Annotated in this window: 210 protein-coding genes and 1 pseudogene (1 of these 211 only partly in view); 99 read left to right on the top strand and 112 right to left on the bottom strand. The window is 71.7% G+C overall.

Annotation, left to right across the window (positions count from 1 at the left end):
* Positions 1–214, top strand: the end of a protein-coding gene (gene trxB / locus ACWEPX_RS09990) for a thioredoxin-disulfide reductase (protein WP_451896744.1). The gene continues 791 nt to the left of window position 1, outside the view; 214 of the gene's 1,005 nt are visible here — the last part of the coding sequence; its start codon lies beyond the left edge, outside the window; the stop codon is at positions 212–214.
* 13 nt (positions 215–227) lie between these two features.
* On the top strand, positions 228–467 hold the full coding sequence (locus tag ACWEPX_RS09985) for an FAD-dependent oxidoreductase (protein ID WP_451896743.1): 240 nt from the start codon (positions 228–230) through the stop codon (positions 465–467).
* A 312-nt stretch (positions 468–779) separates the two neighbouring features.
* On the opposite strand, the gene ACWEPX_RS09980 is transcribed toward ACWEPX_RS09985, so the two are convergent.
* Positions 780–917: a hypothetical protein gene (locus ACWEPX_RS09980; RefSeq protein WP_451896742.1), complete on the bottom strand. Its 138-nt coding sequence runs from the start codon at positions 915–917 to the stop codon at positions 780–782.
* 3 nt (positions 918–920) lie between these two features.
* On the opposite strand from ACWEPX_RS09980, the gene ACWEPX_RS09975 reads away from it, so the two are divergent.
* Positions 921–1,172: a hypothetical protein gene (locus ACWEPX_RS09975; RefSeq protein WP_451896741.1), complete on the top strand. Its 252-nt coding sequence runs from the start codon at positions 921–923 to the stop codon at positions 1,170–1,172.
* A 51-nt stretch (positions 1,173–1,223) separates the two neighbouring features.
* On the opposite strand, the gene ACWEPX_RS09970 is transcribed toward ACWEPX_RS09975, so the two are convergent.
* The 3 genes from ACWEPX_RS09970 to ACWEPX_RS09960 form a co-directional block, all read right to left on the bottom strand.
* On the bottom strand, positions 1,224–2,288 hold the full coding sequence (locus ACWEPX_RS09970) for a flavin-containing monooxygenase (protein WP_451896740.1): 1,065 nt from the start codon (positions 2,286–2,288) through the stop codon (positions 1,224–1,226).
* On the bottom strand, positions 2,285–3,457 hold the full coding sequence (locus tag ACWEPX_RS09965; RefSeq protein ID WP_451896739.1) for an MFS transporter: 1,173 nt from the start codon (positions 3,455–3,457) through the stop codon (positions 2,285–2,287). The genes ACWEPX_RS09970 and ACWEPX_RS09965 overlap by 4 nt, the downstream gene beginning before the upstream one ends.
* Positions 3,458–3,524: 67 nt before the next feature.
* Positions 3,525–4,862, bottom strand: a complete 1,338-nt coding sequence (locus tag ACWEPX_RS09960; RefSeq protein WP_451896738.1) for an FAD-dependent oxidoreductase — start codon at positions 4,860–4,862, stop codon at positions 3,525–3,527.
* A gap of 99 nt (positions 4,863–4,961) precedes the next feature.
* On the opposite strand from ACWEPX_RS09960, the gene ACWEPX_RS09955 reads away from it, so the two are divergent.
* Entirely contained in the window at positions 4,962–5,801 is an 840-nt protein-coding gene (locus ACWEPX_RS09955) for a helix-turn-helix domain-containing GNAT family N-acetyltransferase (RefSeq protein WP_451896737.1), read from the top strand.
* Positions 5,802–6,238: 437 nt separating this feature from the next.
* On the opposite strand, the gene merB (ACWEPX_RS09950) is transcribed toward ACWEPX_RS09955, so the two are convergent.
* Genes merB (ACWEPX_RS09950) through merA form a run of 5 tightly spaced genes read right to left on the bottom strand, consistent with a single transcriptional unit; the run spans position 6,239 to position 10,195 of the window.
* Positions 6,239–6,928, bottom strand: a complete 690-nt coding sequence (gene merB, locus ACWEPX_RS09950) for an organomercurial lyase (protein ID WP_451896736.1) — start codon at positions 6,926–6,928, stop codon at positions 6,239–6,241.
* The gene (locus ACWEPX_RS09945) at positions 6,925–7,596 is read right to left on the bottom strand and encodes an alkylmercury lyase family protein (RefSeq protein WP_451896735.1); all 672 of its coding nucleotides are present in this window, start codon (positions 7,594–7,596) and stop codon (positions 6,925–6,927) included. The genes merB (ACWEPX_RS09950) and ACWEPX_RS09945 overlap by 4 nt, the downstream gene beginning before the upstream one ends.
* A complete protein-coding gene (merB, locus tag ACWEPX_RS09940) occupies positions 7,593–8,360 on the bottom strand; it encodes an organomercurial lyase (protein ID WP_451896734.1) in 768 nt (255 codons plus the stop codon). Before merB (ACWEPX_RS09940) ends, ACWEPX_RS09945 begins: the two co-directional genes overlap by 4 nt.
* Positions 8,342–8,755, bottom strand: coding sequence for a MerR family transcriptional regulator (locus ACWEPX_RS09935; protein WP_451896733.1), 414 nt, complete (start codon positions 8,753–8,755; stop codon positions 8,342–8,344). The genes merB (ACWEPX_RS09940) and ACWEPX_RS09935 overlap by 19 nt, the downstream gene beginning before the upstream one ends.
* An 18-nt stretch (positions 8,756–8,773) precedes the next feature.
* Positions 8,774–10,195: a mercury(II) reductase gene (gene merA / locus ACWEPX_RS09930; RefSeq protein ID WP_451896732.1), complete on the bottom strand. Its 1,422-nt coding sequence runs from the start codon at positions 10,193–10,195 to the stop codon at positions 8,774–8,776.
* A 117-nt stretch (positions 10,196–10,312) separates the two neighbouring features.
* Here merA and ACWEPX_RS09925 point away from each other — a divergent pair, with 117 nt between their 5' ends.
* The gene (locus tag ACWEPX_RS09925) at positions 10,313–10,678 is read left to right on the top strand and encodes an ArsR/SmtB family transcription factor (protein ID WP_451896731.1); all 366 of its coding nucleotides are present in this window, start codon (positions 10,313–10,315) and stop codon (positions 10,676–10,678) included.
* Between the two features lie 14 nt (positions 10,679–10,692).
* Here ACWEPX_RS09925 and ACWEPX_RS09920 read toward each other — a convergent pair whose 3' ends face one another.
* Positions 10,693–10,992, bottom strand: a complete 300-nt coding sequence (locus ACWEPX_RS09920; protein ID WP_451896730.1) for a hypothetical protein — start codon at positions 10,990–10,992, stop codon at positions 10,693–10,695.
* 136 nt (positions 10,993–11,128) lie between these two features.
* Between ACWEPX_RS09920 and ACWEPX_RS09915 the strand changes: the two genes are divergently transcribed.
* The 3 genes from ACWEPX_RS09915 to ACWEPX_RS09905 all read left to right on the top strand — a co-directional run bounded on the left by ACWEPX_RS09915 (position 11,129) and on the right by ACWEPX_RS09905 (position 15,994).
* Positions 11,129–11,842 carry a hypothetical protein gene (locus ACWEPX_RS09915; protein ID WP_451896729.1) on the top strand — a complete coding sequence of 238 codons (714 nt, stop codon included), beginning with the start codon at positions 11,129–11,131 and terminating at the stop codon, positions 11,840–11,842.
* The gene (locus tag ACWEPX_RS09910; protein WP_451896728.1) at positions 11,839–13,836 is read left to right on the top strand and encodes a hypothetical protein; all 1,998 of its coding nucleotides are present in this window, start codon (positions 11,839–11,841) and stop codon (positions 13,834–13,836) included. The genes ACWEPX_RS09915 and ACWEPX_RS09910 overlap by 4 nt, the downstream gene beginning before the upstream one ends.
* Positions 13,837–13,915: 79 nt before the next feature.
* Entirely contained in the window at positions 13,916–15,994 is a 2,079-nt protein-coding gene (locus tag ACWEPX_RS09905) for a hypothetical protein (RefSeq protein WP_451896727.1), read from the top strand.
* Between the two features lie 57 nt (positions 15,995–16,051).
* Here the strand turns inward: ACWEPX_RS09905 and ACWEPX_RS09900 are convergent, their stop codons facing one another.
* The 4 genes from ACWEPX_RS09900 to ACWEPX_RS09885 are packed head-to-tail and all read right to left on the bottom strand — an operon-like array spanning position 16,052 to position 19,040.
* Positions 16,052–16,960, bottom strand: coding sequence for a sterol desaturase family protein (locus tag ACWEPX_RS09900; protein ID WP_451896726.1), 909 nt, complete (start codon positions 16,958–16,960; stop codon positions 16,052–16,054).
* 57 nt (positions 16,961–17,017) lie between these two features.
* Complete coding sequence (locus tag ACWEPX_RS09895) at positions 17,018–17,779, bottom strand: helix-turn-helix domain-containing protein (protein WP_451896725.1); 762 nt, start codon at positions 17,777–17,779, stop codon at positions 17,018–17,020.
* Positions 17,780–17,781: 2 nt separating this feature from the next.
* Positions 17,782–18,408: a methyltransferase family protein gene (locus ACWEPX_RS09890; protein WP_451896724.1), complete on the bottom strand. Its 627-nt coding sequence runs from the start codon at positions 18,406–18,408 to the stop codon at positions 17,782–17,784.
* Positions 18,408–19,040, bottom strand: a complete 633-nt coding sequence (locus tag ACWEPX_RS09885; RefSeq protein WP_451896723.1) for a class I SAM-dependent methyltransferase — start codon at positions 19,038–19,040, stop codon at positions 18,408–18,410. Before ACWEPX_RS09885 ends, ACWEPX_RS09890 begins: the two co-directional genes overlap by 1 nt.
* A gap of 50 nt (positions 19,041–19,090) precedes the next feature.
* Here ACWEPX_RS09885 and ACWEPX_RS09880 point away from each other — a divergent pair, with 50 nt between their 5' ends.
* The 6 genes from ACWEPX_RS09880 to ACWEPX_RS09855 all read left to right on the top strand — a co-directional run bounded on the left by ACWEPX_RS09880 (position 19,091) and on the right by ACWEPX_RS09855 (position 24,662).
* The gene (locus ACWEPX_RS09880; RefSeq protein WP_451896886.1) at positions 19,091–19,516 is read left to right on the top strand and encodes an ArsR/SmtB family transcription factor; all 426 of its coding nucleotides are present in this window, start codon (positions 19,091–19,093) and stop codon (positions 19,514–19,516) included.
* Entirely contained in the window at positions 19,513–21,477 is a 1,965-nt protein-coding gene (locus ACWEPX_RS09875; RefSeq protein ID WP_451896722.1) for a heavy metal translocating P-type ATPase, read from the top strand. Before ACWEPX_RS09880 ends, ACWEPX_RS09875 begins: the two co-directional genes overlap by 4 nt.
* Before the next feature lie 29 nt (positions 21,478–21,506).
* The gene (lspA, locus tag ACWEPX_RS09870; RefSeq protein ID WP_451896721.1) at positions 21,507–21,983 is read left to right on the top strand and encodes a signal peptidase II; all 477 of its coding nucleotides are present in this window, start codon (positions 21,507–21,509) and stop codon (positions 21,981–21,983) included.
* Positions 21,980–22,618: a cation transporter gene (locus ACWEPX_RS09865; RefSeq protein WP_451896720.1), complete on the top strand. Its 639-nt coding sequence runs from the start codon at positions 21,980–21,982 to the stop codon at positions 22,616–22,618. Before lspA ends, ACWEPX_RS09865 begins: the two co-directional genes overlap by 4 nt.
* A gap of 118 nt (positions 22,619–22,736) precedes the next feature.
* On the top strand, positions 22,737–24,098 hold the full coding sequence (locus ACWEPX_RS09860) for a phenylacetate--CoA ligase family protein (protein ID WP_451896719.1): 1,362 nt from the start codon (positions 22,737–22,739) through the stop codon (positions 24,096–24,098).
* Positions 24,099–24,137: 39 nt separating this feature from the next.
* Positions 24,138–24,662: a DinB family protein gene (locus tag ACWEPX_RS09855; RefSeq protein WP_451896718.1), complete on the top strand. Its 525-nt coding sequence runs from the start codon at positions 24,138–24,140 to the stop codon at positions 24,660–24,662.
* A gap of 61 nt (positions 24,663–24,723) precedes the next feature.
* On the opposite strand, the gene ACWEPX_RS09850 is transcribed toward ACWEPX_RS09855, so the two are convergent.
* The gene (locus ACWEPX_RS09850) at positions 24,724–25,866 is read right to left on the bottom strand and encodes a permease (protein WP_451896717.1); all 1,143 of its coding nucleotides are present in this window, start codon (positions 25,864–25,866) and stop codon (positions 24,724–24,726) included.
* Positions 25,867–26,107: 241 nt separating this feature from the next.
* Here ACWEPX_RS09850 and ACWEPX_RS09845 point away from each other — a divergent pair, with 241 nt between their 5' ends.
* Genes ACWEPX_RS09845 through ACWEPX_RS09835 form a run of 3 tightly spaced genes read left to right on the top strand, consistent with a single transcriptional unit; the run spans position 26,108 to position 26,896 of the window.
* Complete coding sequence (locus ACWEPX_RS09845) at positions 26,108–26,302, top strand: hypothetical protein (RefSeq protein ID WP_451896716.1); 195 nt, start codon at positions 26,108–26,110, stop codon at positions 26,300–26,302.
* Positions 26,302–26,544: a hypothetical protein gene (locus ACWEPX_RS09840; protein ID WP_451896715.1), complete on the top strand. Its 243-nt coding sequence runs from the start codon at positions 26,302–26,304 to the stop codon at positions 26,542–26,544. Before ACWEPX_RS09845 ends, ACWEPX_RS09840 begins: the two co-directional genes overlap by 1 nt.
* Complete coding sequence (locus ACWEPX_RS09835) at positions 26,537–26,896, top strand: DUF1707 SHOCT-like domain-containing protein (RefSeq protein ID WP_451896714.1); 360 nt, start codon at positions 26,537–26,539, stop codon at positions 26,894–26,896. The genes ACWEPX_RS09840 and ACWEPX_RS09835 overlap by 8 nt, the downstream gene beginning before the upstream one ends.
* A 24-nt stretch (positions 26,897–26,920) precedes the next feature.
* On the opposite strand, the gene ACWEPX_RS09830 is transcribed toward ACWEPX_RS09835, so the two are convergent.
* Genes ACWEPX_RS09830 through ACWEPX_RS09815 form a run of 4 tightly spaced genes read right to left on the bottom strand, consistent with a single transcriptional unit; the run spans position 26,921 to position 30,810 of the window.
* Entirely contained in the window at positions 26,921–28,849 is a 1,929-nt protein-coding gene (locus tag ACWEPX_RS09830) for a copper resistance CopC/CopD family protein (protein ID WP_451896713.1), read from the bottom strand.
* A complete protein-coding gene (locus ACWEPX_RS09825) occupies positions 28,846–29,145 on the bottom strand; it encodes a glutaredoxin family protein (protein ID WP_451896712.1) in 300 nt (99 codons plus the stop codon). The genes ACWEPX_RS09830 and ACWEPX_RS09825 overlap by 4 nt, the downstream gene beginning before the upstream one ends.
* A complete protein-coding gene (locus tag ACWEPX_RS09820; RefSeq protein WP_451896711.1) occupies positions 29,142–29,882 on the bottom strand; it encodes a peroxiredoxin family protein in 741 nt (246 codons plus the stop codon). Before ACWEPX_RS09820 ends, ACWEPX_RS09825 begins: the two co-directional genes overlap by 4 nt.
* Positions 29,863–30,810 (bottom strand): cytochrome c biogenesis CcdA family protein, encoded by a 948-nt coding sequence (locus tag ACWEPX_RS09815; RefSeq protein WP_451896710.1) that lies wholly within the window; start codon positions 30,808–30,810, stop codon positions 29,863–29,865. The genes ACWEPX_RS09820 and ACWEPX_RS09815 overlap by 20 nt, the downstream gene beginning before the upstream one ends.
* 169 nt (positions 30,811–30,979) lie before the next feature.
* Here ACWEPX_RS09815 and ACWEPX_RS09810 point away from each other — a divergent pair, with 169 nt between their 5' ends.
* Positions 30,980–31,351 carry a BlaI/MecI/CopY family transcriptional regulator gene (locus ACWEPX_RS09810; protein WP_451896709.1) on the top strand — a complete coding sequence of 124 codons (372 nt, stop codon included), beginning with the start codon at positions 30,980–30,982 and terminating at the stop codon, positions 31,349–31,351.
* The gene (locus ACWEPX_RS09805; protein ID WP_451896708.1) at positions 31,348–32,310 is read left to right on the top strand and encodes a M56 family metallopeptidase; all 963 of its coding nucleotides are present in this window, start codon (positions 31,348–31,350) and stop codon (positions 32,308–32,310) included. The genes ACWEPX_RS09810 and ACWEPX_RS09805 overlap by 4 nt, the downstream gene beginning before the upstream one ends.
* A gap of 60 nt (positions 32,311–32,370) precedes the next feature.
* Here the strand turns inward: ACWEPX_RS09805 and ACWEPX_RS09800 are convergent, their stop codons facing one another.
* Positions 32,371–32,988: a class I SAM-dependent methyltransferase gene (locus ACWEPX_RS09800; protein ID WP_451896707.1), complete on the bottom strand. Its 618-nt coding sequence runs from the start codon at positions 32,986–32,988 to the stop codon at positions 32,371–32,373.
* A 215-nt stretch (positions 32,989–33,203) separates the two neighbouring features.
* Between ACWEPX_RS09800 and ACWEPX_RS09795 the strand changes: the two genes are divergently transcribed.
* The 4 genes from ACWEPX_RS09795 to ACWEPX_RS09780 are packed head-to-tail and all read left to right on the top strand — an operon-like array spanning position 33,204 to position 35,924.
* Entirely contained in the window at positions 33,204–33,902 is a 699-nt protein-coding gene (locus ACWEPX_RS09795) for a tRNA-dependent cyclodipeptide synthase (RefSeq protein WP_451896706.1), read from the top strand.
* Positions 33,903–33,945: 43 nt separating this feature from the next.
* A complete protein-coding gene (locus ACWEPX_RS09790; protein WP_451896705.1) occupies positions 33,946–34,563 on the top strand; it encodes a TlpA disulfide reductase family protein in 618 nt (205 codons plus the stop codon).
* On the top strand, positions 34,560–35,348 hold the full coding sequence (locus ACWEPX_RS09785; protein ID WP_451896704.1) for a cytochrome c biogenesis CcdA family protein: 789 nt from the start codon (positions 34,560–34,562) through the stop codon (positions 35,346–35,348). The genes ACWEPX_RS09790 and ACWEPX_RS09785 overlap by 4 nt, the downstream gene beginning before the upstream one ends.
* Before the next feature lie 30 nt (positions 35,349–35,378).
* Complete coding sequence (locus ACWEPX_RS09780; protein ID WP_451896703.1) at positions 35,379–35,924, top strand: copper resistance CopC family protein; 546 nt, start codon at positions 35,379–35,381, stop codon at positions 35,922–35,924.
* Here the strand turns inward: ACWEPX_RS09780 and ACWEPX_RS09775 are convergent.
* The 7 genes from ACWEPX_RS09775 to ACWEPX_RS09745 form a co-directional block, all read right to left on the bottom strand.
* On the bottom strand, positions 35,921–36,673 hold the full coding sequence (locus ACWEPX_RS09775; RefSeq protein ID WP_451896702.1) for a DUF305 domain-containing protein: 753 nt from the start codon (positions 36,671–36,673) through the stop codon (positions 35,921–35,923). The genes ACWEPX_RS09780 and ACWEPX_RS09775 overlap by 4 nt on opposite strands.
* Positions 36,663–37,280, bottom strand: a complete 618-nt coding sequence (locus ACWEPX_RS09770; protein WP_451896701.1) for a TlpA family protein disulfide reductase — start codon at positions 37,278–37,280, stop codon at positions 36,663–36,665. The genes ACWEPX_RS09775 and ACWEPX_RS09770 overlap by 11 nt, the downstream gene beginning before the upstream one ends.
* Positions 37,281–37,303: 23 nt before the next feature.
* Positions 37,304–37,525, bottom strand: a complete 222-nt coding sequence (locus ACWEPX_RS09765) for a heavy-metal-associated domain-containing protein (RefSeq protein WP_451896700.1) — start codon at positions 37,523–37,525, stop codon at positions 37,304–37,306.
* Positions 37,526–37,552: 27 nt separating this feature from the next.
* On the bottom strand, positions 37,553–38,734 hold the full coding sequence (locus tag ACWEPX_RS09760) for an urease accessory protein UreH domain-containing protein (RefSeq protein WP_451896699.1): 1,182 nt from the start codon (positions 38,732–38,734) through the stop codon (positions 37,553–37,555).
* A gap of 48 nt (positions 38,735–38,782) precedes the next feature.
* A complete protein-coding gene (locus tag ACWEPX_RS09755; protein WP_451896698.1) occupies positions 38,783–39,298 on the bottom strand; it encodes a hypothetical protein in 516 nt (171 codons plus the stop codon).
* Between the two features lie 56 nt (positions 39,299–39,354).
* Positions 39,355–41,643: a heavy metal translocating P-type ATPase gene (locus ACWEPX_RS09750; RefSeq protein ID WP_451896697.1), complete on the bottom strand. Its 2,289-nt coding sequence runs from the start codon at positions 41,641–41,643 to the stop codon at positions 39,355–39,357.
* A 490-nt stretch (positions 41,644–42,133) separates the two neighbouring features.
* On the bottom strand, positions 42,134–42,340 hold the full coding sequence (locus ACWEPX_RS09745; RefSeq protein WP_451896696.1) for a heavy-metal-associated domain-containing protein: 207 nt from the start codon (positions 42,338–42,340) through the stop codon (positions 42,134–42,136).
* Positions 42,341–42,431: 91 nt separating this feature from the next.
* Between ACWEPX_RS09745 and ACWEPX_RS09740 the strand changes: the two genes are divergently transcribed.
* Positions 42,432–42,899, top strand: a complete 468-nt coding sequence (locus tag ACWEPX_RS09740; protein ID WP_451896695.1) for a heavy metal-responsive transcriptional regulator — start codon at positions 42,432–42,434, stop codon at positions 42,897–42,899.
* 225 nt (positions 42,900–43,124) lie between these two features.
* Here the strand turns inward: ACWEPX_RS09740 and ACWEPX_RS09735 are convergent, their stop codons facing one another.
* A complete protein-coding gene (locus tag ACWEPX_RS09735; RefSeq protein WP_451896885.1) occupies positions 43,125–43,865 on the bottom strand; it encodes a hypothetical protein in 741 nt (246 codons plus the stop codon).
* Positions 43,866–44,529: 664 nt separating this feature from the next.
* Here ACWEPX_RS09735 and ACWEPX_RS09730 point away from each other — a divergent pair.
* Positions 44,530–46,371 carry a GntR family transcriptional regulator gene (locus tag ACWEPX_RS09730; RefSeq protein WP_451896694.1) on the top strand — a complete coding sequence of 614 codons (1,842 nt, stop codon included), beginning with the start codon at positions 44,530–44,532 and terminating at the stop codon, positions 46,369–46,371.
* Here ACWEPX_RS09730 and ACWEPX_RS09725 read toward each other — a convergent pair.
* The 3 genes from ACWEPX_RS09725 to ACWEPX_RS09715 form a co-directional block, all read right to left on the bottom strand.
* A complete protein-coding gene (locus ACWEPX_RS09725; protein ID WP_451896884.1) occupies positions 46,349–46,609 on the bottom strand; it encodes a helix-turn-helix domain-containing protein in 261 nt (86 codons plus the stop codon). The genes ACWEPX_RS09730 and ACWEPX_RS09725 overlap by 23 nt on opposite strands.
* A gap of 1,479 nt (positions 46,610–48,088) precedes the next feature.
* Positions 48,089–48,595 (bottom strand): Imm1 family immunity protein, encoded by a 507-nt coding sequence (locus ACWEPX_RS09720; RefSeq protein ID WP_451896693.1) that lies wholly within the window; start codon positions 48,593–48,595, stop codon positions 48,089–48,091.
* A complete protein-coding gene (locus tag ACWEPX_RS09715) occupies positions 48,592–49,329 on the bottom strand; it encodes a DddA-like double-stranded DNA deaminase toxin (RefSeq protein ID WP_451896692.1) in 738 nt (245 codons plus the stop codon). The genes ACWEPX_RS09720 and ACWEPX_RS09715 overlap by 4 nt, the downstream gene beginning before the upstream one ends.
* Positions 49,330–49,686: 357 nt before the next feature.
* On the opposite strand from ACWEPX_RS09715, the gene ACWEPX_RS09710 reads away from it, so the two are divergent.
* The 8 genes from ACWEPX_RS09710 (at position 49,687) to ACWEPX_RS09675 (ending at position 59,800) form a co-directional block, all read left to right on the top strand.
* Positions 49,687–50,901: a helix-turn-helix domain-containing protein gene (locus tag ACWEPX_RS09710; protein ID WP_451896691.1), complete on the top strand. Its 1,215-nt coding sequence runs from the start codon at positions 49,687–49,689 to the stop codon at positions 50,899–50,901.
* 267 nt (positions 50,902–51,168) lie between these two features.
* On the top strand, positions 51,169–51,999 hold the full coding sequence (locus tag ACWEPX_RS09705; protein ID WP_451896690.1) for a helix-turn-helix domain-containing protein: 831 nt from the start codon (positions 51,169–51,171) through the stop codon (positions 51,997–51,999).
* A gap of 104 nt (positions 52,000–52,103) precedes the next feature.
* Positions 52,104–52,913, top strand: coding sequence for a hypothetical protein (locus ACWEPX_RS09700; RefSeq protein WP_451896689.1), 810 nt, complete (start codon positions 52,104–52,106; stop codon positions 52,911–52,913).
* On the top strand, positions 52,882–54,357 hold the full coding sequence (locus ACWEPX_RS09695; RefSeq protein WP_451896688.1) for a B12-binding domain-containing radical SAM protein: 1,476 nt from the start codon (positions 52,882–52,884) through the stop codon (positions 54,355–54,357). Before ACWEPX_RS09700 ends, ACWEPX_RS09695 begins: the two co-directional genes overlap by 32 nt.
* Positions 54,354–54,986, top strand: coding sequence for a dTMP kinase (gene tmk / locus ACWEPX_RS09690; protein WP_451896687.1), 633 nt, complete (start codon positions 54,354–54,356; stop codon positions 54,984–54,986). Before ACWEPX_RS09695 ends, tmk begins: the two co-directional genes overlap by 4 nt.
* A gap of 69 nt (positions 54,987–55,055) precedes the next feature.
* Positions 55,056–55,514, top strand: a complete 459-nt coding sequence (locus ACWEPX_RS09685) for an NUDIX hydrolase (RefSeq protein ID WP_451896686.1) — start codon at positions 55,056–55,058, stop codon at positions 55,512–55,514.
* A 134-nt stretch (positions 55,515–55,648) separates the two neighbouring features.
* Entirely contained in the window at positions 55,649–55,840 is a 192-nt protein-coding gene (locus ACWEPX_RS09680; RefSeq protein WP_451896685.1) for a hypothetical protein, read from the top strand.
* A gap of 729 nt (positions 55,841–56,569) precedes the next feature.
* Positions 56,570–59,800 carry an RHS repeat-associated core domain-containing protein gene (locus tag ACWEPX_RS09675; protein WP_451896684.1) on the top strand — a complete coding sequence of 1,077 codons (3,231 nt, stop codon included), beginning with the start codon at positions 56,570–56,572 and terminating at the stop codon, positions 59,798–59,800.
* Positions 59,801–59,877: 77 nt separating this feature from the next.
* On the opposite strand, the gene ACWEPX_RS09670 is transcribed toward ACWEPX_RS09675, so the two are convergent.
* From ACWEPX_RS09670 to ACWEPX_RS09655, 4 genes are all read right to left on the bottom strand, one after another.
* Positions 59,878–60,213: a hypothetical protein gene (locus tag ACWEPX_RS09670; protein ID WP_451896683.1), complete on the bottom strand. Its 336-nt coding sequence runs from the start codon at positions 60,211–60,213 to the stop codon at positions 59,878–59,880.
* Between the two features lie 220 nt (positions 60,214–60,433).
* Positions 60,434–60,961 (bottom strand): DUF3558 family protein, encoded by a 528-nt coding sequence (locus tag ACWEPX_RS09665; RefSeq protein ID WP_451896682.1) that lies wholly within the window; start codon positions 60,959–60,961, stop codon positions 60,434–60,436.
* Complete coding sequence (locus ACWEPX_RS09660; RefSeq protein ID WP_451896681.1) at positions 60,958–61,926, bottom strand: hypothetical protein; 969 nt, start codon at positions 61,924–61,926, stop codon at positions 60,958–60,960. The genes ACWEPX_RS09665 and ACWEPX_RS09660 overlap by 4 nt, the downstream gene beginning before the upstream one ends.
* A gap of 17 nt (positions 61,927–61,943) precedes the next feature.
* A complete protein-coding gene (locus tag ACWEPX_RS09655) occupies positions 61,944–62,240 on the bottom strand; it encodes a hypothetical protein (RefSeq protein WP_451896680.1) in 297 nt (98 codons plus the stop codon).
* A 365-nt stretch (positions 62,241–62,605) separates the two neighbouring features.
* On the opposite strand from ACWEPX_RS09655, the gene ACWEPX_RS09650 reads away from it, so the two are divergent.
* Positions 62,606–63,715 carry a serine hydrolase domain-containing protein gene (locus tag ACWEPX_RS09650; RefSeq protein WP_451896679.1) on the top strand — a complete coding sequence of 370 codons (1,110 nt, stop codon included), beginning with the start codon at positions 62,606–62,608 and terminating at the stop codon, positions 63,713–63,715.
* On the top strand, positions 63,715–64,770 hold the full coding sequence (locus ACWEPX_RS09645; RefSeq protein ID WP_451896678.1) for an alpha/beta hydrolase: 1,056 nt from the start codon (positions 63,715–63,717) through the stop codon (positions 64,768–64,770). Before ACWEPX_RS09650 ends, ACWEPX_RS09645 begins: the two co-directional genes overlap by 1 nt.
* 75 nt (positions 64,771–64,845) lie before the next feature.
* Here ACWEPX_RS09645 and ACWEPX_RS09640 read toward each other — a convergent pair whose 3' ends face one another.
* Positions 64,846–65,487 (bottom strand): hypothetical protein, encoded by a 642-nt coding sequence (locus ACWEPX_RS09640; RefSeq protein WP_451896677.1) that lies wholly within the window; start codon positions 65,485–65,487, stop codon positions 64,846–64,848.
* Positions 65,488–65,497: 10 nt separating this feature from the next.
* Positions 65,498–66,085 carry a hypothetical protein gene (locus ACWEPX_RS09635; RefSeq protein ID WP_451896676.1) on the bottom strand — a complete coding sequence of 196 codons (588 nt, stop codon included), beginning with the start codon at positions 66,083–66,085 and terminating at the stop codon, positions 65,498–65,500.
* 273 nt (positions 66,086–66,358) lie between these two features.
* Between ACWEPX_RS09635 and ACWEPX_RS09630 the strand changes: the two genes are divergently transcribed.
* On the top strand, positions 66,359–67,300 hold the full coding sequence (locus ACWEPX_RS09630) for a helix-turn-helix domain-containing protein (RefSeq protein WP_451896675.1): 942 nt from the start codon (positions 66,359–66,361) through the stop codon (positions 67,298–67,300).
* Here the strand turns inward: ACWEPX_RS09630 and ACWEPX_RS09625 are convergent.
* Complete coding sequence (locus ACWEPX_RS09625) at positions 67,275–67,940, bottom strand: alpha/beta fold hydrolase (RefSeq protein ID WP_451896674.1); 666 nt, start codon at positions 67,938–67,940, stop codon at positions 67,275–67,277. The two genes, ACWEPX_RS09630 and ACWEPX_RS09625, sit on opposite strands and share 26 nt — an antisense overlap.
* 452 nt (positions 67,941–68,392) lie before the next feature.
* Here ACWEPX_RS09625 and ACWEPX_RS09620 point away from each other — a divergent pair, with 452 nt between their 5' ends.
* From ACWEPX_RS09620 to ACWEPX_RS09605, 4 genes are read left to right on the top strand one after another with little or no spacing between them, the layout of a single operon-like run.
* Entirely contained in the window at positions 68,393–68,908 is a 516-nt protein-coding gene (locus tag ACWEPX_RS09620) for a DUF4365 domain-containing protein (protein ID WP_451896673.1), read from the top strand.
* Positions 68,905–69,921: a hypothetical protein gene (locus tag ACWEPX_RS09615; protein ID WP_451896672.1), complete on the top strand. Its 1,017-nt coding sequence runs from the start codon at positions 68,905–68,907 to the stop codon at positions 69,919–69,921. The genes ACWEPX_RS09620 and ACWEPX_RS09615 overlap by 4 nt, the downstream gene beginning before the upstream one ends.
* A 20-nt stretch (positions 69,922–69,941) precedes the next feature.
* The gene (locus tag ACWEPX_RS09610; RefSeq protein ID WP_451896671.1) at positions 69,942–70,550 is read left to right on the top strand and encodes a hypothetical protein; all 609 of its coding nucleotides are present in this window, start codon (positions 69,942–69,944) and stop codon (positions 70,548–70,550) included.
* Positions 70,547–73,708 (top strand): helicase HerA domain-containing protein, encoded by a 3,162-nt coding sequence (locus ACWEPX_RS09605; RefSeq protein ID WP_451896670.1) that lies wholly within the window; start codon positions 70,547–70,549, stop codon positions 73,706–73,708. The genes ACWEPX_RS09610 and ACWEPX_RS09605 overlap by 4 nt, the downstream gene beginning before the upstream one ends.
* Positions 73,709–73,883: 175 nt before the next feature.
* Here the strand turns inward: ACWEPX_RS09605 and ACWEPX_RS09600 are convergent, their stop codons facing one another.
* Positions 73,884–75,035, bottom strand: coding sequence for a jacalin-like lectin (locus tag ACWEPX_RS09600; protein WP_451896669.1), 1,152 nt, complete (start codon positions 75,033–75,035; stop codon positions 73,884–73,886).
* Positions 75,036–75,493: 458 nt separating this feature from the next.
* Between ACWEPX_RS09600 and ACWEPX_RS09595 the strand changes: the two genes are divergently transcribed.
* Positions 75,494–76,366 carry a hypothetical protein gene (locus tag ACWEPX_RS09595; RefSeq protein ID WP_451896883.1) on the top strand — a complete coding sequence of 291 codons (873 nt, stop codon included), beginning with the start codon at positions 75,494–75,496 and terminating at the stop codon, positions 76,364–76,366.
* Positions 76,367–76,562: 196 nt separating this feature from the next.
* Here ACWEPX_RS09595 and ACWEPX_RS09590 read toward each other — a convergent pair whose 3' ends face one another.
* Positions 76,563–77,351 (bottom strand): hypothetical protein, encoded by a 789-nt coding sequence (locus ACWEPX_RS09590; RefSeq protein ID WP_451896668.1) that lies wholly within the window; start codon positions 77,349–77,351, stop codon positions 76,563–76,565.
* A 175-nt stretch (positions 77,352–77,526) separates the two neighbouring features.
* Between ACWEPX_RS09590 and ACWEPX_RS09585 the strand changes: the two genes are divergently transcribed.
* The 3 genes from ACWEPX_RS09585 to ACWEPX_RS09575 all read left to right on the top strand — a co-directional run bounded on the left by ACWEPX_RS09585 (position 77,527) and on the right by ACWEPX_RS09575 (position 80,569).
* Entirely contained in the window at positions 77,527–78,705 is a 1,179-nt protein-coding gene (locus tag ACWEPX_RS09585) for a globin domain-containing protein (RefSeq protein ID WP_451896667.1), read from the top strand.
* A 125-nt stretch (positions 78,706–78,830) separates the two neighbouring features.
* Complete coding sequence (locus tag ACWEPX_RS09580) at positions 78,831–79,622, top strand: 2OG-Fe(II)-dependent halogenase WelO5 family protein (protein ID WP_451896666.1); 792 nt, start codon at positions 78,831–78,833, stop codon at positions 79,620–79,622.
* Complete coding sequence (locus ACWEPX_RS09575; RefSeq protein WP_451896665.1) at positions 79,619–80,569, top strand: serine/threonine dehydratase; 951 nt, start codon at positions 79,619–79,621, stop codon at positions 80,567–80,569. Before ACWEPX_RS09580 ends, ACWEPX_RS09575 begins: the two co-directional genes overlap by 4 nt.
* Positions 80,570–80,680: 111 nt before the next feature.
* Here the strand turns inward: ACWEPX_RS09575 and ACWEPX_RS09570 are convergent, their stop codons facing one another.
* The 3 genes from ACWEPX_RS09570 to ACWEPX_RS09560 form a co-directional block, all read right to left on the bottom strand.
* Entirely contained in the window at positions 80,681–80,899 is a 219-nt protein-coding gene (locus ACWEPX_RS09570) for a heavy-metal-associated domain-containing protein (RefSeq protein ID WP_451896664.1), read from the bottom strand.
* Entirely contained in the window at positions 80,896–81,933 is a 1,038-nt protein-coding gene (locus tag ACWEPX_RS09565) for an urease accessory protein UreH domain-containing protein (RefSeq protein WP_451896663.1), read from the bottom strand. The genes ACWEPX_RS09570 and ACWEPX_RS09565 overlap by 4 nt, the downstream gene beginning before the upstream one ends.
* Positions 81,934–82,016: 83 nt before the next feature.
* Positions 82,017–82,433, bottom strand: coding sequence for a hypothetical protein (locus ACWEPX_RS09560; protein ID WP_451896662.1), 417 nt, complete (start codon positions 82,431–82,433; stop codon positions 82,017–82,019).
* 205 nt (positions 82,434–82,638) lie between these two features.
* On the opposite strand from ACWEPX_RS09560, the gene ACWEPX_RS09555 reads away from it, so the two are divergent.
* From ACWEPX_RS09555 to ACWEPX_RS09545, 3 genes are all read left to right on the top strand, one after another.
* The gene (locus tag ACWEPX_RS09555) at positions 82,639–86,670 is read left to right on the top strand and encodes a DUF4082 domain-containing protein (protein ID WP_451896661.1); all 4,032 of its coding nucleotides are present in this window, start codon (positions 82,639–82,641) and stop codon (positions 86,668–86,670) included.
* 188 nt (positions 86,671–86,858) lie between these two features.
* A complete protein-coding gene (locus ACWEPX_RS09550; RefSeq protein WP_451896660.1) occupies positions 86,859–87,221 on the top strand; it encodes a BlaI/MecI/CopY family transcriptional regulator in 363 nt (120 codons plus the stop codon).
* The gene (locus ACWEPX_RS09545; protein WP_451896659.1) at positions 87,218–88,168 is read left to right on the top strand and encodes a M56 family metallopeptidase; all 951 of its coding nucleotides are present in this window, start codon (positions 87,218–87,220) and stop codon (positions 88,166–88,168) included. Before ACWEPX_RS09550 ends, ACWEPX_RS09545 begins: the two co-directional genes overlap by 4 nt.
* 4 nt (positions 88,169–88,172) lie before the next feature.
* On the opposite strand, the gene ACWEPX_RS09540 is transcribed toward ACWEPX_RS09545, so the two are convergent.
* Entirely contained in the window at positions 88,173–88,403 is a 231-nt protein-coding gene (locus ACWEPX_RS09540; RefSeq protein WP_451896658.1) for a hypothetical protein, read from the bottom strand.
* The gene (locus ACWEPX_RS09535) at positions 88,400–88,633 is read right to left on the bottom strand and encodes a hypothetical protein (protein WP_451896657.1); all 234 of its coding nucleotides are present in this window, start codon (positions 88,631–88,633) and stop codon (positions 88,400–88,402) included. Before ACWEPX_RS09535 ends, ACWEPX_RS09540 begins: the two co-directional genes overlap by 4 nt.
* Before the next feature lie 154 nt (positions 88,634–88,787).
* Between ACWEPX_RS09535 and ACWEPX_RS09530 the strand changes: the two genes are divergently transcribed.
* Positions 88,788–89,699: a cation diffusion facilitator family transporter gene (locus ACWEPX_RS09530; protein WP_451896656.1), complete on the top strand. Its 912-nt coding sequence runs from the start codon at positions 88,788–88,790 to the stop codon at positions 89,697–89,699.
* Positions 89,700–89,706: 7 nt separating this feature from the next.
* On the top strand, positions 89,707–90,321 hold the full coding sequence (locus tag ACWEPX_RS09525; RefSeq protein WP_451896655.1) for a methyltransferase family protein: 615 nt from the start codon (positions 89,707–89,709) through the stop codon (positions 90,319–90,321).
* A 53-nt stretch (positions 90,322–90,374) separates the two neighbouring features.
* Here ACWEPX_RS09525 and ACWEPX_RS09520 read toward each other — a convergent pair whose 3' ends face one another.
* From ACWEPX_RS09520 to ACWEPX_RS09470, 11 genes are all read right to left on the bottom strand, one after another.
* On the bottom strand, positions 90,375–91,922 hold the full coding sequence (locus ACWEPX_RS09520; RefSeq protein WP_451896654.1) for a S8 family peptidase: 1,548 nt from the start codon (positions 91,920–91,922) through the stop codon (positions 90,375–90,377).
* 230 nt (positions 91,923–92,152) lie between these two features.
* On the bottom strand, positions 92,153–92,434 hold the full coding sequence (locus ACWEPX_RS09515) for a tail fiber domain-containing protein (RefSeq protein ID WP_451896653.1): 282 nt from the start codon (positions 92,432–92,434) through the stop codon (positions 92,153–92,155).
* On the bottom strand, positions 92,431–92,631 hold the full coding sequence (locus ACWEPX_RS09510; RefSeq protein WP_451896652.1) for a hypothetical protein: 201 nt from the start codon (positions 92,629–92,631) through the stop codon (positions 92,431–92,433). The genes ACWEPX_RS09515 and ACWEPX_RS09510 overlap by 4 nt, the downstream gene beginning before the upstream one ends.
* Positions 92,632–92,658: 27 nt before the next feature.
* On the bottom strand, positions 92,659–92,859 hold the full coding sequence (locus ACWEPX_RS09505) for a hypothetical protein (RefSeq protein WP_451896651.1): 201 nt from the start codon (positions 92,857–92,859) through the stop codon (positions 92,659–92,661).
* Between the two features lie 53 nt (positions 92,860–92,912).
* On the bottom strand, positions 92,913–93,116 hold the full coding sequence (locus tag ACWEPX_RS09500; protein ID WP_451896650.1) for a hypothetical protein: 204 nt from the start codon (positions 93,114–93,116) through the stop codon (positions 92,913–92,915).
* Complete coding sequence (gene amcB / locus ACWEPX_RS09495; protein WP_451896649.1) at positions 93,100–94,188, bottom strand: cyclophane-forming radical SAM peptide maturase AmcB; 1,089 nt, start codon at positions 94,186–94,188, stop codon at positions 93,100–93,102. The genes ACWEPX_RS09500 and amcB overlap by 17 nt, the downstream gene beginning before the upstream one ends.
* Before the next feature lie 244 nt (positions 94,189–94,432).
* Complete coding sequence (locus tag ACWEPX_RS09490) at positions 94,433–94,951, bottom strand: VUT family protein (protein WP_451896648.1); 519 nt, start codon at positions 94,949–94,951, stop codon at positions 94,433–94,435.
* A 191-nt stretch (positions 94,952–95,142) separates the two neighbouring features.
* A complete protein-coding gene (dbpB, locus tag ACWEPX_RS09485) occupies positions 95,143–96,258 on the bottom strand; it encodes a DGQHR domain-containing protein DpdB (protein ID WP_451896647.1) in 1,116 nt (371 codons plus the stop codon).
* A gap of 26 nt (positions 96,259–96,284) precedes the next feature.
* Positions 96,285–97,523, bottom strand: a complete 1,239-nt coding sequence (gene dpdA, locus ACWEPX_RS09480; RefSeq protein ID WP_451896646.1) for a tRNA-guanine transglycosylase DpdA — start codon at positions 97,521–97,523, stop codon at positions 96,285–96,287.
* Entirely contained in the window at positions 97,520–98,641 is a 1,122-nt protein-coding gene (gene dbpB / locus ACWEPX_RS09475; protein WP_451896645.1) for a DGQHR domain-containing protein DpdB, read from the bottom strand. Before dbpB (ACWEPX_RS09475) ends, dpdA begins: the two co-directional genes overlap by 4 nt.
* Complete coding sequence (locus ACWEPX_RS09470; protein ID WP_451896644.1) at positions 98,641–99,348, bottom strand: hypothetical protein; 708 nt, start codon at positions 99,346–99,348, stop codon at positions 98,641–98,643. The genes dbpB (ACWEPX_RS09475) and ACWEPX_RS09470 overlap by 1 nt, the downstream gene beginning before the upstream one ends.
* Before the next feature lie 298 nt (positions 99,349–99,646).
* Between ACWEPX_RS09470 and queC the strand changes: the two genes are divergently transcribed.
* The 7 genes from queC to ACWEPX_RS09435 all read left to right on the top strand — a co-directional run bounded on the left by queC (position 99,647) and on the right by ACWEPX_RS09435 (position 104,668).
* On the top strand, positions 99,647–100,342 hold the full coding sequence (gene queC / locus ACWEPX_RS09465; protein WP_451896643.1) for a 7-cyano-7-deazaguanine synthase QueC: 696 nt from the start codon (positions 99,647–99,649) through the stop codon (positions 100,340–100,342).
* Positions 100,339–100,974 carry a 7-carboxy-7-deazaguanine synthase gene (queE, locus tag ACWEPX_RS09460; RefSeq protein ID WP_451896642.1) on the top strand — a complete coding sequence of 212 codons (636 nt, stop codon included), beginning with the start codon at positions 100,339–100,341 and terminating at the stop codon, positions 100,972–100,974. The genes queC and queE overlap by 4 nt, the downstream gene beginning before the upstream one ends.
* Positions 100,971–101,339, top strand: coding sequence for a 6-carboxytetrahydropterin synthase QueD (gene queD, locus ACWEPX_RS09455; protein ID WP_451896641.1), 369 nt, complete (start codon positions 100,971–100,973; stop codon positions 101,337–101,339). The genes queE and queD overlap by 4 nt, the downstream gene beginning before the upstream one ends.
* Positions 101,332–102,132 (top strand): GTP cyclohydrolase, FolE2/MptA family, encoded by an 801-nt coding sequence (locus ACWEPX_RS09450; protein WP_451896640.1) that lies wholly within the window; start codon positions 101,332–101,334, stop codon positions 102,130–102,132. The genes queD and ACWEPX_RS09450 overlap by 8 nt, the downstream gene beginning before the upstream one ends.
* Before the next feature lie 80 nt (positions 102,133–102,212).
* Entirely contained in the window at positions 102,213–103,235 is a 1,023-nt protein-coding gene (locus ACWEPX_RS09445; protein WP_451896639.1) for a zinc-dependent alcohol dehydrogenase family protein, read from the top strand.
* A 112-nt stretch (positions 103,236–103,347) separates the two neighbouring features.
* The gene (locus ACWEPX_RS09440; RefSeq protein WP_451896638.1) at positions 103,348–103,944 is read left to right on the top strand and encodes an NUDIX domain-containing protein; all 597 of its coding nucleotides are present in this window, start codon (positions 103,348–103,350) and stop codon (positions 103,942–103,944) included.
* Positions 103,931–104,668, top strand: coding sequence for a class I SAM-dependent DNA methyltransferase (locus ACWEPX_RS09435; RefSeq protein ID WP_451896637.1), 738 nt, complete (start codon positions 103,931–103,933; stop codon positions 104,666–104,668). Before ACWEPX_RS09440 ends, ACWEPX_RS09435 begins: the two co-directional genes overlap by 14 nt.
* A 258-nt stretch (positions 104,669–104,926) precedes the next feature.
* Here ACWEPX_RS09435 and ACWEPX_RS09430 read toward each other — a convergent pair whose 3' ends face one another.
* Positions 104,927–106,066: a nucleotide disphospho-sugar-binding domain-containing protein gene (locus tag ACWEPX_RS09430; protein ID WP_451896636.1), complete on the bottom strand. Its 1,140-nt coding sequence runs from the start codon at positions 106,064–106,066 to the stop codon at positions 104,927–104,929.
* A gap of 177 nt (positions 106,067–106,243) precedes the next feature.
* On the opposite strand from ACWEPX_RS09430, the gene ACWEPX_RS09425 reads away from it, so the two are divergent.
* Positions 106,244–106,927 (top strand): DNA methyltransferase, encoded by a 684-nt coding sequence (locus ACWEPX_RS09425; RefSeq protein WP_451896882.1) that lies wholly within the window; start codon positions 106,244–106,246, stop codon positions 106,925–106,927.
* A 62-nt stretch (positions 106,928–106,989) separates the two neighbouring features.
* On the opposite strand, the gene ACWEPX_RS09420 is transcribed toward ACWEPX_RS09425, so the two are convergent.
* Positions 106,990–108,195, bottom strand: coding sequence for an acyltransferase family protein (locus ACWEPX_RS09420; RefSeq protein WP_451896635.1), 1,206 nt, complete (start codon positions 108,193–108,195; stop codon positions 106,990–106,992).
* Between the two features lie 336 nt (positions 108,196–108,531).
* Here ACWEPX_RS09420 and ACWEPX_RS09415 point away from each other — a divergent pair, with 336 nt between their 5' ends.
* Positions 108,532–110,160, top strand: coding sequence for an MFS transporter (locus ACWEPX_RS09415; RefSeq protein ID WP_451896634.1), 1,629 nt, complete (start codon positions 108,532–108,534; stop codon positions 110,158–110,160).
* A gap of 1,431 nt (positions 110,161–111,591) precedes the next feature.
* Here ACWEPX_RS09415 and ACWEPX_RS09410 read toward each other — a convergent pair.
* Positions 111,592–112,401, bottom strand: coding sequence for an alpha/beta fold hydrolase (locus tag ACWEPX_RS09410; protein WP_451896633.1), 810 nt, complete (start codon positions 112,399–112,401; stop codon positions 111,592–111,594).
* Positions 112,402–112,845: 444 nt separating this feature from the next.
* Here ACWEPX_RS09410 and ACWEPX_RS09405 point away from each other — a divergent pair, with 444 nt between their 5' ends.
* A complete protein-coding gene (locus tag ACWEPX_RS09405; protein ID WP_451896632.1) occupies positions 112,846–116,679 on the top strand; it encodes an amino acid adenylation domain-containing protein in 3,834 nt (1,277 codons plus the stop codon).
* Between the two features lie 56 nt (positions 116,680–116,735).
* On the opposite strand, the gene ACWEPX_RS09400 is transcribed toward ACWEPX_RS09405, so the two are convergent.
* The 5 genes from ACWEPX_RS09400 to epsC are packed head-to-tail and all read right to left on the bottom strand — an operon-like array spanning position 116,736 to position 122,190.
* A complete protein-coding gene (locus ACWEPX_RS09400; protein ID WP_451896631.1) occupies positions 116,736–117,995 on the bottom strand; it encodes an MFS transporter in 1,260 nt (419 codons plus the stop codon).
* Complete coding sequence (locus ACWEPX_RS09395; RefSeq protein WP_451896630.1) at positions 117,989–119,260, bottom strand: ATP-binding protein; 1,272 nt, start codon at positions 119,258–119,260, stop codon at positions 117,989–117,991. The genes ACWEPX_RS09400 and ACWEPX_RS09395 overlap by 7 nt, the downstream gene beginning before the upstream one ends.
* Positions 119,257–120,555, bottom strand: coding sequence for an ATP-grasp domain-containing protein (locus ACWEPX_RS09390; protein WP_451896629.1), 1,299 nt, complete (start codon positions 120,553–120,555; stop codon positions 119,257–119,259). The genes ACWEPX_RS09395 and ACWEPX_RS09390 overlap by 4 nt, the downstream gene beginning before the upstream one ends.
* Before the next feature lie 17 nt (positions 120,556–120,572).
* Entirely contained in the window at positions 120,573–121,523 is a 951-nt protein-coding gene (gene cysK / locus ACWEPX_RS09385) for a cysteine synthase A (protein ID WP_451896628.1), read from the bottom strand.
* 40 nt (positions 121,524–121,563) lie between these two features.
* On the bottom strand, positions 121,564–122,190 hold the full coding sequence (epsC, locus tag ACWEPX_RS09380) for a serine O-acetyltransferase EpsC (RefSeq protein ID WP_451896627.1): 627 nt from the start codon (positions 122,188–122,190) through the stop codon (positions 121,564–121,566).
* Positions 122,191–122,429: 239 nt separating this feature from the next.
* On the opposite strand from epsC, the gene ACWEPX_RS09375 reads away from it, so the two are divergent.
* Positions 122,430–123,752 carry a nucleotide disphospho-sugar-binding domain-containing protein gene (locus ACWEPX_RS09375; protein ID WP_451896626.1) on the top strand — a complete coding sequence of 441 codons (1,323 nt, stop codon included), beginning with the start codon at positions 122,430–122,432 and terminating at the stop codon, positions 123,750–123,752.
* A 92-nt stretch (positions 123,753–123,844) separates the two neighbouring features.
* Here ACWEPX_RS09375 and ACWEPX_RS09370 read toward each other — a convergent pair whose 3' ends face one another.
* A complete protein-coding gene (locus ACWEPX_RS09370) occupies positions 123,845–125,026 on the bottom strand; it encodes a DegT/DnrJ/EryC1/StrS family aminotransferase (RefSeq protein WP_451896625.1) in 1,182 nt (393 codons plus the stop codon).
* A gap of 169 nt (positions 125,027–125,195) precedes the next feature.
* Between ACWEPX_RS09370 and ACWEPX_RS09365 the strand changes: the two genes are divergently transcribed.
* The 7 genes from ACWEPX_RS09365 to ACWEPX_RS09335 all read left to right on the top strand — a co-directional run bounded on the left by ACWEPX_RS09365 (position 125,196) and on the right by ACWEPX_RS09335 (position 132,330).
* Positions 125,196–126,590, top strand: a complete 1,395-nt coding sequence (locus tag ACWEPX_RS09365) for a nucleotide sugar dehydrogenase (RefSeq protein WP_451896624.1) — start codon at positions 125,196–125,198, stop codon at positions 126,588–126,590.
* Position 126,591: 1 nt separating this feature from the next.
* The gene (locus tag ACWEPX_RS09360) at positions 126,592–127,578 is read left to right on the top strand and encodes an NAD-dependent epimerase/dehydratase family protein (protein ID WP_451896623.1); all 987 of its coding nucleotides are present in this window, start codon (positions 126,592–126,594) and stop codon (positions 127,576–127,578) included.
* 25 nt (positions 127,579–127,603) lie between these two features.
* On the top strand, positions 127,604–128,824 hold the full coding sequence (locus ACWEPX_RS09355; RefSeq protein ID WP_451896622.1) for a methyltransferase domain-containing protein: 1,221 nt from the start codon (positions 127,604–127,606) through the stop codon (positions 128,822–128,824).
* Positions 128,825–129,077: 253 nt separating this feature from the next.
* Entirely contained in the window at positions 129,078–130,334 is a 1,257-nt protein-coding gene (locus ACWEPX_RS09350) for an acyltransferase family protein (protein WP_451896621.1), read from the top strand.
* 327 nt (positions 130,335–130,661) lie between these two features.
* Positions 130,662–131,216 carry a dihydrofolate reductase family protein gene (locus ACWEPX_RS09345; RefSeq protein ID WP_451896620.1) on the top strand — a complete coding sequence of 185 codons (555 nt, stop codon included), beginning with the start codon at positions 130,662–130,664 and terminating at the stop codon, positions 131,214–131,216.
* 231 nt (positions 131,217–131,447) lie between these two features.
* Entirely contained in the window at positions 131,448–131,801 is a 354-nt protein-coding gene (locus ACWEPX_RS09340; protein WP_451896619.1) for a hypothetical protein, read from the top strand.
* Between the two features lie 88 nt (positions 131,802–131,889).
* Positions 131,890–132,330 (top strand): enediyne antibiotic chromoprotein, encoded by a 441-nt coding sequence (locus ACWEPX_RS09335; RefSeq protein WP_451896618.1) that lies wholly within the window; start codon positions 131,890–131,892, stop codon positions 132,328–132,330.
* 260 nt (positions 132,331–132,590) lie between these two features.
* Here ACWEPX_RS09335 and ACWEPX_RS09330 read toward each other — a convergent pair whose 3' ends face one another.
* Genes ACWEPX_RS09330 through ACWEPX_RS09320 form a run of 3 tightly spaced genes read right to left on the bottom strand, consistent with a single transcriptional unit; the run spans position 132,591 to position 134,527 of the window.
* On the bottom strand, positions 132,591–133,136 hold the full coding sequence (locus tag ACWEPX_RS09330; RefSeq protein WP_451896617.1) for a flavin reductase family protein: 546 nt from the start codon (positions 133,134–133,136) through the stop codon (positions 132,591–132,593).
* A 1-nt stretch (position 133,137) separates the two neighbouring features.
* A complete protein-coding gene (locus ACWEPX_RS09325) occupies positions 133,138–133,596 on the bottom strand; it encodes an acyl-CoA thioesterase (protein WP_451896616.1) in 459 nt (152 codons plus the stop codon).
* A 10-nt stretch (positions 133,597–133,606) separates the two neighbouring features.
* The gene (locus tag ACWEPX_RS09320; protein WP_451896615.1) at positions 133,607–134,527 is read right to left on the bottom strand and encodes a hypothetical protein; all 921 of its coding nucleotides are present in this window, start codon (positions 134,525–134,527) and stop codon (positions 133,607–133,609) included.
* 225 nt (positions 134,528–134,752) lie between these two features.
* On the opposite strand from ACWEPX_RS09320, the gene ACWEPX_RS09315 reads away from it, so the two are divergent.
* A complete protein-coding gene (locus ACWEPX_RS09315; RefSeq protein WP_451896614.1) occupies positions 134,753–135,547 on the top strand; it encodes a TIGR03084 family metal-binding protein in 795 nt (264 codons plus the stop codon).
* Between the two features lie 61 nt (positions 135,548–135,608).
* Here the strand turns inward: ACWEPX_RS09315 and ACWEPX_RS09310 are convergent, their stop codons facing one another.
* The 5 genes from ACWEPX_RS09310 to ACWEPX_RS09290 all read right to left on the bottom strand — a co-directional run bounded on the left by ACWEPX_RS09310 (position 135,609) and on the right by ACWEPX_RS09290 (position 140,677).
* Positions 135,609–136,082, bottom strand: coding sequence for an SRPBCC family protein (locus ACWEPX_RS09310; protein ID WP_451896613.1), 474 nt, complete (start codon positions 136,080–136,082; stop codon positions 135,609–135,611).
* Positions 136,079–136,435 (bottom strand): metalloregulator ArsR/SmtB family transcription factor, encoded by a 357-nt coding sequence (locus tag ACWEPX_RS09305; protein WP_451896612.1) that lies wholly within the window; start codon positions 136,433–136,435, stop codon positions 136,079–136,081. Before ACWEPX_RS09305 ends, ACWEPX_RS09310 begins: the two co-directional genes overlap by 4 nt.
* Positions 136,436–136,531: 96 nt before the next feature.
* Complete coding sequence (locus ACWEPX_RS09300) at positions 136,532–137,764, bottom strand: acyl-CoA dehydrogenase family protein (RefSeq protein WP_451896611.1); 1,233 nt, start codon at positions 137,762–137,764, stop codon at positions 136,532–136,534.
* A 136-nt stretch (positions 137,765–137,900) separates the two neighbouring features.
* Positions 137,901–139,325, bottom strand: coding sequence for an extracellular solute-binding protein (locus tag ACWEPX_RS09295; RefSeq protein ID WP_451896610.1), 1,425 nt, complete (start codon positions 139,323–139,325; stop codon positions 137,901–137,903).
* Between the two features lie 197 nt (positions 139,326–139,522).
* Positions 139,523–140,677: an epoxide hydrolase family protein gene (locus tag ACWEPX_RS09290; protein ID WP_451896609.1), complete on the bottom strand. Its 1,155-nt coding sequence runs from the start codon at positions 140,675–140,677 to the stop codon at positions 139,523–139,525.
* A 190-nt stretch (positions 140,678–140,867) separates the two neighbouring features.
* Here ACWEPX_RS09290 and cmdF point away from each other — a divergent pair, with 190 nt between their 5' ends.
* The 4 genes from cmdF (at position 140,868) to ACWEPX_RS09270 (ending at position 145,921) form a co-directional block, all read left to right on the top strand.
* Positions 140,868–142,472, top strand: coding sequence for a tyrosine 2,3-aminomutase (gene cmdF, locus ACWEPX_RS09285; RefSeq protein ID WP_451896608.1), 1,605 nt, complete (start codon positions 140,868–140,870; stop codon positions 142,470–142,472).
* A gap of 26 nt (positions 142,473–142,498) precedes the next feature.
* A complete protein-coding gene (locus ACWEPX_RS09280) occupies positions 142,499–143,866 on the top strand; it encodes a condensation domain-containing protein (RefSeq protein ID WP_451896607.1) in 1,368 nt (455 codons plus the stop codon).
* Between the two features lie 190 nt (positions 143,867–144,056).
* Positions 144,057–145,640 carry a 4-hydroxyphenylacetate 3-hydroxylase family protein gene (locus ACWEPX_RS09275; RefSeq protein WP_451896606.1) on the top strand — a complete coding sequence of 528 codons (1,584 nt, stop codon included), beginning with the start codon at positions 144,057–144,059 and terminating at the stop codon, positions 145,638–145,640.
* 20 nt (positions 145,641–145,660) lie between these two features.
* Complete coding sequence (locus ACWEPX_RS09270; protein ID WP_451896605.1) at positions 145,661–145,921, top strand: phosphopantetheine-binding protein; 261 nt, start codon at positions 145,661–145,663, stop codon at positions 145,919–145,921.
* Between the two features lie 120 nt (positions 145,922–146,041).
* Here ACWEPX_RS09270 and ACWEPX_RS09265 read toward each other — a convergent pair whose 3' ends face one another.
* From ACWEPX_RS09265 to ACWEPX_RS09220, 10 genes are all read right to left on the bottom strand, one after another.
* Positions 146,042–147,589, bottom strand: coding sequence for a benzoate-CoA ligase family protein (locus tag ACWEPX_RS09265; RefSeq protein ID WP_451896604.1), 1,548 nt, complete (start codon positions 147,587–147,589; stop codon positions 146,042–146,044).
* A gap of 1 nt (position 147,590) precedes the next feature.
* Positions 147,591–147,797, bottom strand: a complete 207-nt coding sequence (locus tag ACWEPX_RS09260) for a DUF6052 family protein (protein WP_451896603.1) — start codon at positions 147,795–147,797, stop codon at positions 147,591–147,593.
* Positions 147,784–149,082 carry a phenylacetate--CoA ligase family protein gene (locus ACWEPX_RS09255; protein WP_451896602.1) on the bottom strand — a complete coding sequence of 433 codons (1,299 nt, stop codon included), beginning with the start codon at positions 149,080–149,082 and terminating at the stop codon, positions 147,784–147,786. The genes ACWEPX_RS09260 and ACWEPX_RS09255 overlap by 14 nt, the downstream gene beginning before the upstream one ends.
* On the bottom strand, positions 149,079–150,833 hold the full coding sequence (locus ACWEPX_RS09250; RefSeq protein WP_451896601.1) for an FAD-dependent monooxygenase: 1,755 nt from the start codon (positions 150,831–150,833) through the stop codon (positions 149,079–149,081). Before ACWEPX_RS09250 ends, ACWEPX_RS09255 begins: the two co-directional genes overlap by 4 nt.
* Entirely contained in the window at positions 150,833–151,639 is an 807-nt protein-coding gene (locus tag ACWEPX_RS09245) for a tryptophan synthase subunit alpha (RefSeq protein WP_451896600.1), read from the bottom strand. The genes ACWEPX_RS09250 and ACWEPX_RS09245 overlap by 1 nt, the downstream gene beginning before the upstream one ends.
* Positions 151,621–152,334 (bottom strand): indole-3-glycerol-phosphate synthase, encoded by a 714-nt coding sequence (locus ACWEPX_RS09240; protein WP_451896599.1) that lies wholly within the window; start codon positions 152,332–152,334, stop codon positions 151,621–151,623. Before ACWEPX_RS09240 ends, ACWEPX_RS09245 begins: the two co-directional genes overlap by 19 nt.
* 64 nt (positions 152,335–152,398) lie before the next feature.
* Positions 152,399–155,419: an AMP-binding protein gene (locus tag ACWEPX_RS09235; RefSeq protein ID WP_451896598.1), complete on the bottom strand. Its 3,021-nt coding sequence runs from the start codon at positions 155,417–155,419 to the stop codon at positions 152,399–152,401.
* A gap of 51 nt (positions 155,420–155,470) precedes the next feature.
* The gene (locus ACWEPX_RS09230; protein ID WP_451896597.1) at positions 155,471–156,832 is read right to left on the bottom strand and encodes an FAD-binding oxidoreductase; all 1,362 of its coding nucleotides are present in this window, start codon (positions 156,830–156,832) and stop codon (positions 155,471–155,473) included.
* A gap of 17 nt (positions 156,833–156,849) precedes the next feature.
* Entirely contained in the window at positions 156,850–158,244 is a 1,395-nt protein-coding gene (locus ACWEPX_RS09225) for an FAD-dependent oxidoreductase (RefSeq protein WP_451896596.1), read from the bottom strand.
* 74 nt (positions 158,245–158,318) lie between these two features.
* Positions 158,319–159,170 carry an SAM-dependent methyltransferase gene (locus ACWEPX_RS09220; RefSeq protein WP_451896595.1) on the bottom strand — a complete coding sequence of 284 codons (852 nt, stop codon included), beginning with the start codon at positions 159,168–159,170 and terminating at the stop codon, positions 158,319–158,321.
* Between the two features lie 190 nt (positions 159,171–159,360).
* Here ACWEPX_RS09220 and ACWEPX_RS09215 point away from each other — a divergent pair, with 190 nt between their 5' ends.
* From ACWEPX_RS09215 to ACWEPX_RS09205, 3 genes are read left to right on the top strand one after another with little or no spacing between them, the layout of a single operon-like run.
* The gene (locus tag ACWEPX_RS09215; protein ID WP_451896594.1) at positions 159,361–160,914 is read left to right on the top strand and encodes a methyltransferase domain-containing protein; all 1,554 of its coding nucleotides are present in this window, start codon (positions 159,361–159,363) and stop codon (positions 160,912–160,914) included.
* Between the two features lie 27 nt (positions 160,915–160,941).
* Positions 160,942–162,189 (top strand): cytochrome P450 family protein, encoded by a 1,248-nt coding sequence (locus tag ACWEPX_RS09210; protein WP_451896593.1) that lies wholly within the window; start codon positions 160,942–160,944, stop codon positions 162,187–162,189.
* A gap of 29 nt (positions 162,190–162,218) precedes the next feature.
* Positions 162,219–163,028: a methyltransferase domain-containing protein gene (locus ACWEPX_RS09205; RefSeq protein ID WP_451896592.1), complete on the top strand. Its 810-nt coding sequence runs from the start codon at positions 162,219–162,221 to the stop codon at positions 163,026–163,028.
* Between the two features lie 126 nt (positions 163,029–163,154).
* On the opposite strand, the gene ACWEPX_RS09200 is transcribed toward ACWEPX_RS09205, so the two are convergent.
* Together ACWEPX_RS09200 and ACWEPX_RS09195 are read right to left on the bottom strand one after the other, a co-directional pair.
* Positions 163,155–163,862: a creatininase family protein gene (locus ACWEPX_RS09200; RefSeq protein ID WP_451896591.1), complete on the bottom strand. Its 708-nt coding sequence runs from the start codon at positions 163,860–163,862 to the stop codon at positions 163,155–163,157.
* Positions 163,837–165,096 (bottom strand): helix-turn-helix domain-containing protein, encoded by a 1,260-nt coding sequence (locus ACWEPX_RS09195; RefSeq protein ID WP_451896590.1) that lies wholly within the window; start codon positions 165,094–165,096, stop codon positions 163,837–163,839. The genes ACWEPX_RS09200 and ACWEPX_RS09195 overlap by 26 nt, the downstream gene beginning before the upstream one ends.
* Positions 165,097–165,488: 392 nt before the next feature.
* On the opposite strand from ACWEPX_RS09195, the gene ACWEPX_RS09190 reads away from it, so the two are divergent.
* On the top strand, positions 165,489–166,205 hold the full coding sequence (locus tag ACWEPX_RS09190; RefSeq protein ID WP_451896589.1) for a hypothetical protein: 717 nt from the start codon (positions 165,489–165,491) through the stop codon (positions 166,203–166,205).
* 96 nt (positions 166,206–166,301) lie between these two features.
* On the opposite strand, the gene ACWEPX_RS09185 is transcribed toward ACWEPX_RS09190, so the two are convergent.
* The 7 genes from ACWEPX_RS09185 to ACWEPX_RS09155 are packed head-to-tail and all read right to left on the bottom strand — an operon-like array spanning position 166,302 to position 174,988.
* Positions 166,302–167,324: a carboxymuconolactone decarboxylase family protein gene (locus ACWEPX_RS09185; RefSeq protein ID WP_451896588.1), complete on the bottom strand. Its 1,023-nt coding sequence runs from the start codon at positions 167,322–167,324 to the stop codon at positions 166,302–166,304.
* A 10-nt stretch (positions 167,325–167,334) separates the two neighbouring features.
* Positions 167,335–168,525, bottom strand: a complete 1,191-nt coding sequence (locus ACWEPX_RS09180) for a class I SAM-dependent methyltransferase (RefSeq protein WP_451896587.1) — start codon at positions 168,523–168,525, stop codon at positions 167,335–167,337.
* Positions 168,526–168,544: 19 nt separating this feature from the next.
* A complete protein-coding gene (locus ACWEPX_RS09175) occupies positions 168,545–169,927 on the bottom strand; it encodes a cytochrome P450 (protein WP_451896586.1) in 1,383 nt (460 codons plus the stop codon).
* Positions 169,924–170,949 (bottom strand): enediyne biosynthesis protein, encoded by a 1,026-nt coding sequence (locus ACWEPX_RS09170; protein ID WP_451896881.1) that lies wholly within the window; start codon positions 170,947–170,949, stop codon positions 169,924–169,926. The genes ACWEPX_RS09175 and ACWEPX_RS09170 overlap by 4 nt, the downstream gene beginning before the upstream one ends.
* Before the next feature lie 8 nt (positions 170,950–170,957).
* Complete coding sequence (locus tag ACWEPX_RS09165) at positions 170,958–172,922, bottom strand: CRTAC1 family protein (protein ID WP_451896585.1); 1,965 nt, start codon at positions 172,920–172,922, stop codon at positions 170,958–170,960.
* Positions 172,919–173,902 (bottom strand): DUF1702 family protein, encoded by a 984-nt coding sequence (locus ACWEPX_RS09160; protein ID WP_451896584.1) that lies wholly within the window; start codon positions 173,900–173,902, stop codon positions 172,919–172,921. Before ACWEPX_RS09160 ends, ACWEPX_RS09165 begins: the two co-directional genes overlap by 4 nt.
* Positions 173,903–173,956: 54 nt before the next feature.
* A complete protein-coding gene (locus ACWEPX_RS09155; protein WP_451896583.1) occupies positions 173,957–174,988 on the bottom strand; it encodes a DUF1702 family protein in 1,032 nt (343 codons plus the stop codon).
* A gap of 288 nt (positions 174,989–175,276) precedes the next feature.
* Here ACWEPX_RS09155 and ACWEPX_RS09150 point away from each other — a divergent pair, with 288 nt between their 5' ends.
* Together ACWEPX_RS09150 and ACWEPX_RS09145 are read left to right on the top strand one after the other, a co-directional pair.
* A complete protein-coding gene (locus tag ACWEPX_RS09150) occupies positions 175,277–181,093 on the top strand; it encodes a type I polyketide synthase (protein ID WP_451896582.1) in 5,817 nt (1,938 codons plus the stop codon).
* The gene (locus ACWEPX_RS09145; protein WP_451896581.1) at positions 181,090–181,557 is read left to right on the top strand and encodes an acyl-CoA thioesterase; all 468 of its coding nucleotides are present in this window, start codon (positions 181,090–181,092) and stop codon (positions 181,555–181,557) included. Before ACWEPX_RS09150 ends, ACWEPX_RS09145 begins: the two co-directional genes overlap by 4 nt.
* Here ACWEPX_RS09145 and ACWEPX_RS09140 read toward each other — a convergent pair.
* Positions 181,554–182,735 (bottom strand): glycosyltransferase, encoded by a 1,182-nt coding sequence (locus tag ACWEPX_RS09140; RefSeq protein WP_451896580.1) that lies wholly within the window; start codon positions 182,733–182,735, stop codon positions 181,554–181,556. The genes ACWEPX_RS09145 and ACWEPX_RS09140 overlap by 4 nt on opposite strands.
* Positions 182,736–182,835: 100 nt before the next feature.
* Here ACWEPX_RS09140 and ACWEPX_RS09135 point away from each other — a divergent pair, with 100 nt between their 5' ends.
* On the top strand, positions 182,836–183,066 hold the full coding sequence (locus tag ACWEPX_RS09135; RefSeq protein WP_451896579.1) for a hypothetical protein: 231 nt from the start codon (positions 182,836–182,838) through the stop codon (positions 183,064–183,066).
* On the opposite strand, the gene ACWEPX_RS09130 is transcribed toward ACWEPX_RS09135, so the two are convergent.
* From ACWEPX_RS09130 to ACWEPX_RS09120, 3 genes are all read right to left on the bottom strand, one after another.
* On the bottom strand, positions 183,051–183,785 hold the full coding sequence (locus ACWEPX_RS09130; protein ID WP_451896578.1) for a class I SAM-dependent DNA methyltransferase: 735 nt from the start codon (positions 183,783–183,785) through the stop codon (positions 183,051–183,053). The two genes, ACWEPX_RS09135 and ACWEPX_RS09130, sit on opposite strands and share 16 nt — an antisense overlap.
* 93 nt (positions 183,786–183,878) lie before the next feature.
* On the bottom strand, positions 183,879–184,190 hold the full coding sequence (locus ACWEPX_RS09125) for a hypothetical protein (protein WP_451896577.1): 312 nt from the start codon (positions 184,188–184,190) through the stop codon (positions 183,879–183,881).
* Between the two features lie 672 nt (positions 184,191–184,862).
* On the bottom strand, positions 184,863–185,177 hold the full coding sequence (locus ACWEPX_RS09120; protein ID WP_451896576.1) for a DUF3040 domain-containing protein: 315 nt from the start codon (positions 185,175–185,177) through the stop codon (positions 184,863–184,865).
* Positions 185,178–186,054: 877 nt separating this feature from the next.
* Between ACWEPX_RS09120 and ACWEPX_RS09115 the strand changes: the two genes are divergently transcribed.
* Positions 186,055–186,651, top strand: a complete 597-nt coding sequence (locus ACWEPX_RS09115; protein ID WP_451896575.1) for a class F sortase — start codon at positions 186,055–186,057, stop codon at positions 186,649–186,651.
* 78 nt (positions 186,652–186,729) lie between these two features.
* On the opposite strand, the gene ACWEPX_RS09110 is transcribed toward ACWEPX_RS09115, so the two are convergent.
* Positions 186,730–187,047, bottom strand: coding sequence for a hypothetical protein (locus ACWEPX_RS09110; protein ID WP_451896574.1), 318 nt, complete (start codon positions 187,045–187,047; stop codon positions 186,730–186,732).
* Positions 187,048–187,218: 171 nt separating this feature from the next.
* Complete coding sequence (locus ACWEPX_RS09105; RefSeq protein WP_451896573.1) at positions 187,219–188,316, bottom strand: hypothetical protein; 1,098 nt, start codon at positions 188,314–188,316, stop codon at positions 187,219–187,221.
* A gap of 10 nt (positions 188,317–188,326) precedes the next feature.
* On the opposite strand from ACWEPX_RS09105, the gene ACWEPX_RS09100 reads away from it, so the two are divergent.
* Positions 188,327–188,458, top strand: coding sequence for a hypothetical protein (locus tag ACWEPX_RS09100; RefSeq protein ID WP_451896572.1), 132 nt, complete (start codon positions 188,327–188,329; stop codon positions 188,456–188,458).
* An 81-nt stretch (positions 188,459–188,539) separates the two neighbouring features.
* The gene (locus ACWEPX_RS09095; protein WP_451896571.1) at positions 188,540–189,499 is read left to right on the top strand and encodes a DNA polymerase domain-containing protein; all 960 of its coding nucleotides are present in this window, start codon (positions 188,540–188,542) and stop codon (positions 189,497–189,499) included.
* 11 nt (positions 189,500–189,510) lie between these two features.
* Here ACWEPX_RS09095 and ACWEPX_RS09090 read toward each other — a convergent pair whose 3' ends face one another.
* On the bottom strand, positions 189,511–190,710 hold the full coding sequence (locus tag ACWEPX_RS09090) for an FAD-dependent monooxygenase (RefSeq protein ID WP_451896570.1): 1,200 nt from the start codon (positions 190,708–190,710) through the stop codon (positions 189,511–189,513).
* Between the two features lie 76 nt (positions 190,711–190,786).
* On the opposite strand from ACWEPX_RS09090, the gene ACWEPX_RS09085 reads away from it, so the two are divergent.
* Positions 190,787–191,311 carry a TetR/AcrR family transcriptional regulator gene (locus tag ACWEPX_RS09085; protein ID WP_451896569.1) on the top strand — a complete coding sequence of 175 codons (525 nt, stop codon included), beginning with the start codon at positions 190,787–190,789 and terminating at the stop codon, positions 191,309–191,311.
* A gap of 1 nt (position 191,312) precedes the next feature.
* Here ACWEPX_RS09085 and ACWEPX_RS09080 read toward each other — a convergent pair whose 3' ends face one another.
* Positions 191,313–191,744 (bottom strand): DUF6194 family protein, encoded by a 432-nt coding sequence (locus ACWEPX_RS09080; protein WP_451896568.1) that lies wholly within the window; start codon positions 191,742–191,744, stop codon positions 191,313–191,315.
* A 96-nt stretch (positions 191,745–191,840) separates the two neighbouring features.
* Between ACWEPX_RS09080 and ACWEPX_RS09075 the strand changes: the two genes are divergently transcribed.
* Positions 191,841–192,533, top strand: a complete 693-nt coding sequence (locus ACWEPX_RS09075; protein ID WP_451896567.1) for a MerR family DNA-binding transcriptional regulator — start codon at positions 191,841–191,843, stop codon at positions 192,531–192,533.
* Positions 192,534–192,661: 128 nt separating this feature from the next.
* On the opposite strand, the gene ACWEPX_RS09070 is transcribed toward ACWEPX_RS09075, so the two are convergent.
* The 4 genes from ACWEPX_RS09070 to ACWEPX_RS09055 form a co-directional block, all read right to left on the bottom strand.
* Positions 192,662–193,645 carry a TIGR03842 family LLM class F420-dependent oxidoreductase gene (locus ACWEPX_RS09070; protein WP_451896566.1) on the bottom strand — a complete coding sequence of 328 codons (984 nt, stop codon included), beginning with the start codon at positions 193,643–193,645 and terminating at the stop codon, positions 192,662–192,664.
* Positions 193,646–193,657: 12 nt separating this feature from the next.
* Positions 193,658–195,043, bottom strand: a complete 1,386-nt coding sequence (gene hydA / locus ACWEPX_RS09065) for a dihydropyrimidinase (RefSeq protein WP_451896565.1) — start codon at positions 195,041–195,043, stop codon at positions 193,658–193,660.
* Positions 195,043–195,873, bottom strand: a complete 831-nt coding sequence (locus tag ACWEPX_RS09060) for a nitrilase-related carbon-nitrogen hydrolase (protein ID WP_451896880.1) — start codon at positions 195,871–195,873, stop codon at positions 195,043–195,045. The genes hydA and ACWEPX_RS09060 overlap by 1 nt, the downstream gene beginning before the upstream one ends.
* A gap of 86 nt (positions 195,874–195,959) precedes the next feature.
* Positions 195,960–200,510 (bottom strand): SDR family NAD(P)-dependent oxidoreductase, encoded by a 4,551-nt coding sequence (locus tag ACWEPX_RS09055; RefSeq protein ID WP_451896564.1) that lies wholly within the window; start codon positions 200,508–200,510, stop codon positions 195,960–195,962.
* Between the two features lie 420 nt (positions 200,511–200,930).
* Here ACWEPX_RS09055 and ACWEPX_RS09050 point away from each other — a divergent pair, with 420 nt between their 5' ends.
* Together ACWEPX_RS09050 and ACWEPX_RS09045 are read left to right on the top strand one after the other, a co-directional pair.
* Positions 200,931–201,608: a ScbR family autoregulator-binding transcription factor gene (locus ACWEPX_RS09050; RefSeq protein WP_451896563.1), complete on the top strand. Its 678-nt coding sequence runs from the start codon at positions 200,931–200,933 to the stop codon at positions 201,606–201,608.
* Positions 201,589–202,254 carry a hypothetical protein gene (locus ACWEPX_RS09045; protein WP_451896562.1) on the top strand — a complete coding sequence of 222 codons (666 nt, stop codon included), beginning with the start codon at positions 201,589–201,591 and terminating at the stop codon, positions 202,252–202,254. The genes ACWEPX_RS09050 and ACWEPX_RS09045 overlap by 20 nt, the downstream gene beginning before the upstream one ends.
* On the opposite strand, the gene ACWEPX_RS09040 is transcribed toward ACWEPX_RS09045, so the two are convergent.
* The gene (locus ACWEPX_RS09040; protein ID WP_451896561.1) at positions 202,231–203,085 is read right to left on the bottom strand and encodes an SDR family NAD(P)-dependent oxidoreductase; all 855 of its coding nucleotides are present in this window, start codon (positions 203,083–203,085) and stop codon (positions 202,231–202,233) included. The genes ACWEPX_RS09045 and ACWEPX_RS09040 overlap by 24 nt on opposite strands.
* Positions 203,086–203,289: 204 nt before the next feature.
* Here ACWEPX_RS09040 and ACWEPX_RS09035 point away from each other — a divergent pair, with 204 nt between their 5' ends.
* Entirely contained in the window at positions 203,290–203,664 is a 375-nt protein-coding gene (locus ACWEPX_RS09035; protein ID WP_451896560.1) for a bacteriophage spanin2 family protein, read from the top strand.
* Positions 203,665–203,727: 63 nt separating this feature from the next.
* Here the strand turns inward: ACWEPX_RS09035 and ACWEPX_RS09030 are convergent, their stop codons facing one another.
* On the bottom strand, positions 203,728–204,267 hold the full coding sequence (locus tag ACWEPX_RS09030) for an EF-hand domain-containing protein (protein WP_451896559.1): 540 nt from the start codon (positions 204,265–204,267) through the stop codon (positions 203,728–203,730).
* 224 nt (positions 204,268–204,491) lie between these two features.
* On the opposite strand from ACWEPX_RS09030, the gene ACWEPX_RS09025 reads away from it, so the two are divergent.
* From ACWEPX_RS09025 to ACWEPX_RS08990, 8 genes are all read left to right on the top strand, one after another.
* The gene (locus ACWEPX_RS09025; protein WP_451896558.1) at positions 204,492–205,889 is read left to right on the top strand and encodes a glycoside hydrolase family 16 protein; all 1,398 of its coding nucleotides are present in this window, start codon (positions 204,492–204,494) and stop codon (positions 205,887–205,889) included.
* Positions 205,890–205,944: 55 nt separating this feature from the next.
* A complete protein-coding gene (locus ACWEPX_RS09020) occupies positions 205,945–207,240 on the top strand; it encodes an ABC transporter substrate-binding protein (RefSeq protein ID WP_451896557.1) in 1,296 nt (431 codons plus the stop codon).
* Positions 207,237–208,208, top strand: a complete 972-nt coding sequence (locus ACWEPX_RS09015; protein WP_451896556.1) for a carbohydrate ABC transporter permease — start codon at positions 207,237–207,239, stop codon at positions 208,206–208,208. The genes ACWEPX_RS09020 and ACWEPX_RS09015 overlap by 4 nt, the downstream gene beginning before the upstream one ends.
* A gap of 7 nt (positions 208,209–208,215) precedes the next feature.
* Positions 208,216–209,040, top strand: a complete 825-nt coding sequence (locus ACWEPX_RS09010) for a carbohydrate ABC transporter permease (RefSeq protein WP_451896555.1) — start codon at positions 208,216–208,218, stop codon at positions 209,038–209,040.
* Complete coding sequence (locus ACWEPX_RS09005; protein WP_451896554.1) at positions 209,037–210,350, top strand: GH1 family beta-glucosidase; 1,314 nt, start codon at positions 209,037–209,039, stop codon at positions 210,348–210,350. Before ACWEPX_RS09010 ends, ACWEPX_RS09005 begins: the two co-directional genes overlap by 4 nt.
* Positions 210,347–211,348: a LacI family DNA-binding transcriptional regulator gene (locus ACWEPX_RS09000; protein WP_451896553.1), complete on the top strand. Its 1,002-nt coding sequence runs from the start codon at positions 210,347–210,349 to the stop codon at positions 211,346–211,348. The genes ACWEPX_RS09005 and ACWEPX_RS09000 overlap by 4 nt, the downstream gene beginning before the upstream one ends.
* Positions 211,349–211,499: 151 nt before the next feature.
* Complete coding sequence (locus tag ACWEPX_RS08995) at positions 211,500–212,441, top strand: acyl-CoA desaturase (RefSeq protein ID WP_451896552.1); 942 nt, start codon at positions 211,500–211,502, stop codon at positions 212,439–212,441.
* 106 nt (positions 212,442–212,547) lie between these two features.
* Positions 212,548–213,522, top strand: coding sequence for a serine/threonine-protein kinase (locus ACWEPX_RS08990; RefSeq protein ID WP_451896551.1), 975 nt, complete (start codon positions 212,548–212,550; stop codon positions 213,520–213,522).
* On the opposite strand, the gene ACWEPX_RS08985 is transcribed toward ACWEPX_RS08990, so the two are convergent.
* Positions 213,504–214,469: a hypothetical protein gene (locus tag ACWEPX_RS08985; RefSeq protein ID WP_451896550.1), complete on the bottom strand. Its 966-nt coding sequence runs from the start codon at positions 214,467–214,469 to the stop codon at positions 213,504–213,506. The genes ACWEPX_RS08990 and ACWEPX_RS08985 overlap by 19 nt on opposite strands.
* A gap of 550 nt (positions 214,470–215,019) precedes the next feature.
* Between ACWEPX_RS08985 and ACWEPX_RS08980 the strand changes: the two genes are divergently transcribed.
* Positions 215,020–215,229: a helix-turn-helix domain-containing protein gene (locus tag ACWEPX_RS08980; RefSeq protein WP_451896549.1), complete on the top strand. Its 210-nt coding sequence runs from the start codon at positions 215,020–215,022 to the stop codon at positions 215,227–215,229.
* On the opposite strand, the gene ACWEPX_RS08975 is transcribed toward ACWEPX_RS08980, so the two are convergent.
* Positions 215,198–215,761: a TetR/AcrR family transcriptional regulator gene (locus tag ACWEPX_RS08975; RefSeq protein ID WP_451896548.1), complete on the bottom strand. Its 564-nt coding sequence runs from the start codon at positions 215,759–215,761 to the stop codon at positions 215,198–215,200. The genes ACWEPX_RS08980 and ACWEPX_RS08975 overlap by 32 nt on opposite strands.
* Entirely contained in the window at positions 215,761–216,084 is a 324-nt protein-coding gene (locus ACWEPX_RS08970) for a DMT family transporter (protein ID WP_451896547.1), read from the bottom strand. The genes ACWEPX_RS08975 and ACWEPX_RS08970 overlap by 1 nt, the downstream gene beginning before the upstream one ends.
* Positions 216,085–216,141: 57 nt before the next feature.
* Between ACWEPX_RS08970 and ACWEPX_RS08965 the strand changes: the two are divergent.
* Positions 216,142–217,056 (top strand): annotated as a pseudogene (locus ACWEPX_RS08965) (o-succinylbenzoate synthase); the annotation flags it as partial.
* Here the strand turns inward: ACWEPX_RS08965 and ACWEPX_RS08960 are convergent.
* Complete coding sequence (locus ACWEPX_RS08960; RefSeq protein WP_451896546.1) at positions 217,049–217,999, bottom strand: DUF5937 family protein; 951 nt, start codon at positions 217,997–217,999, stop codon at positions 217,049–217,051. The pseudogene ACWEPX_RS08965 and the gene ACWEPX_RS08960 overlap by 8 nt on opposite strands.
* Before the next feature lie 64 nt (positions 218,000–218,063).
* Here ACWEPX_RS08960 and ACWEPX_RS08955 point away from each other — a divergent pair, with 64 nt between their 5' ends.
* Complete coding sequence (locus tag ACWEPX_RS08955) at positions 218,064–218,849, top strand: aldo/keto reductase (protein ID WP_451896545.1); 786 nt, start codon at positions 218,064–218,066, stop codon at positions 218,847–218,849.
* 253 nt (positions 218,850–219,102) lie between these two features.
* Here ACWEPX_RS08955 and ACWEPX_RS08950 read toward each other — a convergent pair whose 3' ends face one another.
* Both ACWEPX_RS08950 and lanM read right to left on the bottom strand, forming a co-directional pair.
* A complete protein-coding gene (locus ACWEPX_RS08950) occupies positions 219,103–219,291 on the bottom strand; it encodes a hypothetical protein (protein WP_451896544.1) in 189 nt (62 codons plus the stop codon).
* Positions 219,273–222,566 (bottom strand): type 2 lanthipeptide synthetase LanM, encoded by a 3,294-nt coding sequence (lanM, locus tag ACWEPX_RS08945; RefSeq protein WP_451896879.1) that lies wholly within the window; start codon positions 222,564–222,566, stop codon positions 219,273–219,275. Before lanM ends, ACWEPX_RS08950 begins: the two co-directional genes overlap by 19 nt.
* A gap of 651 nt (positions 222,567–223,217) precedes the next feature.
* On the opposite strand from lanM, the gene ACWEPX_RS08940 reads away from it, so the two are divergent.
* Entirely contained in the window at positions 223,218–224,513 is a 1,296-nt protein-coding gene (locus tag ACWEPX_RS08940; protein ID WP_451896543.1) for a helix-turn-helix domain-containing protein, read from the top strand.
* Positions 224,514–224,751: the final 238 nt, after the last annotated feature.

Below are 224,751 nucleotides of genomic sequence, written 5' to 3'. Positions count from 1 at the left end.
CCTCAAGGTCGCCTCCCCGTCGACGCGCACCAACATCCCCGGCGTGCTCGGCGCGGGAGACGTCGTGGACCACACCTACCGGCAGGCCATCACCGCCGCGGGCAGCGGCTGCGCGGCGGCGCTGGACGCCGAGCGCTACCTGGCCGCCCTCGCCGACACCACGACGAACACCTCCGCCGGTGCCACCGGGGAACCGGTCGGAGCACGCTCCTGATGTCGGGACGTCAGTGACCGTCATCGTCATCGGCGGCGGTCAGGCAGGACTGGCCGCCGGCTACTACCTGCGCCGGGCCGGGCTGGACTTCACGATCCTTGACGCCCAACCCGAGCCCGGCGGTGCGTGGCGGCACGGTTGGGACTCTCTGCGACTGTTCTCACCGGCGCGGCACAGCTCGCTGCCGGGCTGGCCGATGCCGCGCTTCCCGCACGAGGGCTACCCGACCGCCGGGCACGTCGTGGACTACTGACCGCCTACGAGAAACGCGACGAGCTGCCGGTCGAGCGCCCGTTCCGGGTGCGGTCGGTTCGTCGTGTCGACGGGGGCTACGACGTGGACGGCCGCTTCGCCGCCGCGGTCATCAGCACCACCGGCACCTGGTGGCGGCCCTTCGTCCCGGCCGCCGCCCGCGGTCTTCCGGGGCGGCAGTTGCACACCGTGGACTACCGCAACCCGCAAAAGTTCGACGGGCAGCGGGTCGTGGCGGCAACTCCGGCGCCCAGATCGCCGCCGACCTCGCCGGCCACGTCGAGCTGTCCTGGCTCACCCAGCGCCCACCCCGCTACCTGCCGACGAGATCGACGGCAAAGCCCTGTTCGACATCGCCACCCACACTCCCGGCGGCGTAGGTGCTCTGGGAGACATCGTCGCCGTCCCATCGGTCCGTGGCGCCCGCGACCGTGGTCTGCTCATCGCCCACCCGATGAACCGTGACGTCCTGGCCGCAGCCGACACGGTCATCTGGTGCACCGGTTTCCGGCCCGCGTTGACCCACCTCGCACCCCTGGGTTTGCGTGACCGCGACGGGCACGTACACGGCGAAGCGCGCCTGCACCTACTCGGCTACGGCGACTGGACCGGTCCCGCCTCAGCCACCCTCATCGGCGTCGGCCCGACCGCGAAGACCGCCGTGCACGCCATTACCACCGAGCTGGGTGCCGCCACCCGAAGGTGACCACCCGGAGGCACTCCGGCGCCTCCAAGCGCATCCTGCCGCTCTCGGCGGTCAAGCTCGCCTGGCACTAACGGTGCGGCGCAGCAGGTGACGCATCACGTAGTGGGCGTCGCGCCCCACACCGCGCAGAGTTGCCGAGGCCAGGCTGCGCTGCCACTCCAGCCCGACGAATCCCAGGCCAGGGTGGGTGGTGGATAGGCCACGTCGCTGCCGGGGAGTGCCGTCCGCAGTGAGCGCGCCCAAGTCGGCCAGGTAGGACAGGTCGGGGCGGTAGCCGGTGGCCAGGATGATCGTGTCCACGTGCTCCTGGGTGCCGTCGGGCCAGGTGACGAGGTCGCCGTCGACGGCGGTGAACACGCGCCGTTGGTCGGGGTGCCGGGCGGCGAGCGCGTCGCGGTAACGACCGAGGTCGAGCACCGGCGGATGCGGCGGTGTCCGCAGCAGGTGCCCGATCGGTGCGGCGTCGATGCCGGTGACCTTCGACCAGAAGTGCACGTCCCGCCCGAGCGGGCGTTGCGGGACGAGCTTGACCGGCGTGCGGGTGGCCAGCGTGACGGTGGCGTGCGCGGCGAGTTCGGCGCCGATCTGGACTGCGGAGTTCCCCGCCCCGACCACCACCACCCGCTGCCCCGCGAACCGTGTCGGCTCGCGGTATTCGGCAGCGTGCAGCACGGTGCCGGTGAACGTTTCAAGCCCCGGCAAGGCGGGCCTGCGGGGGCGGCCGAACGCCCCGGTCGCCGCAACGAGGAGCCCGGCACGCAGCTCGGTGCCGTCGGCCAACCGCACGCGGAACCCGGTCCCGTCGGCGCGGACGGTCTCGACGCGGTGACCGGTGCGGATGTCGGCGTCGAGGTTCTTGGCGTAGCGGCGCAGGTAGTCGATCACCTCGTCGCGGTGCGGATAGTGGTCGGGGTCGCCGGGCAGCGCCATGCCCGGCAGGGCGGAGTAGCGGGCGGGTGAGAACAGGGTGAGGCTGTCGTAGTAGGACGGCCACGAGCCCACTGGTTCCTCGCCGGCTTCCAGCACCACAGGTGCGGTCCCTGCCGTGCGCAGGGCGTAAGCGGTGGCGAGTCCGGCTTGCCCGCCGCCGATGACCAGAGCGTCGATGTCGTTCACGGAAGTCTGTCCTTCTCAAGGGATTTCTGTGTGCTGGCAAGGGAAACCAGGGCGGCAGCCACGGTGAGCGCGCCCAGCAGCAGGAAGGTGTTCGCATAGCCGTCGAGCAGTCCGGCGAGGGCGGCCCCGGCGAACGGGGCCAGAGCCATCGTGATCGTCAGCGGCGCGGACAGCAGCCCGGTGAGGTGCCCGTAGTGCGTTGCTCCCCACCGGTCGGTGACCGCTGTGGCCTGCAGGAGGGTGAACACCCCGCGTGCCATCCCGGCCAGGACCGCCGCGACGATCAGCGCGGGCACGGTGGTGAGCACGCCGAGCAGGCTGGTGGTCGCAGCCATCGCGAGCAGGATCAGCGCGGTGCGAGTCCGGACGCTGGTGCGGGCGGCGAGGGCGGCATAACAGAGTCGGCCGGCGACCTGTCCTGCGCCGCCGAGCCCGAGAGCGACCGCGGCGACGCCGGTCCCGATCCCGCGCTCGGCCAACAACGGCACGAGGTTCACCACGACCGCGAAAGTGGCGAACGCCGCCACGCTCAGCGCCACCACGAGCACGAGGAACGCCCCACTACGTGCGACTCTGTTCGGGTCGGCGGCATGAGCATGGTGCGGTTCGACGTCGGGGCGTGGCGGCCACGGCAGCCGCAGTCCGAACCAGTGCCCCGGAATCGTGATCACCGCGAGGATTCCGGCGAGGACCAGGTAGGTGCCGCGCCAGTCCAGCTGCGTGGCCAGCCAGGCGGTCAGCGGGGCGAACACGGTACTGGCCAAGCCGGCCGCGAGGGTCAGCACGGTGAGCGCCCGGACCCGGTCGGGACCGTGCCAGCGGGTCAGGGCGGCGAACGCGGGCGGGTAGAGCACCGCGCCCATCGCCACCCCGACCGCCAGCCACGCGACGAGGAACCAGGCCAGGTTCGGTGCGAACGCCACCGCCACCACCGCAGGTACCCCCAGCAGCGAGCCGGCGCTCATCACGCCGCGCGGACCGCGCCTGTCCAGCCACCGCCCGACCGGGATGCCGACCACGGCGGCGACGAGTTGGCTGGCCGACAACGCCGCCGTGATCGCGGCCGTCGACCAGCCGGTGGAGGCGGTGATGTGTCCGGACAGCACCGGGAAGGCGTAGTAGAGCACGCCCCAACTGGTGATCTCCGTGGCACACAGCACCACCAGCACCCGTCGCAATCCCGCCCGGTTCGCCGCGTTCTGCTCGGGCAGCGTCGGTGACGCCGTCACCTCGGGGTCAGCGCGCTGGCGGGGCGGACAGCGACAGGACTTCAGCCTCCGCCGGAGCTGCGCAGCAGCCACCGCCCTGCGTCTCGGCAGGCACGTCGAACACCCCGGACCCGCCGCATACGCCGGTCTCGGGCAGCACCAACTCCACCCGCTCGGCCGACTCGCGGTCCCCGGCCAGTGCGGCGGCGACGGCGCGGACTTGCTCGTAGCCGGTCATCGCCAGGAATGTGGGGGCTCGGCCGTAGCTCTTCATCCCGGCCAGGAAGACGTTCGGCTCGGGGTGGGCCAGTTCCTTGACACCGTGCGGGTAGACCGTGCCGCAGGAGTGCACGTTCGGGTCGATCAACGGTGCCAACGCCACCGGCGCCTGCAACGTCGCGTCCAGCGCGAGTCGGATCTCCGACAACCACGACAAGTCCGGGCGGAAGCCCGCGAGCACCACGACCTCGTCCACCGACTCCAGGCGGTGTCCTTCGGACGACACCAGCACCAGACGGCCCTCGCTGTCGCGCTCGACCGCTTCGGTGCGGAACCCGGTGGCCACCGCGATGTGTCCGGCCTCGACCGCGGCCTTCGCCCGAAGCCCGAGCGCGCCGCGGGCCGGGAGCTGGTCGGCCTCGCCGCCGCCGAACACCGCGCCGACCGCGCCTCGACGCAGCAGCCAGGTGATCCGAGTCCGGGGTTGCTGCTCGGCCAGTCCAGCGAAGGCCACCAGCGCGGTCAACGCCGAGTGCCCGCTGCCGGCCACGACAACGTGCTTGCCCGCATACCGGTCGGCGACCGTAGGGTCGGTGAGGTTCGGGACCTGGTAGACGATGCGGTCGGAGGCCGTGGCCTCACCGATCGCGGGCAGCCCGTCGCCGCCCAGCGGGTTGGGCGAGGTCCAGGTGCCGGAGGCGTCGATCACCGCCTGCGCGGTGATCCGTTCCTCCCGGCCGTCGGCGCTGCGCACGTGCACGGTCAACGGCTCGGTCTCGCGCCCGGCGTCCACAACCCGGTCACGACCCCGCCGGGCCACACCCACCACCTCGACTCCCAACCGGACCCGCTCGCCCAGCGCCTCGGCCAGCGGCCCCAGATACAACTCGGCCCACTCCGCACCGGTCGGGTACCCCTCCGGGTCCGGGTGCCGCCAACCGCCGGGTTCCAGCAGGCGACGCGCTGCCGGAGCGACCAGCTCGGCCCATCGGGAGAACAGCCGCACGTGATGCCACTGCGCCACCGCCGCACCGGCCCGCTCCCCACGTTCGAGCACCAATGGCCGAAGTCCCCGCTCGACCAGCTCAGCAGCCGCCGCCAGCCCCACCGGACCAGCCCCGACAACCACCACAGGCAACTCGCTCATCCAGCACCTTCCATCGATCCAGCTCGATTGACTCCGTCGAACAGTATCGACCGCACTCGATGGATGCAACCATCGATCCCAGTCGATACACTCGGGGTCATGCCGATCGCGCTGCCCCAGGCCCAGGTCCTGCCCACCGGCGAGGCAGCCACCTACGCCGACTGGTTCGCCTGCCTCGCCGAACCCGTCCGGGTCCGTCTCCTGCACGCCGTGGCCACCAGCCCGACAGGCATCACCGTCGGCGCGTTGACCGAGATCCTCGGCACCAGCCAGTCGACCACCTCCCATCACGTGCGCAAGCTCGCCGACGTCGGCTTCGTCCGCCTGCGCAAGGAGGGCACCGCCACGATCGTCACGGTCAACGAAGCCTGCTGCGCCGGACTCCCGCACGCCGCCGACGCCGTCATGGGACTGCTCGCCCCCCGCCCCTGCTGCCCCGACGACGTACCCGACGACGTGACCGTGCGCGCCCTCGAACCCCGTGACTGGACGGCCGTGCGCCGCATCTACGGCGAAGGCATCGCCACCGGCATCGCCACCTTCGACACCACCGTCCCCAGCCGCGCCACCCTCGACGCGAAATGGCTGCCCGGCCATCGCTGGGTCGCCGAAATCGACGGCGAAGTCGTCGGCTGGACCGCTGCCAGCCCCGTCTCGAACCGTGAGTGCTACGCGGGCGTCGCCGAAACCTCCGTCTACGTCGCCGACGGACACCGCGGCCGAGGCGTCGGCAAAGCCCTGCTCCACAAGCAGGTCACCGCCGCCGACAACGACGGAATCTGGACCCTGCAAACCTCGATCTTCACCGAGAACCGCACCAGCATCGCCCTACACCACTCCGCCGGCTACCGCACCGTCGGCATCCGCGAACGCATCGCCCAACTCAACGGTGTGTGGCACGACACCGTCCTCATCGAACGCCGCTCACCCGTCCGATAGCCCTTGCGCCAACACATCCACCGCGCTGGGACACCGGTCTCGGTCAACGCTGTGCTGTCCCTAACAAGCCAACCACGTGCAAGCGCGGCTCGCACACGCTCGCGCCATCCGGGTACCGGCGGTCGTGGGAGACGGCGAGGTCCACATCGGCTGCCCGGCCTGTGCCGCCGACGGCGCTGATCACTGTTGGCGCCTGACCACCAGGAGTCCCATTCCCGATCGTGCCGAGCTGGATGACGAGACCTATCGCGAGCTCATTCTCGATAGTGCTCGGGCAATACCACCGTGGGCGGGTGGACGAGGTGCTCAATAGCCCGTTCACCGTCTGAGGCAAACGATGTCAAGGTCGGAGGTCCCGCGCGCAGGGCGTGTGGGTGCAGCGGGATGTTCGCTAGCCAGTTCCGTTGGGTTGTCAGGGTGTCTGAACGTTGCTGTCGCTACGTGGCCGGGCGGGTCGTGGGGTTGATCAGTGGTCGGAGGGTGTCGCGGTAGTGGCTGAACCAGGGGCGTTCGAGCATTTCCTGGACAGTGAAGGCGCGGCTTCCGGGGCGGGCGGCGAGCGCGGGTTCGGCCGCTTCGGCGGAGGCGAAGAACGGCTGGTATGTGCACACGGTGGCGTTGATCTCGTCGAAGTGCCCGCCGATGGAGTCGCTGAAGTCCTGGGGGTGCAGCAGCACCGTGACCGCATCAGGTGGGTCCGTCCGCTCGACGCCGCCGGGGATGAAGTCGATGCGGATCGGTGTCCCGGTGGTCGGGCAGGTTTCCTCGACGCGGAAGGGTACGTCGAGGACGGCGGCGAAGGTGAACACGTCGGGTCCGCATCCGCTGCCCATTGGGACCTGGCGATCGCCGATATGCACCACTCGGCGAATTTGATTGCCTGGATAGGGGTTGTCCCAGTGGATCAACCCGTTCTCGATGCGGGCCGTGAACTCCTGTCGGACCAGCGCCGCGGTTTCGCTGTGGGACCGGTTGAGGATGGTGGCCAGGCGTTGCACCGAAGCGGGGCGTTCGCCGAGCCTGGTCAGGCCGGACAGCGCGATGATGGCCTTCACGAACGGCGTTTGTTCCATGGCTGCCAGCCAGCCCTGGTCGAACTGCGCCAGGTCGGTGGTCCGGTCGTTCACGGGCTGGCCTCCTGGTCGATGGGCGGTAGGAGGGCGCCGAACTCGGCGATGCCGCTGGCGAGTGCCTGGTGGTGGTCCAGCACCACCCCGGTGATCTGGGGGTGGCGGGTGGACCAGGCGTGGGCGGCGTCGAGGGTGGTGAAGAAGTTGATGTGCCCGCAGGTGCGGTCCACCGAGGGGCAGCAGGCAGCCTCGCTGCTGTCGGTGGTGCCGGCGAAGACGACCGCGGTGCCGGGCTGCCAGCGTGCGGTGTCGTGGTCGACCTGGACGGTCACGATGTGGCCGGTGTCGGGTTCGGTGCTGGTGATGGTGACAGGGTGTCCGAGCATGGCGGACATGCCGAGGGCGTCGATGGCGCACATCGCGTACACGGTGGGGCCGCGGTCCCAGGTGACCCGGTGGCGGGTCGGGGCGGGTGAGAACGGGTAGGCGGCGCGGATCTCGCCCTGCTTGTCGAGGGCAAGGAGGTCCTGTTCGGTGAGTTCGGTCAGCGCGTGACCGGGGTCGATGCCGTGGTCACGGGCCATCCGATCCAGGTCTGCCCGCAGCGGCGCTTGGCCGGTCTCGGCGAACGTCGTCAGCATCAAGCGGTGCAGGCGCTGTGCTGGTGGGGTGAGCGCGGCGGCGGCACGGCACTTGTTCAGCTCCAGGTTGGGCGGCTCGGTCATCGCGTTCCCTCTGGTTCGTAGCGCAGCAGCGCTGCGGCCATGTCCCGCGCCGCCGCGAAGGCGTCCGGCATGGACAGGATGGCGATGTCGTCACGGCCGGCGGCCCATTGCTCGGCCTGGGCTTGGCTGGGGAAGAAGAGGTTGTGGTGGCAGAAGGTGCCCCAGATCGCGGTCGTGCTGCTGAGGTCGACCTGGTCGCGGCCGGGTACCCGCTGGGTAGCCACCGCGCCGACTGGGTGGAGGTCGGTGATTCCGGCGGGGCTGGCGTGCAGTGTCACGACGTCGCCGGAGCCGGGCGGGGTGGAGGCGATGGCGATCGGTTTGTCGAGGATGTGGGTGAAGATCAGGGTGTCCATTGCGCACCACGCCCACATCCGCGCGCCGTCGATGGTCATCTCGTGCGGGGTGGGGTTGTAGGTCACGCCGAGCCCGACGATCAGGCCGTCGTCGTCGCGTTCGGTCCACGTGTCGAGCAGCGCGTCGGCTCGTGTTCGGTCGATGCCCAGTTCGGCGATCGTGTCCAGGGCGTGGTCGCGGGTGACCGGCCGGCCTTCGACGGCGAGCAGGCGGAGCATCCGGGTCACCAGGCGGGCCTGGTCGAGGCCGAGGTCCAGGGGGCCTCCCGGTCGGGTCAGTTCGGTTACCGCGTGGTTGGCATGTGCGCTGGTCACGGCCGTCCCTCCGACGATTTCTGGTGTGCTGGTGAGGTCGATCGCGACCGTATGGTCTGACCCTGGGGTGAGGGTCAAGCGCTCGCGGCGCATCGGGGATCGCCCAGCCAGCACGGGCCGCCCTGGCCGGCCAGGGCCGCCTGGTGGGTGGCTTCGAAGTCGTCGATGCGGCGCAGGGTCTGCTGCAACTCGGCGATCCGTGCGGCCAGCCGTGCTCGTGACCGGCGCAGCAGCTGCGCGAGTTGGGGACCGATCGGCGAGTCGGTGCGGGTCAGCTCGCGGATTTCGGCGACGGTCAGGCCGAGCCCGCGCAGTTGACCGATCAGCTGGACGCACCACAGGGCGTCCGTGTTGAACAGCCGATAGTTGGTGGCGCTGCGGCCGACGGTGTAGATCAGGCCCCAGTCGGTGTACTGGCGCAGCGTCTTGATCGGCACCCCGGTGCGCCGGGACAGTTCCCCGACCGTCATCAGCCCGTTGCTCGTCATGACGTCGCTTGCCCAGACTTAGGAGGCGCAGCAGGACAGTTTGGCCACGTCACGGGTGAACGTCTGGGCGGCGAGCTTGAGGCCCTCGGCCATGGTCAGATACGGGCACCACAGGTCGGCCATCTGCTGCACGGTCATCCGGTTGGCCAGGGCGTACACGGCAGTCGCGATCACCTCGCCAGCACCGTCGGCGAGCACGTGCGCGCCCAGCAGCCGCCCAGTGCCGTGTTCGGCGACGAGCTTGATCAGGCCACGGGTGTCCCGGTTGACCAGCGCCCGCGGCACGTACTCCAGCGGCAGCACCCTGCTGTCCGTCACGTAGCCCCGCTCGGCGACCTGAGCGTCGGTGAGGCCGGCCGCCGCGATCTGCGGGCTCGTGAAGATCACCCGCGGCAAGTGGTAGTAGTCCAGCGTGCGCCCCGCGTCCGCGAAGGCGTTGTCGGCCACCAACGTGCCGTGGGCGGCGGAGACGTAGACGAACTGCGGGTGCCCGGTGACATCCCCGGCGGCCCAGATGCGGGGATTGTCGGTGCGCAGGTAGTCGTCGACAACGACCTCGCCGCGCGGACCGGTCTTGACTCCGACCGCGTCGAGGTTCAGGCCGTCGGCGGCCGGGCGGCGGCCGGTGGCCACCAGAAGCTGCTCCGCGGTCAGCTCGCTCAGATTGCCGTGCGCGTCGGTGAGCCTGACGCGGTAACCGTCCGGTCCGGAGGCGACGCGGCTGACTGTGGCGCCGGGCACCGCCCGGATGCCCTCGTCGGCGAACACCTGCTCGATGCCCGCGCTGACCTCGGGTTCCTCGAACGGCGCCAGCCGCGGCAACGTCTCGACCACGGTCACCTCGACCCCGAGCCGGTGCCACAGCTGGGCTTGTTCCAGGCCGATGGCGTTGCCGCCGAGCACGATCATCGACCGGGGCAGCGCGTCGAGCTCCATCGCGGTGGTCGAGGTCAGATAGCCCGTCTCGGCCAGTCCGTCGATGGGCGGTGCCCCTGGGATGGATCCGGTGGCGATCAGGTAGTGCTCCGCCTCGACCGTCACGGTCTCGCCGGAGGCCAGATCTACGTCCAGCACGGGCCCGGACCGCGTGGCGGTGAACCGGGCGGCGCCGGTCAGGATGTCCCAGCCGTACTCGGCGGCCAGGTCGGTGTACTTCTCCGCCCGCAGGGACTCGACCAGCTCCCGCTTGCCATCAACCAGGCGTGGTAGCTCCACCTCGAACGGGGAGGTGGTGATGCCGGGAAACCGGCTCTCCAGACTCACCTGGCGCGCCTCGGCCGCAGCCAGCAGCGCCTTGGAAGGCACGCACCCGGTGTTCACGCAAGTGCCGCCCACCGTGTCGCGTTCGATCATCACCACCGACCGACCCCTGCCGCGAGCCGCGATCGCCGCCGCGAACCCCGCGCCACCGGAACCGATCACGGCCAGGTCGTACCGCATCCGGCTGCCTCCTACCGTCGCCCTCACCCACGTATTCGCCTACACGGATACGTCCGATGCTAACCTCATATCTGTTCATCCGCATACACGAGTACTTCATCTGAGGATGGCGAAGACATGACCGCAGGTCCCCAGCCGGCTGCCACGCTGCTGCCCACCGAGCCCAACGGGGTCGAGATGGTGGCCAAGTTCTTCCGCGCGCTAGGCGACCCCGCGCGACTGCGGCTGCTGGAGTTCCTGCTGCACGACGAACACACCGTCACCGAGTGCGTCGCGCACGTCGGCCTGTCCCAGGGACGGGTGTCCACCCACCTCGGCTGCCTGTCAGACTGCGGCTACGTGCAGGTGCGCCGCGAGGGCCGCTTCGCCTACTACACGGTGACCGACCCACGCGTCGCCGAACTGGTGCTGCTGGCCCGGTCTCTGGCCGCCGACAACGCCGCCGCCCTGGCCGCCTGCATGCGCATCACGCCCACCACGTGAGCCATCGTCAACTGCTACGGCAAGCGGCGGTCGAGCCAGCGAAGCACGGCGCCGATCACGCCGCGCTCATGCCAGCCCTTCCTGATCACTGCAGCGCGGACGGCATTGATGCCCGAACGCAACCGGGCCATCGGTGAGGGATGCTGCTCGTCGTAACGCTGGACCGCACGTCGTTGCAGCCATCGCGCGCACCCGAGGCACACGCCAACCTCGGGGTGCTGGCCCAAGCGAACCAGTTCCGTCTCCGGATACTCCGTGCCGCAGCACCAGCAGGATGGTTCCGATGCCCTGTCCTGCTCCGATTGGACGGTCATCTGGCCACCTCCAGGTCTGTGAGCGTACGCCGAGACACCTGTCCCGACCGGGAATCGCTCTCGCGTGGATAACGAAGTCGGCCTCCAGGGCTTTTGATCTTTGGCTGTCACTCAGTGTCGCCTAGGCTGACTGATCGTGGACGGCGGCAGCGGTGACGACGTAAACGACCAGGTCAGTGCGGCTGTGACCAGCCGCGAGCAGGATGCGGTGCGGATCTTGTTGTTGATCGACGGCGCTGCCGAACCCCTGACTGCGCCGATCCGGGACGACGTCGCCCTGGCCGACGCTGTCGGAGTAGTGGAGGGGCAGCTTCGGCTGCAGAAGCTGGACTTCTGGCTACGGAGTCCCGACTTCCTCGCCGACGAGTTGCTCAACGACTACGAGCGCAGCGGCGAGCCCAGGCTGCTGGACTTGGCGGCACAGATCCTGGACTCCGAGGAGCCCGAGGTACGCCGCTACCCGATGCTTCGTCACCACTTCGGCGCCTACGAGCCGCTCGATGACGCGCTGGCGGTCCTGCGCAGCGCGGGGCTGGTCGTGCGGCGCCGCCACGGCCGGGTCGGCCGTACTTCACGACACGACTACTACCTGCTGGCTCAGGGCCGCGAGGTCGCCCGAACGGTCGTTGCCCAGGCGCCGGCCTTTCGCTATTACGTCGATCGTGTGCAGCTGGTGCTCGATCTGGCCGACGGACGAGGGGGGAACCAGTTGAAGGAGCGTCAGTACCTGCAGGACGAGTACGCGACGGCCGCCCGTGGGACACGGATTGGCAGCATCAGCGCTCGGGCACGGAGCCGTCTCGCCCAACTGCGTACGGAGGCCACGGTCCCGGGCGAGGTGGACGCATGACCGTGGAGGCATCCCGCGCCGAACACTCTGGCTCGCTCGTCGCGCGGATCGCTGCCGCGGCCAAGACCACCGAGGATGATGTTGTTGAGGTCTTCACGACCCACGGCATCCCGCTGGCCTACCCGCCGGCACGCCCTCGGTCGGTCCGAGTCCACCGCCTGCGCGTGCACGGTGTGCGTGCCGGAACGAAGCATGACGGCCCGTTTGACCACACGTTCACCTTCGACACCGACTTCACCGCGTTGGTCGCATCCAACTTCCGCGGCAAGACCAGCGTCTTGGAGATCATCACGTGGTGCTTGCGGGGGTCACCTCGCGACCGCCTGCAGGCTGACGTCCGCCGATGGCTTTCCGAAGTTGAGCTCGACGCCACCATCGCGGGGCAGGCGATTGGGTTTCGCCTCTCACTCGACAAGGGCGTTCTGACCAGAGGCGTGGTGCTCGCAGCCGCACGCTGGGAGATCCTCGCGGCGGAGGACGGTGCCGAGGAACGCCAGGGCGTCTCGATCCTCGTTGACACCGCAGACGAGGACGACCACGCCGCGCAGGTGGCCACGTTGATGCTCGATCGGCTCGACTTGCAGCCGTTGGTGAATTCGGTGAACAAGGACAAACAGGTCAGCACCCAGACTCATGGCTGGCCTGCCTACTACTCCGCGATCAATCTTCCGGCTGGCCCCGACAAGCCCCTGCTCGGGGATCAGCCGATGGCCGGTCTGCCCGGACGGCTGTTGCAGGTGTTCCTCGACCTGCCGGCCGCCGCGGTGCTCACACGGGTGAAGGCGACGCGCGAAGTGTTGCAGTCCGAGGTCACGCAGGAACGTGAGCGCGCACGGGGAGTGGCCGAGCAGCGGGCGGCTGAACGTGCCCGAGCCCAGGAGGCGCTCACGGCTGCACAGACCGAACTCGACCGACTCGTTCAGCAAGCGCCCGGACCGTCGCTGACCGACCTCGCGGACGCCGCCGGTCGGCTCGCCCGCCAAGTTGCCGATGCCGACGAGGAGTGGGACGAGCTCAACCGGGGCTACCGGGCCGCGCGGCGACAACGGCAGGCGGACGAGAAGGCGCTGAATGACGTCAAGGAAAGCCAGATCGCTCGGCTGCTGTTCCATGGCCTGGACCCCAGCGCGTGCCCGCGCTGCGAAACGCCGATCACCACACAACGCCGGCAGGAAGAGCGCGATGTGCACCGTTGCGCGGTCTGCACCGCCGAGGTCATCGGTGAGACCGCCGGCGACGAGGAGGTGGAGGCCGAGGCACAAGCGCGTGTCGATGCCAGCAGGGCTGCCGAAGATGCGGCACGACAGGCGCTGGAATCCGCTGAATCAACCCTCTCCCAACTCACCGCACAGCTGGATGAGGCACAACAGCGATTGCGGACCGCTGGCACCGCCGACACAGTGCGCCAGCGCATGACCGCAGAGCTTGAGGTGGCGCGGTGGAAGGGCGCGTTGGAGATGGTGCCCGAACCGGCCGAGCACGAGGAAGACCAGGAGTCCACTGTCCTCAAGGTGTTGGCCGCCGCGGACAAGGTGCTCGATCAGGACAGCAAGGCCGCTGCCGCCGCCCTGTTCACCGAACTGAACGCCGAGATCGCTGATCTTGCACGTCGGTTCGGGATGAGCGCACTGGAAAGGGTGGAGGTCAACCGGGCCGCGCAGCTGAAGGTGATCAAAGGCGGGGGCGCGCAGTCGTTCTTCGGCAAGCAGAGTCCCGGTGAACAGGTCCGGCTGCGCATCGCCGTTGTGATCGCCTTGCTGCGGGTTGGTGCCAAGCTCGGGATCTCGACCCACCCCGGTCTCGTCCTGATCGACAGCCCCAAGGCCGAGGAGGTACAGGACTTCGACGCGGCCGTCGTCTTCAAGGAGCTCGCGGAGTTGGCCGCGAGCAACCACATCCAGGTGCTGATCACAACCGCCGACCGCGAGCTGAGCAAGGCAGTTCTGCCCGCCGACTGCCTTGTCACCGCCGAGGAAGGTGCGCCGCTGTGGTGATCTCGGTATCTCCGCTGCAGCGTCCTGTAGGCGCATGCTCTGCGGCGTTCGACGTGACCGGTCGGAAAAATCGCTCACCATGGCGGTTGTGGACATGACCCGGCTCGCCGAACACCTTGCCGACACGGCGACCGCACGGACTACTGCCACGCTCGCCCAACTCGGAGTGGAGGCGGTAGCCGAGGAGGCAGCCGACATCGCCGCCGGCCCACTGGCTCCGGTGCTGGCGCACGCGCTAGCCCAAGTTGTCGGCGCCGAGACAGCTGGCTGGGAGACCGCCACTGCTAGCTTCATCGATGGCCTGACCGGCCAGCAGAGCCTGCTGGCGCTGGCGGGCAGCCTGGACGAGCTTCTTGCTAGTCCGTCCACAGTGGACGCTCAAGGAGTGCAGCTGCACAACGTGTTGCTGCGCGACCTCGCGCCGCTGATCCACTCCAATCCGTTGCTGGCAGCTGGACGTCTCGAAGGCGCCGTGCGTCTGGCGGTGGCCGGTGCCGTCACGCCGTTCGGCATTCTCGGCCACCTCACCGCACCGCCGTCCGACGCTCCCGAGGAGTTCACCGAACGCCTTCCCCGCCTGCTGGGCGCGGCTATGGATCGCTGGGCGAACGAGGCCACCATCGCCACTTCACTGCGCAGCGCGCTGGATCAACTGCGCCACGACGAAGCGGCAGCGGTGGACGCGGCTTTTGAGCTGGCCTGTTACGAGTTGAGATCCGCCCTTGCCGCCGAGACTCTCCCGGCGGCAATGGAGGCGCTCACCACCGCCCGGTCAGGTTTCGCCACCGTCGACGCCGCCGAGGAGGCGCGTCACGATGCCAGGGCATACGCGGCTGCCTGTGATGCGATCCTCGCGTTCGCCGCCCACGACCAGAACCGGTTGACCGACGCCGTCGATCGGCTCACCGCGGCGCTGGACCAGCGCGAGGCATGGTTGAGTGGGATGCACGCGCCGTCGTGGCTTCGGCCTCGACGTGCCGCAGAACTCGCGTGGCAGCGACTCGTGCTCCTGCTCAATGCAGCAGCAGAGCGGTTGTCCGAAACGGTCTGGATGGACGTGTGGGAGGCGCTCGCAACGGTCCTCGACGCGTACGCCCAGGCCCGCACTGTGCGACCGCTGCCCGGCGTGGAAGCGACGCCAGGACTGGCTGCTGTTGTCGAGCCTGCTATCGAGAACGCGATCATGCGTCAGCAGAGTCTGCTTGCGGCGCTTCGCCGCTCGGTCACCGAAGTGTCCAAGTTGGATGCTCCTCCGCTCGACGTCTACACAGGAGAGCTGCTCCTTGCCCGTATTGAGGCAGTCGCTGCACGACAACGTGAGGACCACAGTCATTCGTCGCGCTCCGCAACCGATGGGGACGACGATGAGGAGCCTCACGCGGCCGATACCGCTCGGTTGCACCGTCTGGCACCCGCACTAGTCCATGCTCTTGGCGAGCAGCAGGCCGCTGATCTCGCTGCCGACATCAGCGACGACAATCTCCAGGTTCTCGAAGGGGTCGTGCACAGCAGCGAGCTTGCACGGTCGCGGACTGCGCACCCGGTACTCGATCGCCTCCTTGAGGATCTCCTCCGACAACTCGCCGAGTCACCGCACTTTGTCGGCGAAGTGCGAGACACCTTCGGGCTGCTGCTCGAACAGACTTTGCGGTTCCTGCACAGCCGCGCCGACCTCACGACCAAGACGTGGGGGCTGCACAAGGAGAAGGACAAGGACTACCGCCGCCAGCTCAAGAAAGGCGAACGTCGGCCTGTCGAGGCGGACCTGCAACAGGACTACCACCAGTGGCTCGCAACCGGACAGCTCGGCGGTTTGGTCTCGGTCGAAGCTACCGACATCGCGACGGGCCGTGCCGACGTCATCGTGACGTTCGGAACCCTTCGGTACCTCACCGAGATCAAGCGCGAACTCACCAACTCCGCTCCCACCAATCTTGAAGGCAAATACGTTCGCCAGGCCGCGGAATACGGCAACACCAACGTGCCGTTCGGCCAGCTGCTCGTACTCGACCTCACACCACATCCCGACGGCGCGCCACGAGTCGACGAATCGGTCTGGGCCGCCCGCCATCGTCCACCCGGTGCTACAACGGACCGCACTGTGATCGTTGGAGTCGTGGCTGGAAACCGCCCAACACCTCACGATCTGTCTACGTAGCCCGCCAAAGCGGCGCGCCGTCCTTGCCGCAGCAGCCGCCTTTCGACCGAAAGCGGGTCAGCGCGACGCCGGATGAGCCTGTTCGCTCATTGTTTCCGGTTGCGGTTCGTCGGCTGCGCACGCACCGCTGGGACGGAAAGGTTCGGCGAGCTGGGCGAGATAGCCGTTGGGGTAGTGCGGTTTCGCCGCCATGCCAAGGTCGTCGCTGCTGAACCGGCGCTCGGGGTCGTATGAGTAGGTGCGGAGCAGGTGGTCCCACATCAGGGTGAACAGTCCGAAGTTGACGTCGCCGATGCCTGCCCATTTCAGGTGGTGGAACCGGTGGGCCTGGTTGAGCGCGAGCACGACGCGCAGACGACCGACACGGTAGTCCACATTGGAGTGCTGGAGGAGGAGTTGGACGGCGACGCACAGCGCGAGCGCGTAGGCGACACTGGTCGGTAGGCCAAGTAGGACCAGGGGCGCTACTCCAGCGGCGGTTTCCAGGGTCTGATGCAGCGGGTGTTTCATTAGACCGTTGAAACCGTAAGCGCGTTTGACGCTGTGGTGCACCGAGTGCAGCCGCCACAGCGCCGGAACTTTGTGGCTGGCCAGGTGGACCAGCGTGATGCCGAGATCTGCCACGAGGACGGCGACGAGAACCTGCAGGATGAACGGCCAGTCGTGGGGCCAGACGCCGTCGATCGAGGCCACGGCGGTGAGCATGGGCAGGGCAGCGACACTGCCGAGGGTGAGGGTTGCGTTCACCGCGGCGTGGACGGCGTCGCGCCGGTCGTCATCGTGTGGGGCGTTCCAGTCCTCGCGATAGGGCAGGACGCGTTCGGCGGCGAACGATGCGGCGATGGCGAGCAGCAGCAGGGCGAGCAGCCAGAGTTTGGGGCCGCCGGAGGCGGCGATGGCAATGCCGGTGCCGTTGATGGCCAGGAGCATGAACGGCACGTAGCCGTACCGGACGAGCGTTTTCATGCTGTTGAGCCTGCGGGCAGACCACCCGTTCCACCTTGAACAGACTCGCTAACCCATCTACGGCACTGGTTCGTGCCAGTGCACGGCGCGAGCCAGGAGTGAGGGGGCGAGGCCGAACATCTCGTGGCAGACGCGGGTGAGGTGGGCGCTGTCGGCGAACCCGGCGGCGTGCGCCGCGTCGGTGAGGGTTAAACCCTGCCGAGCGTGGTCGATCGCCCGCTGCAGGCGTGCCCAGCGGACGTAGGCACGGAACGGGAGGCCGAGTTCGTCGCTGAACAGGTGACCGAGCCGGCTGGCCGAGATACCGACCGCCGCAGCGAGCTGTCCCAAGTGGACAGTGTGGTCAAGCATGGTCGGCAACACAGCGACCGCGTGCCGCAGCGCTGGGTGCATCGGCACCTGGTCAGGCATGTCCGCATCGGCGAGCTCGGACAGGATCTGGTCAAGCAGCCCGATCGGGGTGCCGTCGACCGGGAGGCCGTTGTCGAGCATTGGCTGCGCCGCCGCAGCCCACGCGGCGACGGAGTCGACGGGCAGCCCGGTGCGCCGCACCCGTGCGGTCAGTACCTGGCCGAGCAGCCCGTCGGCGTCGATCCATGCCAGCAGCCCCGCCGAGCCGCCGGCCATCTCGTGTTCCGCGCCGGACGGAATCACCGCCGCGCGGGCCTGCCGTCCGGTGCCGGCCTCGTCGCGCAGCCGCACCGGCTCGTCGGTGGCGAGCACGAGTTGCACCGAGGCGTGTCGGTGCCGATGGGCGACGCCGACCTGGCCGGTGTAGATCAACCGGCCGGGCCGGAGAGCCACCGTTCCCTGCCACATCGTCAACTCCCGTGAGAGCGGCTGGCCCGCAGGCGACCGATACCGGGCAGGAAGCGGCCGACACAAGAGGCATAGTCGGTGTACGGCGCGCCGTGGACACCGCGGAGGTAGGGCTCTTCGACCAGGCGCACCTGGATCTCGATTCCGATAAGTGTGACCGCCAGGCCGGCGATCGCCACGAGGTTGGGCACCATCAACGCCAAGCCTAGGAACACACTGGCTGCGGCGGTGAAGACCGGGTTGCGCACCAGCCGGAACGGACCGGTGGTCACCAGCGTGGTGTGTTCGGTCTGGTCGACCCCGATCCGCCAGGAGGCGCCCAGCGCCAGCTGGGAACCGAAGGTCGCGAGGATGCCGACTATCACGAGCACGACGCCCAGACCGCGCACAACCGGGTAGTCGACGACGGCCAGCAGCGGCACGCCGGCCAGCGCGGTGACCGGCGCGCCGAGCCCCACCAGCAGGTAGCCGAGGTCAGCTACGGCGAGCCCCCACCATTCCAGCGAGCCGCGTGCCGCCCAGGTGCGCCGGTTGCCGGTGTCGCCGGTGCGGCGGCGCTGGATCAGCGTGCGCACTCCGCCAGCGAGGGCCATGAAGACGACGAACAGGGCCAGGGCTGCGGCGGCCATCACCCGTCACTCCCTGTCGGCACCGGCTTCGCGGCCACGCCGAGCAGGTAGTCACCGCTGATCTGGGTGACCGAGCCGAGCACGGCGAGGCTGTGGTGGGCCAGTTGGTCGAGGAACTGGTCGGCAGTGAACCGGTCCTCGGTGGGGTGGTCGAACAGCCGCTGGTAGATGGGGCGGGCCAGCGCGTGGGCGGTGACCTCCTCGAAGTAGAACCGCCCGCCCGGCGTGAGCACCCTGGCGACCTCGGCGACCGCGGCCCGCCAGTCCGGGATGTGGTGGACGATCCCGAAGTCGAACACCGCGTCATAGCCGCCGTCCTCGGCATCCAGCGCGGCGCGCAGGTCGGTCGCGCTGCCTTGCGCGAGCCGAACCCGATCTCCGTAGCGAGCGAGGCGCCGGCCAGCGCGCTCGATCATCGCCGGGTCCAGGTCCACAGCGTCCACGCTGCCGGCGCCGAACCGCTCCAGCACCAGCTGCGTCCCGTACCCGGACCCACAACCGATCTCCAGCACCCGCGCCCCAGGGATCAGCCGCCCGCCGAACCGCAACAGCACCTGGGCCTCGTAGAAGCGCTGCAGCCAGCGCCGGGGCGGGGAATTCACCAGCGCTGTCTCGGCCTTATTCATCAACATCGTCCAACCTCGATTCCATCACTTCTGACTGCTATCATCGTCGTGTGACGATGAATAGCACGGATGGATGTCTCGCGTCGAGCGTAGGCGCGGGCTTGGACCCGGCGGTGGCGCTGTTCCACAGCCTTTCGGACGCCACCCGGTTGGCGATTGTGCAGCGCCTGGCCTGCGGTGAGGCGCGGGTCGCCGACCTGGTGGCCGCTCTGGGGATGGCGCAGTCCACGGTGTCGGCGCATGTGGCCTGCCTGCGTGGCTGCGCGCTGGTGGTAGGCCGGCCGCAGGGCCGGCAGGTGTTCTACAGCCTCGCCCGGCCGGAGTTGATGGATCTGCTGAGGTCGGCCGAGACGTTGCTGGCTGCGACCGGCAACGCGGTGGCGCTGTGCCCGAACTACGGCACCGACGCCCCGACCGACACCACTGCGGACAGCCCGATTCAGGAGAGCGCAATGCAGGACAGCAAGGAGAGTGCTCGATGAGTGACGCGTGCGGCTGCGACCACGACGAACCCGTGGGTGAAGAGGCCGAGGAGCACGAGCCGGAACGGCTGTGGCAAGTCAAGGAACTCCAGTTCGCGGCGATCTCCGGGGTGTTCCTGCTCGCCGCGCTGATCACCGGCTGGGCCGGCGCGTCGCGACCGGTCGAGCTCGTGCTGGAGGTGGCGGCGTTGCTGGCCGGCGCCTACACCTTCGTGCCCTCCACGCTCAAGCGGCTGGTTAAGGGCAAGATCGGGGTCGGCACCCTGATGACCATCGCCGCAGTCGGTGCGGTCATCCTCGGCGAGGTCGGCGAGGCCGCGATGCTGGCCTTCCTGTTCTCCATCAGCGAGGGCCTGGAGGAATACTCCTTGGCCCGCACTCGCCGCGGCCTGCGTGCCCTGCTGTCCCTGGTCCCCGAGCAGGCCATCGTGCTGCGCGACGGCGCCGAGATCGTGGTGTCCCCGGCCGAGCTGCGGGTCGGCGACCGGATGCTGGTCAAACCGGGTGAGCGGGTCGCCACCGACGGGATCATCCGCGACGGCCGCACCGCGCTGGACGTCTCGGCGATCACCGGCGAGTCCGTCCCGGTCGAGGCAGGACCCGGTAGCGAGGTGTTCGCCGGGTCAATCAACGGCACCGGCGTGCTCGAAGTCGAGGTCACCACCACCGCCGAGGACAACTCGCTGGCCCGGATCGTGCGGATCGTCGAAGCCGAACAGGCCCGCAAGGGCGCCTCCCAGCGCCTGGCAGACCGCATCGCCAAACCGTTGGTGCCCGGCATCATGATCGCTGCTGCCCTGATCGCGGTGGTCGGCAGCCTGTTGGGTGACCCGGTCACCTGGATCGAGCGTGCCCTGGTCGTGCTCGTCGCGGCCTCTCCCTGTGCGCTGGCGATCTCCGTCCCGGTCGCCGTGGTGGCCGCGGTCGGTGCGGCCAGCAAGCTCGGCGTGCTGGTCAAGGGCGGCGCCGCGCTGGAGGCCCTCGGCGCTGTGCGCGGGGTGGCGTTGGACAAGACCGGCACCCTCACGGCGAACCGGCCCGCGGTCATCGACGTCGCCACCACGAACGGCACCAGCCGCGAGCAGGTTCTGCACCTGGCCGCGGCGCTGGAGGCCCGCAGCGAACACCCGCTCGCCCGCGCGATCCTCGCCGCCGTCGACGACGTCACCCCGGCCTCGGACGTGGAAGCGGTCACCGGAGCGGGACTCACCGGCCGCTTGGACGGCCGCAGCCTCCGGCTCGGCCGACCCGGCTGGCTCGACCCCGGCCCGCTCGCCGCCGACGTGGAGCGGATGCAGTCTGCCGGCGCGACCGCGGTGCTGGTCGAGGACAACGGGCAGGTTGTTGGGGCCATCGCGGTCCGCGACGAGCTCCGCCCGGAAGCCGCCGAGGTCGTGGCCCAGCTCCGGCGAGACGGCTACCACGTCGCGATGCTCACCGGCGACAACCACGCCACCGCCACCGCGCTGGCCACTGACGTCGGCATCGAGGACGTGCACGCCGAGCTGCGCCCGGAAGACAAGGCACGCCTGGTCGAGAAGCTGCGGGCCCAGCGCTCTACCGCGATGGTGGGCGACGGGGTCAACGACGCCCCTGCCCTGGCCACCGCCGACCTGGGCATCGCGATCGGTGCCATGGGCACCGACGTGGCCATCGAGACGGCTGACGTTGCGTTGATGGGTGAGGATCTGCGGCACCTGCCGCAGGCGTTCACCCACGCCCGCCGCGCCCGGCGGATCATGCTGCAGAACGTCTGCCTGTCCCTCGGACTGATCATCGCGTTGATGCCGCTGGCGCTGTTCGGGGTGCTCGGCCTGGCCGCGGTGGTGCTGGTGCACGAGCTGGCCGAGGTCGTCGTCATCGCCAACGGCGTCCGCGCCGGCCGCACCAAGTCCTTGCAGATCACGGCCGCCAGCGCCCGGCCGGCGTTGACGCGCACCGCGGTGGGGGCCTCCTCGTGACCGTCGACGGTCCCATCCGGACGGCCAGGGTGACCCGAGCCCGTGTCGCCCTGGCCGCCACCGCCGCGCTGCTGGCCGCGCTCGATCTCGGCCTGAAAGCCTGGGCGAGCCGGGCCTTGGCCGATGGCACCTCGGTGGATCTGCAGGTGATCCAGCTGCGGCTGACGTACAACTCCGGCGTGGCGTTCAGCCTGGGCGACACCCTGCCCGGCTGGGTCGTGCTCGGCGTTACCGGGCTCATCGTCGCCGGGCTGGTGGTGTTCGCCTGGCGTACGGCCCGCACCGCGCCCCTGCCCGCGCGGCTGGGGTTGGCCGCGGTGCTGGCCGGGGCGATCGCCAACCTCGCCGACCGGGCCGCCGACAGGGTCGTCACGGACTACCTGCACACCGGCTGGTTCCCCACCTTCAACCTCGCCGACGTGTTCATCACCCTCGGCGCCGTAGGGCTGGTCCTGGCCAGCCTGCGCCCCACCGACAGCACCACCACGAAGGAAACCGCGCCGTGACCCGGCAAGCGCAGGCAACGCTGGTGCGGCGTGGGCTGGCACTCGCGTGGTTCATCGTGGTCTGGGACGTCATCGAAGGCGTCGTCGCCGTGACCGCCGGGCTGGCGGCCGATTCCATCGCCCTGGTCGGGTTCGGCATCGACTCGGCCATCGAGGTCTTCGCCGCCAGCGTGGTGATCTGGCAACTGCGGGCCGGCGCGCACGCCCGCCAGCAGCCCGCACTGCGCGCCATCGCCGTCACCTTCTACGCGCTGGCCGCCTACGTGGCGTTCGAGTCGATCCGGGACCTGATCACGCAGGACAAGGCCGGCGAATCGCTGATCGGGATCGTGCTCAACGTGGTCGCCCTGATCGTGATGACCCCGATCGCGGTGGCCCAGCGCCGCACCGGGCGAGCGCTGCACAACCCGGTTTTGGTAGCCCAGTCCACCGAGACCTGGATGTCCAACGCCCTGTCGGTCACCGTGCTGGCCGGCCTGGGGCTCAACGCCGCACTCGGCTGGTGGTGGGCCGACCCCGTGGTCGCCCTGGTCGTCGCCGGACTGGCCGTGCAGTCCGGCCGCGAAGCCTGGCACGAGGCCAGCGAAACCGCGACTCCCGATGACCACCCGAACGCATCCGAAGACCCCGCATGACGACCGAAAGCCGCTCCTGGCCGGTGTGCGACGCCCGCACCGCCCACAAACAAGGCACCAAAGCGCTCGCGCGGCGACAGACGGCTTGCTGCACCACCCAGTCATGGAAGGAACAATCGTGAATCTGCCCGGCTTGTTATGGGACGCCCGACAGGCGCGACGCGGCGGCCCGGACGCCATCGCCGGTCGGCAACGCGACCGGTTGGCTGCGATCATCGAGCATGCCCGCACCAGCTCACCGTTCTACCGTCGGCTCTACCGCGAGCTCCCCGAGCGGGTCACCGACCCGGCCGCGCTGCCGGTGGTCAACAAGCAGGCCCTGATGGCGCACTTCGACGACTGGGTCACCGACCCCGAACTGACCGAGAAGAAGGCCCGCGGCTTCGTCAACGACCCCCGCCTCCTCGGGCAGCGGCTCCTCGGCCAGTACACGGTGACCACCACCTCCGGGACCACCGGCACCCACGGCATCTTCGTCCAGGACAGCCACGCGCTGGCCGTGGCCGGCGCCATGATGGCCCGCATGCTCGGCTCCCTGCTCACCGCCCGCGACGCCGCGAAGATCCTCACCGCAGGTCGGCGGATCGCCCTGGTGGTCCCGACCGGTGGGCACTTCGCCACCACGACCGCCGCCGCCCGCATGACCGCCGATCCGAAGCGCGCGAAGAGCGTCGGTGTGTTCTCCGTCCACGACCCCCTGCCCCAACTGGTCGACGCCCTGAACCAGTTCCGACCGGCGATCCTCGCCCCCTACGCCACCGTGGGCGCGATGCTCGCCAGCGAAGCTGAAGCCGGCCGCCTCCACATCGACCCGACCCTGATCGTGCTGGCCGCCGAAGGACTCCCACCAGCCGAGTACGACCGCATCGCCGCCACGTTCGGCGCGACGGTGGGCACCAGCTACGCCGCCAACGAAGTCCCCTTCCTGTCCTACAGCTGCGACCAGCACTGGCTCCACGTCAACGCCGACTGGGTCATTCTGGAACCGGTCGACGCCAACCACCACCCCGTCCCGGCCGGGCAGCCATCCCACACCGTCCTGGTCAGCAATCTCGCCAACCGGGTCCAGCCGATCCTGCGCTACGACCTCGGTGACTCCGTACTCGCTCGCCCCGACCCCTGCGAATGCGGCAACCCGCTCCCCGCGATCCGCGTCCAAGGCCGCGCCAGCGACCTGCTCACCTTCACCACACCCACCAAGCGCGAGGTCACCCTCTCGCCCCTTGCGCTGGCGACCCTGGTCGAACGCATCCCCGGCATCGACCTGTTCCAGATCGTCCAGACCACCCCCACCACTCTGCAAATCCGCCTCCAACCCCGATCAGGCGCCGAACCCGAACAGATGTGGGCCACCGTCCACGGCGACATCACCCGGCTCCTTGTGCAGCACGACCTCAGCCACATCACCGTCGAACGCGCCGAGGAACCACCACAACAAACCGCTGGCGGGAAATACCGCGCGGTCATCCCGCTGACCTGACTGAGTGGGCGAGGCGCAATAGCGGCGGATACTGGTTCCATGGACAAACGGGCCGTTCACGAGGACATGGAGCGGGCTCGCGCGGTCTTCCACCAACTCCTGGACGAGGCGACCGGGGAAGAGCTGCGGCGGCCGTCGAACGGAACGCGCTGGACCAACAAGCAGCTGCTGTTCCACATGCTTCTCGGCTACCTGATCATGTGGGCACTCCTGACACTGGTGCGGGTGTTCGCCCGGCTCCCGGCCCGCGTCAGCCGGGCCTTCGCCCGGCTGCTCAACGCGGCCACGGCACCGTTCGATGTGGTCAACTTCCTCGGGTCATGGGCTGGCGGAACAGTCCTGGGATGTCGCGGTATGGCCACGATGTTCGATCGGGTGATCGCGTTCTTGCACCGCAGACTGGATGCCGAAACCGACGCCGACCTGGCCCGCGGCATGCATTACCCGACCCGGTGGGATCCGTTCTTCCAGGACTTCATGACGCTGGAGGACGTGTACCGCTTTCCCACCCAGCACTTCGACTTCCACCGCCAACAGCTCACCCTCCACGACAAAGGCCAGTAGCCCCGCGTCCGAGGCGAACGGCGAGTGAGCGCCATGCTCGTGGCTGGTGCGGGCGCTCCGCTCAGGGCTTGGCCTGCGCTGGTTGGTTCATCATGCGCAGCATGCCGATGCCGCCGGTGCGGACGAATCGCACCACGAGCACGGCGGCGAGCACGAGGAAGGCGATGTTGAGCCAGGTGGTGTAGTTCCAGGAGATGCCTTCGACCATCACCTGCCCCGTGCGTTCGCTGGGGATCAGACCAGCGACGCCGAAGAGGACTTCGACGAGGTAGCTGGCGCCGATGATGGCGGCGTAGAAGGTGCCGAGCAGGACGAGTGCCATACGAGCGCCGTAGTACTTGCGGTAGATGTTGAGGATCGGCAGAACCAACAGGTCGGCGTAGATGAACGCGATCACGCCGCCGAAGCTGATCCCGCCGTTCCACAACACGACGGCCAGCGGCACGTTGCCGATCGAGCACACGAAGCTGAGGATGGCCACCAACGGCCCGACGATCGGTCCCCACAGCGCGGAGAGCACGGGATCGTCGGACAGGAAGAAGCCCTGCCAGAACTCGCCGGGCACCCACGCGCCAATCGCGCCGGCCAGCAGCAGACCGATCACGATGTCGCGCAGGATGGCCGCCCATTCCATGACGAAGATGTGCGACACCGCGGTGAAGCCACGCCCGGAGAACAGCCGGGCGAAGAACGAACCCTCGCCGGTGAGCGACATGTCCATCGCGGCGTGGCCCTCCATCGACCCGAGCGCACCCTTGTCGGCCTGCTCGCGTGCCTTGTCCACCAGTCGGCGACGGACGATGAGCCGGAACAGCACGGCGAGCAGCACGATCATGATCGGGCCGCCGACGAACTCCGCCGCGGTGAACTGCCACCCCAGCAGCAGCGCCATGATGATCCCGAGTTCGATCACGAGGTTGGTGGAGGCGATCTCGAAGGCCATCGCGGAGGTGAAGTTGGCGCCCTTGCGAAACAGCGACCGGGCCAGCGCGACCGCGGCGTAAGAACAGGACGACGACGCGGCTCCGAGGCCGGTGGCGATCGTGAGGGTCCGGGGTCGGTCGTCGCCGAGCAGGCGCGCGATCGTGGACTTGCGCACCACGGCCTGCACGACGGCGGACAGCGTGAAGCCAAGGATCAACGCCCACAGGATTTCCCAGGTCATCGACCCGGCCAGCGCGAGTGCGCGTCCGATGGCGTCCACGCCCTGTGCTCACCTCCCACCTCTTCTGTGCATCGCGGATCCGACGCCCTGGCGTGCGCCCTGGGTACCTCGCCCTCCGGTCGGACATGCGTGTCGCCGCTATCAGCGCCTTGAGCCGGCCTGAGCGCGGCCGTTCCTCGATCGTGCGTCAGACCGCAGAACCATCTACTATGTGCGTACGTAGATAGTAGATGAGTGGGTTGTTACCCGCTGGCCAGGTCGAGGTCGTGGAGGAAGATCGATGGAGTCGCTGTTGCTGGGGATTGCCGCCTTGGCCTGCCCGGTCGGGATGGGCTTGATGATGTGGCTGATGATGCGCGGCCAGCGCAAGAACACCGGCGAGGACACCGGGCAGCAGCAGGTCGCGCAGCTGCGGGCGGAGATCGATCAGCTCAAGGCGGAGCGGGAAACGCACCACGCGAAGGACATGCACTGATGTCCGTCTGGATCGCCGCGCTGATCGCGGTCGCCGCGATCGCGGCGACGTACTTCGCCTGTGTGCGGCCGATGCTGCGGGGTCGCGGACACTGCGCCACGACGGGCACCGCGAGGCAGGATCCCGAGATGGACCTGCAGATCGCCGAGCTGCGGGAGGAACTGCGCGTGCTGCGGGCACAGGATTCGCTGGACAGCGGTCGGGTAACCAGCGGCAAGCCGTCACCGCCCACCGATGCCTGACGCCCAGGTGATGCCGATGGATGAGTCCCGGATCCGGGCCGCGGACGCCGACCGCGAGCGCACCGTGACGACCCTGCAGCAGCAGGTTGGCACGGGTCGGTTGACGCTGGACGAGTTCTCCGAACGGGCCGGCGCAGCGTATCGAGCGCGCACCCTCGGCGACCTCGCCGCACTGACCAGCGACCTGCCCGCCCCCACGTCGCCTGCAGAGCCGAGGTCGCGCCATGCTCTCGTACCACTTCTCGTCGCCATCGCCGTGCTGTTGGCCGGCGCGCTGATGGCCATGGCTGTTCCGGCGACCGCGGACGCGATGAACGAGATGATGGCTCAGATGGGACGCATGTGCGGCTGACCGGCGATCCCAGTCAGGGAGGGCTCAGTCGTGGTCGGGGTAGACGAACCGGCGGTGCACGAGGTGGGTGTCGTCGGTGAGCGTCTCCTCGCTGATCCGTCCCCGCGCGTCCAGTGTGAGGTGGACGTTGGTGGCGGCGGCGGGATAGCCGAGGGCGAGCCGGACCGGCTGGCCGGGATGAGAGATGCGCACCGCGATCGGCGCGGTGCCCGCCGCATAGGGTTCCTGGGACACGAAGAACTGGCCGGACAGGTCCAGCTGCTGGGGAGCGGAAAGGGCGGTGCTGGTGTCGCTGGTGACCGCCTCATACACGGTGACACGGTCGACGGCGCGCAGCGCGGCGGCGGCACGGGCGAGGTCCTCGGCGCCGGGCTGCGGCGGCCACGGAACGAGCAGGCTCACCGTGCCGCCCGGCCAACTCGATGCCTCGGCCCGCAGGGTCAGCACGTTGTCCCCGTCGTGCCAGTCCATCGTGGAGAAGAAGCAGTCCTCGCCGCATCCGCGGAATTTCACGGCGCGCGACTCGGGTCCAGCGGTGAGCTGGCCGGACAGCGTGTAGTCCTGGGTGGGCTGGGGCGCGTAGTAGTCGCCGCGGCGCGGCGTGGTCAGCCGGACCACCACCTGGCCGTCGCTGGCCTGCGCGCTCACGCCGATCTGGCCGGCCAGTGTCCCGAGCGGCACCACCGGACCGCGTGGTGGCGGTGGGCCGGGCTGCTGGCTGTCGGCGGGCGGGGTGGACACCAGCACGGCGCTGATGGCCAGGACCCCGACCAACACGGTGCTCTCGACGCGAGCCAGCCTGCACACCCGGTCGACGCGCTCCCGATGCCGCAGCGCCAACCGCGCGGACAACGCCAGCCCGGCCGCCACCGCGACCAGGGCGAGCTTGATCAGCAGGACTCGCCCGTAGGTCGTGGTGAGCACGGCCGGTAGCGGGACCAGCAGGAGTGCGGTCACCGTGCCGGTGGCGACCACGACCACGAACACCCCGAGCGCCAGCCGTACGTACCCGGTCAGCACCCAGCGCACCGCCGGACGCTGCGCCCGCCACGCCACTGCGGCGCGCACCACCTGCAGCAGCGCCCCGACCCATACCGCCACGGCCGCCAGGTGCACGCCGGTCAGCAGCGCACCCCAGTCGGGTGCGGCGACGTTGGCATGCGACCGCAGGCCCTCCGCGATGAGCACCGCTGTCAACGGCAGCATCGCCCACGTCCGCCAGCGTCCATGTCGGACGGCTGCGGGTACGAGCGCCACAGCCAGACCGATCGCCTCGGTGAGCAGGAGCTGACCGACTCGGCCCTGCCACAGCGTGCTCGCGGTACCGGTGTCGGCGACCAGCACCGCACCCAACCCCAAGACCCCGGTCAGGCCCAGGACCGTGGCGGGCACGACCCACGACCGCACTGCGGGCAGCCGCGGATTCTCCACCCGCGCCGAGGCGGTGAATCGCTCGCCAATCACCCCGCCCAATGCCACGGCCAGACCGGCGAACAGCAGCCAGCGCAGCACCGCCTCGGCCCAGGAGATGACCGGGCCGCTGCTGGTACCGGCGCCGGAGATCGCGGTGCCGACAGCGAACCGGAACTCCTCCTCCACCTGGTCACCATCGGAGCCGGTCACCTGCCACCGCACCACGTACGTGCCCGGCGCGAGGGTGCCGGCGGGCCGCGCGGTGACGACGTGCCCGTCCCGCGCGGTCGTCGCGTCACCGACGGGCACGGCTCGGCCGTCGCCGTCGAGCACCGTGATGGCGCGCGGGCCGATGGTGACGGCCTCGTTGAACACCAGGGTGATCACGGGCGGCGAGTCGGGGACCGCGGTGTCCGTGGCGGGTTCGGTGAACAGCAGCGTGGGATGGGCGCTGGCCGGTGCCGCTGTGCCCACCGCGATTCCGAGCAGCAGGAGCACCAGCACGGTGCTGCGGCCGAGAACGCGGACGGCAGTGGTCACGTGTGTTGCCGGTGTTGATCGAGGCGGCGGCGGAGTTTGCGTTCGGACAGCCGTCCGAACGAGAATGGTTCGCCGTCGATGAGCACGCCGGGCGGGAACATCACGCCCGCCGACGCCGCCAGGCGTTGGCCTTCGTCGCTGGACAAGTCAATTTCGGTGACCTGCAACGGGTATTCACTCGTCAGCCGGTTCAGGACCTGCTTGGCCTGGTCGCAGAACCCGCAGGAGGTTTGGGTGAGCAGGGTGATTTGAATCTGCTCGCTCAGCGCCGATGGTTCGCTCGTAAGCTCGCTCACGGCTTCCGTTCCGCGGCGAGGTCGGCGAGCATCTTCTGCGTGGGCAGGTACATCGTGTAGTCCGGGGCGCCGCCATAGTCCGCGCGCCAGCGGATGCTTCCGTCCGGGCCGACCAGGATGAAGCTGTGCCCGGCCTTGGACTCGCCCATCATGCCGTACTTGTTGGCGTCGTAGGCGCGGATGACCTTCAGGTTCGGGTCGGACAGTGTCGGGGTGGACAGCTTCATATCGGCGAGTTTCTGGGTGACCAGATCGACGGGGTCGGAGGTGATGGACACGACCGCGTCCACACCGGCCGCTTTCAGTGCCGGCTGGTTGCGTTCCAGGTCGGTGATCTGGTCCCAGCAGGGCTGGCACATCAAGCCCTCCTGGAAGTACAACAGCACGCTCTTGCCACGGAAGTCACTGAGGCTGACCTGGCCGCCGCTGGTGGAGGCCAGGGTGAACGCGGGCGCGGTGGCTCCGATGCCGGGCTGGCCGGCCACGTGCTTGAACCCGCTGTCGCCACCCGTGGCGGTGTTCTGCTTGCCTTGGGAGCCTTGATAAATCAGGTACAGCACGGTGACGGCGATGACGGCCACCAGCACCCCGAGGGTGATCCACACCGGACGGCGGGACGTGTCAGGGCGCGCCTCGCGCACCGACCGCGCGGCCTGCTGCCGTTGCCGCGTGCGGATCTGACGGGCACGTTTGCTCTCCGGGGATCGCTTCTCGCTCTTACTGCTGGTCTTGGTCACGTCGGTCCTCCTCGGCGGGTGCGGGGATCGGTGCCGGTTCACTCGTGTCGGCCGGTAGTGCGGTCACCGTGCTGGTGCCGTTGCGGGTACGCAGGGCGCGGCGCAGCAGCAGGGCGAGCCCCGCGGCGAGGACGCCGAGCAGCACCCAGCCCGGTAGCCAGGACAGGGCGTTCACGGCGAGGCTGGAGATGTGCTGCAGCCAGGCGGACAGATCGGTCTGCCACCCACCGCTGGGCATGCCAGGGCCGGTGAACGCCAGCACCACCGCGAGCACACCCATGGCGATCATCAACACGCCGCTGACCGCGCTGCCCAGCGCCAGCCGCCGCTGCCAGCGACCGAGCCGCAGCCGCACCGTGCGGTCGACGAGCAGCCGCGTGGCGCGTTCGCGGCGGCGGTCCCAAGCCAGGGCGACCACAGCGAGCGGCGTCACCATCCCGGCGACGTAGGACGCCCCGATGGCCAGGGCCGCCGGGAACGACGCGGCGGCGCCGGACAGCACCGCGACCCCGGCCAGCACCGGCGCACAACACGCACTGGCCGCGCCGGAGAACGCACCCAGCACGTAGGCCGAGCCGAAGCTGCCCTCCTTGACCGTCCGCGCACCGGGCATCGGCAGATTCGGCTTCCACCCCGCCAGAGTCGCGACCCCGGCGGCGATCATCAGCGCACCGCCGACGGAGAAGATCCACAAGTGCTGGGTGATCAGCAGACTGCTCAGGAACGTGGCGCCCAGCCCGATCGGCAGGATCACCGTCGCCACCCCGGCCCCGAACACCAGCGTCGCAGGCACCACGCCGCCGCGGTGCCGGAACCCGGTGGACAGGTAGGCGGGCAGCATCACCGACACGCAGCACGGCGCCAGCAGGGCCACCACGCCACCGAGGAACGACGCGAGCAGCGTCGTGCCGAACAGCAGCTCACCCACGGCACCTCCAGACGAGCATCGAGTATCATCTACGGTCTCCGTACGTAGATAGTAGCTGGCGAGTGTGAGGTCGCTGTTCCCTCCCGCCGGAGGGTTCGTGACCAGGGCGGATAGGCAGTCCGGGGTCGGGAAGTACCCTGGATGCGGCGGGTGAGCACCGGGAGGATGTGTGCGCGGATTCGGGGAGCTGGAGGCGGTCGTCATGGACTGCCTCTGGAATCGTGACGGCGAGACCACCGTGCGCGAGGTGTTCGAGGAACTGCAGCAGCAGCGGGAGATCGCCTACACCACCGTGATGTCCACGATGGACAACCTGCACCGTAAGGACTGGCTGGCCCGCAAACGCCGGGGCAAGGCGTACCTGTACTGGCCCCGGCTCACCCGCGAGGAGTACAGCGCCCGGCTGATGCGTAACGCACTGGATGCCGGGGGGAAGTCCGATCTGGTGCTGACCCACTTCCTGGAGCAGATGACCGACGACGAACGCGCCGCCCTGCGCCGGCTGGCGACCACGACCGACCCGGCCGGGGAGGCGGGATGAGCGTCGCGTCCTGCCTGTTGCTCTACAGCCTTGTCGTCGCGGCGCTCGGGCCGCGCCTGCTGACCCGGATGACCCATGCCGGGATCGCCCCGCGCCTCGGGGTGGCCGCCTGGCTGGCCGCGATCGGCAGCGTGGCCCTCTCGTGGGTCATCGCCGCGCTGTTCCTGCTCGCCGAGCTTCTCGGCGACTGGAACCAGCCCGGCCGGACCGTGATCGGCGTCTGCTTCGACGCGCTGGGCGCGGTGGCCACCGGTCGCGCCGGCCTGGTCCTGCAACTCGGGCTCCTGCTGCTGGCCGGACTCGCCGGCGGTGCCGTTGCCATGCTCATCTGGCGGCTGGCCCGGTCACTGGTGCGTGCCCGCGCCCGCACCTTCGAGCACGCGAGGATGGCCCGGCTCGCCGGACGGCAGGTCGATGGGCTGGACGCGGTGGTGCTCGACGCTTCCGAACGCGTCGCGTACTGCGTGGCCGGACGGCCGCACACCATCGTGGTCACCACCGCGGCTTTGGACGCGCTCGACCAGCGCCACCTGGACGCGGTGCTGTGCCACGAGCGCGCCCACTTGGCTGGACGGCACCACCTGATCCTTGCCGCCCTCCGCGGGCTGGCTGCGATCCTGCCCAGGGTCGAGCTGTTCACCACCGGCGTGGCCGAGGTATCCCGGTTGCTGGAGATGTGCGCCGACGACGCCGCCGCCCGCAGCCACGGTTCCCGAACTGTCCTGCGGGCACTGCTGGCTCTCTCCGGCGCCGCTTCCATTCCCAGCGGCGCGCTCGGCGCCACCGGCATCGGCGTGCTGGCCCGCGCCGAACGCCTCGCCGCCCCCGCACGCCTCGCGGACCGCATTCGGGCGCGACTGCTGCTGGGCGTCGTCGCGGCCGTGATCGCCATCGGACCCGTCGTCACCGGACTGCTCGCCGCAACGGGTTTGGCCTTCTGCGGCCCGATGGCAAGCTGACGCGACATGACGTTCAGCGAGGAGAAAAGCGGTCGAGCCAGAGCCGCCGTCCGGTCCACCCTAGGAGGTCGGACCATCTCCGCTCGGAACGCGGGCACGCCCCAGAATGTGCGCATGCGGCGGGACGAATCGCAACGGGGCGTAGGAGAACCGGTCCAGCCTCTCGATCTCGAAGCCAGCGGCGCGAATGGCTGCCGCCGTGTCCCGGTTGGGGTGGCAACCACCACCCGCCCGTGACCACAGCGGTGTGATCGCGTCCTGCAGCAGGCCCCACCACGGCTTGTCCGATCGCACATGCTCGAAGAAGCGCAGCTCGCCGCCCGGTCGCAGGACGCGGCGGATCTCGGCGAGCGCTCCGCCGACGTCGGGCACCGAGCACAGCACGAGCGAGGCGACCGCGGCATCGAGACTGTTGTCCTCGACCGGCAGGGCGTTGGCGTGGCCGGCCACGACCCGCACCGGCACCGGTGCCTGCTCGGCGGCCTGCTCCGCCAGGGCGCGCAGCCGGTCCTCCGGCTCCACCGCGACCACCTCGGTCACCGTGTCCGGGTAGTGACCGAAGTTCAGCCCGTTGCCGGCGCCGATCTCGATCACCCGCCCGGACAGGCCAGCCAGCGCCCGATCCCGATGGCCCGTGGTACCGCGCCGTTCCGCCTCGCGGCTGATCCGCTCGTACATCCGGGCAAACCGTGGATGCTGGAAAGCCGACAAGTCACGCATGGATTCGACCCTTCCGACAGGCCCGTTCGATGCCACCAATCTACGCATCAGGTACGTAGACGAGTAGTGCACGTCACGTGACCGCGCGACCACTCCACGCGCTTGACCTTCCAGTACACTGGAAGGTTCATCCTTGGCGACGCCGTATCCCTCGATCGTCGAAAGGTGCAACGTTGCCCTTCCATGCCCGGCCGCTGTCGATCCAGTGCAAGCAGTCCTTGACCCACCGAACGCACGTGTGTTTCGGGATCAGCCCCTTCAACGGCTACTTCACCACCGAACGCATCACCGAGCTGGCCCAATGGGGTCTTGGTGAGTTCAGTGCGGTGCATTTCTTCGTACCGGATGTACCGGCGGCCTACACTTTGGAGGCGCTCGGGTATCCACGGGAGCGGGCCGCGCACAAGGCTCGCCGCCAGGGGCAGTACCTGCGCAACAAGATCGTGCGTGCGCTCACCGAGCTCGGCGTGAGCGAGCCGGATCGCTTGATCCTCGGGTGGTCGGAGCTGGATGCCAACCGGCGGTACCGCCGGCTGCTCGGCGAGGCACGGCGACTGTTCGACCGCGACCCCCGCTTCCGGGCGGCCTGCCTGGAGGCGTCTCGCTGGGCGCTGGACCAACGCTTGCCGCCGGGCAGCGAGCCCACGGCCGACCAGCTGCGCACCGCCGTTCACTACCTGCTGACCGAACTCCCACTGTTCGCCGACACCCGCGGCATCGTCGGCACCACGTCCTCGGTGTTCTGCTACCACCAGTGCATCCCGTTCCTGCACCAGTTCTACCGCGGCGAACTCGCCTGGCGCCCCACCGCAGGCCAAGGCTTCGCCGTGGTCACCCCGACCCCCTTCAACCAGGTCGCCGCGATCTACTAACCTACGCCGTAGATACGTAGTAGCGGTTGTGGGAGGAGTGGGCATGGGACGTCCGTTTCGCTCCTGGGCGGCGCTGGCCGTGACCGCTCTGGTGACCCTGACTGCGTGCGGCACGGGCACCGACGCCGTCGCACAGGGCGGGAGTTTCGAGTTCGTCTCGCCAGGCGGCCAAACCAGGATCTTCTACGACCCGCCCCAGACCCGCGGCACTATCCAGGAACTGTCCGGCGAGGACCTGCTGGAACCGGGCAGGCAGATCCGGCTGTCGGACTACGCGGGCAAGGTCGTCGTGCTCAACATCTGGGGCTCGTGGTGCGGGCCTTGCCGGGCCGAGATGCCGCATTTGCAGCGCGTGTACGACCAGACCAAGGACACCGGGATCCAGTTCCTCGGCATCGACGTGCGCGACGAGATGCGCAGCGCACCCCAGGACTTCGTGCGCGACCGCGGCGTCACCTACCCGTCGATCTACGACCCGCCCGGCCGGTCCCTGCTGGCGCTGAAGGGCTATCCGCGCAGCGTGGTGCCCTCCACGATCGTGCTCGACCGCCAGCACCGGGTGGCCGCGATCTTCCTCACCGCCCTGCTCGACACCGACCTGCTGCCCGTCGTGCAGCGCATCGCCGCCGAACCGGCCACGCCCGAAGGACCATCCGCGTGAATCTGACCAACCTGGCCATCTCTGGCCCGCTGCTGCTGGCCGCCCTGCTCGCGATCACCGCAGGGACGGTGTCCTTCGCCTCCCCATGTTGCCTGCCGCTGGTGCCCGGCTACCTCGCCTACCTGGCCGGCCTGGTCGGCGCCGAGCCACCCGCCGTCACCCCAGCCGACAGCGGCGTGGTGACACGCCGTACGCAGGGGCAGTGGCGGGTCGCGGGAGCCGCGCTGCTGTTCGTGCTCGGGTTCACCGTGGTGTTCGCCGCGACGACCATGGCCGTGCTCGGCCTGTCGGACGCCCTGCTGGCCAACGAGCAACTGCTGCAACGCATCGGCGGCGTGGTCACCATCGCCATGGGCTTGGTCTTCCTCGGCGTGGTGCCCGTGCTGCAGCGCGGCATGAAGCTCCGGCACAAGCCACGTGACGGCCTGTGGGGCGCACCGCTGCTCGGCGCGGTCTACGGCCTGGGCTGGACACCCTGCCTCGGCCCCACGCTGGCCGGGGTCATCGCCCTGGCCAGCGGAACCCAGGTCGGCCCCACCACCTGGCGTGGCCTGCTGCTGATCGCGGCCTACTGCCTCGGCCTCGGCCTTCCGTTCGTGCTGCTGGCCCTCGGTGCCCGGTGGGCGGTGAACGCCTTGGGCTGGCTGCGCCGCCATATTCGGCGTATCCAGCAGGTGGGCGGGGTCTTTCTGATCGCCATTGGTGTCGCGCTGGTGACCGGGTTGTGGGGCGAGGTGATCGCGTGGCTGCGTGGCCCGATCTCCGGGTTCACCGTCCCGATCTGACCGTCACCGTCGACGTGGAGGATCCTCACCGTGAGACGCCTGCCGGCTGTTCTACTGTTCACTGCGCTGGCCTTGCTGGGAATCGCCGGCCCCGCGCGGGCGCACACCCAACTGATCGGCAGCAGCCCAGCTGAGGGAGCGTCGCTTCCCGTTGCGCCGCGCCAGCTTCAGCTCACCTTCAACGAGCCCATCCAGGCGGGATTCAGCACGGTCACGGTGACCGGACTAGACGGTACACAGTGGACACTCGGGCAGCCCGCGGTCGACAACACCGTGCTGACCGTGCCGGTGCGGCAGGCCGGGCCAGCCGGGCAGCACACGCTCGGCTACCGCGTCCTGTCCGCCGACGGCCACCCGGTCAGCGGAACCGTGCGCTTCACACTCACCGCCCCAGCCGGCGCCACCACAACCGCACCGAGCCAGACACCCCAAGCGGCGACAGGTACACCAGCACCGCAAGCCACCACTGTGGACGACGACGGATCACCGGCCTGGCCGTGGATCGTCGGCGCCGCCGTGCTGCTCGGCCTCGGCCTCGTCATCGCCCTGCACATGGGGCGAACGACGGACTCCTAGGGCAGCGGCGCAGCACCGCGTTGGGCCAGCATCGCCTTGATCGTCTCCATCTCCGCGGACTGTGACGTGAAGATGCTGCCCGCGAGCGCACGTACCGCAGGCTGACTGGCGCGTTCGGCCGCGTACTGGGCCATCGGAGCCCCGCCCGCATGATGGCGTAGCACCAGTTGCAGGAAGTACACGTCGAACTCGCGACCGGACAAGGACCTCAGTTTCGCGAGCTCCTGCTGAGTCGCCATACCCGGCATGCGCTTGACCCCGCCACCTGGGACCGCAGCACTCGACCCGCTCGTTGTATCGCTGTGGCCGTGGGTTGCCGGGCTGGTCATCCAGGCCATGTACGACCCTGTCGGCAGCGTGGGCTGGTTCCACAGGGTGAGCCAGCCGGCCATCATGCCGACCTGGCCCTGCTGGGTGGACTCGATGTCGAAGGCCAGCGTTCTGATCGCCGGGTCGGTGCTGCGTTCCCGCGCCACGCCGGCCATCGTCACCGCTTGCAGGTGGTGCACCGACATGTCCTGGGAGAAACCGACATCCACCGAGTCGGCTGCGGGCGGTGTGTTCTGATCGATGGTCGACAGTGTGATCAACATCCCGGCTGCGGCGCCGACCAACAGGAACACCAGCGCCGCCGCGGCGGCGACGAGCACCGTGGCCCCGGTGCTTCGCCGACCAGATGCGTTGTCGAGATCCTCGGGTTCATCCGTTGCCGGGGGGTTCACCGAACGGTCCTGTGTCTCAGTTGCCATGGCCGGGTTGTCCTCCTGCCAGGTATCGCTGCACGGCGGCCCTGACCTGGTCGGGCGAAGCGAAGGGTGTGGGTGGGTCGACCCGGTGAGCCGTGCCGTCGGGTCGGACCACGTAGCTGACCGGCAGGTACTTCGGCAGTTGCAGTGCCTTGCCGACGGCACCGGCGCCGTCGTGCACCGAGGGGAAACGCACGCCAAGACTCGCCAGTAGATCCAAGCCGTCGGCGGGATCGCTCTGCACCTGCACGCCGAGCACCGTGACCGCATCCGACGCGGTTGCGTACGCCTCCAGGACGGGAAGTTCCTCGCGGCACGGCTGGCACCAACTGGCCCACACGTTGATCAGCACAGGCCGCCCGGCCAGCGCGGCGCCGAGATCGACGGTGGAGCCGTCGCCCAGGCAGGTGGCCGTCACGCCGTCCAGTGGCCCGTGGGCCGAGGCTGCGGGGTTGGGCCGCGGGCAGGGGCGTAGCGCGGCAGTGGCTCGGAGCGCGGCGAGGTCGGGTGCCGGCCGGGTGGGCACGCTGGGCGGGGCACCGTCGTCCCTGGCGCCGTCGGTGTGGGGCCACAGCGCGACCACCCCGGCCAGCAACAGCACAAGCGTCACCAGCGCCCAGCGCGCCCACCGGCTCACGGCAGTGGCGAGGCGCGGTAGCCGAGCTCTTCGATCGCGGCGATCACATCCTCGGGACCGCTCTGGCTCGGATCCAGCTCGACGGTGCTGCGCCCTTGTTTCATCGTGGTCTGCGTACTGTGCACGCCGGGCAGGTCTTCGAGGGTGTCGTCGATGAGCAGCGCGCAGCTGCCGCAGTGCATGCCCTCGATCTGGAAGACGAGTGTCGTGGTGGCCATGGTGGGCTCCTGTTCAGACTGTCCTGTTCAGACGACGGTGATCACGCCGGTGTACATGCCCATGCCGCACGCGTAGTCCAGCCGTCCAGGCTGGAGCACACCGAGATCGACGCGGGTTTCACCGTTGACCGGCAGGATCTTCTGCTCGTCGCGGATGATGAAGGACCGCACGCAGCCCTGCGCGCCCTCGGACTTGACCACCAGTGTGGTGGGCACGCCGGATTTCACTTGGACGTTCTCTGGGCTGTAGGAGCCGGTGCGCGCGGTGATCACCACCGTCTGCTGTCCGTCCACAGTGGATGCGACGGTGGTGTCGGCCGGTGCTTCGGCGAAACCGACGGTCTGGGCGATGCGGCTGGCAGCCAGGGGTGATCCGGCGAGTTCCAGACCGCCGTTGAGGGTGTAGAAGCCCATGGCCAGCACGGCCAGCCCGGTGACCACGGCCAGCCGGCCCCGCCAGGCGGTGGCGGCCTTGCGGGCGGCGTAGCCGAGGATCGCGAACAGCGGGCCGGTGCCGAGCACGAACACCGCCATCGTGGCCGCGCCGGCCAGAGCGGACCCGGAGGTCAGCGCGAGCGCCTCCACCGACAGCGTCACCCCGCAGGGGATGAGGATCGTGGCCAGGCCGAGCAGCGCTGGGGCCAGCGCGGCTTGGGAGCGGGCGCGGTTGCGGACGAGCTTCATCCAGGAGATCGGCGGTTCGATGACGATGCCGCGGAAGCCCGGCACCCCGAGCTGGGCCAGCCCGAAGACGATGATCAGCAGTCCGGCGCCGATCTGTAGCCACGTGCGTGCACTGACCGACAGTTCCACCGCGCTGCCGAGCGCGCCAAGCAGTGCGCCGAGCAGGGTGTGCGAGACGAGCTTGCCGGCCAGGAACCCGCCGACCGGGGCGAGGTCGTCGCCGAGCTGGGCCCGCCAACTGCGCCGCTCGGCGGTCGCCATGGCCTGCTTCCCACGTGGGGCCGTAGTGGTCCCGCCGTGGCGGGTGCGGCCTTTGGTACGGCGGGGCGGCGCCTCGGGTTCAGTGGTTGCGGCCTTCTGCCGGGTGATCAACCCGGTGAGCAGGCCACCCTGCACCGCGGCACAGGACACGCCACCGGCGAACAGGCCGGTGACCAGGACAGCGGCAAGATTCACGAAAACCTCCTGCGGAGAAGTGGGAAGTGGGGTCGACGAACGACTCCAGGCACCAGAGCTGGAGCGCACGGCAATGCCCGCGGCCCATGACGGGCCGTGATGTGGGCAGACCTCTTCCTACGTCCGCAGCACGCAGAGTTCCGCGAGGCTCGGCGACCGCGGCCGGATCGCGCGGATCACCACGACGCGTACAGGTCGCAGCATCCGAACAATGCTTCGGACATGACCTGGGCGCAGCGCCACTACGGCGGCCACGACGGCGAGGATGAACGCCAGGCAGGTTGCCAGTACCCCGCCCAAGCCGCCGGAGCCCGGCGCGTCACCCTCCACGAGGATGAAGGCGCCGGCCGCGCCGGGCGCCGCGCACGGCACGGTGAGTTGGCTGGTCTCGGCAGGAGCGACGCGCTCGGAGACATGGCTCGCGGTCATCGCCGCCGAAGAACCGCAGTCCCGCACGGTGCCGGCGGAGTTCGCACCGTGCGCCATGGGCATGGCCATGGTCATCCCGGTGGCCATGCCGTCGGTGCATTGCAGGCCGACGGCGAGCCCCAGGCCAGCCAGCACAGCCAGCGCGACGACAAGCCGCGCGAGGCGTCCTCGCGCGGCTTGGCTTCGACGGCCGCTTTCCGTCACGAGCGAATAGAGTACGGGGTCACACAGTCAACTACGTGTGTGGTCCGTAGATGGGTTCACGCCTGCTGTGGTGCCGCACTGCGGAAGCGGCGCAGCCGCAGGCTGTTGGACACCACGAACACGCTGGAGAACGCCATCGCCGCCCCGGCGATCAGCGGGTTGAGCAGCCCCAATGCCGCGAGCGGCAGCGCGGCGACGTTGTAGGCGAACGCCCAGAACAGGTTGCCCTTGATCGTGCGCAGGGTGCGCCGGGCCAGCCGGATGGCGTCCACCGCGGCCCGCAGGTCACCGCGGACCAGGGTGAGATCGCTGGCTTCGATGGCGACGTCGGTGCCGGTGCCCATGGCCAACCCGAGGTCGGCCTGGGCGAGTGCGGCGGCGTCGTTGACCCCGTCGCCGACCATCGCCACCACCCGGCCCTCGCCCTGCAGCCGCGTGATGACATCCACCTTGTCCTTGGGCAGTACCTCGGCGATCACCTCGTCGATGCCGACCTCGGCGGCGACCGCGCGGGCGGCGGTGTCGTTGTCGCCGGTGAGCAGCACCGGCCGCAGCCCCAGGGCCCGCAGCCCGCGGATGGCCTCGGCCGAGGTGGGCTTGATGGTGTCGGCGACCACCAGCACCGCGCGGGCGGCGCCGTCCCAGGCGACGGCGACCGCGGTGCGGCCCTGGGATTCGGCCTGCTTCTTGGCCACCTTCAGGTCCTCGGGCAAGTGGATGCTCCACTGGGCCAGCAGCGAGGCGCGGCCCACCAGCACCGCGTGTCCCTCGACGACGCCTTGGACGCCGAGCCCTTCCAGGTTGGTGAAATCCTCGACGGTGGGTAGGTCGCCGACGCGGTCCTGGGCGCCGGTGGCGATGGCTTTGGCGATCGGGTGCTCGGAGGCGTGCTCCAGCGCGCCGGCCAGCCGCAGCGCCTCCTCCTCGTCCACGCCCTGCGCGGCGTGGACGAGGAGGAGGCTCATCTTGCCGCTGGTGACGGTGCCGGTCTTGTCCAGCACCACGGTGTCGACCCGGCGGGTGGACTCCAGCACCTCCGGCCCCTTGATCAGAATCCCCATCTGGGCGCCACGGCCGGTGCCGACCAGCAACGCGGTCGGGGTGGCCAAACCCAGCCCACACGGGCAGGCGATGATCAACACGGCGACTGCGGCGCTGAACGCCGCCGCCGACCCGGCACCGGCACCGAGCCAGAACCCGAGGGTGCCGACCGCGAGGGCGATCACGATCGGCACGAACACCGCCGAGACCCGGTCGGCTAGCCGCTGGATCTCCGCCTTGCCGCTCTGCGCGTCCTCGACCAGCTTGGCCATCTGCGCCAGCTGGGTGTCCGAACCCACCCTGGTCGCGCGCACCACCAGCCGGCCGCCGGCGTTCACCGTGGCACCGACCACCGCATCGCCGGGGCCGACCTCCACCGGGACCGACTCGCCGGTGAGCATGCTCGCGTCGACCGCCGAGCTGCCCTCGTCAACCACGCCGTCGGTGGCGATCTTCTCGCCGGGCCGCACCACGAACCGGTCGCCCACCGCGAGCGCCTCGATCGGGATGCGCTCCTCCCGGCCTTCGCGCAGCACGGCGACGTCCTTGGCGCCCAGCTCCAGCAGCGCCCGCAGCGCCGCTCCGGCGCGGCGCTTGGAGCGGGCCTCGAAGAACCGGCCCGCCAGAATCGCCGCAGTCAACCCGGTGGCGACCTCTAGGTAGATGTTCTGCCCGGCCATCCCGCGCTCGACCGTCAGCGAGAACCCGTGCCGCAGCCCCGGTACGCCAGCGCCGCCGAGGAACAGCGCGTACAGCGACCACAGGAACGCCGCCGCCACGCCGACCGAGATCAACGTGTCCATCGTGGCTGCGCCGTGCCGCAGGTTCGTCCACGTCGCCCGGTGGAACGGCCAGGCACCCCACACCACCACCGGGGCGGCCAGGGTGAGCGAAAGCCACTGCCAGTTGGTGAACTGCAAGGGCGGCACCATCGCCAGCACGATCACCGGCACCGCGAGCACGACCGAGACCAGCATTCGCTGCCGCAGCGAACGGGTGTGCTCGTCGTACTCCTCCTCGCCCGCAGGCTCCTCCCCCTCGGTCGGGGGAGTGGTCTTCGGCAGCGTGGCGGTGTAGCCGGTGTCCGCCACCACCTTGATGACGTCCTCTGTGGACAGTCCGTCAGGGATGGCGATTTTCGCTTTCTCGGTGGCGAAGTTCACCGTGGCGGCCACCCCATCGAGCTTGTTCAGCTTCCGCTCGATCCGCGCCGCGCAGGATGCACAGGTCATCCCGCCAATCACCAACTCGACCTGCCGCGCGTCGGGCACAGGGTGGGCAGTGTCATGCACGGTCGAACTCATCGGTGCCCCTCTCCCGACCGTTCCGGCCGGTGGTCGTGTCGACGGTGGTCGGTGCCGTTGCGCTGGCCGACGTGACGGCTACCGGCATCCATGCGGTGGGAATGCGGTGTGCTCCGCTCCTCGGCAGGCTCGCGGACCGCAATCGACTCTGGCTGCACCGCTCTCGGGCCTTGGGGCCGGGCGGGCGCCCGCTGCTGTGCGACGACTGGCGGCGACGCTGCCGGTGCTGACGACGTGGGCGGCGTAGCTGTCACATCGGGACCGCTGGTCGTCAGCTGCTGCGGTGGCGGGGCCGGGTCGATCGGTCGTGGTGGTGTCACGCTCGTGGTTGGTGCGGCATCACCACGACCGTCGGCTTGCGCCGCGTGATGACTGCCACCGTCGGTCGGCGTGCTCACGTCGACCGGACCGACCACACTTCCGACCGCCCACGCGCCGGTGAACACGACAGCGAGGGACAGGCCGTAGGCGGACAGCTTGACCGGGGTCTTCATGCGACCAGCTCGAAGCCGGCCTCGGTCACGGCGGCCCGCACGTCCTCGACCGGGAGCGGGCCGTCGCTGGTCACGCCGACCCGGCCGGACGCGACATCCACCTCGACCTGCCGCACGCCGGCGATCGACGTGAGTTCCCGCGTGACCGAGTCGGCGCAGTGGCCGCACGTCATGCCGCGGACGGTGTAGCGGGACTGGTTCACCCTCGTACCTCCCGGTCGGTTCACCCGCACAGCCCTGCGGGTTCCACACCAGCGTCAACCTTCCAGTACGATGGAAAGTCAAGGAGGTGTGATGAAGATCGGTGAACTCGCCGCCGCCAGCGGCACGACCCCCAAGACCATCCGCTTCTACGAGCAGGCCGGCGTCATGCCCGAGCCGACCCGCCGACCCAGCGGCTACCGCGACTACGGCCCGGAATTCATCGACCGCCTGCACTTCATCCGCCGTGCCCAGGCAGCCGGGCTGACCCTGCGGGAAGTCCGGCAGGTCCTCACTATCCACGACCAAGGTGAAGCACCGTGTAACCATGTCCGGCAGGTACTGCGTGACCGGCTGGACCAGGTGCGGGCTCAGATCGCCGAGTTGGTCACCCTGGAAACCCATCTGGACACCCTGCTGACCCACGCCGAGCGGGAGGAACCGACCGAGCACGACGGTTCAGGCGTGTGCTGGATCTTGGAAAGCGAACCCGATCAGGATCGGCGCACGTCAGCGCCGGGCGCATCCGCGGTCGGCAGTGGGGCTTCGGCGTCGACGTAGAGCTACCGGCGCCGTCATGAGGATGCGCCGTGGACGAGCAACTCCGATCCTGGGCTGGCGCACGTGCACGACGTGGGTGTGGTCCCGGCCGACGGCACCCTGTACGCGGCGTACGCGGCCAGCCATCACGGCGTGCTCCGCATCCCGGCGGACGGCCACGCCGGGCGGATCGGCGACCAACGGCAGGACGCGATGGGCTTCACCGTGCATGCCCGAGCTGGTGCATCAGGCGGCCACAGGTTCGACCCGCTCGGCGTCTCGCGAGACGCTGCTCAGCTGCTGATCGCCTTCGGTCCGCGCCTGAAACTCGGAGCGCACGGCCTTGACCAGCCGCCGCGCCTGTGCCGCACCTACGCCCAACCGGACACGAAGCGTGTCTGCTGAAATCGGCTTCTGGTGAGCGGCGCGATGCGCAGCGTCCGCTTCTCGTGCCAACTGCAAGAGCACCTCTGGCGAACGCTTCTGCCGCGTCAAGCGGGGCCTACTCCGGCCGTCTGCCTCGTCCCAGCTGGTTTCGCCACCGACAGGGCCAGCTTCCGGCCGCTCCCGCACGAGTGTCTCCGGCTGCCGTTGGGTAACCGCGTCGCACGTGGTTGTGGAGGAACTGCATTCACCGATCGCCTGCAGAAAGCCGGGGCCCACTTCAGCCCAGCCGATCAGGAGGAGCGGCCCGACCGCGTCGAAGGCAGCCTTTCCGTACTCGCCTGCGACGAGCGGATCGGCCACGTTCAACGCCAACGTGACCACACTCGCGAAGATCAGGAGCCGACGAGCCGGCCGCAATACGTCCACGGAAGCCCCAGCGAGCGCCAGGTGCCGAGTACCCAGCAGCAGACCAAGGATCGACAGATCGACCGCAGGTGCAACGAGCGGTGCGACCCAGACCGGCACTCCAAGCCGAATGGCGAGGTTGAGCACGTTGCCAAAGCCGAAAAGAAAGGTCAGCCCGACGACAGTTGCCATCATCACGGTGACAGCACGAACGACGTCCGCTTGTTTACTCGACCGCTGCGCTGCGCGACGGTCGGGTGGCGAGTCCGCCGCCTGCGGACGTCCGGTTTCTGTAGCGTCGCTCATTGGGTCCTCGCCCTCCTTACAGGGTGGGGGTCAAGGCCCCGCCGCAGTGGTGACGCACCCGGCGGGGCCGCCTTTACAACGGCAGATCTGGCCGGACACGTCGTGCAGCACGACGTGTTCGAGCTGAACTAGTACGGAACGTGATCTCGGAGGCCGCGCAGGGCGATCCGCCGCAGGGTGTCCACCGTGCGAACCAGACTCGACGCAAAGGAGATCGCCAGATCACGCGCGACTCCCTGGCGTCGACTCGTCGTCACCGACGAGCTGGGCCGAGACTTGTCCGCTACTCCGATCGAGCGATACTCGGTGCTCAACGACCAGACGTCCCCTCAAGAAACCCCTGGTCGGAGCTGTTCCCATCTGCTGCGTGTCCTGCCGGGGGCACACCACGAGAAGCCGATCTCGACAGGCGCTGAATGCGCAGGTCAGATCGGCTTTCTGCGTTGAGTGCCGGGTCCACCTGGGTCTCTGCCAGCGATCTTGAAAGGGATCGCGTGCCATGACCCGTGCCATATCGGCACCCGCCGCCACTGTGGCGAGCTACCCCTCCGGTGTGCCGGAAGCCCGGACCACCCGAAGGCGCCCGCAGCCGAAGGGGTACATCCAACGTCTCAAGAGCGGCTCCCTGCGCGTGCGCGTCTACGCCGGGATCGACGCCCTCACCGGCAAGCACCACTACCTCGACGAGGTTATTCCCGCCGGACCCGACGCCGCCGACCGCGCCGAACAAGCCCGCGCCCGCTTGGTCGACCTGGTCGTCCAGGACCGCCAGCCCAAGACCAACGCCACCATCAGCCAGCTGCTGCGCACCCACCTGGACTTCACCAACCCCGACCCCCGAAGCAAGCACTCCCTCGAGTGCTACATCGCCAAGCACATCGACCCGAAGATCGGCAAACGCTCCATCAACGCCGTGCGCGCCTACGACTTCGAATGGTTCTACGTAGAACTCCGCCGCTGCCGCGACCACTGCGACGGCACCCCGTTCGTGAAGCATCGGACCGACGGGGCCCACAAGTGCACCACCAAGTGCAGGCCGCACACCTGCCGCCCGCTGGGCGCGGCCACCATCCGCAAACTCCACTTCCTGCTCAACGCCGCCTTCACCAACGCCGTCGTCTGGGAATGGATCACCGACAACCCAGTCACCCCCGCCCGTAAACCCGCCCCACCCCCGCCACGACCGAAACCACCCACCGTCGACGAGGCGGCCGCACTCCTCAACGAAGCCTGGCGCCACGGCTACGGCCCCTTCATCTGGCTCGCCATGACCACCGGCGCCCGCCGCGGCGAACTCTGCGCCCTGCGCTGGCGCTCACTGCTGGTCCGCCACACCACCGACGGCGACCACGACTGCGTAGAGCAGAAATGCCAGTGGACCCTCGAGATCCGGGTATCGCTAGGTCACCACGGCGACCACCTCTGGGAAACCGACACCAAGACCCACCAGATCCGCAAGATCGCCCTTGACCCCGAGACCGTCGCGGTTCTGCTCACCCACCACGAACACGTCCGACGCACCGCAGCGTCAATCGGCTGCACCCTGACCGACGACTGCTACATGTTCCCCGCCACCCCCGACGGCCGCACCCCGATGAAACCCCCCTCGGTGAGCCAACGCTACGCCCGCTGGGCCAAACGACTCGGCATCACGACCAGCCTGAAAGCCCTCCGCCACTACTCCGCCACCGAACTCATCGTCGGCGGCGTCGACATCCGCACAGTCGCAGGCCGCCTCGGCCATGCCGGCGGCGGAACCACCACCCTCAAGGTCTACACCGCCTGGATCTCCGAAGCCGACCAACGAGCGGCCATGACCCTCATGGCCTCCATGCCCTCCCGTCCAGCCGCCCTACTGCGCCCGGCACACGACACCCGGGGCCAGGACAGCCCCTACCTCGCCGTCGCCGACGCCCTCACCCACCGCATCACCACCGGCGACCTCCCCATCGGCCAACCCCTGCCCACCGTCAAGGAACTCGCCACCACCTTCAACGTTTCCGTCGGCACCGCCCATCGCGCGGTCGCCGTCCTCACCGAGGCTGGCTTGGTCTCCGCCTCCCGCGGCAAACGAGCCACCGTCATCGCCCTACCCGCTGGCAGTCCACCGCTCGACCCCGCAAACAGCCCGACGCCTCCCGCCCTCCTCGCCCTCCCCGCGAAGAGCGAGCCAGCGGACTCGAAGCAGTGGCTGATCGCCGAAACAATCCACTGCGGCACCACCGTCCGCACCGTCCGAGCCCACGTCAACCCCAACGACTACGACGCCCTCCTCAAACTCCTCCGCAACTCACTCCGACACCTCGGCATCCCCGCGAACCAAGCCGACGAATACGAACTCACCATCCGATCAGCCCCTCACGCCGCACCGATCACGACCGTGGCTGCGGCATAACAACCGGAGAATCCTCAACACAACCGACCTCCTCCGCATCGACAACCGTCGAGCGCTGAATGGCCTCATTCTCCAACCGCTCAAGCACGACCAACGGAATCAAGATCCGAGACCGCATCCTCACCGCCGGAAATCCCCCACCTTCGATCATCCGATACAAGGTCATCCTGGAAACCCCCAACACCTTCGCAGCCTCAGCAACACCACAAAACCGAGCCTCGCCCTGCCGTCTAGTCATCCCGCCACCTTCTTCGCCATCCAACCAATGCCGACGCAACAAGCCCGTTTGATCCACCCATGCCCCACCTTGTCACGCAGTTCGATGTCGCTCTCACCGACACAGACATTCGATAGCTCGCACTGGCCTCCGCGGGCAGCGCAGCGGGCTGCTGGAGACGACATTGAATCCACACCGACTTGAGCGAGTCGACGCTGCCTTGGTGGGTGTCATCGCCGCGGGAGGAGACGGCCAGGTTGAGCTCCCTACCGACCCAAGGGGGTCGGTGCTGCCCGCGCTGCCGCAGCCTGCGGCTCTTCGCCGCATCGAAGTTGAGATCCTCACCGACCCGGATGGTTCGGTGCTGCCTCGCCAAGCTCGCCTTGTTCTTCGGCAAGAAGCTGTTGAGATCCTCACCGACCCGGGTGGGTCGGTGCTGCACCCCGACTTGGCGAGGTTGTCGGCAAGCGTTGCCTCGTTGAGATCCTCACCGACCCGGGTGGGTCGGTGCTGCCAGGAACCGGGCTGCCCGACCGCAAGCCAGCCGGTTGAGATCCTCACCGACCCGGGAGGGTCGGTGCTGCCATCGCCGCGATCATCGTGTCTCTACTGAAGTGAGGTTGAGATCCTCACCGACCCGGGAGGGTCGGTGCTGCTCCCTGGCGAGCCACGCTAGGGGCGGGGGCGGGGGTGGGTTGAGATCCTCACCGACCCGGGAGGGTCGGTGCTGCCCTGCTTGACCAGCGCAGACTACCGACGACCAAGTCGTGCAGGGTCGCGGGATGTGCGGTGGCAGGCGGACACGCCATGCAGGTGCTTCGGAACCTCCCGGCGTGTCGGGTCGCACTGGAGGTTCCGAACCTGGGCATCGAGGGCCGCCAAGGGGTCTGACCGCAGGTACGGGACGGCACCTTCAGGTTCATGCGCAACTCCGACTCGGGCAGGTCGGCGCTGTCCCAGGTAAGACGGCGACGGAGTGGGCGAAAGGTGTCAAGACCCACCGACCCGCGAGAGTCGATGCTGTCCTGCTCGACCAGCGCAGCGTTCGGAGGGCCACCTTGTGGCGACCTCAGGGACGCGCGGCTACGAGCCAATCGACGCGGGAGGCAGTTCGAACCTATCGGCGTGTCGGATCGTACTCGAGGGTCCGAACCACGTTGAGAACCCACGTGTGCAGGCGTCACCCCCTGCCCCCGGTAGAAAGCGCGCCGCTCATTGCCCGCTGCCGTCATATACCGCCCGCTGGTAGGCGGAGTGATGGATGCCGTGACAGACCGAGCAACACGACTTGCCTGCGGCAGCCTGGCCACCAGTCGCGTTGAAGGCGTAGCTCTCACGCGCATGCCTCAGCCCGCGCACACTTTCCGAGGCGCGAGATGAGCACGGTCATCCCGGCGATCAGCAGCCTGCGAGGTGGAGGCTGGCAGGGGTACGAACGGTGGCCAGGACCGGTCGGCACGCCGGACGGGCCGTGCTACGCGCTGGCTAGCTCGCCCGTCCTCAGCCCCAAACGTCGGGGTCGAAGGGATCGGGCATGTCACTTTCCCCTTCGGGGTTTCGGGGAGGTATCCATTCCTGCCACTGCACCCCGGTGGGCCTGCTGCCCAGTTGTGCGAACTCGTGCACCGCTGCCCTGACCTCGGGCAGTGGTAGCTCTGCGTCTGGAGGGAACTCGAACACGTGTTGCTGCCAGTCGTAGATCAGACTGGACGTCACTGCTCGATCAACCGGCTGGGGCGTCACCGTGTCCTTGGCCGCGTGTCCAGAGGCGGTGTTCCGGCTGTAGTAGCCGCCGTCCGCGTGCGTGTAGTAGAGGGCGCCGACATCGCCGTTCAACCCGACGTACAGAACCGGGCTTTCGTCACCTCCGCGGGTGACCGTCGCGACGTTCCCGTAGTCAGCGTCAAGGCCGTTGATCTCGTCCAAGGCTGCGTCGATCTCCCCTGCCGTGGTGGCGACCCGGTCGACGCCCTGCCCGATCCGGTACCAGAAGCGAAGGGGTGTCACATCGTCTCCCCGGTGAAGGTCTGTCGGTAGGAGGGTGTGATCACGGTAATCGAGCATCCCGGTGGCAGCAGCCGGGGCAGGTAGACCTGACAGGAGGCGCTGCCTCCGCAGATCTCGTTATTGATCACCAGAGTGACTCGGGGTGTCTGACCGGTGTGCTCGTGCCGCTGCCTGATGAGCGCGGCGAGCTTGATCTCCACGTGGGTGCGGATCGCCGCCAGATTGGCCCCGAACTGGGCGAGGTAGGAACCCGCGAGGTCCGACACCTTGTCCTCACCGCTGACGAGCGACTGGGCGGGCCGGTCTCCCACGAACCAGCGCCCGTGGGTCTTGCGGCCGGACCGGCGGCCCTCGATCGGCGGAGGCAGATCTCGCCGGAGCTGCTCGACACGATCGCGCCCCGGTGTCGGGGCGCCGGTCGACGTGGGAGTGGGCACCGGGCGTCGGGGCGGCGCCTGGGCTGGCTGGGTATCGCCGGCGACCGTGGCCAGGTAGTCGGAGAAGACCCGGTGCACCTCGGCGGCTTGGCCGAGAACCTCGGCGATCCGATTGAGCGCCGTCGTGTGCGCCGCTATCGCCTGTCCAGGTTCCGGTCGCTGGCTTCCCCGTGTGACTTGCTGAACCGTGGTTCGGGCGCCGTCGAACAGGGTTGCCGCAGAGATCAGCGCCGCCCTCCCGGCGTCGACCTTGGCCAGCCCCTCGCGAATCGCGGCGACGGCATCGGCAAGGGACACCGGTCCATCCTCACGGCCAGCAGTTGCTACCAAGCCGGTTCACGACGAATGACGTGTTGATCCACCCAATCGGGTGAACACGCGAAGGCATCGGCCTGAAGGCCAACCAGCGTGACCAGGCACGTTGCCTGCCGCCTTCCCTGGGGGAACTACCCGGCGCGACCTAGGCATGGCGCAAGACCACCGAGTGCTCGTGCTGGCGCCGAAAGCGGACGTTCAGCGGATGAACTCGGTACAGCCGCAGCCGTGCCGCTTTCGCGGGTTAGGCTGCTGTTGGAACATCGAGCCGAACCGATCTCACGCCCCTGGTAGATCGCCGAGCAGGTTCGGCGCGGGTCCCTCGGGGAAGGGGTTCTGATGAGCGACCGCACAGACCTGGGTGCACGGATCCGCCAGCTCCGCGGAAAGCTGCTCTCCCAGCACGACTTGGCTAGTCGGGCACAGGTGAGCGTCGATCTCATCCGCAAGCTGGAGCAGGGCAGGCGCCATACCGCCAGCGTGCCGAGCCTGCAGCGCATCGCACGAGCCCTCGACGTGTCCGTCGCAGACCTACTGGGGAAGCAAGCCGCAGTCCCCTCCCGAGCACCGCATGCAGGTGTCGTGGCGATCCGCCAAGCGCTCACTCCGGTGGATGACCTCGTGGGCGACGTGGTGGAGGATGTCGACGTACTGGGCGACGCGGAGCTGGCCTTGGAGGAAGCCGAGCGCGCAGTCACTTATCTCTGGGGAGCGTACTGGTCGGGTCGCTACGAACTGCTCGTGACCCTCGTGCCCAACGCTATCGCGCAGGCCAGAGCCACCCTCCGCGCTGTGCCCACCGCGAAGCAGCCCCGAGCCGCGCATATCCTGGCGCGTGCCTACCAGGTCGCCGGGGACACCCTCGTGCACCTAGGACACCTCGACATCGCGTGGCTGGGCATCCGGCTGGCCATTGCTACCGCGCAGGACGGCGCCGATCCCCTGTGCGATGTCGCGCCTCGCGTATCGGCCGCCTGGCACCTGCTGGTTCAAGGCCGCTACGACGAGTCGGAGCGGGTCGCGCTTTCTGCGGCGCACACCGTGGAGCCCACCGGCGAGGCATCGGACTCCCAGCTGGCCGCGTACGGGATCCTGATGGTCACCGGCGCAACCGCCGCTGCTCGAGCGCATCGCTCCTCCGCCACCGACCTGCTCGCCGAAGCCACTGCGGCGGCGGGGCGCCTCGGGTACGACCGCGTCGACCACCAGACCACTTTCGGCCCGGCGAAGATCGGCGTGATGGCCGTCGACGTGGCCGTCGTCCAAGACGACTTCACCGGCGCGCTGGCCGCTGCCAGCCGGATCGCCGACACCTCCACGACCCTGCCCGCGGTCGCCCGAGCACGGCATCTGTCCGATGTGGCCTTCGCCCACCTGCGACTCGGGCACGGGACCAAGGCCCTGCACGCCCTGCTAGCCGCCGAACGCACAGCACCCGACTGGATGCGATTCCAGCGCTTCCCCCAAGCCGTCACCGCCGAACTGCTGCACAAAGAGCGTCGTGTTCCGACGCCCTTGCGGGAGTTGGCCATTCGGCTAAGGGTTTCAGGATAGATCCCCTGTCTACCCCGATCAGGCAGTAGGACACCTTGTCCTACTGCTTACTGCTTCCTGATCCATATCCTGAGCGCCAGATGGCAGGCGGCTGTCGTGAACTGATGGATGTGCGAGTGTCCGACAGACCGGTGCTGCCGATTCGCTAGTCGACGTCCGTTGTGGGATGGATGAAGCAGGTGCGTCGCACGAAACTGCAGCGTTGCGGCACCTTCTGCGCAGTCCCACAGATGACGTTGACGTGGAAGTGCGTGAAGGGCTTGAGCGATGACGCGGGTGGTTCGTAGGAAGCCGCATGCCCGGGCGCGGATGCTGGGTGCCCAGCTTCGGGCCATGCGGATGCGTGCCGGATTGAGCCTGGAGCGCGCAGCGCAGTTGGCCCAGATCTCGTTGTCGTCGATGAGTCGGACCGAGAACGGGCTGCGCCGGATCAGCAGCGAAGACGTCGCTGGCCTGCTCGGCCTCTACCGGGTACCCGTTCGGCTGCGCACGGCCATCATCGCGATGGCCCGGTTCGACGAGCAGGCGGGCTGGTGGCACCCCGAACTGGACGCGGACCTGGCCACGGCCGACGCCCTGGACACCTACGCGCGCGACGCTCACACCGTCACCGAATGGGTGATCACCTGCGTTCCACCGCTGCTGCAAACACAGGCTTACGCCCTGGCCCGCATGCACGCCGAAGGCCTGACCGACAGCGCTGCGGCCGTCAGGTGGCACAGGCAGCGCCAGAAGCAGGAACTCCTCCGCAGGGTGGACCACACCGCGTTCATCCACGAGTTCGCCCTCCGCACACCCTACGGCGGCACGGCCATCCTGAGCGAACAACTCCGCCACCTCATCGCAGCACCCGACCGAGGCGTCGGCATCCGGCTCGTGCCCGCCGGAGCACCCCTGAGCGCGCTCACCCACTCCTGGCTCATGCTCGACTTCCCCAAAGATCCACCCATCGTGTACCTGGAACTGCACCACAGCAGCGTCTACCTCCACGAACCCACAGCCCACCACTACACCCGCCAACGCGAACAACTCCGCCGCACAGCCCGCACCGTCGCCGACACCCGCAAGCTCCTGCAGGCGTTCATCGGGCAAGTCTGATCGCGGTAGCCAATCCGTCCCCTCGGTGAAGAAGGTGGCACGTGGGCGTAACAGAGAACGGGGTGGCGATGATGGTCCACTAGCCCGTTGTCGAAAGGATCGGTATGCGCTCGGCACAGGTCATGTTCGACCACCCGGCTTGGCAGATCGCCGAGGACGGAACTGCGTGGCGGGCGGTACGCCTCCGCGACCAGGTCCTCGCGGTCGTTGTCCGGACGAGCGCGGATGGCGTCTCGATTGATGCCGTGCCGGAGGTATCGAGGCTGTTCCGGCTGGTCGATCCCGGTGGCTTGGTCGGCGAGGCGGCATTGGTGGATCCGTTGCAGGCTGCTGGGGCGGTGTTGCGGTTGGCCAACCCCGACCTGTGGGATGCGCTCGCCACCGGGATCGTGAGGCAGGTGATCCGTGCCGGGCAGGCGCGGTTGCTGTATCGGGATTTCTGCCGTGCCCACGGGGAGAACGTCGAGACTCCGGCGGGGCCTGCGTGGCTGTTTCCCTCCCCGGACGCGGTGTTGGCGTTGCCGGACACCGAGTTCACCCGGTTGGGCATGTCCTTCAAGCGCGCGCCCTTGCGCGCGGCGGCCGAGGCCTACCTGGCCCGGCATAGCGACTGGGCGTCCTTGCCCGCAGCCGAGCTGGTGGCCGCGGTGCAAGAGGTGCCGCGCATCGGGCCGTGGACCGCGGGCGCCGCCGTCGCGGACGCGACCAACGACTTCAGCCTGTATCCGTTCGCCGACCTCGCCGTGCGCACGTGGGCGCGACGGCTCGCCCCGGCTTACCAGTGGCCGCAGAGCGAGCCCGAGTTCGCCGTCGTATGGCGCGGGTTGGCCGGTGAGCAGCTCTGCGAGTGGACGCTGCTCACCCTCGCGTGGGGAGTACGCCATGCCCAAGCCCAAGGAGCCGCCGCGCTCTGACACCCTCATCGCCGGAGCAGACCCGACGCGCCCGGTGGACGCGGTGTTCGTCAACGCACCGCTGCGCGACTACGCCGCGCGTCCCCGGGTCAACGACTTCACCCTGCCGGTTCTCGGCCTCGCCTACATCGCCACCTACGCCGCCCGCCAGGGCTTCAACGTCGGCGTCCTCGACGCCGAGGCCCACGGGCTGGGGGTCGAGCAGACCATCGAGCTGGTCAACCAGGCGCGGCCGCGCTGGGCGGGATTCAACCTCCTCGCCCCGACCTACCAGCTCAGCGCCCGCATCGCCGCGTGCCTGGACTCCGGGATCAAGGTCATGCTGGGCGGCCATCACGCCAAGGCCATGCCCGCGGAGGTCCTCACCGACCCGCGCATGGCCCGCTGCGCCGCGCTGGTGCTCGGCGAGGCCGAGACCCGCGTCGCCGAACTCCTCGCCGACCACCGCAACCGAACCTGCCTGCCCGGGGTGATGTGGATCGACCCGATCCTGCGCACCCCCGTGACCGGCGGCCCGCCCGGCGCCAGCCACCACCTGGCGCCCGACATCGACGCCCTACCGTTCGTCGACCGCGTGTACCTCGCCCAAGACCCCTACCTCGCACCGGACGGCAGGCTGGAGGCGAACATGGTCGGAGCGCGCGGCTGCCCGTACGACTGCTCCTTCTGCGGGGCCGCGGTGTCGGCCAACCCCGACATCACCATCCGCACCCGCGATCCGCGCACCATCATCGCCGAGATGCGCCAGCTCCAAGCCCGCGGCGTGGAGGCGTTCCGGTTCGTCGACGACCTCTTCCTCGGTGCCCGCCGCGTCATCGACCGGATGATGGCCGCCTTCACCGCCGAGCAGGTCGGCTCATGGGCGAGCTGGGACGCGACCGGGCGCATCAACGTCCTGCACCGCTGCCCGGACACCCTTTTGGACACCCTCGCCGCCAACGGGCTGCGCGAAGTCGCCCTCGGCATCGAGTCCGGAAGTCCTCGGATGCTCGACCTCATCGACAAGCGCATCACCCCGGACATGGCCGCCGACGTCGTTCGGCGGCTCACCGAGCGCGGTATCGGCGTCAAGGGCTACTTCATCCTCGGCTTCCCCACCGAGACCACCGCCGAGATCGACTCCACCGTGGCCCTCGTCCACCGTCTCTGGGACCTCACCGACCACCAGCCGGGCCGCTTCCGGGCCAGCGTGTTCGAGTACCGCCCCTACCCCGGCACCCCTGACTGGCACCGCCTCATCGCCACCGGCCGCCACCGACCGGAACAGCTGCTCGACTACCAGCCTGTCGACCTCACCGACCAGGGTCTGAACGAGGCCATGCGCGAGCGCGACGAGTTCAACTTCTCCGTCAACCTCCCCCTGGCCGACGCCCCCATCACCTACATCCGCGACCGCCTCACCCACCTCGCCCAGGCCCAACACGATCGGAGGACCACGGCATGAACGGCCCCGGCCTGCTGATCACCCTCGACGGCCCCGGCGGCGCGGGCAAGACCACCACCGCGCGCCACCTGTCCCGCCTCCTGGCGGACCGCGGACACCACGTCCACGCCACCGCCCAACCCTCCACCGACGAACTCGGCCGCATCGCCCGCGCCCACAGCGACCGCTACACCGGCCACGCCCTGGCCTGCCTGGTCGCCGCCGACCGCTACCACCAGCAACTCACCGAGATCCGCCCCCACCGCACCGCAGGCCACACCATCGTCTGCGACCGCTACATCGCCGCCAGCCTCGTCCTGCAGCACATCGACGGCGTCCCCCTCGACTTCCTCACCACCCTCAACACCGCCGTCGACCCACCGGACCTCTCCGTCATCCTCACCACCACCCCCGACACCGCCGCCGCCCGCGTCGCCCACCGCGGCACCCGGCACCGCTTCCACAACGGCCCCGCCTCAGCCGCCCGCGAATCCGACCTCTACCTCCAGGCCTGCCACCGCCTCAACCACCCGACCCTGCTCATCGACACCACCGAGCTAACCCCCGAGCACGTCGCCGAGATCATCGCCAACCGAGTCGGCGAACCCCGAGCAGCTCCGGACCCGCCCCTGCGTAAGGTTCCGGGCTGAGCCACCGGCCACTAGGCCGTTCGGCCCAACCCCGCCGCCGCCCCTCGCAGCCCGGAAGGTCCCGCCCGCATGGCCGACCGCCACCTCATCGACGTCCACGTCCTGCTCCTGCGCGACGACCACGTCCTCCTCACCCAACGCAAGGGCGGCGCCTGGGACGGCATGTGGCACCTCCCCTCCGGCAAACTCGACGCACACGAACCCGCCACCACCGCCGCAGCAAGGGAAGCGGCCGAAGAGGTCGGCGTCCTCATCGACCCCGCCCACCTCACCTGCGTCCACACCATCCACGTCCACGGCTCCGGCCCCGAACCCCGCCTCGGCCTCTTCTTCACCACCACCCACTGGACCGGCGAACCCACCAACCAAGAACCCGACAAATGCTCAGCCCTCGCCTGGTTCCCCCTCCACAACCTCCCCCACAACACCATCGACTACCCCGCCCAAGGCATCCACGCCTACCGCACCGGCACCCCCTACAGCGAACACGGCTGGCTCCCCCAACTCGCCCACACCCCAGCCGGATAACCCTGCTGCCCCTTGGCCCACCACCAAAGGCACAACGACCACAACTGCGAAGCACGACCCGCTGCAAGGCCTCTGCAGGTGTTCATTGGGCAGTTCTGATGTGCAAGTAGGCCGAGTTGCCAGGTGCCATGGGGATGGCCAACGGCGTCGAGCAGCCCGGCCGGGACGCCGAGGGAGTTGAGATTCTCACCGACCCGGGCGGATCGGTGCTGCTGCTCGGCGAGCAGCCCGGCCGGGACGCCGAGGGAGTTGAGATCCTCACCGACCCGGGCGGGTCGGTGCTGCGATCCTCACCGGCCCGGGTGGGCCGGTGCTGCCCTGCTTGACCTGCGAAGACTACTCAATCGCTGAATTCAGCCCGCACCGGAACCGCACTACGACGACCGACACGCCAACTGATCAGCTCGGAACCTCCCGGCGTGTCTGGTCGCACTTAAGGTTCCGAACCTGCCACTGGGGATCTGCGTTGGCGACAGGCTGGCGTGCCATACCCATGCCATGAGTCGGCCTGCGCTCACTGCGCCAGGAGGTACTCTAGTGGCGTCGGCGACATCGAAAGCGCTGGTAGAGGCTCTAGAGACGATCTGGGTCGCTCCCCGGAGGCGGGAGCGCAGGTTCGAATCCTGCCGGGGGCACATCCACGAACAGCCCGCTGACCAGCATAAACACGGTCAGCGGGCTGTTTGCTTGTGTGCGTACTTGTCCGGCTGACAGCCACGCTGAACGGCTGTTTGCGGGTACCTGTGCCCAATTGTGCCCTGATTTCGTCCGCGCGTGGCGGGTTCAGAACCTGGCTCCCTGCCCTAGTGTTGCGTCGGTCACCGATCGAATTTAGTCCGGTAGGTGGCGCCGGAGTACTCCGGTACCAGAACTCCCAAGCTGCGATGGCGGCGAACGGACTCTCTCTACTTCGACGCGCTGGCGGAACCACACCGCTTACCCGCGGTCCGGCGAGGTGCCCTGCTTCGCGATCATCGGGAAGCGCGTCGCGATCGGCTCGGCTGTTCGAGTGATCATCTGCGGGCGGGGTTTGGTGGGGTGGGCGGCCGGGAAAGGTGATCTTGCCGGGTACTGGGGTGCCCTGTCGGGGGGCGTGCGGCGACTGGGGAAGGCTTTCGATGCGACATGGTTGGTCGCGCGGCTTGACGCTGCGCGTTCTCAGCGCTGGGTTGGTGCTGGCTCTGGTGTCCGCGGTTCCGGTTGTGGCTGCGCCGTCCGCGGTTGCGGCGGAAGCTGCGGTGCCCTCGTCGGCGTGGACGCCGGGGCCTGCGACTCGGACGGTTGTGGGTGGTGCGCCGCCTGCTGGTCCGGCGAAGCCCACGACGGCTGCGGGGCCGGTTTCACCGGATGCCGGTGCGGCATCCCTGACCTGCGCAACAGATCCCTGGGGAGTGCTACCGGACTTCCCGATGGAGCGGTTTCGGATCAGTGATCGCCTGCAGTTCGCGGTGAACCTCTCCGACGGCAACCTGTGGGTGGATCACCGGGATCTCACGGTTCGGGGAACCGGGATCCACCTGAACCTCCACCACTCCTACAGCACCGATGCATTCGGCGGTTGGTCGGTGAACGCCGGGCGGGACATGGGGTTGGGCTTCCGCACCGGTCAGGTGATCATGCCGACCGACAGCGGGGCGTGTGTGGAGTTCCGGGAGAACCCGGACGGGAGCTACGGATCGGCCAACCACGGCGTGCGGGCGAGACTGGTGAAGAACGCAGGCGGCTCCTACACCGCACGGTTCACCGACTCCGGCGAAACGTGGTCGTTCAACGCAGGCGGGTGGCCGCTGAACCGCATGGACCGCAACGGCAACTCGCTGACCTACTACTACAACTCAGACGGATCCCTGGCGTCGGTCAGCGACAGCCAAGGTCGGGTCACCACTTTCACCAGCGACGCCAACGGGCAGATCACCCGGATCACCGACCCGTCGGGCACGGTGGCAGGCACCTACACGTTCAACCGCAACAACCAGTTGACGGAGTTCACCGACCGCGACGGCAAGACCGTCCGGTTCACCTACTCGGCCACGAGCCCGTATCACCTGACGTCGCTGGTCGACCAGGCCGGTCGCACGTGGTCGTTCTCCTTCGATGCCCACCATCGGCTGACGGCGGTCACCACGCCGCGGCAGGCGGGCGCGGTGCAGACGAGGTTCGCCTACGACTCCGACAGCCAGACCACGATGACGGACCCGAACGGCAACAAGACCGTCTACACCTTCGACGAGTTCGACCGGCAGGTCTCGGCCAAGGATGCCCTCGGCCACACGCAGTCGCAGACGTGGACGGCTAACAGCGACCTCCAGTCGACCACCGACGGGCTGAACAACTCAACCACCGCCACCTACGACGGTCTCGACAACCTGATCTCCACCAAACTGCCGACCGGCGCGACGACCACCGTGGGCTACACCAGCACCGCACATCCGAACGAGCCGACCTCGATCAAGGACCCGGAAGGCAACGAGCGCACCCTGGAGTACGACGACGCGGGCAACGTGACCAAGGTCCGCTCGACGCAGCTCGCCGCTGACCTGCAGGTCCGCACCTACACAGGGCCGAAGAACCTGCTGGAGACCCTCAAGGACGCCAACGGCCACGTGACGCGGTTCGGCTACGACAACGCCGGGAACCTCACCACCGTGACCCCACCCGCGCCGCTGGGCGCCACCCGCTACACCTACGACTCGCTGTCCCGGGTCACCAGCGTCACCGACGGCAACAACACCCGCATCGACTACGCCTACGACAGGCTCGACCGCGTCGTTGCCATCAGCAGCGCAGGCACAACCCTGCAATCCATGACCTACGACGCGGTCGGCGCCATGACCGGCCGCAGCCACAACGGCGTGACCACCACCTTCACCCACGACACCTACCCCACCGGCCCGCAGATCACCGCCGCCCGCCGCACCCAGGCCGGCTCGACCGAGACTGTCGCCTACAACTACGACAACGCCGGCAATCTCACCAGCCTCACCGACCCGGCAGGAACACACCTACGCCTACGACGCCGCCTACCGCCTCACCGCACTCGCCGACGCATTCGGCCAGACGACGACCTTCGCCTACGACAACGCCGACCGCCGCACCAGCACCGCCTTCCCCGGCGCTGGCACCCAAACCAACGGCTACGACAAAGCAGGCAGGCTCACCAGCCTGGTTGTGAAGAACACCGCGGGCACCGAGCTGCTCAAGGCCACCTACCGCTACACCAACAGCGCTGGCGCAGACCGCACCCAGTTGCAGTCCAAGACCATCGCAGGCACCACCACCGCCTACACCTACGACCCCCTCCGCCACCTCACCCGAGCGGGTGCCGACACCTTCACAGTCGACAACGCGACAACATCACCGCCTTTGCAGGCACCCCACACACGATCAACGCCGCCAGCCAGCTCACCGCCGCAGGTCCGACCACGCTGACTTACGACGCGGCAGGCAGGCTCAACAATGCCGGTGGCGCGGCGATGACCTACTCAGCAACCGACCAATTGGTGCGCACCACCGAGAACGGCACAACCACGTTCAGCGCCACCTATGACACCGTCGACCAAACCCAGCCCCGCATCATCACCGAAACCCGTGACAACGCCACCACGACCCGAGTTCTCACCCACACCGCGCTGGGCCTCACCAGCATCCTCGACGGTGATATCCGCACCAACGTCACCCGGGATCCCAGCGGACGGCTCATCACCGAGGAGATCGGCGATGATCGGTACAACCTGATCACCGACCACCAAGGCAGCGTGCTCGCCGTGCTGAACGCCACCGGCGGCCTGACCGCGACCTTCACCTACGGCCCCTACGGCAGGATTACGCCGACCGGGTCCACCTCAGCCCACAGGTTCGGCTACAACGGCGGCTACACGCTGCGCAACGGCAACATCCTCTTCGGCTACCGGCACTACAACCCAACCTGGGGCCGCTTCACCACCCCCGATCCCACCGGGCAGGAGACCAACACCTACGCCTACGCCCAAGCCGATCCGGTGAACAACGCCGATCCCACCGGGGCGAGCACGGCGTCCACGATCGGCGCGGGGATCGGCAGTGGCATCGGCGCGATCGCGGGCGCGGCGCTGGTCGCGGGTTGCACAGCGGCAGCACCGGTGTGCGCGGCAGGCGCGGGAGTCATGGGCGCCATGGCCGGTGGCGCGCTCGGAGCCCTCGGCTCACAGATCGCGGGCGGCACCAGCTCGGACATCCGCAGCGACGGCATCGGCGGCATCGTGGCCGGGCTGGTGTTCAACCCGGTCACCAAGCTCCTTCCGTTCTGACCCACAACCTGGCCGTGGCGCCCGCCAGACCGGGCGCCACGGCCCTCTCCGCCCCCGGAGGTGCACGTGATCAAAACCTATCTCCTCATCGCCGCCGTCTGGACGGCCTTGATGGCCTTGGCGATCATCTTCCGCGACCGGGTCCCGTGGGCGGTGACAGCACTCGGAGGCGGAGCGATAGTGCTCGTCGCAGGCGCCATAGCCAAACGGTGGAAAAGGACCTGACTTTTGGAGATCAACGCGCCCAGTGCTCGTGCGCTCGGTCCGGCGGCGGCCGGATAGACGCCGATCGGCATCGCCCCGCCGACCTGAACCTGCTCGTTGTCGCTGCCCGCATTGACCGTGGAGTACACCGCAATGGCCGCGCGCTGTGTCGCGGCGCTGTGTGACGACCACGGCTTTCCCGAGTCCACCACGTTGGTGTACCAGGCGTGGCGCGACGTCGAAGAGCCGTCAGGCGCGGGCTTCGCCAGGCGAACGGGACCTATGCGAGGACCGCTCTGCCATGGCTAGGCATCCCGCCCGCGCACGATCACGGTCAACCCGCTCAGCCTGGGTCGTGAGGACGGATGCGGGCGAGATCGAGCGGAAGTGAGGCGTGAACCTTGATCCAGGTGCTGTGGGCTACTGCGGTTACCCGCGTAGTCGCGTGATCATCGTTTCGGCGATGTGCTCGAGTTGGTTGCACAGGTCGGCGTTGGGGGTCTTGGTGGAGAGGTCGAGTTCCAGGCCTTGATCGGGGGCGGTGCCCACGACCAGGCGGCATCCGGTTCCTGGCTGGGTGGTCGTGGTGCGCACCGCTGGTTGGTTGGCGACTGTCAGGGGGGTGAAGACCTCCCAGGTGCTGCTGCGGCGGTAGGTGTCGCCGAGCGGGTCGCCAGTTGGGCGCACCTGAAGACCCAGCCTCAGGTTGCCTTCCCAGACGCAGAGGCCGCGATCTGCGGAGTGGGTCTGGTCGCCGGTCGAAGGCAAGCCGAGGGCCGCGGCTTGGTCGGCGGCGAGCAGTTCACATGCGCGGTCGACATATGCCTGCAGGTCACCCGCCACGGGGACTGCGGGGGCGGTTGTTGGTCGAGGCGGCGGTGGGGGAACGTCGGGTGGGGGTGCTGAGCAGGCGCTGATGCACAGGATCGCCGCAAGCACCGCGGGTCGAAGGGTCATGATGTCCCCAGTCGCTCCGCGATGACGCCGCTGGGTGCTTCTTCCTCCGCCATCCTCCGGCGTTCGTGGTCCACCCTCGGCGAGTACGACTCGACGCTGTGGTTGGCGTTGGCGAAGTGCTCGTAGCGGAAGTCCGGGCTGTCGACGTCCGCGGTCGCGGGGAGCGGCTCCAGCAGGTCGACCTCGTCCCTGCCGAGTTCGGCGTCCTGCTGGTTGAGCCAGTCCCGGATGTCCAGGAGGCCGCTCTCCCACGACCGGCGCAGTTCGTCGCGGTGCCGGATGTAGGAGTCGACCACGGCGCCCGCCTCGCTGCCCTCCAGCGCGATCTCCGCTCCCTTGGTCGAGATCGAGATGATGGAGTCCAGCGATGAGGTGAGCAGGCCCCGCAGGCTGTCGCCGGTGAACGCCCCGATCACCGCTTTGGCGATCTCCGAACCCATGCCGATGTTCGCCTTCGCCTCGCGCGAGGCCTGCTTGCCCATCTCGATGTCGCACGCGGCGATGGTGGCGTCGGCGAGCTCGTAGTAGCTGCGCCGGATCTCAACGGCGAGCTTGTACACCGCGCCCATTGCCTGCACGGCGAGCAGCAGGCGGTCCTGCTGCTGCGTCATGAAGGTGTCGATGAACGACATCTGCTTGGCGAACGCAGTGGCAGCCTCGCCGCGCCAGTTCGCCGACAGCCGCGCTCCGGCGACCTCCAACTCCGCCTTGGCTTCCCCATGCTCGCCGGTGTCGCGGGCGGCCCGCTGGATGCGCAGGTACTCGTCGGTTATCCGCTGCGGATCCAACGCCATGAAGTCCTCTGCGTCGAGGATCAGGCTGTCCGTGTAGGTCTGGCGGGGGTTGCCGGATGGACCGCCCCAGCTCGGAATCCACTCGCCTGCGGCGGTGTACATCTCGAAGATCTTCTCGGCGAGCCGCACTGCGATGTCTCGCATCTCGTCGTCGCCACGCCAGCTCGTCACAACCGCATACCTCCAGGTCAGGCTTGCCCATCCGCCCTGCGGTACAAGGCGATCACCTCGCGCAGGGCCTGCGCGGTCTCATCGACGCGCTCGGCTCCGAGTCGTTGCCTGTTCCCAATTGAGTCGGTGAAGTGGGCATAGGCGTGCTCCATGTCATACACGGCCTGAAACCGACCAGGACCCTCCAAACCCTCGTGCGCGGTGATGATCGGGACAGGAGCCCTAATTGCCTCGGCCACGTTGGGCAGGAAGCGGTTGGCGATCTCATCCAGGCCATCGACCTGCGCCTGGAACTCACCGACATCGTCTGACAAAGCTCCCCCTTGTCCGGCTGTCGATCGGGAGTGTAGGGCGAAGCCCGCCGAGGCGTGGGCGGATTGGACGCATCTGACGGTGGTGAGCGCCGTCGGGGCCAACGGTTACACCGATCAGGTGATGATTTGCGGTTAATAGCTGGCCCCGAAACTCTGCCTGTTTGTGCGGGGGTTGAAAGACAGGCAACGGCTGGGGGCTGGTCACGAGCGGTGGTTTGGTGATCGACTCGTTGCTTGTGAGGACGCGGTGTGGGCGAGGGTGTGGGATTGGCTGGTGTGCTCGGTCAGTTCCCCACCGCGGCTCACCCTCCTCGACTTCCTGGCCAGTGGCGGAGATCAACAACCCAATCAGCAAGGGAGCAGGCATGAAGACCCGACGGCGGCTGGGGGTCGCCTGCGCCGTGGTGCTCGCGGTGGTGGGCCTCGCAACTACCGCCCAGGCGCAGACCGGCCACCCGCAGACGCAGAGCCTGCTCGACCAGTACCTCCTGCACGCCGGGCCGGGTGTGGCAGTGCACGCCGGGGACGCGACGGGGTCGTGGACGTTGACCGCGGGGACGGCCGCGACCGGGCAGAACCGGCCGATCACGGCGGCCGACCACTTCCGGATCGGCAGCCAGACGAAGACGTTCACCGCCGTCGTCGTGCTCCAGCTCGTCGATGAGGGGCGGGTCGAGCTGGACGCGCCGATCGCGCGGTACCTCCCGGGTGTGGTGACCGGGAACTACGACGGCGACGCCATCACCGTGCGGCAACTGCTCCAGCACACCAGCGGCCTCGTGCGCGACGTCCGCGACGCGCGGGCGAACCCGGACGGCACGTACTCCCTCGCCGAGCTGGTCGCCTCCGCGATGGACGAGCCGCCGCAGGGCGCGCCCGGGGCGGCCGTGGCCTACTCCAACGTCGCCTACCTGGTGCTCGGCATGCTCATCGAGCGGATCACCGGCCAGTCGGCAGGCGAGGCCATCACCGCACGGGTGATCACCCCGCTCGGGCTGGACGAGACCTCGTTCCCCGCGGCCCGGACGCGGGCGCTGGCCGCGCCCTACCTGCCGGGGTACACCGGCGGCAGGCTCGGCGGATTCTTCTTCTGGTACGAGACGACCACGGCCATCGAGCTGTCGTTCTGGAGCACGGCGGGGAACATGGCCTCCACATTGGACGACCTCGTCGAGTCCTACCGGGCACTGGGCGACGGGCGGTTGCTCTCCCCCGCCGCGCTCGCCGAGATGCGGCGGGTCGTGCCCGTGGGCGATGCGGGCGTCGGGCTGGGGATCGACCGGGTGCCGCTGCCGTGCGGCGGGGTGGGGTGGGCCAAGAACGGCGCGCTCCACACCGGGCACACCTCGATGACGCTGGTGACCGACGACGGCCGGTTCGCCTCGATCGTCACCAACACGGTGGCCCTCAGCGCGACGGCGGCCACCTTGTCGTTGGACGTCCTGGAATCCGCCGTGTGCGAAGGGGTGTCGTGATGCGTCGGGCCATCGCGGCTACCGCGGCGCTGCTCGGGGTGGTCGCCGCGCCCCCGGCCGCGGCCGAGCCCGCCGCGCCGCCGGTGTTCGCCGACGGGCACGGGCTGACCGTGGTCAAGCAGCCGAGCTGGGTCGACGGGAACGGGCGGACCTTCGTCTTCACCGTGCGCACCGCGCAGGTGCCCGCGTACTCGGTGATGGAGAACCAGGTCTCCGGTGAGCACGTGGTCATGGTGACGCTGCCGGACGACTACGCCTCGGGCAGGCGCTATCCGGTGCAGTACCACCTGCACGGCCACCCCGACCGCCCCAACACCGCCTTCAACCAGCGCATGTTCGAGGACTCCACGGTCGGCGTGCCGCTGATCACCGTGGCGCCCAACGGCTCCGGCCGCGGGTGGTACACCAACTGGGTCAACCCGCCCGCCGCGCTCGGGCCGCAGAACTGGGAGACCTTCCACCTCGACCAGGTGATCCCGTTCATCGACGCCAACCTGCGCACCATCCCCACCCGGGAGGCCAGGGCGATCTCGGGGCACTCGATGGGCGGCTTCGGCGCCGTCCACTACGCCGAGCGGCGCCCGGACCTCTTCGCCTACGTCGGCAGCTTCTCCGGCGGCCTCGACCTGCTCAACCAGGAGCAGCGGGCCGCGGTCACCGCGACGACGCAGCTGCCGGGCAGCGGGACGCCGACCGTGCCGGTCGACGCCATCTTCGGCGCGCCCATCTGGCCGCTCGACGGGGTGTGGAACGCGCGGAGCCCGGCCCAGCACGTGGGCGCGCTGCGCGGGATGGGCATCGCGCTCTACGTCGGCGACGGCGGCAACCTGCTGGAGGACCCGATCCAGGCGGCCGTCGAGAACCGCGCGCTGGCGACCAACCTGGTGACCCGGGACCACCTGGTGGCTGCGGGCATTCCGCATACGTTCATCAACTACGGCAACGGTTCCACGTGGGCGCCGGGGTGCACGGGCAAGCACGCCCAGCCCGCGTGCGTGATGGCCGACATGCGGCACTTCGTGCAACTGCTGTCGCGCGGGCTCACGCAGCCCTAGCGGCAAGGGGTCGTTGCGCCATCCGACGGCGGGCGGTGAGCGGGTGCCCTGGAGTTCCAGGGCACCCGCTCGGTGTCAGGACGCCATCCTCGCGGCCAGTTCGTCCACGGTGTGGATGTTGTGCCAGGACGGGGGGAGTTCGTCGGGGGTGATGAGGCCGGGGACCAGGCCGCTGCCGCCGTCGAAGATCAGGCCCTGGGGGTGGGGGGTGAGCGTGCGCACCGGCGGGGTGGAGCCGACCATCCCGATCTGGCCGGGGATCTCCGCGGGCTCGGTCAGGAAGAGGGCGACCCGGGTGCCTGCGGGTGCGGCCTTGCGGAAGTCCGCCATCGAGATCAGCGGCGTCTTCCCGTCGGCGGCGTTGATCGGGCCGCGGTCGAGGTCGACGTAGAGGCGGTCGCCGTCGAGGAGGCGGGGCTCATCGGCGCCCTTCAGCAGCTTGTCGACCTTCACCACGAGGTAGACCCGCGGGTACGGGGTGCCGCCCGGTTCGGCGAAGTAGGTGACCCCCTCGACGAAGTCCTCGACCGTGCCGACCGCGGTGACCTTGATGAAGTCCTGGGCCGCCAGCGCCTCCGGGGTGCCCAGCGCGGTGTAGGAGTACTCCTTGAACCGCATCACCTGCGGCCCCAACTCCTCGGTGCCGCACCCCGCCACCGAGGCAGCGCACGCGAGGGCCACGACCGCGCCCAACGCCCGTGCAACCACTGAACGCATCTGTTCCCCCTCAGTCGTAGTACAGGTTGAAGTCGGCTGTGTTGTGGTTGCTGTAGGTGACGTCGGTGGGCAGGATCGTGCCGATGTAGCCGCCCGCCATGCAGTCCAGCTGGTTGTCCGGCGGCGGGCTCTGGTGGCCCTTGAACCCGAGGGTGTGGCCGAGCTCGTGGCAGGCGACGGAGGAGTAGCCGTGCTCGTCGTCGGGGGCGTCGCGGCTGATCGCCTCGCCGACGAGGTACACGTGGTTCTGGTCGCACTCGCCGACGTTGCCCGACCCGTCGTTGGGCCACTGGTACTTGCAGAACGCCTCGCCGTACACGCCGTCGCGCCAGGCGTCGAACCAGGCGACGTCCGTGCGGGGCGTGCCGTCGCCGACCGACACGTCGCAGGACGGGTGCAGGCTGACCGCGGGGAGGGCGGAGAGCCGGGCGTCGGCGTAGGTCATGGCGCCGGACATGTTGTCGCTGATGTAGGAGGTGACGCTGGAGGTGAGGCAGTAGGTCACCGTGCCGCCGTCGGCCGCCGCCGGGTTGAAATGGCTCAGGTCGGCGGACGCCTGCGGCGCGAAGAGGGTCGACGCGGCGGACAACGCCGCCATGGCTATGAGGGTTCGGCCGATTCTCGCTTTCATCCGCACCACTCCAGGTGTGTGAACGCGCGCATCCGAGGAGATGCGCAGCCAGGATTTCTTCCCCAGGGAAAGTCGATTCGACGTGATCAGGTTGTCCCGGCCCGGCTGGCCGCGACAAGGGCGGGCGCCGTTCGAGCGGGATCGGGACACGTTCGGGCGCGTTCCGAACACCCCCGAACGGTGCAGGGCAGGCCCGGTTCGGCGGTCGCCCGCGCCCGCGCGTTCGGCCATCCTGGGGAGGTGAGCCTGCAGGAGGGGGACTGCTCGGTCGGGTCGGCGCCGCCACCGGAGCCCGCGGATGCGTGCACCGCGGCCGAGTTCACGGCGGCGCTGCGCGCATTGCGGACGTGGTCAGGCCTGACCTACCGGCAACTCGAAGGCAAGGCGACGGCGCAGTGCGACACCCTCCCGGCCAGCACGATCGCCACCGCCCTCGGCCGCGCCACCCTGCCCAGGGAGCGGTTCGTCGAGGCGTTCACCCGCGCGTGCGGCCTCGGCGAGGACCAGGTCCGGCACTGGCTCGACGCCCGACGGCGCATCGCAGGCGGCGATCCCCCGCAGGCTATCGATCCGCCTTCGCCGCGGTGGCGACGCGCGGTGGCGCTGATCGCGGCTGCGGGCGTCGGGGCGGTGATCGCCTTGGGTGCGACCGCGCTGTTCGACGCGCCGACGCCGGGGTTGTCGGCGACGCCGATCACCGGGCTGCGCATCCTCGCCGTGGGGAGTTGGGCGCGCATCCACCCCGCCCGCACACCCGAGCTGTGCCTCACCGAGGGCACCGACCGCACCGGCCGCTACCCGACCGCGGTCGTCACCCAGCGCCCGTGCACGCAGGCCGACTTGCCGCGGGTGTTCATCGAGCCGTTGGGCGTGGACGTGGTGCAGATCCAATGGCACCACCCGAAGTACCGCATCGGCTGCCTGACCGTGCTCCTCGACGGCCCAGGCCGCGATCTCCTCGAACCCCGGGACGACTGCGCGGACGACAACCCGGCCCAGCGATTCCGGCTGGAGCTGTTCGGCCCGCCTGCCGCCGCGCACTTCCGCATCCGCCCCACGATCACCGACCACTGCCTGAGCCTGCGCGACCAGGACACCGAGAGCGGCGCGGAAGTCGTCCAGGGCCGCTGCTCCGGCGCGGCCGACCAGGACTTCCTCATCGAGCTGATCCCTCCCCCGTGATCTCTGGCCGGGCGAAGGCCAGCAACCGCCGGGCGAGGCGGTCGGGCAGGTCGACGTGGAGGGAGTGGCGGGCTCGTGGCCACAGCTCGACCTCGGCGTGGGGCATCAGGTCTTGGGTGCGGCGGGCGGCCTTGGCCGCGTTGTGCACGGTGCTGCTGCCCGCGTAGATGGCCAGGACGGGCAGGGTGATGGAGCGCAGTTGCGCGGCTGCGGGCGGCCGCTGCGGCGGGAGCTTGCCGGATCCCGGCCAGGATGAGGCGGGGTGTCGGGGCGGTAGAGCCTGGTCGTGCCTGCCGGGGTGGTCACGTCGGGCGGGCCGCTCCTGCTCGATCACCGTCGCCCTGACGCCCGCCGGGGCGGTGGCCCTGTTCGGCTTGCCGATCAAGACACCTCGGTCTCGCTTGCCGACCTGTTGGGCGGGCACGCGGGCGAACTGGTCGCGGGGGCGACGAGTTGTCCGCAGCGGTTCCACGCGGTCGACCGGGTGCTGCTGGCTCGCCGCGGTGCCAGCGCGTTGCCACCGCAGGTCGCGGGTGCGTGGCAGCGGATCACCGAGGCCGCGGGGGCGGTCCGGGTCGCCGACGTCGCCGACGAAGCGGGCTGGACCCGCCAACACCTGCGCGCCCGCTTCCGCGCGCACATCGGCCTCACCCCCAAGACCGTCGCTTGCCTCTCCCGCGCCGCAGCCCTCATGGCAGGCCCATGCCCCCACCCCGAGCCGAAATCGCCACCCGCTGCGGCTACACCGACCAATCCCACCTCAACCGCGACTCCCGCGACCTGGCCGGTCTGCGGCCCTCGGACTACGCGCCTGGCTGATGCCGCTTTCCCTTGGCGGTACGCCCGCGTCCATTGGGGATGGCCTCTGAGCTGGGGGTTAGCTGGTGGCAATTCGGTTCGCCAGGCCCAGGTGGCTACTTCTACGCGGCTGGGGGTTTGCGTTAACGCTGGGCCGTCTGCATCCCATCCTCACCGCGGGGAGGTGGGGGCGCGGCGGAGATCACGGGGCTGGTTGTCGGTGGGGGCGGTGAAGATCGAGAGGCGCGTACAGTACAGCGGCAGTTCGCCCGGTCCGCGGCTGAAAGGTGAACCGTGCTCGACGCGCGCAACCACCAGGGGAAGTTCGGCACCGACTACGTCAGGGTGCTCGCTTCCAGCGCGGGTCTCGTCTGGTCGGAGGACGATGTCGACCTCGACGGGATCGACCTGTGCATCAAGCTGCCGGGGCGGACCCCGCGCGGGTTCTCGCCGCGGATCGATGTGCAGGTCAAGACCGTCTCCGCGGTGAGGCCTCGTGGGGGCGTGATCGACTTCCGGGGGTTGGACGAGGGGCAGTTCACCAAGCTCGCGGGCACGGACTTCCTCGTCCCGCGCTACCTGTTCGTCGTCCACGTGCCGCCCCGGGCGGAGCTGTACGCCGACCTGAGCACCGCGGGCTTGCTGCTGCGCCACATCGGCTACTACGTGTCGCTGCGGGACCGCAGCCCGATCGCGGCCCCCGACCGCAGGCGGCGCACCAAGGTCGAGGTTCCGCTGGGCAACGTCCTCACGGCGGCGAGCCTGCGCGCGCTCGTCACCCGCAGCGCCTGCCTCCCGGCGGTCACATGACCGCCTACCCGCGCGTTGACCAGGTCGTCGACTACCTCACCGCCCGGGGTTGGGAGGTCTCCGGGCACTGGCGCGGCGCCGACATCTGGACCCGGCACGAGTTCGACGTCCTGGTGCCCCGTGCCGACGACACCGCCGACCGCGGGTCGCGGTTGCGCGACCTGCTGGGCTGCGTCGCCGACGCCGAGGAGCGGAGCCCGCGCGCGGTGGCCCGGGACATGCTCTTCCCGAACTCCGATGTCGTGTCCTACCGCGTCGGCCTACCGGAGCTCAGCGCGGTCCCGCTCGGAGCAGGACTGCGTGCGGTGCGGGCGGTGCGGGACCTGATCACCAGCTGCGCCCGGGCGACGGCACGCGACCTGCCCGGCGCCGGTCCCCGCACCCCGGACCAGCTGGTGGACCGGACCTCCGTGTCCTCCGCGGACGACGGCCTGGGATTCGACCTGTTCATCCCGGTCCACCACGAGAGCGCGCCGCGGTTCGGCCGCACGACCACGCTGCGGATGCTGCGCGCCGCGACCGACGCGCTCGCCGCCGACCCGGGGACAGCCGTGGACGCCGCGTCATCGGCCTTGGCGGACTTGGCAGGCGAGCGCCGCGGGTCGGCGTTCGACCTCGTCTTCCACTGGGCCGCCGGGCTGCCCGCCGAGCAGGCGGACACCCGCCTGCGCTTCCCCGCCGGGTTCGGCGCGACCCTGCGCGCCCGCCGGAAGAAGGCCGTCCCCGCCGCCGCCCGGGCCGCTGTCCAGGGCTCCGTGACGCGCCTGTCGAACGACGGCACGCGCCGCGTGGTCACGATCCGCGGCGCCGTCGCGCTGGACGGCCGCCCGACCGGGCGGGTCCGGGCCGTGCGCGTGCGGGTGGACGACCCGCAGACCTACCTCGCCGCCGTCGAGGCGCACGGCGCCGGGCTCCTGGTCCGGGCCGAGGGCGAGGCCACCGCCACCGGCGCAGGCCACAGCATCGTGGCGGGCCCGGGCGGCTTCACCGTCATCGACCGAGATCGCGGATGACCGCGGGAATGGAACCGGGGATGCCCGAGGAACGGCTGACCATGCGCGAGCGCGCCGCGCTGCTGGTGCTCATGGCGGAGGCCCGCGAGCTGACCAACGCCGAGCTGCGGGAGCTGGCGGGGTTCACCCTTGACGGCGACAGCCGCCGCAAGCTCAACGACCTCGGGCTGGTCACCAGCACCAAGTCGGGCCGGGCGTTCGTGCACGACCTCACCGACAGCGGAGCTGTGCGCTGCCAGGCCGAGCTGTCCGCCCCGCGACCTCCCCGGGCCGGTTATGCAGGCGGCGCCCTCTATGCGCTGCTGGCCGGTCTGCGCCGCCACCTGGAGGCCACCGGCGGCACCCTCGGCGAGCTCTTCGCCGCGGACCTGGGCCGCCGGGTGGAGGGCGCCTACCGCGCGCTGGCCCCGCGCCCCGGCGACGCGGTGCCCCTGCGCGCACTGCGCGACCACCTCGACGACGTGCCCGCCGACCGGCTCGACCGGGCGCTGACGCGCCTCGCGGACCGCCCCGACGTGCACCTGCGCGCCGAGGCCGACCAGAAGTCGCTCACCGAGCAGGACCGGGTGGCCGCGCTGGTCCTCGGCGGCAGCCCGCGCCACACCCTGGCGATCGAGGCGGCCGGGTGAACGAGGAGCAGCGCCACGCCCTGTCGTCGCTGCAGTTCGGCTGGGCGGTGACACCGGACGACATCTGGAGCCCCATGCACCACCACGTCGACGGCCTGCACCCGCGGGCCGTCGACGCCATCACCCAGGCGGTCGCCGCGGCCGGACGCCGCCCGCAGGCCGGCCCGATGGGCATCGTGCTGCGCGGCGAGCGCGGCGTGGGCAAGACGCACATGCTCGGCTGGCTCAGGCAGCACGTGCAGCAGCAAGGCGGGTCGTTCTTCCTGCTCAAGCTCCTCGACGGCCACTCGTTCTGGGCCGGGGCGGTGCACGGCGTGGTCAGCGGCCTGCTCGACCGCCAGGGCGGGCAGCTGGGCCGCCTGCTCGGCGAACTGGCCCGGCGCACCGGCCAGGACCGGGAGGCCACCATGCGCCTCACCGGCACCCTGCCGGTGAGCAGGCAGAACATCGACGACCTGCTCGACCGGCTCCGCGACCTCGACCCCCAAGTCGCCGTCGAGTGCCAGGACACCCTGCGGGCACTGGTCCTCTACCGCGCGAAGGGCAAGGCGTGGGAGGCGGGCAACGCCTACCTCGTCCTGCCCGAGGGCGTCGAGGCGGCCGACCGGGCGGCATGGGGGTTCAGCCAGGGGGCGCGGCCGCCGCAGCTGCTGCTCGGCGACCTGTCCCGGATCTTCGCCATGACGGGCCCGGTCGTCATGGCCGTCGACCAGGTCGACAGCGTCATCACCCAGGCCGCCGACGGGCCGGGGGAGGACGCCCTGGTCGACCGGCTGGCCGACGGCCTCATGCGGGTGCGCGAGGAGACCCGGCGCACGATCGTGGTCGTGGCCTGCCTGCCGCGCTCGTGGGACCTCATCGAGAACCACGCCGTCAACTCCGCCGCCGACCGGTTCCGCGTGCTCGACCTGCGCACGGCCATGCCCAGCGCGGCCGTGGCGACCGCCATCGCCGAGCGCCACCTCGCAGGCCACTACGGGGAGATCGGCTTCACCCCGCCCCACGCCACCTGGCCGGTGCACCCGTCGGCCTTCGCCGGGGCCGACATCGCCCACTGGACGCCGCGGCGGCTCCTGCAGCGGGTCGACGAGCACGTCCGCTGGTGCCTGACCCACGACACCGTCGAGGAGCTGCGGGACTTCGCCGCCACCGCCGCCGAGCCCGCGCTCCAGCCGACCGTGGTCGCCCGGGAGGCCGACAACCTCGACGCCCTGTTCGCCGACCTGCGCGCCAACGCCGACATCCGCGCACCCCTGGACCACCACCGGGAGGACGAGCGCATGCAGGCCCTGCTCGGCGCCGCCCTGCACTGCTTCGTCCTCGAACAGGGCGCCAACGCCCCCGCGCTGACCGTCGACGCCTCCCGCGGGGCCAACCCGCCCCTGCACGCCCGGCTCCGCCTCACCATCGACGAGGCGGGCGAAGGCGAGGTGCACTGGAGCTTCCGCGCCATCGCCCACCCCCACGCCCGCGCCGTGCTCGCGCGGCTCAAGTCCGCCCAGATGGAGGCGGAGCTCCACCGCGGCAACGACAAGCGGCACCTCGTCGTGCTGCGCAACACGCCCTTCTCCGGCGGCCCCGCCACCACCGCGGCCCTCGCGGCGTTCCGCTCCGCGGGCGGCGTGGACCTGCCCATCGCCGAGGGCGACCTGCGCCTGTTCGCCGCGCTGGAGAAGATGCGCGACCAGTCACCCCCGGGATTCCTGGCGTGGCTGCTCTCCCGCCGCCCCGCGTCGTCCTCGCAGCTGCTGACCAGGGCGCTGGCCGATCTCGCTAGCTTCGCGGAACCGGCCGTGTCGCAGCCAGTCCACGACGGCCCGGAACCGGAGTGGCCCGGCGTCAGCGGCACGCTGTCCCTCCCCGACCCCGACCAGCCTGCGCCCGCGCCGGAGGAACCCGCCGCGGTGGCGCAGGACAGCGCCGACGAGCCGAGCGTGCGGCTGGGCACCCACGTGATGACCGGGACGCCGTTCACCGTCCCGCTCGCCCTGCTGCGCAAGCACACCGTCGTCTTCGCGGGCAGCGGTTCCGGCAAGACCGTGCTGCTGCGCCGCCTGGTCGAGGAGGCCGCGCTGCACGGCGTCTCCTCGATCCTCATCGACACCAACAACGACCTCGCCCGCCTGGGCGACCGCTGGCCCTCGCCGCCCGACCGCTGGGAGCCCGGCGACGCCGAGCGGGCCGAGCGCTACCTGCGCGACACCGACGTGGCGGTCTGGACGCCCCGGCGCGAGGCGGGCCGACCGCTCACCCTCGACCCGCTGCCCGGCTTCGAGCGCGAGCCGGACGACCCCGACGAGTTCCGCACCGCGATCGACGCCGCCGTGGCGGGCTTGCTGCCCCGGACCAACCTGGGCAGCGGCCGCAAGAGCACCACCGGCAAAGCCGTCCTCACCCAGGCGTTGTCGCGCTTCGTCCGCACCGGCGGCGGGGAGCTGCCGGACTTCATCGCCTTCCTGGCCGACCTGCCGCCGGAGGCCAGCACCGTGCGCGACGCCGCCCGCATCGCCGCCGACATGGCCGACGGCCTCAACGCCGCGATGATCAACGACCCGGTGTTCGGCGGGGCGGGCGAACGCCTCGACCCCGGCGTGCTGCTCACCCCGCCCGCGGGCAAGCGGGCCAGGGTGTCGGTGATCAGCTGCATCGGCCTGCACGACGAGCAGCGGCAGACCTTCGTCAACCAGCTCCAGCTCGCCCTGTTCTCGTGGATCAAGCGCAACCCCGCCCGGGACCGGCCCCTCGGCGGGCTCTTCGTGCTGGACGAGGCCCAGACGTTCGTCTCGTCGCGCGCCACGACGGCCTCCACCCAGAGCACCCTGACCCTGGCGTCGCAGGCGCGCAAGTACGGGCTGGGCATGGTCTACGCGACGCAGGCGCCGAAGGCGCTGCACAACGTGGTCTCCGGCAACGCCGCGACCCAGTTCTTCGGCCTGCTCAACGCCCCGGTCCAGATCCAGGCGGCCACCGACCTCGCCCGCGCCAAGGGCGGCCGCATCGACGACGTCTCCCGCCTGCCCGCAGGCCAGTTCTACGGCGCCACCGAGGGAACCGGGCTGTCCAAGATCAAGGTGCCGATGTGCCTGAGCCACCACCCGGCCACGGCCTTGACCGAGGAGGAGGTCTTGGACCGGGCCCGCCAGCCGACCGACGAGTGACCCGGGCGGGCAACCCAGGACCAGGCGCTCACGGGGAAGAACCAGTTGCTCGACTGTGGACTCGTCCCGGGTGGAGCCTCGTGATCGTGCCGCCGTGCTGCGCGCCGGCCCTCCCCGCTGAGGTTTGCTCCCGCCTGCGCCCCGGGTTAACCGCGCGGGGAAGGGCCGGAGCCGGTTAGCTGCCTGCGGGGACTTCGACCGCGTTGTGGTCGCCTAGGGGGACCTCCTCGGACCTGGGGGGTGGGACGGTGCTGGGGTCTTGGACCTCGTCCGGGTGTTCGGTCTTCTGGCGGTCGGTGTAGGTGAGGTCGACGGTCAGGGTGGGGAGCTTGGTCAGGTCGCCCTCGGAGAGGATCTGGCCGGTCTTGGAGTCGGTGACCTCGACCGCGGTGCAGTCGACGCCCGCGTAGCTGCCCCTGACCGGGTAGGAGAAGCGCTCGCCGTTCTGCAGGCGGATCTCCATCTGGCCGGTGTAGTCCAGGGCGGGCAGCCTGCCGACGCGGGTCAGGGCCTGGAGGTAGATGGACTGGCCCGGCAGGAGGGTGCCGGACTCGCCCCAGGAGAGCTTCTTGGTCTCGGTGTTCTTGCTCTCGTGGGTGGCCGTCGCCGACACCTTCCAGCCGAACTTGCCGTCCACCTTGGCGACTTCGGGGATGCCCGCGGAGACGCTGATCTCCTGGTAGATCTCCACGCCCACGCTGACCGACCAGCTCTGGGAGGTCTCCACCTGGCGCTCGCCGTCGAAGTGCCAGTTGCGGGGCTGGGAGGTGGAGTTGTAGTCGGAGAAGGAATCCAGGGTCTTCGGCGCGATGCCGAGGGTGTCGAACGCCAGGTTCGGGTACTGCACGTCGGACAGGACCGCGGAGCTGACCGGGAGCAGGAAGACGAAGCAGCCCGCGTCGATGTCGGACCCGGCCCGGCCGTAGACGCCGACGCAGATCCCGGAGCCGACGTCGACCGGGTACTCCTGCTTGCGGCCCCACGACGTCATGCCGAAGTCGAACTCCCGGCCCCGGTTGGTCTTGAAGTAGATCCAGCCCAGCCGCGTGCCCTCCCCGTTGCCCCACAGCGACATCCGGACGATGCGCTCGCCGGGCTCGAACTCGAACTCGCGGTAGGGGCCGCTGGGGTTGCCGAAGAGCCTGCTGTCGGAGCCGGTGGACCCCGATCGCCACACCTGCATGGCCTTGATCTGCCACTCCCCCGCCCAGACGCCGATCTTCTGCACGATCCTGCCGTCCAGCGGCGGGTAGAAGCCGTAGTCGAACCAGTCGCCACCCTGGCCGCCGATGAAGGTCTGCGGCGCGTAGTAGTTCTCGTAGGGCATTCTTCCTCCATTGCCGAATGAAATGCGGAAATTCCCCCGGGAATAGACGGGGTTACCGACCGGCGCGGGCGGTCGAAGTGCGCGGGCGACCACCGTCGGGCACCGCCGCCCGCGCGTCCATTGTGTTCCGGCCGCAGCCGACCCTGCCAGACAATCGCAGGCGCCCGAGAGGTGTCAATTCCCCATTAGTGCCCTCCGCGCCGGTGATCCACAGCGGACACCGGGCGGCGCGGGGGCTCGCGGGCTCCGGCATCCGGGTCACCGGCGGCGGCCGTTTGGCCCCGGACTCGCCCTAACCTGCGCAATTAGCCGATTGTGTGCGGTGGCGCCGGGGCGGTAGGGATCAGGGTATGACTCAGAACCAGGCTGTTGGGCCACCGCTTCGCGGCGGCGGGGACGCCCCCGGGCGGACCGCCGGATTCGTGTCCGGGCATTTCCCGCGCAAGAAGGGGAAGGTGATCGCGCTCGGGGCGTTGATCGGATTCCTGCTGACCGTCGTGTGGTCGGCGGAGTTCGTCGACAGCGTTATCGGCGACACCGTCGCCAACACGATGTTGGGCCATGACGCGAAGGCGACGCCGATCGCCGGGGTGCTGGCCGGGACGGTGTTCGCGTTCGTGTCCGGGTTGGCGGGGACGTTCACCGCGTGCAACATCGCCGCGTTCGGGGCGGTGGCCCCGCTGCTCGGGGACAACGCCAGCCGCGGGGAGCGGGTCCGGCGGGCGCTGCCGCCGCTGGGCTGGCTCGCGGCCGGGATGCTCACCGTGTCGGTGGTCTACGGGGTGATCGTCGGCCTGGTCGGGACCAGCATGCCGCAGTTCGCCACCACCAGGGTGCCGGGGACGATCCCCGGGTACCTGGTGCAGTCGATGGTGGTCTACGGCATCCTCGGGCTGGCCATGCTGTGGCTGGGGCTCGCGGCGGCGGGGGTCGTCCGGGACCCGCTCGCCGGGCTGACGCGGCGGTGGCCGAACGCGCCGATGGTCGTCATGGGCGCGATGATCGGCGCCTTCCTCGTCGGCAGGCCGTTCCCGCTGTTCCGGCAGATGTTCCGCGACGCGGCCGAGAGCGGCAACCCGCTCTACGGGGCCGCGGCGTTCAGCCTCCAGTCCATCGGCAACATCGTCGTGCTCGCCATCCTCTTCCTGGCGTTGACGTACTTCTTCGGTGCCCGGATGCAGCGGTGGCTGTCCGCCGAGCCCAGCAGGACGGCGAAGATCACCACGGTGTCGCTGGTCAGCGCCGGGGTGTTCCTGGTCCTGTACTGGGACGTCCGCCTGCTGAAGTTCCTCGACCTGATCGCGTGGTACCCGGTCGCGCCCTGGGTCTGACGGGCGGGCGGGGAGGCGGTCATCGCCTCCCCGCCCGGCTCAGGGGAGCCGGGCGAAGCTGGCCAGAACTTGCGCGCCCGCCGCCACTGCCTGCGGTGGGATTCGGCGGCGCAGGCGCGGGGGTCATGAACCTTCGCCAGCCGGTCAGAACGGTGCTGGATGACGACGGGTGCTGAACCGCGGAGAGCTTGGGGCGTCAGGGGTTGTCGAGGTAGCGGGTGTGCTGGGCGGTGCGGGTGCCGGTGGGGTAGGCGCCGTGGGAGGTGCTGAAGACGCCTTGGGTGCAGGCTGGTGGGCGGCGGCCGTGCTCGTCCGCGGCGTGGTGGATGGTTTCGGTGTGGTCGGCTCCGGGGCGCCAGCGGCGGACTTCCTGCCAGGGGTTGCGGGAGTCGTAGCTGGCGGTGAGCCAGTAGACGTGCTGGCCGCAGGCGACGAGGGTGCTGGACATGACCGGGCCGAGGTCGACGCGGTGATCGCCCTTCGTGGCGGTTGCGCGGGAGTAGTCGTGGGCCGGGAGTTGGGTGGGGTCGAGCACGGCGGTGATCTCCCAGCCGTCGATGACGATTCCCTCCCAGATGGTGCAGCCCGCCGTGGGGTTCAGTTGGCGCACCCCGGTGCGGTCGATCCACCAGCGGGACTTGCAGTCGTCGTAGGTGGCCTGTTCGCCGCCGTCGGCCACCAGCATGGAGACCCCGTCACGGCTGGTGTTGACCTGCAGGAGGTGCTTGTCCGGAGGTAGGCAGTGCAGCAGGCGCTCATCGAGCGTGTCCGGATCAATCGCCAACGCGCAGTGCCGCCCGTCCCGGTCCAACGCCGTCATGACGGCTTTGCCGTCGTACTCGCCGGACCAGGAGAAGTAGCCCAGGGCATTCGCCTGGCGCAGCTCGACATTCCCGCCCGTCGCGGCTCGGACGGTCGAGGGGCATGTCTGCGGGACTGGGTGTGGCAGGGCTCTGGTCAGTCGGGGGCGGACGGGACGGTGCATCCCGAGATCGTGAGCGCGCCGGTCGCAAGGACCGCGGTGATCAGCATGGACCGGCGCACGGATCAGCTCGCTTGGCGGAGGGGACCTAGGTCCTGATCTTACGGTCGTTGATTCCCTTTCTCGGGTGGGCAGGTGATCGCAGAGTGGGGAAAGCCCATCGCAGAAGGAGATCCAGTTGCTGTCGGCAGCTTCCGCGGCGGTTGTCCGCGCCACCTTGCCCGTTGTCCGCGCCCATGCTGTGGCGATCACCGGGCACTTCTACCCGTCGATGTTCGAGGCGCATCCGGAGTTGCTCGACCTGTTCAACCAGGGGAACCAGGCCGATGGCAGGCAGCGGGTGGCGCTGGCGTCGGCGGTGATCGCCTTCGCCGAGGACCTGGTGGGTGGGGGCGGCTTCGACGGCATCGCCGAGCGGATCGCGCACAAGCACGTCTCGTTGGGGATTCGGGCGGAGCAGTACCCGATCGTCGGGCGGCATCTGCTGGCTTCGGTGGGGGCGGTGCTCGGTGACGCGGTGACGCCTGCTGTCGCCGCCGCGTGGGACGAGGTCTACTGGCTGCTGGCCTGCCGGTTGATCGCGGCTGAGGCGCGGCTGTACGAGGTCGCCGGGGTCGGGGCGGAGGGGGTGTGGCGGCCCTGGCGGGTGGCCAAGCGGGTCGACGAGGCGGTGGACGCCGTGTCCTTCACGCTCGTGCCCGACGGCGATGACGCGATCCCCGAGTTCGCGCCCGGGCAGTACGTCTCGGTGCTGGTGGACCTGCCGGACGGGCGGCGGCAGCCGCGGCAGTACTCGCTGTCGCAGGGGCCGGGCCGCGGGTCGCTGCGGATCACGGTGCGCCGGGTCCGGGGGAACCCGGACGGCGCGGTGTCCAGCCACCTGCACAACCACCTCGCCGAGGACGACCGGCTGCTGGTCGGCCCGCCCGCGGGCGATACCGCGCTGGCGCCCGGCACGTCCCCGGTGCTGCTGGTGAGCGCGGGCATCGGCATCACCCCGATGGCGGCCATGCTCGACCACATCGCCCGCCACCAGCCGACCCGGCCCGTCATCGCCGCCCACGCGGACCGCACCCCCGACCACCACGCCCTGCGCGCCGACTGCCGCCACGCCCTCGCGGGCCTGACCGACGCCACCCACCTGACCTGGTACGAGTCCGGCCGCGACGCCGGCTCCCACCCGGGCCGCATGGACCCCGCGCTCCTCCCCCTGCCGCCCGGCGCCACCGCCTACCTCTGCGGCCCCCTCCCCTTCATGCGCGACCTCCGCGCGGGCCTGCTGCGCCGCGGCCTGGCCGCCGACCGCATCCGCTACGAGGTGTTCGGTCCAGGCATGCTCGACACCCGAACGCCCTGATCACCGGGGGCAACCAGTTCACGCTGAGGATGAGGGCCGAGCACCGCCATCACCCGATCGGGGGGTGTAGTGGGGGTGGGGGGTGGCATCCGGGGTTGGTCGGCTCGGCGCGGGAGGTGGGCGTGGTGCGGACCTATCGGGATCCCCTGTTCACCGCCGTGGAGGCGGGTGGGTTCAGCGAGCAGCACATCGCCTCGTTGGTGGCGGGGACGGCGGCGGCGGTGCGGGTGCCGGGGTTCCTCGACCAGCAGACCTGCGTCGAGGTGATGGGGGCGCTGGGTGGGCTGCCGGTCGGCGAGTACGACCCGGCGCGGGTGCCGAATCGGGTGGTGCGGTTCGGGCCTGCGCTCAACGACTTCCGCACAGCGGACGGGGGGCTGGACGCCGGGCGGTACTGGCCTGCGGCGACGGCGGCCAAGCTGGCCTGGGAGCGGGCGCGGCTGCGGCCGGACCCCGTGGCCGTGGCGCTGGGCAAGCTCGGCACCGCCTGGGGGAGCGCGGTGACCCCGGCGACCATCGACGGCCGCGAGGTGTTCGGCGGGACCGTGCGCGAGATCAACGACGGGGCGCTGATCCACTGCGACGAGGTGGTGCGGGAGCTGCCGCACGGGTTCGACCAGGCCGTGGTGGCGCAGCTGGCGTTCAACCTGTGGGTGGCCGCGCCGGAGTCCGGCGGGCAGACCGTCATCTGGCGGCGGCGCTGGCAGCCCGAGGACGACGCGCGCCGCGACGCCTACGGCTACCGGTCGACCACCGTGGAGGGGTGCCAGCACGTCTCGCTGCGCCCGCAGGTCGGGGACGCGCTGCTGTTCAACCCCGTCCACCTGCACGCGGTCAACCCCTGCAAGGGCAGGCGCGTGGCCTTCGCGTTCTTCCTCGGGCTGACCACCACCGGCCGGTTGGTGGTCTGGTCGTGACCGCGCTGCCCTACGCGGAGGTCGCCGCCGCCACCGCCCGCGTGGAAGGGGCCGTCCGGCCGGTGCAGCTGCTGCCGGTGGAACCCGTCGGCGGGGCCGAGCTGTGGCTGGCGGCGGAGTACATGCAGCACACGGGCTCGTTCAAGGCGCGCGGCGCGCTCAACTTCACCGCGGCGCACCTGGCGGACATGCCTGCGGCGGGCGTGGTCATCGCCTCCGGCGGCAACGCCGGGCTGGCGTGCGCCTGGGCGGCCCGGCGGCACGGGATCACCGCGACGGTGTTCGTGCCGCGCACCGCTCCCCCGGTCAAGGTCGCCAAGCTGCTGGCCTACGGCGCGGACGTGCGCCAGGTCGGCACCGAGTACGCCCAGGCGATGGCGGCCGCGCACGAGTTCGCCGACCGCACGGGCGCGCTCGCCTCGCACGCCTACGACCACCCGCTCATCGCCGCGGGCGCGGGCACCCTGGCCGAGGAGATCGCGGGCTCGCCCCGGCTGGGCCCGGGCGGGACGACGGTCGTGGTGGCCGTCGGCGGGGGCGGCCTGTTCGCCGGGGTCGCCGCGGTGGCCGAGCACCGCGGCCTGCGGGTGGTGGCGGTGGAGCCCGAGCACTGCCGGGCGCTCAACGCCGCGCTGGAGCAGGGCCGCCCGGTCGACGTCGAGGTCCGCTCGATCGCCGCGGACTCCCTGGGCGCGCGCCGGGTGTCGGGCATGGCGCTGGCGGCCGCGCAGCGCATCGGGGCGCGCTCGGTGCTGGTCGACGACTCGGCCATCGCCGACGCCCGCCAAGCCCTCTGGGACGAGCGCCGCATCGCCGTCGAGCACGCCGCCGCCACCGCGCTCGCCGCCCTGCTGACCGGCGCCTACCGCCCGCAGCAGGGCGAGCGCGTCGTCGTCGTGCTGTGCGGGGCCAACACCGACCCCGCCGACCTCGTCAGCCGGCTCTGATCAGCCTGCCGCGGCAGCCGCCTTTCCCCACCGCTCACGACGGCCTGCGGCGGGCGGACCCCGCGTCGTCGTGGGCACCCGGTCAACCAGCTTGTGACCCGCGGTGGCGCGTCAGGGCAGGGGGGCTGCGGTGTAGCCCAGCTCCTCGATCACCTCGACCACCCGGCTCGGGCTGGTCTGCGCGGTGTCCAGCTCGATGGTGCTGCGGCCGAGCTTCACCTTGGTGGTGGCGCTGCGGACGCCGGGGAGGTCTTCGACGGCGGTGTCGATGAGCAGGGCGCAGCTGCCGCAGCGCAGGCCGTCGACCCGCAGGACGAGGGTGGTGATCACGGGGCCGTCGCCTCCCGGACGGTGATGGTGCCGGTGTACATGCCCATGCTGCAGGCGTAGTCGACCCGCCCTGGCGACAGGACGCCCAAGTCGATGGTCGTGCGGCCGTTGACCGGGAGGATCTCCTGCGTGCCGCCGATGACGAACGAGCGCACGCAGCCTTGGGCGTCGACCGACTCGACCACCAGCGTGGTGGGCACGCCTGCGCGGACCTCGACGTTCTCCGGGCGGTACTTCCCCGTGCTGGCGGTGATGACGACGGTCTGGCGGCCGTCGGCGGTGGTGACCGTGCTGCTGTCGGCCTCCGCGGCCCCGCCGCCGAAGGACTCGGCGATCCGGCTCGCGGCCAGGGGTGAGCCGGCGAGTTCGAGGCCGCCGTTGAGCGTGTAGAGGCCCATTGCGACCACCACCAGGCCGGTGACGGCGGCCAGGCGGCCCCGCCACGCGGTCGCGGCCTTGCGGGCGGCGTAGCCGAGCAGGGCGAAGAGGGGGCCGGTGCCGATGACGAAGACCGCCATCGTGGCCGCGCCCAGCACCGCCGACCCGGACGCGAGCGCTAGGGCCTCCACCGAGAGGGTGACCCCGCACGGGATGAGGACCGTGCTCAGCCCGAGCAGGGCCGGGGCCAGCGCGGCCCGCGAGCGGCTGCGCTCGCGCACGACCCTCTGCCAGGACGCGGGCGGTTCGACGACGATCCTGCGGAAGCCGGGCACGCCGAGCTGGGCCAGGCCGAAGACGATGATCAGCAGCCCGGCGCCGAGCTGCAGCGCGGTGCGCAGCCCGACCGACAGCTCAACGGCGCTGCCGACCGCGCCGAGCAGCGCGCCCAGCAGCGCGTGGGAGACCAGCTTGCCCGCGAGGAAGCCGCCGACCGGGGCGAGGTCGTCGCCGAGGCGCCGGTGCCAGGGCGCCTCCGGGTCCGGGCCGCCCGCCCGCTGGCGGGCGATGAGGCCGGTGAGCAGGCCGCCTTGGACGGCGGCGCAGGAGACGCCACCGGCCAGCAGACCGGTGACCAGGACAGCACCGAGATTCATGGGTTGCTCCAGGGGATTCGAGGTCTTCGCGGCCGTGGTCGGCCGGTGCGTGGCTGCGCCCGCGCGCTGCGGGCAGACCTCTCCTAGATGCGCAGCACGCAGAGCAACGCGAGATCGGGCTCGCTCGGGTGGACCGCGCTCGGATTCCGCGGTCGGCCCGGGGGGCGCGCCCGGGCGCTGATGAGCCGCCCGAGCGGGGCCAGGTCCACCGCGAAGGCCAGGACGGCGGCGAGGACGACCAGGCAGGCGGCGAGCGCGGCGCCCAGGCCGGACGGGTCGGGGATGCCGCCCGCCACCGGCTCGGCATCGACCTGGCACGGCATCGCGTGGTCGGCCTGGGCCGTCGCGTGGCACCCAGCCGAGCCAGCCCCGTGGTCGGCGCTGGGGCAGTGCATGCCCACGGTGAGGCCCAGCACGGCGAGGACGGCGACCACGCCGACGAGCCGCGCGAGGAGTCCCCGTGCGGCGGGTCGGCGGCGCGCGCCCATCACGGGGGTCATGGTACGAGCTGCCCGTGTCGGTCAGATGTTCGGGCAGTCCAACTATGACGGTTAGTACGATCGTCGCCGCATTGGATGATTCCCGTTCGAGGCGTAACGAGTCTCCTGCTATCACGATTAGTAGGTGACTTGCCCGCGGCTGCGGTGGCCGCGCGGAGCTGGAGCGGCGGGCCGGGCCCCGCCGCGGTGATCGGTGGAGGCTGGGATGGGCCGCAGGCTGGCCTTGTCGCGCGGGGCGGTCGGCGGGCCCCGGATCGTGCTCGCCGGGCTCATGGTGGCCGTGGGCCTGCCGGTCCTGGTGGCCCTGCCCGCGTCGGCGGGCCCCTGCGACGCGCCCACCAACCCGGTCGTCTGCGAGAACTCCAAGCCGGGCACGCCCAGGGACGACTGGTTCATCGAGTCCCCGTACGGCGACATCGAGGGCTTTGCGACGGCGGCGAGCGTGCAGCCGGGCGAGCGGCTGGACTTCAAGATCAAGACGCCGAGCACCGACTACGAGGTCGACATCGTGCGCCTGGGGTGGTACCAGGGCAACGGCGGCCGGTTGCAGGCCACGCTGTCGCCCACGGCGCCGCTGCCGCAGTCCCAGCCGCAGTGCGCCTACGACGGCTCCACCGGCCTGGTCGACTGCGGGAACTGGGGTGTGTCGGCGAGCTGGTTCGTGCCGCCGACGGCGGTGTCGGGCTTCTACGTCGCCAACTTCATCCGCAACGACCAACCGGGCGCCAGCCAGTTCCCCTTCGTCGTGCGCAACGACTCCTCCCGGTCGGACATCGTCGTGCAGACCTCCGACCAGACCTGGCAGGCGTACAACAAGTGGGGCGACCGGCCGGGCGTCAACGACTTCAACCTCTACGAGGGCGGCTTCCCCGGCTCGCCGGACGGCCGCGCGTTCAAGGTCAGCTACAACCGGCCGTACCGCAACGCGGGCACGTCCAACTTCCTCAACGCCGAGTACCCGATGGTGCGGTTCCTGGAGCGCAACGGGTACGACGTGTCCTACATCTCGGGCGTGGACGCGACCCGCGACCCCGGGCTGCTGCGCAACCACAAGGTGTTCATGTCCAGCGGGCACGACGAGTACCACAACGCCCGGCAGCGCGACGGGATCGAAGCCGCGCGCGACGCGGGCGTGAACCTGTTCTGGGCCACCGGGAACACGATGTTCTGGAAGACGCGGTTCGAGAACTCGATCGACGGCTCGAACACGCCCTACCGCACCTTGGCCTGCTACAAGGAGACCAAGGCCCCGGGCGGCGCGAAGATCGACCCGCACCCGGAGTGGACGGGCACCTGGCGCGACCCCCGGTCCTCGCCCCCGTCGGACGGCGGGCAGCCGGAGAACGCGCTGATCGGCGCGTTGTTCATGGTCAACGGCTACCGGGCCGACGCGATCGAGGTCCCCAAGTCCTACGGCCGCAACCGGCTCTGGCGCAACACTTCCGTGGCCACCGCCACCGGAACCACAAGGTTTCCCGCAGGCACCCTCGGCTACGAGTGGGACACCGACCCGGACAACGGCTTCCGACCCGCAGGCTCCATCCGGCTCTCACACACGACCGTGAACGTCGACTTCGGCATGCTGCTGCTCGACCACGGCAACACCTACGGCGCAGGCCCGGCCGACCACAACATCACCCTCTACCGCGACCCCGAAAGCAAAGCGCTGGTATTCAACACCGCCACCGTCCAATGGGCATGGGGCCTCGACGACGACCACACCTTCCCCTACGGCGCTCCCCCGACCGCGCCCACCAGCCCGGCCATGCAGCAGGCGACCGTCAACATGCTCGCCGACATGGGCGCCCAACCCCGCACGCTGATGCCCGGCCTGGTCGCAGCCACCAAGAGCACCGACATCACCGGCCCGAACGTCACGATCAACGGCCTGAGCAACGGCCAGACCATCCCCGCAGGCACCACCGTGAACCTCACCGGCACCGCTGCCGATGTCGGCGGCGGGAAGGTCGCGGGCGTCGAAGTCTCCGTTGACGGCGGCACGACCTGGAAGCGCGCCAACGGTTTGGATTCGTGGAGCTACCAGTGGACGCCCTCGACGCTCGGCCCGGCCAGTGTGAAGGTCCGCGCTTCCGACGACTTGGCCACGATTGGCAACACCCTGACGGTCAACGTCACCGTCGGCCCGCAGCAGTGCCCGTGCAGCATCTTCGGCAACGCCACCCCAGCCACCATCGACAGCGGTGACAACGCCTCGATCGAGGTCGGCACCAAGTTCACCACCTCGGTCAACGCCACCGTCACCGGCATGCGCTTCTACAAAGCCGCCGCCAACACCGGCACCCACACCGGCTCCCTGTGGTCGCCGGGCGGCCAACGCCTGGCCACCGGCACCTTCCACAACGAGACCGCCTCAGGCTGGCAGACCCTCACATTCGACCGCCCGGTGCAGATCCGCTCCGGCACGCCGTACGTCGTCTCCTACCACGCACCGGCAGGCCGCTACTCGGTCGACGCGGGCTACTTCAACGACAAAGGCGCAGGCATCGTCCCGGTGACCGCACCCAAGTCCAGCTCCGTCGCAGGCGGAAACGGCGTCTTCAAGTACGGGCAAGGCTTCCCCGACACCTCGTTCAACGGCGGCAACTACTGGGTCGACGTCATCGTCACCACCGACACCGCCGACAACACCCGCCCGACGGTCCAGTCGGTGTCGCCCGCCGCAGGCGCGGCTTACCTCGACTCCTCGATCACGGCCACCTTCAACGAGGACGTCGACCCCGGCAGCGTCCGGTTCACCGTGCAGGCGGGCGGCAACCCCATCGCGGGCACGGTCACCGCCGACGGCCCGGTCGCGCGGTTCACCGCCACCGACCTGCTGCCGCCCAACACCCAGCACTCGGTGGAGGTCACCGCGACCGACGGCTACGGCAACGCCCTGGCCGCCCCGAGGAAGTGGTCCTTCACCACCGGCACCGGCCTGGCCCCCTGTCCGTGCACGCTGTTCGGGCAGCGCACCCCCGCGGTGGTCGAGGCCGCCGACACCGGGGACGTCGAGCTGGGCGTGAAATTCGCCGTCTCGGCCAACGCGACGGCCACCGGCGTCCGGTTCTACAAGTCCGCCGGCAACACGGGCACGCACACCGGCACCCTGTGGACCGGCACCGGCCAGCGCCTGGCCACGGGGACCTTCACCGACGAGACCGAGTCCGGCTGGCAAACGCTGTCCTTCGACAAGCCGGTGCAGCTCTCCGCGGGCCAGACCTACGTCGCGTCCTACCGCGCGCCCCACGGCCGGTACTCGGTCGACCCCGGCTACTTCGCCGACAAGGGCGCCGGGCGCGGCATCCTCACCGCGCCCTCCTCACCGGCCGCAGGCGGCCAGGGCGTCTACGTCTACGGCGGCGGGTTCCCGACCAGCTCCTTCAACCACAACAACTACTGGGTCGACGTCATCGTCGACACCGAAGGCGCGGACACGACCCCGCCCGCGGTCACCAGCACCTCCCCCGCCAACGGCGCGACCGACGTCCCCACGGGCACGGGCGTCACGGTGACCTTCTCCGAGGCGATCAATCCGGCGAAGCTCCAGTTCACCGTCAGCCAGGGCGCGAGCAGCGTGCCGGGCTCGGTGCGGGTGGCCCCGGACGGCAGCAGCGCGACGTTCGTGTCCACGACGCCGCTGCCCGGCAGCGCGGCGCTGACGGCATCGGTGCGGGCCAGCGACCCGATGGGCAACCCCATGCCCGCTCCGCACACCTGGTCGTTCACCACGGCGGCCAGCGGGGCTTGCCCGTGCAGCCTGTTCCGGCCCACCGACACCCCGGCGACGAGCGCGGTCGACTCCCCCGTCGAACTCGGCGTGCGCGTCGTCCCGGCCGTGGACGGCTGGATCACCGGCGTCCGCTTCTACCAGACCGCGGGCGACCCGGGCACGCACACCGGCACGCTGTGGTCGCCGTCGGGGGCGGTCCTGGCCATCGGGGCGTTCCCCGCCCAGTCGGCCGCGGGCTGGCGCACGCTGAGCTTCGCCGAGCCGGTCCCGGTGACCGCGGGGACGGCCTACGTGGTCTCCTACTGGACCTCGGCCGGGCGCTACGGCCTGACCCGGGGCTTCTTCGGCGACGACCACACCGCCGGACTGCTGACCGCCCCGGCAGCCACCGCCGAGCAGCCCAACGGCGTGTTCCAGTACGGCGGCGGAGGGGTGTTCCCGACCGGCTCGGGCGACGGCTCGAACTACTGGGTCGACGCGGTGTTCACCACGACCCGGCCCTAGGTGGCGTCGGACGGGCGGGGAGAGGTCCCACCCCATGCCCGCCCGTCCGACGCGCGAACCCGCCGCGCCGAGGGGGGGAATCGCGCGGCGGACGGAGCTACTATACAGCCTAGTAGACCGGGTTTCCGGTTCTCGCGCCTCCTGACCTGGGGATCGACTGCGCCGTATCCTGGCGCGCGGGAGGCGGGATGCAGGGATTGGGCGAACTCGAAGCCGCGGTGATGGACGTGCTGTGGGGCGCGACCGGCACGCGCACCGTGCGCGAGGTCCTCGTCGCGCTGAACAGCACGCGGAACCTGGCCTACACCACGGTGATGACCGTGCTGGACAACCTGCACCGCAAGGGCTGGGTGATCCGCGAGATGGACCAGCGCGCCTACCGGTACGCCCCCGCCACCAGCCGCGAGGAGGCCGCCGCCCGGGCGCTGCGCTCGCTGCTGGAGGCCAGCGGCGACCCGCAGTCGGTGCTGATGCACTTCGTCAAGTCGGCCTCCCAGCGCGAGTCGGAGATGCTGCGCAAGGCCCTCGACCAGGCCCCGGGCGAGCCGTGATCGTCGCGGCCGCGCTGCTGCTGGGCGCCGCGGTGACCGCGTGGCTGCTGCCCGCGCACCTGCGCAAGCTCACCACCAGCCGGGTCGACCCGGTCGTGGCGATCGCCTGGTGGCTGGTCAGCTGCGCCGGGGTGCTGGGCACCGGCGCGGCCGGGGTGGTGCTGGTCGTGCTGCCCGACCACGGCCCCGCGCGCGAGCTGCTGGCCTGGATCCACAGCTGCTGGACCGCGCTCAGCCACGGGGACCTGCCCACCGTCGAGGACGGGATCGGCGTGCTCGGCGCGCTGGCGGTGGCCGCGGCCGCGGTGCGCACCGGGGCCGTGGCGCTGCGGCGGCGGTCCCGCTCCCGGGCCGAGCGCCGCCGCCAGCTCGACCTCCTGCGGGTCGTGGTGGGCCCGGCCGCGCAGACCTCGCCGGTGGTGTGGCTGGACGTCCACCAGCCCGTCGCCTACAGCGTCGCGGGCAGGCCGGGCGTCGTGGTGGTCAGCAGCGGGCTGCGGGACCACCTGTCCGCCGAGGAGGTGGCCGCCGTGCTCGCCCACGAGCGCGCCCACGTCCGGGGCGGCCACCACCTGCTGGTCGGCCTCGCCGACGCGCTGGGCACCGCGCTGCCGTTCCTCCCGCTCACGCGCGCGCTCCCAGCCGCGATCCGCACGCTGGTCGAGATGGCCGCCGACCGCGCCGCGGCGGCGACCTGCGGCGCGGCGGCCGTCCGCGGCGCGCTCACCCGCATCGGCCTCACCGCCTCCCCGCCGGGCGCCCTGTCGATCGCCGACGACGACGTGGGTGGGCGCATCGAGCGCCTGCGGCGACCGCCGCGCTCGGGCCGGGTGCAGCGGGCCGTGGAGCTGGCGCTGACCCTGCCCGCCGCCATCGCCCTCCCGGGCGCCGTCGGCATCGGCATCCTGGCCGCGGGCGCGCTGACCTGCCCGCTGCTGCCCTGGTGACCGGCTACCCCGCCCGCTTCCGCTCGGCCACGACCATCAGCACGACGCCGACCAGCCACGCGAGCACCACGGGGATGAGCAGCCAGTAGTTCACGGTCAGGACCGCCGCCACGCCGACGGCGGCGCCCACGGCCAGCGGGGCGATGACGACCGCGCCCGCCCTGTTCAGCGACGCGCCGACCAGCGTCAGCCACACGGCCAGGACGGGGAGGTAGAGGACGACCTGGGGGCTCACCGGTCGTCCTGCCGTTGGTCGGGGCGGCCGAGGCGCGGGCGCGTCTTGTCGTCGGGGACGGCCGCCGAGGTGCGGGGCAGCGGTTCGGCCAGCGCCTTGCGGCGCTGCTCGGCGCGCTCCGCGCGGTCGGGGTCGGCGCGCTGGGCCAGGAGCACCAGGGCGACCAGGCCGATGACGACGACCAGGACCACCAGCAGCACCCACGGGCCCGACGCGGCTCCGCTGCCCATGCCGTTGCACCCCCTGAGTACTAACGTCTCTAGTAGACCGAGTATCACACCCGCTTCGCCCGCCAGCGGCAGCCGGGTCCGGCTTGGCTTCCCCTCCGGGCCGTGGCAGACTCATCAACGCATGCGAATGTATGCATCCGACAGGGAGGGTCCGATGGGGCAGGGGCACGGCCACGGGACGCCGCCGCCGGTGGGCAGCGCGTCGGGCAAGTACGTGCGGCGGCTGGCGATCGCGATCGGCCTGGGGCTGGTCACCTTCGTGACCCAGCTGGTGGTGGGGCTGTCGACCTCGTCGCTGGCGCTGCTGTCGGACTCGGCCCACGTGCTCACCGACGTGCTCGGGGTGGCCGCGGCGCTGGGGGCGATCCTGCTGGCCAAGCGCGCCCGCAGCCGGGCCGACCGCACGTTCGGGATGTACCGGGCGGAGGTCTTCGCCGCGCTGGTCAACGCCGTGCTGCTGTTCGCGGTCGCCGGGTGGGTGCTCTACGAGGCCGTCAGCCGCCTCGGCGCCCCGCCCGAGGTGCCCGGCCTGCCCGTGGTGATCGTCGCCCTGGTGGGCCTGGCGATGAACGCGATCGCGCTGGTGCTGCTGATGCAGGGCGCCAAGGAGAGCCTCAACGTGCGCGGCGCCTACCTGGAGGTCCTCGCCGACCTGGTGGGGTCGATCGGCGTGCTGATCAGCGGCGTCATCACGCTGACCACCGGCTGGCGCTACGCCGACACCCTCATCGGCGTGGCGATCGGGCTGTTCGTCCTCCCCCGCGCCTACAGCCTGGGCCGCACCGCGCTGCGCATCCTGTTCCAGCACGCGCCCGCGGGCGTCGACGTCGAGCAGATCAGCGCCGCCCTGCGTGCCCTCCCCGGCGCCAACGAGGTCCACGACCTGCACGTGTGGACGCTGACCTCGGGCATGGAGGTCGTCTCCGCGCACGTCACCCTCGACGCGGGCGCCGACTCCGACGCAGTGCTGACCGCCGCCCGGCACCTGCTCGCCGAGGAGTACGGGCTGCACCACGCGACCCTGCAAGTCGAATCGCCCGGCGCCTGCCACCAGACGCAGTGGTGATCCGGACATGGCAACCACCGCGGTAGTCCTCTACCTGGTCTTCATGGCCATCGCGTTCGGCCTGCGCAGCTACCAGCACTGGCGGCGAACCGGCTCGATCGGCTTCCACGGCGTCCGCGGCGGCGCCCGCGAGCGGCTCGCAGGCGCGCTGTTCGCCGCGGCCGTCGTCCTCGGCCTCGCCGCCCCCTCGACGCAGGCGCTCGGCCTGCTCGACCCGATCACCGCCCTCGACACGACCGCCCTGCACGTCGCGGGCCTGGTGCTGGCCCTCGCGGGCATCGCCACCGTGGTCCTCTCCCAGTCCGCGATGGGCGACTCCTGGCGCATCGGCGTCGACCCCGCGGAAACCACCACCCTGATCACCCGCGGCCTCTTCGCCACCATCCGCAACCCCATCTTCAGCGCGATGGCCCTGGCCTACCTGGGCCTGGCCCTCATGGCCCCCAACCTGTTGGCCTTCGTCGGCCTCATCGCCCTGATCGTCGCCGTGCAACTGCAGGTCCGCCTCGTCGAGGAGCCCCACCTCCACCGCACCCACGGCCCCACCTACGAGCACTACACCGCCCACGCAGGCCGCTTCATCCCCGGCATAGGCCGCATCCCACCCGACCGCTGGCGCTGACAGCAACAACCCCCTCGCAGACGGCGTTGTCCGCGAGGGGGTTGCTGTAGTGCTTACGGCTTGTCGGTCTTCAGGGTGTAGTTGCCGGAGCCGCTGTAGGCGTGGATGCGCCAGGTGTAGTAGCCGGGGGTGCCGTTGTACTCGACTTCCTCATTCGCCTGCGGGGTGGCGCCGGAGGCGACGGTGGTCCAGCCTGCGCCGTTCCACTTCTGGAGGTAGAGGTCGAAGTCGGCGCCCGCGGGGCCGGTCAGGCAGCCGCGGTGCACGCCCGAGGTGGTGGACTGGTAGTAGGTGTTGTTGGGCTGGTAGGCGGAGGCGCCTGCGCGCAGGGAGCCGGTGAAGGTCTCCTCGGAGCAGTTGCCGGGCTCCGGCTCCGGGTCGGGGTCGGGGCCGCCGCCGTTGAGGAAGCGGGTCTGGAGCAGCTTGTTGGGCGAGCCGCGCAGGTCGCTGATCTTGCCTGCGACGGTGTTGTCGAGCAGGGCGCGGTTGACCTCGGCCGGGGTCTTGCCGGAGTTGCCGGGGACGCCGAGGTAGAGCGCGGCCGCGCCCGCGACGTGCGGGGTGGCCATCGAGGTGCCGCTGATGGAGTTGGTGGCGCTGTTGCCGGTGTACCAGGCCGAGGTGATGCTGCTGCCGGGGGCGAACAGGTCGACGCAGGTGCCGAAGTTCGACGAGCCGTTGGCGAAGATCGAGCGGCTGTCGCTGCTGTTGGACGCGGCCACGGTCAGCGCGTCGGCGACGCGGGCCGGGGAGACGTTGCAGGCGTCCTGGCCCTCGTTGCCCGCGGCGACCACGGTGGTGATGCCGCGGGACAGCAGGCGCCGGGCGGCGTCGTCGTTGGTGCTGGACGCGCCGCCGCCGAGGCTCATGTTGACGACGGCGGGCAGCACCGCGTTGCGCGCCACCCAGTCCATGCCCGCGGCGACCGAGTTGCCCTGGCTCCAGCCGTCGCACTTGAGCACGCGCACGGCGTGCACGGTGGCCTTCTTCGCCACGCCGTAGGTCGAGCCCGCGATGGTGCCCGCCACGTGGGTGCCGTGGCCGTTGCAGTCGGTGGCGTTGGTGTCGCCGTCGATCGCGTCGTAGGCGTGCTTGGCGCGGCCGCCGAACTCGTTGTGCGTGGTGAGGATGCCGGTGTCGATGACGTAGACGTTGACGCCCTGGCCCGCCGAGCCCGGGTAGGTGTACGAGCGGTCCAGCGGCAGGCTCTGCTGGTCGATCCGGTCCAGGCCCCAGGTCGGGTTGCTCTGCGTGTCGAGGGCGCGCACGCGGCGGTCCTGCTCGACGTAGGCCACCGCCGGGTCGGCGGCCAGCTTCCTGGCCTGGGCCGCGCTGAGGTCGACCGCGAAGCCGTTGAGCGCCGGGTAGGTGTAGGTGATGCGGCCTGCGAACTTCCTGGCCAGCTCACCCGCCTTCGACGCCGTGCTCGCCGCGGACACCGCCGAGTCCTTGAACATCACCAGGTAGGCGCCCGGGACCGAGTCCGGCTGGTCGGCGCGCAGGATGACGCCCTCGGCCGCCGACGCGGGCGTGGCCAGCCCGGCCGCGGCGAGCAGCGCGGCGACCGCCGCGCCCGTCACCGTGGTGCGATGAGATCGCATGGACAGTTCTCCGTTTCTTTCCACCGGGCGACGCCCGGAGGCGTGACCGCCGGGCAGGGTTGATCACTGGCAGTCACACGCGACTCAGCATCGGGCGTGGTCCTGCCAGGAACAATCGAGGATTCGCTAGGTGGTGCCACCTATTCGTGCGGGAAAGCGCACGCGGTGCGACGGAGAAAAGCGCGGTGCCGACCCTCCCTCGGGAGGATCGGCACCGCGGGGTGGCCGGGCTACGGCCGCTGTTCGAGCTCGGCGACTCGCCGCGCGAGCGCCTGGACGGCGGTGAGGAGGACGCCGATGGCGTCGACCAGGGGGATCGTGCGGCCGTCCGCGCTCAGGCCGAAGACCTGCTGCCAGTCCTGGGCCATCGGGCCCAGGTGGCGGGTGCCCTCGGGCTCCCACTGGTAGCGCCACGTGCTGATCGGCAGCTCGACGACCTTGTCGAGGATCTCGTGGCCGTTGACGGGTGCGGGCTCGACCACCTCGTCGTCGGCTGTTGCGTCGATGGTCACCGGGTCCAGACCACCTCAACCGCGTCGCGCTTGATGGTGCGGTCGCTGAGGGCGCTCACGATGGTCTGGACGGCCATGCCCAGGATGTCGGCGAGGCTGGAGGTGTCCTGGCACTCCCGGACCCGCGCGGCGGGCCCCGCCAGGTGGTCGGCGTTGGCGTGGATGCGCTGGCGCAGGGCGTCAACGGTGTTCGGCATGGCTGAGGATTCCTTCCCTGAGGTCGATCACCGGGTCCAGGCCACCTCGACCACGTCGCGCTTGACGGCGCGGTCGCTGAGGCTCTCGACGAGCCGCCCGATGGTGGCGATCGCCGGTCCGATGAGGCTGGCGGTGTCCTGGCACTCCGGGACCCGCCCGGCGGGCCCCGCCAGGTGCTCGGCGTTGGCGCGGATGCGCTGGCGCAAGGCGTTGACCGAGTTCGGCATGGCTGGGACTCCTTCCATCAGTTCGGCCACGCGCGCAGGCGCGGTGCGGACGGTTACCGGCTCCAGGCCACCTCGACCACGTCGCGCTTGATGGTGCGGTCGCTGAGGCTGCCGAGGAGGGTGGTGATGATGCCGCTCAGGCCCGCGCCCGCGATGCCGGCGGTGTCCTGGCACTCCGGCACCCGAGCCGCGGGTGCCGCGATGCGGTCGGCGTTGGCGTGGATGCGCTGGCGCAGGGCGTCAACGGTGTTCGGCATGGCTGAGGATTCCTTCCATCAGGTCGATCTTCCCGGTCCGGCAGTGGGTGGTCTCGGTGCTGTCGAACCTGCCGGTCTCGAAATACTTGTTCGCCGCTTGGCCGCCGCGGCAGTAGGCGTAGTACGCGCAGGTGTCCCGGCACGCGCCCGCGCCCGCCAGGACCTCGGCGACCCACGGCACCCGCGGCGCCTGGGCGACCAGCTCGGTCAGCTGCGTGCGCAGGACGTTGCCGGTGGCGAAGGAGCCGTGGCGGGGGTCGGAGAACCCGGCCAGCTCGGGGCCGATCGGCACGACGTCGCCGTCCCAGGTCACCATCGGCCACGACGGCAGCGGCCGGGCGGCGCGCTCGTCGGCGATGCCCGCCAGCTCGGCCCGCAGGTAGCTGTAGACCTGGTCGAGCTCGCGGACCCGGATGCGGGGGTCGGCCTGCCAGCAGGCGGTCAGCTCCCGCCAGAACGCGGTCACCCGCGGGCTCGACCGCTGCCCGGGCGCCTCGTTGACGCCCTTCTGCTCGGCCAGGTTGACCCCGAGCCGCTCGCACCCCAGCTCGCACGCGAACCGGTAGAGCTGCCGCGCCGCCGCGGGCGTGGCGTCCTCGACGACCGCGATCAGGCCGAACGGGATGCCGTGCTCGCGCAGCCGCGCCACGCCCCGCAGCGTCCGGTCGGTGGTGGCCTGCCCGTTCCAGTCGACCCGGGCGGCGTTGGCCTCCCCCACCCCGTCGATGCTGACGGTGACCCCGACCGGCCAGGACGCGAACAGCTCGCACCACCGGTCGTCGATCAGCGTGGCGTTGGTCTGTACGGCGTGGGTCACCGGGTGCTCACCGGACCGGAACCGGCCCAGCAGGGTGCGGAAGTGCGGGATCCCGGTGGCCAGCGGCTCCCCGCCGTGCCAGAGCACCGTCACCGGGTGGTACCGCGACCACGACAGCACGCTGGCGGCCACCGAATCGGCCACCGCCACCGACATCCGCTTCGCCGCGGCGCGATCGGGCAGGTAGCAGTAGGAGCAGTCCAAATTGCACAGCGTCGTGGGCTGCATCAGCACCAGCCCGGCTGAGGTCGTCAACCGTATGGGCGGCGCACCACGCTCGGACAAATCCGGACCTCCATCCGCCGATGACGTTGCCACCCCATCGTCATCCGCGCCCACCCCCAACCCCGACCTTCACACCATCGTGGGCGCGTCCACCACGACGATCGCCGGAGGGGTCCGCACTCCAGCGGGTCAGGTCGCGCAGGCGTGACTACCGAGGCAGAACGGGCATTGCAGATTGAGTCCCGCTACTTCCCACTCGCGCAAAGCTCGGAGGTCACGACCGAGTTGTCACCAATGCGGGCAGAGTCCCGCTGCGCCGGGTCGACAGCCACCAGGCGAGCACGGCGAACGGCGCCAGGTAGAGCACCTTGACCAAGACCTGGCCACCGACTGCGGGCCCGGCCACGCCCAGACCGCTCAACCAGAGGAACACCACCGTGTCGATGGGAGCACCGATCGCGTTCGACAGGAGGCGTCCCCGCAGTCCGCCCAAATGGGAGTACACGGCCATATCGACCAACTCGGACACCGTGAAGGCCACCGCCGACGCAACCGCCAGTTGGGGGCCTGCGAGGACGGCGGACAGCACTCCACCCGTCACGACGGCCGCCAAGGCCCACTGCCAGCCCGCGCGGGCCTGCAGTTCGTCGCGCACGATCAGCGCCAGCCCCGCGGCGAACGTCCCGGCCGGAGCGGCCAAGCCGAATCCGACGGGGATGAGCCCCCACCACGAGACAGCCAGGTTGGCGGCCAGCACCGTGCCCGCGAACAGGCCGAACAGCGCGCCCCTCATCCGGTTCCTCCACTTGTCGACATGCGGCCGCCTGCATTGGCCGTCCCGGCCCCACTCGAAGGGAGCATTATCGCCGCAGCACCCGACAGTTCCAGAGCCGCGGCACCGCAGGCGGCCCGGGGCCGGTGGTCGATGCGCGGACCGATCAAAGACCCGGGCAGGCGCTAGCGGGTCTCATCCCCGTGCGGCTGTCACCGCTTCGGTCGTTTGAGGACGCGGAGCAGGTGCGCGGTCAACTGCCGGACATCGTTCGGCGTGTTCTGCAGGTTGTTCCACCTGCGCTCCTCGCCGCCTGCGAAGTTCCACGTCCCGGACGTCCACGCGACGTGCGGCTTGAGGCTCTCGATCGCCTTGAGCAGGCGCGGCACCGCGACCTCTTCCGCGGGCACCCCCTCGGTCAAGGCGTCCATGACGAACCCGAGCGCCTGGATGCCGACGCCGTGGGTCAACCGCGAGCTGCGCGGCGGCTTGGCCCATTCATCGGGGAACGTGTCGCGCACCATCGACCAGAAGGAGATCAGGTGCGTGAGCATCCGCTTGACGTCGCCCGACCCGTCGCTGCTGTTGCGGTACTGGTAGAGCGCGCCTTCAAAGAGGCTGTGCTCGACCATCTTCAGGACGCTGTTGTCCTTGATGTACCCGTCTGGCGCCGTTGGCGTGGCGATCTTCCGGTAGAAGGGGCTCTTGCGGTCGCCGTTGAGCCGGGTCATCAGCTGGGCGGGCAACTGCCTGCGCACGTACGACGGCGGGAGGTGACCGGTCGTGTCCGGCAGGAGCTCGTGGATCAGCCCCTTGGGCAACGCCTTGGTCGAGTTGACCAGGATGAACTGGGACCGCTGCTCCTTCTCGCTGTCAGCCATGAAAGCGACCACGGCGACCGGGAACTCCGCGATGTCCGCGTCGCGGATGGCCGCGGTGCGCTGCTGCCCGTCGACCAGCCAACCGGGCTTGCGGTCCTCGGGGAGGCTCTCGTCGATCGGGATCACGAGCTCACCGGGAACCGAGTACGAGACCGTCTCCCCGGTGAGCAGCGACGGGACGAACTCGACCCGCTTCTTCTCGAAGGCCACGACGATGGCGTTCGGCAGCATCGCGCCGTCTGATTCGAGGTAGCGGCGGATGCCGCGGATGTGGCTGAGCACCTCGGGCCGCTGGTATCCCGCCAGCTGCTCGTCGTCGCCCCGGCGGATCCGGGAGACGGCGGCGAAGCTGTGCAGCTTCTTCCCGTCCACTGCGAAGCAGTAGATCCGCCGACGTCCTTGCCGGACCTCCAGCGCCGGGACGCGGAGGGTGTACTGGTCAGCCACGCATGCTCCTTGGGTGAGAGGCCCGATCATAACCGGCGAGCCCGGCATTCCAGGCCCCGCATCCGAGCCTCGAGCACCGTGAGATTGTGGAAGCCGCGGCGTTTGTTGCGCTCGGTGCCCCGGAAGATCGCGATTTCGACACCGTGCTGCCTGCACAGGGCGCAGGGGCACGATTGCCACGGTGCGGCTTCCAGGGTCCTGCTGTAGTTCGGGAGGTAGCTCTTCTTCTTGGAGTTGGAGCCGAGAACCAAACCCTCGTAGGTCTCCAACGCCGCCAACACCTCCGCGCGGGTCGCCTGCCCGGCGTCGAAGTGGCGCAGGAGGGACAGGCATTGCTTTTCCGCAGCCATGGCTTCGGCTTGGGACACCGCGCCGGAGAGGATCAGGCGCTTCAAGGCCGGGTTTCCGTCGACCTGCGGCACGCGGATCGCGGTGTAGGCGCCTTCCGCGGTGTGGTAGTTGTTCCGGTCGTCCATGAAGGCTTGACGGAAAACAGAAGTGCTGTCGAAGCTCGTCACACCGTATTCGGCGAACTGCTCCATGCTGTCCACCCGGTTGATCCCGAGCAGGTGGAGCTCGGTTCCTTCCTGCAGCCGCGGCCAAATCGCTTCGAGGCAGGCGAGGATGTCGGCGGTCTTCAACGGGACCATCCCGCCCAGGGCGATCCTGCGGTACCCCATTTCCTGCAATCGGGCCACGCTGTCGGCGTAGCTGGCCGGGCTCCACCCCTGAGCTGCGCCAACGGGTTCGAGCGTGCTGCCGCGCTCGTCCAGCGCCGCGAGGAACTTCTCGGCCAGGTCCAGCGAGATGCGCCTGCGCTTGGCCCACGCCTCGTCGACGTCCTTCTCCCCCGCTTCGGGCAGGTACCCGAAGATGACGTGGTCGATGCTGACCCCTGCGTCGAACCCGCATTCGTCGTAGAAGTCGATGACTTCCTCGACGGTGTACGGCGGGTACTCCTCCTCGACGTAGTTGAAGGCGCCGCAGTCGCCGAGGCTGACGATGTCGTTCGGCAAGCGGAAGAACTCGCGCACGCCCAACCGGTACAGGCGCGCCCGTTGCGGGGCGGCGTACTTCCCGGCCCCCTTGACCGAGCCGTCGACTATCGCCTTGCTGACCAGGATCCCGTCATAGGGCGCTGGTTGGACCACTTCATGGGCGTACACGTCGTCGCGTTGCCGCACCCGAGTCGGGAGGTACTCGTCGTGAAGGAAGTCGTAGGTCGGGCTCACCAGGTCCTGGCTGTCCGGAAAGTAGAACTTCACTTCGCACTCGACCTCGATTTGACGTACACCCGGATGAGGAAGTTGGACAGGACGCTGATGTGGCGGGGGGTGTTCTGCAGCTCGTTCCACCCGATGTTCAGCTCGTCCCACCGCCCCTCTGCCCAGCGGCAGTGCTCGGCCACCAGGCCGATCTCCTGCTGGATGCGCTCGACCAGGTCCTCCGCCTCGCTGTCGACGTGGGCCATGATCTTGTCCATCAGCCTGCCCATGGCGCGGATGCCCACCCCGTGCATAAGCCTGCTCTTGGCCGGGGGCAGACCCCAGGCGTCGGGGAACGCCCGGTGCACCGCGGTCCAGTAGGAGATGAGGATCTTCCGGATGGCGGTGGTGTCGATCGTGCTCGTCGAGAGGTTTCGATGCAGGAAGAGGACGCCGGCCGAGGAGTTGAGCGACTCCTCGATCGCCGCGAGCAGGCTGTTGTCCGCAACCACGGCGCTACCCCGCTGCTCAGGACCGGTCGACGCCCGTTTGATCAGGCCCCGGAAGGGCGAGTCGTGGTCGTGGTTGAGCATGTCGACCAGCGCGGACGGGAGTTTGCGCGCCGAGAGCTTCGCCGGGAGGGGCGTCCACACCTCCGGCAGCAACTCGGACACCAGGTTGGTCGGCAGCGGTGACACGGTGTTCACCCTGAGGAACTGGTCGCGCTGGGTGGCGATGTCCTCGGCGACGAACCCGGCGACGATCACCGGGAGCCGGGTGTTCCTGGTGCGGGCGAGCGCGGCGCTGCGCTGCTGCCCGTCGACGATCCACGCGGGCCGCGGCTCGTCCGGCGAGCTCGCGATGGGGATCTCGATGGTGCCGACGGTGGCCAGCGAGTCCGACACCGAGGGGCCCGTGCTGGCCCGCCACCGGATGGTCGAGGGCAGCGCCATGATGAGACCGTTGGGGAAGAGCACGTCATCCCCGTCTAGGTACTCCAAGATCTGCTTGACGTGCTGCCGCTTCTCCGGCCGCTGGTAGCCGATCAGCTTGCCCGCCGCGTCCCGGGAGATCCGCGCCACATCGGCGACCTGGGAGACCTCTTCGGCCGCCAAGGCGAACAGGTAGAGATCGATGGAGGGGTGCTGCAACACCTTGAGGGCACGGCGTTTGATCATCATCGCTCCCCCAGGGTCTCGGTGTACAGCGCCGCGAAGCGCTTCTGCTCACAGGCCAGGCCGCTGTCGCGCAGCAGGCGGTGCAGCTTGGTCCGCGAGAACCCCGGGTTCGCCAGCACCGAACTGCGGATGAACGCCTTGACCTGTGCGTCCGTCATCGGCCGCCGATCGTACCGCTCGGGTCGGGCCGCACCGGCAGCCCACCGGTTCCACGCCTGGACCGCGCTCGGGTCGGTCAGCGCGCCACCGCGGCAGTGGGCCAGCCAGGAACTGGCCATCCGCGCGTTCAACCCGGTCATCGTCCCCCCCAGGGCGGCCCGGAGGGCGCCGTTGGCGGGCACGCGGTGGATGCCGCCGATGTCGCTGTCCCCGCCGATGAGCAGCACATCGGCGGCGCGCTTGCCCAACTCGACGAGTTCGTGGTGGAGCACGCTCGCGTAGACCCCGGACAGCACGAGGAGCACCGGCCCGCCGTCCGCCAGGTCAGCCAGGCGGCGGTTGCCCATCCGCCCGGCCAGCGCCCGCCACCACAACCGGCGGTCCGTCGGCGCCTCGGCGACCGTGTCGGCGTGCCTGGGGCTGAAGGTGGCGGCGTAGGCGGGGAACACGTCGTCCGCGGGTCGCAGGCCGACACCGGCCGAGGCCACCCACAGCCTGGGCTCGAACCCCGCCGATCGAGCCGCTTCGACCAGGTTCAGCACCTGCACCCAATGCTCGCCCTGGTAGAGGTCGACCAGGGGAAGGGTCGCCGAGTTCGAGGTGAGGCGTGCGTGCCACGAGCGAACCCGGCTCGCCACGGTGCCCGCAGGCAGGGACCTGACTTGGAGATCGCGTGGCGCCGGAGCAACTTTACGCTCCGTGCAAGTTACTACCACCGATAGTTGGACCACGCGATTCAACTCTCCTTCACCAACCAACTCGCTACGCCGTGTCGGTCACTCTCCGCCCTAGTTGCCGGGTTAAGCTGCGTCTAGATCATGCAGTCAATTGGAAGGCGGCTTTGCGATGGCGCGACCAGCGATCGTACTGCTCAGCGGTGGCCTCGACTCGACGACGGTGCTCGCCATCGCCCGGGATCGGGGCTTCACCCCTTACGCCCTGAGCTTCCGCTACGGCCAGCGGCACTCGGTGGAACTGGCCGCGGCCGAGCGGGTCGCCCGCGCGCTCGGCGCGGCCGACCACAAGATCGCCGACATCGATCTGCGCATCTTCGGCGGTTCGGCGCTCACCTCGGACGCCTCGGTGCCCAAGCACGACTCGGTGGACGACATCGACGCGAAGACCATCCCCACGACCTACGTCCCCGCGCGCAACACGATCTTCCTGTCGTTCGCGCTGGCGTACGCGGAGGTCGTCGGGGCCACCGACATCTTCACCGGGGTCACGGCCGTCGACTACAGCGGCTACCCCGACTGCAGGCCGGAGTACATGAGCGCCTACGAGGCGATGGCCAACCTCGCCACCCGGGCCGGGGTCGAGGGCACCGCGCGGCTCAAGCTGCAGTCCCCCCTCATCGCGATGACCAAGGCCGATATCATCCGCGAGGGGCTGCGCCTGGGCGTCGACTACTCCCTCACCTCCAGTTGCTACGACCCGGACGACCAGGGCCGGGCCTGCGGCCGGTGCGACACCTGCCTGCTGCGCCTGAAGGGCTTCGCCGAAGCAGGCGTCACCGACCCCATCGAGTACCAGCGCGCATGACCTACTTGATCAAGGAAATCGTCTACACCCTACAAGGCGAGGGCAGCCACGCGGGACGGCCAGCCGTCTTCTGCCGGTTCTCCCGCTGCAACCTCTGGACGGGTCTGGAGAAGGACCGGCACCGGGCCATCTGCCAGTTCTGCGACACCGATTTCGTCGGCACCGACGGAGTCGGGGGCGGCCGGTTCGCCACCGCGGACGACCTCGCCGCCGCCGTCGAAGCCGCGTGGCCGTCGGATCACCGGGAGCACCGGTTCGTCGTCTGCACCGGCGGGGAACCCCTGCTCCAACTCGACGAGGCGGCCGTGCGCGCCCTCCACGAGCGCGGGTTCGAAGTCGCCGTCGAGACCAACGGGACGAGGACGCCGCCACCGGGCCTCGACTGGATCTGCGTCAGCCCCAAGATCGGCGCGGAACTGGTCGTCACCAGCGGCGACGAACTCAAGCTCGTCTACCCCCAGCCCGGCGGGGAGCCAGCGCAGTTCGAGCACCTGGACTTCACCTCGTTCCGGTTGCAGCCGTTGGACGACGAGAACGTCGTCGCCAACACCCAGGCCGCGGTCGAGCACTGCTTGAAGAACCCCCGCTGGTCGCTGTCCCTGCAAACCCACAAGCAGCTCGGGATTCCATGATCGAGATCTTCCGCGAGTTCACCTTCGAAGCCGCTCACCGGCTGCCCAACGTCCCGGACGGGCACAAGTGCGCCCGCTTGCACGGGCACTCCTACCGCGTGGTCGTCCACGTCACCGGGCCGGTTGACGCCGAGCGCGGCTGGGTCATGGACTTCGGCGACGTGAAGCAGGCGTTCGAACCCATCCGCGCCCAACTGGACCACTACTACCTCAACGAGATCGATGGGTTGGGCAACCCGACCAGCGAGGTGCTCGCCCAGTGGATCTGGGACCGCCTGCACCCGTCGCTGCCTGCCCTCTCCGCCGTGACCGTGCGCGAAACCTGCACGTCGGGCTGCACCTATCGAGGTGGGAGCCGTGCATGACGTGCAGAACGAGGTGGATGGCCGGGGCATCGAGATCGACCGGGTGGGGATCAGCGGGCTCCGCTACCCGATCGTCTTCGACGACGGCGTCCTGAACCAGCGGACCATCGCGCAACTGGCGGTGACCGTGCGCCTGCAGGCGGAGCGCCGCGGCACCCACATGAGCCGGATGGTCGCCTTGGTGCACGAGCACCTCGCCACCTTCGACCCCCGGCAGCTGCCGCAGGTCCTCAAGACCGGCGCCGACCTGCTCGACGCCCCCGAGATCGAGATCTCCGCCACGCTGCCGATCAGCACGACCACCACCGCTCCCGCCTCCGGGCAGCCGTCGCACCTCGTGCACGACGTCACGGTCGAGGGGTCGTGGTCGGTTGACTCGTGCCGGGTCTCGACCACGGTGCGCTCCGAGGTCACGAGCCTGTGCCCCTGCTCGAAGCAGATCTCCGACTACGGAGCGCACAACCAGCGCAGCGAGGTCTCCCTCCAGGTCCACGGCTCGGGTGACGACCCGTACCCGCTGACCGTGTCGGCTGCGGTCGACATCCTGCGCGGCAGCGGCTCGGCGCCGGTGGTCCCGCTGGTGAAGCGCCCGGACGAGCGGGTGCTGACGATGCTGGCCTACGAGAACCCGATGTTCGTCGAGGACATGGTCAGGCTGATCTCGGCCGAGTGCCGCGGGCGCGGGTTGGGCCACCGGGTGCTGGTCGTCAACCTGGAGAGCATCCACAGCCACGACGCCGTGGCGGTCGTCTCCTGCTCGGCTGCCCCCGAGGTGGGCGCGGCAGTGCGCTGAGGGACGCCGCCGACGCGGACGTGTACCTCCCCGGCTGTTCGGGCACCCGGGGAGGGAGTCGGCAGCGGAGGAGTGGCCAGGTGCGCGGTGTGGTGATGCACGCCCCCGGGGATGTCCGGGTGGACGAGCGGGCGGACCCGCGGGTCGAGGTGGCGACGGATGCGGTGATCCGGGTGGTCGCCACCTGCGTCTGCGGGTCGGACCTGTGGCCCTACCGGGGGGTTGAGGCGGTGGCCGGGCCCTCGCCGATGGGGCATGAGTACGTGGGGGTGGTCGAGCAGGTGGGGGACGGGGTGCGGGCGGTGCGGCCGGGGCAGTTCGTGGTCGGGTCGTTCTTCGCCTCGGACGGCACCTGCGAGCTCTGCCGGGCCGGGTACCAGTCGGCGTGCGTGCGGCGGGAGCCGGTGGGGGCGCTCGGGGCGCAGGCCGAGCTGCTGCGGGTGCCGCTGGCCGACGGCACGCTGGTGCCGACCCCGGGGCCGCCCGCCGACGACCTGGTCCCCGGCCTGCTGGCCGCCTCGGACGTGCTGGGGACCGGGTGGTTCGCCGCGGTCGCCGCGGACGTGCGGCCGGGCAAGACGGTCGCGGTGGTCGGGGACGGGGCGGTCGGGCTGCTCGGCGTGCTCGCGGCCAAGCGGCTCGGCGCGGACCGCATCATCGCGATGAGCAGGCACGAGCCCCGGCAGCGGCTCGCGGTGGAGTACGGCGCGACCGACATCGTCACCGAGCGCGGCGACGCGGGGGTCGCGCGGATCAAGGAGCTGACCGGTGGGCTCGGCGCGCACTCGGTGATCGAGGCCGTCGGCACCCAGGAGTCGATGACGCAGGCGATCCGCAGCACCCGCCCGGGCGGGCACGTCGGGTACGTCGGCGTCAGCCACGACGTCAGCCTGCCCGGCGACGAGCTGTTCTTCTCCCAGGTCCACCTGCACGGCGGCCCCGCCCCCGTGCGCCGGTTCCTGCCCGAGCTGGTCGAGCTCATCTGGGACCGGCGGATCGACCCGGGCAAGGTCTTCGACCTCACCCTCCCGCTCGACCAGGCGGCCGAGGGCTACCGCGCGATGGATGAGCGGCGCGCCATCAAGGCCCTGCTGGCGGTCTAGCCGTCCACAGTAGAGCTTCTCCGGACGTGCCGACTGCGGTTCGAGGCGGTTCTGGGGGCGGGATCGGCCGCTAACCTCGTGCTGGGAATCCCTGACGGACGGCGGGTGGGCGATGGGGCAGGGTGGCGAGGGCGCGGGCGGGGTGGCGCCGGTGCGGCGGACCGCGTCGCGGTTGGTCTACCGCAACGAGTGGCTCGCGCTGCGGGAGGACCGGATCGTGCGGCAGGACGGGTCGCACGGGATCTACTCGGTGGTGGACCGGCCCGACTTCGCGCTGGTGATCGCCGCGGAGAACGGCGGTTTCCACCTGGTCGACCAGTACCGGTACCCGGTCGCCGGGCGGTACTGGGAGTTCCCGCAGGGCTGCTTCCCCAACTGGGGCGTCGGGGAGCCCGAGGAGCTCGCGCGCCAGGAGCTGGCCGAGGAGACCGGCCTGCGCGCCGGGTCGATGCGCCACCTGGGCAACCTGTTCGGCTGGCAGGGGGCGAGCCCGCAGTCCTTCGACGTGTTCCTGGCGACCGACCTGGTCCAGGGCGAGCCCGACCGCGAGCCGTCCGAGCAGGACATGCGCCACGAGTGGTTCTCCCGCGCGGAGTTCGAGCGGATGATCCGCGACGGCCGCATCCGGGACAACTCCACCTTGGCAGGCTACGCGCTGCTCCAGCTCACCGAGCGCGCCGACGAGAGGATGCCAGATGAGTTCCGATGACAACGTCTACGGCCAGGAGCTGAGCGAGGTCTACGACCTGGTGTACCTGGGCCGCGCCCGCGACTACGCGGCCGAGGCGATCACCGTCGCCAAGGCCGTGCGCGCCGCCCGTCCCGACGCCGCCAGCCTGCTGGACGTGGCCTGCGGCACCGGCGAGCACCTCGCGACGTTCCAGGCCGAGTTCGAGCGGGTCGAGGGCGTCGAGCTGTCGGCGCAGATGTGCGACCGGGCCAGGGCCAAGCTGCCGGACGTGCCGATCCACCTCGGCGACATGCGCGACTTCGCCATCGACGGCCGCTTCGACGCGGTGTGCTGCCTGTTCAGCTCCACCAGCTACATGACCTCCACCGACGAGCTGGACAAGGCTGTCGCCAACATGGCAGGCCACCTCACCCCGGGCGGCGTCCTGCTGGTCGACCCCTGGTACTTCCCGGAGACCTACATCGACGGCTACATCTCCGACTCGGTGGTGCGGGACGACGTGCGCACGGTCGCCCGCCTGTCGCACTCGCGGCGGGAGGGCCGCTCGGTCCGCCAGGAGGCGCACTTCCTCTCGGCGACCGAACGCGGCATCGACCACTTCGTCACGGTCCAGCGGATGACCCTGTTCACCCGCGAGGAGTACACCGCGGCCCTGGAGAAGGCGGGCTGCGAGACCACCTACCTCCAGGGCGACGCCGCCATGTCGCCCGACCGCGGCATGTTCGTCGGCGTGCTGCGCTAGCGCGGACCACCGAAGGGGACCGGAGTGCGCTCCGGTCCCCTTCGGCATTGCGGGGACGAGGGGCTTGGTCGCCAGCGGCGGTGTTGGCGGAACCGGGTGCGAGTGGCGCTCAGGCGGCGGGGGTCGCGCAAGCGTGCTGCGCGCGCGCCGATCGCCGAGGGGACCGGGGTGCGCTCCGGTCTTTGGGCGTGGTGGGGAGCTAGGGCTTGGTCGCTGGCGGCGGTGTTGGCGGAGGCGGAGGAGGGGTGCGAGGGGCGGTCAGGCGGCGGTGGCGGTGCCGCGTTCGGCTACGGCGGTGAGTTCGGTGACGATGTCGACCAGCGGGGGTTGGGCGGCGATCTCGGCGGCGACGGCCGCGGCCGCGGTGGCGAAGCGCGGGGTGGAGAGGAGTTCGGCGCAGCCTGCGGTGACCGCGGCTGGGGTCGCGTCGGCGGGGAGCAGGCGCAGGCCTGCGCCGGAGCGGACCACGGCGTCGGCGTTGTCGAACTGGTCGTCGAGTTCGGGGAGGACCAGTTGGGGGCAGCCGGTGTGGAAGGCGGTCAGCGAGGTGCCGTGGCCGCCGTGGTGGACCACGACGTCGCAGGCGCCCAGGACCTGCGACAGCGGCATGCGGCCGAGGTGGCGCACCGCGTCGGGCAGGGTCGGCCAGCCCTCGGTGACGGCGGGGTCCATCGCCACGGCCAGGTCGACGTCCAGCCGGGACAGGTCCTCCAGCATGGGGACGACGACCTCGCGCAGCCTGCGGGCCCCCAGCTTCGGCAGGACGGTGCCCAGCGTGACGCAGATGCGCGGGCGGGTCCTGGGCTGCCACACCCAGTCCGGGACGCGGGCGTCGCCGTTGTAGTTGACGTTGCGCACGCCGTGGTGGGCGGCCGCGTAGCCCAGGCGCAGGCTCGGCGGCCACGGGTTGATCACCATCGCGGGCTCGGGCAGCCCGGCCAGGCCCAGCGCGGTCAGCTCCGCGCGCAGCTCGGCGGTGGCGGCGCTCTGGTAGCCGCGCAGCGGCGCGACGCCCCAGTGCAGCTCCGCGTGCGGCACGCCCGCGGCCGCGGCGGCGACCCGGCAGGCGTACTCGGCGCGCTCGCTGACGACCAGGTCCGGCTGCCAGGCGTTGACGATGGTCTGCGTCCCCGGCAGCACCCGCCTGGCCATGCGGGCGAACGCGCGCCCGAGGGTGCCCCGCCGCGAGCCCGGCTCGCCGTGGGCCTCGCCCGCCGCGGACAGGGCCACGGCGTCGCCGACCGGCGCGGCGGGCAGCCCGGCGCGCACCACGGTGGGCACGAAGTCGTCCGGCGCCATCACCAGCACCTCGTGGCCTGCCGCGCGCACCGCCCAGGCCAGCGGGACCAGCGGGAAGAAATGACCGGGCAGGCCGACCGTCGAGAACACGAACCGCATGCCCACCCCTTTGTCGCGGATTCCCGCACCATCATCGCAACCGGCGCGGGGGCGCGATTCTCGCAGCATGCCCGACCCATTCCGGCGGCTCCGAAGACAGCATCCTCGACGAATGTCCGGCCGAGCACGCGCGGATATGCTCCATCGGTCAACGGAAAACTGATTGAGGTGAACCGTATGGGCGTGCAGAGCTGGCTTGTCCTCAACAGCTCGGCGGGTGACGACCCCGAACACGAATTGCCCGCCGCGGCAGGCCAGGCCGGGCTGGTCCGCCAGATGCGGCCGCTGATCCAGGAGCTGAGCAAGCCCGACGACCTCGTCTTCGACCCGTTCGCCGGTTGGGGCACCACGCTGGTCGCCGCCTCCGTCGAGGGCCGCCGCGGGATCGGCCTGGAGGTCAACGCCGAGCGCGCCGCCGAGGCGGCCAAGCGGCTGGAGGGCCGCTACCCCGGCCAGATCATGCTCTGCGGCGACGCCCGCAAGCCGCCCGTGCCCGACGGCGTGGTCGACCTGGTGCTGTGCGACCTGCCGTACTTCGGCACGAACCTCGACCAGGAGTCCGCCACCGACGGCCAGTTCTACGCCCTGCGCGAGTACGACGTCTACCTGGCCGCCCTCGACGAGGCGTTCGCGGCCATCGCCCGCACCATGCGCAGCGGCGCGCACGCGGTGATCTGCGTGCAGAACCGGCGCATCGCGGGCAAGTTCGTGCCGCTGGCCTGGGACGCCGCCGCCGTGCTCGGCAAGCACCTGACCCTGGGCGACGAGCGCATCCACCTGCACGACCGCAAGATCACCGGCGAGGACGCGATGGTGTCCAACAAGGCCCACGAGTACCTCATCATGGCCACCAAGGACTGATCCCCCGGCACATGCGAACAGGCCCGCCGAGATGAACTCGGCGGGCCTGTTGGCGTCCGACCTCAGGCCGCGGCCTGCAGCGGCTTGTCGTCGTCGCCCTCCTTGGCCTGCGCCACCGGCGGCACCGGGGCGGGCTTGCGCGAGCGGGCCCAGCGCCGCATGGCCGGGCGCTCGACGCAGGTGAACAGGATCCAGCCGCAGAGCACGTTGACCGCCAGCAGCCCGAGGATCAGCATGATGCCGCCGAACACCCCGAACTCCGCGTCGCCGAAGATCGCCCCGCGCAGGACGTAGAGCACCAGGAACTGGCTCATGTAGACGCCGAAGGACACGTTGCCCAGCCACACCATCGGCTTGCTGCCCAGCAGCGTGCGCTTGCCCTGGAGGTTGACCGCGGCGTACGAGCCGACCAGCAGCGCCAGCGGGATCAGCGCCGGGTACAGCTTGTACTGCGTGGGCGCCAGCATGGTCACCACGTACCCCGCCAGGAACAGCACGAGGATCACCGGGATGTTCATCCGCGGCCACCGCCCCGCCAGGACGATGCGGGCCACGATCATGCCGACCACGAACTCGAACAGGCGCATGGGCGGGAACAGGCCGAGCAGCCAGAACTGGGTCAGCGAGATCGTGTCGCCGTACATCGCGGGCTCGCTGGGCACGGCCAGCATGACGATCGCGCCCGCGAGCGCCATCAGGGCCACCACGACGCCACCGGCCAGCCACAGCTTGCGCTCGGGGATCTTGCGGACCGGGATCGCCAGGAACGGGAACAGCAGGTAGAACAGCAGCTCGGCGTTCAGCGACCAGCTCAGGTTGTTGGCCCCGCCCCACAGGTTGGGGTCCATCACCCAGGCGTTGACCAGCAGCAGGCTCGGGATGCCCAGGGCCGGGGTGAACGCCGCGGCGAACAGCAGCATCGCCAGGCCCCAGGTGACGATGTGGTTCGGGAAGACCTTCACCAGCCTGCGCCGCCAGTAGGCGGTCACGCGCTCCCCCGGCCGGGTCGACCAGAAGATGACGAAGCCGCTGACCAGGAAGAAGAACGACACGCCGATGTCGGCGGCCGGGTAGAAGATGTCGACCAGCGCCATGTTGAGCGCGTCGTCGGCGAACGGCGTCGCGGGCATCAGGTTGGCCGGCGTCAGCGGGAAGACGACGTGGCTGAGGAACACCATCAGGGCGGCGATGAACCGCATGCCGGTCAGCGCCGGGAGGTCACGTCGGCGGTTGGTCGTCGACGGGTCGTCGACTAAGTGGGACGTCACGGACAAGGTCTTTCTCCTCTGCCTGCTCGTGGCCCGGGTATCCAGGCACCTGCCACGCTTGTCCGCCACACGGCTGTCGGGCTTTGGGCATCGCGTGATTCGCGTAGATCCTGCGACCGGCAGACGGGCTGCCGCACCTCTGCAAATGCCGAGCGCGGCGGCGTGCGCGGGCAGAGCACGATGGAAGATGTCGCCCGTCCCGGAATGGGAAACGATGGAGTCCCACAATTGTGCCGGAACCGGTCCGCCGCGATTCCGGCCAGGCCCTGCGGCCCGCCCCAGGGCCAGCTCGAACGCCCGGTTCCGTCCTCGAGCCTGCTGAAGGGATTTCCCACAATGGACACCAACACCGGAGGCGAGCCCTCCGTGCTGGCCACCCGGCGGGAGTGGCTCGGCCTCGCCGTGCTGGCGCTGCCGACCCTGCTGCTGGCGCTGGACATGAGCGTGCTCTACCTGGCGCTGCCGCACCTGAGCGCCGAACTGGGCGCGACCAGCACCGAGCAGCTGTGGATCACCGACATCTACGGCTTCATGATCGCGGGCTTCCTGGTCACGATGGGCACCCTCGGCGACCGCATCGGCCGCCGCAAGCTGATGCTGATCGGCGCGGTCGCCTTCGCGGGCGCCTCCGTGCTCGCCGCCTACTCCACCAGCCCGGAGATGCTGATCATCGCCCGGGCCCTGATGGGTGTCGCGGGCGCGACGCTGATGCCCTCGACGCTGGCGCTGATCACCAACATGTTCCGCGACCCCAAGCAGATGGGCGTCGCTATCGGCGTGTGGATGAGCTGCTTCATGGGCGGCCTGGCGGTCGGCCCGGTGGTCGGCGGCGCGCTGCTGCAGGCGTTCTCCTGGGGCACCGCGTTCCTGCTGGGCGTGCCGGTGATGGCGCTGCTGCTGATCGCGGGCCCGATCTACCTGCCCGAGCACCGCGACCCCGAGGCGGGCAAGCTCGACCCGGTCAGCGTCCTGCTGTCGCTGCTGGCGCTGCTGCCGTTCGTCTACAGCCTCAAGGAGCTGGCCCGCAGCGGCTGGGCGACCACGACCGTGCTGGCGGGCATCGTCGGCATCGTCTTCGGCGTGGTGTTCGTGCTGCGCCAGCGCAGGCTGACCAGCCCGCTGCTGGACGTCACCCTGTTCCGCAACCGCGCCTTCAGCGCCGCGCTGGGCATCTTCATCCTCGGCGGCTTGGTGGCGGGCAGCTTCCTGCTGATCACGCTGTACCTGCAGACCGTCGAGGGCCTCTCGCCGCTGAGCGCGGGCCTGTGGCTGCTCCCGGCCACGGTCGGCACGATCTTCGGCGTCATGGCCGCGCCGATGCTGACCAAGACCATCCGCCCGGCCTACGTCATCGCGGGCGGCCTGACCCTGACCGCGCTCGGGTACGCGCTGATCAGCCAGGTCGAGGCGACCGGCGGGCTGACGCTGGTGGTCATCGGCCTGGTCGTGGCCAACCTGGGCGTCGGCCCGATGTCGGCGCTGACCACCGGGCTGGTGCTGGGCAGCGCGCCGCCGGAGAAGGCCGGGTCGGCCTCGTCGGTGTCGGAGACCAGCGGTGAGCTGGGCATCGCCCTGGGCATCGCGGTCCTGGGCAGCGTCGGCACCGCCGTCTACACCGCCCAGGCGACCGACAACCTCCCGTCCGGCCTGCCCGCCGACGCGGCGGCCACCGCGTCGGAGAGCATCGCCGGCGCGACCAACGTCGCCACCCAGCTGGGCGGCCAGCTCGGCGCCGACGTCCTCACCGCCGCCCGCGAGTCCTTCGCGACGGCGCTGAACACGTCGACGTGGATCAGCGCTGGTTTGGCGGTGGTGATGGCGCTGCTGGCGCTGGTCGCCCTCCGCCACGAGCCCGCGACGGGCGCCGCTGCTGCTGAGGAGCCTGCTGAGGCTCCCGAGGCCGCTGCTGTCGAGGCGACCGATGAGGACGACAAGCGGACGGACTCGGTGTCCCCTGTGGCCTGAGGTTCACCCGGACGGGTAACGGGGACGGGAGCGGCGCACTCTGCGTGCCGCTCCCGTCCCCGTTTGTGTGGAGAGTCGTGTGTGGGAGCGGGGCGGCCGGGGCGAGGTTGGGCCTGCGTGGGGAGGCAGGCGCGGGGGGTGAGCGTGGAAACGGGAGCGAGGGCGAGGACGTGGGGGCAGGCCCGGGCGAGAGCGAGGCCGAGCATGCGTGGGGAGGGCAGGCACGAGGGGCGAGCGCGACCGGCAGCGAGAGCGACGGCGGAAGGGCGCGGGCCAGCGGAGGGGTGGGAACAAGCGGGGCGAGGATCGGCGGGGCGAGGATCGAGCGGGAGCGTACGGGGCGAACGCGGGTGGGGGGCGCGGGGGTGAAGCGGGTGAGCGCGTACGGGCGGGAGTGCGGGTGGGTGCCGGGTGAACGCAGGTGAGCGGGCACGATCGGGAGTGCAGGCGGGTGCGCGGTGGGCGGGTGCGCGGCGAACGCAGGTGAGCAGGTGCGGGGTGGACGCGGGTGAGCGGGCGCGGGCGGGAGGTAGGTGGGTGTGCGGTGAACGCGGGCGAGCGGGCGCGGGGCGTGAGCGGGCGAGTGGGGGAACGGGTGGCCGGTGAGCGGTGCGGAGTGAATGCAGGTGAGCGCGTGCGGGCTTGAGTGCAGGCGGGTGCAGGGTGACCACGGGTGCGCAGGGCGGGGTTGGACGCGGGTGAGCGGGTGGACGGGGGTGGGGGACCTCGGGTGAGCGGTGGGAGTGAGTGCAGGCGGGTGCGGGATGCACGCGGGCGAGCGCGGGCGGGCGGGAGTACAGGTGGGGGGCGCGTCGAACGCAGGTGAGCAGGCGCAGGGTGGACGCGGGTCAGCGGTGCGGGGTGCCCGCGGGTGAGGGGCGCGGGCGTGAGTGCAGACAGGGTACGGGTGACCGTGGGCGAGCAGGCGCGGGCGTGAGTGCAGGCGGGGGGACGGGGTGACCGTGGGCGAGCGGGCACGGGCGTGAGTGCAGGCGGGGGACGGGGTGACCGTGGGCGAGCGGGCACGGGCATGAGTACGGGGCGAACGCTGGCGAGCGAGCGCGACTGAGTGGGGATGGAGGCGGGTGAGCGAGCGCGACTGAGTGGGGGTGGACGCGGGTGAGCGAGCGCGACTGGGCGGGGGTGAACGCGGGTGAGCGGGCGAGCGGGTGAGCGGGTGAGCGGGCGCGGCTGGCGGTGGACGCGGGTGAGCGGGCCGGGGAAAGCCAATGGGCGGGTGGGGGGTGGGCGGGCGTGTGGGGGATGCAGGTGCGGGCGTGGGGGGTGCGGGTGCGGGCGTGGGTGGCTGGGGGTGGTGGGGCGGGCGGGGGTGAGTGCAGGTGGGGGCGGGGTGCGGTTCTTCGGGTTCAGACGCGACTCGGGCCGGTTCCCGTGGGGGAACCGGCCCGAGTGCCGCTGGGGGTGCGGTCGTCAGTCGGTGAAGTGCTCGGTGACGGTGGCCGCGAGGACCTCGGCGGCGATTTCGTGGGTCTGGTCCTTCAGGCCCTGGAGCTTGGCGTTCGGGATGATTTCGGCGACGGCCTTGGCGCCGGAGTGCATCCACTGCTCGCTGGCGCCGCCGAAGGCGACCAGGGTCGGGACGTTGATCTTGGACCAGCGGTCGCGGCGGTCGGCCGGGACCGGCTTGCCGAACATGAGGCCGTCCATGATCTCCGCGTCGTAGGCGGTGGTGTGGCCGATGGCCTCCATCGCCGGGAAGAACGGCTGCTCGCGCATCATCGCGGCGGCCTCCTCGGGGAAGCCGACGGCCTTGACGCCCGCGAAGCCGATCGCGTCGCCCTTGCGGCCCTCGGCGACGATGGTGCGGATCTCCGACAGGTAGTCGTCCGGAACCGGGGTGCGGCTGTCGTCGACCACCAGCGGCGGCTCGTAGACGGCCAGCTTCTTGACCGGCAGGCCAGCGGCGGTCGCCTCGACGGCGAGGACACCGCCGGAGGACATGCCCACCACGTACGCCTCGCCACCGGCGGCCTCGATCACCGCGGCCAGGTCCTCGATCTCGCGCGCCATCTCGTAGGAGTCCGAGTCGCCGCTCTCGCCGCGGCCCCGGCGCTCGTAGTAGTACACGCTGTAGCGGTCGGCGAGCAGACCGGCGAACTGCGGGGTCCACGGGTCGATGGCGCGGTAGAGGAACATGCCGTCCACGACCACGATCGCCGGACCCTCACCGACGCGCTCGTACGCGATTTTGGTGCCGTCAGCCGACGTTACCTTGCCCATGGGCATGGGCCCCCTTCCAATTCAAGCACTAGGTAATGGGAGGTCAGGGCAATCTTCGTCCATCCGGGGTAACGCCGCATCTTCCAAAGTGCTTCTCTTCGACGGTGCGCTACCGAACGACGACACATCGACACGATCCCACCAACCCGGCTCGGGCGAAAGGGATCACGCGACGCGGGAAGCGCCGCGGTGAACGGGCACTAACACACCACTTAGGACACCAACTCGCCCTCCCCGCGGTCAATTCCCGCCCTCGGAAATCCTAAGTGGAATTCCGCCGACCAGCTCCGACGATCTTCGGCCCATCCTGCGCCGGAACCGCCGCACCGACCACTCTGGACGTGCGATCTCGCCCGCACGTGCGGAGTTGAGCCGCCCGGCGCGGAAGACAAAGATCGCCGGAAGAGCGCTCCCCCGCCGCCCCGGCCGCACAAAGGACCTCGCATGGAACCTCGTGAGCTCGACGACCCCGCAGGCGACCCCCACGACGGGCCCGCGACGCTGCCCGAGCTGCTGGCCGAGCAGGTCCGACTGCGGCCGGACGCCGTCGCGGTGGTGCACGGGCAGCGCGCGCTGGACTTCCGCGGGCTGCAGGAGCGCGCCGCCGCGGTGGCCGGGCGGCTGCGGGAGCTCGGCGTCGGCGGCGACGACCGGGTGGGGCTGTTCGTCGAACCGTCGGTCGACCTGCTGGTGGGCGCCTGGGGCGTGCTGCTGGCGGGCGCTGCCTACCTGCCGCTGTCCCCGGAGTACCCGGAGGACCGGCTGCGCTACATGGTCGACGACGCCCGGGTGCGGGTCGTCTTCACCCAGGAGGAGCTGGCGGGCCGGGTGGCCCAGCTGGCCCCGGCGGGCACCACCGTGGTGACCGCCGCCGACGTCGCCGAGCCCGCCGCCGTCGTGCCCGACCCGCGCGAGCTGGCCTACGTCATCTACACCTCCGGCAGCACCGGCAAGCCGAAGGGGGTGATGATCGAGCACCGCAGCGTGGTCAGCCAGCTGGGCTGGCTGCGCGCCGAGCAGGGCATCGGCCCCGGCGCGGTCGTGCTGCAGAAGACGCCGATGAGCTTCGACGCCGCCCAGTGGGAGATCCTGGCCCCGGCATGCGGGGCGACGGTCGTGATGGGCGACCCGGGCGTCTACCGCGACCCCGAGCGGCTGATCGAGACCATCCGCGAGCACGGCGTGACCACCCTGCAGTGCGTGCCGACGCTGCTGCAGGCGCTGCTCGACACCGAGGAGATGGCCGAGTGCCGCTCGCTCACCCAGGTCTTCAGCGGCGGCGAGGCGCTGTCGCGGGCGCTGGCGGAGCAGTGCGTGACCACGCTGCCCTGGTGCGATCTGATCAACCTCTACGGCCCGACCGAGTGCACCATCAACTCCTCGGCGCACACCGTCGACCCCGCCGCGGTGCGCGAGGGCCCGCACTCCATCCCGATCGGCAAGCCGGTGCACGGCACCACCTACGCCATCCTCGACGCCGACGGCAGGCCGGTCGGCCCCGGCGAGGTCGGCGAGCTGCACATCGGCGGGATCCAGCTCGCCCGCGGCTACCTGCACCGCCCGGACCTGACCGCCGAGCGGTTCGTCGAGCTGGCCCTGCCCGGCTCCGCCCCGCGCCGCTGGTTCCGCACCGGCGACCTGGCCAGCTGGAACCTCGACGGCACCGCCCAGTTCATCGGCAGGCGCGACAACCAGGTCAAGCTGCGCGGCTTCCGGGTCGAGCTGGACGAGATCCGGTTGGCGATCCAGGAGCACGACTGGGTGAAGAACGCCGCCGTGGTGGTCCGGCCCGACCAGCGCACCGGGTTCCAGAACCTGATCGCCTGCATCGAGCTGAACCCGAAGGAAGCCGCCCTGATGGACCAGGGCAACCACGGCGCGCACCACCAGTCCAAGGAGGACAAGCTGGCGGTGCGCACCCAGCTGTCCAACCCGGGCCTGCGCGAGCCGCACGAGCTCGCGGGCCGGGAGGTGGTCGAGCTGCCCGGCCGGATGCCCAACGCGCTGCAGCGCAAGTGGGTGTTCCTGCGCAAGACCTACCGGTTCTTCGAGGGCGGCCCGGTCACCCGCGACGACATCGTCGCGCTGCTGGGCAGGCGCCCGGCCGGGATCGGCTCGCGCGCGGTGGCCGAGCTGACCTACGCGGAGTTCGGCGAGGTCATGCGCAGCTTCGGCAACTGCGGCAGCACCGAGCGGCTGCTGCCCAAGTACGCCTACGCCTCCCCCGGCTCGCTCTACGCGACGCAGCTCTACGTGGAGGTCAACGGGATCGGGGACCTGCGGCCGGGCTATTACTACTACCACCCCGGCCTGCACCAGCTGGTGCTGATCACCGAGACGGCCGGGGCCGCCGAGCCCTACGTCCGCGTGCACTTCCTGGGCAAGCGGCGGGCGATCGAGCGGGTGTACCAGAACAACATCCAAGAGGTGCTGGAGATCGAGGCGGGCCACATGGTCGGCCTGTTCGAGGAGTACCTGCCCCGCTTCGGGCTGACGCTGCGCGAGCGGGAGCACTCCCCCGCCGTCAAGGCCAACCTGGACTGCGCGCCGGAGGACTACTACCTCGGCTCCTTCGAGTTCGTCCCCTTCGACCAGGCCCGCCCGGACGACGACCTGGAGTTCTACGTCCAGGCGCACCCGGGCAAGGTCGCCGACCTGCCCGCGGGCCAGTACCGCTACGCGGGCGGGGAGCTGGTGCGATTATCCGACGAGCTGGTCCGCAAGCGGCACGTCATCGCCATCAACCAGCACGTGTACGACCGGTCGAGCATCGGGATCACGATCCTGAGCCGGACGGAGCGGGAGTGGCTGGGCTACCTCGACCTCGGCCGGGCGTTGCAGCGGTTGCAGATGAACGAGCTGAACCTGGGCTTCATGTCCTCCGGGTACAGCTCCAAGACCGGCTACGACCTGCCCGCGGCCAAGCGGATCTGGAGCATCCTCGCCGAGTCCGGGACCGCGCCGGGGCCGTGCTACTTCGTCGTCGGCGGGCGCATCAGCGACGAGCAGGCCCTCGACCGGGGGATGCGCGAGGACGTCGTGCACATGAAGGGCCCGGCGGAGATGATCAAGGACGACCTGGTCAGCCTGCTGCCGGACTACATGATCCCCAACAAGGTCGTGGTCTTCGACCAGCTCCCGCTGACCGCCAACGGCAAGATCGACGTGCAGGCGCTGGCCACCTCCGACAAGACCGCGGTGGACAGCCGCGACCGGCCGTTCGTCGCGCCGCGGACCAGCGTGGAGCGGCGGGTCTGCGCGCTGTGGAAGAAGGTCATGCGGCTGGAGACGGCCTCGGTGCTCGACGACTTCTTCGAGTCCGGCGGCAACTCGCTGGTCGCGGTGCGGCTGGTCAACCAGCTGAACAAGGAGTTCGGCAGCGCGCTGCCGCTGCAGGCGGTGTTCGAGTCGCCGACCATCGAGCGCCTGGCGCGCAGGCTCGGCGGCGCGGCGGCGGCCCAGTCGCGGCTGGTGCCGCTGCTGGCCGAGGGCGCTGGCGCCCCCGTCTTCTGCTGGCCCGGCCTCGGCGGCTACCCGATGAACCTGCGCGCGCTGGCCCGCTCGGTCGACCTCGACCGGCCCGTCTACGGCGTGCAGGCGCACGGCGTCAACCCCGGCGAGGACGTGCACGCCACGATCGCGGAGATGGCTGCCGAGGACGTGCGGATGATCCGCGAGCGGCAGCCGGAGGGCCCCTACACGCTGTGGGGCTACTCCTTCGGCGCCCGGGTCGCCTTCGAGGCGGCCTACCAGCTGGAGCAGGCGGGCCAGCGGGTGGAGAACCTGTACCTGATCGCGCCGGGCTCGCCGAAGGTGCGCGCCGAGCCCGCAGGCGGGGGCTACGGCGACCCGGCGTACCTGGCGGTGCTGTTCTCGGTCTTCGCCGGGACGATCAGCGGCCCGGTGCTGGACGCCTGCCTGGCCGCGGTGTCCGACGAGGACGGCTTCGTGGCGTTCATCGCCGCCCGCTTCCCCGACCTCGACGCCGACGTGGTGCGCCGCATCGCCCGGATCGTGCAGCGGACGTTCGACTTCCGCTACACCTTCCACGAGCTGGCCCAGCGCCGGGTCGAGGCGCCGGTCACGGTCTTCCGCGCCCGCGGCGACGACTACTCCTTCATCGAGGGCAGCAGCGGCTACTCCGCCAGCCCGCCCGCCTTCGTCGACCTCGACGCCGACCACTACAGCCTGCTGCGCGACGACGTGGGCGAGCTGGTGGCGGCGATCCGGGCCCGGCTGGGCGTGGGCGGCCAGCGCGAGCCGCACGCCGCCGCATAGCGAACGGGGCCGGTCCGCGACGGGGTGTCGCGGACCGGCCCGGGGTGGAGCTGGGGCTAGGCGGCCTGGCGGTCGGCGGGCGGCTCCGCCGGGGCGGGCGCGGCCGGGGCCGGGGTGGCGCGCACCGCCGCCGCGGGGAGCCTGCCCTCCAGCCGCAGCATGCCGAGGGCCGCGACCGCCCCGCCGCCCGCCAGCACGAGCCACATGGCGGTCGGCGAGAGGGTCATCAAGCCGGTCAGCACCGCGGGGGCCAGGGCGATCGGGACGGCCCAGGACAGCTGGTAGACGGCCAGGTGCCTGCCGCGGGTCTCCTCCGGGGCCGCGCTGGCGACCAGGGCGGAGGCGGTCGCGCCGTGCATCAGCTCGCCCGCGGTGAACAGCGCGGTGGCGGCGAAGACGCCGATGATGAGCACCGTGCCGGTGGAGAGCAGGCCCAGCACGGCGAAGGTGACGAACGACAGCGCCAGCACCGACACGCCCAGGGCCACCGAGCGCGTCCTGCGGTAGCGCACCAGCGCCCGGGTGACCGGGATCTGCAGGAGCGCGATGCCCACGGTGTTGACCGCGTAGAGCACGCCGACCAGCGAGTTCGCCGCGCCCAGCTCCTGGGTCAGGTACACCGGCAGGCTCACCGAGAGCACCATGTAGCCGAAGGCCACCGGCACGTTCAGCAGCGTCAGCGCCAGGAACGGGCGGTTGCGCGCGACGAGCCGGTAGCCGCGCTTGACCGGGCCCGCGCCCGCCCCGCGCACGTGCGCGCTCGGGATCGTGCGGATCAGCAGCGCGGCCAGGGCGTAGGTGCAGGCGGAGGTGACCACGATGGCGTGGAAGGCCGCGTCGCTGCCCAGCGCGAGCAGGCCGCCCGCGACCAGGCCGCCGAAGCCCAGCCCGGCGTTGCGCAGGCTGCGCTGGGCGGCGAGCAGCTTGTCCCGGGTGGCGCCCTGGACGATCTCGGCGACGAAGGACTGGATCGACGGCCCGAACGACACGTCGCCGAGCGCGACGAGCAGCACGGCGGCGAACATCGTCCACGCGCTGTCGACGAACGGGTAGGCCACGAAGCCGACCGCGCGCACCAGGTACCCGCCGACCACCACGGCGCGCGCGCCGAAGCGGTCGATGAGCGTGCCGGTCAGCGGGTTGCCGACCAGGGCGATCACGGCGGCGGCGCTCATGATCACGCCGACCTGGGCGATGGGCAGCCCGGTGACGAAGTGGAAGTACAGCAGCGACAGCGGCAGGTACATGCCCGCGCCGGTGGCGTCCACCACCATGCCGAGCATGTACCTCGTCTGGGTGGACCAGCCCTTCACCATGCCTCCTCGATGTCGATCTGGGCGACGAAGACCTCGCCGAGGGCGCGCAGCCGCTGCTCGCACTGCGCCCGGGTCGGCGCCGAGCCGACCACCGCGGTGAGGAAGTCCGACGAGCCCCCGGCAGGCGGGATCAGCTCGCCCGGCTTCGCGTAGACCCAGAACCGCTCCACCCACGGCTCGGCGGGCGCGGCGGGCACCGACTTCACCAGGCCGGGCCGCTTCATGGTCAGCATCTGGCCCGCCATCGTGCGCGGCTGCGGCAGCGGGCCGCCCGCCAGCACCTCGGCCAGCGCGGGCAGCGGCAGGCCCGCCAGCGCGCGGGTGGTGTAGTGCACGTGGTCGACGCCGAAGAGGGTGTGCAGGACGTCGCGGACCTTCGCCCCGGCAGGCCGGGCGGCGATCTCGCAGAGCACCAGCCGGTCGTCGGGGGTGTGGAAGATCTCGGCGTGGAAGGCGTGGTCGGCCAGCCCGCCGCCGTCGGCCTTGAGCGCGGCCATGATGTCGTCGGTCGCGGCCAGCAGGCGGGGGGTCAGCGGGTCGTCGGGGTCCAGCGTCAGGTCGACCCGCGCGCCCCGGTCGGTGCCGAAGGAGGCCAGGTCGTACTGGTACTGCGACGGCCAGGCCAGCACCGTGCGCCCGCCGATGACCATGCCGTCCACATGGCACATCCGGCCCGGGACGAACGCCTCCAGCAGCAGGTCGTCGCGGGGGCCGTCGGCGAAGACCGCGTGGGCGTGCTCGACCAGCTCGGCGCGCTCGCGCAGGATGCGCAGGCCGATGGCGCTGAACCCGGCGCGGTCCTTGAGCACCACCGGCAGGCCGTGCTCGTCGGCGAAGGCCAGCACGTCCTCGGCGGTGCTCGGCACGGTGTGCGCGGCAACCTCCACCCCCGCGCCCGCGACCAGCCGCTTCATCAGCGCCTTGTCGCGGAAGGGGAGCACGTCGGCCGGGCGCGGGCCGGGCAGGCCCAGGCGCTCGCGCAGCCGGGCCGCGGTGCTCAGGTCGCCCTCGTGGTGGGTGATCACGCGGTCGACGCGGAACTGGGTGGCCAGCTCGAACGCGGTCTTCTCGACCAGCTCCGGGTCGTCGAAGCGGTCCAGCAGCTCCAGGTGGGTGTAGCCGAGGTGGCCGACCGGCACCGGCTCGCCCGCCTGCTCGATCTTGTCCCGGGCGGCCAGCACCACCACGTCGCCGGGGTAGTCCGCCAGCCACTCGTGGTACGGGAACGGCTCCAGCGGGAACCGGTGCAGGATGAGGATGCTCATGCCGCCTGCCCCTTCCGGTCGGCGGGTTCGGCGACCCGCGCCAGGTGCGTGCGCCCGTCGGCGCCTGCCACCCGGATCTTGATGACGTCGCCCACGAGGTCGGCGCCGCGCTGGACGGCGGCGGCGGTGTCGGGGCCGGTGACCGCGACCATGCCCAGGCGGTCCCAGTTGTCGCGCAGCGGGCGCACGGCGTCGCCGGGCTTGGCGCTGAGCCGCACGGCCAGCACGCCCTCCCGCCCGCGCGCCTCCGCGACGCCCTCGACGGACTCGACCCGGCCGGGCGGGCCGACGATGAACCGGCTGCTGGCCGCGGCGATGGGCACCGGCCGGTCGGGCAGCTCGTCGACGATGCGGAAGGGCCAGGCCAGGGCCAGCTCGAAGAAGTCGATGCCGTAGGCGCCGCGGACGAGGTCGGCGATGCCGTCGCCGCCGTTGCGGTTGTGGCCCTCGATGACGCGCGGACCGCGCGAGCTGAGCCGGATCTCGGTGTGGCACGCGCCGTCGCGGAACCCGATGTCATCGAGGAAGCGGGTCAGGCAGGCGCGGACCTCCTCCCACGTCTGCTCGGGCAGCCGGGCGGGCAGCGCGTGGCCCAGCTCGGCGAAGTGGGCCTCGTCGGTGAACTTCTCGGTGATGGTCACCAGCACGTGCCTGCCCGCGAAGCTGAACGACTCGACGCTGTACTCCGGGCCGTCGACGTACTCCTCCATCAGGAAGTCCTGCAGGACGTACATGTTGGAGATCCGGTCGGTCCGGGTGCCGCGCAGCCGCGAGACCTCCGCCCACACGCGGTCGAGGTCGGCGGGCGAGCCCACCCGGAACACCCCGACGCTGGCGGTGGCGTTGTTCGGCTTGACGATGAACGGGTAGCCGTGGCGCTCCCCGAAGGCGTCGAGGTCGGCCCGCTCGACCAGCGGCGCGGCGGCGACCGCGGCGGGGTCGAGCGCGGCGAGGTGGCGGCGCATGGCGAGCTTGTCGCGCAGCAGGCGGGTGACCTCGTAGCCGGTGCCGCCCAGGCCGTAGAGGTCGTTGATGCGGCCCGCGGCCTCCAGGCCGGGCTCGGTGAGCGAGGTCGCCGCGGCGAAGCCGTGGGTGCCGTGCAGCTCGCGCACGACCGGCTCGACCTGCTCCCACTCGGTGTAGTCCACCTCGGCGAGCACGTCCGCGTGCTGCCGCTGCACCTCGGTCACCTTGTCCGGGTGCTGGAGCACCAGCACCCGCAGCCCCAGGTCCTTGGCCTTGACCACCCACTCGTCCAGCGCGCCGACCAGCAGCAGCGTGCGGTCTGGGTCCATGGGCCGTACCTCCTCGCTCACGCGGTCCTGCGCTCGTCGGCCTGGTCGGCGGCCGACCAGACGCTCAGGTACCGCTCGCCGGTGTCGGGCAGGACGACGGCGATCGTCTTCCCCGCGCTGTCGGGCCGCCGCGCCACGGTGATCGCCCCGTGCACCGCCGCGCCCGCGGAGATCCCCGCCAGCACGCCGACCCTGCGGGCCAGCCAGCGGGCGGTGAACAGCGCCTCCTCGTCGGTCACCGCCAGCACCTCGTCGATCAGCGACACGTCGGTGGTCTCGGCGACGAAGCCGCCGTTGAGGCCCGGGATGGCGTGCGTGCCCGCGTAGCCCTTGGACAGCAGCGGCGACTCGGCGGGCTCGACGGCGACGGCGGTGATGGCCGGGTTGCGCTCCTTGAGGTGCGCCGCGGCCCCGCACAGCGTGCCGCCGGTGCCGATGCCGCACACCAGGACGTCGACGGCCCCGTCGGTGTCGGCCCAGATCTCCGGGCCGGTGGTCTCCCGGTGCGCGCGCACGTTGTCGGCGTTGGCGTGCTGCTTGGGGAACCAGGACCCCGGGATGCGCCGGTGCAGCTCCTCGGCCTTGTCGATGGCGCCCTGGTAGCGCAGCTCGCGCGGGGTGAGGTGGACCTCGGCGCCCAGGGCCTCCAGCAGCGCGATCCGCTCGGCGGTGGCGCTGTCGGGCAGCACGATCACGCAGCGGTAGCCGCGCGCGGCGGCCAGCGCGGCCAGCGCGATGCCGGTGTTGCCCGAGGTCGCCTCGATCACCGTGCCGCCGGGGCGCAGCAGCCCCGCGGCCTCGGCGGCGCGCATCATGAACAGCGCGGCGCGGTCCTTGATGCTGCCCAGCGGGTTGGTCGACTCCAGCTTGGCCAGCACCTGCGCCCCCGGGGCCGCGCCCGCGACGGGCACCCGCAGCAGCGGCGTGCCGCCGATCAGGTCGGCGATGCTGTCGGCGATACGCGCCATCTTGGCTCCTCGGTGGTCGGTGGGTGATGGGGTCCGCGCTTCACCACGAACCGGCCGATGCGGTGTGCCGCAGCAGCTCGATGGCCTCCATGCGCTCCTCCCGCCCGCGCAGCACGGCCGCGGGGGCCAGCGCGCGGGCGCCCGCGGGCACGTCCTGGATGACCAGGGCCTGCGCGCCGACGACCGCGCCGTCGCCGATGGTGACCGGTCCCAGGACGGTGGCGTTGGCGCCGATGAGCACGCCCGCGCCGATGACCGGGTGCCTGCGCTCCCCCGCGGGCCGCAGGGCGTCGCGGCGGAAGCCGACGGCGCCGAGGGTGACCTGGTGGTAGAGGGCGACGTCGTCGCCGACCACCGCCGTCTCACCGATGACGACCGCGGCGCCGTGGTCGATGAGGACGCGGCGGCCGAGCACCGCGCCCGGGTGGATCTCCACGCCGGTGGTGGCGCGGACGACGAGGGCGAGCAGGCGGGCGGTCAGCCGCCAGCCGCGGCGGTGCAGCCGGTGGGCGATGCGGTGGGCCCACAGCGCGGGCAGGGCCGGGTGCAGCAGGGCCTCGCGGCGGCTGCGCACCGACGGGTCGCGCTCGACGATGGTCCGCAGGTCCTCGGCCAGGGTCCGCAGCAGCGGCGGCCGCTCGCTCGGCGGGGTGGCGCTCGCCCCCACGCAGGTCCCTCCCTCGGTCGGCACCGCCAGACCGCCGGTGCCATGACATGGGCACCGGTCAAGGGTGGCCCAGGGGCGGTGCGGTGTCTTCTTCTCCCGTGCTGCTCTCCCGCGCCCGCGCGCGGGGGATCGGCAGCGTGGGAGATGCCCGCCCGAGCGCGCCGGTGTGACGCTCGATGCGCCGTGTCCGAGGGAGGCTTCCTCACGGGCCGCCCGCCTGCTGGATGAGGAGTCGTTGCATGCGCGTCATGTTCACCGGGATGCCGCACGTGTCGCATCTGTACCCGATGGTCCCGCTCGCCCAGGCGCTGCAGGTCGAGGGCCACGAGGTCTGCTTCGCCTGCCCGCCCGGCGGCGGCGTGGACGAGATCGCCGCGGCCGGGCTGACCCCGGTGTCGTTCGGCACCCCCGCCGACATGTCGCTGGCCGACTGGGCCGATGCGTGGGAGCCGACGCTGGCCGAGATGGAGCAGCTGGCCGACCAGCTGCGCATCGCCACCCCCGACGACCAGGACCACTGGGACGTCACCTACCAGTTCTTCCTGCGGGCGCTGCGGCTCTACGCCACCAAGCAGCCCAAGAAGGAGATCCAGTCCGTTGTGGACTTCGCCCGCGCGTGGCGGCCGGACCTGGTGGTGTGGGAGTCCTGGTTCCCCGCCGGTGCGGTGATCGCCGCGGCGTCCGGGGCTGCCCACGCCCGGATGCTGGTCGGCCCGGACTACGGCGGCTGGGTCCGCGACCTCTACGACGCCCGCCGCGCGGCCGGGGTGGACCTCGGCGAGGACCCGGTGACCGAGTCGGTGCGGTGGCTGGCCGAGCAGCACGACGTCGCCGTGGACCACTCGCTGGTGCACGGGCAGCTCACGCTGGACCCGCTGGTGCCGGAGATGCGCCTGTCCCGCGACCTGGGCAGCATCCCGATGCGCTGGTCGCCCTACAACGGCGGCTCGCTGAAGCCGGAGTGGCTCTACGAGCGGCCCGCCCGGCCGCGGATCGCGCTGTCGTGGGGCGTGTCCACCCGCGGCTACCTCAAGGGCGAGTGGCGCACGCCCAAGGTCCTGGAGGCCGTGGCCCCGCTGGACGTCGAGGTCGTCGCCACGATGAACAGCGACCAGTTGCAGGGGATCACCCTGCCCGCCAACGTGCGCGCGGTCGACTACGTGCCGCTGACCCAGCTGCTGCCGACCTGCTCGGCCATCGTCAGCCACGGCTCCAGCGGCACCTTCTGGTCCGCGGTGGCCGCAGGCGTGCCCCAGCTCATCGGCGACACCGACGACCGCCACCTGGTGCTGGTCAGCGGCGAGGGCGAGCACGCCCAGATCAAGCACACCGAGCGGGCCGTGGACTCGCGGATGTCCGCGCGCTACGTCGCCGACCGCGGCGCGGGCTTCCGGCTCAACCACGAGACCCAGTCGGTCGAGGAGATCCGCGAGCAGCTCCAGCGGGTGCTCACCGACCCGGCGTTCCAGGCGGGCGCGGACACCCTGCGCCAGGAGTGGCTGGCCAAGCCGAGCCCGGCCCAGGTCGTGCCGAACCTGGTCGAGCTGGCCGACAACCGCTGAGGACGACGACGGCGCCGGTTCCGCCGAGGGAGACCTCGGGGAACCGGCGCCGTTTCGCGTCGCGGCCGGTGTGCCGACCGGCCGCGGGTGGTTCAGGCCGCGCGGCGGGCGGTGCGGGCGGTCACCGACGCGCGCACGGCGTCGACGACCCGGGCCACGTCGGCGTCGGAGAGGGCCTGGTGCATGGGCAGCAGCAGGGTGCTGGCCGCGGCGGCGTCCGCGCCCGGCAGCTCGGCCTGCGCGCCGTAGGCCGGGATGCGGTGCAGCAGCGGGTAGCGGAAGGTCGTGTAGACGCCGCGCTGGTACAGGTCGCGGGCCACGTCGTCGCGCACGGCCGGGTCCAGCTGCACCCAGTACATGTAGTACGAGGTGGTGTGCCCGGCGGGCAGCGCGGGCGGGCGGCGCAGGCCGGGCAGGTCGGCCAGGCCCGCGTCGTACTGCTCGGCGACCTCGCGCCTGCGCGCGATGAACTCCGGCAGCCTGCTCAGCTGCACGTTGCCGATCGCGGTGAGCACGTCGTTGGTGGTCGAGCGGCGGGAGAACGACGTGACGTCGAAGTCCCACCAGCGGGTGTGGGCGCGCATCGCCTGGTCGTAGCCGCTGCGCTGCTCCATGCCGAGGTAGGCGACCTTGGGCGCGCGGGCGGCCAGCTCCGGGTCGCGCAGGTACAGCATCCCGCCGTCCACGGTGACCACGATCTTGCCGTGGTCGAAGCTCCACACCCCGACGTCGCCGAAGGTGCCGCACGCCTGGCCGTCCACCCGGGAGTCGATGGCGATGGCGGCGTCCTCGACCAGCTTGACCCCGCGGTCGCGGCACAGCTGCGCGATGGCGACGATGTCGCCGGGGTGCCCGCCGTAGTGCAGGACCACGACCGCCTTGGTGCGCGGGGTGAGCGCGGCCTCGATGTGGGCGGCGGTCGGGTTGAGGGTGTGCGGGTCCACGTCGCAGAACACCGCGCGGGCCCCGCGCGAGCACACCGCGTTGGCCGCGCCGACGAAGCTGACGCTGGGCAGCACGACCTCGTCTCCGGGGCCGACGCCGAGCAGCTCCATCGCGATGAACGTGGCCTCGGTGCAGGAGTTGGTCGACGTGACGTGCTCGCGGCCCACGCCGATGTGCTCGGCGAAGCGGGTCTCGAACTCGGCGGTCCGCGGGCCCCGGCCGATCCAGTTGCTCTCGAACACCGCGCGGACGGCGGCCAGCTCCTGGTCGCCGAGGCTCGGCTGCATGACGTTGATGAGCTCGTTCACCGGTTCCTTGTCACTGGTCACCCCGCTGACGGTGGCAGCGAATCCGGCGGAGGGCACCTTCGATAGTGCGAGCCGGTCGCGCTGCGTCGCGCGGGCACGCGGGGAGAGGCTTTCGCCGGGGCGGTCGCCGACCATAAGGAGGGTGCCGGCGGGCGTCCGGCCGGCGTCCGCACTGCTGATTGGAGATCCCATGCGATTCCTGTCCGACAGTGGACAGCCCAGGGTCGGCGTGATCGGCTTCGGTTATGTGGGCTCGTGCCTGGCCGCGACGCTGGCCGACCTCGGTTACGACGTGGTGGGCGTGGACACCGACCCCCGCCTCGTCGAGGACCTCGCCCGCGGGCACTTCCGCATCAAGGAGACCGGGCTGACCGAGATGGTCTTCCGCAACATCGAGGCGGGCAGGCTGCGGGTGACCGCGGACAGCTCGGCGCTGGCCGACGTCGATGTCGTCCTGATCTCCGTCGGCACCCCGGTGCGCGAGGACGGCTCGCTCGACGACGTGCAGCTGCGCGGCGCCTGCCGGGCCCTGCGCAGGCACCTGCGGCCGGGGCAGGTCGTGGTGCTCAAGAGCACCGTGCCGCCGGGGACCACGCGCGGCGTCGTGCTGCCGGAGCTGGAGAAGTCCGGGCTGCGCGCCGGGGTGGACTTCGCGCTCGGGTTCACCCCCGAGCGGCTGGCCGAGGGCACCGCGCTCAAGGAGCTGCGGGTGTTCCCGATCGTGGTCGGCGGCTACGGCGAGGACAGCGTGCAGGACATCGCCGGGTTCTGGCAGCGGGCGCTGGGCGTCGAGGTGATCCCGTGCGACTCGCTGGAGGCCGCCGAGATCGTCAAGCTGGCCAGCAACTGGTGGATCGACCACAACATCGCCTTGGCCAACGAGCTGGCCAAGTTCTCGGCGCTGTTCGGGGTGGACGTGCTGGACGTGATCGCCGGGGCGAACTCCATCCCCAAGGGCACCGGCAACGTCAACATCCTGCTGCCCAGCGTCGGCGTCGGCGGGTCGTGCCTGACCAAGGACCCGTGGATGGTGTGGAACACCGCGCGGCGCTACGGGGTGGACATCCGCACCGTGCCCGCCGACCGCGAGGTCAACGCGGGCATGCCGGAGTACACCGCGCGGCTGGCCGTCGACGAGCTGCGCCGCCAGGGCAAGGACCCGGCGCGGTGCACGATCGCCGTGCTCGGCCTGGCGTTCAAGAACGACACCGGCGACCTGCGGGCCACCCCGACCCGCGACGCCGTGCGGGCGCTGGCGCGCACCGGGGCCACCGTCCGGGTGCACGACCCGCTGGTGGACCCGGAGAAGATCGAGCCCACCTTCGGCATCGCCCCCTCGGCGACGGTCGAGGAGACCGTGCGCGGCGCGGACTGCGTCGCGGTCCTGGCGCTGCACCGGGAGTTCGCCGACGTCGACCTGGCCGCGCTGCCGGTCGCGCCCGGGTGCGTGGTGCTCGACGGGCGGGCGTACTACTCCCGCGAGCGCATCGCCGCGCTGACCGAGGCGGGGCTGGTCTACCGGGGCATCGGCCGCGGGCCCGCGATCGGCGCGACGGTCACCGAGCTGTGGGCGGAGGCGAGCTGACATGGGCGGGCACACCCCACAGCGGGTCCTGGTCACCGGCGGCACCGGGTTCGTCGGCCACCACCTGGTGCAGCGGCTGCTCGACCGCGGCGACGAGGTCACCGTGTTCGACACCGCCGCCCCGCGCGGCCCGCTCCGCGAGGGCGTGCGGGTCGTGCAGGGCGACCTGCGCGACGCCGACGCGGTGCGCCGCGCGGTCGCCGACTCGGACGTGACCTACCACCTGGCCGCCGTCGTCGGCGTCGACCAGTACCTGTCGCGGCCGCTGGACGTGGTGGACATCAACTTCATCGGCACCCGCAACGTCCTCGACGCCGCGCACCGGGCCGACGCGAAGGTCGTGCTCACCTCCACCAGCGAGGTGTTCGGCAAGAACCCGGCCGTGCCGTGGCCCGAGGACGGCGACCGGGTGCTGGGGTCCACCGCGTCGGACCGCTGGTCGTACTCCACCAGCAAGGCGCTGGCCGAGCACCTGACCTTCGCCTTCGTCCGCCAGCACGGCCTCGCGGCGACGATCGTGCGCTACTTCAACGTCTACGGCCCGCGCCAGCGGCCTGCGTACGTGGTCAGCCGCTCGGTGCACCGCGCGCTCAACGGCCGCTCGCTGGTCACCTACGACCAGGGCCGCCAGACCCGCTGCTTCACCTTCGTCGACGACGCGGTGGAGGGCACCATCCGGGCGGGCGACCACCCCGACGCGGTGGGGCAGGCGTTCAACATCGGCAGCATGGTCGAGACCACCGTCGGCGACGCCGTGCGCCTCATCGCCGAGCTGACCGGGGCGGCGGAGGTGGTCGACATCGACACCGCGACGCACCTGGGGGCGTCCTACGAGGACCTGAGCAGGCGCGTGCCGGACAACGCCAAGGCGGGCCGGGTGCTGGGCTGGCGGCCGACGACCGACCTGCGCGACGGGCTGATCAAGACCATCGAGTGGGCCCGGGCCAGCCAGTGGTGGCTCGACCTGCCCGACAGCGGCGCCGAGTGACCCCCGAGACAGGAGCGAGGACGCGATGGAAACCAACTGCCGGGTGTGCGGCGGCGCCGTGCGCGAGTTCGTGGACCTGGGCGACCAGCCGACCGCGAACGGGCTGCTGCGGTCCGACGAGGTCGGCCGCGAACCCCTGTTCCGCCTCGCGGTGGGCGCGTGCGAGCGCTGCACGCTGGTGCAGCTGACCGACGTGGTGCCGCAGGAGCTGCGCTACCACGCCGACTACCGCTACCACGCCTCCGGCTCGGCCAGCCACCGCAAGCACTTCGCCGCCGACGCCAGGCACTTCCTGGAGCACGAGCTGACCGGGCCGGACCCGTTCATCGTGGAGATCGGCTGCAACGACGGGGTCATGCTGGCCACCATCGCCGAGGCGGGCGTGCGGCACCTGGGGGTCGAGCCCTCGGGCAACGTCGCCGACCTGGCCAGGGGCAAGGGCGTCGAGGTGCTCTCGGCGTTCTTCGACGAGGACACGGCCAAGGCGGTGCGCGCCGAGCACGGCCCGGCCGACGTGGTCTTCGGGGCCAACACCATCTGCCACATCGCGCACATGGACTCGGTCTTCCGCGGCCTGGACGCCCTGCTCGGCCCGAACGGGATCTTCGTGTTCGAGGAGCCCTACCTGGAGACGATCGTCGACGGGATGGCCTTCGACCAGATCTACGACGAGCACGTCTACTACTTCAGCGCGACCTCGGTGCAGGCGATGGCCGCGACGTTCGGCTTCGAGCTGGTCGACACCGAGCGCATCGCCATGCACGGCGGCCAGGTGCGCTACACCGTGGCCCGGCCGGGGGCGCGCACCCCGTCGGCGCGGCTGGCCGCGCTGCTGGCCGAGGAGGAGGCCAACAAGCTCAACGAGCCGTCGCGGCTGGCCGCGTTCGGCCAGGACGTGGAGCGGATCAGGACCGACCTGGTCGCGCTGCTGCGCGAGCTGGCGGCCGAGGGCAAGCGGGTGGTGGGCTACGGCGCGCCCGCCAAGTGCTCGACGGTGACGAACTACTGCGGCATCGGCACCGACCTGGTGCCGTTCGTGGTCGACTCCACCCCGGCCAAGCAGGGCCTGCTGGTCCCGGGCGCGCACCTGCCGGTGCGCCCGCCCGCCGACTTCGCCGACCCGTACCCGGACTACGCCCTGCTCTTCGCGTGGAACCACGCCGAGGAGATCATGGCCAAGGAGACGGCCTTCCGGGCCGCGGGCGGCAAGTGGATCCGGTACGTGCCGGAGGTGGAGATCAGCTGACCGCCCGGTGAACGATGCATGAGACCGCCACGGCCGACGCCGTGGCGGTCTCGGTCGTTCCCGGGGTCTCCCGGGCGGCCGCGGCCGGGTGCCCGGGGCCCTTCGGCGCATCGGCGGCGGAACTGAATACGCGATCTTGCTCTGACCGTCCGGACGGGATGATCAGGCACGGCAGAAGATGCCCCCGACAGGGTGAAGCGACTTGAATCTGCAAACACAGTGTGTAGTCCCGTCCCTCGGGAGGAGCAGGTCAATGGTCGCTGAGTTGGTGGGTACCCCGGACGGGGAGTTACAACGGAAGGAACCGCCCCGGCGGCGCGCACCGGCGCTGGACGGGGTGCGCGGCCTCGCCGCGGTGGGGGTGCTGTACCTGCACACGTCCTTCTACGCGGGCGTCACCGCCGTCGAGGGGCTCGTGGAGGGCGTGCCGGTGCTCGGCTGGCTGACCACGGGCGCGACCGTGGTGCTGGCGCCGTTCTTCCTGCTGTCCGGGCTGTTCCTCTACCGCCCGTTCGCCAGGGCGACGCTGGCGGGCACGCAGACCCCGGCGCTGAAGAAGTTCTTCGCCCGGCGGCTGCTGCGCATCCTGCCCATGTACTGGCTGGTCGTGGCGGTGTCGCTGCTGCTGATCGGCGCCACGTACGTGGACAGCTTCTGGGATGTCCTGCGGCCGCTGGTGATGCTGCAGTACTTCGTCGACGTCGACACCTTCACCCCCGGGCTGGAGATCACCTGGAGCGTCGTCACCGAGGTCATCTTCTACCTGCTGCTCCCGCTCGGCGCCTGGCTGATCCACCGCGCCCGGGTCGACGACCCGCGGCGGCAGCTGCGGCGGATCCTGTGGTCGCTGGCCCCGGTCGTGCTGGTCGGCCCGGCCTGGATGGTCTACATCCACCTGCCCTTCATGGGCGAGTACCCGATCGAGTCCTTCTGGCCCCCGGGGTACATCGGCCTCATCGCCATCGGCATGATGTTCGGCGCGCTCTCGGCGTACCAGGACGTCACCGGCGACCAGCCCGCGATCTACCGGTCGGCCGTGCGCTCCCCGCTGGCCTGGTGGGCAGGCGCGTTCGCCGTCTTCCTGCTCAACTGCGTCAAGCCGTTCACCGTGGCGGGCACCAGCAACTACCCGCCCATGTCGCAGGCCATCATGGACCACGTGCTGTTCCTGGCCTTCGCCGTGCTGGTGATGGTCCCGCTGATCGCGCCCGGCGTGCGCTCGCGGGTCATCGACGGGCTGCTGTGCAACCCGGTGTCGACGTTCCTCGGGAAGATCTCCTTCGGGGTCTACCTGTGGCACTTCCCGATGCTGTACTTCGCCCTGGGCATGGGCAGCATGTTCGGCACCGAGCCGATGCTGATGCCCGGCATCACCGGCCTGTGGCTGCTGGTCCAGGTGCTGGCCGGGACGATCGTGCTGGCGACCGTGAGCTACTACCTGGTCGAACGGCCCGCCGCCCGCATCGGCGGCCGCGCGCTGAAGGCGGGGATCCCGACCGCCGCGCTCTGACCTGCTCGGCGAGCCCGGTTGGCCGTCCACGGTGGACGGTCCGACCGGGCTCGCCCCCTTTACCGCGCCGGGGATCGGCCTGTCGTCACCCCTTCGGGTGATACCCACCTGGAGAGCAACCCGGAAGATGCGCCGCACCGCGCCCCGCTTCCAGGATTGAACCGGCTTCCACCGTGCAGGGGGACTCATCGCGCACGCGGTGAGCCGCACCGCGCGTTCCGATGCCAGGGGGAGACGCCGTGCGGACCGCGCGGCAGACACGGCTCCCGCGCTTCCCGTTCGGCGCAGAGCCTGCCGAGACAGCCGAGAGAACACCCGGAGGGTCCAGTGAGGAAGATCGTTGCCACCACCATCGTGTCGCTCGATGGTGTGATCGACCCGGTCGAGTGGTCGATGCCCTGGTTCGACGACGACGCGGGCGTGATCGCCAAGGACCGCCTGTGGGCCACCGACGCCCTGCTGCTCGGGCGCAAGACCTACGTCGGCTTCGCCGAGGCGTGGCCGGAGATGCAGGGCGACGAGTACGCCGACCGGATGAACAGCCTGCCCAAGTACGTCGTCTCGTCCACGCTGGAGGAGACCACCTGGGGCCCCGCCACCATCATCAAGGGCGACGACCTGGTCGCCGAGGTCACCAAGCTCAAGGAGCAGGACGGCCAGGAGATCATGATCTGCGGCGTCGGCCAGCTGGCCCACGCGCTGCTGGAGCACAAGCTGCTCGACCTGCTGGAGGTCTGGATCCACCCGCACTTCGTGGGCGCGACCAAGCCCGAGGGCCTGCTCGGCCGCGAGGGCAGCGAGCACACCTTCACCTTCGTGGAGTCCAAGACCACCAAGTCCGGCGTCATCGTGGCCTACTACGAGCCGGTCAAGGGCGAGTAGCAGCCACCAGCCGCGCCGGGTCGACCCGGCGCCGCATTCGACATTTCCCCACCGGCGGCGGTGCGGGAGCCGCACGTCCCGATCGAGCGCGATCGGCGACCGGCTCCCGCACCGCCGCCGTTTCCATGCCCGCCCGCCCACTTCTCCCATGCCCGGCCCGTCCACTCTTTCACGCCCACCCGTCCACTCCTTTCGTGCCCATTCCACATGTCACACAATGGCGTCGGCGCAATGGAGGAGAAGACGCAGGCGCCCACCGGATGGCATTGTGGGAAGACGCCCTGTCTCGCGCACGAGACGACTGGGGGGCGCAATCCGCATGGTGAGGAGCGCCAGGGTGCATTCCCGACGACCGCACGCCTTCCTGCTGGCCGAGGCCGTTCGCCCGCCGCGATTACGCGGCTGACCGCCTGCGGCGACCCGCCGCGCGAAATCGCCCACGAAATGCGCCAGAACACCCCGGCGCACGTTTTCGTGCGCATTCGCACGGCATTGCTGATTCCCATTAGTGAACGACCAGGAACGAGAGAGGTGGATCACATGAAAATCTCTGGTCCCACCCGTGATTTTCTGTACTATTGGTAGTGGGTGAATGACACACAGTCCACCCGGACGGGATACCGGACACCGGTTCTCCCCGAAATCAAGAATCCCCAACCACGAGGAGCGAGATATGCGCGTTGCGAACAAGGCCAAGAACGCCGCCCGCTTCGGCGCCGCCGCGGGCCTGGCCCTCGGCCTGGCGGTGGCCTTCCAGCCGATGGCGAGCGCGGCCCCGGCCGCGGCGGGGCTGAACGTCACCCCGGCCACCGGCCTCTCCCACGGGGACACCGTGTCGGTGTCGGTCACCGGCTTCACGCCGAACACCACGGTGTTCATCGGCCAGTGCGCGGCGGTCGGCGGCGACGCGGCCTGCCCCGCGGGCGACCCGCTGCAGGTGACCACCAACGCCAGCGGCGCGGCCACGGCCACCCTCGCGGTGAAGAAGACCTTCGACGCCTTCCGGCTCGACGGCACCCCGGTGGGCGTGGTCGACTGCGCCACGGCCGTCTGCGCGGTCGCGGCCAGCGAGGCGAGCGGCAACGGCCTGAGCGTCACGCTGTCGTTCAAGTAGTGGACGCACCGAAGGTGGTCCTTGTCCGTCGGACCCGGACAAGGGCCACCTCCGGCCCCCCACTGTACGCCTAGCCCCCGCCCCGCGGGCAGATGTCGCGGTTGCCCAGTGCGCCCGCCGTCCGGAGATTCCGCCGGACGGCGGGTTTGGCATGCCCGCGATCGGCCGCCCTGATCAGCCCTTTCGCCGCAGCTCCGGCACGCAGACGACTCCGCCCGCGATCCGTCGGGGGATCGCGGGCGGAGCGGCCGGGTCGGCGGCTATGCGCTGTGCGGGGACGGCAGGCCCTGGTGGAAGCCGCCGCCGAAGAACAGCAGCGCGTCGCCGCCGCGCCGGGCGGCGTCGAGGACCGTGCCGAGGAAGATGGAGTGGTCGCCGCCGTGGTAGACCTCGGCCAGCTCGCACTCCAGCCAGGCCAGGGAGCCCTTGAGCAGCGGCGAGCCGGTGCGGCGGCCCGGGAACCACTCCACCCTGGCGAACTGGGCGATGCCGCGCGGGCGGTCGCGGCTGGCGAAGTAGCGGGCGATGTGCTCCTGGTCGGCGCTGAGCACGTTCACCCCGAAGTGGCGGGTGCGCAGGATCGACTCGTGCATGTGCGCGGTGCGCGCCACGCAGCACAGCACCATCGGCGGGTCGAGGGAGACCGAGCTGAAGGCGTTGGCCGTCATCCCGTTGCAGTGCTCTCCCCCGGCGGTCAGCACGGTGATGCCGGTGGCGAAGTGGGACATCACGTCGCGCAGCTCCGCAGGCGACGGCGCGGGGGGTTGGGTCGGGGACGGCACGGGCGCGAGGTGGCGATCGGCCATGTCAGCCTCCAGTCCGCTGGCCTACGAGGTTTCGGGAGTACGGCGCGAGCGCCGCCTTCAGCTCGGCGGGCACCCGCGCGGGGACGGTGGCGTTGTTGGGCCCGCGCATGCACGCGATCCGCTGCCGCCCCTTGGCGATCAGGGTCTCCTGCCCGTCCGGGCCGAGCCGGACGAAGTCGAAGCCGAACTCGATCTGGGTCTGGGTCAGCTCCTCCAGCCGCATCCGGATCGACAGGTCGTGGAAGGCGGTGATCTCGGAGAAGAACTCGCAGTCGGCCTTCAGCGTGAACAGCTTCAGGTCGTCGTGCATGATCTCGGCGAGCACGCCGGGCGCCTTCTCGGTGAGGAACCGCTCGCGGCAGTGGCCCTGCCACCTCAGGTAGTTGACGTAGTAGACGTTGCCGACGAAGTTCGTCTCCTCGAACCCGACGGTGTGGCGGATCTCGAAGTACCCGGCCATGGCGTGCCCATCACTCCTCTCCCGACAGGACGGCGAAGACCACCGGTGCGGCGAGGTCGGCGGTGGTGGTCACCCAGGTGGCGATCCGGGAGTCCCCGGCGGACAGCACGACCCGGCCCGCAGGCCCGACCCGGTCCACGGTGAGCGCCTGCGTCACCGAGCCGGTCTTGCGCAGGCACTCCAGCGCCCCCCAGACCCGGGTGCCCGCCGCCGCGGCGGACTCCCCCGCCTCGGCGGCGATCAGGTCGCGCACGGGCAGCTGGGGCCGCCCGAGCAGGCCAGCCCAGCTGTGGGCGTCGCGCTCGACGGCGGTCTCCACGTCGCAGCCGAGCCGACCGGGCCCGGCGACGACCAGCGTCACGCCCGCGCCGTGCGATGCCGACACCGCGGCGCCGTCCAGCTCGGGCTTGCCGTCGGGGCGGTGGCGGACGCGCACGGGCCTGCCCAGCGCGCGGCTGGCGGCGAGGTCGGTCTGGGCGCGCCGGTCGCCGACCGGCGGGTCCGGCTCGACGGCGACCGCGATGCGGCGGCCGAGGGCCTTCTCCACCTCGCGCTCCAGGTGGCTGCCGAGCAGCACGGGGTGCCACGCGGCGACCTCCCGGGGGACGGCGCGCACGGTCGGCGCGCACCGGGCGACCGGGGCGCCTGCGGGGTCGAGGACGTCGACGTCGAAGGTGTGCTCGTCGCCGTCCTGGGACCGCTCGCGGACCTCGACGACGTACTCGGCGGGCGCGCCGCCGGGCAGCGGGCCGCGGGGACGCAGGTCCGCGCCCGGCAGGCAGCAGCCGATGGCGCGCAGCACGGCGTCGGGCAGGGCGGCGCGCACCCGCGCCACGGTGTGCCTGGCGCCCGCCCGGTGGCAGGCCAGGGCCGCGTCGACGGGGGCAGGCGGCAGCGCGAGCGGCGCGGCGCTGACCCGATCACTGCTCACGACTCACCGCCCCGGCCCCCGTGCACGTCGATGGTTACGGATCAAGCATGGGTCACACCAGGCCGGTGCCCCACTCCCACCGTGCGGGAATGGCCTTGTGCGGCAAGCAACTCCGAGCCTGCCCGCACTGGTGGAGACGACAGGCCCGGGGGCGCGGGGGCATCGTGGAACCGCGCCCTGTCCGGTGTAGCGACGGGTGGCGGACAGTCGAGGGAGGACAGCCGCGTGACCGAGCAGCGAGACGTCTTTTCCGATCTGACGGCCGAGGCCGAGGTGCTCGACGGCCTCCTGGCGGGCCTGGACGAGGCCGGGTGGGAGCGGCCCACGCCCGCTCCCGGGTGGACGGTCGGCCACCAGGTCGCCCACCTGTCGTTCATCTTCCGGCTGGCGGGCCTGGCCGCCACCGACGCGGCGACCTTCGCCGCGGTCACCGCGCCCGCGGCCAAGGACTTCGAGGGCGCGGTCAACGCCGCGCTGGCCGACTACCTGCCGGGGCCGTCGTCGGTGCTGTTCAGCCGGTGGCAGGACGAGCGCGACACCGCCATCAAGGCGCTGGCCGCGGTGCCGGGCAACCAGGTCGTGCCGTGGCTGGTCCGGCCGCTGCCGCCCGCCGTGCTGGCGTGCGCGGGCTTCATGGAGCTGTTCGGGCACGGCCAGGACATCGCCGACGCGCTCGGCGTGCGCCGCCCGGCGACCGACCGCCTGGCGCACCTGTGCTGGTTCGCCACCGCGGTGTGGGACTTCGGCTACCAGTCGCGCGGGCTGCCCACCCCGGACGTGCAGTTCCGCTGGGAGATCACCGCCCCGTCCGGCGAGCTGTGGACGTTCGGCCCCGAGGACGCCGAGCAGCGCATCACCGGCCCCGCCGAGGACTTCTGCCTCCTGGTCACCCGCCGCCGCCACCGCGACGACCTCGCCATGACCGCCGTCGGCCCCGACGCCGACCAGTGGCTGTCCATCGCCCAGGCCTACCGCGGCCCGGCAGGACCCGGCCGCACCCCGGGCCAGTTCGCCCGCTGACGCGCCAACTCGCATCCCCGCCCCGGTTACTAGGGGCGGGGCTGCTGCGTTTGCGAGAGGGCTAGCGCAGGGCCTCGAAGTGCGGCTTCAGCGCCGGGTAGTAGTCGTCGAAGGACGGCCGGGGCGTGCCGTCACGGGCGGCGACGAGCAGGTCCAGGTAGTACTCCCAGCCGGGTCCGACCTCGCCGACGGAGCCGACGTCCTCCAGGTGGTGCACCAGCGTCAGCTCGGTCACCCCGCCCGCCTCGGCCAGCAGCACCTCCAGGCGCCAGTCGCCCGCCTCGTCGCTCATCGACAGCGCGAGCCTGCGGGGTGGCTCGCACGCCTCGATCCGGGCCGCGCACCACGGCGCGCCGTCCTCGAAACCGAGCTGGACCTCGATCGTGCCGCCTGCCCGGGCCTCGCCCGTCCAGGCGCCGAACCAGCGCGCGGTCCGCTCGGGCTCGGTGACGCTGGCCCACACGTCCTCGGCCGGGGCGCGGAAGCTGCGGGTGAGCAGCAGGTCGGTGCCGTGCAGCCTGCCGGTGGGGGTCATGCCGTGCTCTCCTCGGGGACGCTCGGGCAGGCGCGCCGGTCCCGGCGCGCGCGGTGGACCTCGGTCGCCAGCGCGTCGAGCCGCCGCTGCCAGGCAGGCGCCGCGCCGAAGCGGGCGATCCAGGCCGCGAGGTCGGCCAGGGGCGCGGGGTCGAGTGCGTAGACGCGCCGCCTGCCGACGGCGGCGTCGCGCACCAGCCCGCTCTCCCTGAGCACCCGCAGGTGCCGCGACACCGCGGGCCTGCTGATCGCGAAGCGCGCGGCGATCGCGCCCGCGGGCAGCGGGCCGTCCCGCAGCATCTCCAGGATGTCGCGGCGCACGGGGTCGGCGATCGCGCCTGCCACCAGGTCCACGCCCGGAAGCGTAACCTAGTGGTTACGCCTCACCAAGCCCGGGCACGGCGAAGGCCCGGCGCCGGGGAGCGCCGGGCCTTCCGTCGGCGACCGGTGTCAGTGGTCGTCGGTGATGCCGAAGCGGGCCTTGGCCAGTTCGCGGTTGGCCATGGTGGTGAGGACGACGGAGACGCCCGCGTGGCTCTGGAGCATCGACAGGTCGCGCCAGACCCGCTCGATGCGCTGGCCGCGGTTGACCGAACTGGAGCCCGCGGTGGGGAACAGGTGCTGCTCGACGGCCGTCCAGCTCAGCCGGACGACCTCGCGGCACATGGTGGCCAGGCGCCACTCGTGCTCGGGGGTGAAGGCCGACGGGCCCTGGGCGCAGAGGTCCTGCCACCGGGCGATGGTGCCCTCGATGGCCGCCTCGGCCGCCGCCAGCTTGCCGGTGGCCTCGCCGTACCAGCGCTGGAAGTCGGGGTCCTCGGCGCGGCCCATGATGGGCGGGTACGAGGTGGTGCGGGTGCGCATCAGGTGCTCGTACTCGTCCAGCGCGCCGTGGGCGATGCCGACGGCCAGGCAGGCCGCCTCCAGCATCATGAAGCTGAGCTGGCCGCCCGCGTACTGCGGGTTGATGTGCAGGCGCCTGCCCGGGCTGTCGTCGTGGACCTTGACGTGGCTCATGTGGCCCTGGATCACGTAGTGGTCCGGGATGTGCGCGTTCTCGATCACGATGCTGTGCGAGCCGCTGCCCTTCAGGCCCAGCTGCTGGCCCCAGTCGTCGAGGCGGCGCCACTGCGAGCGCGGGGCGATGAACAGCATCGGCTCCGGCTCCTGGCCCTCCTCGTGGGCGACCAGCGTGTGCCCGATGAAGTGGGTGGCGTACGGCGCGCCCGAGCAGTAGCCCCAGCGGCCGCTGATGACCCAGCCGCCGTCGGGGTGGCGCTCGGCGGTGCCGCTGGGCATGACCGTCGCGGGGGCGATGAAGTCGCCCACGGCGAAGATCTCCTCCTGGGTCCGCTCCTCGAACACCGTCGCGGCGAAGACCGAGTGCACCGCGCCGAGGCAGAACATCCACCCCGTCGACGGGCAGCCGCGGGCCAGCGTGCGCACCACCTTGAAGAAGGTGTCCACACCGAACTCGTAGCCGCCGTAGCGGCGCGGCACGAGGATGCGGTAGAACCCGGCGTCCCGGAACGCCTCGTGCACGTCCTGGGCGTAGTAGGTGCGCTCCTCGACCTCGGACTGCCGCTCGACCAGCGTCGCGGCGATCGCCTCGGCGCGCGCGACCACCTCGTGCGGGGTCAGGTCGGGCTCGGGCGGCAGCGGGAATCCGTTGGGGGGAACCATCGCCGTAACTGTCATCGCTGCGCGGTCCTTTTCTTCCAAGGGCATCTGGTGCGGGACGGACCAGGCCGGCAGCGGGCTGCGCCGGACCCGGAAACGGCGCCGGGGCCGCCCGCGGCGGGCGGCCCCGGCGCCGGGCTCACTCCTGGATGCCGACGATCTTCTCGACATCCTTGGCCGAGTACGGCTCGACGTCGGTGTAGTACTCGACGCGGTGGCTGCTGTTGGGGATGCGGTCGGGGGTGCGCGGCTCGCCGGAGAGGACGTAGGCGTTGTAGTCGTCCAGCAGGCGCTGCGCGTCCGCGGTGGCCTTGGTGAAGCGGGCCAGCGGGTCCGCGCCGCGGGCGAGCACGTCGCCGACGGCGTGGGTCATGATGTCCTGCGCGCCGACGAAGTCGCCGAAGAACGCGCCCTCGGACACCGGCACGCCCGGCTTGCCCACGCCGCGGGGGAACTTGCTGACGTGGTCGTAGGCCAGCCGGTGGTACGGGTAGCGCTCGAACCAGCCCTCGTCCTCCAGCAGCTGGTAGGACGCCTGGGTCATCGGCACGAAGCTGTGCGCCTTGTGCCGCTCGGCGGCGATGCGCGGGTTGTGCAGCCACATCAGCAGCGCCAGCGCGCCGTCCTGGGTCTGCTGGTCGAGGTTGGCGGCCAGCCAGATCGAGGTGCCCGCGACGGCGTTGCCCACGTAGGGGGTGTGGCTGTCGTAGGGGAAGATGCCGACTTCCAGCTCGAAGCCGCCCAGCTCCGCGGCCTTGGCCATGAAGTTGACGTCGTTGGACGAGGAGATCCGCATGCCGACCTGCGCGTCGGCGAAGGGCTGCAGGGTGCCAGCCCAGTCCGGGATCTTGTCGGTGTGCAGGTAGTGGCCGTCGCGGTGCAGCTGGCGCCACCACTCCACCCAGTTCAGCATCTCGTCGGAGTGCAGGTTGACCGTGGTGGCCCGGCCGGTGCGGCCGTTGTGGTTGTCGCAGAGCAGCCCGCCCTGGATCGCCAGCGCCTGCTGGAAGAACGTGCCGTGGTTGGACCAGGTGATCGGGTGGGCGGGCCCGTCGGTGAGCGCGCGCAGCGTCTTGCACGCGGTCACCACGTCGTCCCAGGTCTCCGGCAGCTCGTCCAGCCCCGCCTTGCGCATGATGTCGCGGTTGGCGAACAGCAGGCTGGTGGTGCCCACCGAGGGCAGCGAGGTGAGGTCGCCCTGGTAGGTGTAGTAGTCGCGGAAGGCCGGGAGCAGGTCGTCGATCACCACCGGCTCGCCGAGGATCTCGGTGCGGCCCGCGACGGCCTTCTCCACCGAGGTGAACAGCAAGCTGCCGTCGGGCGCGAGCATGTCGCGGGCGACGGGGCTGGCGTAGAAGTAGTACTCGGCCAGGGCGGGCGTCTCGCCCCTGGCGACCTTCTCGGCCACGACCTGCGGGTAGGTCCAGAAGTCCAGACCCTGCACCCGCACCTCGTATTCCGGGTGCGCCGCCTCGAAGTCCCGGCCCTGCTGGTGCCAGCGGTCCATCCAGCCCGCGAAGCCGAGGTTGGGCACCCAGACGTCGAGGACGATCCTGCTCTTCATTCGGTCTCCTCCTACCGCGGCCTGCGCACGGCTCTGCTCGCCTACCGGAACCGATGGTTCCGCTCCCACCGGGGTGGCCGCATCTCCCCGGTTGCTTGCCGGTGGTGCAGGCAGGAATACGTTGCTATGGAAGGGTTTTCAGCAGCAGGCCCCGCCGACCGCAGCGGGTCGGCGGGGCCTGGGCGGGCGCGCCCGCGCTAGCCGAGCTTGCGGACGAACGCGCGGATGTCCTCGACCAGCAGGCCGGGCTCCTCCATGGCGGCGAAGTGGCCGCCGCGCTCGTGCTCGGTCCAGTGCACGATGGTCGGGATGTCGCGGTCGGCCAGCCTGCGCAGCGGCAGGAACAGGTCGTGCGGGAACACCGCGACGCCGACCGGGACCGACTGCGGCGGCGGGATCGCGCCCGCCACCGCGGCGCGCACGGCCTCGGCGCCCTCGTAGTAGAAGTGCGCGGAGGTGCCCGCGGTCGCGGTGAACCAGTACAGGGACACCAGCGCCAGGATGCGGTCGCGGTCGAAGGCGTCCTCGGGCACCTTCGCCGACGGGTTGCTCCACTCCTGGAACTTCTCCACGATCCACGCCAGCTGGCCGACCGGGGAGTCGGTCAGGCCGTAGCCGAGGGTCTGCGGGCGGGTCTGCTGGATCTTCATGTAGCCGGACTGGTCGACGTCGAAGCGGCCGAGCTGGGCCAGCCGCGCCTGGTCGGTCTCGCTGAGGTCGGCCAGCTCGGCCGGGTCGCCCGACGGGAAGGTCATCAGCATGTTGACGTGCACGCCCTGCACGTGGCCCGGGTCCATCAGGCCCAGCACCAGGGAGATCACCGAGCCCGCGTCGCCGCCCTGGGCGACGTAGCGGTCGTAGCCCAGCTGGGCCATCAGCTGCGCCCACGCGGCGGCGATGCGCGGAACGTCCCAGCCGGTGTGGCGCAGGGTGGAGAAGCCGTAGCCCGGGATGGAGGGGATGACCAGGTGGAAGGCGTCGGCCGGGTCGCCGCCGTGGGACCGCGGGTCGGTCAGCGGGCCGATGATGTCGGCGAACTCCAGGAAGCCGCCCGGCCAGCCGTGCGAGAGCAGCAGCGGGGTGGCGTCGGGCTCGGGGGACTTGATGTGCAGGAAGTGGATGTCCTCGCCGTCGATCTCGGTGGTGAACTGCGGGTAGCGGTTGAACTCCGCCTCGACCGCGCGCCAGTCGAAGGAGGTCCGCCAGTACTCGGCCAGCTCCTTGAGGTAGTCCAGCGGCACCCCCCGCTCCCAACCGAAGCCGGATAACTCGGCGGGCCACCGCGTGGCCGCCAGGCGCCGGTTGAGGTCGTCGATCTGCTCCTGCGGGATGTTGATGCGGAACGGTTGCATGGGGGGTCCTCCGGATGCCGACGGGCGGTGCACGCTCCTTCTCGGGCGATCCTCACCGCAGCCGGGAACCCCGCACAACTCCAGCCGTGCGCGCTGGCGGCACGGCCAGAGATGCCGGTCCGCGGCGGCGGCGGGCACCATTGCTGCGGGGCTTTGCCTTAGATTCCGGACACCGCGACGGGGTGAAGACGTGACATTGCTTGATAACGAGGCATCCGTTGACTTCGACGGCGAGAAGCTGGAGATCGAAAGCGTCCGACGGGTGGCCGAGGACGGCGCGCCGGTCACGCTCCAGCCGACCACTTTGGACCGCGCGGCGAGCAGCCGGAAGCAGTTCGAGGACACCATCATGCAGGGCATCCCGGTCTACGGGGTGACGACCGGCTACGGCGAGATGATCTACATGCTCGTCGGGACGTCCAAAGAGGTCGAACTGCAGACCAACCTCGTGCGCAGCCACAGCGCCGGCGTCGGCCCGCTGTTCAACGAGGTCGAGGCCCGCGCGATCCTCGCCGCCCGGCTCAACGCCCTGGCCAAGGGCTACTCCGCGGTCCGCCCCGAGCTGCTGGAGCGCATCGCCCTCTACCTGAACCTGGGGATCACCCCGGCCATCCCGGAGATCGGCTCGCTGGGCGCCAGCGGCGACCTCGGCCCGCTGGCCCACATCGCCTCCACGCTGATCGGCGAGGGCTACGTGCTCAAGGACGGCAGGCGCACCCCCACCGCCGAGGTGCTGCGCGAGCACGGCATCGAGCCGCTGCAGCTGCGGTTCAAGGAGGGCCTGTCGCTGATCAACGGCACCTCCGCGATGACCGGCCTGGGCAGCCTGGTGCTCACCCGGGCCATCGACCAGGTCCGCCAGGCCGAGATCGTCACCGCGCTGGTGGTGGAGACCCTGCTGGGCTCGACCAGCCCGTTCCAGGCCGAGGGCCACGACATCGCCCGCCCGCACCAGGGCCAGATCGACAACGCGGCCAACCTGCGCGCGCTGCTGTCCGGCTCGCGCCTGGCCGTCGAGCACGCCGACCTGCGCAAGCAGGCCAGCGAGCAGGCCAAGGGCGGCGACGTCTCGCGCACCGACGTGTGGATCCAGAAGGCCTACACCCTGCGCGCCATCCCGCAGGTCGTCGGCGCCGTCCGCGACACGCTCTACCACGCCGAGCGGACCGTGCACACCGAGCTGAACTCCTCCAACGACAACCCGCTGTTCTTCGCGGGCAAGGAGGTCTTCCACGGGGCCAACTTCCACGGCCAGCCGGTGGCGTTCGTCATGGACTACACCACCATCGCCATGACCCAGCTGGGCGTGTTCTCCGAGCGGCGCACCAACCGGCTGCTCAACCGCTACCTGTCCGGCCTGCCCGAGTTCCTGGTCGCCTCCGGCGAGCCGGGCCTCAACAGCGGCTTCGCGGGCGCGCAGTACCCGGCCACCGCGCTGGTCGCCGAGAACCGGACGATCGGCCCGGCCAGCACGCAGAGCGTGCCGTCCAACGGCGACAACCAGGACGTGGTCAGCATGGGCCTGATCGCCGCCCGCAACGCCCGCCGGGTGCTGGCGAACAACAACTACATCCTGGCCGTGGAGTTCCTCGCCGCCGCGCAGGCGGTCGACGTCTCCGGCCGGTACGAGGGGCTGAGCCCGGCGGGCAAGGCCACCTACGAGGCCGTGCGCGCGCTGGTGCCCACCCTGGAGCGGGACCGGTACATGGCCGACGACATCGAGCTCATCGCCGCGGCCCTGTCCCGCGGGGAGTTCCTGCACGCCGCCCGCCAGGCGGGCGTCGAGCTGCGCTGACCAGCCGAACCGCGAAAGGCACACCCATGACCGACACGACCCCCTCGGCGTCGACCCCCCAGCGCTACCCGGTCTCGTTCGCGCAGCAGTTCCTGTGCCTGTTCGAGTCGCCCGACCCCGACAGCGGGCCCTTCGGCCCCAAGCACAACATCACCTGGGGCTGGCGGGTGCGCGGGTCGGTCGACTCCGCCACCCTGCGGGCCGCCCTGGCCGACGTGGTGGCCCGCCACGAGGTGCTGCGGACCCGGATCGAGCGCGACGGCGACGAGCTCTACCAGGCCGTCGTCCCGCCGTGCCCGGCCGAGCTGATCGAGGTCGACCTCTCCGGCACCCCCGCCGCCGAGCGGGACCGCCGGGCCGAGGAGCTGATCATCGAGCTGGAGGGCGGCTCGTACGGCATCGAGCCGCTGCCGCTGCTGCGGGCGGTCATCGGCCGGTTCGACGACGAGGACTCGGCGCTGGTGCTCATCGCCCACCACGCGGCGGTCGACGGCTGGTCGCTGCAGGTCATGGTCACCGACCTGGTGACCGCGTACGCCACGCGGCGCGGTCACCAGGTGCCCGAGCGGCCCGAGCCCGCGCAGTACCGCGAGTTCGCGCTCTGGCAGCGCGAGGAGCTCGACACCGTCCTGCCGGAGAAGTCGATCGCCTACTGGCGGGAGAAGCTGGCGGGCGCGCAGGTCACCACCGCGACGATGGACTTCCCGCGCTCGGCTGGCAAGCCGGTCAACACCGCGGTGCTGCGCTACGCCATCGACCCGCAGGTGGCCGCGGGCGTGGCGGCGCTGGCCAAGGAGAGCAAGAGCTCGCCGTTCATGGTGCTGCTGGCTGCCTACAACGTGCTGCTGGCCCAGCGCACCGGCGCGACCGACCTGGTGGCGCTGACGATCGGGTCCAACCGCAAGCAGGCCCGGTTCCAGAACACCGTCGGCAACTTCACCAACTTCATCCCGCTGCGCACCGACGTCGCGGGCGCCACCACCTTCCGCGACGTGCTCGACCGCACCCGGAAGACCTGCATCGAGGCGTACTCGAAGGAGATCCCCTTCCTGGCGCTGCTCGGCGAGGCGCCCACGCTCATGGCCCCGGCCGCCAGCGACGACCAGGCGCTGATCGCGTTCCAGCCGATGCAGCTGCCCTTCGCCCTGCACGGCGACGTCATCGGCGACCTGGAGCTGCGCGACATCCCGCGGCGGCTGTCGCAGGAGGTGGCCACGGAGATCCCCGACGGCGCCCTGTGGCAGCTCGACATCGCCCCCACCGGGGAGATCAACGCCTACCTCGGCTACAACACCCACAAGTTCACCGAGGTCACGATGCGCGCGATGGCCGACGAGTTCGACCAGGTCCTCAAGAGCGCCGTCCTCGACCCCACCGCGCCGCTGGGGCTCTGACCCCCGACGCGACCGATGGGCGCACCCGGGCCGCGGGTGCGCCCATCGGGGCGCGGCGGCGGCCCTGCGGTGCGCATGCGCGAAGAGCCGTCGGCGGCTTTCCCGCTGCGACAATGGAAACCCGCGATCCGCGGCACGTGCAAGGCGGGTCCCAGCGAGTCCCCAGCGAGTACCACCGAGAGGAAGTCCGATGGCCGAACGGGAGCAGGTTCCGGGGGGCGCTGCCGACCAGCCGCGGCAGACCCGCCCGCTGACCGGTGCGGAGTACCTGGAGAGCCTGCGCGACGACCGGGAGATCTACCTCTACGGCGAGCGGGTCAAGGACGTCACCGCGCACCCGGCGTTCCACAACCCCGCCCGGATGGTCGCGCGGATGTACGACGCCCTGCACGCGCCGGACACCAAGGACGTGCTGACCTGCCCGACCGACACCGGCAGCGACGGCTACACCCACCGGTTCTTCACCACCCCGCACAGCGCCGACGACCTCGTCGCCCACCAGAAGGCGATCGCGGCCTGGTCGCGGATGAGCTACGGCTGGATGGGCCGCACCCCCGACTACAAGGCGTCCTTCCTCGGCACGCTCGGCGCGAACGCGGAGTTCTACGCCCCCTACGAGGACAACGCCCGGCGCTGGTACCGGGAGTCGCAGGAGAAGGTCCTCTACTGGAACCACGCGATCGTGCACCCGCCGGTGGACCGCAACCGCCCGCCGGACGAGGTCGAGGACGTCTTCGTCCACGTGGAGAAGGAGACCGACGCCGGGCTCGTGGTCAGCGGCGCCAAGGTGGTCGCCACCGGGTCGGCGCTGACGCACTACAACTTCGTCGCACACTACGGCGTGCCGGTCAAGAAGCGCGAGTTCGCCCTGGTGGCGACCGTGCCGATGGACGCGCCCGGGGTGAAGCTGATCTGCCGCACCTCCTACACCGCCTCCGCCGCGCTGATGGGCAGCCCGTTCGACTACCCGCTGTCGTCGCGGATGGACGAGAACGACACGATCTTCGTGCTGGACAAGGTGCTCATCCCGTGGGAGAACGTGTTCATCTACGGCGACCTGGGCAAGGTCCAGATGTTCACCGGCCGCTCGGGCTTCCCGCAGCGGTTCACCTTCCACGGCTGCACGCGGCTGGCGGTCAAGCTGGAGTTCCTGGCCGGGCTGCTGGCCAAGGCGCTGGAGATCACCGGCGTCGACGAGTTCCGCGGCGTGCAGACCCGGCTGGGCGAGGTGCTGGCCTGGCGCAACCTGTTCTGGGCGCTGTCGGACGCCGCCGCCCGCAACCCGGTGGAGTGGGTCAACGGCGCGGTGCTGCCGAACCCGGCCTACGGCATGGCCTACCGGTGGTTCATGCAGAGCGGCTACTCCCGCATCAAGGAGATCGTCCAGCAGGACATCGCCAGCGGGCTGATCTACCTCAACTCCAGCGCCGAGGACTTCGCCAACCCGGCCATCCGCCCCTACCTCGACCGCTTCCTGCGCGGGTCCAAGGGGACCACGGCGGTGCAGCGGGTGAAGCTGATGAAGCTGCTCTGGGACGCCGTCGGCAGCGAGTTCGGCGGGCGCCACGAGCTCTACGAGCGCAACTACGCGGGCAACCACGAGGCCGTGCGCACCGAGCTGCTGTACTCCCAGATCGCCAGCGGCGAGATCGACGGCTACAAGGCGTTCGTCGACCAGTGCCTCGACGAGTACGACCTGGACGGCTGGACCGTGCCGGACCTGTCCTCATTCGACCACCTGCGCGACGGCCGCAACGGCCTGATCAACGGCTGACCCACCCGCGGAGGAGACCCATGACCACCACCCCCGACCTGTCCGAGATCCAGCGGCAGGCCGCCGAGATCTGGCGCGACGTGCTGGGCGCGCGCCCCGGCCAGGACGACGCCACGTTCTTCGAGCTGTCCGGGCAGTCCATCGCCGCGGTCCGCATCACCGCCCGGGTCGAGGACGAGCTGGGCATCACCATCGACGTCGGCGACCTGTTCGAGGACCCGGACCTGCCCGGGTTCGTCGCGCTCGTGGTGGCCCAGGCCCAGACCCGCAAGACCGCGTGATCCCCCCGAGCCCGCCGCGCCGGTCCCCACCGGGCGGCGGGCTCGGCGGCGTCCGCGCCCCCCGCACGCGAAAGCGGGCCGGCTCCCGAGGAGGGGGAGCCGGCCCGCGGGGGCGCCGGGTCAGGTCAGCGAGCGCAGCACCTTGCGGTCGACCTTGCCCGACGGGGTCTCCGGCAGCGCGTCGACGAAGCGGAAGTCCCGGGGGTACTTGTGCGGCGACAGCCGCGAGCGCACGTAGGAGCGCAGCTCGTCGGCGGTGACCGGCTCGCCCGCCACGACGAAGGCCCGCGTGCTGGTCAGGCCGTCCTCGGTGGTGTAGCCGACCACCGCGCAGGCGACCACGGCCGGGTGGGTCGCCAGGCAGTCCTCGATCTCGGTCGGCGCGATGTAGATGCCGCTGACCTTGAGCAGGTCGTCGGCGCGGCCGCGGTAGTAGAAGTAGCCCTCGGCGTCGCGGCTGAACAGGTCGCTGGAGCGCAGCGTGTGCGGGGCGGGGAAGGTCGCCGCGGTCTTCTCCGGCGCCCGCCAGTAGCCGATCGCCACCGGCTCGCCCCTCACCTGCAGGAGGCCGACCTCGCCGTCGGGCAGCGGGTTGCCGTCGTCGTCCACCACCGCGGCGTCGTAGTGCGGCACGACCGTGCCGAGGCTGCCCATCCGCACCTGGCCGGGCCGGTTGCAGATGAACACGTGGTAGGCCTCCGACGAGCCCATGCAGTCGAGCACCTCGACGCCGAAGGTGTCCTGCCAGCGCCGGTGCAGCTCGGGCGGGAGGTGCTCGCCGGCCGACAGGCACATCCGCACCGAGCTGAGGTCGGCCTTGGCCGCCTCCGGGTGCGCCAGCATCGACTTCATCATCGTCGGCACATTCACCAGCACGGTCGGCCGGTGCTCGGCGACGAGCTCGAAGAGGCGCTCGGGCGTGCTGCGCTCCGGGTACAGCACGCCGGAGGCGCCCACGCCCATCGGGTAGAGCGCCACCAGGTCGCGGGCGTAGCCGAAGAACAGCTTGGGCACCGGCAGGATGATGTCGTCGGGCTGCAGGTCCAGCGCGCCCCTGGCGTACCACAGGTGGCTCAGCCAGGGGCTCCTGGCGACGTGCCTGCACGCCTTGGGCTTGCCGGTGCTGCCCGTGGTCAGCTTCCACATGACCTCGTCGTCGGCGCTCATCGGCGTGGCGATGAGGTCGGTGGGCTGGGCGGCGAGCAGGGTGTCGAAGTCGTGCTCGCCCGCGGGCAGCCCGGCCACGCCCGCGACGACCATCCCGCGCACGCCCGCGCCCCGCAGGGCCGCCACCGCGGCGCCGTCGGTGACCACGATGGACGGTTCGAGGTACTCGACGTAGTAGCGGTAGTCGTCGGCGGTCAGGAAGTTGTAGACCTCGACGGTGATGGCGCCGATGCGCTGCGCGGCGTACCAGGTGGCCACGTACGGCACGCCGTCGCTCATGGCGATGAGCACCCGGTCGCCCTTGCGCACACCCAGGCCGCGCAGCGCGTTGCCCATCCGGTTGACCAGCTCGCGCAGCTCGCCGTAGCTGGTGGGGCCCGCCGCGGTGCGCAGCGCCGTGCGTCCGGCCGGGACCGGGTCGAGGAAGCGCCGCGCCAGGTTGTAGTCCGGTTCCTCGCCCAGCCGGGAGAAATCGATCTCCGCGGCGGTGGTGACCGACACCTCAGGCACCTCCCCCGTCCCGCCACCGGGCGGTGTAGAGCTCGAAGTCCAGGGCCTGCCCGTCCAGCGCCGTGTGCACCTCGGCGACCGCGGCCCGCGCCGCCGCCCGCACGCCGGGCACGCCGCAGGTCGCCGCCAGCTCGTGCAGCGCGGCATACGCCTCGCGCAGCCGCTGCTCCTCGTGCGCGGTCAGCTCACCGCTCGTCATGGAATCGCACCGCCTTCGCCTCGAATCGGGGGAGCACACCGGGGTCCACCAGCTCCACGATCGGCTGCAGCCCGATCGTGCGCTTGATCTCCGCGCCGACCCGCTCGGGCAGGCCCTCGCGCACGGCCTCCGGGCGCGGCTCGACCCGCAGCACCATCACGTCCAGGCCGCGGTCGGCGCGCAGCACCGTCTGGAACTCCGCGACCTCGGGGAAGCCGCGGACGACGTCCTCGACCATCACCGGGGTGACCGAGATGCCGCGGATCTTGCGCATGTCGTCGGCCCGGCCGATGATGCCGCCGTCGTAGTAGTCCCAGGTCCGCCCGCACGAGCACTCGTGCCACGGCCGCTTGACGACGATGTCCTCGGTCCAGTACCGGAAGACCTGGAAGCCCTCGCGGCCGAGGCCGGTCATCACCCGCACGCCGCGCTCGCCGTAGCCGACCGGCTCGCGCGTCTCCGGGTGCAGCACCTCCTCGATCACGCTGGGCTCGATGATGTGGCCAGCGCCGGGCTTGGCCGGGCACTCGAACATGAAGACGGTGGCCAGCTCGGTCATGCCCGCCACGTCGTAGACCTCGGCGCCGAAGCCCTCGCGGATGGCCTTGACGGTGGCGGGCGGGCGCGGCTCGGCGCCGGTGATCACGATCTTCAGGTTGCCCTCGACCGCCAGGTCGATGCCCATGTCCTTGGCCGTCTCCAGCAGGCGCAGGGCGTAGGTGGGGGTGCAGCCGATGACCTCGATCTGGTAGTCGACCAGCAGCCGCACGCGCGCCGCGGAGTCCATCGAGCCGGTGGGCAGCACGGTGCAGCCCATGCGCATCATGGCGTCCTGCATGCCCCAGAACCCGATGAACAGGCCGTAGCCGAAGGCCACGCAGCCGCGGTGGTGCGGGCGCACGCCCACGGCGTGCAGCATCGTGCACCACATGTCGACCGCCCACGTCCAGTCGCGCACGGTGTCGAAGGTGCGCAGCGGGACGTTGCCGCTGGTGCCGCTGGTCTGGTGGAAGCGGATGCCGAAGGCCGGGTCGATCGAGGGCAGCAGGCCGAACGGCGGCTCGACCTGCTCGGCGGCGACCAGGTCCTTCTTGTGCACCAGCGGCACGCGCCGGAAGTAGTCCTCCAGGGACGTGATGTCCTCGGGGATGCGGTCGGCCCAGAACTTGGAGTTGCGCGCCTGGGCGAGCGCGGCGCGTAACTTGCGCCACTGCCACGCGGCCAACTCCTCCCTGGGCATGGTCTCGGTTCGCGGGTTCCAGTAGGGCTGATCCGGGTAGCTCATCGCGCCTCCCCTTCGGACGACTCGAAACGCAGCACGCACAGGTCCGCCCGGCCCGCGGCGACCGCGGTGTCGGCGGCGTCGAGCGTGCGCAGGCCGTCGTCGGCGATGACGGCCAAGCCGGTCTCGTTGCGGACCGCGTCGGCGACCTGGACCACCTGCCCGGGCCGCGACGGCGGGTCCTCGGCGGCCGGGCCGAGCAGCACCACGTCGAGCCCGGCGCCGGCCAGCACGCGGGCCAGCTCGACGGCGGTGTCGGCGGCGGCGTCGCAGCCCGCGGCCAGGCCCAGCGCGGCGCCGACCGGCCGGTCGGCGGGCCAGTGGGCGCGCAGCCGGGCCAGGTCGGCGGTGGGCGGGTCGGCCAGCAGGTCGGCGACCGGGCGCGCGGTGAGGTCGAGCAGGGCCAGCTGGTGGTCGGCCTGCGCGGCCGCCAGCGCCGCCTCCAGGCCGTCCGCGCCGACCAGCGCGGCCGCGGCCTGCCCGGCCCCGGCGGGCGCGCCGAGCACCAGGCCCGCGCCCGCGGTCGGGACGGTGGTGACGATCCGGTTGGCCAGCCGCAGCCCGCCGATCGAGGTGGGGGCGAAGACCGGCGAGGGCGCGATGTCCACCGGCTGCCCGGTGGCCCGGCTGTGGAACCAGGCGTTGAACCGGCGGATGAAGTCCGGGTCGCGCTTGGCGATGTCGGCGAAGGTGATCCGCCAGGACCGGGCGACCAGCTGGTAGGCGAACTGGATCGGCTCGAAGTCCAGGTAGCGGCGCACGGTGTCGAAGTAGCGCTCGGAGAGCAGGGCAGCGTCCTGGAACTGCTCGACCCGCTGGCGGCGGACCTTCTCGTAGGTGGCCAGCGCGTCGGGGATGTCGGTCGGCTGGGCGCGCAGCTGGTCGGCCAGCGCGATGGCGTCCTCGATGGCCAGGCGGGTGCCCGAGCCGATGGACCAGTGCGCGGTGTGCGCGGCGTCGCCGATGAGCACCACGTCGTCGGTGTGCCAGCTGTCGCAGCGCAGGTGCCGGAAGCGGGTCCAGCCGGGGCCGCGGCGCTGGATGGGCTTGCCGTCGAAGTGGTCGGCGAAGACCCGCTCGCAGAAGCGCAGCGACTCGTCGACGTCCATCCCGGCCAGCCCGCTGCGCTGCCAGGTGTCCTCGGAGACGTAGATGATCAGCGAGCTCCACGACTGGCCGGAGGGGTAGACGTAGCCCTGGAACAGGCCCCACTCGGTCTCGACGAAGATGTAGGCGAAGGTGGGCTGGGCGACCTCGATGCCGAACCAGCCGTACCAGAACTCGCCGTGCTCCACGCGCGGCCCGAACTGCTCAGCGTGGGCGGCGCGCACGACCGAGTTGAGCCCGTCGGCGCCCACGACGAGGTCGGCGTCGGCGTGCTCGGCGAGGTCGGTGACCTGGTGGCCGTAATGGATCTGGACGCCGAGCTCGACCGCGCGCTCGCGCAGCACCGACAGTAGCCGGTCGCGGCCGATGCCGTGGAAGCGGTTGCCCTCCACCAGGTACCGCGAGTCGCGGCAGCGGATCTCGACCTCGGTCCAGCTCATGCCCGCGCGCTCGATCCCCTCGAACACGCCCCGGTCGACCTTGGACAGCTGGTCCAGCGAGCCCTCCGGGAAGACCACCGCCCAGCCCGCGCTGTCGTCGGGTTCGTTGCGCTCGTACAGCCGCACGTCGTCGACGAAGCCATCGCGGCGCAGCAGGCCGGCCAGGAACAGCCCCGCCGGGCCGCCGCCGATGATGTCAACGCGCATTACCAACTCCTCGCTTGTGAGCTCGGCGAAAACACGGTGGCCGCCTTCCAGCGCCGCACGGCGGCCCTGGTCCACGCCACCCGGGCGGGCGGGTCGGTCGCGGCCAGGCCGCGCTGGAGCTCGGTGCCGATCACCACCCCCGCCGCGTGCGGGGCGACCGCGCGGATGTCGGCCGCGCCGCGGATGCCGAACCCGGCCAGGAACGGCTTGGTCGCGGCAGCCGCCGCGGCGGCGGCGAACCCGCCCACCCGGTCGGGGTCGAGGCGGGCGCCGGTCCGCTCGGCCAGCGCCTGGTAGGTGCAGTGCCGGGCGGCGGCCTCCAGCGCGCGCCGCCGGGCCGGGTCGGTGGCGGGGCCGACCAGCGGGATCGCGCTCAATCCGGCGTCGGCTGCCTGGTGGGGGCTGAGCGGGCCGTCCGGGTCGGTCAGCACCAGGCCGTCCACTTCGGACTCAGCAGCCAGGTCGAGCACGCGGTCCGCGCCGATGTCGGCGACGGTCTGCGGGTAGAGCAGCGCCAGCAGGGGCGTGCCCGGCAGCGCGGCGCGCAGCGCGCGCACCTGCTCCCAGGCGCGCTCGGGCGGGCAGCCGCGGGCCCGGTCGAACGAGGCGGCCATGTCGGCGCCGCGGGGACGGGTCCGCGGCGTCGGGATGCCGAACTCGATCGCGTCCGCCCCGGCGGCCACCGCCGCCGCGGCGTGCTGGGCGAAGTCCGCCAGCGGGTCGCCGATGGTCAGGTAGACGACGAGCAGGCGCGCGCCCTGGTCCGATAATCGCTCCCCGAGCCGGTCTACCGGAAGCACAGCCACGCTCCGTCCCGCAGTTCGCGCACCAGCGCGGCCGGGTCGTCGCTCTGCGCCAGCGCGGTGCCGACCAGCACGCCCTCCGCGCCCGCCGCCGCCGCGCGCACCACGTCGTCGGCGGTGAAGAAGGCGCTCTCGGACAGGACGTAGACCTCCGGCGGCACGAACGGCATCAGGGTCTCGGTGATCCGCACCGTGCCCGGGTCCAGCTCCAGGGCGACGATGTCGCGGTTGTTCACCGCGATGGCGACGGGATCGAGGGCGAGCGCGGTGTCGAGGTGCTCGCGGGTGTGCACGCCGAGCAGGACCTCAAGGCCCACCCGCTCGGCGTGGTCGTAGAGGCGTTCGAGCTGGCCGGGGGCGGTGGTGTTGACCGACAGCTGCACGGCGGTGAACCCCGCGGCGACGGACTCGTCGAGCTGGCGCGGGGTGCAGAAGAACTCCTTGCGCATCACCGGCAGCCCGGTGCGGTCGCGGATGCGGGCGGCCAGGCTGGCGCGGCCGGAGAAGTACACCGGGTCGGTCGGCACGGTCATGGCGGCCACGCCGCCTGCGACGAGAGCGTCGAGATAGGAGTCGAGGCGGTCGAGGTCGATGAGCTTGCCGTCGCGCGGCGACTTCACCTTGACGTCGGCCAGCACCGCGGGCTGCCGGCTGCGGCGCGCGGCCTCGAAGACCGCGTACAGGCTACGGTGGCTCATCGTTCTCCTCGCGCCCTCGGCGATATGCGATCCTCACCCCGCGGCCACCCGTCCGGCATCTTCCTCAGTGCGGCGTGCGCCTGCGGTCCGCCCGCGCGATCCCCGCCTCGACGCGGGCGGCGAGGCCCGCGACGGTCGGGTCGGTGAGGAACTCCGGGACCGCCACCGGCACGCCGAACTGGCTGCGCACGGCGTGCAGGAGCACCGGGACGAGCAGCGAGTGGCCGCCCGCGGCGAAGAAGGTGTCCTCGGCGTGGCCCGGCCGCACGCCCAGCTCGGCCCAGATCGCGGCCAGGTCCTGCTCGACCCAGCTCTCGGCCGCGCGCCCGGCGTCCCCGCCCGGCACGCCGGGGTCGGGCAGGCCGCGGCGGTCGATCTTGCCGCCGGTGTTGCGGGGCAGCCCGAGCAGCGTGCGGAAGGTGACCGGCGGCATCGCCTTGCCGAACCGCTCGCGCAGCGCGGCCCGCCACTGCGCGGCCGCGCCGGTGGCCGTCCCATCCGGACCGCGGGCCGGGACGACGTAGGCCACCAGCCGGGTGACCACGCCTGCGCCGTCGGCGACGGCCACCACCGCGCACTCGGCGACCGACCCGTGCCCGGCCAGGGCGGACTCGATATCGCCCAGCTCCAGCCGGATGCCGTTGAACTTGACCTGGGTGTCCTTGCGGCCGCGGAACTCCAGCGCGCCGTCGAAGCGCCGCCTGCCGAGGTCGCCGGTGCGGTAGCCGGCCGCGGTGAACGGCGCGCGGTCGTCGGAGCCGAGGTAGCCGGGGGTGGTGAACGGGCTGCGCACCACGATGTCGCCGGTGACGCCCGCCGGGCACGGCCGGTCCTGGGCGTCGAGCACGAGCACCTGCCTGCCCGGGATGGACCGCCCGACCGGGGTGACGCCGCGGCCGACCGGGCCGACCTCGTGCCAGGTGGCCAGGACCAGCTCGGTCGGCCCGTACAGGTTGACCAGCCGGGTGCCGGGCAGCGCGGCGCGCAGGCCGTCGGCCAGCTCGCCGGGCAGCGCCTCGCCCGCGAGCAGCAGGTGGGACAGGTCCAGCCGCGCGCCCGCGGTGACCACCCGCAGGACCTCCCTGGCGAAGCTGGGCACGGTCTGGAAGTGGGTGATCCCCTCATCGGCCAGCCACGCGGTGATCTTCTCCGGGTTGGCGCGGATGCGGTCGGGGACCGGGCACAGCGTCGCGCCCGCGACCAGGGCGGCGAACGCCTCGCAGAGGGCGGCGTCGTAGCCGGGCGCGGCCCACTGGGCGACCCGCGCGCCGGGGCCGATGCCGAACTCGCCTGCGAACCAGGTGGCGAACTGGGCCAGCGTGGCGTGGGTCTGCGGGATCCCCTTGGGCCTGCCGGTCGAGCCGGAGGTGAAGGCGATGTAGGCGCGGTCGCCGGGGCTCGGGGCCGCGGCCCGCGCCTGCTGCTCGGGCAGGTCGGCGAGGTCGACCACCTGGCCGTCCAGTTCCTCGGCGTACCAGCGGGCCAGCGCGTCCGGCCCGGCCGCGCCGTCGACGACCAGGCGGGCGGGGCGGGTGTCGGCCAGCAGCGCCCGGCCCCGCTCCCCCATCTCGTCGGCGCCGAGGCAGACCAGGTGCGCGCCCGCGTCCAGCACGCCGAGGACCGCGGCGATCTGGCGCGGCCCGGCGGCCATCCGCACGGCGACTGGCTGCCCCTGCGCCCCCGCGAGCGCGGCAGCGACCCGGCCCGCCTCGGCGACCAGCTCGGCGTAGGTGCCGCCTGAGGACAGGGCGGGCGCGTCCGGGGTCGCGCGCGCGATCCGGTGGACGAGGGTGTTGACCGCGTCCGGGCCCGCGGGGCCGTCGGCGATCCGGTCGGCGGCCCGCGCGGCGACCTCGAGTTGCACCTCGGTCTCCAGCGGCAGGGCGGCGACCGGCGCGTCGGGGTCGGCCAGCGCGGCGGTGAGCAGGGTGTGCAGCTGGTCGAGCAGCAGCCGGACGGAGGAGGGCTCGAACACGTCGGCGCGGTACTCCAGCACGCCCGCGCCACCGGACTCGGCCACCGACAGCGCAAGGGTGGCCCGGGCCGCTCGCGGGTCGACCGGCTGCTCCGCCACCTCGACCCCCGGCAGCCGGGGCGCGACCGCGGGCGGCGCGATGCCGAAGAGCACGTCGCCGAAGGGCACGCGGTGCGCCTCCCGGTCCACGCCGAGCCCGCGCACCAGCTCCTCGAACGGCAGCGCCGCATGCGACAGCGCCCCGTCGACGGCCGCCTCCACGCGCGCCACCAGCTCCTGGAAGGTGGGCGCGCCGGTGAAGTCGACGCAGGGCACCACCAGGTTCTCGAACAGCCCGACCGCGCTTGCGAACTCGGGCGGGCGGACCGACGCGGCCATGCCCACGGCGATGCGGTCGCCGCCGCCGTAGCGGTGCAGCAGCGCGTGGAACGCGGCGAGCACGGTGGTGGGCGGGACCTCCAGCCCCCAGTCGAAGCGCACGACGCCCGCCGGGGCCCAGGGGACCGGCGGGCGCACGTGGTCGACCGGCAGGTCGGGCGCGGCGGGCGGCGGCGACAGCTCGGCGCGCCACCAGTCCAGCAGCCCGCGCTGGTCGCGGATGCGCTCCTCCAGCGCGAAGTCGGTGTACTTCGGCGCCTCGCCGGAGACGCCCGCCAGCTCGGCGGCGACGATCCCCAGGGACTCCTCGTCGCACACCAGCCGGTGCGCGACGAGGGCGACCACGTGGTCGTCCGCGCCGACCTTGGCCACCGCCAGGCGGGCCAGCGGCGCGGCCGCGGGCGGCAGCGGCGCGGCGGCCAGCTCGGCGCAGAAGGCCGCCGCCGCGGCGTCGCCCCCGCCGAGGTCGACGCAGGACCACGCCTCCTCGGCCGGCTCGACGGCGACCAGCAGCTCCGGCCTGCCCGCCCGGTCGACCACCGCGCACCGCAGGCTCTCGTGCCGGGCGAGCACCGACCGCCAGGCCGCGCGCAGGCCCGCGACGTCGAGGGGGCCGCTGACCCGCCACGCCCGGCACAGGGTGTGCGCCGGCGAGTCGGGCGCCAGCTCGGTCAGGTACCAGAGCCCGTCCTGCCCCGGCGATGTGACGGCGAACCGCGCGTCGGATCCCATCTTCGGCAAGCCCCCGTCGAATCGCAGTGGCAGTGGTCGCGCGCCCGCCCGTCAGGCCGCGGTGGCGTTGGGCGAGATGTCGGTGCGGAACAGCCCGGTCGGGTCGACCCGGGCGCGCACCCGGTCGACGGCGGCCACGTCCTCGGCCGACAGGTGGCCCTGCGGCTGGTCGTGGCTGTCGACGAACGTCGGCGCGGTGCGGCCGGTGTCCCACGGCCCCAGCGCCGCCCGCACCCGCGCGCAGTGCTCGGTGATCATCTCCGCGGTGACCGGCGGGAACGGCGCGGCGGAGCCGGAGTAGGCGTAGTGGGCGTCGATGCGGTTGAACGCGCCGCCCGCCGGGTCGGGGTCGGCCAGGGCGCCGCCGAGCTGGCGCAGGCCCGCCATGACCAGCGGCGAGCCTGAGCCCGGCCCGAGCAGGCGCACGAACTCGTCGATGCCGCTGTCGTCCAGCTCCCGCAGCAGCAGGTGGTCGCCGAGGTAGGGCAGCGGGTCGCTGGGGTCCATGTGCGACTCCAGCACCGCCCCCGCCGCGGTCGCCTGCCAGGTGTCCATCACCGGGTCGGCGACGGCCCGCAGCGGGGCCAGCAGCTCGTCGGCCTGCCGCAGGGCGCGCTCCTCGTCGCCGCCCGCGGCGAGCACCACGCCGTCGACGCCGACCACCGGGCCGTTGCGCAGCGCCTCGGGCACGTCGGGCACCGGCGGCAGGTTGAGGATGCGCAGCGACGTCGACGCCTCGCGGGGCGCGTCCAGCGTCCACTTCTGCCAGGCCCGCAGCAGCGCCCCGGCGTGCTCGCCGGGCCAGAAGGTCGCCCCGGTGACCACCGAGGCGACCGGGAACAGCCCGACCTCCACGGCGGTGACGACGCCGAAGCCGCCGCCACCGCCGCGCAGCGCCCAGAACAGCTCCGGGTCCGCCTCGGCGTCCACCCTGCGCAGCTCGCCGTCGGCGGTGACCAGCTCGATGGCCCGGACGCTGTTGGCCGCCACGCCCACGGCCCGCCCGTAGAAGCTGACGCCGCCGCGCAGCAGGTAGCCGACCGCGCCGACGGTGGCGGCCGACCCGTGCGGCGGCACCAGCCCGTGCGGCGCGGTCGCCTTGACCACCGCGCCCCAGCGGGCGCCCGCCGGGATGCGGGCCACCCGCCCGGCCGCGTCGACCTCGACCTCGCCGTCGAGCTCGGTGCGGATCAGCAGCGCCCCGTCCATCGGCGCGGCGCTGCCCGCCGAGTGGCCGGTGGTGTGCACCCGCACCGGGAGCCCCGCCGCCCGGGCGTGGCGGACCGCGGCCCGCACGTCGGCGACGGACCGGGCCGTCACCGCGGCCGCGGGCCGGGCGGGCGCGGCCAGGTTGAACACCGCGGTGGCGGCGTCGTACTCCGGGGTGCCGGGCTGGGCGGCGGCGAAGCTCATCGTGTCCTCTTCCTCACTCAGGCGGCGCGCGGGAGGTCGACCTGGCCGGGGCCCTCGCCGGAGCCGGGGCGCTGCTGCTCGGCGGGCGCGGCGGGCTTGCCGTTGCGCAGGATGCGCAGCATCATCCCCGGCTTCATCAGCGAGGCGGGCGTGTCGACCATGCCCGCGATCCGCATGAACGCGCCGGTGACCTCGCTGTCGCGGGTCATGGCGGCCTGGACCTTGGCCATGAAGGCGTTGCCCAGCCGGACCTTGAGCGGGCGCGGGCCCTCGACCTCGGGGTAGGCCAGGTCGCCGCTGGTGGACATGTCCCACGCGCCGTCGATGACCTTGGCGATGTCGCGGTGGAAGGCCGCGGGCCGCGGCATGCCCCGGCGCAGGTGGTCGCGCAGGGTCAGCGCCTCGATCGCGGCGATGGTCATGCCCTGGCCGTAGACGGGGTGGAAGCTGCACGCCGCGTCGCCGATGACGACCATGCGCTCGGGGAAGCGGGCCATGCGCTCGTAGCGGCGGCGCACGCTGGCCGGGTAGCGGTGGATCACCGCGTCGGTCAGCGGCTCGGCGTCCTTGATGACCTCGTAGATGTCGGGCACCGCCAGGGACTTGGCGAACTCGACGAAGCCCTCGTTGTCGCTGGGCGCGCTGTCGCCGAGCACGCCGTAGAGCGACAGCACGCACTTGCCGTCCTCGATGCGGGAGAAGAACCCGCCGCGGCGGTTGGCGGGCGAGGCCAGGGAGTTGATCGACAGGTCGCCGTTGAGGACGGACTCGTCGCGCAGCCGGTAGATGCGGGTGGTGTAGCAGGTGTTGACCTTGACCCGGTCCTCGTCGGGGCGGCCGTAGCCCAGCTCCTCCAGCCAGGCGGGGGTGCGCGAGCCGCGGCCGGTGGCGTCGACCACCAGGTCGGCCTCCAGCACCTCCTCGGCGTCGGCGCCGTGGCGCTGCACCCGCGCGCCGGTCACCCGGGAGTTGTCCTTGGTGGTGGTGATGCCGACGATGTCGGTCTGCTCGATGAGCGTGACGTTGGGCAGCGCGGCGACCCGGGCGCGCACGTGCGACTCCAGCACCGGGCGGGTGGCCGACAGGCAGATCAGGCCGGTGGTGTTGGGCTCGGGCCGCACCCCGTTGAAGAACCAGCGCAGCTCGCCGAGGTCGCCGGTGGGCACGCCCGCCGCCTTGACGCCCGCGGTGAAGCTGGGGAACAGCTCCTCCAGGATCTGCTGGCCGCGGGCCAGCAGGCCGTGCACGTGCCTGCCCTGCGGCACGCCGCGGCGGGCGGTGGTGACCCCCGTCAGCTCGTCGCGGTCGACCACCAGCACCTCGTGGAAGGACTCGGCGAGCACCCTGGCCGAGAGCAGCCCGGCGATGCTCCCGCCCAGCACGATCGCGCGGCGGCCTACGTCGTGTCCCATGCCGGGACCTCCTCGAAGTCGTCGGATGCGCCTGTCCGTCCACTCAGGACAACGAAGGTGACGCGCGTCCAGTCTCAACCAACGCCGCGACCGGCCGCATCTCCGCCGTTGCGCCCGGGCTTGCGCGCCGCGACGATCACGTACCCGATCTGGTCCTTGCGCGGGACGAAGAACCCGTGGTGCAGGCGGGAGAACTCGGCCACCGCGTCGTCGCCGAACTTCGCGGCCACCTCGCCCTGCACGGCCATCGCGGCTTCGAGGTACTTGGCCTTGCGGCCGAAGACCCGCGGCCCGCACTCGGTGTGCTCCTCGACCTCGAACCCGGCGGCCCTGGCGTGCTCCAGCCACTGGGCGGCGGTGGGCAGCCGGGGCAGCTTGAGGGTGTCCATGAACGTGCGCACCCGCGCGGGGTCGCCGGGCTTGCCGAGGCTGAAGTCGGAGAAGGAGATCCGCCCGCCCGGCCGCAGCACCCGGAACAGCTCGGCGAGCACCTGGTCGAGGTCGGGCGCGTTCTGCAGCGACTCCAGCGCCAGCACCGCGTCGAAGGAGTTGTCCGGGTAGGACAGCGCCATGAAGTCGCCGTACTCGAAGGTGACCACGTCCCCCACGCCCGCCGCCGCGGCCCGCTGGCGCGCCCGCTCGACCTCGTAGGCGCTGACGGTGATCCCGGTGACCCGCACCCCGAAGCGGTTGGCCAGGTGCACCGCGGTCTCCCCCGGGCCGCACCCGGCGTCGAGCACGTGCTCGCCCGCGCGCAGGCCGAGGGTGTCGGTCACCTTGCGGGTCATGCGGTGCACGGCCTCGGTGAGCGGGGCGGGGTCGTCGCGGTCGTACCAGTACCACATGTGCAGCTGGCCGTCGCGCAGCTCGTCGCCGATGGGCGAGCGCTTGTCGTAGTGCTCGCCGATGTCCGCTGGCTCAGTCATCTGCCCGCCCGGGTCCGGTGTCCGACCGATCTGTCGGCCCATCGTGGCGGGGGCGGCCCGGCGGCCACATCTCGCGGGTTGCGCCGCAGCGCCCCCGAGCACAGCGGGAGATGTCCGCTGGTCCGCCCCGGTGGCACGGTTCTGGACGGGCCCAGTCTGCCTATTCGCCTTCCCTGGGAGGAATCGCCGAATGAGTGCCTCCGACGCCAACCCCCCGATCGCCGAGCTGGTGCGCTCGTTCACCGGCGCGTCCCCCGACGGCATGGCCGCGGCGTACCAGAACCTCGTCGCCGCGCTGTGGAGCGAGGGGAAACTGACCGACCTCGCGCTCGACGCCGTGCCCGAGGTGATCGCCGCGCTCGACGCCGCGGGGCCGGACCGCAAGGGGCACGTCGCCATCCTGCTCGGTCTGCTCGCCGAGGCCGAGTACCCGCGCCTGGACGGCCCGGTCGCCACCGCGGTGCGCGCGGGCCTGGACAGCTACCTCGCGCTGGTGCGCGGCGGGTCCAGCGGCCAGCCGCTGACCCTGGCCCTGCTGTACCTGCTCGCCCACTTCCCCGCCGACCGCGCCGCCATCCTCGCCGTCACCGACGAGCTGGACCTCGACCCCGAGGAGCGCACCCGGCTGGCCCGCGGCCTGGCCGAGCTCGACCCGGCCGACCCCGACCTCGGCCAGGTCTGGCCCGCGCCGTCGGCGTGGAAGATGGACGAGGAGAACGCCGCCCACGCCAAGGCCGCGGTGGCCGGGCTCACCCCCGAGCAGGTCCGCACCAACTGGGAGAACGACACCCGCACGGTGTGGGCCTTCGCGGGCCACATCGCGTACTGGGCGGTCAACAACGGCACCCCGGCCGAGCTGCCCGCCGTGGTCGTTCCCGAGTGGACGTTCGAGCCCGCGCAGACCCAGCCGACCGACGAGCAGTTCGGCGACCGCGCGCAGCTGCTGCGCTGCCCGACCTGCCACGGTCCGATCCAGCTGCAGGGCAGCGGCGCGCGCTGCGAGGCGTGCGCGGCGACCTACCTCAGCGCCAACGGCATCCTCGACCTGTCCGCGGGCGTGCGCGACGGCGTGGAGAACGACGCGGCCACCGCCGACCTGCTGCAGAAGCTGTCGGAGATGCCGAAGATGGGCCTGTACTACGAGGCCTTCCTGCGGCCCAACTACCTGCGGCTGGCCGGGACCAACATCGGCTACCAGGTGAGCCCGGAGTTCGAGGACGCCTACATCATCGAGCACCTCAGCGGCACCACCGGCCCGGTCGTCGACCTGGCCGCGGGCGCGGGCCGCTGGACCGAGGTCGTGGCGAACGCCGTCGGCGCCGAGCGGCTGACCGCCGTCGACATGCTGCTGCCGATGCTGAACGTGCTGCGCAACCGGCTGCCGGAGGTGCCCGCGGTCATGGGCACGGCGCTGAACCTGCCGTTCGCCGACGCCAGCCTCGGGGCGATCAACCTGTGGAACGCGCTGCAGGCCTTCCCCGACGACGCCGAGCAGGCCATCGCCGAGATCGGCCGCTGCCTGCGCCCCGGCGGCGTGCTCACCATGATGACCTTCCGGTGGAGCGACGACCCGATCGCCCGCCACTTCCAGGCGTCGCACTTCTTCCCCAGCCGTCCGGCCGGGCACCTGCTGTTCGAGCTGGAGCAGCTGCACCAGTGGCTCGCCGCCGCGGGGCTGGCCGTGCGGCACGAGATCGTCGACAAGGGGACCTTCGTGTTCATCACGGCCGAGCGCACGGCCTGACCGGAATCGGACTAGCAGGAGATCATGATGGAGAAGCGCTGCCCCGCCCTGGACCCGACCGGCCAGGACATCCACGGCCAGGCCGACGAGTTGCGCGCGCAGGGTTCCGCCGTCCAGGTGGAGCTGCCCGGCGGCGTCGTCGTCTGGTCGGTCAACAGCCACGCCGTCATCAAGCAGCTGCTGACCAACCCCAACGTCACCAAGAGCGCCCGCAACCACTGGCCCGCGTTCATCAACGGCGAGATCCGCCCCGACTGGGAGCTGATCAGCTGGGTGGCGATGGACAACGTGTCCACCACCTACGGCCGCGACCACCACCGGCTGCGCAGGCTCATCGGCAAGGCGTTCACCGCCCGGCGCACCGAGGAGATCCGCCCGCACGTCGTCGGGCTGACCAACATGCTGCTCGACGCGCTGGGCAACGTGCCGCCGGGTGAGGTCGTCGACCTCAAGGAGCGCTTCGCCTACCCGCTGCCCGGCATGCTCGTCGCCGACCTGATCGGCATGTCCGAGGAGGCCCGGGTCGCCACGGCGAAGGTCCTCGACGTCATGCTGGACACCACGATCAGCCCGGAGCAGGCCCAGCAGGTGCTGCTGGGCTGGCGGACCGCGATCGCCGACCTGGTGGCCCTCAAGCGCGCCGAGCCCGGCGCCGACATCACCAGCGACCTGATCGCCGCCCGCGACGAGGACGGCTCCCGGCTGACCGAGCAGGAGCTGGCCGACACCATCTTCGCCATCCTCGGCGCCGGGTCGGAGACGACGATCAACTTCTTCGACAAGGCCATCACCGCGCTGCTGAGCAACCCCGAGCAGCTGGAGCTGGTCAAGTCCGGCCAGGCCAGCTGGGACGACGTGATCGACGAGGTGCTGCGGCTGGAGTCGCCGATCGCCAACCTGCCGCTGCGCTACGCGGTCGAGGACATCGACCTCGGCGACGTGGTGATCCCCAAGGGCGACCCGATCCTGGTCAACTACGCCGCGATCGGCCGCGACCCCGCCCTGCACGGGGACTCCCGCTGCACCTTCGACATCACCCGCGAGGACAAGGAGCACCTGTCCTTCGGCTACGGCCCGCACTACTGCCTCGGCGCGGGCATCGCGCGGATGGTGGCGACGGTGGGCCTGTCCGCGCTGTTCGAGCGCTACCCGGACCTGACCCTGGCGGTCCCGGCCGAGGAGCTGCAGCCGCTGCCGACGTTCATCATGAACGGCCACCGCAGCCTCCCGGTCCGCCTGACCGCCGTCGAAGGCGCCGTCTCCACCGCGGCCTGAGCCCCGCCCGACCCGGAAGGAGCGGCACCGTGAGCGACACCGATGCGTTCTACCGCCTCATGCACGAGGTCATGCTCGACGTGTGGGGGGAGAACTTCCACCAGGGCTACTGGGAGTCCGCCGAGGACAAGAGCTCGATCCAGGACGCGACCGAGCGCCTGACCGACCTGCTGATCGAGAAGACCGGCACCGCGGGCGGGCGCCTGCTCGACATCGGCTGCGGGGTGGGCCTGCCCGCCTTCAAGCTGGCCAAGCAGGCCCCGGTGGAGATCGTCGGCATCTCCAACAACCAGGGCCAGATCGACGACGCCAACTCCCGCGCCGCCGCCCAGGGCCTGGCCGACCGGGTGAGCTTCCAGTACGCCGACGCCGCCGAGCTCCCCTTCCCGGACGACAGCTTCGACGTCGTCTGGATCTTCGAAGCCCTGATGCACATGGACCGCCTGCACGTCCTCCGCGAGTGCCTGCGCGTCCTGCGCCCCGGCGGCCGCATCGTGGTCACCGACCAGCTCCAACTGGGCGAGATGACCCCCGAGAACGCCCGCCTGGTCCAGGAGATGCTCGACGGCATGCACGCCAAGCCCCTCCTCTACGCCGACGCCTACCAGGCGCTGGTCCGCGAGTCGGGCCTGGAGCTGGTCGAGTTCCACGACATCAGCAAGCACACCCAGCTCACCGGCCACCGCGTGATCGAAACGGTGGAGCGCCGCCAGGAGGAACTCCTGGAACGCCACGGCGAGGGCGTGCTGCCGGTCCTGGAACTGTTCAAGAACCCGGCGGGCCTGGTCCCCGAACTGGGCTACCTCCTCTTCGTGGCCCGCAAGCCCGAGAAGGAATAAGCACCCGGGGGAGTCCGAGAGGGCGTGTCCGCGACTGAGAAGTCCGGACACGCCCTCGCTCATTTGCGGGAGAAGCGGACAACCAGCGGGAGGCAGGCGATCCCGACGGGAACGGCTCATTCACGCTCACTTCTGCAGTTCGAGTTGCTGAAGCAGGCCCCCGAAGGATTCCGTCAGCGCAGCGAGCGCGAGCCCGCCCTTCTCGGCCGTCGCGGCGGATGGTTTGCCGATGATCCCCGATGTCGAATAGCCCTTGACACCCAGCAGGTGGAGAAGCGGCCGCTCGTCGACCTGGACGTCTGCGTCGACGTAGCTCTCCTTGACCAGATCGGGGTAGGCGTGGAGCAGGATGGACACCTCCCACTCCCCACCGTGCATGTCCTCGGAGGCCGTCGTCACCATCCCTGCGGCCGCGCGCGCTCCGGTCACATCAGAAGGAGATGGGAAGAGCCCCATCCGCCGTTCAGTCACATTGCATTCCTGCGCCACGTTGAACAAGACGTAGTTGCCGCCGTGCCCATTGACCAACACCAGACGGTCAATGCCGGCGCGCTGGAGGGAGTGGCTGATGTCGGACACGACCGACATCAGCGTACGGGCGCTGATGCTGACAGTTCCCGGGAAGCCCTCGTGCTCATGTGAGCACGAGAAGGTGATCGGCGGCAAGCAGAACAGGTCGTACCGGTCGCTCACGCACTTCGCGATCACGCAGGCGACGAGCGTGTCGGTGGCCAGTGGAAGGTGCTTCCCATGCTGCTCGAAGCTGCCGACCGGAAGCACCGCAACGCGCGCTTTTCGATGAAACTCGTCATCCGAAGTGGCAGCCGTGATCACGAACTTCTCCCTTTCCGCCGACGCCGATGGCCAGGTTCTCCAGCAGGAACCCGACCTGCCGAGCCTCATTCTCCGCTCCGCCGCTGCGGAGCGTTCCAATAACGCGCACCAATTGAGCTTCGGTGCGATGAGATCGCGTTTCAACGGCGATGCCGACCGCACTGCGCACCACCTGAGTCGCATGGTCCGGCTGCGAATCAGCGGCGTGGGCAAACGCGAGCCGCGCGAGACAGAGGCCGAGGTCTCGCCGGAACTCGGGGCGCCACGCCGAGAGACCTCTGCGCAGCGACGTGATCGCCGAACGCGGGGAACCCAGTTCCACCCAGCAGACGGCCGCCTCCATCTCGATGAACTCAGGAGTGCAGTACGAACCCAGCTCCGATTCGGCGTCCACTGTTCGCCCAGCCATTGCGTATGCCTCTTCCAGGGCACGCGCACAAGCGTCGGAGTCACCCTTCTTCGCGTACACGTGCGCCTGTTGGCGCAGTGCCAGAGCGCGCATGCGCGGGGCTTCGCGTCCATCAACGCCCGCCAGGGCGCCATCCGCCAACCGCAACGCCAGGTCGTATCTTTCGGCGTCAGTAGCGATATTGCTGCGTCGCATGAGGATGTACCGGGAGAGGATGTCGTCCCCGGCCTCTTCTGCGTAGTCCGAAGCCATCGATGTGAACGACATGGCGTTGGGCACATCTCCGGCATCTTGACTGAGCCATCCGACGAATTCGGAGAAGCGGGCCGCAACCCGGAGAAGACGAGCCCTGTCCTTGCCCCTCGCCTTGAGCAGGAGTTCCTCGACGAACCGCAGCTGCCGAGGAGCGATAGCAAGAAGCGAACGCGGACCAGCTAAATTGTCCGTGGCGGCGTAGTCGTCCAGGGTCCTCGCAAGGCAATCGGCTATCGCGGACTCCGCACGGGTCGCGGCTGGCACGACCGGCCCCTCAGGAAGGGCTAGAACGTGGCCGGAGGAAGGCCGGGAAGCAAGCGGCGAACTCTCCCCGGCAAGCCTGAACCAGAGAAGGTCAGCAGGCATCTTCAGCACTTTGGCATAGTGCTCGAGCTTGTTGATCTCACCGACCTTGTTGCGCCCGGACTCGATGCGGCTCAGCTGAGACTGCGTTATCCGAAGCCATCGGCTGACGGTCTGCTGCGGCAATGGCTTGTGGCCGTGCGCCGGATGGTAGCGATAAGCCCGCACCACTGCTCCCATGTCTCGCGAGGCGAAGGCGTCACGCATCTGGTCGGTCGTCCAGAAATCGCGTCCCAGGTCGGGCGCATCATCAGTGCCCCCGCCTCTGACGTGACGACAGGGGCTGCACACGCTCGATCGACTGTCGCGCGCCAGTCTTCCCCCGCAGCGCGTGCAGTACATGCTGATCCCCATCCGAACCCCTAGCCTCCCGGCCTCGCTCGGCCGGCTCACGAGTGCCCCTCCACCATACGCCTGTGATCACCTTCCGTATGCGCGCCACGCATAAAGATCATGCGTATGAGGCAGGTCCGACGAGTTGGCGCCACCCTAGGGTCCAAACCGGACTCGGCTTGACGGTCAACCAGCTGGCCCGTCAGTCGACCAGCATTTCCGAGTACTCGCGGACCTAGTCGACACCGGACAGATTGGCGGCACCAGTGGGCACTTTGCTTCCAGAGAACTCGAAGCACCGCAGGGCACCCAAAGCCCGCTTCCCCGTCCCCTACGTCGCCAGGTGGAGCAACGAAGACATCGGCCACCCGCCCGTGGTCGTCAACCCCGACGGCACCGGCATCCAGTACAGCGACGAAGTCCTCGGCGACCGCGACACCCGAGGAATCCTCTGGGACCGCGCTGGCCTCGCCCACGGCTCCGGCAAACCCCTCTACGCCCGCATCCACCCGCTCCGCCAACGCCGCTGCATGGCCCGTCTGCTCTGCCAGGTCTGCGCCAACCCAGCCGACCGCAACGACCACGGCACCCTCTGGCTGGTCACCGACACGATCACCCGCGACCACAACTGGCCCCAGAGCGCGCTAGTCGCCGAACCACCCGTCTGCGCCCCCTGCGCCCGTCTCACCCTGCGCCTGTGCCCCGCCCTCTCCACCGGCCGCCACACCCTCATGCGCGTAGCCGCCCACCCCGTCGATGGCGTCAACGGTTTGCTGTTCGCCCCCGGCCCGGCAATCCAACCGACCCTCCTGGACGAGAACGCCTCGCTCGCCCACGGCCACCCCCTCATGCCTTGGATGCTCGCCGCCAAACTCACCCGCGCACTCCACGACATCACCGTCTTCCCGGGGCACGACGTGGCTCGGGGGTTGACTGGCCCCCTTGGCCACGCAAACCCGCCGAGAGGGCGTCTGGAGAGGTAGGGATGACCAGGGCGACCGACAACCCCGGCAAGCAGTTGGCCAAACGACGACACCGCCGGCCGAGCCGAAGCCCGACCGGCGGCGCCGGAGAATCCATCAAGCAGCAGCACGCCCGCTATTAGCCACCCACCCGCTAATCCGCCGAGCAGCCGCCATACTCGCCCACCCCGTGATCTCGATCAGCGAGCTGTCCGCCGGGAAGTGCTCCCGGTACCCGGCGACCAACCCCTCATCCACCTGATACGACGCCATAGCCGTCAGCAGCGCCAACCGCCCAGCCGCCTGGTCAGCAGGCGACAGGTCGGCCACCGCGTCGTTCACCCACGCGCGGCTCAACCCCGGTGCCCGCCCGTCCCAGTTCGCCAGGCGGCGTTCGACCAGGGCGCGCACCTCGGGCGACACCGAGCGCACCCCCGCGGCCTCCACCGCCGCATACGCGCGGGCGAACGCATCGGCGACGACCGGGCTGCCCGCGGCCCAGGCGAGGTCCGCGGGGGATTCAGCGGGAGGCAGCAGCTCCACCGCATCCCCCGCGCGGGCGGTGTCCGCCGCGGACACCCGCAGCACGCCGCCCAGCACCTGGCGGGCCTTCGGCTTCGCCGACTCCGGCACGTGCGCCGGGAACGGGGATTCGCGCAGGAACACGTTCACCATGCGGTTGTAGTAGTGGAACGCCACCGCGACCCCGACCAGCTCCGCGGCCTGCTCCGCGGGCGCGGGCGGCAGGCCCGCGCCCGGGTAGGTCGCGGTCGCGGCCGCCCAGACCGTCAGGTCGGAGCGGTCGCCGGAGTCGAGGGCGTCCAGGGTCATGCCGTGGACGTCGACGCAGTACGGGCAGCTGTTCGCCTGGGACACCCCCGTCGCCACGGCTTCCTTCGCGGCGCGGTCGGCGGCGCCGTCGGCGATCAGGGTCTCGCGCAGGATCGCCCACGACGCGGCCAGCACCGGGGGCGCGGCGGAGTGCAGCGCCACCGGTGGGGCCAGCATGCCGAAGTCGCGTTCTACCTGGCGGTACACGTCGGCGACCAGGCCCGTCGCGCGGCGGCGGGGCAGGACGCGGACGTGGCGGGTGTCGCGCAGCGAGCGGCGCACCGCCAGGCGGACCAAGCCGGCAACCATAGTCAGCTCCCTAGTGCGACGCGCGGGCGATGACCGCGCCGACGACGAAGTCGGGGTACTTCTCGGCGATGGTGTCGACGTCCGGCAGGACCTCGACGTCGGGCAGCCCCGCCGCCTCGAAGGTGGCGCGCCAGGCGGCCGGGGTCAGGAACCCGTGGGTCGGCCGCTTGACCGGGTCGGTCATCACGTCGGTGAAGCTGTCCAGGAAGTCGAAGATGATCTCGGCGTGGATGGGCCGGGCCAGCTTCGTCGGCCGCACGCACTCCGAGACCACGACCGCGCCGCCCGGCTTGAGCGCCTTGGCCGCCTCGTCGATGACGAAGTCGAGGTCGGGGGCCACGTGGAAGCAGTTCACCGAGTACACCACGTCGAACGTGCCCGGCTCGATGCCCTGGGGCTCCCACGGCAGCGTCATGTCCACCCGCGCCGACTCCACGACCGTCGACGGGGACGCCGCCGCCCTGGCCGCGCGCTCGCCGTGGCGGGCGAAGGTCTCGGCCACCTCGGTGAAGCGGTAGCGGGTGATGGCCGGGCCCAGCCTGCGCAGCGCCTGGTCGGCCGCGCTGCCGCAGCCCCCGCCGATCTCCAGCACCTCGAACGGCCCGCCGCCCGCCGGGACCAGCCGCGCCAGCGCCTCCGCGCCGACGCTGTTGTTGATGGCGTAGAGCGGGTTGTCGTTGGAGAAGTACTTCAGCCACAGCGGCAGCTTCTGCGGCGAGAACAGGATCTCGTCGCCGGTGGCCGCGCCGCTGAAGAAGGAGCCCGCCTCCTCGACCAGCGTGCGCAGGATCTCCGCGGCCACCGCGGCACCGGGCTCGCGCTCGGCCAGCTCGGCGGCCACGGTGTCGAAGTCCTCCACCGGGGCCAGGCCGGGGAAGTAGCGCCCGTCGCCGCGGCTGAGGATGCCGCTGTCGGACAGCTTCTCGTAGAGGAACTTCAGCGGGATCGTCCGCTTCCACGGCATCGACAGCGCCTTCTTGGCCATCGGCACGGTGATGCCGGTGGGGGGCGGAAGGGCGCCGATCGACTCCAGGATGCGGTGGGCGGTGGCGTCGACGAGCCTGCCGAAGGTCTCGTTGGCGGCCAGGAACCGGAACGGGAACAGCTCGCGGACGGCCGGGTCGGCGATCGCGGCGCGCAGCTTGGCGAACTCGACCGTCCTGGGGTGACCGTGCGGGTCTTCGGCGAGGTTGCTGCTCATGGGTGCTCTCCGGGGGTGCTCAGGCGGCCGACCGGCGGGCGGCCGGGGTCCAACCGCGGACGAACATCTTCAGGCCGCCGCCGAGGCGCAGCGACATCATCGGCTCGGGGGTGACCCGGAAGCCCGGCACCTCGTCCAGCCGCAGCTCGCGCATCAGCGTGGAGATGATGAAGGTGGCCTCCATCATCCCCAGGTGGTTGCCGACGCAGAACCGCGGTCCGGCGCCGAAGGGGATGTGGGCGTAGCGCGGCCTGCCCGAGGGCACGTCCGGGTCGAACCGCTGCGGGTCGAAGCGGGTCGGCTCGGGCCAGTACGCCGGGTGCCGGTGCAGGGTGTACGGGCAGATCAGCACCTCGGCGCCCGCGGGCACGTGGTAGCCGCCCACCTCGTCGTCCTGCAGCGCCCGCCGGGGCAGGATCCACACCGGCGGGTACAGGCGCATGGCCTCGTCCAGCACCATGTGCGTGTAGCGCAGCTTGGCGAGGTCGGCGTACTCCGGGCGGCGGTCGCCGTAGACGGCCACCGCCTCCTCGTGCAGCCGCTGCCGCACCTCGGGGTGCTTGCCGACCAGGTGCAGCGTCCACCCGACCGTGCTGGCCGTGGTCTCGTGGCCTGCCAGCAGCAGCGTCACCAGCTCGTCGCGCATGCGCCGGTCGCCGACGCGCCGGTCGGCCTCCTTGGCCGTGGAGGCGATGAGCCGGGTGACCACGTCGTCGCCGGAGGCGATCGGGTTGGCCTTGCGCTGGGCGACCAGGATGGCGACCATCCGCTCCAGGTCGGTGCGCGCCTTGCGGAACTCCAGCTGGCCGCGCAGCGGCAGCCAGTGCGGCACCAGGCCCAGGGTCTCCATCTCGAACATGGCCTGGTCCTGCACCGCGTCGAAGGAGTGCACGATGGAGTCGAACGCGCCGAGGTCGGACTCCAGCAGCGTGCGGCCGAGCACGCCCAGGGTGAGCGCGGTGACCTCGGCGAGCACGTCCACCGGGCCGCCCGCCGCGCCCTGGGCGCGCAGCCGCCCGACCAGGCCGAGCGCCTCGTCGACGATGACGTCGGCCCGCGCGGCGATCCGCTTGTGCTGGAAGACCGGCTGGATGGTGCGCCGCTGCTCCTTCCACAGCGCGCCCTCGCTGGTCAGCAGCCCGTCGCCGAGCGCGCGCTTGGCCTCGGTGTAGCCGATGCCCTTGTGGTAGTTGGCGGCGTTGTCCGCGAGCACGTGCTTGGCGTGGTCGGGGTGGTTGAAGATGTAGAGCTTCTTCGGGCCGATCGCCACCCGCACCGCGTCGCCGTACGTGCCGACCGCCTCGCTCATCAGGCCGAGGCGGTCGGCGCGCAGCTTCCGCAGGACCCCCAGGGCCGCCCGGCGGGGCGGCCCTGGGGGCACTCGACCGTGCGAGGTGGTCATGCCGCCGCGGGGCGGGCAGCGGGCCCGCCCTCGTCCTTGACGACCGAGATCGCGGGCGCCTGCTTGGCGGCTTCGGCCTTGGCGCGCTGCTCGGCCTCGAACTGCACGCGGGCCTTGTTGACGAAGTGCAGGCCCCACAGGAACATGCCGCGGATCAGGCAGACGATCGCGGTGGCGAAGAACAGGCCGTAGGCGATGTTCGCAACCATGAACACGCCGTAGACCATCGCCACACCCGCGCCGAAGGCGAACTGGGCGCCCGGCTTCGACGGGGTGGTGCCGGGGTCGGTGACCATGTAGTTGGTGTAGAGCACGAAGGCCACACCGGTCATCACCGACAGCGCGGCGGGGATCGAGGTGTCGAACAGGATCCCGCGCAGCACCGCCTGCAGGGCGAAGAAGCTCAGCCAGCCGAAGATCAGCCACATGCGGCCGGTCAGCTTGGCGTTGAGCATCGTGCCGGTGACCAGGATGGCGCCGACGATGATCCAGCCGACCACGTCGTTGACGTTCTCGGTGAAGTGGTACGGCGGCGCGATGCTGCCCCAGGGGAACAGGATCAGCACCATCAGGATCCCGAAGTTGGACGGGTTCATGTAGTGCCGCAGGTTGCCGCGCACCGGGGCGCGCAGGATCCACTTCGTGGCCACCGCGAGGGTGACGGCGAACATCATGACCCAGATGCGGTCGTTGACGTAGATCAGCATGTTCAGCGCGAGGCTGGTGATGTGCGCGGGGAACAGGAACTCGATGACCCCGCGCAGGCCGTTGCCCGCGTAGCGCGGCGCGCGGCCCTCGACCCGGGCGCCGATCTTCTCGAACACCAGCTCGACGGTGTAGCCGGTGGCCACGGCGACGAACGGCCAGGTCCACGGCTGCTCGAAGCCGAGCACGACGAAACCGGCGATGTTGAAGATGGTGATCGAGATCGCGAACCGGCGCAGCGCCTTGATGACCTTGGGGTTCTTCGGCGGACCGCCTGCGGGCGGCTTCCCGCCGGGTTTGGCTTCCTGGACTACCATTTCCCTGCTCACCTCTCCTCGACGCGGTCGCCGAGCTCAAGGGCGTGCTTGCCCTGGCTGAGCTGCAGTTCCTGCTCGTGCACTTCGCCCTGGCGGTCCCGCCACCTGATCTGCACCGAGACCGGGCCCTGCGCGTCGCCGAGTCCGATGTGGACCTCGCTGCTGCGGCGGCCGGAGTGGCCGCTGCTGCCGTCGACGCGCTGGATGTACTTCTTGCCGTCGGCCGTGGTCACGACCACCTGGGCGCCGGTGACCGGGGAGCCCGCGACGGGCGCGGCGCCGACCGTGCCGTCCTGCTTGTGGGTCAGCTTCAGGTTCAGGTACCCACCGGCGGCGGGCGACTGGTTCTGGTAGAACACCGGCTCGGCGTACTGGCGGGCCACCGCGAAGTCGAGCAGGCCGTCGCCGTCGGCGTCGCCGGTGGCGATGCCGCGGGTCGGGACCGGGATGGCCAGGCCCAGCTCGGGGGCGAGGTCGACGTAGCGGCCGTCATCGCCCTTGACGAAGAACTTCATGGTGTCCCCGCCCGCGAGGTCGTCGCCCTCGTTGGCGTTGGGCCAGGCACCGGGGCTGGAGACCAGCGAGTCGTGCGCCATCGCCAGCTCCTGCAGCTGCGGCCAGCGGTTGGTGTGGCCGCGGACGAAGCCGTTGGCCTGGGCGATCTGGAGCTCGCCGCTGTTGGCGAAGTCGGCGATCTTCACATCCCACGCCCAGCCGGACCACGCCGTGCCCTGCGAGCCGCTGACGTCCTCGAACGGGGCGTCGCCGTCGAGGAGCTGGGCGCGCACGTCGGCCACGTCGGCCGCGGTGTTCATGAAGTGGAAGTTGCTCTCCACGATGCCCCACGACACGGTCAGGTTGGAGACGAAGGCGTCGTAGAGGCCGTCGTGGTCGAAGTCGCCGAAGTCGACGCCCATGCCCTTGAACGAGTCGTCGCCGATGCGCTTGGACTTCGGCGTGCCCGGCCCGCGGGTCGTCTTGACGTTGGCGAACTCCAGCTTGCCGGGGGTCGACCGGTTGTGCAGCAGCCGGTCGGGGCCGAAGTCGTTGGCGATGTAGAGCTCCGGCAGCAGGTCGCCGTCGAGGTCGTTGGCGCTGACGCCCAGCGTCCAGCCGTGGCGGGCCTCCTCGGGCAGCGCGTCGGCCGGGGCGCGCATGAACTCCGCGGTCGGGTTGTTCCCCGCGGTGGCGCCCTTCCAGCACAGGATGACCTTCTCGCCGCCGTTCTGCGCGTGCGACATCGAGTGGTTCATCTCGACCCCGCCGTCCTTGCTGGGGTCCAGCACCGGGCTGTCGGGGAAGTAGTTGCCGATGAAGATGTCGTCGTGGCCGTCGCCGTCGAAGTCGGCGATGGTGGCCGCGTTGGTGTTCCACTGCGGACCGGTGTAGGTGCCGCCGCTGCTGACACCCTCCAGCACCTCGACGGGCTGGTAGGTCTCGGCGTTGAGGCCGTGGTGGTCGGCGCGGGACAGGTACAGGATCGGCGTGCGGCCCCACATGTAGACCAGCAGGTCGAGCCTGCCGTCCTCGTTGAGGTCGGCGGGAACGCAGCCCATCGGCGCCATCACGTCCGTCACCGGCAACGGGGCCGGGTCGAGCTCGAACGGGGCGTAGCGGTTGCCGCCCGGGCCCGGGGTCGGGGTGATGATCACCTGGTCGGTGCGCGGGTCGACCAGGCACAGGTCGTTGGGCAGGCCGTCGCCGTCCAGGTCGTTCATGGCCACCGCGGCGCCGACGGAGGAGATCCAGGCGTCGATGTGCTTGTAGGCCTTGTTGACCTGGCGGATCGACTGGACCTTGTCCGATGCGGGCAGCGCGATGCTCTGACCGGCGAAGGCGTAGCGGCTCGCCAGGTCGTTGCGCTCCTCGGCCGAGCTCTGCGGCAGGGCGACCGCGAAGAAGAAGCCGACGACGACCACGAGCGCGATGACACCGGTCAGCTGCCTGCGCAGCAGTCCTAGTATCGCGGTCATGTGTTGACACCTCCAAGGGAAATGAACTCGTTCGCGAGTCGCTGCCGCCACACCTCGTAGGCGGGCAGTTCGTGCTCGTCTTGGCTGACCGGGCGCAGTTCGGTGGTGAGCCGCGCCGCTTCCTCCGGCGTGGTGCCGCAGAAGACCTGGGTGGCCAGGGCGGAGTGCTCCGGCACGATGCCCGCGCTGACCCTGGCGAAGGCGGCGAAGGCGCTGCCCTGGGCGACGTCGGCGCGGTAGCGGCCCGCGCGGCGGGCCAGCGTGCGCAGCTCGTCCTCGGTCACGCCGCCCGCGTAGGTCGCCGCGAGGCCGGTGCCCGCGAACAGGTGGCTGCGCCGGGCGGCGGGGAACGCCTCGATCCGGTCGGCGACCAGGTCGGGGTCGGTGCCGCAGACGAACCACAGCGCGCGGCCGATGCCCTGGTCGATGGCCTGGTTGGCGTAGCCGCCGCGGCCTGCGCCCAGCCAGGTGAACGACGGGTCCTGGTACTGCCCGTCCACGTAGCGCGCGGTGCGGAAGTACGCCTGGTGGAAGCCGTACCCGTCGAGCACCAGGGGGGCCAGCACGGGGTCCAGCGCCGAGGCAGGCGCCCAGCGGAACCGGGGCAGCCGGGCCATCGCCCAGCCGAGGCCGACGTAGATCAGCGTCTGGTAGGCGGCGCCGACCGGGCGGGCCAGCAGCCGGGCGAGGTGGTCGGAGCGGCCGAAGGGCAGGCCGTCGAGCATGGCCAGCCCCATCCCCGCGCCCTCGTAGGCGAACCCGCGCAGCCAGTCGGGCAGCTGCTCGATCTCCTGCTCGGCCTCGGCCGCGGCGCGCGCCCCGACCGCGGCGCCGTATCCGGTGAGAAATGTCTTCCCGACCGTTTCCAGGCGCTCGACCGCGGCCGGTGACTTCTTGTGGAAGCCGCGCTTGTCGACGCTCGTCTCGGCCACGTTCGGGGTCAGCAGACGACGCCGGAGCGTTCGCCATGAACTGCTCAAAATCAGCCCCCTCAATTGTGGATCAAACGGGCTTGTGCTATTCAGGGACAATTTTCACACGCGGCGGGGGCGGGCACCCCCTCCGCGCTTGCCTGCCCGCTGTGACGCATTTTCCGCGAAATGCGCACGAATGCGGCTCCGCCACTTCTCGTAAAGCGGCTCGGCGTCGTCGGCCGCGTCGGCGGCGGCCTCGGTGCGGTCGGCGATCGCCACCGCGTCGGCCACCGACAGCCCGGCCAGCTCCCGCGCGCCCAGCGCCGTGTGCTCGGGCACGTGCCCGGCGAACGTGCGCGCCTTGACCGCGAAGACCACGCCGACGGCGAGCTGGGGGCGGTGCTCGCCCGCGGCCTCGCGGACCGCGGCCAGGCCGTCGGCCGAGCAGCCGCCCGCGAAGGTCGCGGCCAGCCCGACGCCCGCCCACAGGTCCGGCCTGCGCTCGGCGGGGAAGCGGTCGACGGCGGCGACGACGGCGGCGGGGTCGGCGCCGTGGATGAACCACAGGGCGCGGCCGATGCCCTGGTCGACCGCGCGCGGGAAGTAGTCCGGCCTGCCCTCCCACGGGTAGGCGGGCGGCACCTGCTGGCGATCGACGTAGCGCTCGGTGTCGAAGTAGGCCAGGTCGAAGCCGTAGCCGTCGACGGCAAGCCAGGTCATCGTCGGGTAGTACGGCGAGCCGCCGAGGTCCGGGATGATCTTGCGCCAGAGCGGCCGGGGCAGCCGCGCCATGGCGAACCCGATGCCGATGTAGGTCAGGAACACGTGCGGCGCGCCGGGCCCGAGCAGCAGCTCGCGGGTGCGCTTGCCGCTGCCGCCCGCCATCGCGTCGCGCACGGCGAAGGCCATCGCCGCGCCCTCGTAGGCGAACCCGCGCTGCTCCGGCACGACCAGCTCCAGGCGCCGCTCCACCTCCCAGAGGTCGCGCGCGGCGATGCCCCACTCGAAGCCGCAGATGACCGACTGCGGGATGGCCTCCAGCCGCTGCGCGGCCGGTGATCCCGCCCCGGGGAAGCCCCGCTCGGCGAAGGTGACGGTCGACAGCTTCGGGGCCAGCGCGCACTGGCGCAGCGACCCGAGAAACGATGGCATCGATTCCTCCCGGGGGTGGACGCAAAGCCAGCGTCAGGCCGGCCGGGCGCGGGGTGCATCTCCAGCAGTGCCCCAGGGGCGCAAGGAACTATGGCGGCAATACAGGAGAACTGCCGGTACAGCACTTGAGGAGAGGGCATTCGACCAGCCCCTGGTGCACCCTTGACCGAGTAGCTGAAAGCGTGTGTCGAGGACTGCGCCGGACTCGGCTGGTTTTCGCCGCGTAATGCGGCAGGCGTACGAGCACGCCGATTCCGGTCGGGCGGCACCGAGAATAGGCGGTATAGATTGAGCACCGTGCGGATCGCCATCGTCGGCATCGGACTTCGTTATCCCGACGCCGCCAGCACAGAGGATCTCTGGGAGAACGTCCTGGCCGGCCGCCGCGCGTTCCGCAGGCTGCCCGACCAGCGGATGAACCAGGCGGACTACTACTCGCCGGACCCGGACGCGCCCGACCGCTTCTACGCGAGCAAGGCGGCCGTGCTGCGCGACTACGAGTTCGACCGGCTCGCGTACAAGGTCGCGGGCAGCACCTACCGGTCCACCGACCTCACCCACTGGCTGGCCCTGGACACGGCCGCGGCGGCGCTGGCCGACGCGGGCTTCCCCAACGCCGAGGGCCTGCCCAAGGAGGCGACCGGCGTCGTCGTCGGCAACAGCCTCACCGGTGAGTTCTCCCGGGCCAACCTCATGCGGCTGCGCTGGCCGTACGTGCGGCGCACGCTGGCCGCGGCGCTGGGCGCCAAGGGCTGGGACGACGAGGAGACCAGCGCCTTCCTGCGCGAGCTGGAACCGGTCTACAAGGCCCCGTTCCCGCCGATCGACGAGGACACCCTGGCAGGCGGGCTGGCCAACACCATCGCAGGCCGCATCTGCAACTACTTCGACCTCGGCGGTGGCGGCTACACCGTCGACGGCGCGTGCTCGTCGTCGCTGCTGTCCATCGCCACCGCGGCGAAGGCGCTGGCCGACGGCGACCTCGACGTCTGCCTGGCGGGCGGGGTCGACCTCTCGATCGACCCGTTCGAGGTGATCGGCTTCGCCAAGACCGGCGCGCTGGCCAGCGGCGAGATGAAGATCTACGACCGCGACTCCAACGGCTTCTGGCCCGGCGAGGGCTGCGGCGTCGTCGTGCTGATGCGCGAGGAGGACGCGATCGCCCGCGGCCTGCGGATCTACGCATCGATCACCGGCTGGGGCATCTCCTCCGACGGCAAGGGCGGCATCACCCGCCCCGAGGCCGCGGGCCACCAGCTGGCGATCAACCGCGCCTACACCCGCGCGGGCTACGGCGTGGAGACGGTGTCCTACTTCGAGGGCCACGGCACCGGCACCGCCCTGGGCGACGCCACCGAGCTGGAGGCCATCGGCTCGGCGCGGCGCGCGGTCGACCCCGACGCGCGCCCGGCGGCGATCAGCTCGATCAAGGGCAACTTCGGCCACACCAAGGCGGCCGCGGGCGTCGGCGGGCTGATCAAGGCTGCGCTGTCGGTGCACCACCAGGTGATCCCGCCCGCCACCGGCCACTTCGAGGCCCACCCGAAGCTGACCGGGGACTCCCCCGCGCTGTACGTGCCCAGCGAGCCGGGCCTGTGGCCCGCCGACGTGCCGATCCGCGCAGGAGTCTCGGCGATGGGCTTCGGCGGCATCAACACCCACATCGCGCTGGAGCAGGCGCCCGGGGCGACCCGGCGGGTCGAGCTGCCCCGGCGGGCGACCGCGCTGGTCAGCAGCAGGCAGGACGCCGAGCTGCTGCTGCTCGACGGCGCCGACGACGCCGCGCTGCGCGAGCGCGTCGCCGGGCTGCTGGAGCTGGCGCCCAAGCTGTCCTTCGCCGAGGTCGCCGACCTCGCGGGCGCGCTGGCCAAGGAGCTCTCCGGCGGGCGGGTCCGCGCCGCCATCGTCACCACCGGCCCCGACGACGCCGTGCGCAAGCTGGAGCGGCTGCTGGCGGCCATCGACGCTGGCGAGCAGAGCGTGTTCGGCGCCGACGGGGTCTACCTCAACCGCGGCCTGACCCCGCCGCGCATCGCCTACCTGTTCCCCGGCCAGGGCTCCGGCCGCGGCGCGGTGGGCGCGATCCGCCGCCGCTTCCCGGCCGCCGAGGCCGTCTTCGCCGACGCCGAGCTGCCCGTCGGCGGCGACCAGACGGCCACCGAGGTCGCCCAGCCGCGCATCGTCGCCGGGTCGGTCGCGGCCCTGCGCGTGCTGCACACCCTGGGCATCGAGGCCGACGTGGCGGTGGGCCACAGCCTCGGCGAGCTGACCGCGCTGGCCTGGGCGGGCGCGATGGGCGGCAAGGACGTCCTGGCGCTGGCCAAGGCGCGCGGGCAGGTCATGGCCAACGCCAGCCAGGGCGGCGGCGCGATGGCCGGGCTGGCCGCGACCCCGCAGCGGGTCGAGGAGCTGGCCGGGTCCGAGCCGGTCGTCATCGCCGGGTTCAACGGTCCGAACCAGACGGTCATCGCGGGCGAGGCCGCCGCGGTCGACCGGGTCTGCGAGCGGGCCAGGGCCGAGGGCGTCACCGCGACCCGGATCAACGTCTCGCACGCCTTCCACTCCCCGCTGGTGGCCCCGGCCGCCGAGGCGATGACCGGGCGGCTGGCCGAGTTCGCCTTCGCCAAGCCCGTCCGCCAGCTGGTGTCCACGGTGACCGGCGACTGGCTCGACGCCGACACCGACCTGCGGGCGCTGCTGCGCGACCAGATCGTGTTCCCGGTCAAGTTCCACCAGGCCGCGGCCAAGGCCGCCGCCGGGGCGGACCTGGCCGTCGAGGTCGGCCCCGGCCGGGTGCTCGCGGGCCTGCTGCAGGACATCGCGCCCGGCACGCCGGTGCTGGCCATCGACACCGACAGCCAGTCGCTGACCCCGCTGCTGTCGGTCGTCGGCGCCGCGTTCGCCCTGGGCGCCGCGGTGGACGCCGACGCGCTCTTCGCCGACCGGGTGCTGCGCCCGCTGCCGCTGGACGGGGAGTTCACCTTCCTGTCGAGCCCGTGCGAGGCCGCCCCCGACCTGTCCGTCGGGCTGCCCCAGCCCGGCGAGGAGGTCCCGGCCGCCGCCGCGCCCGCGGCCGCGACCGCCGAGGCTGGCGCGGACGGACCGTCCACCCTGGACCTGCTGCGCCAGCTCGCCGCCGAGCGCGTCGAGCTGCCGCTGGAGACGGTCACCGCGGCCACCCACCCGCTGGACGACCTGCACCTCAGCTCGATCACCGTGGGCCAGATCGTCAACGACGTGACCCGCACGCTCGGCATGCCGACCCTGGAGCTGTCCACCAGCTTCGCCACGGTGTCGCTGGGCGAGCTGGCCGAGATGATCGACGAGCTGGCCGCCTCCGCCGGCGACGGCGAGGCCAACCGCGGCGGCAGCGCCGAGGTGCCCGGCGTGGCGCCCTGGGTGCGGCCGTTCTCGGTGGACTACCTGCCCGCCCGGGAGCCGGTCGTCACCGTCGGCACCGGACCGGTCGGCGAGTGGCAGGTGTTCGCGCCCGCGGGCCACCCGCTGGCCGAGCGGCTGCACGCCGCGCTGGCCGAGGCGGGCATCGGCGACGGCGTGCTGCTGTGCCTGCCGGACAACGGCGAGGACCACGTCGACCTGTTCCTGGCCGCGGGCAAGGCCGCCGTCGCCGCCCCGTCGGGCAGCCGGTTCGTCGTGGTGCAGGGCAAGTACGGCGCCTCCGGCCTGACCAGGACCGCGTTCCTGGAGGCCAACGGCGTGGCCACCACGCTGGTCGGCCTGCCCGACCTGGCCCCGCAGACCGCGGCCGACGTGGACGAGGCGGTCCGGCGGGTCATCACCGAGGCGGCGGCGACCACGGCGTTCAGCGAGGTCCGCTACACCGCCGACGGCACCCGCACCACCCCGGTGCTGCGCGTGCTGCAGAAGCCCGCCGACCCGGTCGCCGGGACCCCGCTGACCAGCTCGGACGTGCTGCTGGTCACCGGCGGCGGCAAGGGCATCACCGCCGAGTGCGCGCTGGCGATGGCCAAGGACTCCGGGGCCAAGCTCGCCCTCGTCGGCCGCGACCAGGCCGACGCGGACGAGGAGCTGGTGGAGAACCTGGGCCGGATGGCCGCGGCGGGCATCACCTACCGGTACGAGCGCGCCGACGTCACCGACCCCGAGCAGGTCGCCGCGGCCGTCGCCGCGTTCGAGGCCCACCTCGGCCCGGTCACCGCGGTCATGCACGGCGCGGGCCGCAACGTGCCCGGCGCGCTGTCGAACCTGACCGAGGAGGAGTTCCACAAGACCCTGGCCCCCAAGGTCGCGGGTCTGCGGACGATCCTCGACGCGGTGGGCGAGGACAACGTGAAGCTGCTGGTCACCTTCGGCAGCATCATCGGCCGGGCCGGGCTCAAGGGCGAGGCGCACTACTCCACGGCCAACGACTGGATGACCGAGCTGACCGTGGACTTCCAGCGCGCCCACCCGGACGCCCGGGCGCTGGCGCTGGAGTGGTCGGTGTGGTCCGGCGCGGGCATGGGCGAGAAGCTGGGCGTGGTGCAGACGCTGGTGCGCGACGGCATCACCCCGATCTCCCTGGAGAACGGCCTCGACGTGCTGCGCCAGGTGCTGGCCGACCCGCAGGCCGGGCCGGTGCTGACCGTGGGCGGCCGGATGGGCGGGCTGCCGACGCTGCCGCTGGGCGGCGACGACGAGCTGCCGCTGACCCGCTTCGTCGACCGGGTGCTGGTGCACTACCCGGACGTCGAGCTGATCACCGAGGTGGAGCTGTCCACCGGCAGCGACCCGTACCTGTCCGACCACCAGCTCGACGGCGACCTGCTGTTCCCGGCCGTCGTCGGCATGGAGGCCATGACGCAGGTGGCCACGGCCGCCATCGGCCGCACCGCGGTGCCGCTGCTGCAGGACATGGAGTTCCTGCGGCCGATCGTGGTGCGCCCCGGCGGCTCGACCACGGTGCGCTTGGCCGCGCTGGTCCGCGACGACGAGACGGTCTCGGTGGCCATCCGGGCCGAGGACACCGGCTTCAGCGCCGACCACTTCCGGGCGACGCTGCGCCTGCCCCGGCCCGCGCTGCCCACCGACGAGCCCGGCCGCGAGGCCACCGGCCTCGCGCCGGTGCCGGGCGACCCGATCACCGAGCTGTACGGCGGGGTGCTGTTCCAGGGCAAGCGGTTCCAGCGCCTGCTGGGCTACCGCAGGGCCAGCGCCCGGCACGCGGTGGCCGAGCTGTCGACCACCACGCCCGCGCCGTGGTTCGCGCCCTACCTGCCGCAGGAGCAGGTGCTGGCTGACCCGGGCACCCGGGACGCGGTGATGCACGCGATCCAGTGCTGCGTGCCGGACGCGACCCTGCTGCCGCAGGGCGTGGAGAAGCTGTGGCTGGCCGAGCGCCAGGACAGCGAGTACGTGGTGATGGACGCCCGCGAGCGCTCGCAGGACGGCGACAGCTACACCTACGACGTCGACGTCCTCGACCCCGAGGGCAGGCTGGTGGAGCGCTGGCAGGGCCTGACCCTGCGGGCGGTCCGCAAGAAGGACGCCGCCGGTCCGTGGGTGCCCGCGATGCTCAGCGGGTACCTGGAGCGGGCCCTGGAGCGGGCCCTGGGCGGGCGCCGCGCGGTCGTCGTCGAGCCGGACCCGGCGGGCGCGCCCGTCGACCGGCAGGCGCAGACCGAGCTGGCGGCAGGCCGGGCGCTGGGCGCCCCGGTCACCGTGCTGCGGCAGACCGACGGCAGGCCCGCGCTGGCCGACGGGGTGATCGACGCGGCCCACGCCGCCGGGATCAGCCTGGTCGTCACCGGCTCGGACCCGCTGGCCTGCGCGGTGGCCACGCTCACCCGCAACACCGAGGAGGGCTGGACCAGGCTGCTCGACGACGGCCTGCGCCACGTCCGCAACCAGGTGGTCGCCCGCGCGGGCTGCGACGCCGACACGGCGGGCTCGCGGGTGCTGGCCGCGCTGGAGTGCCTCGGCAAGGCGGGCGGCACGGCGCAGGCGCTGGCGGTGGCCGACGTCCTGCCCGGCGGCTGGGTGGTGCTCAGCGCGGGCCAGGCGAAGGTCGCCACCTGGGTCACCACGCTCAACGACCAGGCCGACCCGGTGGTCTTCGCGGTCCTGGCGGAGGCGTCGGCATGAGCCGGTTCTACGAGCTGCGGCACAAGGTCGGCTTCGAGGAGACGAACTTCGTCGGCAACGTGTACTACGTCAACTACCTGCGTTGGCAAGGGCACTGCCGGGAGAAGTTCCTCCGCGAGGAGGCGCCCGCGGTCCTGGCGGAGATCATGCACGACGACCTGAAGCTGTTCACGCTGAAGGCCGACTGCGAGTTCTACGCCGAGATCACCGCCTTCGACGAGCTGTCGGTGCGCATGCGGCTGGACGAGCTGACCCAGACGCAGATCCAGTTCACCTTCGACTACGTCCACCTCAAGGACGGGGCGGAAACGCTGGTGGCCAGGGGCACGCAGCGCATCGCCTGCATGCGCGGCCCGAACAACGCCACCGTCCCCGCCCGCGTCCCGCCCGAGCTGCGCGAGGCCCTCGCCCCGTACGACGCCCGCCCGTCGTCCGGCCGCAACCTGGTGCAGACCGCGGGCTAGTGATCCGCTGATCGGTGCCCTGGTCCCACCCCCCGGGACCAGGGCACCGCCCGTTCCAGCCAGGCCACCGCCCCGGCCACCCCGTCCTCCGCCCGCATCCGCGCCCCGACCTCGGCAGCCCGGGAGGCCAGCCCGAGCGCAGCGGTGATGGCGGCGGCGAGGTGGTCGGGGTCAAGGCCCGGCGCAGCCAGCCCAATGCGACTCGCCCAGGGGCGCTGGCCGGCCTGAATGCCCGCGCCACAGCCGGACGGGGCCAAGCGGAGGCGGACGCGGCTGGTCCGTGGGTGCTGGGCGGGTGGGGCTAGGCCGAGGTGGTGGAGGCGGGTGGCCCAGAAGTGCTGCTCGGCCGTGATCGGGTGCAGGACCTGGGGTTTGCCCGCTGCGGCCGCTGCTGCTGCCGTGCGGGTGCCGCCGTGGTGGATGACGGCGGCGACGTAGGGGAAGAGGGCGGTCTGCGGGGCGGTGTCGATGACGAAGACATCGGGGCTCGCGGCGGTGCACGGGGTGGGGCGGCCGGTGGCGATGATCGCGCGGACCCCCGCCTTGCGGGTGGCGGCCAGGACGGCGGCGGTGGTGTCGACGGCGGTCGGGGTCGTCGGGAGGTCGACGTGGACCGGGGGCGGGCCTGCCGCCAGGAAGGCGCGCAGGGCCGGGGGCAGTTCGCCGGGCTCCGGGAACCAGTGGCCGGTGACCACCGCGCCCGGCGGGAGGGCGACCAGCTGCGGGCTGACCGCGTGCAGGACCGGGGTCGGCGAGCCGTCCGGGGCGCGCAGCGGGTCGTGCCTGCCGCGGCGGCGCGGGAGGCCCGCGGCAGCCCGCCACCGGTCGACGGCCCTGGTGGCCGCCCAGCCGATCGCGGGCGCCGGACCCGGCCCGACCTGCCCCAGCACGGCCGGGCAGCCCAGCCGCTCGGCGATGTGGTGGGCCGGGAACGCCTGCCGGTTGTGCACGACCACGTCCGCGCCCCCGCGCGCCGCGGCCCAGCACTCGTCGAGCACGCGGCGGCCCACGCCCCGGAACTCCACCCCCTGCGCAAGCCCGGCGCACCCGGCCGGGGCCACGAGGAGGGGCCGGTGCCCCGCGGCGAGCAGGCCGCGGGCCAGCACCGCGAACGGTTCGACGTCGCCGCGTTCGCCGAAGGCCATGAGCAGCGCCCGGAGCGCCCCCGCAGACTCCACCCCGCCAGGCTACACAAACTTGTGAAACTTGCGAACGTTCCAACACATCAGGATTGCGTCAATAAGGGCAGAACCCCCGCCGCCTGGGTACCCGACCGGCATGTCCGATCGCATCCGCTCCGAGCAGCAGGAACCCCTTGAGCCCGGCCCGCCGCGCCAGCCGGACGAGAGCCCGTCGCCGCAGTTCACCGCGCCCGGCGAAGGCGAGCCCCGGGACACCGAGGGCACCGAGATCGCCGAGGACGCGGGCGTCCACGAGGCGATGGGGCCGGAGCACCAGGCCATGCGGATCGTCACGGACCCCGACTCCCCGGCCTACCTGGACGAGTAGACGCTGATGTGCCGCCAGCTGCCTGCGGTGAACGGCTCGCGGTTCCACCCGCCCCACCGCTCGCGCAGGCGCAGGCCCGCGAGGCGCGCCATCAGGTCGAACTCCGGCGGGTGGGCCAAGCGCAGCCGGATGGGGCTGAACCGCGGGCCGGTGGCGTCCATGCGGACGTGGTTGAGGTCCAGGATCTGGGTCAGCGGGTCGTAGCGGCACACGCCGAAGGCGATGTGGTCGACGTCGAAGTCCTCCACCTCGATGAACTGCCGCTCGGCGCGGGCGGGCGCGGTGGGCACGCGGCATTCCAGGACGAAGACCCCGTCGTCGGCCAGGTGCCGGGCCGCGTTGGCGAAGCAGCGCACCTGGCCGTCCTGGGTGAGCAGGTTGCCGATGGTGTTGAACACCAGGTAGACCAGCCCGTACCGCTTGCCCGTGCCGACCTCGGACATGTCCCCCATCGTCACCGGGATGGCGTCGCCGCCGGGTTTGGCGCGCAACTGGGCGACCATCGCCGGGGACTGCTCGATGCCCTCGACCGGCACGCCCGCGGCCGCCAGCGGCAGGCCGATGCGGCCGGTGCCGATGGCGAACTCCAGCGCGCCCGCGCCGCCTGCCTGCTCGGCGAGGAACCGCACGGTCTCGGCCTCGTCGCCGCGCACGCTGCTGGCGTCGTAGCCGCGCGCCTCCTCCTCGCCGAAGCTCGTCTTGGGATCGAATCCGCGCATCGGCCGTCCTTTCCCATCTCCTCGACCGACAACGCCGCGCACCCCGCAGACCATGCGGTCCGCGGGGTGCGCGACGCCTGTCGGAGGAGGAGATCAGTCGCTGATCTCGTCGCCCGTCCAGATCTCCGCCTGCGAGCAGCGGTCGACCTCGGTCGGGCTGAGGATGTTCGCCGCGACGGCGACCAGGCCGACGGCGACGTTGGTGTTGGTCGCGCAGATCGGGATGTTCACGTTCTCCAGGATCTCGATGTCGTCCAGGTTGACCAGGCCGACCTGCTCCGCGTCGTCGCTGCCGTGGCCGTGGCCGTGTCCGTGGCCGTGACCGTTGCCGTCGGCGAACGCCATGCCGCCCATCATCATGAGGCCCGCCACGGCAGAGGTGACGAATCCAGCCTTCTTCAGCACAGCACTAGCTCCTTACACTTCAATGATGATCACCAGCGGAGCATCAAGGCAGATCACGATGTCCGCAGCGGAACGCTACTTGACGATCGAGGGTGAAATCTCGCCCAACTCGCTGATCGAGTGAGGAAGTCACCTGACCGAGTTGCGGCCGACTTGGCTTGTGACACAACGAAATCAACACCCGTCCAACAGATCACCCGATCGCGTCGGTCAGCCGACTTGCGCAACCGAGAGTCCAAGGTCTATTGACCACAGTGGACTCACCTGGCCTCGCGGGGGCTCAACGCCCGGCAGGGAACTCGGACGGCTGGCAGTGACGCAACGGCCAGCGGGCGACTCAGGTGCCCTGCGAGCGACTAGGCGACCGGCAGCGACGCAGATGGCCAGCGGCACTCAGACGGCCAGCGGAGGACCCGGCGGCCCAGTGGAGGACCCGGGCGACTGGCGGAGGACCCGGGCGACCCGACGAAGAACTCGGCCAGCAGGCGAAGGACCCGGGCAGCCCGGTGGAGGACTCAGCCGGCCGGCGGAAGACCCGGCCGGCCCGGCGAGGGACTCAGGCGGCTGGCAGCAACCCGGGCGGCTGGCGGCAAACCCGGGCAGTTGGCAGCGACTCGGGCAGTTGGCAGCGACTCAGACGGCCAGCGGGGGGCTACCGACGACCGGCAGGGCTCAGACGACCGGCGGGACCGCTCCCCAGGACTCGCCCGCGCTCGTGGCCCCGCTGCGCCGCCGCGGCACCGGGGCCAGCAGCGCGACGACGGCCCCGACCATCCCGCAGATCACCATCAGCGGCCCGTCGGCGAACAACCCGACGACGGCCAGCAGACCGGCGAGCGACACCAGCATCAGCCGGCTCCCGTGGTCAGGCGCGGGAACGGGCGCGGTGTGGAACGCGGCGACGACCTCGGGCGCCTCCGCGCACAGCTGCCGCTCGATGTCGTCCAGCCTGCGCTGCTCGTGCCTGTTCAGTCCTCGGAAGTCCACGGCACACCACCTTCGCCCACCGGTAGCTCCACCCATGACGTGCCCGCTGCGCGTCCGGGTGAAACCACCCCCACCCCGCAGCCACCCCCACCACCCCCCAACCGGGCCCACACCACCCCTGACCAGCCCCCATCACCGTCCGTACCCACCCACCCCCGCCCACCCCAACTGGCCCAGCGCCCCACCCACCAGCACCTCCGCCCCGGACACCCCCTAGCCGCCCAGCCCACCCCTACGCACTAGCACCTCCGCCCAAGGCCACACCCCAGCCGCCGAGCCCGCCCCCACTCACCAACGCTCCACCCAAGGCCACACCCCAGCCGCCGAGCCCACCCCACTCACCAGCACCTCCGCCCACGGCACACCCCGGCCGCCCAGCCCACCCACCTCACCAACGCCTCCTCACCAACGCCTCCGCCCACGGCTGCACCCTGGCCGCCGAGCCCACCCCCACTCACCAACGCCTCCGCCCTCGGCCGCACTCTGGCCGCCCAGCCCACCCACTCACCAACGCCTCCGCCGCCGGCCACACGCTGACCACCCATCCCATCCCCACGCACCAGCACCCCCGCCCAGCCACACCCCGCCCGGCCACACCCCGGCCGTCCAGCCCGCCCCTCGCACCAGCACCCCCGCCCGGCCACACCCCGGCCGCGAGCCCACCGGACCCACCAGGCCCCGAACCCACCGGCCGCACCAACGCCCCCCGCGACTCGCGGCCGGAGTGGCGCGGGCCTGCGGGGCCTGCCGGGCCCGCGGGTCAGCAACGCGGGCGCTGTCGGCAGGGGTTGTGCGGTTCGGCCGCGGGGTGGGGACGGGGAATGGTGGCGAGGTTGTGGGATTTGCCGGGTGATCAGTGGGTCCTTACGCTGGCGGCGTGGCTGCGGGTGTTGCTCGGGTTGGGGTTCTGCTGGCCGCCGTGATGGCCGGGTTGACGGCTTCCGGGGTGCCGGAGGGCGCGGCGGTGGGGGTGCCGCGAGCCGCGGGGGTGGTGCCGGTGGTGGTGGGGGAGGCGCGCAAGGCGGTTGGGATGCCTGCGGAGATTCGGTTTCCGCGGCTGGAGATCAGTTCCTCGCTCGTCCACCTTGGACTCCAGCCGGACGGCCAGGTCGAGGTTCCGCCGTTGCGGACGCCGGGGCAGGCGGGGTGGTTCGCGCGGGGGGCGCGGCCCGGGCAGGTGGGGGCGGCGGTGATCCTGGGGCACGTCAACGGGTATCGGCGGCCCGGGGTGTTCCTGCGGCTCGGGGAGGCGCGGCCCGGGGACGAGATCGTCGTGGTGACGCGGGACGGCGAGCAGCTGCGGTTCGTCGTGCGGCAGGTGGAGACCGTGGCGAAGTCGCGGTTTCCGGCCAAGCGCGTGTACGGGCCGACGGAGCGGCCGGAGTTGCGGTTGGTGACCTGCGGCGGGGCGTTCGACCCCGGGGACGGGCGCTACCTGTCGAACGTGATCGTCTACGCCGTGCTCACCGGGTGAGGACACGGGAAAGCCCCCTGGGCCCGGAACACTCACGGGCCCAGGGGGCGCCCACTCGCCGCCGCGGCGGGTAGGCCGTCAGTCGGAGATCTCGTCGCCGGTCCAGATCTCGGCGGCGGTGCAGCGGTCGATCTCGGTGGGGTTCAGCAGGTTCGCCGCCACCGCGACCAGGCCGACGGCCACGTTGGTGTTGGTGAGGCAGATCGGGACGTTGACGTTCTCCAGGACGTCGAGGTCGTCCACGTTCACCAGGCCGACCTGCTCGATGCCGTCGTCGTCGTGGCTGCTCGGGCCGTCCCAGTCGTCGTCGCAGGCGTTCGGGCAAGCGAAGGCGGTCCCGCCCACCATCATCAGACCCGCGATCGCGGACGTGACGATTCCAGCTTTCTTCAGCACTGCTCCAGCTCCTTTGGCATTGGATGATCATCAGCGAACCGGTTGACGCATGAGGGGTCCGCATGGGGAAACCTACTCGAATCGGACCCCCCTTCTCCGTCCACAATCGCCGATCGAGTGAGAACGTCACCCGGTCGAGTTGATCGCGGCAGTCAATCGTGCGCATAGCGATCAAATAGCGCCGGAAACCGCCTGCGCGAGATCGTCTGTCAGCCGATCGTGTCGGCCTGCCCGCTTGCTCCCCTTGCCGCACCCGGAAATCGCGCCCCGCCGCGATCCCGCCGAGGTGTCAAGAGGTGAGCGTCCGGTGTAGAACGTCGGCGTTGCGCTTGACATGTCTAAAGTCCAGAACGCGACCACACACATATCCGCAATCCCATCAGAAAGGCGATACGTGAGAACTCGCCGACTCTTCGCCGCCCTCGGCGTTCTGGCTGGGCTCGCCATGGTCACCATCCTGCCCGCCTCCGCGTCCGAGCCCGAATGCGCTGGCGGGCCGTGCGACCCGCCCGCCCACTGCTCGTCCGCGCCGTGCGAGCCGCAGTCGCCGCCGGAGCCGTGCCAGCAGCCGTGCCAGCCCGCGCACCCCGCCCCGCCCAAGCCGCAGCCGTGCGACCAGCCCTGCCAGCCCGGGCACCCGAACCCGCCGAAGCCGTGCGACGCGCCGTGCCACCCCGCGCACTCGAACCCGCCCAAGCCGTGCGACGCGCCCTGCAAGCCGGAGCACTCGAATCCGCCGAAGCCGTGCGACACCCCGTGCCAACCGGAGCACTCGAACCCGCCCAAGCCGTGCGATTCGCCGTGCAAGCCGGAGCACTCCAACCCGCCGAAGCCGTGCGACACGCCGTGCCAGACCACGCCGCCCAAGCCGTGCGACACCCCATGCCAGACCACGCCGCCGAAGCCGTCGAAGCCGTGCGAGTGCACGACGACGACAACACCGCCGAAGACGACCACGCACACCACGCCCGTCACCACCACGACGAAGCCGTGCCAGTGCACCACGCCGCCGACCACGACGGTGTCCACCACCACCTCGGTGACCACCACCACGACACCGAGCACCACCACCACAACGACGTCGACCACCACGACCGGGACCACGACGTCCACCACCCCGAAGACGACCACGTCGACCACCACGACGACCCCGGTCACCACGACGTCGTCCACCACGCCCAGGACGACCACCGGCACCACCCCGCCGGAGAGCACCACGTCCACCTCGCCCACCGACACGATCCCGCCGGGGCACCGGCGGGGTCCCAACGGCACGATCGTGCCGGTCGGCGCCCCGGAGACCGGGGGCGGCGGGGGCCTGTCGTCGCCGTTGCCGTGGCTGGGCCTGCTGGTCCTGCTCGCGGGTACCGCCATCGGCGGCATCTGGCTGGCCCGCGTCCGCAAGGGCTGACCAGGTGACGGCCCCGGGGGAGGGCGCTGCCCGCCCCTCCCCCGGGGTGTCGGCCGGGTCCGGCGCGGGTAGCCGGGAGGCGTGGCCACCGGCGTCCGGACCAGGTCGGCGAGCGCGGCCGAACTCGCCGCGCTCGACCGCATCGGCCCCGGCGGCCCCTGGTCGGTCGCCGGGCGGCGGCTGCGGCTGACCAACCTGGACAAACCGCTGTTCCCTGGCGACCCGCCGATCACCAAGCGCGACTTCATCCGCTACCACGCGCTGGTCGCCCCCTACCTGCTGCCCTATGTGGAGGGCCGCCCGGTCAACGCCCACCGCTACCCCGACGGCGTGGACCAGCCCGGCTTCTGGCACAAGGAAGTCCCCGACCACGCCCCGGACTGGCTGGCCCGCTGGCACAACACCGAGGCCGACCCGGGCGAGACCCGCTGCTACGCGGTGCTCGACAGCCTCCCCGCCCTGGTCTGGATGGCCAACTTCGGCGCGATCGAGCTGCACCCGTGGACCTCGCGGCTGCCCGACGTGCACCAGCCGACCTGGGCGCTGATCGACATCGACCCCGGCGAGCGCACCCGCTGGCCCGAGGTCGTCGAGCTCGCCCGGCTCTACGGCGCGGCGCTGGAGCACCTGGGGATCGCCGGGATGCCGAAGGTCACCGGGCAGCGCGGCATCCAGATCTGGGTCCCCGTCCGCGGCGGCTACACCTTCGACCAGACCCGCGCCTGGGTCGGCACGGTGTCGCGGGTCGTCGGGCGCGTGCGGCCCGAGCTGGTCAGCTGGGAGTGGTACCGGGACCGGCGCGGCGGCCTCGCCCGCCTCGACTACACCCAGAACGCGATCAACAAGACGCTCGTCGCGCCGTTCAGCGCGCGGCCGCGGGCGGGCGCCCCGGTGTCGGTCCCGATCACCTGGGCCGAGCTGGACGACCCGGACCTGCGCCCGGACCGCTGGACCATCCGCACGGTCCTCGACCGCCTGCGCGCCACCGGCGACCCGCTCGCCCCGCTCATCGGGAAGCGCCAGGACCTGCCCGCCCTCTAGACCAGGCCGCCCTAGATCAGACCGCTGTAGTCCTTCACCGGCATGGAGTCGTGCAGGCGCACGCCCTTGGTGTTGAGCTTGGCCAGCGCCCGGCCGACCGGCCCGGGCAGCGCCGCGACCAGCCGCGAGCCGTTGACCAGCGCCCACACCCCGAACCGGGAGGTCGGGATCAGGCTCTTGGCCGCCCCGCGGGCGAACGCGCGGCTGTCCAGCACCGGGCCGCGCATCACCTGCTCGTAGGCGGGGAAGGCGCGGGCCGGGTCGCCACCCGCCGCCGCCAGCTCGCCAGCCAGGGTGTACGCGCCGAGGACGGCCAGGCTGGTGCTGCCGCCGACGGCCGGTCCCGGGCAGTAGCCCGCGTCGCCGACCAGCGTGACCCGGCCGCGGCTCCAGGTCTGCATCCGCAGCTGGGTGATGGAGTCGAAGTAGAACGCCCCGCCCGAGTCCAGCTCGCCCAGCCAGCCGTCGACCATCGGGTGGATGCCCGCGAACGCCTGCCGCAGCAGGTGCTTCTGCCGGTCGGTGTCGCGGTGGTGGTACTCCAGCGGCTCGGACCGGAACAGGAACACGGCGCGGGCGTCGCCGCCGTGGCGGTCGCCGTAGACGCCGACGACCCGGTCGGGGTGGAAGTGGGCGGTGAAGACGCCGGGCTCGGCGTGCTCGGCGGGCAGCGACAGCACGGCGAGGTAGGCGCCGACGAAGTCGGTGAGGTCGGCCTCCGGGCCGAACACCAGGCCGCGGACGTTGGAGTGCAGGCCGTCGGCGCCGACCACGACGTCGAAGCGCCGGGGCGCGCCGCGCTCGAAGGTGACCCCGCCGTCGTCATCGATGGCGGTGATGGAGTCGCCGAAGACGTACTCGGCGTCGTCGCGGGTCGCGTCGTAGTAGATCTCGCTCAGCTCGTCGCGCATCACCTCGACGTGGCGGTCGCTCATGGCGGAGAAGACCTTGCCGATGTCGATCCGCGTGGGCGCGGCCCCGGCGCGGTGGACCACCAGCCGGTCGGTGCCGGTCGCCTTGGCCTGGATGCGGTCGAGCAGGCCCATGCGCTCGGAGATCTCCATGGCCGGGGTGAACAGGTCGACCGCGTGGCCGCCCGCCTTGCGCAGCCGCTGCGCCCGTTCGACCACGGTGACCTCGAACCCGTAGCGGACCAGCCAGTGGGCCAGCACCGGCCCGGCGATGCTGGCCCCGGAGATGAGCACGCGCACGGCGTCTCCTTACTTAACGGAAGGTAAGTCCGTGACCGAGCTTACCAACCGTTCAGTCGGTTACGCTCCCCGCACGATGAGCAGGGACACCCGAAGCCGCATCCAGGACGCCGCGCGCGAGCTGTTCGCCCGCAAGGGCGTGCAGCGCACGAGCCTGCAGGAGATCGCCGACCAGCTGGGGATCACCAAGCCCGCGCTCTACTACCACTTCGCCTCGCGCGAGGACCTGGTCCGCAGCATCGTCCAGCCGCTCATCGACGACGGCGAGGCGTTCATCCGGGCCGTCGAGGCCGAGCCCCCCGGGCCGCGGGCGCTGCTGGAGGGCTACTTCGACTTCCACTACCGGCACCGGCGGGAGGTCATCCTGGTGCTGACCGAGTCCAGCACCCTGGTCGAGCTCGACCTCATCGACACGGTGCTGACCTGGCGCGGCAGGCTCGCCGCCCTGCTCGTCGGCGCCGACGCGCCGCTGGAGCAGGCGGTGCGGGCGGTGCTGGCGCTGGGCGGCCTGCAGGACTGCACCGTGCACTTCGCCGACACCCCCGCCGCCGAGCTGCGCGAACCCGCCGTCGCCGCCGCCCTGGCCACCCTGGGCCGCTAGCTCACCGCCTGCCGGTGGCCAGCCGGTTGCGGTGCTTGCGGACGGCGAAGCCGTGCGCCTCCCGGATCAGCGGCATCGCCTGCTCCAGCGTCGCGCGGGTCGGGTTGACCACGCAGATCCAGTGCTGCCCGCCGTAGACCGGGTGCGGCATGAGCACGTCGGCCGCGGTGTGGTCCACCCGGGCGTCGAGGTCGAACATCGAGCGGAAGGTGTCCTTGGTCAGGCCGAGGTTGAGGCGAAAGGCCCCCTCGCGGTCGAGGTTCGACGCCGTGTCGTGACGGTCGCCGGTGACCACGGTGGCGAAGGGGAACCGCCGGTTGTAGGGGACATCGCCGTCGGGGTCGTAGATGAGATAGCTGTCGCCGCGGTCCTCCATGACCAGCACGCCGTCGAGCTCGTCGACGAGGAACCCGACCACTTCATTGGCATCCATGCCTTCAATTCTCTCATTGATGTGGTAGTAGAGACTTTCTTCGCGCTCTGGCGAGGTCGGGCGGGCGAAACCCTCAACCGTCCGTAGAATCTCCCGGTGCCCAGGATCGCCGACCTGGCCCGCATGGCGGGCATCACGCCGCAGCAGGTGCGCAACTACCTCGACCAAGGACTGCTGCCGCCCGCCGAACGCGCGCCCAACGGCTACCGCGTCCTCACCGAGGTCCACGCCGACGCCCTGGTCGCCGCCCGCGCCCTCGGCGCAGGCCACGGCTGGGCGGCCGCGCGCGAGATCATGCGGGCCGTCCACACCGGACGCATTCCGGCGGCCATCGCCCTGGTCGACGCCGGGCACGCCGACCTCGCCCGCGAACGCGCCCACATCGCCGCCGCCAGCGCCGCCTTCGCCGAGGTCGCCGCCGCCCCGCCGCCGACCACCCGCCCCCGGGCCCGCATCGGCGAACTCGCCCGCGAGATCGGCGTCAAGACCCCCGTCCTGCGCCAGTGGGAAGCCCGCGGCCTCCTCACCCCTCACCGCGACGCCAACGGCTACCGCGCCTACGACCCCGCCGAGCAGCGCACCGCCCACCTCATCGCCGTCCTCCGCCGCGGCGCCTACCCCTTCCCCATCATCGAAGCGGTCATCACCACCCTCCGCACCACCAGCGACCCCACCCAAGCCCGCACCGAACTAGCCCGCCGCGACCACGACCTCCACCACCAAAGCCTCACCCGCCTCCGCGGCTCCGCCGCCCTCCTGTCCTACTTGGACAAACACGCGCACGGCTAGAACCAGTCGGCGAGGCTGGTCCAGCCGCACCCGAAGACCTCCACCGACCGCTCCCACACCACGCATGCAGGGCAGCCAGGCGGTGATGGCCGCGCGGAACCGCGAGTCGGCCCCGCTGCGCCCACCAGCTAAGAGATCAAGTTGCCGTAGGCTTTGAGGGTTTCGTGGTTGGCGTCGTGCATGAGGTAGAGGGCGAAGTGGGTTGTGCCCAGGTCGGCTAGTTCGGCTAGGCGGTCGCGGTGGGTGGGGGGTGGGCCGAGGAGGCAGAAGCGGTCGATGATCGAGTCGGGGACGTAGGTGGTGCTGGGGTTGCCGGGTTTGCCGTGGTGGGTGTAGTCGTAGTCGGCGCGGGTGCGGATGTAGTCGGTGAGCTCGTGGGGGACCGGGCCGGTGTGGCCGTAGTGGGCGACCAGGTCGGCGACGTGGTTGCCGACCATGCCGCCGAACCAGCGCAGCTGGTCGCGCTGGTGGGCCAGGTCCGGGCCGACGTAGGCGGGGGCGGCGACGCACAGGGCGATCGCGCCCGGGTCGCGGCCCGCGGCGGTGGCGGCGGCGCGGACGGAATCCATGGTCCAGCGGGCGATGGTCGGGTCGGCGCACTGGAGGATGAAGCCGTCGGCCTGCTCGCCCGCCAGCCGCAGGGCGCGGGGGCCGTAGCCCGCCATCCAGATCTCCAGCCTGCCCGTGCGCACCCACGGGATGCGCACGGGCGTTCCGTGCACCAGCGCCTCCCGGCCCTCGGCCAGCTCCCGGATCACGTGCATCGCCTCGGCGAGCACGGCCAGCGAGGCGGGCCGCTGGCCGATCACCCGCAGCGCCGAGTCGCCGCGGCCGATGCCGCAGACGGTGCGGTTGCCGTACATGTCGTTCAGGGTGGCGAACAGCGACGCGGTGACCGACCAGTCGCGCGTGGTCGGGTTGGTCACCATCGGGCCGACCACCAGGTCGGAGGTCTGGTCGAGGATCTGGGAGTAGATGGGGAACGGCTCCTGCCACAGCACGCACGAGTCGAACGTCCAGCCGTGGGTGAAGCCGCGGTCCTCGGCCTCCACCATCAGCCGCACCACGTCGCGGGCGGGCGGGTCGGTTTGCAGCACGACGCCGAAGTCCACGGGGCGCCCCTCTCAGCGCAGGTACTGGCAGAGCTCGCGCTCCAGGAACCGGCCGTGCCCCTCCCGGCCGCGGTAGGCGCCGCCCGCGACCACCGCGCTCCCCCGCGACAGCACCGTCTCCACGCGCCCGACCAGCTCCATCCCCTCGTACGCGGAGTAGTCGACGTTCATGTGGTGCGTCCGCGCCGAGAGCACCTGGGTGGCCGCCGGGTCGTAGACCACGACGTCGGCGTCGGAGCCGGGCGCGATCACGCCCTTGCGCGGGTACAGGCCGAACATCCGCGCGGGCGTGGTCGCGCAGAGCTCCACCCAGCGCGACAGCGAGATCTCCCCGCGCACGACCCCCTGGTGCAGCAGGTCCATCCGGTGCTCGACGCCGGGTAGCCCGTTGGGGATGCGGGAGAAGTCGCCGCGGCCCAGCTCCTTCTGCCCGGCGTAGCAGAACGGGCAGTGGTCGGTGGACACGACCGACAGGTCGTTGGTGCGCAGGCCCCGCCACAGGTCCGACTGGTGCTCGGCGGGGCGCAGCGGCGGCGAGCAGACGAACTTGGCGCCCTCGAAGCCCGGCCGCGCCAGGTCCGCCATGGACAGGAACAGGTACTGCGGGCAGGTCTCGGCGAAGACGTTCTGCCCGGTGTCGCGCGCGGCCGTCACCGCGTCCAGCGCGGGCCGCGACGACAGGTGGACGATGTAGAGCGGGGCGCCGGTCACCGCGGCCAGCGCGATGGCCCGGTGGGTGGCCTCGCCCTCCAGCTCCGGCGGCCGGGTCAGGCCGTGGTGCACCGGGGCGGTCCGGCCCTCCGCAAGCGCTTGCGCGACGAGCTGGTCGATGGCGATGCCGTTCTCGGCGTGCACCATCACCATCGCGCCGATCTCCCGGGCCGCGCCCATCGCCCGCAGGATCTCCCCGTCGGTGGCGTAGAAGACGCCCGGGTAGGCCATGAACACCTTGAAGCTGTTCACCCCCGCCGCCGCGCACGACTCCATCTCCTTGAGCGTGGCGTCGTGCACGTCGGAGACGATCATGTGGAAGGCGTAGTCGACCGCGCAGCGCCCGCCCGCCTTGGCGTGCCAGGTGTCCAGCGCGGCCAGCAGCGAGGTCCCCTTGGCCTGCACGGCGAAGTCGATGACCGTGGTCGTCCCGCCCCACGCGGCCGCCGCCGTCCCGGTGGCGAAGGTGTCCGACGACGACGTGCCGCCGAAGGGCATCTCCATGTGGGTGTGGGCGTCGACGCCGCCGGGCAGCACGTACCTGCCGGTCGCGTCGATCACCGCGTCGGCCGCGGTGGGCACCCCGGGCGCGGCGAGCGCGGCGATCTTCTCGCCGTCGACCAGCACGTCGGCCGGGAACGGGCCGCCGGGGTTGACCACGGTGCCGCCGCGGATCAGCGTGCGCATCACGGCTCCGTCAGCGGGGTGTAGGTCTCGGGCCTGCGGTCGCGGTAGAACGCCCACAGGTCGCGCACGGCGGCGAGCTGGTCCATGTCCAGGTCGCGCACCACGACCTCCTCGTCGCGGTCGGACGCGGCCTCGCCCACGAGCTGCCCGCGCGGGTCGACGAAGTAGGACTGGCCGTAGAACTCGTTGTCCCCCAGGGGCTCGACGCCGACGCGGTTGATGGTCCCGACGAAGTACTCGTTGGCGACCGCGGCGGCGGGCTGCTCCAGCCGCCACAGGTACTCGGAGAGCCCGCGGCTGGTCGCCGACGGGTTGAACACGATGCGCGCCCCGGCCAGGCCCAGCGCCCGCCAGCCCTCCGGGAAGTGCCGCTCGTAGCAGATGTAGACGCCGATGCGCCCGACCGCGGTGTCGAACACCGGGTAGCCGAGGTTGCCCGGGCGGAAGTAGAACTTCTCCCAGAACCCCTTCACCTGCGGGAGGTGGTTCTTGCGGTGCTTGCCCAGGTAGCGCCCGTCGGCGTCGATCACGGCGGCGGTGTTGTAGCGGACGCCCGGCTGCTCCTGCTCGTACAGCGGCACGACCAGCACGACCCCGTGCCGCTCGGCGACCTCGCGCATCAGCCGGGTGGTCGGGCCGCCCGGGACCGGCTCGGCGCGGCCGAAGTGGTCGGGGTCCTGGACCTGGCCGAAGTACGGGCCCGCGAACAGCTCCTGCAGGCACACCACCTGCGCCCCCCGGGAGGCCGCGGTGGCGATCCCCGCCACCGCGTTGGCGACCATCGACTCCTCGTCCCCCGTCCAGCGCTGCTGGACGAGACCGGCGCGCACGATCACGGCGTCTCCTCCCGTTCCGGGATTCTCGGCCCGCCGCGCGGGGGTCGGCCACCGCCGTCACCCGATCCGGGCATCCGCCGCTAGCAGGCCTCCCGCCAGGTCAGCGACCGCAGCAGCGGCGGGGTGTCGGGCCCGGCGGGCAGGTCCAGCTTGGCCGGGACGAGGTGGGTGTCGGCGCGGGCCAGGGCGGCGTCGAGCAGGCGGAGGGCTTCGGGGTTGGTGAGGGCGTCGGCGGCGGTGGCGCCGTCCGGGCTCGGCAGGGCGCACCAGTGGCCCCAGGCCAGGCTGGACCCGGCCAGGCCGCGGGCGCGCCGGTCCTCGGCCAGGGCGTCGAGGAAGGTGTTCGCCGCCGAGTGCGCCGACTGGCCCGCCGCGCCCAGCACGCCCGACGCCGAGGAGAACAGCACGAAGGCCGACAGGTCCAGGCCCGAGGTCAGCGCGTCCAGGTGCAGCGCGCCCGCGACCTTGGGGGCCAGCACCCGCTCGATGCGCTCGGCGGTCTGGTCGGTCAGCGGCGCGTCCTCGGCGGTGGCCGCGAGGTGGAAGACCCCGCGCAGCGGCAGCCGCCGGTCGACGCCCGCCAGCACCCGCTCCAGGTCGGCCCGGTTGACCACGTCGCAGGCGGGCACCCGCACCGACTGCGCCCCGGCGTCGAGCAGCTCCCGGATGACCTGCGCCGCCCCCGGGGCGAACGGGCCGCGCCGGGAGGTCAGCACCAGGTGCCGCACCCCGTACCGGCGCACCAGGTGCAGCGCGACCAGCCTGCCCAGCTGGGACGTCCCGCCCGTGATCAGCACCGTGCCACCGGCGCCCAGCGGGCGCGGCGGGGCGTTCGGGGCCACGGCGCGGGCCAGCCGCACCGCCCGCACCTCGCCGTCGCGGACCACCAGCTCCGGCTCGTCGGCCACCGCGAGGGCCGCGCTCACGTCCACCCCCGGTGGGGCGTCGATCAGGCGCAGCCGGTTGCCGTGCTCGGCCCGGGCGGCCCGCACCAGCCCGCGCACCGGCGCGGCGGCCAGGTCGCCCCTGGTCACCCAGACCAGCTCGGTCGCGGCCAGCCGGGGATCGGCCAGCAGGGTCTGCAGCAGGTCGAGCGCGCCGACCACGGTCGCCCGCACGGCCGCGGCCAGGTCCGACCCGCCCGCCCGCGGCACCTCGACCACCAGCCGCGACGGGGCGGGCGCGGAGGCCAGCGCGGGCAGGTCGGCCAGCGTCCAGGTCGCGCCCGGGGCGGCGGCGGGCACCGCGACCGGCACCGAGTCGACGCGGTACAGGTGCCGGGCCGGGTCGCCTGCGCGGACCTGCTCTGCGGTGACCGGCCGCAGCCGCAGCTCGTCGACGTAGGCGACGGGCATGTCCTCGTCGTCGGTGACCCACAGCCGGGCGACGCTGTGGTCGCCGCGATCGGCCAGGTCCAGCCGGAACCGCAGGTAGGTCCCCGAGGGGCCGTAGAGGGTCACCCCGCGCCAGGCGACCGGCATCAGCAGCTCGCCGGTCGGGCGCAGCGCGGCCAGCGCGTGCAGGGCGGCGTCGAGCAGCGCCGGGTGCACGCCGTCGAAGTCGCCCTCCAACTGCTCGGGCATCCGCACCACGCCGTAGGCGCTGTCGCCGACGCGGCCCAGCTCGGTCAGCCCCCGGAACGCCGGGCCGCACACCAGGCCCTGGGCGACCAGCCGCTCGTGCAGCGCGGGCACCGCGACCGGCGTGGTCGAGGGCCACTCCTCCCACCCCGCGCCGTGCTCGGCCCACGCGGTGACGATCGTGCCCACGGCGTGCAGCGTCCAGCCGTCGGGCGCCTCCTCGGGCTGGGAGTACAGCGCGATCGGGCGCAGCCCCGCGGCCTCCGGGCCCAGGGTGACCCGCAGCCGGACGTAGCCGGTGGGCGGCAGCACCAGCGGCCGGGCCAGCGACAGCTCGCCGATGCCCGCCGCGCCCACCTGGTCGGCGGCTGCGGCGGCCAGCTCGACCAGGCCGGTGCCGGGGACCACGGTCGAGCCGAAGAGGCGGTGGTCGGCCAGCCACGGGTGCGCGGCGACCGACAGCCGCCCGGTGAACAGGTGCCCCTCGCCGTCGGCGGTGCAGGTGACCGCGTCCAGCCACGGGTGCGGCAGCGCCTCCGGGCTCACCGGCCACAGGTCCGCCCCGGAGCGGGCGACGGGCAGCCAGTAGCGCTCGCGCTGGAAGGCAGGCGGCGGCAGGGCCACCCGCCGGGTCGGGCGGCCTGCGAACACCGCGGCCCAGTCGACCTCCTGCCCGGCCACGTGCAGGGCGCCCAGCGCCGAGAGCACGTCCCGGGTCTCGTCGGCCCCGGACAGCCCGGCCAGGAACCGGCTCGGCGAGTCCGCGGGCAGGCAGGCCAGCGCGCTGGCGGTCCACACCGGACCGGGGCCGCACTCGACGTAGCCGCCGATGCCCGCGTCCTCCAGCACCCGGATGGCCTCGGCGAAGCCGACCGCGCCGCCGAGCTGGTCGATCCAGTACCCCGGCGAGCGCAGCCCGGCGCCGGGGGCCAGGTCCGGGCCCATCCACTCGGCGGTCATCGCGCTGACCACCGGCAGCTCGGGGGCCGCCCAGGCGCACGAGCGCAGCACCGCGCCGTACTCGGCCAGCAGCGGCCCAGCGTCCGGGTAGGCGGCGGCCACGGTCAGCCTGCGCACCGGCACGCCCAGCGCGGCCGCGCGGTCGACAGCGGCCAGCACGGCGGCCTCCGGGCCCGCGACGGCGGTCTCGGCCGGGTCGTCGCCGCCGACCACGGCGACGTCCAAATCGGACACCACGGCGACGGCGTCGGCCTCGGCCAGGCCGATGGCGGCCATCGCCCCGCCGGGGCAGGCCGCGGCCAGCTTGCCGCGGACCACCGCGAGCCGGGCCGCGTCGGGCAGCGACAGCACGCCTGCCACGTGCGCGGCGGCCAGCTCGCCGACGGCGTGCCCGGTCACCGCCGAGGGCAGCACGCCCCAGGACACCCACAGCCGGAACAGCGCGACCTGCACGGCGAACAGCGCGGGCTGGGCGGTCGCCGGGTCGTGCACCGCAGCGTCGTCGTCGCCGAAGACCGCCGCGCGCACGGCGGCGCGGACGGGGGCGTCGAACTCCGCGCACACCGCGTCGAACGCCTCGGCGTACACCGGGAACGCCGCGTGCAGCGCCCGGCCGGTGCCCAGCCGCTGCACGCCCTGCCCGGTGAAGACCACCGCCAGCCCGCCGTCGGCGGCCCGCTCCGGCGGCACCACCCCGTCGGCGACGTCGCGCAGGCCCGCGATCAGCTCGGCCATCCCGCCTGCGGTGACGCAGGCCCGCACGCCGAAGGCGGTGCGGTGCAGCGCGGCCGTCGCGGCGACGTCGAGCACCCGGGTCCCGGTGCCCGCGAGGTGGTCGGCCCAGCTGCGCGCCTGGGCGCGCACGGCGTCCTCGTCGTGCCCGGACAGCACGACCGGGTAGGCGGTGCGGTCGTCGTCGGCGGGCACCGGCCGCAGCGGCGGGGCCTCCTCGACGACGAGGTGCGCGTTCGCCCCCTCCCCGAAGGCGGACACGCCCACCCGGCGCGGGCGCTCGCCGCGCCGCCAGGGCACCGCGCCGGTGAGCAGGGTCAGCTGCCCGGGCAGCCCGGCGGGCCGCGCGGCGTGCGCCGAGGGCGGCAGGACCTCGTTGCCCAGCGCCAGGATCGCCTTGATGAGCCCGGTGACGCCCGCGGCGGCCTGGGTGTGCCCGACGTTGGACTTGGCCGAGCCCAGCCACAGCGGGCGGTCGCGCCCGGCGTGCACGGCGGCCAGCGCGGCGGCCTCGGCGGCGTCGGCGCCGGGCTCGCCCGCCCCGTGCGCCTCCACGGCGTCGAGGTCGGCGGCGGTCAGCCCGGCGTCGGCGAGGGCGGCGCGCAGGACCGCCTCCTGGCTGTGCGGCCCGGCCGCGGTGCCGCGCAGCAGGGCCAGGATCTCGTCGCCGTCGGCCAGGGCGGTGGCGAAGGGCTTGAGCACCACGATCCCGCAGCCCTCGGCCCACCCCACGCCGTCGGCGTCGGCGGTGAAGCTCTTGCAGCGCCCGTCGGGGGCGTTGCCGGTGGTCGCCTCGACGTAGGCGGCGGGCGTGGTCATCACGGTCACCCCGCCCGCGACCGCGACCGAGCACTCCCCCGCGCGCAGGGCGGCGGCGGCCAGGTGGACGGCGACCAGCGAGGACGAGCACGCGGTGTCGACGGTGACCTCGGGCCCGCGCAGGCCCAGCGTCGCGGCGACCCGGGCGGCCAGGCCGCCCTCGTGCGCGCCGCGCACCACGCCGCGGTCGAGGTAGTCGGTCGCGCCGAGGTAGACGCCGATGTCGGCGTCGCGGTGCACCCCGCCGCGCTCCAGGGCCTCCCAGACCGCCTCCAGCGCGATGCGCCGCTCGGGCTCCATCGCCTGCGCGGCCAACGGGGAAAGCCCGAAGAACGCGGCGTCGAAGCGGTCGGCGTCGCGCAGGAAGCCGCCCGCGCGCACGCCCGCGTCGGCCAGGTCGAGGCCGTCCCACCGGGCCGGGAACGGCTCGATGGCGTCACCGCCGCCGGCGAGCAGGCGCCAGAAGGCCGCCGGGGTGTCGATCCCGCCGGGCAACCGGCAGGCCGCTGCCACGACCGCTATCGGCTCGGATCCCCACATGCGCCCACTCCCCACTGCAGGTCCTCGAAGACCAGCGGCCGCGCCCGCCTCCCCCGAGGCGGCTGGGACCGGCCCCGTGCGGGGTCGCTGGTCCAGCGATGTCCGAAAGATAAAACCGACCGGCCGGTTTGTCAACGACCGTAATACCGACCGGCCGGATTGCTCCCAAAGGTCTGAAACCGAACCTGAGTAGTGCCCGAATTTCCGCTTCCACCAGGGAAACTATCAGCGATCCGAGCGCGGGGACAGCCGTTTCGGCCGGGATGTGCCGATCGCGCCTGAGCCACCAGATCGAGTGACCGGGGTCACAAAGGCCCGGAACAAACCTACCAGGCGGTTTCTTTTTGGTCGGTTTGCTGACAGGATCGACCTCTGCGGGAACCCTCGACCGCACCGCTCAGGGAAAGGGGCAGGACGGCAGTGGCACAGCAGCAACGGGCGGAGCGGACCCGGACCCAGATCCTCGACGCCGCCGCGACGGTGATCGACCAGCACGGCTTCCAGGGCGCGCGGCTCTCCGGCATCCTGGCGACCGCGGGGGTCACCAAGGGCGCGTTCTACTTCCACTTCTCCTCCAAGGAGGAGCTGGCGCACGCCCTCGTCGACGAGCAGTTCAGCATCAACGGCGCGCCCGCGGACCCCGGGCCGCACGGCCTCCAGCAGATCATCGACCTCACCCACCAGCTCGCGCACGCCCTGCGGACCAACGTCCGGGTGCGCGCCAGCGTCCGGCTGACCGTGGAGACGGGCAGCTTCATCGCCCCCCGGCCGGAGCCGTACCTGCGCTGGATCGGGGTGGCGCGCAAGCACGTCGAGGCCGCGCTGGAGCGCGGCGACCTGCACAAGGGGCTGGACCCGAACGTGGTGGCCACCTGGATCTCCGGGTCGTTCCTGGGCATCCAGATCCAGTCCGAGGTGCTGACCGGACGCGCCGACGTGCACGAGCGCATCAGCGACATGTGGCGCATAGCGCTGCCCGGCCTGGTGCCGCCGTGGCGCCTGGCCGCGTTCAACCCGTCCGGCACGGTCCCGCCCGCCCAGCTCCCCGGAGGCCCACATGCGGTTCCAGCAGTTGAAGTTGGCGTGTCTCAACCTTGACGGCGTCCTGCTGCCCGACACCTTCAGCCCGGTCATCCACCGGCTGCTGGCCGCGCACGGGGTGGCCTACACCGGCGAGCTCGAACGCCTGATCCTGTCCCAGCCGCGGGAGGTCGCGGGCGCGATCCTGGCCTCGGCGGCGCGCAGGCCGTGGACCTGGCAGCAGGCGGTGGCCGCGTTCTTCGACGAGCGCGAGCGCTACCTCGCCGACAACCCGATGCGCCTGCGCAAGGGCGCGGGCGAGCTGATCGACCTGCTGCGCGAGAAGGGCGCGACCCTGATCTGCTACGGCGGCATGGACCGGACGGCATTCGACGAGTTCCTCGGCCCGTGGCGGGACCGCTTCGCCCAGCCGGAGTACATCAGCACCAACGACTTCCGGCCGGGGATCACCGAGATCCTCGACTACTACGGCGTCGAGCCCGAGCAGGCCCTGTTCGTCGACGACGTGAACCGCTTCGCCGAGTTCGCCAAGTTCCACGGCGCGGGGTTCATCGGCCTGCCCGCCGACCACCCGCACAGCTTCCAGCGCGAGCACATGGTCGAGACCGGCGTGCGCCACCTGGTGTGGTCGCTGCCCGACATCGACGAGACGCTGCTGGACCAGCTCGACGCCGAGGCATCAGCGGGCGTGGTCTGGCAGTAGCCGCTCCGACAGCTCCCACAGCCGGGCCGCGCGCCCGGGGTCGGCCGCGTAGGCCGCGTGGTGGCCCGCGGGCAGGTCGTGGCCGGTGGGCCAGGACCGGGTGGGGGCGCAGTCGGCGACGATGCGCCCGCCGAGCCCCGGGGTGACCGCGGCCCAGACGGTGCTGGCCGCGGCCTGGGCCGGGGTCTGCCAGCCCGGCCCCCTGCCGTCCCAGCCCTGCGCGGTGAGCTGCTCGGGGGTCAGGTCGCGGACGATGTCGGTGAGCACCAGGCCGGGGAAGACCGCGGTCGCGGTGTGCTCGGTGCGGCGGTCGAACTCCAGGGCGAAGAGGGCGTTGGCCGTCTTGGACTGGCCGTAGGCCCGCCAGGGGTCGTAGTCGCGCTCGCGCCAGTCGGGGTCGTCGAAGTCGATGTCGGCGCGGCGGTGCGCGCGCGACGAGACGACCACGACCACGGCGTCCTCCAGCGGCAGGCGCGCGGCCAAGGCGAAGTGGCCGAGGTGGTTGACGCCGAAGTGCGGCTCGAACCCGGCCTTGGTGCGGGAGAGGGCGTTGGTGAGCACGCCCGCGTTGAGGATGAGCATGGTGACCGGCCGGTCCACGGTGAAGGCGGCGATCGAGTCGGGGTCGGCCAGGTCCAGCGGGGCGAAGGCCGCGCCGATCGCCGCCGCGGCGGCGGCGCCCTTGGCCCGGTCGCGGCCGGTGACCACCACCCGCGCGCCCGCCCTGGCCAGCGCCGCGGCGGTCGCGGCGCCGATCCCCCCGGTGCCCCCGGTCACGAGCGCGTGGTGGCCGGTGAGGTCGTGCCCGTCGAGCACGTCGTCTGCGGTCATGCCCCTGATAGTGCCGAGGATCGCTCGGTTATGGGCCCGTGGTGGACAACTGATCTTGCGCGCGCGTATCCTGGGACCGCGAAGGGGAGTACCCGCCCGGTTCGTGGTCGTCATGTACGACAGGCCCATGCCTGTCCGGCCCGGACGCCGTCGCCGCAGACGGTGGGGAGACCTTCGGTCGTTCCAGACCGGAGGGGTTGCGCGATGCGTTCCTTGGTAGCCGTGGTGGCCGGCCTGTTCCTGCTGACCGGCTGCGCCGACCTGCAGCAGGCCGCCGACACCGTCAACGCCGCCGACCGCGCCCTGACCACCGCCCAGGTGTGCGTGGAGGCGATCGGCGCCATCGACTTCATCCCGTCCACCGACCCGCAGACGGCCGTGGACCAGTCCCGCGCCGCCGCGGCCGAGCTGTCCACTTTGGCCGGTCAGGCCGCGGACACCACGCTGGCCCAGGCGATCGAGGGCGTGGCGGGCATGCTCGCCGAGGTGACCCTGGACGACTTCACCGCACCCCTGGTGTGGGTCCAGGAACGGACTTCCCAGGCGGCGGGCGTGCTCAACGCCTGCGCCGGGTTCTGACCGCTCGGGAGGAGAGGGCCGCCGCGGCGGAACCACCCGCCGCGGCGGTTCGGCCCCCAGGGGTCAGGCCGGGATGGCGAAGCGGCCGAAGACCCAGTTGCCGGGAGCCGAGGGGTCGTCGCCCGCCCAGAACTGCGTCCACAGGGCGGCGAACTCCGCGCGCGAGATGAGCCCGTCGCCGTCCTGGTCGAGGAGTCCGAACACCGAGTCGGTGTCGGTGCGGCGGCCGTTCCACAGCTCGATGAGCACCCGGTACTCCGCCGCGGAGATCATGTCGTCGCCGTCGGCGTCCACGGCGTCGAACATGGTGGACGCGGTGGCGGCCACGGTGTCGAGCATCGCGGGGAGGCGGTCGACGACGGCCATGACCTCGTCGAGGGTCACGCGGTCGTCGCCGTCGGTGTCGTAGGCGGTCGAGACGGTCGCCCACCAGCCGAGCATGATCGCGGTCGCCCGCTCGCGCTCGGCCGGGCCCGCCCCGCCGAAGGCGGCCCAGCGGTCGGCCACCGCCCGGAAGTCGGCCTCGGTGAGGAACCCGTCGCCGTCGGCGTCCATCGCCCGGAACACCGCCGACACCTTGCCGCGCTGCAACTGGCTGGCCATGCGCACCCCTTTCCGCCGAATGGATCACCAGGCTGCCCCCGGCCGCCCGACGCGCGACAGCGCCGGTCAGGGGCCGGGTCGACCACGACCGGGTGATGAGGCGGGCACGCAGGGCGACCGGCAGATGATCGTTTCGTCCGGATCATTGACAAGGTTCCGTGAGAGCGCTTACATCGATGCGCACGTTTGTTTCCTCAGGCAACAAACCCCCGGAGGTCCCCACCGTGCGCACCACCCTGCACCGCACCCGCGTCGCCCTGGCGGTCGGCGCCGCGGCCGTCCTGGTCGCCGCCCCCATCGCCCTGTCCGCCCACGCCGCCGTCCCCCCGCCGCCCAGCGGCTGGACACTGGCTTGGAGCGACGACTTCACCGGCCCGGCAGGCACCCTGCCCTCCGCCCAGAACTGGATCATCGACACCGGCCACGGCTACCCGGGCGGCCCCGCCAACTGGGGCACCGGCGAGATCCAGTCCTACACCGCCAGCACCCAGAACCTGGCCCTCGACGGCCAGGGCAACCTGCGGATCACGCCGCGCCGCGACGCCGCGGGCAACTGGACCTCGGCGCGCATCGAGACCCAGCGCGCGAACTTCCGCCCGCCCCAGGGCGGGATCATGGCCATCGAGGGCCGCATCCAGATGCCCAACGTCACCGGCCAGGCCGCGCTGGGCTACTGGCCCGCGTTCTGGGCGCTGGGCGCGCCCTTTCGCGGCAACTACTGGAACTGGCCGGGCATCGGCGAGTTCGACGTGATGGAGAACGTCAACGGGCTCAACACCGTCTGGGGCGTGCTGCACTGCGGGGTGGCCCCCGGTGGGCCGTGCAACGAGTTCTCCGGCCTCGGCGGCAGCCGCGCCTGCCCGGGCGCGACCTGCCAGAGCGCCTTCCACACCTACCGCTTCGAGTGGGACACCAGCGTCTCGCCCAACCAGCTGCGCTGGTACGTCGACGGGCAGGAGTACCACCGGGTCACCCAGAACCAGCTGGACGCCACCTCGTGGGCGAACATGACCAACCACGCCGGCTACTTCATCCTGCTCAACGTCGCCATGGGCGGGGCGTTCCCGGACGGCGTGCAGGGCAGCCCGACCCCGACCGCGGCGACCGTGCCCGGGCACCCGATGGTCGTGGACTACGTGGCCGTCTACACCCGCGGCGGCACCACGACCACCCCGCCGACGACCACGACCACCACGCCGCCCGGTGACGGCGGCAGCGCCTACTCCACCATCCAGGCCGAGGCGTACCACCAGCAGAGCGGCGTCGAGGTGGAGACGACCACCGACACCGGCGGCGGCCGCAACATCGGCTGGCTGGCCAACGGCGACTGGGCGCTGTACCGGGGCATCGACTTCGGGAGCACGCCTGCCCGGCAGTTCTCCGCCCGGGTCGCCTCCGGCGCGGGCGCGGGGGTGTCCGGCCTGGTCGAGGTGCGGCTCGACAGCCGGAGCAACCCGCCCGTCGGCAGCTTCGCCGTGGGCAACACCGGTGGCTGGCAGAGCTGGCGGACGATCCCGGCCAACATCAGCGCCGTCACCGGGGTGCACGACGTGTACCTGACCTTCACCAGCGGCCAGCCCGCCGACTTCGTCAACGTCAACTGGTTCACCTTCGGCCGCTGAGGCCCCCTTGAAGATCACAACAGGCGTGAGACCGCTCTCACGGAGGAGGCGCGGAATGCGCAGAGCAGGACGCACGCGCGCCGCGATCGGGCTGCTGGTCGGCGGCATGGTCCTGGCGGCGTGCTCGGGCGGCGGGGACCAGGGGTCCGGCGGCGACCCCGGCGGTCCGGTGACGCTGACGATCAACGTCTTCGGGGACAACTTCTCGCTCCCCGGCGACCGCTCGCTCTACGACGAGTACGAGCGCCTGCACCCGGGCGTGACGATCGTGGAGAACCGCGGCGACTTCGGCACCCACCACCAGAACCTGCAGGCCCGGCTGACCGCGGGCTCCGGCGCGGCCGACCTGGAGGTCATCGAGGTCGGCCAGGTGGCGGGCTACGTCGGCCAGCCGGACAAGTTCGTCGACTTCCGCCAGCACGGCGTGGACACCGCCGCGTGGACCGAGGCGGCCCTGGCCCGCGCCTCCACCCCGGACGGCTCGGCGCTGATCGGCCTGCCGACCGACATCGGCGGCCTGGCCATGTGCTACCGCACCGACCTGTTCGCGGCGGCGGGCCTGCCGACCGACCGCGACGAGGTCTCCGCGCTGTGGCCGACCTGGGAGGACTACATCGCCACCGGCGACCGCTTCCTCGGCAAGGCTCCAGGCAAGGCCAAGTGGTTCGACGCGGGCGGGCACGTCTTCACCGGCGTGCTCGGCAACGTGCAGGAGACGTTCTACAACACCGCGGGCGAACTCGTCGTCGCCCAGAACCCGGCCGTCAAGGCGGCATGGGACCTGACGACCCGGGCCATCGCCGCGGGGCAGTCCGCCGCGCTGCCGGAGTTCACCCCCGAGTGGAACACCGGCTTCCAGCAGGGCCAGTTCGCCACCGTCACCTGCCCGGCCTGGATGATGGGCTACATCAAGTCCAACGCCCCCGACACCGAGGGCAAGTGGGACATCGCCCGCATCCCCGGCGGGTCGGGCAACTGGGGCGGGTCGTACGTCACCGTGCCCAGCCAGGGCCGCAACACCGCCGCCGCGGTCGAGCTGGCCAAGTGGCTGACCGCGCCCGAGCAGGCGGTGAAGCTGTTCCAGAAGATCGGCAACTTCCCGAGCCAGCGCGGCACCTGGGAGCAGCCGGAGGTCAAGGGCTTCACCGCGCCGTTCTTCAACGACGCCCCCGCGGGCGAGATCTTCCCCGCGTCGCTGGCCGACGCGCCCGCGCAGGTCGTCGGGCCGCAGAGCGGCGTCATCGGCAGCACCTTCGCCACCGCGCTCAACGGGGTCGAGCAGGGCGGCGACCCGGCGCAGGCGTGGGAGAAGGCGCTGGCCGACATCGAGGCAGCGGCCGGGACCGGATGAGCGGGACCGCGCTGCGCGAGCCGCCGCCGACCGACCGGCGGCGGCCCGCGCCCCCGACCTGGCGCTCCCGGCTGCACCGCTGGGACGTCAAGGGCTCGCCCTACCTCTACGTCGCGCCGTTCTTCCTGCTGTTCGGGGTCTTCGGCGCGCTGCCGCTGGCCTACACCGCGCTGATCTCCACCACCGCGTGGAACACCCGGCGGCCGGGCAGCGAGGACGTCTCGGTGGGCCTGGGCAACTACGGCGACCTGCTCGGCGACGAGAACTTCTGGAACGCCCTGGGGAACACCCTGGGCATCGGGGTGTTCGCCACCGTGCCGCAACTGCTGCTGGCCCTGGGCATCGCGCACCTGCTCAACTACAAGCTGCGCGGGCGGCTGGCGCTGCGCATGGGCGTGCTGGTGCCGTACGTGACCTCGGTCGCCGCCGTGGCGCTGATCTTCAACCAGATCTTCGCCCGCGACTTCGGCCTGCTGAACTGGCTGCTCTCGCCGTTCACCGACGCCCCGGTCGACTGGCGGGCGAGCACGGCGGCGAGCTGGTTCGCGGTGTCGGTCATGGTGACCTGGCACTGGACCGGCTACAACGCGCTGATCTACCTGGCGGCGATGCAGACCATCCCGTACGAGCTGTACGAGTCGGCGGCCATCGACGGGGCGAGCCGGTGGCGGCAGTTCTGGTCGATCACCGTCCCCAGCCTGCGGCCGACGATCATCTTCACGGTGATCGTGTCCACGGTGGGGGCGCTGCAGCTGTTCGCCGAGCCGTTCCTGTTCGACACCACGCGCAACCACAACGGCGGCGCGGACCGGCAGTTCCAGACCGTGGTGCTGTACCTGTACCAGCAGTTCTGGACCAACGGCCGCTACGGCTACGGCGCGGCGATCGCGTGGGCGCTGTTCGTGATCACGGTGGTGATCGTGCTGGTCAACTTCGTCATCGTCCGGCGCATCCGGTCGTCGGAGTGAGGTGGGCATGAAGGCATCGGGCGCGCGCTGGCCGACCTACGCGCTGCTGATCGGGATCGTGCTGGTCTCGGTGTTCCCCCTGTACTGGTCCATCGTGGTCTCCTCGCGGGAGCAGCGGTTGGTGGGCAGCTACCCGCCGCCGCTGGTGCCCGGCGGGAACCTGTGGGACAACATCGCCGCCGCCTACGAGCAGGGCAACTTCGGCCTGGCGCTGCTGAACTCCACCATCGTCGCAGGCACGATCACGGTGTCGGTGGTGCTGACCTCCACGCTGGCCGGGTTCGCCTTCGCCAAGCTGCGCTTCCGCGGCCGCGACGCGCTGTTCGGCGTGGTGGTGGCGACCATGCTGGTGCCCACCCAGTTGGCGGTCATCCCGCTCTACATCATGGTCACCCAGTGGTTCGGCTGGGCCAACGACCTGCGCGGGGTCATCGTGCCCGCGCTGGTGACCGCGTTCGGGGTGTTCTTCATGCGCCAGTACCTGTCGGGCGCGGTGTCCCCGGAGCTGCTGGAGGCGGGCAGGCTCGACGGGGCCAGCACGTGGCGGATCTACTGGAACGTCGTGCTCCCGCTGGCCCGGCCGGGGGCCGCGGTGCTGGGGCTGCTGACGTTCATCACCTACTGGAACGACCTGTTCTGGCCGCTGATCCTGCTGAACACGCAGAACCCGACGGTGCAGGTGGCCATCGCCAACACCGCGGGCGGCATCGAGGTCGACTACTCGCTGGTGCTCGCGGGCACGGTGATCGCCACCTTCCCGATGGTGATCGTGTTCCTGCTGCTCGGGCGCCAGATCATCGGAGGGATCATGCAGGGAGCGGTGAAGGGATGAGGTTTCCCGACGGGTTCCTGTGGGGCGCGGCCACGGCGGCCTACCAGATCGAGGGCGCCGCCGCCAGCCGCGGACCGTCCATCTGGGACACATTCGCGCGCACCCCGGGCAAGGTGGACAACGGCGACACCGGGGATGTCGCCGCCGACCACGTTCGGCTGTTCCGCTCGGATGTGGCGCTGATGGCCGAGATCGGGCTGCGGGCCTACCGGTTCTCGGTGTCCTGGCCGCGGTTCCTGGCGGGCGGGCTGGGCTTCTACGACGAGCTGGTCGACGAGCTGCTCGACCACCGGATCACGCCGGTGCTGACGCTGTACCACTGGGACCTGCCGCAGGAGCTGGAGGACGCGGGCGGGTGGACCGCGCGGGACACCGCCGCCCGGTTCGCCGACTACGCCGCGACCGCGGCCGAGCGGCTGGGCGACCGGGTGCGGCTGTGGACGACGCTCAACGAGCCGTGGTGCTCGGCGTTCCTGGGCTACGGCAGCGGTCTGCACGCCCCCGGCCGCACCGACGGGGCCGCGGCGCTGGCGGCGGCCCACCACCTGATGCTGGCCCACGGCTGGGGCGTGCAGGCGCTGCGGGCGGCGCTGCCCGCCGACGCCACCGTGTCGATCGCGCTGAACCCGCACGCCGTCTCGGCCGCCTCCCCCGCGGCCGAGGAGGCCGCGCGGCGCATCGACGCGGTGGGCAACCGGATCTTCCTTGACCCGCTGCTCGGCCGCGGCTACCCCGAGGACCTGGTGCGCGACACCGCATCGGTGACCGACTGGTCCTTCGTCGAGGCGGGCGACGAGGCCGCCATCGGCGCGCCCATCGACGCGCTGGGCGTCAACTACTACGCCACGTCGGTGGTCGAGGGGTTCGGGGACCCGGTGACGCCCTCGCCGTGGCCGGGCAGCGAGCACGTGCGCTTCGCCCCGGTCACCGGGCCGACGACGGACATGGGCTGGGGCATCGACCCGGCCGGGCTGACCGGCCTGCTGGTGCGCCTGCACCGCGAGTGCGGCATGCCGCTGCTGGTGACCGAGAACGGCGCGGCGTTCCCGGACGAGGTGGTGGGCGGGGCGGTGGCCGATCCGTCCCGGGTGGAGTACCTGCGCGCCCACATCACCGCGGTGGGCGACGCGATCGCGGCCGGTGCGGACGTGCGCGGCTACTTCGTCTGGTCGCTGATGGACAACTTCGAGTGGTCCTACGGCTATGCCAAGCGCTTCGGTATCGTGCACGTGGACTACGCGACCCAGCGGCGGGTCTGGAAGGACAGCGCCCACTGGTACCGCGAGGTGATCGAAGCGAACGGCACATGAACGAGCGGCAGCCCACCCTGGACACCGTCGCCGCCGCGGCGGGGGTGTCCAGGGCGACGGTCTCGCGGGTGATCAACGGGTCGCCGCGGGTGTCCCCGCAGGCCCGGGATCTGGTCGAGGGCACCATCGCGCGGCTGGGCTACGTGCCCAACCGCGCGGCCCGCAGCCTCGCCTCCCGCCGCACCGACTCGGTGGCGCTGGTGCTGCGCGAGGCCGACGCCACCGTGCTGGCCGACCCCTACCTCTCCGCGGTGATCATCGCCACCAGCCAGGCGCTGGTCGGCACCGGCGTGCAGCTGGTGCTGGTCAACGCCCAGAACGACGCCGAGCACCAGCGGGTCGGGGAGTACGTGCGCAGCGGCCACGTCGACGGGGTGCTGCTGGCCTCGATGCACGCCGACGACCCGCTGCCGCAGCAGCTCGTGCGCTCGGGGGTCCCGGTGGTCGTGGGCGGGCGCCCGGAGCGGCCGATCCCGGGCCTGGTCTACGTCGACACCGACAACGTCGGCGGGGCCCAGCTGGCCACCGACCGGCTGATCGCCGCCGGGCGCGAGCGGATCGCCCACATCGCGGGCCCGCCGGACATGACCGCGGCCGCCGACCGCCTCACCGGCTACCACCGCGCGCTGGCCAGGGCGGGCCGGGAGGCGGGGCCGGTGGCCTTCGGCGACTTCACCCGCGCCTCGGGCGAGGCCGCGATGGCGGCCCTGCTCGCCCGCGACCCGGACGCCGTCTTCGCCGCCAACGACATGATGGCCATCGGCGCGCTGCGCGCCCTGCGCGCGGCAGGCCGCCGCGTGCCCGAGGACGTCGCCCTGGTCGGCTACGACGACATCGAGCTGGCCCAGCTCACCGAGCCCGCGCTCACCACCGTCCGCCAGCCGGTCGTCGACCAGGCGCGGACGATGACCGAGCTGCTCCTGCTGCAGATCGGCGGCAGGGCCCCGGGCGACCCGGTGGTCCTGCCCACCGAGCTGGTGGAGCGCGAGTCGGTCTGAGCCCCCCGTGTGCTCTGCGTCACCGCGGGCGGCCCGCGACCCGGGAAGCGGGGCCCGCCGCTCGGGGCGGGGGTTGGAGCCGGGGGCGGGGGCTGGTTTGCTTGCCCCCGTTCTGCCCGGTTTCGACGCCGCAGTCCCAGGGAGCCGCCCCATGTCGTTGTCCGTCGCCGATGACGGGTCCGCCCGCACCGGTCCCAAACCGATCCTCGGCGCGCCGCGGGGCACCTGGCCGCAGGTGGGCACCTACCTGTTCATCCTGGTCCCGTTCCTGGCCCTGGTCGCCGCCGTGCCGTTCGCGTGGGGCTGGGGGCTGGGCTGGGTGGACGTCGGCCTGGCCGCCTTCTTCTACACCGTCACCTGCCTGGGCGTCACCGTCGGCTTCCACCGGTACTTCACCCACGGCGCCTTCAAGGCCCCGCGCGCGGTGCGGGTCGGCCTGGCGATCGTGGGCAGCATGGCCCTGCAGGGGCCGATCATGCACTGGGTCGCCGACCACCGCCGCCACCACGCCTTCGCCGACCGGGCGGGCGACCCGCACTCGCCGTGGGCCTTCGGCACCTCCCCCGCCGCGCTGGTGCGCGGGTTCTGGCACGCGCACATGGGCTGGGTCTTCGACCGCGACCTCACCAACACCGAGCGCTTCGCCCCCGACCTGCTCGCCGACCCCGACATCCGGCGCGTGCACCGGCAGTTCGGGCTGTGGACGGCGGTGACCCTGCTGGCCCCGGCCGTGCTCGGCGGGCTGATCACCTGGTCGCTGTGGGGCGCGGTGACCGCGTTCTTCTGGGCGGGCCTGGTCCGCGTCTCCTTCCTGCACCACGTCACGTGGTCGGTGAACTCGATCTGCCACATGGTCGGCGAGCGCCCGTTCAAGTCCCGGGACAAGGCCACCAACTTCTGGCCGCTGGCGGTGCTGTCGATGGGCGAGGCGTGGCACAACCTGCACCACGCCGACCCGACCTGCGCCCGCCACGGCGTCCGCCGGTTCGAGGTGGACATCTCCGCCCGGCTGATCTGGCTGCTGGAGAAGGCGGGCTGGGTGACCGACGTGCGCTGGCCGACCCCGCAGCGGTTGGCCAAGCTCAAGGCGTAGCCGCCCGGACTGTCACGTTTCTGTCCACCCGCTGACGTTCCCCGCACCCGGTCCCGCGGGATGTGCTTGACCCAGCGCAGCGGGCGCTGGGAAGCGGGGCACCAGCATGCGGTGGCAGGACCGGTACCGGGTGACCGGGCGGTTGGGCGTGGGGCCGATGGGAGAGGTCGTCGGCGCGGTCCGCGGCGACGGCGTGCCCGCCGAGGTCGCGGTGAAGCTCCTGCGCCGCGACCTGGCCGCCCGGCCGGGCACCGGACCGCGCCTGCGGGAAATGGTCGGCCGGGTCCACGGCCTCGGCGGCGATGACTTAGTCGCCGTCTGGGACAGCTTCTGCGACGGTGACGTCGCCGGGGTGGTCATGGACCTGGCCGCTGGGGAGTCCCTGCGCGGGCGGCTGGCGGCGGCCGGGCCGCTGCCGCCCGCGCAGGTCGCCGCCACCGGGGCGCGCATCGCGGGCGCGCTGGCCGCGCTGCACCGCAGGCGCTTGGCGCACTTAGCGGTCAAACCCGAGAACGTGCTGGTCGACGGCGAGCGCGTGCGGCTGACCGGGCACTGCGTCGTGCCGCTGCTGCTGGCCGCCGACGGGCCCGACGCCGTGCTGCTGAACTCCCCGCAGTACACCGCCCCCGAGATCGCGCTGCACGCGCCGGTGGGCACCCCGGCCGACCTCTACGCGCTCGGCGTCGTGCTCTACGAGCTGTGCTGCGGCGTGCCCCCGCTGGCCGGGCGCGGCACCGCCGAGCTGGCCCACCTGCTGCCCTCGCGGCCCGACCGGGTGCCCGACGACCTGTGGGCGGTCATCGCCGCGCTGCTGGCGAAGAGCCCGCGGCGAAGACCCACCGCCGCCGAGGCCGCCGCGCGGCTGGACGCCATCGGCGGCGGGCTGGCCGGGCTGCCCGCCGGGCCGCTGCTGCCCGAGCCGCCGCAGCCGGTCGACCCGCGCGGCCTGCGCCGCGGGCGGATCACCGGGGTGCTGGTCGCCGTGGCCGCGCTGGGGCTGTGGGCCCCCGCGCCCGCCGCCGTGCAGGCCGCCCCCACCGCCGCAGGCACGCCCGCAGCCGCTCAGGTGGTGGTGCCGTGAGGCGCCCAGCCCAAGCCGTAGGAGCGCTGCGGGGCGAGGTTGGTGAACACCGCCCGGGCCTGGCCCGCCGCGTCCGCGGCCACCTGCGGCCTGCCGGGCACGTCCTCGGCCGCGTCCAGGGCGAACTCGTCCTCGATCAGCCAGATCCGCTCCGGAGCCCGCCCCGCGCCGAACCCCACGGTCAGCTCGAAGCGGTCGCAGGGGGCCAGCGGGGTGCACACGTAGAACGGCGCTAGTCCCTGAGGAAGTCGGATGCGGAACGAGAACTCGTGCCCCTCGCCGGAGGCCAGCGGCTGGGGCAGGCGCAGGCGCAGCCGGACCCGGCTGGCGGTGATCAGCTCCGGCGAGTGCAGCACGCCCCCGTACAGCAGGTCGACGCCGAGGTCGGCCAGCGACGGCGGGCCCGCGGCCCCCGGCGCCCTGGCCACCGACACCGAGTGGTCCACTTCGGACAGCCCGGCCCGGTGGCTGACCACCCGCCTCGTCTCGATCACCTCGACGACCGGCAGGTGCAGGGCGACCACGACCTTCACCGAGTCGGTGTGCCACCCCGGGTCGTCGCGGCGGACCTGGCGCGGGATGGCCGAGGCCGCGGTCTCGGCGATCTGGGCGATGACGTCGTCCACCCGCCGCTGGGCGGTGCGCGTGTCGCGGTCGATCATGCCCGCGATCCGCGAGACCCGGTCGGTGTAGCGCTCATGGCCGCCACCGTCCAACCCGAACGCGATGCGCCCGATGGCCCGCGGCGAGTCCGGCAGCCGGTCGGTCAGCTCGGTGAGCGTGCTGATCACCTTGTGCCTGCGCAGACCCGGCGCGTCGCCGTCGGCCACGGCGCAGACCCGGGCCAGCGCGGGGCCGACCCGCGTCGCCAGATCCGGCGCGTGCACCCCGTATCCGCGGCGCACCGCCTTGAGGTCGTCGATCAGTCCCGCGATTCCAGCGTCCATCGCCCACCTCTCGAACCGGTGCCGGAGATTGTATCGCCGTCGGCTGCGGCGGTGTTTCCGCATCCGGGCAGCTCAGCACCCGTTTCCCCGTTTCCGCATTCAATGGCGACGGGAAACATCTGCCGATCCGTTCTCGTCCGCGCGATTCTTGGGGTGTCGGAATTCCTCCGGCAGAACACCACAAGAAGGACTCGCGGCGAATCGAATCGATCAGTCAACGGGGGTTTCGGTGACAGTTCTGCTCTCGCTATCGTCCGCCCTGCGCCTGGGGTTGCTGATGCTGCTCATCGGCTTCACGGCGGGGCTGGTGGCCGGCTACCGGGCAAGCGGGGACAGCGGCGCCGAGCTGCCCGCCGACCAGAGGGCGTTCGGCGCGGTCCACTGCCTCGACAGGAGCGGACCACCATGCACACCCACATCATTCTCGTCCTGACCGGCCTGATCAACGTCCTGCTGGGCTGAAATGGCCGACCCCACCACCGCCCCCGGTCGCCGGATCGCGCATCCGGCGACCGGGGCATTCATTTCGACGACGACAAGGGGACAGCTGATGGAATTCGGAACCGAACTGCGCAGGCTGCGCCAGTCCAAAGGCATGTCGCTGGCCTCCCTGGGGGCGGCCGTCTACTTCACCAAGGGCTACCTGAGCAAAGTGGAGAACGGGCGGGCCCGGCCCAACCCGGCGCTGGCCGCGCTGTGCGATCGCGCGCTGGGCGCCGACGGAACGCTCACCGCCCTGCTGGAGCGGAAGTCGGGCTGATGGCCAGCAGCGCCGAGACCGCCCGGGCGATGAGGTCGCGGTCGGCCGGGGCGCCGCGGACGAGGGCGTCGAGCACCACGCCGTCGAGGAAGACCGCGACGGCGCGCGCGGCGTCCGGGCCGATGCGCGGGGCGAGCGCCGCGACGGTCCCCTCGCTCCACGCCCTGGCCAGCGGCCGCAGCTCGGGCCGGTGCGCCGCGGCGGCGTACAGCTGGTGCTCCACCACGCTCCACGGCCGGTGGTCGGCGAGGTAGTCGGCGGTCAGCTCGGCCACGGCGGCGGGCACGTCCGGCGCCGCCGCCAGCGCGGCCTGCCACGCCTTCAGCTCGCCTGCGGCCAGCTCGCGCGCGTGCGCGATGGCGGCCGTGGCCAGCTCGTCGAGGGTGGTGAAGTAGTAGGTGGTCGCACCGACCGGGACCCCGGCGCGGGCGGCGACCCGCCGGTGGGTCAGCGCGCCCACCCCCGCCTCGGCGATGAGCGCGCAGGCGGCCTCCAGGATGCGCAGGCGTCTGCCCGCGGGGTCGCGCGCCATCAGTGCGCCCCGCTCAGGTTCAGCACGACCACCCCGGAGACGACCAGCGCGATGCCCAGGAGCTTCACCGCGGTCAGCGGCTCGTGGAAGAACAGCGCGCCGATGATGACGATGAGCGTGGTGCCGAGGCCGGACCAGATCGCGTAGGCGACGCCGACCTGGAGGCCGCGCTGGATGCCCAGCGCCAGGGCGAAGAAGGCGACGGCGTAGGCGGACAGGCACGCCACCGTCGGCCACAGCCGGGTGAAGCCCTCGGTCGACTTGAGCAGGCTCGTGGCGACGACCTCGAACGCGATCGCCAGGCCGAGCAGGACGAAGGCCATCGCTCCCCTTTTCTTGGACAGATGTACTAGTACAAATGTACAGGTGATAGCGTCGCCCGCGTGAAGGTCTACTCGATCCCGCTGCGCACCCGGTTCCGGCGGATCGACGTGCGCGAGGGCGTGCTGCTGCCCGGGCAGGCCGGGTGGGGCGAGTTCTGCCCGTTCCCCGAGTACGGCGACGCCGAGGCCGCGCCGTGGTGGGCGGCGGCGGTGGAGGCCGCCGAGGTCGGCTGGCCGGAACCGGTGCGCGAGACCGTCCCGGTGAACTGCATCATCCCCGCGGTGCCGCCCGAGCGCGCGCACGCGATGGCGCTGGCCTCCGGGTGCGGGACGGCGAAGGTGAAGGTGGCCGACCACCCCGGCTCGGCGGCCGAGGACATCGCCAGGGTCGAGGCCGTGGCCGACGCGGTGGCGCGGGTGCGGGTGGACGCCAACGGCGCGTGGGACGTCGACACCGCGGTGCGCCGCATCCGGGAGCTGGACCGGGCCGCGGGCGGGCTGGAGTACGTCGAGCAGCCGTGCGCGGCGGTCGAGGAGCTGGCCGCGGTCCGGCGGCGGGTCGAGGTGCGCATCGCCGCCGACGAGTCGATCCGGCGCGCGGAGGACCCGCTGCGGGTGGCGGTCGCGGGGGCGGCCGACGTGGCGGTGCTCAAGTGCGCGCCGCTGGGCGGGGTGCGGCGGGCCCTGGCGGTGGCCGAGGCGTGCGGGCTGCCGTGCGTGGTGTCCTCTGCGGTGGAGACGAGCGTGGGGCTGGCGGCGGAGATCGCGCTGGCGGGGGCGCTGCCGTCGCTGGAGTTCGCCTGCGGGGTGGGCACGCTGGCCCTGCTGGCCGGGGATGTCGCCGCCGAGCCGCTGCACCCGGTCGGCGGCGTCGTGCCGGTGCTGCGGCGGGCCCCGGAGCCGGTGGTCGACTGGCCCGCCGACGAGGAGCGCACGCGGTGGTGGCTGGACCGGGTGGCGCGGGTCAGCTGAGCGGGGCGGCGAGCAGGGCCTCGGCGGCCTCGGTGCGCGCGTAGAGCACGTACCGGCCCGTGCGGTGGCCGCGGACGAGCCCCGCGGCGCGCAGGGCGGACAGGTGCTGGGAGACCGCGCCCGCGGTGAGCCCGGTCCTGGCCTTGAGGTCCGTTGTGGACAGCGGGATGTCCAGTTCGGACAGGATGCGGGCGCGGGAGCGGCCGAGCACGGCGTCGAGCGCGCCCGCCGGGCGGTCGCGGTGCTCCCACAGGGTCGCCACGCCGCGCGGCGGGTAGCGCAGGGTCGGCTGCCAGGGCGGGGCGACGAGGGTGAACACGCGCGGCCAGACGAAGACCGAGGGGACCAGCAGCAGGCCGCGCCCGCGCAGCCGCGGGGCGCCCGCGACGTGCTTGTGGGCCACGGACAGCTCGTCGTCGGACCAGCGCACGGCGGGGTCGATGTCGTTGAGGAGCGCTTGCGCGCCGCCTTCGGCCAGCAGCCGCGCCCGGCGCAGGACGTCGCCTTCGACGAGGGTGCGGATGCGGGGCCAGTAGGGGGCGAGCGCGGTGTCGAAGTACGCCTGGATCTGGGCGCAGAGCAGGTCCAGGCCCGCGGGCGGGTCGTCGCGGAGGGGGCGCAGGGCGGGGTCGTCGGGCAGGCCCGCGCGCACGTCGTCGGGCGGGGTGGCCCGCAGCCCGGCCAGCTCGACGGCCAGGTCGGGCACCGGGATGGCGGGCGGCGGCGCGACGAACCCGGGGATGCGGCGGTCGGGGACGAGCGCGGCGAGCAGGCCCCAGTCCAGCCCCGCCAGCCGGGGCGCGACGGCGCGCGCCCACGGCCGGTGCGCGGTGTGCACGTCCGGCCTGCGCAGCGCCCGGACGCTGGCGACCACCTCCCAGAGCGGGGAGATCGCGAACCGGGTCCTGGCCACGTCCCGGGCGGTGAAGGTCAGCCGGAGCACGGCGGTGAGTTTAGCTGTGACTAAATCCGTGGTGGTTCCGGTCGATCGGGCCGAGGCTGGTCCCATGACTTCACGACTGGGATTCGGCGCGCTCCACCTGACCGACGGCGGCTGGGGTCCGCCGGTGGACCGCCAGGCGGCGATCTCCCTGCTGCGCCTCGCGGCGGAGCTGGGCGTCGACGAGGTGGACACGGCGGATGCGTACGGCCTGGGGGCGAACGAGGAGCTGATCGCCGAGGCCCTGCACCCGTACCGCGGCATCCGGGTGGCGACGAAGGCAGGCCAGTGCCGCCCCGCCCCCGGCCGCTGGCTCCCCCTGGGCCGCCCGGAATACCTCCGCCAACAAGCCGAACTCAGCCTCCGCCGCCTCCGCGTCGACCGCCTCGACCTGTTCTACCTCCACCGCATCGACCCGGCTGTCCCGCTGGCGGACCAGGTCGGCGTCCTGGCGGAGCTGCGGTCGGAGGGGAAGGTGGGTGCGGTCGGTCTGTCCGAAGTGGATGTGCCGACTTTGGTGGAGGCTCGCGGGATCACGGAGATCGATGCGGTGCAGAACAAGTACAGCGCGGACGACCGGACGTGGGAGGACGTCCTGTCGTACTGCACGGCGGAGGGGATCGCTTTCGTCCCTTGGCGCCCGATCGCGCGCGGGCATGCGGGGGTGAACGCCGTCGCTGCGGAGTTGGGCGCGTCCCCGGCGGCGGTGGCACTGGCCTGGCTGCTGGCCCACTCCCCCGTGATCCGCCCAATCCCCGGCACCACGTCGGCGGCGCACCTGCGGGAGAACATGCAGGCAACAACCCTCACCCTCACCGAGGACCAGATCACCCGCATCGACAAGGAGGGCTGAGTGCCTCCGGCTGGACGACCAGCAGACGACGCCTGGCGCCCGGACCGCGAGTGGCGCTGACCGGCAGCCTCCGCTCGCGGGCGGCGGATCGCGCTGGGCGCGGGTGAACCCGCCCGACGAGCCGAGCGACAACAGCCGGATCGAGCCCGACCGCGCGGGTGAGCCCGCCCGACGGGGCGAGTGGCGACAGCCGGGTTGAGCCTGACCGCGCGGGTGAGGCCGCCCCGCTGGGGGACGGGGCGGCCTGCCGGGGTCAGGCGTTCGGGACGGAGATGGTGGTCCAGGCCCAGCCGTACTGCAGGCCGCCCTGGGTGGGGGCGGTCTGGCCTGCCAGGACGCGGGCGCGGGCGCCCGGGACCGAGGCGGTGGCGGTGGCGAACGGGTCGCCGCCGATCGCGGCCTTCGGGTCGGTGGCGGCGGCGGTCAGGTGGTCGAGGTCCATCTGTGGTCATCCTTCCTTAGCGGGTGGAGAGCCTGCATGGGCGCGGCGAACAGCAGGACGGGCGGCACCTGGTCGGGGAACGCCAGGTGCAGCAGCCCGTGCCCGATGCCCGCCGAGCCGACCAGCAGACCGGGTGTGGCGATCCCCGACGGGGCGCCACCACGCCGACCCGGTGGGGTCAGCGCGTCGAGCCGGGGATCGCCCGGCCCGGCGTAGGCGGCGACGGCGGTGAGCACACCGATCTCGCCGTGACAGAGAGACGCATCAGCCGAACCCCCCGGCGCGTCAAACCCAACACCCCGACCAGCATGCGCACAGGCCAAGGCGATCCCCGCCCACCCAGCACACCAGCCGGCATCCCCCACCCCAGCGGCGACCGCGGCATCCAGGGCCCACACCCCCTCTTCCCGCCCAGCCACCACCAACGCATGCCCCACCCCAGCCGCCCCATGCAGGAACCCCGCCCCACCAAGCCCCGCCACCCCAGCAACCCGAGCACCGCATGCCCCGCCAGCCCCCACCACCCCAGAACGGCGGACCCCAGCAACGCCCGCACCGCTGACGCTCCCCCCAGCCCCGGCACTTCCACCGCCACCAACCGCACCCCCAGCGCCACCGACCGCACCCCCGGCGCCTCCAGCGCCACCTACCGCACCTCCAGGGCGATCCCCCGCACCTCCGGAGACCCCGGCGCCACGCCCGCTGCCAGCTGCGACCGACCGGCTCTCGGAGCCTCCACGGCGTGCCCGGGGGACTCGGACCCCGTCTAGCGCGCTTTGCCCGTCGCCGGTGTCCTGGTCGCTGGCACCATCTCCCAGCGCGCTCCGGACCAGCGCAGCCAGGCGGTCGGCGAGGGTGGATGCGAGGGCTTGGGCCTCTGGGGTGCCGATGGACACGCATGCCAGGAGGGCGCCCGCCATGCCGTCGTGGATCGAGGAGGAGTCGGTGGTGGCGAGGAGGGGGAGGGTGGTCGCCGCGAGGTCGGGGTGGCCCAGGTGGGCGAGGGCGTAGGCGATGCCTGCGATGCCTGCCATCCCGCCGCCTGCCATGCGGGTCAGGCCGGGGTCTGCGGTGAGGCGGTTGAGGAGGGCCTCGACGGGGGTGATCGCGTCGGCTGCCAGGGCTCGGAAGTCGGGGCGGTCGGCGATGCGGCCCACCTGGTCGAGGAAGAGGGCTACGCCGGTGTAGCCGTGGAGGAGGCCCGCGCCCATCGGCAGCAGGGACCAGAAGCGGTCGTCCACCGGCTCCACCCCCAGCCAATTGACCCGCCCGCGACCCCGCACCGCCCGACCCGCGATGTCCTCGGCAATCTGCACCGCCGCGTCCAGCGCAGCCTCCGGACGGAAGCGACCCCGGCCCTCGCACCCGCCACTCGCAGCCGGGACCTCCGAGCGGAAGCCGCTCCGGTCCCCGTGCGCACCGCTCGCGGCCCCAGCCCCCGAACGGACGGCACCCCGATCTCCGCGCCCGCCGCTCGTGGCTGGCTCCTCCGGGCGAAAGCGGCTCCGGTCTCCGCGCGCGCCGCTCGCGGCCCCGGCCTCGGAACGGAAGCGGCCCCGGCCTCCGTCCCCGCCGCTCTCGGCCGGGTCCTCCGAGCGGAAGCCGCTCCGGTCTCCGTGCGCGCCGCTCGCGGTCGCGGCTTCCGGACGGACGGCAACCCGGCTCCCGTCCCCGCCACTCGCGGCCTCAGCCTCCGAACGGACGGCACCCCGGCCTCCGTCCCCGCCACTCGCGGCCCCGTCCTGGGAACGGACGGCACCTCGATCTCCGTCCCCGCCACTCGCCCCCGCGGCCTCCGGGCGGAGGCGGCTCTGGTCACCAGCGGCGGGGACGTAGGTGTGGCTGACGTTCGCCCCCCGCGTCGCAAAGGCGGCCTTGATGATCCACTCCTGGGCGCGTCGGTCGACCACGCCCATTCTGGCGAGCTTGTCGGTCGCGGCGCGTAGGCCGGTGCGGGGGAGGTGGTGGGGGAGGCAGGTGCCGTCGCCGGTCCAGATGTGCCTGCTGGCGGGGCGGGAGTGGAAGGTGGGCACGTCGCCTGCCCACAGTTGCGCCACCTCGTGCTCGACCGCGTCCGGCACTCCCACCGGCTCCGCCCGCAGGAGGTTGAACAGCCGGTCCCGATCGGCGTGGGAGCGCAGGAGGTCCGGGTGGGTGGAGTCGATGAGCAGGTCGGCGTAGCGGTGGGTGTGCCGCAGCACCACCCGCGTCTCCGCGTCGGCGCAGCGGGCCAGCAGGCCGCCGAACTCCGCGCGCCTGCCGCTGATCGCCGCGTACGCCGAGCGGAAGCCGTCCAGCAGGGCCGGGAGGTGCGCGCCCGGGTCGGCCGGGTGGCCGTCGAGCACCGGCCGGTGGTCGCCGCAGACGAACGGCACCCGCACCCGCTCCAGCCGCATCCGCTCGGTCCCCGCGTCCACCCACCGCGACACCGACACCGGGTACTCCCCGCCCGCCGCCCCCAGCCCGGACACGTCCAGCACCCCGCCCTCGCCGTACGCCTGGATCGGCAGCAGCGCGGTGCGCGCCGCGGACGCGGCCAAGGCGGCCTCGGCTGGGTCCGGGCCGGTGGCCGACGGCGCGGGGAACGCCGGGTGGAACAGCGTCTCGACGTCGACCAGCACCGGGTGACCGCCCGCGGCGATCAGGTTCTCGTGGTGGATGTCGGTGGCGTCGAGGGCGTACAGCAGGGCCAGCAGCGCCCCCTGGCGCCGGTAGAACAGCTCCACCTCGCCCGCCGAGCGGCACGGCGCGTGGTCGATGCGCTCGACCCAGCCGTACCCCGGCCGGGCCGCGCACGCCGCGGTCCGCAGGTCCAGCCGGACGTGCCGGTCCAGCCAACCCACCAGCTCGCCGAAGCGGGCGTGCAGCTCGACCGGCCGGGGCTGGTAGACGACCCCGCGCCCGTCGGCGAACTCCAGCAGCGTCACCGACCGCCCGCCGCGGTGGCGGTCCCCCGCACCGGCCCGCACCCGCACCAGCGGGCCGGGGTCGCCGCCGACGAGGTCCAGGATCACGGCGCGGTCACGGCCGAAGCGGTCGAGCAGCTCGGCGGTCGCGGCGGCGGTCCGCAGGCACGTCTGCGCGAGCACGCGCGCCAGCACCGGGTAGCGGGTCAGCAGCGCCCGCAGATCGACGCCGCCGAGGAATTCGGCGAATCGGTCCCGACCGCGCAGAGCGGGCAGCGCTGAATGCATTTCATACACGAATGTCCGTGCAGATATAGCGCCCAACCTGCGCGTCAAGTCGATGGCCGTGTCGGCGAGAACCCGCGGCATATCGACGCCGGGAACATCGGCGCCGCGCAAGCGGTCGAGGGTCGCGGCGGTGAACGGGGCGAGCACGCGACCAAATGGGGCACACGGGTCGTCGTCCGCCGTGTGGGTGACGCAGATGCCCTGCGTCAGGGCCGATTCGGTGAATTGCACCCATTCGGGTGACGAACGGTGAGCGGGGTCGGCTGCCGACCACCAGACGGGTGGGGCGGAAATCGAGGACTCGCTCACGGCGACCGACCATGACACGGATCAGCCGCGCAGGGAATGGCCACAAGGCCCGAATTTCTCGTGACAGCCGAAATTCCCGGGCCGCCGTGGCTGCCCGGGCGCGGAGGCGTCGATCAGCTCGTGGTCGGTTCCCCTTCCGGTCGCGGTTCGGCCATCCCCAGTGCGGTCGCGGCCGCCCACCAGCGGCGACGGTCGCGGTCGGCGGTCATGCGGCACCTCCTCACCGCCACCACACCTCATGAGCGGTGCTCGCGACCAGGCATCCCCACCGGCAGTTTCCGAACGTGCCGAATGTGGGGGCCGTTCCCCCATGCGCGGGGGGCCACCGATGGGTGACCGTGGGAGACGGCCCGGTCGGCCCGCGCCAGGGGGGCGGGGCGGGCCGGGCGCACTCGGCGGAACTGCGGGAGGACGGGACCGGTCATGATGCGGCTGCACTCGGTGGACACGCCGGAAACCTCGTTCGGGGCGGTGCTGCGCGGGCACCGCATCGCCAGGGGGATGACCCAGGAGGACCTGGCCGCGGCATCCGGCCTGAGCGTGCGCGCGATCCGCAACCTGGAGATCGGCCGCACCCGCCAGCCGCACCCGCAGTCGGCCCGCCTGCTGGCCACCGCCCTGGGCCTGGCCGACCAGGCCTGCGCCGACCTGCTGCGCGCGGCCCGCCAGGGCGGCCGCACCGCCAAGCCCTCCGCCCCGACCCCGCGCTCGGGCGCCGACGCCCCGCGCGGGCGCTGCGAGCTGCCCGCCGACGTGCCCGACCTGGTCGGCCGCACCGAGGTCACCGAGCAGCTCGTCCGCGCGCTGACCGAGCGCACCCCGGCATCGGTGGCCCGCCTGGCGGTCGTCACCGGCGGCCCGGGCACCGGCCGCACCGCCCTGGTCGTCCGCGTGGCCCACCGGCTGCGCAGGCACTTCCCCGACGGCCAGCTGCACGTCGACCTGCGCGGCGTCCCCGCGGGCCCCCAGCGCACCATGACCCTCCTCGGCCGCCTCCTGCGCTCCCTGGGCACCGTCACCCTCCCCGACTCCACCGACGAGCGCGCCGCCCTCCTGCGCGCCGAACTCGCCGTCCGGCGCGTCCTGGTGGTGCTCGACGACGTCGACGGCGAGGGCGACGTCCGCCCGCTGCTCACCGGCTCCTCCACCAGCGCGGTCCTGGTCGCCGCCCGCAGGCCGCTGGTCACCGTCAAGGCGGCGGCGACCGTGCGGCTGGGCCCGCTGTCCGAGCGGGCGGCGGTGCACCTGCTGGCGTCGGTGCTGGGCGACGGCCGGGCGGCCGCCGAGCCCGCTGCGGCGGTCGCGGTCGCGCGGGCCTGCTGGCGGCTGCCGCTGGCGCTGCGGATCGCGGGGTCGTGGCTGGTGGCCCGGCCGTACCGGCGGGTGTCGGATCTGGCTGCGCTGCTGCGGGATGAGGCCGCTCGGCTGGATCACCTGAGTGTGGGGGATCTGTCGTTGCGGGCGAGCGTGATGGCGCATCTGTCCGGGTTGGACGCTACTGAGCGGGCTGCTCTGCGGTCTGTGGCGCGGTTGGGGAATGTCTACTTTGGGCTTTGCGATCTGGTGGGGTTGCCTGCGGCTGGGGACGGGGTGGAGCGGTTGCTGCTGGCGAATCTGCTGACGCCTAGTCCGGATGGGCGGTATCGGATGGAGACGTATGTTCGGGCTTGTGTGAGTGAGCGGGATGTGGCGTTGGTGCCGGTGGCTGCTGTTCGGTGAGGTCTGGGGGCGGGCTTCGCTGGGCGGCGTCTTCGGTGGGTGGATTGCGCTGAGCGGGCTGCGCGGATTGGCGGGTGGGTCTTCGCTGGGCGGGGTGCGTGGATGGGGCTGCGCGGCTTGTGGCCGGTGTTACGCGGCTTGGCGGGTGGGTCCGATGGGGTGAACTCGCATTCGCGGGGACCCCTAAGCGAAACGCCGCTTGGGCGTGAAGGCGGTGAAGGCGGGCGGAGCCCGTTCA

The organism is Actinokineospora sp. NPDC004072 (genome assembly GCF_053604195.1).
Note: the sequence above shows the minus strand (reverse complement) of the source record. Positions and strands in the feature narration are given on the sequence as shown.

What these genes read in the sequence shown, in the direction of transcription:
- ACWEPX_RS09975 (WP_451896741.1), top strand. Translation starts at nt 921, where the DNA reads ATGAACCGTGACGTCCTGGCCGCAGCCGACACGGTCATCTGGTGCACC.
- ACWEPX_RS09960 (WP_451896738.1), bottom strand. Translation starts at nt 4,862, where the DNA reads ATGAGCGAGTTGCCTGTGGTGGTTGTCGGGGCTGGTCCGGTGGGGCTG.
- ACWEPX_RS09955 (WP_451896737.1), top strand. Translation starts at nt 4,962, where the DNA reads ATGCCGATCGCGCTGCCCCAGGCCCAGGTCCTGCCCACCGGCGAGGCA.
- ACWEPX_RS09945 (WP_451896735.1), bottom strand. Translation starts at nt 7,596, where the DNA reads ATGACCGAGCCGCCCAACCTGGAGCTGAACAAGTGCCGTGCCGCCGCC.
- merB (WP_451896734.1), bottom strand. Translation starts at nt 8,360, where the DNA reads ATGCGCCGCGAGCGCTTGACCCTCACCCCAGGGTCAGACCATACGGTC.
- ACWEPX_RS09935 (WP_451896733.1), bottom strand. Translation starts at nt 8,755, where the DNA reads ATGACGAGCAACGGGCTGATGACGGTCGGGGAACTGTCCCGGCGCACC.
- merA (WP_451896732.1), bottom strand. Translation starts at nt 10,195, where the DNA reads ATGCGGTACGACCTGGCCGTGATCGGTTCCGGTGGCGCGGGGTTCGCG.
- ACWEPX_RS09925 (WP_451896731.1), top strand. Translation starts at nt 10,313, where the DNA reads ATGACCGCAGGTCCCCAGCCGGCTGCCACGCTGCTGCCCACCGAGCCC.
- ACWEPX_RS09920 (WP_451896730.1), bottom strand. Translation starts at nt 10,992, where the DNA reads ATGACCGTCCAATCGGAGCAGGACAGGGCATCGGAACCATCCTGCTGG.
- ACWEPX_RS09910 (WP_451896728.1), top strand. Translation starts at nt 11,839, where the DNA reads ATGACCGTGGAGGCATCCCGCGCCGAACACTCTGGCTCGCTCGTCGCG.
- ACWEPX_RS09905 (WP_451896727.1), top strand. Translation starts at nt 13,916, where the DNA reads ATGGCGGTTGTGGACATGACCCGGCTCGCCGAACACCTTGCCGACACG.
- ACWEPX_RS09900 (WP_451896726.1), bottom strand. Translation starts at nt 16,960, where the DNA reads ATGAAAACGCTCGTCCGGTACGGCTACGTGCCGTTCATGCTCCTGGCC.
- ACWEPX_RS09895 (WP_451896725.1), bottom strand. Translation starts at nt 17,779, where the DNA reads ATGTGGCAGGGAACGGTGGCTCTCCGGCCCGGCCGGTTGATCTACACC.
- ACWEPX_RS09890 (WP_451896724.1), bottom strand. Translation starts at nt 18,408, where the DNA reads ATGGCCGCCGCAGCCCTGGCCCTGTTCGTCGTCTTCATGGCCCTCGCT.
- ACWEPX_RS09885 (WP_451896723.1), bottom strand. Translation starts at nt 19,040, where the DNA reads ATGTTGATGAATAAGGCCGAGACAGCGCTGGTGAATTCCCCGCCCCGG.
- ACWEPX_RS09880 (WP_451896886.1), top strand. Translation starts at nt 19,091, where the DNA reads ATGAATAGCACGGATGGATGTCTCGCGTCGAGCGTAGGCGCGGGCTTG.
- ACWEPX_RS09875 (WP_451896722.1), top strand. Translation starts at nt 19,513, where the DNA reads ATGAGTGACGCGTGCGGCTGCGACCACGACGAACCCGTGGGTGAAGAG.
- ACWEPX_RS09855 (WP_451896718.1), top strand. Translation starts at nt 24,138, where the DNA reads ATGGACAAACGGGCCGTTCACGAGGACATGGAGCGGGCTCGCGCGGTC.
- ACWEPX_RS09845 (WP_451896716.1), top strand. Translation starts at nt 26,108, where the DNA reads ATGGAGTCGCTGTTGCTGGGGATTGCCGCCTTGGCCTGCCCGGTCGGG.
- ACWEPX_RS09840 (WP_451896715.1), top strand. Translation starts at nt 26,302, where the DNA reads ATGTCCGTCTGGATCGCCGCGCTGATCGCGGTCGCCGCGATCGCGGCG.
- ACWEPX_RS09835 (WP_451896714.1), top strand. Translation starts at nt 26,537, where the DNA reads ATGCCTGACGCCCAGGTGATGCCGATGGATGAGTCCCGGATCCGGGCC.
- ACWEPX_RS09805 (WP_451896708.1), top strand. Translation starts at nt 31,348, where the DNA reads ATGAGCGTCGCGTCCTGCCTGTTGCTCTACAGCCTTGTCGTCGCGGCG.
- ACWEPX_RS09800 (WP_451896707.1), bottom strand. Translation starts at nt 32,988, where the DNA reads ATGTACGAGCGGATCAGCCGCGAGGCGGAACGGCGCGGTACCACGGGC.
- ACWEPX_RS09790 (WP_451896705.1), top strand. Translation starts at nt 33,946, where the DNA reads ATGGGACGTCCGTTTCGCTCCTGGGCGGCGCTGGCCGTGACCGCTCTG.
- ACWEPX_RS09775 (WP_451896702.1), bottom strand. Translation starts at nt 36,673, where the DNA reads ATGGCAACTGAGACACAGGACCGTTCGGTGAACCCCCCGGCAACGGAT.
- ACWEPX_RS09765 (WP_451896700.1), bottom strand. Translation starts at nt 37,525, where the DNA reads ATGGCCACCACGACACTCGTCTTCCAGATCGAGGGCATGCACTGCGGC.
- ACWEPX_RS09750 (WP_451896697.1), bottom strand. Translation starts at nt 41,643, where the DNA reads ATGAGTTCGACCGTGCATGACACTGCCCACCCTGTGCCCGACGCGCGG.
- ACWEPX_RS09740 (WP_451896695.1), top strand. Translation starts at nt 42,432, where the DNA reads ATGAAGATCGGTGAACTCGCCGCCGCCAGCGGCACGACCCCCAAGACC.
- ACWEPX_RS09735 (WP_451896885.1), bottom strand. Translation starts at nt 43,865, where the DNA reads ATGATGGCAACTGTCGTCGGGCTGACCTTTCTTTTCGGCTTTGGCAAC.
- ACWEPX_RS09725 (WP_451896884.1), bottom strand. Translation starts at nt 46,609, where the DNA reads ATGACTAGACGGCAGGGCGAGGCTCGGTTTTGTGGTGTTGCTGAGGCT.
- ACWEPX_RS09710 (WP_451896691.1), top strand. Translation starts at nt 49,687, where the DNA reads ATGAGCGACCGCACAGACCTGGGTGCACGGATCCGCCAGCTCCGCGGA.
- ACWEPX_RS09705 (WP_451896690.1), top strand. Translation starts at nt 51,169, where the DNA reads ATGACGCGGGTGGTTCGTAGGAAGCCGCATGCCCGGGCGCGGATGCTG.
- ACWEPX_RS09700 (WP_451896689.1), top strand. Translation starts at nt 52,104, where the DNA reads ATGCGCTCGGCACAGGTCATGTTCGACCACCCGGCTTGGCAGATCGCC.
- ACWEPX_RS09695 (WP_451896688.1), top strand. Translation starts at nt 52,882, where the DNA reads ATGCCCAAGCCCAAGGAGCCGCCGCGCTCTGACACCCTCATCGCCGGA.
- tmk (WP_451896687.1), top strand. Translation starts at nt 54,354, where the DNA reads ATGAACGGCCCCGGCCTGCTGATCACCCTCGACGGCCCCGGCGGCGCG.
- ACWEPX_RS09685 (WP_451896686.1), top strand. Translation starts at nt 55,056, where the DNA reads ATGGCCGACCGCCACCTCATCGACGTCCACGTCCTGCTCCTGCGCGAC.
- ACWEPX_RS09680 (WP_451896685.1), top strand. Translation starts at nt 55,649, where the DNA reads ATGGCCAACGGCGTCGAGCAGCCCGGCCGGGACGCCGAGGGAGTTGAG.
- ACWEPX_RS09665 (WP_451896682.1), bottom strand. Translation starts at nt 60,961, where the DNA reads ATGACCCTTCGACCCGCGGTGCTTGCGGCGATCCTGTGCATCAGCGCC.
- ACWEPX_RS09650 (WP_451896679.1), top strand. Translation starts at nt 62,606, where the DNA reads ATGAAGACCCGACGGCGGCTGGGGGTCGCCTGCGCCGTGGTGCTCGCG.
- ACWEPX_RS09645 (WP_451896678.1), top strand. Translation starts at nt 63,715, where the DNA reads ATGCGTCGGGCCATCGCGGCTACCGCGGCGCTGCTCGGGGTGGTCGCC.
- ACWEPX_RS09640 (WP_451896677.1), bottom strand. Translation starts at nt 65,487, where the DNA reads ATGCGTTCAGTGGTTGCACGGGCGTTGGGCGCGGTCGTGGCCCTCGCG.
- ACWEPX_RS09635 (WP_451896676.1), bottom strand. Translation starts at nt 66,085, where the DNA reads ATGGCGGCGTTGTCCGCCGCGTCGACCCTCTTCGCGCCGCAGGCGTCC.
- ACWEPX_RS09615 (WP_451896672.1), top strand. Translation starts at nt 68,905, where the DNA reads ATGACCGCCTACCCGCGCGTTGACCAGGTCGTCGACTACCTCACCGCC.
- ACWEPX_RS09610 (WP_451896671.1), top strand. Translation starts at nt 69,942, where the DNA reads ATGCCCGAGGAACGGCTGACCATGCGCGAGCGCGCCGCGCTGCTGGTG.
- ACWEPX_RS09600 (WP_451896669.1), bottom strand. Translation starts at nt 75,035, where the DNA reads ATGCCCTACGAGAACTACTACGCGCCGCAGACCTTCATCGGCGGCCAG.
- ACWEPX_RS09590 (WP_451896668.1), bottom strand. Translation starts at nt 77,351, where the DNA reads ATGCACCGTCCCGTCCGCCCCCGACTGACCAGAGCCCTGCCACACCCA.
- ACWEPX_RS09565 (WP_451896663.1), bottom strand. Translation starts at nt 81,933, where the DNA reads ATGAATCTCGGTGCTGTCCTGGTCACCGGTCTGCTGGCCGGTGGCGTC.
- ACWEPX_RS09560 (WP_451896662.1), bottom strand. Translation starts at nt 82,433, where the DNA reads ATGACCCCCGTGATGGGCGCGCGCCGCCGACCCGCCGCACGGGGACTC.
- ACWEPX_RS09555 (WP_451896661.1), top strand. Translation starts at nt 82,639, where the DNA reads ATGGGCCGCAGGCTGGCCTTGTCGCGCGGGGCGGTCGGCGGGCCCCGG.
- ACWEPX_RS09550 (WP_451896660.1), top strand. Translation starts at nt 86,859, where the DNA reads ATGCAGGGATTGGGCGAACTCGAAGCCGCGGTGATGGACGTGCTGTGG.
- ACWEPX_RS09535 (WP_451896657.1), bottom strand. Translation starts at nt 88,633, where the DNA reads ATGGGCAGCGGAGCCGCGTCGGGCCCGTGGGTGCTGCTGGTGGTCCTG.
- ACWEPX_RS09530 (WP_451896656.1), top strand. Translation starts at nt 88,788, where the DNA reads ATGGGGCAGGGGCACGGCCACGGGACGCCGCCGCCGGTGGGCAGCGCG.
- ACWEPX_RS09525 (WP_451896655.1), top strand. Translation starts at nt 89,707, where the DNA reads ATGGCAACCACCGCGGTAGTCCTCTACCTGGTCTTCATGGCCATCGCG.
- ACWEPX_RS09520 (WP_451896654.1), bottom strand. Translation starts at nt 91,922, where the DNA reads ATGCGATCTCATCGCACCACGGTGACGGGCGCGGCGGTCGCCGCGCTG.
- ACWEPX_RS09510 (WP_451896652.1), bottom strand. Translation starts at nt 92,631, where the DNA reads ATGCCGAACACCGTTGACGCCCTGCGCCAGCGCATCCACGCCAACGCC.
- ACWEPX_RS09505 (WP_451896651.1), bottom strand. Translation starts at nt 92,859, where the DNA reads ATGCCGAACTCGGTCAACGCCTTGCGCCAGCGCATCCGCGCCAACGCC.
- ACWEPX_RS09500 (WP_451896650.1), bottom strand. Translation starts at nt 93,116, where the DNA reads ATGCCGAACACCGTTGACGCCCTGCGCCAGCGCATCCACGCCAACGCC.
- ACWEPX_RS09490 (WP_451896648.1), bottom strand. Translation starts at nt 94,951, where the DNA reads ATGAGGGGCGCGCTGTTCGGCCTGTTCGCGGGCACGGTGCTGGCCGCC.
- dbpB (WP_451896645.1), bottom strand. Translation starts at nt 98,641, where the DNA reads ATGATCAAACGCCGTGCCCTCAAGGTGTTGCAGCACCCCTCCATCGAT.
- queC (WP_451896643.1), top strand. Translation starts at nt 99,647, where the DNA reads ATGGCGCGACCAGCGATCGTACTGCTCAGCGGTGGCCTCGACTCGACG.
- queE (WP_451896642.1), top strand. Translation starts at nt 100,339, where the DNA reads ATGACCTACTTGATCAAGGAAATCGTCTACACCCTACAAGGCGAGGGC.
- queD (WP_451896641.1), top strand. Translation starts at nt 100,971, where the DNA reads ATGATCGAGATCTTCCGCGAGTTCACCTTCGAAGCCGCTCACCGGCTG.
- ACWEPX_RS09440 (WP_451896638.1), top strand. Translation starts at nt 103,348, where the DNA reads ATGGGGCAGGGTGGCGAGGGCGCGGGCGGGGTGGCGCCGGTGCGGCGG.
- ACWEPX_RS09435 (WP_451896637.1), top strand. Translation starts at nt 103,931, where the DNA reads ATGAGTTCCGATGACAACGTCTACGGCCAGGAGCTGAGCGAGGTCTAC.
- ACWEPX_RS09430 (WP_451896636.1), bottom strand. Translation starts at nt 106,066, where the DNA reads ATGCGGTTCGTGTTCTCGACGGTCGGCCTGCCCGGTCATTTCTTCCCG.
- ACWEPX_RS09425 (WP_451896882.1), top strand. Translation starts at nt 106,244, where the DNA reads ATGGGCGTGCAGAGCTGGCTTGTCCTCAACAGCTCGGCGGGTGACGAC.
- ACWEPX_RS09415 (WP_451896634.1), top strand. Translation starts at nt 108,532, where the DNA reads ATGGACACCAACACCGGAGGCGAGCCCTCCGTGCTGGCCACCCGGCGG.
- ACWEPX_RS09410 (WP_451896633.1), bottom strand. Translation starts at nt 112,401, where the DNA reads ATGGGCAAGGTAACGTCGGCTGACGGCACCAAAATCGCGTACGAGCGC.
- ACWEPX_RS09405 (WP_451896632.1), top strand. Translation starts at nt 112,846, where the DNA reads ATGGAACCTCGTGAGCTCGACGACCCCGCAGGCGACCCCCACGACGGG.
- ACWEPX_RS09400 (WP_451896631.1), bottom strand. Translation starts at nt 117,995, where the DNA reads ATGGTGAAGGGCTGGTCCACCCAGACGAGGTACATGCTCGGCATGGTG.
- ACWEPX_RS09395 (WP_451896630.1), bottom strand. Translation starts at nt 119,260, where the DNA reads ATGAGCATCCTCATCCTGCACCGGTTCCCGCTGGAGCCGTTCCCGTAC.
- ACWEPX_RS09390 (WP_451896629.1), bottom strand. Translation starts at nt 120,555, where the DNA reads ATGGACCCAGACCGCACGCTGCTGCTGGTCGGCGCGCTGGACGAGTGG.
- cysK (WP_451896628.1), bottom strand. Translation starts at nt 121,523, where the DNA reads ATGGCGCGTATCGCCGACAGCATCGCCGACCTGATCGGCGGCACGCCG.
- ACWEPX_RS09375 (WP_451896626.1), top strand. Translation starts at nt 122,430, where the DNA reads ATGCGCGTCATGTTCACCGGGATGCCGCACGTGTCGCATCTGTACCCG.
- ACWEPX_RS09365 (WP_451896624.1), top strand. Translation starts at nt 125,196, where the DNA reads ATGCGATTCCTGTCCGACAGTGGACAGCCCAGGGTCGGCGTGATCGGC.
- ACWEPX_RS09360 (WP_451896623.1), top strand. Translation starts at nt 126,592, where the DNA reads ATGGGCGGGCACACCCCACAGCGGGTCCTGGTCACCGGCGGCACCGGG.
- ACWEPX_RS09355 (WP_451896622.1), top strand. Translation starts at nt 127,604, where the DNA reads ATGGAAACCAACTGCCGGGTGTGCGGCGGCGCCGTGCGCGAGTTCGTG.
- ACWEPX_RS09350 (WP_451896621.1), top strand. Translation starts at nt 129,078, where the DNA reads ATGGTCGCTGAGTTGGTGGGTACCCCGGACGGGGAGTTACAACGGAAG.
- ACWEPX_RS09340 (WP_451896619.1), top strand. Translation starts at nt 131,448, where the DNA reads ATGGAGGAGAAGACGCAGGCGCCCACCGGATGGCATTGTGGGAAGACG.
- ACWEPX_RS09335 (WP_451896618.1), top strand. Translation starts at nt 131,890, where the DNA reads ATGCGCGTTGCGAACAAGGCCAAGAACGCCGCCCGCTTCGGCGCCGCC.
- ACWEPX_RS09330 (WP_451896617.1), bottom strand. Translation starts at nt 133,136, where the DNA reads ATGGCCGATCGCCACCTCGCGCCCGTGCCGTCCCCGACCCAACCCCCC.
- ACWEPX_RS09325 (WP_451896616.1), bottom strand. Translation starts at nt 133,596, where the DNA reads ATGGCCGGGTACTTCGAGATCCGCCACACCGTCGGGTTCGAGGAGACG.
- ACWEPX_RS09310 (WP_451896613.1), bottom strand. Translation starts at nt 136,082, where the DNA reads ATGACCCCCACCGGCAGGCTGCACGGCACCGACCTGCTGCTCACCCGC.
- ACWEPX_RS09300 (WP_451896611.1), bottom strand. Translation starts at nt 137,764, where the DNA reads ATGGTTCCCCCCAACGGATTCCCGCTGCCGCCCGAGCCCGACCTGACC.
- ACWEPX_RS09295 (WP_451896610.1), bottom strand. Translation starts at nt 139,325, where the DNA reads ATGAAGAGCAGGATCGTCCTCGACGTCTGGGTGCCCAACCTCGGCTTC.
- ACWEPX_RS09290 (WP_451896609.1), bottom strand. Translation starts at nt 140,677, where the DNA reads ATGCAACCGTTCCGCATCAACATCCCGCAGGAGCAGATCGACGACCTC.
- ACWEPX_RS09280 (WP_451896607.1), top strand. Translation starts at nt 142,499, where the DNA reads ATGACCGACACGACCCCCTCGGCGTCGACCCCCCAGCGCTACCCGGTC.
- ACWEPX_RS09275 (WP_451896606.1), top strand. Translation starts at nt 144,057, where the DNA reads ATGGCCGAACGGGAGCAGGTTCCGGGGGGCGCTGCCGACCAGCCGCGG.
- ACWEPX_RS09270 (WP_451896605.1), top strand. Translation starts at nt 145,661, where the DNA reads ATGACCACCACCCCCGACCTGTCCGAGATCCAGCGGCAGGCCGCCGAG.
- ACWEPX_RS09260 (WP_451896603.1), bottom strand. Translation starts at nt 147,797, where the DNA reads ATGACGAGCGGTGAGCTGACCGCGCACGAGGAGCAGCGGCTGCGCGAG.
- ACWEPX_RS09255 (WP_451896602.1), bottom strand. Translation starts at nt 149,082, where the DNA reads ATGAGCTACCCGGATCAGCCCTACTGGAACCCGCGAACCGAGACCATG.
- ACWEPX_RS09250 (WP_451896601.1), bottom strand. Translation starts at nt 150,833, where the DNA reads ATGCGCGTTGACATCATCGGCGGCGGCCCGGCGGGGCTGTTCCTGGCC.
- ACWEPX_RS09240 (WP_451896599.1), bottom strand. Translation starts at nt 152,334, where the DNA reads ATGAGCCACCGTAGCCTGTACGCGGTCTTCGAGGCCGCGCGCCGCAGC.
- ACWEPX_RS09235 (WP_451896598.1), bottom strand. Translation starts at nt 155,419, where the DNA reads ATGGGATCCGACGCGCGGTTCGCCGTCACATCGCCGGGGCAGGACGGG.
- ACWEPX_RS09230 (WP_451896597.1), bottom strand. Translation starts at nt 156,832, where the DNA reads ATGAGCTTCGCCGCCGCCCAGCCCGGCACCCCGGAGTACGACGCCGCC.
- ACWEPX_RS09225 (WP_451896596.1), bottom strand. Translation starts at nt 158,244, where the DNA reads ATGGGACACGACGTAGGCCGCCGCGCGATCGTGCTGGGCGGGAGCATC.
- ACWEPX_RS09220 (WP_451896595.1), bottom strand. Translation starts at nt 159,170, where the DNA reads ATGACTGAGCCAGCGGACATCGGCGAGCACTACGACAAGCGCTCGCCC.
- ACWEPX_RS09215 (WP_451896594.1), top strand. Translation starts at nt 159,361, where the DNA reads ATGAGTGCCTCCGACGCCAACCCCCCGATCGCCGAGCTGGTGCGCTCG.
- ACWEPX_RS09210 (WP_451896593.1), top strand. Translation starts at nt 160,942, where the DNA reads ATGGAGAAGCGCTGCCCCGCCCTGGACCCGACCGGCCAGGACATCCAC.
- ACWEPX_RS09195 (WP_451896590.1), bottom strand. Translation starts at nt 165,096, where the DNA reads ATGCGTGACGCCTTCGCCTCGCGAGACATGGGAGCAGTGGTGCGGGCT.
- ACWEPX_RS09185 (WP_451896588.1), bottom strand. Translation starts at nt 167,324, where the DNA reads ATGGTTGCCGGCTTGGTCCGCCTGGCGGTGCGCCGCTCGCTGCGCGAC.
- ACWEPX_RS09180 (WP_451896587.1), bottom strand. Translation starts at nt 168,525, where the DNA reads ATGAGCAGCAACCTCGCCGAAGACCCGCACGGTCACCCCAGGACGGTC.
- ACWEPX_RS09175 (WP_451896586.1), bottom strand. Translation starts at nt 169,927, where the DNA reads ATGACCACCTCGCACGGTCGAGTGCCCCCAGGGCCGCCCCGCCGGGCG.
- ACWEPX_RS09170 (WP_451896881.1), bottom strand. Translation starts at nt 170,949, where the DNA reads ATGGTAGTCCAGGAAGCCAAACCCGGCGGGAAGCCGCCCGCAGGCGGT.
- ACWEPX_RS09165 (WP_451896585.1), bottom strand. Translation starts at nt 172,922, where the DNA reads ATGACCGCGATACTAGGACTGCTGCGCAGGCAGCTGACCGGTGTCATC.
- ACWEPX_RS09155 (WP_451896583.1), bottom strand. Translation starts at nt 174,988, where the DNA reads ATGCCATCGTTTCTCGGGTCGCTGCGCCAGTGCGCGCTGGCCCCGAAG.
- ACWEPX_RS09145 (WP_451896581.1), top strand. Translation starts at nt 181,090, where the DNA reads ATGAGCCGGTTCTACGAGCTGCGGCACAAGGTCGGCTTCGAGGAGACG.
- ACWEPX_RS09135 (WP_451896579.1), top strand. Translation starts at nt 182,836, where the DNA reads ATGTCCGATCGCATCCGCTCCGAGCAGCAGGAACCCCTTGAGCCCGGC.
- ACWEPX_RS09130 (WP_451896578.1), bottom strand. Translation starts at nt 183,785, where the DNA reads ATGCGCGGATTCGATCCCAAGACGAGCTTCGGCGAGGAGGAGGCGCGC.
- ACWEPX_RS09085 (WP_451896569.1), top strand. Translation starts at nt 190,787, where the DNA reads ATGAGCAGGGACACCCGAAGCCGCATCCAGGACGCCGCGCGCGAGCTG.
- ACWEPX_RS09080 (WP_451896568.1), bottom strand. Translation starts at nt 191,744, where the DNA reads ATGGATGCCAATGAAGTGGTCGGGTTCCTCGTCGACGAGCTCGACGGC.
- hydA (WP_451896565.1), bottom strand. Translation starts at nt 195,043, where the DNA reads ATGCGCACGCTGATCCGCGGCGGCACCGTGGTCAACCCCGGCGGCCCG.
- ACWEPX_RS09055 (WP_451896564.1), bottom strand. Translation starts at nt 200,510, where the DNA reads ATGTGGGGATCCGAGCCGATAGCGGTCGTGGCAGCGGCCTGCCGGTTG.
- ACWEPX_RS09040 (WP_451896561.1), bottom strand. Translation starts at nt 203,085, where the DNA reads ATGACCGCAGACGACGTGCTCGACGGGCACGACCTCACCGGCCACCAC.
- ACWEPX_RS09035 (WP_451896560.1), top strand. Translation starts at nt 203,290, where the DNA reads ATGCGTTCCTTGGTAGCCGTGGTGGCCGGCCTGTTCCTGCTGACCGGC.
- ACWEPX_RS09030 (WP_451896559.1), bottom strand. Translation starts at nt 204,267, where the DNA reads ATGGCCAGCCAGTTGCAGCGCGGCAAGGTGTCGGCGGTGTTCCGGGCG.
- ACWEPX_RS09020 (WP_451896557.1), top strand. Translation starts at nt 205,945, where the DNA reads ATGCGCAGAGCAGGACGCACGCGCGCCGCGATCGGGCTGCTGGTCGGC.
- ACWEPX_RS09015 (WP_451896556.1), top strand. Translation starts at nt 207,237, where the DNA reads ATGAGCGGGACCGCGCTGCGCGAGCCGCCGCCGACCGACCGGCGGCGG.
- ACWEPX_RS09010 (WP_451896555.1), top strand. Translation starts at nt 208,216, where the DNA reads ATGAAGGCATCGGGCGCGCGCTGGCCGACCTACGCGCTGCTGATCGGG.
- ACWEPX_RS09005 (WP_451896554.1), top strand. Translation starts at nt 209,037, where the DNA reads ATGAGGTTTCCCGACGGGTTCCTGTGGGGCGCGGCCACGGCGGCCTAC.
- ACWEPX_RS09000 (WP_451896553.1), top strand. Translation starts at nt 210,347, where the DNA reads ATGAACGAGCGGCAGCCCACCCTGGACACCGTCGCCGCCGCGGCGGGG.
- ACWEPX_RS08995 (WP_451896552.1), top strand. Translation starts at nt 211,500, where the DNA reads ATGTCGTTGTCCGTCGCCGATGACGGGTCCGCCCGCACCGGTCCCAAA.
- ACWEPX_RS08990 (WP_451896551.1), top strand. Translation starts at nt 212,548, where the DNA reads ATGCGGTGGCAGGACCGGTACCGGGTGACCGGGCGGTTGGGCGTGGGG.
- ACWEPX_RS08985 (WP_451896550.1), bottom strand. Translation starts at nt 214,469, where the DNA reads ATGGACGCTGGAATCGCGGGACTGATCGACGACCTCAAGGCGGTGCGC.
- ACWEPX_RS08980 (WP_451896549.1), top strand. Translation starts at nt 215,020, where the DNA reads ATGGAATTCGGAACCGAACTGCGCAGGCTGCGCCAGTCCAAAGGCATG.
- ACWEPX_RS08975 (WP_451896548.1), bottom strand. Translation starts at nt 215,761, where the DNA reads ATGGCGCGCGACCCCGCGGGCAGACGCCTGCGCATCCTGGAGGCCGCC.
- ACWEPX_RS08970 (WP_451896547.1), bottom strand. Translation starts at nt 216,084, where the DNA reads ATGGCCTTCGTCCTGCTCGGCCTGGCGATCGCGTTCGAGGTCGTCGCC.
- ACWEPX_RS08955 (WP_451896545.1), top strand. Translation starts at nt 218,064, where the DNA reads ATGACTTCACGACTGGGATTCGGCGCGCTCCACCTGACCGACGGCGGC.
- ACWEPX_RS08950 (WP_451896544.1), bottom strand. Translation starts at nt 219,291, where the DNA reads ATGGACCTCGACCACCTGACCGCCGCCGCCACCGACCCGAAGGCCGCG.
- lanM (WP_451896879.1), bottom strand. Translation starts at nt 222,566, where the DNA reads ATGCCGCGGGTTCTCGCCGACACGGCCATCGACTTGACGCGCAGGTTG.
- ACWEPX_RS08940 (WP_451896543.1), top strand. Translation starts at nt 223,218, where the DNA reads ATGATGCGGCTGCACTCGGTGGACACGCCGGAAACCTCGTTCGGGGCG.